Origin of the sequence: Amycolatopsis coloradensis (assembly GCF_037997115.1) — a bacterium.
GTDB classification, from domain to species: domain Bacteria; phylum Actinomycetota; class Actinomycetes; order Mycobacteriales; family Pseudonocardiaceae; genus Amycolatopsis; species Amycolatopsis coloradensis_A.
Map to the genome: position 1 here is coordinate 2,512,356 of NZ_CP150484.1, position 226,093 is coordinate 2,738,448.

The following is a 226,093-nucleotide window of genomic DNA, read 5'->3' on the forward strand; positions in this document are numbered from 1 at the left end:
GGTGCAGCCGGTACGCGCCCGTGACGAACCGCGCCATCGGCGTCTCCGTCTCCGCGACCATCAGCAGTTCGCCGTGGGTTTCGAGCCTGTCGACGTACGCGTCCATGAACGCCCTCAACCTTTGGGTCGCGGGTGCCCCCGGCCCGAGCGGCGGCGGCCCGCTGATGAACGCTTCCTGGAACTCGCGCTCGTTCTCGTCGAGCAATGCCTGCGCCAACGCGCCCTTGTCCGGGAACCGCCGATACACGGTGCCGATCCCGACGCCCGCTTCCGCCGCGACCTCGTCCAACGCGAGCCCGTCGATCCCTTTGGCCGCCACAAGCCTGGCCGCCGCGTGGATGATCTTCTGCCGGTTGCGAGCCGCGTCCGCCCGCTCTGGAGTCCCGGCTCCTGCGATGGGAAGCACCCGGCCAGCCTAACCGGTGGACAAGTGGAACTTTCTCCAGTTAACTAAGTGGAGGAACTTCCACTTAAGGAGACTTGGATGTCTGTCGAACACTTCACGAGCGATGACGCTTCGACCTGGTTCCAGCGGCTCGACCAGCGGATCTTCCTGGCCGACGTCCTCGCGCAAGACAGCGGTGCGGCGATGTCCGTCGGCTTCGCTCGCTACGGGAAAGGAGAGAAGAATCCGTGGAAGATGACGTACGACGAGGCCCTCGTCATCACTTCCGGCACCTTCACCGTCGAGGGCCCTTCGGGTTCGGTGACGGCTCGGGCGGGCGAGGTGATCTATCTGCGGGCGGGGACCGAGGTGGTCTACGTGGCCGATGAGGACACGGAACTGGTCTATGTCACCTATCCGCATTGGCTGGCCGCTACGGAATCTTCAGCCGAAGCGCATCGTCTTGACGATTTCCACGAGGTCTGAGGCGCAATCTCGTTGGCTTGAACCTCCCAAACAGGACAAGTAGCCTCAACCCGAGGGGGAGGGGTTTATGACGGGGTTCGAAGCTGATCCGAAAGCCTTGCGTGACGCGGCCGATCAGGCCAGACAAGCCGCGGGAATCGTGCGCGAGCTGGATCTGGAGCGGGTGGCGGCGCTTTCCGGCGCATTGACCGGAACGGAGTCCGCGAAGACCGCCGCCGAGCTCGGTCCACATTGGGAGAACTCCATCAGTGTCTGGGCGAAGGGGGTGGATTCCTACGCGGCATCACTGACCACTGCCGCGACCGCGTACCGGGTTCGAGATGACGCCGGTGAACAGGAATTCGACGGGACAGGTGGTCGATGATGGTCACCTGGGCCGACGTCAGTCAGTGGAAAGCCGACGGGATCGGGCAGATCGGTGACCACTTGGCCGCGCAGAACCGCCAGGTGCTCGGCTTGCAAGACGAGATCGACGGCGCCAAGCCCGCCGGGTGGGCCGGTGAGGCAGCGGACGCGGCGGCCGAGAATCTGCGCGCCCGCTGTCAGGAACTCGAGGATCTCGCGGCGCGCTTGTCCGCAGCGGTGAAGATCATCGACGACACCGAGCAAGCTGTGCGCGATTTGGTGCGTAGTGTCGAGACGACCGAGGATTTCGCCGCCAAGAACGGTTTCCGGATCGACAACGGCAAGGTCGTCGAGACCGAAAACGCCAGTGGGTTTCTCTCCAGCATGCTGTTGCAGGTCGAGGTGGAAGCCATTTTGGCCCGTGCCGGACAGATCGACACCGAACTGAATTCCGTGCTCAAGCGCATCCTGGCAGGCGAAATCGGTGACGCCGGCGCGACGACGCTGGCTGCGGCCGCCGCGGCAGGCGAAGATCGCATCGCCGACGAGCAGCGGCACCGCGATCTCCTGGCGAAGTACCAGGTCAAAACAGACGGCACGACAGTGTGGCCGAGCGGTCTGACCGGCTGGCTCGCGGAACGAGCGGGTTTCTCGAAGGAGAAGATCACTCAAGCAGAGGCCAAGTTGCTCGACGATCTGCAGATGCGCAAGGGATTGCTCGGGCTCAAGGAGTTCGCCGACATCCGGCAGGACGCCTTGCACGTCGCCGAAGGCAAATTCGAGGGCAAAGGCCTGACCGACGGGCACGCCGACGCGTTCCGCCACGCCTACTGGAACGCGATGATGACGCAGCGGTACGGAGAAGAGTGGGCCCGCGACTTCGCCACGGCGCACGAGCGGAACCCGAGCAGTCACCACGTCCCGGTGGCCATGGACCTGCACAACAACGAAGTCGGCCGCGCGATCGCCCGAGCCAACCCGGACGCCGGTCCCGAGGAGCTGGCGAACCTGGTCGAACAAGCCGTCAAGGACGGCAAAATGGTGGTCATCGACAAGAATGACACCCTGGTATCGTCCAACGAATCGCCTCCTGGCGAGACCCGCGAAACCAAGAACAAGCCTTGGCCCACGGACAATCCGGGGCGCAACGACGACCACGACCCCGGCGACCCGTCGGCGACTCCGGACCAATACTGACCATGCGCTTGATAGTGACTCTGCTCGCCCTGCTCGCCCTCGTGGCGGGCTGCGGCACGAGCACCCCAGGAGTGACAGTGGAATTCGACGAAGGTCTCGAAAAAACGATCGGAGATCTCGCCAGGTCAGGCGGCTCACGACCGCTCAAGGAACTGGCGCCCGGCGATTGGACCTCGGTACAGGTCCTCACCGGCCCCGCTTCAGGCGCGCGAATCGAACGCGAGCTCGGCAGGCCCGTCACGGTCGAGGGCGATGGCACGCACAGTGGGGACTACGTCCAGGACGGCAATCTGCTGGTGTTCGACCGCGACGGCGCCACTACGCGGATGGTCAGCCTGGGCACCCTCGCCGCTCTCGGCGAGGGTAAGTACCGGGCCGATGTGGTGCTGCGGGCGCAGGGTGGCGCCATCACGATGACGGACCCGGACGGGCGACCCGCAGGCCGTTGACCAGGGCTATCGGGTCATCTCCTCCAAGAACGCTTGGGTCTCGGGATCGGTCGAATAGACGGCGGTGCCACGCATCCCACGGGTGAGCAGAACCTTGTAGGTGTTCTTGATCAGCGCACCGAAATGCAGTTCGTCGGCCCGTTTCACGGCACTGTCCTCGGAGTTCTGGCGCTGAGGAACCCACATACCGTCGCGCCGAACGAGATCGGAGCCGAAGATGACCCCGGACCAGTCGTACTCGAACCCCTGGGCGGTGTAGATGCAGCCCACCTGCCCGAAGCCGCGTTCGTCTGTGGCCCAGTAGTTGGATTCCGGGACACCAGCCACGGCCTTGTTCCGTTCCGACTTCGCGTTCCACGGACGCTGCCAACCGCCGATCTTGACGTCGTCGACCAGCGCGCGGCCGTCCGGAGTCATCACCGGATCGCTCCAAGGCCAGCAGAAGCCGGCGGCGAGCCGGGGGACCCCGCCGTGCGCTTCCTTTTGACGCAGCACCCATGACTCCAGCGCTTGCGGCGATGGGGCACTCGACACCGTGATGCCCGCGTCCAGAGGGCCCGCGAGCTTGCTCCACGGGACAGGCGTTTCGACATTCTGCCCCAGGCCCAGCAGCCGGGCGACCCAAGTGTCGTAGGAGACCGAACCACCGCAGCGCAACTGGTCGTGCAGCCGGACGACTTCCACCTTGCAGCCGAGTGACTCGGCCGCGGTGGAGATCTCGCGCAGCGAACCCATCTCGCCGGGCCGCACGATCTGGTTCTCGTCGAGAAGGAACACCGGCACCGTGGCAACGTTGATCAGTTCGTCGATCTGGCGACCAGCGCGATCGCGCTGCTCCTTCTTCGTGTACTGCGTGACGCCTTTCTCGCGAATGCGGTGTGCTTCGTCGCAGATGAGGACGTCGAGTTCTCGCGGCTGACAGCCGACGTAGGTGTTGAAGTACTTGAACAAGCCCTGTACGCGTGTACTTCCACGACCGGCGTATTTCCGCATCGTCTGGGTGAAGGACTTGGAGCCGGTCGCGTGGTGGACGGCGAGGCCGCGGCGAGCCAAATCGCCGAGGAGACTCAACGCGATCACACTTTTGCCTGATCCGGGACCGCCCTCGACTATGACGACGGTACGAGTCTGGGCCGCGCGAGAACGTTCTACCGCCTGCATCACCAATTCGTAAGCGACCTTTTGTTCGTCAAGCAGGACGAACTGTTCGCGATCCCGGATCTCCGCGGCCGCCAGCGTCAGCAAAGGTTTGGTCGGGCGGTGTGCGAAGCCGAGGAGTTCGTCACCCGCGGTGAGGCTGCTTCCTCGTTCCGCCGATTTGTCGAGTACGGCGTTGAATGCCCGTCGGAGGTCGGCCTTGTCGTCCATCGTGAACAGTCGCCCGTATTCGCTGACCCTGTACTGGAGGAGGTCGTCGATATGGGCACGGCGGGCGTTGTGCAGGTACGCGATCCCGTGGACTGCCTGGGGGCGCTCGGCGAGCGCCGGAGTGTGGTCCACGAAGTACTGGCAGTACCCGCGCACTTGCTCGACCGGATGGAGGTGCAGACCGGGAAGGCCGGGGATGTTGAGCACCTGGGCAAGGTGGACTTCGGCCTTCGACCATTGCTTGAGTTCGACGAATACGAACGAGCTTTGCCCGGTACGGGGATGAGTTCCGCACAGGACGACGTCCACACGTTGCCTACTGTGGGGAAGCTGGTGCTCGAGGAGGACTTCGACGTCTTCGAGTCCTGCATCGATCAGGTCACTCAGCAGGACGGGAAGGCTCTTCTGCCAGGAGACGACCTCGCTCGTGCCTGCCCTGGTGCCGAGTATGTATCCGGACTGCTCGCGCAGTCTCTGGTGCAGGCTGCCTGTCCGAGCCTCGACCAGAAGATCGGCTGCTCGGCCGCGTGCAAGTGCCACCTCGTCCCCTCCCCAGGGCGTGCGTCGTCGACGTACGGATGGGGACAACAACGAGGTGACTCGGTGTCCGTCGGACCGTTCCCGTCCAGGTTAGTGGATCGCTGTCCCCGCTGCGGTTCACCAAGCCGGGGAGCTTTCAGTTACAGATGGTTCGCACGACGCGCCAGTAGGCATCTCCACCCCCGGTTCGTGGTCAGATCGTAGCTCACTAGTGTGAGCGCGCACGCTGGACTCTGGCTAAGAGTAACTACGCGACGCTGCCTCGGGGGAGGACGTTTTGCCGGTGAGGAAGACCGCTGCCGAACTGCGGGTGGCGCTGGGCGAGGAAAGTTTCATAGCGACGCTTGCGATACATGCGAGGGTTGGCTACAGCGCTTCGACGAGGAGCGGTGAAGTCGGTTCGTGGCGGCGCGGTCTCCCGGTCCTCGCGGAGACTCTTTGTGTCATCGGGCTGGAGCATGTCGAAGTGTTTCTCGAGTATCGGCTCCCGTTCAGTCCCAAGCGAGTCGACGCGATTCTGTGTGGCGTACATCCGGAGACGGGGCAACCGTCGTACGTGCTGGTGGAACTGAAGCAATGGCGTCACATGGAGTTGGTAGGCGAAGGGCTGGTCAAGACGTCGGATGACGATGCGCAGCCCGTCTTGCATCCGTCTGAACAGGTTAGGCGCTACTGTCGTCAGCTCCTTGATTTCACGCCTCAATTCGCGCGTGCGCCGCGACTGGTGAAGGGCATCGTCTATCTTCACGACGCCGTCTACGATCCGACCTGGAGAATGGACAAAACCAGTGCCGATGGTTTGGGCCGGCTCTTCGCGGCTGACACGAAGAAGGACCTGGCCAACTACCTCTGTTCCCTTCTTGACACTGACGCTGGTGCGGCCGCTGGTGCGCGAGATGCGGCGAACGCCCTCCTCGCCGCTCGGCACACCCCGGCTCGGAACCTGCTGACGACCGCTGCCGGAACCCTTGAAAAACGGGACGAGTTCGTCCTTCTCGACGAACAGCAGGTCGCCTACCAGTCGGTAATGGACGCCCTTGACGAGGCGGATTCCAAGGGGTCTTCAGGGGCTGAGAAGAAGGTGGTCGTCGTCAGTGGCGGCCCGGGTTCCGGGAAGAGCGCGATAGCGATAACCCTTCTTGCCAGCCTTGCTCGTCATAGCAGGCGGGTTCTGCATGCGACAGGCTCGAAGGCGTTTACGGAGACGCTGCGAGCGACGGTTGCCGGAATCGACGATCGTCTCGAGGAGATGTTCAAGTATTTCAACCAATTCGGCTCGGATCGCGAGAACTCATTGGATGTGCTGCTCTGTGACGAGGCGCACCGGGTCCGTGGGCTTCCCGAACGTCCTCGTGCACGAGGACGAGAACAGATCGACCAGCTCATCGACGTGGCCAAGGTTCCCGTCTTCCTGCTCGACGAGCATCAGGTCGTGCGTCCCGGCGAGGTCGGCACCAGGAAATACATCGTCGACATCGCGAACCTCAAAGGTCACGAGGTTCTCGACATCCGCCTCGACGGGCAGTTCCGGTGTGGCGGGTCGGACAAGTTCGACGAGTGGGTCACGCGCCTCATGTTTCTGAGTCCCGAGGAGCCGATCGTCTGGTCCGACCTGGTCCAGGGAAGCGATGACGAGTATGTGGTCGATGCGGCGGAGTCGCCTCAAGAACTTGAATCATGGCTCCGTCAGCAGTCGAACATGCGTGGTGGAAGCGCGAGGATGACGGCGGGGTTCTGCTGGGACTGGAGCGACCCCATCGAAGTCGACGGCACACGTCGTCTGGTTGACGACGTGAAGATCGATGAGTGGTCGCGACCGTGGAACGCCAAGCCCAAAGCGCCCGTTCCAGGTGTTCCGTCGTCGTCGTTGTGGGCCTCCGACCCACGTGGTTTCGGTCAAGTCGGCTGTATTTACAGCGCCCAGGGTTTCGAATACGACTGGGCAGGCGTGATCTTTGGCGATGACCTGGTGATTCGTGACAGGCGATGGGTCTCGAACAGGAAGCCTTTGAAAGATCAGGCGGTGAAGAACGCCAAGGAGAGGGATTTCGACCGTTTGGTGCGGAACACGTACAAGGTGCTGCTGACTCGGGGAATGCAGGGAGTGTGCCTTTATTCGAAAGACCCGGCGACGAACCGGGTACTTCGTAAATACGCGCGCTGAGCGCTCACCGTCGTCGATCCAAGAGCGACTGGCCGGTTCGGAATCCGGGTGACCATGCCACGGCAGGTCTCAAGATCCGTTCCGGCCAGTGAGACCTCCGTGGGGTGCTCGATGTGCCCCCGGCGGGAGCACCAAAGGATGGAAACAGGGCTGACCAGCGGTTTCACGGCGGCAGTCTGGTGGCGGAGTCAAGATTCGGGCTGTCCGTGCCCGATTAGCAACCGTGGAGGTGGGGGCTCCGATCCCGCCCCCACGTCGGGCGTTGAGACGCGAGTCCCAACGCTGTGCCTGAGGCTGGCGTGAGACGACCGGCTGCTGGGGAGCTGGCCGCCCGCCACGACCTCGGCGAGGCCACCAGCCCTCGAGGAGGCGGTGCGCGCGCATCTCGGCCCTGCCGCCAGCGCCCACAACGTCGGGGCGATCGAGCGCGAGTACCTGCTGGCTCTGAACACGCTGCTTGACCCGGCCGGGCTCCACATCAAGGACGACCAGGCGAACGAGACGACCGAGTTCTAGTGCGAGTTGAGCGCGTCCTTGAACGCTTTGCCCGCCGTGCACTTGACGGTTTCGCCGCCGCGATCCAACGCAGCACACCCAGGGTAGCGCTCAGATGCGAGGCAGGTAGGCGGAGACTTCGGCGATGGCGTCGAGGGTGTCACGGTCGAGGTGGCCGGAGACGAGTTCGGTTTCGGCGACGGTGACGGTCTTGCCGTTGCGATCGCTGCCGTAGTTCTCGCCGGTGAAGCGGATGTCCGCGGGGCCCAGCATCGCTGAGTCAAGAGGCCGGATGTCGCCGCTGCCGTGGATCTTCATCCCCGACTCGAACTTGTCGGCGTCGCGAGCGGAGGCCAGACCGACCCAGGCCACCGACAGCACCGCGGTGTTACCCGCGCCGTCGCCGACCAGGAACAGGGCGCGGTCCAGGGAGGTGCAGCGGGTGCGGGTGAAGAAGTCGCGGATCTGCCCGAACGAGACCGCCACGCACTCGGCCTACTGACGCGCGGTGCGCTTGAGTGGCTTGACGCCGAGTCGCCGCCACGCGGCCTCGCTGTCGCCTTTGCGCGCGGACTTCTGTCCCTCGGACTTGCGGGCTTTGAGCTGAGCGGAGCCACCCGAGCCCGATCCGGAGCCAGCACCCTGCGCGGCGTTCTGCGCGCCCGCTCCGACTTCGGAGACCAGGCTGGATCCGCCCCCGAGGGGCAGGCCGCCGGTGTCGCCGGTCAAGCCGAGCGCGAGCACCCCGGCCGCTACCACCGCCCCGCTCTTACCACCGCCCTTGATCGGGACGCGCCGGCCGTTAATAGTTCTGAACTCCATCAGGTCCGCCCTTGACTAGATCGTGTCCGCACACCGACGCCGCATCCTGATCACCGATCTCGGGCCCCGCGACGAGAACTGTCGGTGATCGTGGCGCAGCGCTCTATGAGCCAGCGCCATCGGCAGTGGTGTTGACCGGCAAACGGGTGAAAACCGGCGGGGGCACCGGGACGGACGCCTGATCTGCACCGATCCGCCGTCCTGATGGCGTGTTCGCCTCTTGGCAGGCGGCTGGTGCGCGCACTAGCGTGAGCTGGGGGTGACCGCTGTCATATCATGCGGCGACACGGCGTGCTCAGCGGTCGGCCCTCGTCCACATTGCCTATGAGCGGGTGATGCGAATGTAGGTTGGGCACTACGGGATAGCCGCCGCGCAGGCCGAGATGGTCGACGATGTTGGACATGGTGTGCATCGCCGGCGACGTTGACACGGCCGTGGCCGATGAGCTGTGGTCGGCGACCCAGGCGCGACTCGAGTAGGCCGGGCGTGCGCTGGTGCTGGACTCGGCGGAGGTGACGTTCTTCGGCTCTGCCGGCATCACGCTGGTGATCTCCGCGTGGAACACCTGCTGGGATGGGTTCGCTGTGGACGCGCACTCCACCGTGCTCAAGCCGCTGCGGATCACTCAGGTCGATAGGTTCGTGCCGGTGCACCTGGACGTTCCCGCTGCCGCCGCCACGTGGCGCCCGCATCATGACCTGATGAGAAGCCCTCGCGGAAGTGTGTGACGCGGTGGTAGAGGTAAGGATGTCTGCAGTGTCGCCCAGATGGTCTCACGAAGCGGACAGCAGAGAATCAACGAGCTGCTCAGGCGCGTCCAAGGAACGATCATCGATCGGACTACAGCAGTGACCGTCGCCAGGCAGCAGGACGGCTTGAAACGATGCCGTGACGCCAGGCCGGTGCTTGCCAGGGAGGGCATCGTGGTGCTCGGGCACCAGAACGAGAGTCCGAAAGTCGCTCGTGCACTCCAACTCGAGGTGCCGAAAAAGGGCACGTTCGTATCAGCACGACTGGTCGGCGACGATCACTACGCCGTAGCGCCGCCCGGCGAATCGACGGAACCCGCACCTCCGATCCGCTACTGACGAGCGGCACACAACCTGCACGGAGCAGGCTTCGGCCTGGCTGCGGTCGAGCCGTTGAGGTACGGCTTGAGAAGGTGTGCAATGGCCTCGGCCAGCATCGGCGGTACCGCGTTGCCGATCTGCTTGGCCACCTGGATTTTGGTGCCACACCACAAGAAGTCCGATGGGAAGCTCTGCAGGCGAGCGGCCTCCAGATGCGTGATCGGCCGATCCACGCGATGACCGTTCGGTCCCGGCTCCCACTGCGGGTGCAGGTACTGACCCTTCTCGGGCTTGAAAAACTCTGTGCGGATTGTCAGAGATGGCTGATCCCACTGCATACGACCCATGACGTCGGTCGTGCCGGTCTTCTTCTCTCGCCAGCATCTCGACAGCAGCTCGTCCGGCAGGTTGAAGCGTCCGCCACCTGGCGGGATCCAGGCGTATCGCTTGAGTGATAGTTCAGTCGGCGTACGGCCGAGATGAAGGTCGGAGCTCTTGAAGACCCCTGGAAGCTCGTGGCCGAAGAACTCCACCGTGGAATCAGGAAGGGCTGTCGTCGGAGCCGCTTCGGGCAGCCCTGCGAGCACGTCGCGGGTGGTGTGCCACTCGGGTAGGTCGCCCAGCGTGCCCGGACGCGCATGCGTGGGTTCCGGCAGCGGGATCTTGCCGATGCGCGAACCGATGACAATGGTGCGCTTGCGGCGCTGAGGCACTCCGAAGTCAGCCGCCAGCAGGAAGCCTGCGGACAGTGTGTACTCCTCGAGCAGACCACCAGGCGCTGCTTCTGCCTGAAGTAGCGCGAACTCGCTGGAGGAGAAGAACCGGTCGACGTTCTCGATCACGAACACCTGGGGCGCCGCGTGCTTGACGAACCGGATGTACTCCTTCCACAGCTTGTTGCGTGGGTCCTTGACGTCACGCGAGCCGAGGTTGGAGAAGCCCTGGCATGGCGGGCCACCGATGATCAGATCAACTTCGGGGATGTCCGCATCAGGTACGAGGGCGATGTCGGTGTAGCGGGTGTGGTCTTCGCCGAAGTTGGCCGCATACGTGGCTGCGGCGTGAAGGTCGAACTCGACCGACATGACGGGCTTATAGCCCTTGGCGGCCATGAAACCAGAGGTCATGCCGCCGCAACCTGCGAATAGATCGATCATCGTCAGCCGTCGTGATCCCACACCCAGCAGGTTAGTCGACACCCCTGACAATATCTGGCATCGCCCCGCGAACCGGCCGTCGCGTTGCGATCACCTCGTGGATCCTCCCAGCTGCATCCGCTGCGTCCTCGTGTTCCCACACCCGGACCGACAACCATCCGGCCTCCGAGAGCAGCCGATCAGTCTCGAGATCGCGGCTGCGGTTCTTCTCGATCTTGGTTCGCCAGAAGTCGCGGTTGCGCTTGGGCCATGTTGCATGGTCAGGGCATCCATGCCAGAAGCATCCATCCACGAACACTGCGACCTTTGCCGGACCGAAGACCACGTCCGCCTCTCGACGGATACCGCGCAGTGGGCGCTGGTGGATGCGATAGCGCAGGCCGATCCGGTGCAGTTCGCGTCGCAGGGACATCTCCGCGGAGGTGTCACGTGAGCGCTGCTTGCTCATCCGAGCACGCGTGTCGTCGGTGCTGGGCAATTTGTCCACACAGGGATTGTGCTACTCGTCCTTCGGGTGTCGTACGAGGCCCGCCTGTCGATGTCTGTGAGTCATGATCGGGGATCAACCGGCGGAGGATGTGGTCCGGCCGGTGAGGTCGTCGCTCGTCCCGACAGTCTCCAAGCAGCGTTGCCGGCATCGACGGAAATGGTGACGGCTTCGGCAGGTGAAGTCTCCGCAGCTCTTGACCTGCGGATCACCGGTCGACGCCGCCTGAGATGGACGTTTGGTCGATCCGTGCACGGTAGATGCCTCGGACAGGATGTGCTGGGGTGTCGGGCGGATCGCCGTTACGGAGCAAGTCGATAGCTGTTCGAGGCCAATGACGGATCATCGTCGGCCGAGTAGATGGTCCATCCTTTTGCTCGCAGATCGTCGATCGACGACTTCCACATTCCTGTTTTTGCGACGTAGTCCAGGTCCTCGCGGTCGGCGGCATCAGGACTGACTTCTTTCAGGTATGCGAGCACCCGATCGCGGACTGTGCCGCCGCTCTTGCGGATGTCCGAAGCCAGCCGCCATTTTTTTGCCAGTGCTTCGTCGCGTTCGGCTCGAATCAGAACGTACTGGTCGGAGCGCAACTCGGGTCGTTGAACTCCGCTTTCGATGGGCCAGCCGTGTTCAACGCGCAGCTCGCGGATCCTTCGTGGCCACTCGGAGATTCCTGCGATACCTGATAGTTCGGGTCCTGAGACGACTTGACCGACATGTCGCAGCAGATAGCGCAACAGGCGCTTCTGAGCCCCGCCCAGACCGAGAAGAACGCCGACTCTGGCCAGGTGTTCCCGATGCAAGGCCATGTCTAGTCCCACGGATGCGCTGACGTCCTGCCAATCGTCTGCTGTCACTCTTTCGGCCGAACCGATCCGGTTCAGTTGGTCGACCGCCGAGAGCAGGGCGTCTCGCGCCTCGGCGATGGCAGTACGCAACTCCTCGTCCGAAGTCATAGGTATAGTCTGTCAGCCGCCGCAAGATCCCGCCTGTATCTGTGCGTCGAACACCACGCATGTCGTCGACTGTGTCGGGTAACGACCCGGGCGTCCGCCGACCTGGTCGTGTCACTGGTCGAGGCGGGCAGTAATGGTCGGCGGTCGTCGTCGATGTAATGGTCGTCGGAGGAGTTGCACGTGGCCGGTCGATCGACAGGTCGGGAGTCGTGGCGGATCGATGGCGGTCGATGTCGACCAGGTATGGAGGGGGCGGGTCGATGACTGTGGACGGTGCCTGGGGGAATGAAGATCCGGAGCTGATCGGCTGGCTTGAGCAGCATCGCGCGAAGACGCTCAAAGCCTATGCTGCAGACAGGCTTCTCCTGGGTGAGCATGCGAACCAAGAGGACAGCTTCAGGACTGGCGGATACTCTCAGCGGCAGGTTCTGGAACTGGTGCAAAACGCTGCCGATGCGCAACACGACGATCAGCCGGGCCGGGTCGAGGTGCACCTTGTCGGGGACACCTTGTATTGCGCAAATGAAGGTACTCCGTTCGCCCAGGGAGGGCTTGAAGCCATCTGTCACGCTTTTCTCAGCGGCAAGCGCGATCACGCTATTGGCAGGTTCGGTCTAGGGTTCAAATCCGTTCTGCGCATAACCGGAAAGCCGGCGGTCTTCAGTCAATCGATCAGCTTCGGGTTCGACGCCGATCGATCGACAAACGAGCTTGGTTTTTTGGATCCTGATGCCAAGCGGTTTCCCGTGCTTCGCATGCCTGCTCACCTTGACGCGTCGGAGGAGATTCGCGGCGATACTGTGCTGGCGGACTTGGCGCAGTGGGCGACGACGGTCGTCCGGCTGCCCCTGGTGGCGGAGGCGGACCGAATCAGCCAGGAGCTCAAACAGTTCCCGGCAGAGTTCCTGCTGTTCGTGCCAAGGGTGTCCGTCCTGCGGACCGTCGTCGACCGACTTGGTGAACGTGTCGATTCGACACACGAGTGCATTGTTCTCGCCAACGGGGTGCGTCGACTGCGCGTCGAAGGTCAGGACTTGTCGGAGTGGCGGGTCTGGCATGGAGTTCACCGCCCCTCGCCTCAAGCCTTGGAGGAGGTCGGGGAGGCAATCAGGCGGGATAGCATTGCAGTGACGTGGGCAGCCCCGTTGTCCTCTGACCGCACTGCTCTTGGTCGATTCTGGGCCTACTACCCTTTGGCGGAGACCACATCGTTGCGTGGCATTCTGAACGCCCCATGGCACGTCAACGATGACCGGACGAACCTCATCAGCGGGCGATTCAACGAGGAGATCCTCGATAAGATCGTTTCTTTGGTCGTCGAGGGGCTGCCGGAGCTCAGCGATCCAACGGATCCAGCGGGCCATTTCGACTACCTGCCTGCGCGTGGTCGGGAAGCGCCTAACTTCGCCGACCGCTTTCTCGCCGAGCGCGTACCGCGACTGGTTGCCACGAGTGCCTGCATTCCCGATCGCGATGGAGTTCTGCGTCGTGTCGACGAACTGAGGTTTCCTCACCAAGTGGACGTGCGGCTCGATCCGGCCATGCTCGAGGCCTGGTACGCGGCGCCGGGATGCCCACGCTCCGTTCCTCACCTCCAATGCTTCCGCAATCAGGTCAGGCAGGCCCGGTTGCGTAGCCTGGTTCGTGCTGACGACACGCGAGCCGCGCCGGTCGAATTGTCTCCTCCTAGCTGGCTGGAGCAGATTCTCGGTGAGAGGACGGACGAGGACTGCGCTTCGGCTCTTCGGGTCGTAGCGATCACGAAGGACCACGACACCCAGCGGGAGTTCCTCTCCGCCCGAGTCCTGCCGGATGACACTGGGCGTCTTTGGCCCTTGAGCGCTACCAACGACGTCTTCCTGTACGGCAACGTGCTGACCCGGAAGGCCGAGATCAGCCTGGTGCGACCATCGCTGCTCTCGCTACCGGAAGTCGAGCGGCTTCTCCGCGGGTTTGGCTTCCAGGACGTTGATCCTGCCCAAGAGCTGGCGAAGCTCACTCGCGCGAACACCAGGAAGTGGACCGGTGCGGAGTGGGCCGAATTCTGGAAGCTCGTCTCCGATGTGCCGAAGTCGGCGGCAGAGCAACATCTGGAGGATCACCTTGCCAAGGGGCGCAGGCTCAAGGTCAGGTGCCGGGACAGCGGATGGCACTACTCCGACGAAGTCGTCATCGCCGGTGAGATCAGGCCCAGAAACCCGGTGATGCTCCTCGATGAGGAATTCCACCAGGACTTGCACCCTGACCTGCTGCGCCGGATTGGCATCGCCTCCAGGCCCGTCGTGAGCCGTGCGCTGGCACACGACTCCACTCACCTCGAGTACCTTCGAACGCTTCGTACGAGCACGTTGGCAAGGCTGCCGAAGCGTGGGCGGCCACCCGAGAGCGAGTTCGGCTTCCTCGACCACGAACCTGTGGGGCCGTTGCATGTGCTCCGCAGGTTCCACGATTCTGGTGACATCGACGCGTGCGTCGGCTGGACCGAAGCCCTCCTTCGGCTGGACGTTCCGGTCATGTGGAAGTTCGGACACTTCACACGGAAGTCCTTTCCCTCCGACGACGTGCTCGCACCTTCACTTTGGGCGGCGCAGGAGTACGGACTCCTCGCGACATCGTGGGGACCGCGGCCGGCAACAGCCGGTGTCGCCAAGTCACTGTCAAGTTATGCTCCGCTACTGCCCGTGGTAGAGTGGCTGGCCGCGGCCAAGCTGCCGTTGCCCGACTCCCTGGCGGGAGTCGGCACGGATATCTGGCGTGAGTTCCTGGATCGAGTTCCTCAGACCGGGGACCCGTGGACGCTGGGCGCACTGATCGGTGAGGCCGCACGAAGGCTGGCCGAAGACGATGTCCCGGAGTACGTGCCCGCGATCAGCGGCTCATCAGGCTGTCGGGTGCCTCGACAGAGTCTCTTGATCGCCCAGACCGAGGAGGAGAGCGACGTCCTCGCGCATCGGCGCCCGCCGTACATTGCGGTGGCTGACGAAGCGCTTGTCGCGCTTCTGGTCGACAAGTGGGGATGCGTTCTCGCATCCTCCACGCTGCGCGTCGAGGTGCTGGCGGAAGACCAGGTTGAGGCGGTCGTCGCCCTGGACCGTTATCGGGGTCTCCGCCCATTGGCCACCGGTGCGCTCGATGGAGTGCAGCTCGTCGCGTGCGGTGATCTGTTCCGGCAGATCACCGGCCCGGACGGGACGGAGCGGGAACCTGCGGACCTGTTGCGTGACGGCGTCACCGTCTATCACCGGGCAACGCTTCAGGACGAGGATGTACTTGCGCGCCTCGCTGACGAGTTCGACCTCGATTTGACCACCGGTTCGATCAGCAGAATTCTCGATGATGCCCAGGATGAGGCGGTGCAGCACCGCGTCGCTCTATGCGCGGCCGAACAGGACCACGCGCGAAAGCTCCTGCACCTGCTCGACGCTCGCACACTCGAGGCCAGACTGCCGACGGGATTGTTGGAGACTGTCCGCAAACTCGACGACCATGGAGGAGAACTCCAGGTCGCCAGGTTGCTCATGGATGTATACGGCCACGACGTGCTGCGCGAACTGCGTCACGACCTCGAGGCAGCGGGATTTCCCGTACCCGACCGCTGGGCGGGCAGCCCACCTGCGGTCGGCTTCGTCCGCCGGCTCGGGTTTCCCACGGAGTACGCCGGAGAACGTGGATCCAATCTCCAGCCCGACCTCTTCGTGCTCGGGCCACCGAGGCTCGGACGTCTTCACCTCTACCAGCAGGAGCTCGTCGGAAGGATTCGGCGGCTGGTGGCCGACCGCAGCCGGGGGTTGCTGTTCCTGCCGACCGGTGCCGGAAAGACCCGAGTCGCGGTACAGGCGTTGGTGACGGCCTTCATCGAAGACGGCCTGACCGGTCATCTGCTTTGGGTTGCTCAAAGCGAGGAACTGTGTGAGCAGGCAGTGCAGACATGGAGCACGGTCTGGCGAGACATGGGTGACGGCCGCGCCCTGAGAGTCTGTCGACTCTGGAACAGGAACGAAATCGCCCAAGGCGAAGACGAACTTGTGGTCGTCGTGGCCACCGACGCGAAACTTGCCGTCTGTCGCGGTGAAGCAGAGTATGCATGGCTCTCGGACCCCTCTGTCGTCGTAGTCGACGAAGCGCACGAAGCGACTGGCACTGACTACACCAAGCTCCTCGCGTGGCTCGGGCTGGACTCCCGCCACACGAGCAGGCCGTTGCTCGGGTTGACCGCAACACCGTTCAAAGGCACCAGCGAGGAGATGACTGGACGCCTGGTGACACGCTTCGGCAACAACCTGCTCGACGTTCTCGGCGACGACCCGTACGGCACTTTGCAGCGTGAAGGCGTGCTCTCGGCCGTCGAGCACGAGGTCTTGGATGGTGGTGCGGTTTCCCTCAACGCTGAGGAGGCCGAGGCCACTCAACGCACGCGACTGCTGCCCTCCAGCGTCTTGGAGCGACTCGGCCGTGATGAATCCAGGACCCTGCGGTTGCTGGAGCACATCGAGCGCTTGCCGCGGGATTGGCCGGTCCTGGTGTTCGCCGCGTCCGTGCTGTCCGCACAGGTCCTGGCAGCTCTACTGCGTGTACGAGGGATCGAGGCGGCATCGATCAGCGGCTCCACCCGCATGCAGGAACGTCGTCGCAGCATCGAGCGGTTCCGAACAGGCGATATTCAAGTGCTCACCAACTGCAACGTTCTCACTCAGGGATTCGACGTACCGGGGGTGAGAGCGCTGTACATCGCCCGCCCGACCTTCAGCCCGAACGCGTACATCCAGATGGTCGGCCGAGGGTTGCGTGGGCCAGTCAACGGAGGGAAGCCCGAGTGCCTTGTGGTCAACGTCGCGGACACGTTCGACCAGTTCGGTGAACGGCTCGCTTACCGGGACTTCAACTACCTGTGGGAGAGGCAGGGCGGGCGACGGTCATGAGGATGATTCCCGCTGTCGAGACCTTCGGTCGAGTCGACAGTGCTGCCGAGTTGAGAGTCGCGCAGCTTCTTTCCCAGGTGGATCTTGGTACTCCCACGACCTGTCTGTACTCGGTGAGACTGCCTGTCCACGAGTACAAGCGGATGTCCGAAGTGGACTTCGTTGTGGTCTGGGACGACACAGTGCTAGTGATCGAGGTCAAGGGTGGGCGCCTGGGTCGTCGCGAGGGGTTGTGGACGTTCACAGATCGCTACGGGCAGGTGCACGAGAAGCGCGAGGGTCCTTTCGAGCAGGCCGCCTCAGCGATGTTCGCGCTGCAGCGCCGGCTCCAGGATCGTCTGCCGCGGCTCGACGTAGCGTTCGGCTTTTTGGTGATCACTCCGGATCAAGAACTCGGTCACGATGTGGAGTGGGAGCCTGCGCAACATGCCGGTCCGCGGAGTATGAGCGTCCTTGAGCTGGATCGTGCTCTTCGCCGTGCCCGAGCCTATTGGCATGAACGCCTCGGGCATCGGGTGCGAGGCGAGGCCCGCAAGGACTTGCTGGGCATCTTGCGTCCGGATTTCGACAGGGTGGCCAGCCTCGCCGCTCGGACCGCCGGACTTGAGCAGGGATACGTCCAGCTGGCCGAGAGGCAGTACGACCTCATCGTCGGCATCGAGAGCAACGACCGTATCGTTTGCACCGGCGGTGCGGGGGCGGGCAAGACGCTGCTGGCTGTGGAGACGGCACGTCGCGAGGCGGCCTCCGGCAACAAGGTCGTGCTCACATGCCGATCCCCGTTGTTGGCAGCTGTGCTTCGTGAAGCCGTCGCGGGAACTGACGTCATGTGCGGTGCATTGGACGAACTGCGTGGAGCGCCTCCCGCGGAGGTCCTGGTAGTCGACGAGGCCCAAGATCTGATGGAAGTCGGTGCGCTGCTGCAGTTGGACGGCCTGGTCCAGGGAGGTTGGGCGAGCGGACGCTGGCGCGTCTTCTGCGATCCCAACAACCAGGCTAATGTGGACGGTGCGTTTGACGAGGAGGCGTACCGGGAACTTGAGTCCAATGCCATCGTGACCAAGCTGCCGTACAACTGTCGAAATACATCACCTGTTGTGCTGCAGACTCAACTTGTCACAGGAGCGGACCTCGGCGTGGCAAGGGCAGGCGCCGGCCCTGCAGTCGAGTACAAGCACTACCAGGACGATCAGGACGCGGCCCGGTTGCTCGACACTCGCCTGAACGAGCTTCGGCAGCAGGACATCGATCTCGCCGACATCGCCGTCGTCACTCTCAGGAATCGTGTGGAGGATAGTTCCGCCGTACATTCCAAGGCTTTCCGAACTGGTCGGCTCAAGGATCAACCAGACCCAAGGCGGCGACAGCCCGGTACCGCTCGGCTGGTCACGACCGCGCAGATCAAGGGCCTGGAAGCGGCACATGTCTGCATGGTGGATGTGGACGACACCACAAGTGCAACGGATGCAGCTCGCTTGTACGTGGCGATGACCCGTCCGAGGATTAGCCTCTGGCTCGCCGTCAGCCAGACTGCATGGCGGCAGATCGAGCAGGGCCCCGAAAAGAGGACCACACGATGAGTGACTGCGACCCCGTCGGCGTGCGTGAGAACTTCTTCGACCACCTGCGGACGCACTACCTGGGGCCTGCATCAGGGCCGGAAGAGGTCATCCACACCCGACCGGAACACACCTACCTCGTCGGCACGCTGTACCCGCAGGGACCGGCCACCGAACGCCACTTCGGTGACACTCTCGGCACTGACGAGCATGACGAGGAGCTGGACCATCCCATCGAGATGGCGAACAACTGGCACCCGGCTTCCGCTGCCATCTCGTTCCTTCACGACGCACCCAAGCTGCACTGCGTCATCACCGTGGGAACCTACGAGAAGGTGCCAGGAAAGAAACCCGGCCATCGTGAGCAGTGGGTCCGCCGCGACTGGCGGGACGAGGTGGTCCTGCACGCCGAGCACGGCTCCCAAGGAAACAAGCTTGGCCTCTTCGACGACAGGGCGAAACTTGTCTGTGTCTGGAGGCGGACAGGTACGGCCTGGCTGGTCACCGTGGCATTAGAGAACTGTGCCGAACACGACCAGGCAGAGTCTCCGCCGCCTGCGGAGATGTGCCTGTTCCAAGCCGGTTTCGCCTGTCATGTCAAGGAAGGAAGGATTCTGCCTTACCCCAGCAGTGCGGACCTGTCGGATGACCCGGAAGATCAGGAACTCCGGCTGCTGTACCGACATCGGCGTGTCTACGGGATCGGGCACGGTTGTTCCGTCGACTGGGACGGGGACCAGGACGGCGAGATCCGGACAGTACGCACGGACATGCTGCCGACCACAATCGTTCGGGGTATGGCGCCGCCATCGGGTGACGCTGAGGTGCTCCGGCTGGCGCACCTCGCGGACGAGTCGGTCGAAACTGGTGTCCTGTGCGCCCAGCTCACGGCATTCGTCGGCGAGTACGAGAGCTGGATCGCCGTTCGTACAAAGGAAGCCGCCGGTCTCGAGGAGATCCACAGGCCCGCCGCCGAGCGACTCCTCGAGCGGATGGGGCGCGCTGCCGAACGGATGCACGAGGGAGTAGCCCTCCTGCGGAGGGACGCCACAAGCCTGCTTGCGTTTCGGCTCGCCAACGCCGCGATGCGCGAACAGATGCTTCAAACGCGACACGTCCGAGCCCATCAGGGAGTTCTGGGGGCTCCACTCGCAGCCAGGGACACCGAAGCCAAGGAACCGAGCTGGCACCACTTCCAGCTTGGGTTCCAACTTCTGAGTCTCGCGTCGACCGCGAACGAGGGGCATACCGACCGAGAGACTGTCGATCTCATCTGGTTCCCCACCGGCGGCGGGAAGACAGAAGCCTACCTCGGACTCGGCGCATTCGAGATGATCCGCAGGCGCCTCGTGAACGGCATCCGCGGCGGGGGAACCGCCATCCTCATGCGCTACACCCTGAGGCTGTTGACCAGTCAGCAGTTTCAACGCGCCGCTACCTTGATCTGCGCGCTTGAACGCCTCAGGGAGACTCACCCCGCTCTGGAGGGCACGCCGCAGTTCACAATCGGCCTGTGGGTGGGTGGAGAAACCACCCCGAACGACTATCGCGATGCCTTTGAGCAGTTCAAGGAACTCCTTCGCGCGCAGAAGCCCGACAATCCCTTCCAGCTGCTGAACTGCCCGTGGTGCGGTGTTCCCGTGGTTCCGAGGCGCCGGCAGGTCGGCGTCGACGGGGGAGCGAGCCCGGCGTACGGAATCAGGGCGACCAAGAGCACGTTCGAGTTCTTCTGTCCCCACGTGGACTGTCACTTCCACGAAAGCCTGCCGGTGAGCGTAGTGGACGAGCAGATATTCGCGGAGCCGCCGACGCTCCTCCTGGCCACCGTGGACAAGCTCGCTCGCCTGCCGTGGGTTCCGGACGCGGGGCGCGTCTTCGGCAGGGCAATGCCTTATGACGCACCGAGTCTGGTGATCCAGGACGAACTGCACCTGCTGTCCGGGCCGCTCGGAACCACCGTCGCGCTGTACGAGGCTGCTGTACACGCATTGCTCTCCTGGGACGGCAGCAAGCCCAAGATCGTGGCATCCACGGCAACCATTCGGGCAGCAGACCATCAGGTGCGCAACCTGTACGGGTCGTCGGTCGAACTCTTCCCACCTGCTGGGCTCGACGCCGACGACAGCTTCTTCGCTCGTACCGATCGGACTAGTCCGGGCAGGTTGTACGTGGGGCTGATGCCACAGGCATTCACCCAGGCCTCTGCCACAATCCTGACCGCCGTGGCGATCCTTCAGGCGCCCTCGATGCTGGGATTGACCGGCGATGCTCTGGACGCCTACTGGACGCTCGTCATCTACCACAACAGCCTGCGCGAGCTCGGGCGAACCGTGACACAGGTCCGTGACGACGTCGATGCCATGCTGCATGCTCGGAGAATCGACGGCAATGCGACGCGCAGTCTACGCGGCGACGGAGTCGTGGAACTCACCAGCGGAGTTCCGGCTGAACAGCTGCCAGAAATCATCAAACGGCTCGAACAGGGCGTCGGCCAGCAGGACGTCGTGGACGTCTTGGCGACCACGAACATGCTCTCGGTGGGCATCGACATCCCGAGGCTCGGGGTGATGGTCATGAACGGCCAGCCGAAGACGACGTCCGAATACATTCAGGCGACCAGCCGCGTAGGTCGCTCTGCCAAGGTTCCCGGGCTGGTTGTCACGTTGCTCCGGACGAACAAATCGCGGGACCGCTCCCACTACGAGTCCTTCCGGGCCTACCATGAATCGCTGTACCGGTACGTCGAGCCCACGAGCGTCACGCCCTGGTCACTTGCGTCCCGCGAGCGGTCATTGCGCGCTGCGTTCGTGCTGCTCGTACGGCATGGGGCCAGTCTCCGAAGAAATGAGCAGGCGGGCGATTTCTCGATGCATGATGCGTTCGTGCGACGGGCGCTTGACCATCTGATCTCAGCCGTTCAGCGCGCAGATCCGGACGAGGCAGAGGCGAGTGAGCGTGAGTTGCGACGTATCGCCCGGGAATGGCACGAACGTGCGGAGGCGCTCACCGAGCGCGGCGAACGTCTCTACTACCGGTCCAGAGAGCACGCCTCCCTGTTGAAAGACTTCAGTGCACAAGGAGAAGGTTGGCCGACTGCGCATTCCATGCGGTCGGTCGATCGCCAGGTCCGCATCCTGGCGGTGGGAGAGGGGCGTCGATGAGAACCGTGCGGTTGAGTCAGACCATCTCGCCGTTCGGCGTGGGGGCCATCATCGACGTCATGGGGGAATCCCTCATGGGTGTCGACATCAGCGAATGGCCCTACGACAGAACCGTGCGTGTGGAGTCCAAGCGCCTTGAGGAACGTCTCGGCGTGCAGGAATTGCGGTCTCCCCCAAGCGTTCCATCGCGACCGTCGATCAACAGCCCGGGGATTCCATACCAGCGCTTCCCGCGGTGGCTCTTCTGCCAGGACTGCCGGCGCATGGACCACTACCGGGCCCAGCAGGAGACGGGCGAGTCGCCACAGTGCAACCAATGCCGCGGAAAGTTGGTGCCTATGCGGTTCATCGCAGTGTGCACCACCAAGGGCCACGTCAGAGACGTCCCGTGGGACACGTGGGCACACTCCGCAACGGAGTCGGATTCCCAACTACGTTGCCACGATCGGGTGCTCGTGTTCGACATGGCGGTAAAGGGCAACGAAGGCCTGTCAGGGCTCGCTGTGCGCTGTCTGACTTGCGATGCCGTTCGGAATCTCGGTGATCTCCCGGCCCGTGGGGCTTTGCGTCGGATCGGTGTGAGTTGTCTTGGCGGGCAGCCATGGCAGCGCAACACACTTCCGTGCGACGAACCCCTTGAAGTGCTGCAGCGCGGTGCAACCAACGTCACCTTGGCCGACACCACGACAGCCCTCGACATCCCGGAACCTCTGGAGGGAGTGCGAGACATCGCGGCTGAGGTGCGGCAGCATCGCAACTTCGAGGATGTTCGCAGTGCTCCTCACGGCCCACGGGCGGCAATTCTCATCGGTCTCATCGCCGATGACCTCGGAATCGACGAGAGCCTCGTCCGTCAAGCTCTCGACGGGGATCCGAACGAGGTTCTGCGCGAGGCCCGCCGAGGTCTTCTCAGCGATGAGTGGGACGCTTTCCTCCAAGCTGTCGGCTCGACCGACGAGCCTGTCGGCACCCAGGACTTCGTCATCAGTGCGACCGAGTTCGCCCGTCCCGCAGTCGATACGTCTCCAGTGATCGAGCGATTTGCCAAAGACATCGACGCGGTGGTGCTCGCCCACAGACTTCGGGAGATCCGGGTCTTGCACGGGTTCCGCCGCTACTCGGCGGACGCCGATCTGGTCGACGTGCATCTGGGGCGGCGAGGACGCGGGCGCTGGCTTCCCGCTGTCGAATCGTTCGGGGAGGGGATCTTCCTCGCTTTCAACCAACAGAGGCTGGCAGAATGGGAACAACTGGACGAGGTCCAGTCTCGCGTGAGCCTGCTTGAGTCCCGCCGTCGTAATAGCATTCTGGGATCACGGCTTTTCGAGGCAACTCCTCGCGCGATCCTGCTTCACACGCTGGCCCACCTGTTGATGCGCAGGCTCGCCTTCTCGTGCGGGTACTCGTCCGCCTCCTTGAGGGAACGCATCTATGCCGAGACGACGCCGAGGTCAGAGGCAGGGATCTTGATCTACACCGCTGCCGGCGACGCTGAAGGGACGCTCGGTGGACTCGTACGAGAGGGAGAGGCGCCAAGACTCGCTCGCACGCTGGTGTCGGCCGTCGAAGAAGCCGGTTGGTGCTCGGCCGATCCGCTGTGTCGGGAAAGTCGCGGTCAAGGACCAAGCAGTCTGAACCGCGCAGCGTGCCACGCTTGTTCGCTCGTTTCTGAAACTTCTTGTGAACGGTCTAATGTCCTTTTGGACAGGGTCTTGGTGATCGGCGACCATAGAACGCCTGGATTCTTTCAGGAAGGGCTTGAAACGATCCGATCCGAGGTGGTTCGGCGAACCCAATCCCTTGAGGGGAGATAGTTGCCGGACGCCATAACACTGCTGGGCATGATCTACCGGACTCGGCAATGGCGACTGTGGCGCTGCATGCGCTACCAGAGCAGCCGAAGCGACCCTGCTTGGCGATGACCGCGTTGCGTGCCTTCGATAATAACGTCGTTGGTCAACGATCAGCATCGTCTGCGAACTGATGATCAAGTGCTGAGGGTGCAGGGAAACATCAACTCGGACACTCGCTCGAGAGCTGCGGCGGTGTGCGCATCTTGCTTCCTGTCCGACCACGTCTTCGGCGATTACCGGCGCCAACTGCTCAACGCAACACTTTTTGCGACCTCAGCGCCACCGCAGTGCAGGAACGAGAGCAGCGGATCGCCGGACTACGGCGAGCCATCACCGACATGGACGTCAAGATCAAAGGGCACGATCCGTAACTTTGATCTCGTCGATGACCCCGACGAACACTTCATCCGCGACATCAACGAAAGACGCGCCGAGCTCCGAGCCCAACGCGAACAGCTGGAGCTACAGCTCGCAGAGGTTGAACTGCGCATACTGGTCGCACCCAACCCCGCCCTGCTCGGCGCACTCCCCATGATGAAGATCGAAGTCGACCCACTACCCCAGGAACTCGCTCGTGTACTGTTCGAAGCCCTCTGGCTGGAGGTCCGCTACAACTGCGACACCAACACCGTCACCTGTCGGGCCACGCTGAGCGGCCCCACCGTCGCCGCCGCCAGCCGCGCCGCCCACGAAGCGGCGGTCATCTGGCTCGTTGACGCTCGACAGCGCCATGTACAGTGCAAACAAGAAAAAGGGAACAAGATCACCGGCTGCGGCCGATGATCTTGTTCCCATCCGTTTTGTGCCCCCGGCAGGATTCGAACCTGCGACACCCGCTTTAGGAGAGCGGTGCTCTATCCCCTGAGCTACGAGGGCATGTACTGCCACGCGCAGCTTACCGTGTAGCCACGCGAGGGAGCACGGGAGGGCGTCGTCACATCGGAGCGCGCCAGCGGCCAGCCCGGTGAAAGCCCCGAATGCCCCGAACGGCGGTTGCCCGACAGGCCGCGAGAGAGCATGCGGCCAGACCGGGACACTGGCCGCCTAGTGACACTCGACCTGCGGATCCGCCCAGGAGCAGCCACACTCTCCAGCAACAAACCAGGGTCTGAATCGAGCGCTAGATCGACACAGATGACCCGCGCGGGTCACTCGTACGTGTCTGGTTTCGAAACCCTGAACAACAGTAGGTAATCTTCGTTAACGGGACGCGAGACGCCGCTCCCCCGGCTGCCGGAGGGCTTCGTTGATCAAGCTCATGTTCGCCGACGACGAGGAACTGGTCCGTTCGGGCCTGCGTGCCATGATGTCGGGCGCTGCCGATATCGAGATCGTGGGCGAGGCGAGCGACGGGAGATCAGCGGTCGAGGTCGCCCGGCGGTACCACCCTGACGTCGCGTTACTCGACATCAAGATGCGGGCGCCTGACGACGGTATTCGCGCGTTGAGGGCGATTTTGGCCCTGCCGGATCCGCCGACCGTGGCCATGTTGACCACGTTCGACATCGACGACTACGTCAGTCTCGCGCTCAGGCTCGGGGCCAACGGCTTCCTCCTCAAGGATATCGACCCGGCGGCTCTCCTTCGGGCAGTGAGGGACCTCGCCAGGGGTGGCGCGGTGCTGGATCCGGGGGTCGCGGCGCGCATGGTCCAGTCGCACCGGGACGAGCAGCGGGCCGCGCAGCCGGCGCGCAAGCTGCTCGCGTCGCTGTCCGAGCGGGAGCGTGAGGTCGTCGGGCTGATAGGGCAGGGGCTGTCCAACGCCGAGATCGGCGGACGCCTGCACCTGTCCGAGGCCACGGTCAAGGGCTACGTCTCGGCCGTCCTGTCCAAGATCGGCGCGGCGAACCGGGTGCAGGCCGCGCTGCTGGCGTACCGCGGTGGCCTGCTCGACCAGTAATGATCCTCACCGCGCTCGAGTTCCTCGGCTTGATCGCGTTCGCCGCTTCGGGTGCCCTCGCGGCGGTGCGGTCCAGGTTGGACGTCTTCGGAGTCGTGGTCGTCGGGTTGACGACCGCGCTCGGCGGCGGGGTCATCCGTGACGTCCTGCTCGGGATCACGCCCCCCACGACCCTGCGGACCTGGCCCTATCTCGCGGTCTGCGGCGGGACGGCGCTGGTCGTGTTCGTCTTCCATCCGCAGATCGCGAAGCTGCGGCGCGCCGTGCTGCTCGCGGACGCGCTCGGGCTCGGGGTGTTCGCGACGGCGGGGACCACCATCGCGTTGAACGCGGGCGCCACTCCCTACGCGGCGTGCTTGATCGGGATGACGACGGGTATCGGAGGCGGCGCCGTGCGTGATCTTCTCCTGCGGGAAATCCCGCTCGTGCTGCGGAAGGAGATCTACGCGGTCGCGGCGCTCGCGGGGGCCGTACTCGTCGTGATCGGTCACTCTCTGCGACTGCCGCCGGGGGCGGTGACGGTGGTGGCAGCCGCCGCCGTGGTGGGGGTCCGGATGCTCGCTTTGTGGCGGAGATGGAACGCACCCGTTGCGAAAGGGCCCGAGACCGGCTGAAACGTCATCTGGACCGCCGGATTTCCTTTGTTGGTTCTGTGTGTGTTCTTAGGCGAGTCTCAGCACTCTGCGTAAGACTGTCGCCATGCGCATCCTCGTAGTGGACGACGACAGGGCCGTCCGTGAATCACTCAGGCGATCCCTTGAGTTCAACGGGTACCAGGTGGAACTGGCCGGGGACGGCGCACAGGCCTTGGAAGCGATCATCGCCAACAGACCCGACGCGATGGTCCTCGACGTCATGATGCCGCGGCTCGACGGCCTCGAGGTCGCCCGGAGGCTGCGGAGCACCGGAGACGACCTTCCGATTCTCGTCCTCACCGCGCGGGACACCGTTTCCGACCGGGTGTCCGGCCTCGACGCCGGCGCGGACGACTACCTACCGAAGCCCTTCGCGCTCGAAGAGCTTCTCGCGCGCCTTCGCGCGCTTCTGCGCCGGGCGATCCCGGATCCGCAGGCCGGACAGAACGCCGAAATCCTCTCGTTCGCGGACCTCACCTTGGACCCGGGGACGCGTGAGGTGCGCCGGGCTGGGCGGGAGATCAGTCTCACGAGGACCGAATTCGCCTTGCTGGAGCTGTTCCTCTCCTACCCGAAGCACGTTCTGACCCGCAGCCGGATCCTGGAGGAAGTATGGGGATACGACTTCCCGACGTCGGGCAACGCGCTGGAGGTCTACGTCGGTTATTTGCGCCGAAAGACCGAGGCTGGGAACGAACCGAGGCTGATCCACACGGTGCGGGGAGTGGGTTACGTCCTGAGGGAAACCCCGCCGTGACGGAGCCGGTCCCGGTCGTCGACGTGTCCGAAAAGGATCCGCGCGGCGACCGCTGGGGCACGCGGCGCTTCTCGCTCCGCGGCCGGGTGACGCTGCTCGCGGCCGCTTCGGTGGCGGGTGCGGTGGCGCTGGTGTCGCTCGGCGCGTACCTCGTCGTGCGCGACAACCTCTACCAGCAGGTGGACGACAACCTGCTCGCCCGCGCGCAGGCCGCGGTCGATTCGCCGCAGGTGCAGACCGAACTGCAGCAGGTGCCCGGCGCCTTCCTCGCCAGCGCGGACCTGCAGATCGGGCAGCTGACGGTCGGGGAGAAGGTCCGGCTGACCTATCCGCAGTCCGGGAGCCGCCCGCCGTACGGCGAGGACGAGATCGCGGTCGCCTCCGGGGACAAGGCGTTCTCCCTGCGCACCGACCCGAGGACCGACAGCCGCGTCGTCGCCCTCCCGCAGGGGGACGGCCAGGCGATGGTGCTCGCCCAGTCGCTCGGGCCGACGAAGCGCACCCTGAACGAGCTTTCGGTGGTCCTGTTCCTGATCGGCGGCGCCGGGATCCTGGTCGCCGCGGCCGCGGGAACGGCCGTCGCGAGAGCGGGCCTGCGGCCGGTCGACAGACTCACGTCGGCGGCGGAACGCGTCGCCACCACGGGTGATCTGCGGCCGATCCCGGTCAGCGGCGACGACGAACTCGCCCGCCTCACCCAGAGTTTCAACACGATGCTGGGCACGGTCGCCGAATCGCAGGAGCGGCAACGGCAACTCGTCGCCGACGCCGGCCACGAACTCCGCACCCCGCTGACGTCGCTCCGCACCAACCTGGAGCTGCTCCTGTCCGCGAGCAGGCCCGGCGCGCGGACGCTGTCCGACGAGGACCGCAGCGACATCGAGGCCGACATCCGCGGCCAGCTCGACGAGCTGACCCAGCTGATCGGCGACCTCGTCGAACTGGCGCGCCAGGACGAGCCGCGGATCGAGCACGAGCGGGTCGAGATGGTCGACGTCGTCGAGCGTGCGCTGGACAGGGCACGCCGCCGCGCGGGCGAGATCGAGTTCGACGTCTCGCTCCAGCCATGGGTGCTGACCGGCGACACGAGCGCGCTGGAGCGCGCGGTGCTGAACCTGCTGGACAACGCGGTGAAGTTCTCGCCGGAAGGATCGACGGTCGGGGTCCGGCTGTACCCGGTCGGCGACGGCACCGCGGTGCTCGAAGTCGAGGACTCGGGGCCGGGGATCGCCGACGAGGACCTGCCGAAGGTGTTCGACCGCTTCTACCGCTCGTCGGAGGCGCGGACGCTGCCCGGTTCCGGGCTCGGGCTGGCCATCGTCCAGCACGCGGCGCAGCGGCACGGCGGCGACGTCTACGCGGGGCGCGCGTCCACCGGTGGCGCTCTGATGACCTTGCGGCTCCCGGGAGCCCCGGCCTGACGGGTGATTACGCTGACGGGTGATGAGCACCGAGAACGCGCCTGAGATGCCGCCCCGCCGTCTGCTGTGGACACTGCTGGTGGCCGCGGTGCTGCTGGCCGCCGACCAGCTGACCAAATGGTGGGCCGTCGACGCCCTCACCGGCCACGCGCCGATCCCGGTGATCGGCGACTTCATCCGGTTCCGGCTGCTCTACAACCCCGGCGCGGCGTTCTCGCTGGGCGCGAACTCCACCTGGATCTTCGCGATCCTGGCCGCGGCCGCGGTGGTCGCGCTGCTGTGGATCTCCCGCAAGGTCCGCTCGGCGGGCTGGGCGATCTCGCTCGGGCTGCTGCTCGGTGGCGCGACTACGCATCTGGGCGACCGTTTGTTCCGCGAGCCCGGTTTCGCGCGTGGCCACGTCGTCGACTTCATCGACTACAACGGCTGGTTCGTCGGGAACGTCGCCGACATCGCGCTGTTCTTCGGCGCCGTCTCGCTTTTCGTGCTGAGTTTCCGCGGCGTCCCGATCGAAGGCGTCAAGGAATAACGAGACAGAACTCGTTCCCTTCCGGATCGGCGAGTACACGCGCGCCCAAGGCGACGAGCCGTTCGACGCTGTCTCCCGTCAGGTCCTGATTGAAGAAGAGCCGCGGTCCCGACGCTGCTTCGACCAGTACCGAAGGATCGTCTTCGGGGCCCGAAAACCCCAGTGAACGAAGGCGATCAAGCTCTTCTTCGTCATAGGGTGCGACTTCGTAGCCGTCGAGCGCGGCCGCCCGGAAACGGGCGAGCGAAGCCGGATGACGGCAGTCGAAGACGACGTCGCGAAGCCTGGCCATGGCCTCATGGTGACAGTCGGCGCGGCTCGTCGCGCCATGTTTGATCGTGTAGGATTTTGTGTAGTTGATCCAGGGAGGCTTAGTGCTCGCGCGGCAACGGCAGGCGGTGATCCTCGAGGAGGCGCGCCGGACCGGGGCGGTCCGGGTCAGCGATCTCGTCGCGAGGCTCGGCGTCTCCGATATGACGGTGCGCCGCGACCTCGACGTGCTCGCCGGCCGCGGACTGGTCGAGAAGGTCTACGGCGGCGCCACCTCCGTCGCCGGCAAGAGCACCGACGAGCCCGGATTCGAGGCCAAGTCCGTGCGCCAGCGCGCGCAGAAGGAGGCCATCGCCCACCTCGCCGCCGGGCTGGTCCGGCCGGGCACCGCGATCGGCATCTCCGCGGGCACCACCACGTGGACGCTGGCCAGGGCGCTCGACGAGGTCGCGGGCCTGACTATCGTCACGAACTCCATCCAGGTCGCCGACGTGCTGCGCGGCGTGAACCAGCCGGATCGCACGGTGGTCCTCACCGGCGGCGTCCGCACCCCGTCGGACGCGCTGGTCGGTCCGGTCGCCGTGCAGAGCCTGCGGTCGCTGCACCTGGACGTCGTCTTCCTCGGCGTGCACGGGATGGCCGAGGGCCCGGGGTTCACCACGCCGAATCTCACCGAGTCCGAGACCGACCGCGCGCTGGTCGAAGCGGGCCGCAAGCTGGTCGTGCTGGCCGACCACACCAAATGGGGCATCGTCGGCATCTCCACGATCGCCGGGCTCGAAGAGGCCGACGTCGTCGTCTCGGACGACGGTTTGCCCGACAAGGCAAGGGAAAGGCTCATCGAGCAGGCGGGTGAGCTGATGATCGCCGAAACGGAGGAGACGGCTGAGGCCGAAGACGCGTGAAACGCCAGGCCGGGAGACGCGAACAGGCTGCGCGCCACCCGCCGCCGGGGCCATACTCATGTCCGATGCACAGCTTTGGCTCAGGAACTTCTCAGGACCATCCCGCAAGGTGAAGACATGACCGAGAACGACCCCAGCGGCCAGGACGCCGAGAAGGCGCGGCCCGCCGGCGCTCAGCCGGACGCGGAGCCGAGCGCGAGCTGGGCGGCCCAGCCCGCGCCGCAGCAGCCTGACGCGACCGGCCTCGGCGGCCATGCCACTCCGCACACCGGAGCGCAGCAGGCCTACACCCCGGAACAGCAGCAGTACAACCCGTGGTCTCCCCAGGCGCAGTCCCAGGAACACCAGACGCAGGGTCACTACGCCCAGGGACACCAGGTGCCGGGCCAGCAGACGCCGTTCACCCAGCCGGGTCCGTCGGTGTACGCGGTCCCGCAGCAGCGGCAGGCGCAGAAGTCCACGTCGGGCAAGCTGCTCGCCGGTGTCGCGGCGATCGCGCTGGTCGTCGGCGGTGTCGCGGGCGGCACGGTCGGCTACCTGACCGGTGACGCGTCCGGCGGCTCTTCCGTGAACGCGCTCGACGCGCCGAAGCCCGCCCAGCAGACGGGCAATCTGCCCGCCGGTTCGGTCGAAGCGGTGGCACAGAAGCTTTCGCCGAGCGTGGTCGAGCTCCAGGTGTCGGGGCGCTCGGGCGCGGGCGAGGGTTCCGGTTTCGTGCTCAGTACCGACGGCTACGTGCTGACCAACAACCACGTCGTCGAGGTCGCCGCCGGTGGCGGGCAGATCCAGGCGGTGTTCCAGGACGGCAAGAAGGGCACGGCGACCGTCGTCGGCCGTGACCCCACGACGGATATCGCCGTGGTGAAGGTCAGCGGTGTCAGCGGCCTGACCCCGGTGGAACTCGGCCGCTCCGACGACCTGCGCGTCGGGCAGCCGGTGGTCGCCATCGGTTCGCCGTTCGAACTGACGGGCACGGTCACCTCGGGCATCGTCAGCGCGCTGAACCGGCCGGTGAGCGCCGGCGGCAACGGCGACCAGACCACCGTGATGTCGGCGGTGCAGACCGACGCGGCGATCAATCCCGGTAACTCCGGTGGCCCGCTCGCGAACATGGCAGGTCAGGTCATCGGCATCAACTCGGCGATCTACAGCCCGAAGTCCGCGCAGGGCCAGGGCGGCGAGAGCGGCGGCAACGTCGGCATCGGCTTCGCGATCCCGATCGACCAGGCGCGCCGCACGGCCGACGACATCATCAACACCGGCCAGGCGACGCAGACCTTCATCGGCGCGCGAGTGCAGACGGCGCCGACCGGCGGAGCGCAGCTCGGTGAGATCTCGCCGGGCAGCCCGGCGGAGAAGGCGGGCCTCAAATCCGGTGACGTCGTGACGAAGCTGGACGACCGGCCGATACCCAACGCGGACGCGCTCGTCGCCGAGATCCGCACCCGGGCGCCGAACGACAAGGTGAAGTTCACGCTCAGCGGGGACAAGGTCATCGAGGTGACCCTCGGCGGGCAGCCCGTCACCCCGAACTAGCCCATCCAGAGACGCTCGGCCGCAGTGCGCGGCCGAGACCAGCTCCGGCTCGAACCCCCAGCGGGCCGGACCCGAAGAGGCCACGCGCGACCGGCTGCCAATCCCGGTCGCGCGTGGCCCTTTCCAGGGAGAAGAAGAGCGAACGTGTCAGGTTCGTGGGCGGGGCCGGCGGTGGGCCGAAGCCTCCCTTCGTCGCGTCCGATGCAGCGAAAGGAGCCTTCGGCTGCGGCAGGTGCGTGGCGAGCTGAGCCTCCGACGAGCGCAGGAGGCCTTCGTGACATGGTTCCGGACTGGCCATGGGAGCCGATCGTGGCCCGAGTGTCCACAAGGGACACTTTCGCGCGATGAAATGTCTGGTTTATGGCTAGATGTTCGGTTCTTGACAAGGGTCGTGAGTGCTCAAAATGGACACTGTTCCCCGACTGGAGTCCCTTGTGGACGATCAAGAGCACGTCAGGCTCCGGGCGGCCTGCTTCGCCATTGACTCGATCACGCCACCTTTGACTTTCGACCCGATATCACGCCTTCCGCCGGACCAGCGCGGCCACGAGTACGCCGAGCCAGACGACCGCCAGGGTGACGAGCAGACCGGTGACGGTGTCGGCGTCGTGCAGGCCCGGGTTCCGAGCGCCGCCGAAAGGACGCCACAGCAACGGGAACGCGAGCAACGTCAGCACACCGGTGAGCACCGCGCCCGTCTTGACCGGCGTCTTCCAGCGTTCCGGGAGGAACCTGCTCAGCGTGAATCCCACGGCGCCGACCAGCGGCGCGATCAGCAGGTCGTGCGCCAGCGGGCCGCCGACGAGCCATCCGAGTGTCCCGAAGACGTCCGGGCGCAGCGGGAAGGCGTACTCGGAGAACAGCACCGCGCCCCATGTGAGCGCGGCGAGGCCGGGCAGTAACAGCAGCAGCCGCAACGTCTTCACAGCGTCTCCAAACGGGTGACCCATTTCGTCTGCAGGACGCCCGGCCGGCTCGGGGCGATGATCCGGCACGGGAAGCCGTGGTCGGCGTCGAGCACTTCACCGTTGAGTTCCAGCGCCAGCAGGGTGAGGTCGTCCGCGGTGTGCTCGCCGGGGAGTTCGCTGATCCCGTAGAGCCCGGCCTTCTCCAGCGAGAACACGCGGACCGGAGTGCCTGGTGCGCTTCCGGCGTGCCGCAACAGCTCCGGCAGGGAGACACCGCTCCAGCGCGCGGACTCGCTCCATCCCTCGACGCACGCGATCGGCAGCTCGGCCGAAGTCCTCGGGAGGGCTCGAAGCTGTTCCAGCGAATAGGTCTTCGTGCCGTCCGGGGTCACCACAGAAAGCCGCCAGCCGGGGTCGTTCGCCGTGTCCACGACGCCTGCCGCCGCGGCGGTCCGGTTCACCGGCAGCCCTTGTGGCCCCTTACCGCTGCGCCACGAGAGGCCGGAAACGTTACGCAGCAACGGAACCGTGGCCCCGGCTGTGGCGGCGACGGCGACTCCCGCGGCCAGCCAGGTCGTGCGGAGGAAGGCTCGTCGCGAGGGCTCGGGCTTCCGGGTGATCGAGCGGCGGATGCTGGGGAGCTTCACCGCGATGTGCACCAGGATCGAGCCGATCGCCACCCACGCGACCGCGTAATGCAGCTGCGGGAAGTAGAAGTTCCACGGATAGTTCTGCGCGACGTTGAACAGACCGGTGACGAGTTCGAAGAAGGCGGCCGCGGAAAGCACGAGGATCGACAGACGTTCGAGCGCGTGCGGCAGCGACCGGATCACCGGTCGTTCGAACAGTTTCGGGTAGACGCTCCAGAGTTTGGCCAGCAGCAGGGGAACCGACGCGATACCGGAGAGCACATGCGTGCCCTGCGTGATCCGGTACAGCCAGACCGGGCGGCTCGGCCAGCCGAACCACGACGGCGGATGCTGGACGAGATGGCTGAGCAGGCCGGTGACGAAGCACAGCGTGAACGTGACGGCGAGCGCGAGCCCGATCCGGGACGTCACCCGTTCCGAAGGTGTGTTCATGCTTTCTCCAGGCAGGCGAACCAGCGGTGGCCGTGGCTGGTGGACCACGCGACGCGGAACGCGGTGCGGGCGGCGAGGTCCGCGATCGCCTCGACGCCGACCCACGCCCAGGTGAACCACGGTCCTTTGTCGGGACGCAGCCGGACCCGGTCCTGGCGGAGTCCGCGGCCCGGCGGGTCGAGTTCGACGAGTACCGTCCCGCCGTCCGTGATCAGTTCCGCCATCCGCGCGAGGAGGCGGTGCGGATCGCCGCCGATGCCGATGTTCCCGTCGGCGAGCAGGACATGCCGCCAGCGCCCTTCGCCGGGGAGCCGGTCGAACACGTCCCGGTGCAGCGCGGCGGCACCACGGGCGTGAGTGAGCCGCACGGCGGTGGCCGAGATGTCGACGCCGAGCGAGGCGACGCCGCGTTCGGTCAGCGCGGCGGTGAGCCTGCCGGGCCCGCAGCCGACGTCGAGGGTCGGGCCGTCACAAGCGGTGAGGAGGACGTCGTCGCCTTCGCAGGGGATGGCCGTCCAGCGGTCGACCGGCAGGTCGACGCGTTCGCCGGTCGCCAGTTCCAGCCAGCAGCGGTGGCCGAGCAGGCCGCGGTCGAAAGTGGTCACCGGACTTCGGCCACCGCTCGGGCGAACCGGCCGTGCGGAGCCGCCGCCGCGACCCGGCGCGCGTCCGCGAAAGTGTCCACATCGGACAGTGTGGGCAGGGCGCCGGGGCGGAGGCCGATGCCGGCCAGTGCGCGCAGGGTCTGACGTCCGGTGTCGTCACGCGACATCGGCACCCCGGCGAGAGCCTTGGCGTGCGAAGGATCCTTGAGCCCGAGCGCCCACCAGCCGCCGTCCTCGGCGGGCCCGAGGACGGCATCTCCGGGCCGGTCCGCGGCTTCGGCCAGGAGCGCCGGGGTGACCTGCGGGGTGTCCATCCCGATCTGCAGCACCGGTTCCCCGGGACGGGGCGCGTCGGCGTGGGCGTTGACGAGCCGCAGGTCGAAACCTTCCCCGCGTTGGGCGATCACCTCCGTTTTCCGGAGTGTCGCGGCGATCTCCGTGCCGCGGGCGGCCCTGCGGAGTTCGCCGGTCATGGCGACGACCACGCGTGCGTCCGGCGTCAGGAGGGCGGCTTCGAGGGTGTCGAGCAGTGAGGCGGCCGCGATCTCGGCGGCCTGTTCCGGTGTCGCGGGCGGGCACAGCCGCGTCTTCGCGAAACCGGGCACGGGCGCCTTGGCGACGATCAACAGGCAGAAGGTCATCGGCTCAGCACCCGCCCGAAATCCCGCGCGGCGCGGAACGTTCCCCGCAGCGAGCCGGAGACCTTCGACTTCGTGCCCTTGGCGCGTTCGCCGTAGGACACGTCGAACTCGGCGACCCGCCATCCCGCGCGCCTCGCCTTGATCAGCAGTTCGAGCGGGTAACCGAAGGCGCGATCGGTGACGTCGAGATCGAGGAGCGCCTGCCGCCGGACGGCTCGTAGCGGCGCGATGTCGCGGACCGGCAATCCCTTGTATCGCAAGAGCGACGAGATCACGGCGTTGCCCGCTCTCGCGTGCCACGGCCAGACACCGGGACCGCTGGGCATCCGCCGCCCGACCGTCAGCTCGGCGTCGGCGAGGCCGCCGACCAGCATCGGCAGTTCGGCGAGGTCGAGGGAACCGTCGGCGTCGGCGAAACAGACGACGTCCGCCGTGGCCGCCTCCAGCCCGGTGTGCACAGCGGCGCCGTAACCGCGCCGGGGTTCGTGGACGACCTTCGCCCCGAGCCCGGCCGCGATTCCGGCGGAACCGTCCGTGGAACCGTTGTCGACCACGATCGCCCGATACCGCTCGGGCAGGGCCGCCAGCACGCCGGGAAGGGCACCGGCCTCGTCGAGACAGGGGAGCACGACGTCAACCTGGTCATCGTTCACGCAACGCACGTTAAGTCCGGGATGGAGGGACCAAAACCCTTGTGCTGCTTACCGAATTCTGACGTCGGGGAAGTTCTTACCGAGTTCTGACGGACCGCGGCACCGGGCCGTCGGAGGCCGAAAACGCGGTTATGGTGCCGGTGATGTCCACAGTCACCGCCCCTTCCCGTGCCGGCCGCCGGGCCGATCTGATCGCCGTGGGGCTGGCGATGCTCGTGGTCGCCGCCGCGATCGCGGTCGGCCTCCACTACAACCGTCCCGATTCCGGCGTGGTGATCTATGCTTTCGCGCCGCCGCTGTTCGGGCTGTGGCTGCCGCATGTGGGTCCGGGTTCGGTGGCCGCGCTCGTGCTCGCGCTCGTGGTCGTCACCAAAGGTCCCTTGCTCGCCGCGAGGCTGCGATGGCGTCCGCTGCTCGCGCTCGGCTACGTGACCGCGCTGGCGTGGACGTTCTCGCTGGCGATGATCGACGGTTGGACACGGGGTTTCACCGGCAGGCTCACCACGGAACACGAATACCTGCACGAGGTCCCGGGGATCACCGACATCCCGAAGATGCTGGACGAGTTCTCCTCGCGCATCCTGGATTTCCAGCCGGATTCGTGGACGACGCACGTCTCCGGGCATCCGCCGGGCGCCACGCTGGTCTTCGTCTGGCTCGACCGGCTCGGTCTGCAGGGCGGCGCGTGGGCCTCGACGGTCGTCGTGCTGGTCGGCTGTCTCGCGGTGGTCGCGGTGCCGGTGACGCTCTCCGCGCTGGGCAGGCAGGACGCCGCGAGGACCGTCCTGCCGTTCGCCGTCCTGACGCCGGGCGCGATCTGGATCGGCGTGTCCGCGGACGGTCTCTTCGCGGGTGTCACGGCGACCGGGATCGCGCTCCTGGCGCTCGCCACGCGACGGCGGATCCTCGCGCTCCCCGGCGGTCTGCTGCTCGGGTTCGGGCTCTTCCTCTCCTACGGTCTCGTGCTGCTCGGCGTGATCGTGCTCGCCGTCGTCGTGCTGACCCGGGAGTGGCGGATCCTGCTTCTCGCCACGGCGGGGGCCGCCACGGTCGTCGTGGCGTTCGCGCTGGCCGGGTTCTGGTGGATCGACGGCTATCACCTGGTGGTCGAGCGCTACTACCAGGGAATCGCGACGCTGCGTCCGTACTCCTACTGGGTGTGGGCGGATATCGCGGCGGTGCTGATCGCGCTCGGCCCGGCCGTGATCGCCGGGACGCGGCGGGCGGGCGCGGAGTTCCTCGCCGAGCCGAAACGGTCGTTCCGCGAGCCGGTCACGCTGATCGTGGCGGCCGCGGCGCTGGCGATCGCTTTCGCCGATCTGTCCGGCCTGTCGAAGGCGGAGGTCGAACGCATCTGGCTACCGTTCGCGGTGTGGCTGCTGCCCGCGGTGGCGCTGCTGCCGCCGAAGGGACGGCGGTGGTGGCTCGCCGCGTCGGCGGCGACAGCGCTGGTGGTGAACCATCTGGTGCTGACGAGCTGGTGAGTACCTGTTGGCGGAGCTGCGACGAATTCGGAAAGGTGACAATACGCGTGAACCCGCCCGGCCGAAGGCCCCGCTATCGCGGTGGCAGGGCGCCCTCGCAACCCGACGTGAGTCGCTCGACCGGGCAGCGTCCTGCCGACGTCGATCGCGGCCGCGGGTTCACTGACAGACGATGAGGTGGACGACATGACAGAGCAGGGCCGCGTACTCGTGGTCGACGACGACGAGACCGTGCGGGACGTCGTCCGGCGGTACCTGGAGGTCGCGGGCTTCGACGTCGACGTCGCCGGTGACGGCACCGAGGGGTTGCGGCTGTTCTCCGCGACCGGGCCGGATCTCGTGGTCCTCGACGTCATGATGCCCGGGCTCAACGGACTCGAGGTCTGCCGCCGCCTGCGGCAGGTGAGCCAGGTGCCGGTCGTGATGCTGACCGCGCTCGGCGAGGAGGAGAACCGCATCGCCGGGCTCCAGCTCGGCGCCGACGACTACGTCACGAAACCGTTCAGCCCCAAGGAACTCGCGTTGCGCGTGGCGTCGGTCCTGCGGCGGGCGCGGATGCCGAGGCCCGAACCGGCGGCGCGCGTGATCACCGACGGCGACCTCGCGTTGCAGATGACGGCCCGGCAGGCGGCCCTCGGCGGCGTGGAACTTCCCCTGACGAGCCGGGAATTCGATCTGCTCGCGTTCTTCCTCACCCATCCCGGCGTGGCGTTCTCCCGCGCCGATCTGCTGGAGAAGGTCTGGGGCTGGGACTTCGGCGATCAGTCCACCGTGACCGTCCACGTGAGACGGTTGCGGGAGAAGATCGAGAAGAACCCGGCGAAACCCGTCCGCGTCGCCACCGTGTGGGGCGTCGGCTACCGGTACGACCCGGTGCGGCGATGATCGGCTCCGGTGAGTCGTTCGGCGAGATGCTGGCGCACGCCTGGCATATCCTGCCGTTCGCGCTGATGTTCGCGCTGCCGGTGATGCTGCTCGGCGGGCTGGCGCTGTACCTGCTCCGGCGCGGCTCGCTGGCCAGCACGATGACGATCCTCGTGCTGATCCCGGTGCTCGCGACGCTGATCGCGGTGCTCGGGATCAGCGGGTTCATGTTCACCCCCGCGCTGACCACGATGACGCTGGTCTGTGTGCTGGTCGCGCTGGTGACCGTGCCGGCGGCGCTCGTGCTCGGCCGCGCGATCGCGCGCCGCAGCGTATGGGAGCGGGAGGCGCGGGAACGGGAGCGCGCGGCCGAGGCGTCGCGGCGCGAACTGGTCGCGTGGATCAGCCACGACCTGCGGAGCCCGCTGGCCGGGATCCAGGCGATGGCCGAGGCCGTCGCGGACGGCGTCGTCGCCGACCCGATCGAGGTCACCGGCTACGCGCGGCGGATCAGCGGTGAGACCACGCGGCTGTCCGGCATGGTCGGCGACCTGTTCGAACTGTCGCGGATCACCGCGGGCGCGCTGCGGCTGACCATGGCCGCCGTGCCGTTGCGCGACGTCGTGAGCGACGCCGTCGCCGCGCAAGCGCCGCTCGCCGAGCAGAAACGCGTGCGGATGATCGAATACGCCGAAGTGTGGCCGGTCGTCTCCGGCAGCGACCCGGAACTGGCGCGGATCGTGCGCAACCTCGTGTCCAACGCCGTACGGCACACGCCGCCGGACGGGACGGTCGCGGTCCAGATCGGCATCGACGGCGGCGAGGCGCTGCTCGCGGTCTCCGACGGCTGCGGCGGGATCCCCGAGGACGAGATCGGCCGGGTCTTCGACGTCGCGTTCCGCGGGACGACGGCGCGCACCCCCGAGCGCGGCGGGCTGGCGAGTGGCGGCGGGCTCGGGCTCGCGATCGCGAAAGGCCTCGTCGAAGCCCATCGCGGCCGCATCGGCGTCCGGAACGACGGCCCCGGCTGCCGGTTCGAGGTCCGGCTTCCGCTCGCCATGCCCTGACCGTGTCAGCGGCGTGTCACCGCGGTGTCAGCGCGGACCGCGATCGTCGCAGCCATGACGACTTCAGCGAAGCGATTCTTCCGACGGGCCGGGATCACCGCGGTGGCGGCCGCACTGCTGGCCGGGGTCGCGCCCGGCGTGGCCGCCGCGAGCGACGGGCGGGACCGGCCGGATCTGCGGGCGATGGCCGAGCAGATCGCCGCCTCCGGCTTCGCCGGGACACAGCTGCGGGTGCACGACGCGCGGGGCGACTGGACCGGCAGCGCCGGGGTGCGCGAGCTGGGCTCGGCCGCCAAGCCGCCGACGAACGGGCGGTTCCGGATCGGCAGCAACACCAAGACCTTCGTGTCCACCGTCGTCCTGCAGCTGGTGGGGGAGGGCAAGGTGGGCCTGGACGCGCCGGTGACCGGATACCTGCCCGAGTTCGGCCTCGACCGGCGGATCACGGTGCGGATGCTGTTGCAGCACACCAGCGGCCTGTTCGACTACACCGGCGCGATGCTGCCCGACGGCACGATCGTGCCGGGAATCCCCTTGACCGGTAAGGAGTTCCTGGACAACCGGTTCCACACCTACCGGCCGGAGGAACTGGTGCGCTTCGGGCTGTCCAAGCCGCCGCTGTTCGCGCCGGGCACGGACTGGACCTACACGAACATCAACTACGTCCTGGCCGGGCTGGTGATCGAGAAGGTCTCCGGCCGCCCCTACGGCGACGAAATCCAGCGGCGGATCCTGCGGCCGCTCGGACTGCGGGACACCGTGGTGCCCGGTACCTGGCCGGGCATCCCCGGGCCGCACGCGCACGGCTACTACCGCTACGAGGAGAAGCCCGGGCAGTGGAAGACGGTCGACATCACGAACCAGAACCCGTCGTGGGCGTCCAGCGCCGGTGAGCTGATCTCGACCACGAAGGACCTCCACACGTTCTTCTCCTCGCTGCTGGGCGGAAAGCTCCTGCCGGCCCCGCTGCTCGCCGAGATGCGCAAACCGCACCCGAAGGGCGGCTACGGCCTGGGCGTGTACGTCCAGGAAGCGAGCTGCGGCACCGTCCTCAAGGGCATGGGCGGCTTCCACGGTTACGGGACAGTGATGGCCAGTACCCCCGACGGCAGCAGGACCTTCGAGCTCTCCATGACCTACGGCGACTCGGACGCCGATCTGGGGCAGGCCTACAACAAGGCGGACCAGCTGCTCACCGACAAGGTGCTCTGCGGCAAGTAGGTCAGAGCCGCAGGAACCCCATGTCCGGGAAGTGGGCCGGCGCGATGATCGCGCCGGTCTCTTCCGCTTCCGCGAGGAACCGCTGCCGGGTGCGGAGCGCGAGTTCCGGGTCGACGTCGCCGAGGAAACCCACGCGCGTGTCCGTCAGCTGCGCGGGCGTGTGCAGGACGTCGCCGAGCAGCAGCAGGCGCTCGTCGTCCGCGGTGATGTCGAGGACGTAGTGGCCGGGCGTGTGACCGGGGGCGTGCCGCGCCACGATCCCGGGCGCGATCTCGACGACGTCGCCGCTGATCGCCTCGGTCAGCCCCGCGCCGCGAGCGGTCTCCATACCGACACGGCTCCATTCGCCCGTCCCGGCGGGCGCGATCAAGGCGTCCCAGTCGAGTTGGCCGAAGACCACCTGAGCGCCGGGGAAGGTCAGGTCGCCTTCGGGGGCGATCCAGCCGATGTGGTCGTTGTGCAGGTGGGTGAGGAAGACGGTGTCGATCTCGTCGACCGGGCAGCCCGCCTTGTCCAGCGCGGCAGCGAGGTCGCCGCCGGTGCCCATCGGCGGGGTGGGGTCGCCCTTGGCGGGCGTCATCCCCGGCGGGAAGGCGAATTCGCGCGGGCCGAGGCCGGTGTCGACGAGGATCGTGCGGCCGTTGCCGCGGATCAGGTACGCGCCGGTCGGGACGTGCACGGTGCCGTCCTCGTCGAAGACGTCCGGGTGGGCTTCGGGGTCGAGACCCGGGAAGAACGCGAGCGGCAGCCTGATCAGACCGTCCCCGATCGCTTCGATCTCGATGTCTCCGACGGTGATGCCCACCAAAACCCCCAAAAAAAGTCGATTCCGTTGCCGGGAACGACAACCCAGCGGGGGCCGGGTCTGTTCCCGGTTTCAGAGACCGACCGGTTCCCGCAGCTCAGCGGTGGCGAACCCGGCGATGCCTTCGGTGAAACCGGTTCGCGCGGTGAAGCCGAGCAGCCGCCGGGCGCGGGCGGGGTCGGCGACGACGTGCCGGACGTCGGCGGGCCGGGCACCCCCGGCGATCTTCGGAGCCGGTCCTCCGCAGGCCTTCGCGAGTTCCTCGGCGAGTTCGCCGACGGAGTGGGGTTGCCCGGAACAGATGTTCAGCGGAGTCAGGTCACCTTCGGGCCCGTCGGTGCCCAGCGCCAGGACGTTCGCCCTCGCCACGTCGTGGACGTGCACGAAGTCGCGCTGCTGTTTCCCGTCCTCCAGCACGATCGGCGCCTCACCGCGCAAGAGCGAGGACCGGAACAGCGACGCGACGCCCGCGTACGGGGTGTTCTGCGGCATCCGCGGCCCGTAGACGTTGTGGTAGCGCAGGGCCCAGACCGTTCCGCCGGTCTGCCGGGCCCACGCCGCCACCAGATGTTCCTGCGCGAGCTTGGTGGCCGCGTAGGTGCTTCGCGGCCGCAGCGGCGCGTCTTCGGGGACCAGCCGCCAGCCGAGCTCGGCGCCGCAAGCCGCGCACGTGGGCTCGAAGCGTCCGGCATCCACATCGGACTGTTTCCGCGGCGACGGCGGGACGATGCCGTGGGCAGGGCATTCGTAGCGACCTTCGCCGTAGACGACCATCGACGAGGCGAGCACCAGTTTCCGGACCTTCGCCCGGTGCATCGCCGCGAGCAGCACGGCGGTCCCGTAGTCGTTGTTCAGCGCGTACGACGGCGCGTCGGACGGATCGACCCCGTGCCCGACGACGGCCGCCTGATGGCAGACCGCGTCGACACCGTCCAGCAGTTCCGCGACCAGCTCCGTGTCGGCGACGTCGCCCCGAAGGAACCGGTGGCGGCCGGTGTACCCCGGCGGGTGCGACGAACCGTGCGCGGTGCTCAGGAGGTTGTCGAGGACGACGACCTCGTGACCTTCATCGGACAGCAGATCGGCCACGTGGGAGCCGATGAACCCGGCCCCGCCGGTTATCAGTGTTCGCACCACTCCGACGCTAGGGGCGATTTCCGGCGGTGAACCCGGATTACCGGCTCACGTCAGGGAATCGTCACAACTACGCGGCACCGCCGGAGCGAAGATCAGCCGAAACCGGATACGGTGTGCCTATGGAACGGAGCGCACAACGGCTGGGCCGCGCACTGGTGGTCATCGTGGACGATCGCGTCGCCCACGGCGAACACGAGGACAACACGGGACCGCTGGTCACGGAGCTGCTCGAAGAGGCCGGGTTCATCGTCGACGGCGTCGTCGTGGTCGAGGCCGAGACGGCCGCGATCCGCAACGCGCTCAACACCGCGGTGATCGGCGGTGCCGACCTGGTGATCACCGTCGGCGGCACAGGGGTCTCCCCGCGCGACCGCACTCCCGACGCGACGGCCGGTGTGCTCGACCGCCCGATCCCGGGCATCGGCGAAGCGCTCCGCGCGTCCGGCCTCGCCGCCGGCGCGGTGGACGCGGGCATCTCCCGCGGGCTCGTCGGGGTCTCCGGCAGCACGCTGGTGGTCAACCTCGCGGGTTCACGCGCGGCGGTCCGCGACGGCATGGCGACGCTCTCGTCGCTGGTGCCGTACGTGATCGACGAGCTGTCCGGGCTCGAAGAGGCCTAGTTCTTCAGTTCTTCGGGGCGGGTCCGGGTTCGGTCCCGGGCTCGCCCTTCTTGTCCTGGTGCAGCACTCCTTCCACTTTTTCGGTGACCTGGCCGATCTTGTCCTCGAACCGGCCGCCGGTGACCTTGTTCGCCCCAGCCGACGCGGCCGAGACACCCTTGGCCGCGACGTCGCCCGCCTTCTCGGCCAGCGGCCCGGCCTTCTCGCGGACCTCGCCCGCGACCTCTTCCGCCTTGTGGATGGCCTGCGCGGCCAGCCCCTTCGCTTTGTCGACGATGCTCATGCGCTGATGGTCCCACCGGCGGGCGGCCCCCGCGACCGGTGCGAAAATGGACGTCATGCCAGGTGAACACGAAGACAAGCGCCCCTCCGCGGCGGAGAAACGGCGGGTCGACGAGATCTTCGGCGACGTCCTGCCGGACACGACCTCCGACGAGCGAGAGCCGGGGCAGCGCTCCCCGGACTCCGACTCGTGGTTCCTGGAGAACCGGCCGCCTCATCACGACCGGTGATCCGGCTCAGCTCGCGCGGTTCTGCTGCGCGCGCAGCAGGTCGCGGATCTCGGTGAGCAGCTCGACATCGGTCGGCTCCGAGGGGCCTGCCTCTTCACCGCGCTTGCGCCGCTCCTGGACGTGCTTGACCGGCAGCACGATCACGAAGTAGACGACGGCCGCCACGATCACGAAGTTGATCGCCGCGTTGATCACGCCACCGAAGTCCATGAACGTCGAGTCGTTCGCGCTCAGGATGTTGAACCCCAGCCCCTTGGCGGCGTCCGAACCGCCGATGGCGTTGATCAGCGGTTTGATCAGGCCGTTCGTGAAGGCCGTGACGATCGCTGTGAACGCGGCGCCGATGACCACCGCGACCGCCAGGTCGACGACGTTCCCGCGCATCAGGAAGTCCTTGAAGCCCTTGATCAAGACGCTCTCCTCTTTCACCTGGGACGGTTCGCCGACCGTCCCATCTCCATACCGGGGGGACGCAGGCGCCCGCCGCCACAGGGCAGGCGCGAGCTAGCGGAGAGTAACCGTTATGGACCGTTCCAGCGAGGTGGCCGCGACTCGTGTCGCGATCGCGGACGGCAGGGAAAGCAGCACCAAAGGTCCCTTGCTCCCGGCACCGGAGGACTTCGGGTCGCGGGTGCCCTGCTCGCCCACCGCCGCCACGACGGCCGCGCTGGCCAGCACAGACGCCTCGTTCCCGGCTTCGGCGGCCGCGACGACGTCGACCCGACGGCCCGGCCTGAGTAACTCCGCGACACCGGCGTCGGCGAGCCGCACCGGGACAGTTGAATTCTCGGGATCACCCGATCCGGGGATACCCGCGTCCAGCAGGCGGACGTCCGTCAGCGGTTCACCCGCCCGCGCCGCACCGACGAGCATCCGACCCTCCACCGAGGACGGCAGGCCGGTGGCGCCCAGGGGACGGACGTCGTCCGGGAGGTCGACGAGTCTGACGTCCCCGGCACTCAGCAGCGAACCCGCCGGGAGGTCGCGGGCGGAGACGACGGTCGCGGTGCCGGGCGTGCCGCGGGCGGACGCGGGCAGGAACAGCGTGATCAGGCCGCCGAGCAGCAGGGACAGGGCGAGCCAGCGGCGGAGCAGCCGGGCGGGCCTGCCGTGGAGTCTTCGCAGGACGGGCAGATGGTGGAGCACGGGATCCCCCCTCGTCGATCGGTGATGATCTCGACGCTAGGGGCGGGTGCGCTGCCCTGGAAAGTACGAAAACCCCCGGCTGTGGATAACCGGGGGCCTGTGGACAACTCGGGACGTCAGGAAGCGGCGGCGGCCGTTTTCGTCGTACCCGCGGAGGAGGATGCGGCGCTCTTGGTCTCCGGCTTCGACTCCGACTTGGTCTCGGTCTTGGCCGGGGCCGAGGTGGTGCTGGCCTTCGAGTCACGCGAATCGGTGCGGTAGAAACCGCTGCCCTTGAAGACCACGCCGACCGAGCTGAAGACCTTGCGAAGCGGCCCCGAGCACTGCGGGCACACGGTCAAGCTCGCGTCGGAGAACGACTGCACGGCCTCGAAAGCGTGGTCGCATTCCTTGCAGGCGTATTGGTAGGTGGGCACTGCTGCTCCTTCGTGCATTGGCACTCAGCCGACAAGAGTGCTAACGCCACACGGTACCGGGGCATTCCGACGCAGGTCAAACAAGGTTTCCCAAGGTCACATGACGACCTGGTCACGCTGTTCGTTTCGCACCTGGTCCGCGCCGGTGTGCGGTGACCCGGTCGACCGGGGCGAGTCGATCTTGACCGGCGTGGGATGTGGTGGCGCGCGATCGGATGCGGTGAGATGACCTCATGACGTCACAGGATGGGCAGGGGGAAGCGGCGGAACTGGGGCAGCTGAAAGAAGCCATGCATTCGCTGCCCGTGATCGAGCAGGCGAAGGGCATGTTCATGGTGTTGCGCACCTGGGGGCCTGACGAAGCCTTCGAGGCGCTCGTGAGCATCTCGCAGCACACGAACGTGAAACTGCACGACGTGGCGGCGGTGGTGGTCGCCGCGGGGAGCGGCAGCGGGGTGTCCGGGGTTGATCCGCTCGTGTACGCACGCGTTCTCGAAGAGGTTCGGCCGCTCTTCGGCGGACTGGCTGAAGACAGTGCGTAGGGCAGGCCAACGGCGGTCACCCGCGCCGCGCCGGGAGCGGTCTACGATCCGGCCGTGACGTGGACCGACCGCGTGGACCGGTGGACGCGGACACACCCGATCGTTCCGGACGTCCTCTTCGCGCTGGCCGTCGCGGCATTGCTGGGGCCGCCGTCGCTCGACATCCTCCTGGTGGCGGACTCCCCGGCCTGGGTGCTGTGGGTGGCGGGTCTTTGCGCATTCACGGTGCTCGTCAGCGTCGCGTTGCGGCGGTTCGCCACCGTGGCCGCGTTCATCGCCGCCGGACTCGCGATGGCGGTGACCGTCGCGCTGCCGAACACGGAGGTCCGGCCCGCGCCGCTGGGGCTGGCGAGCGCGAGCGACAGCATGGAGATCCCGCTGTGATTCTTCAACACGGTCACGCTGGCCCCTTCACCCGACCGGCTTCCCATGGCCGAGGCGTTCTGGTTCGGCCCGGGCAGTTTCGGGGTGCCGTTGCTTCTGCTCGGCGCGCTGGTGCTCCGGCAGACCCGGCGCGGCGATCGCGTGCCCGGCTGGCTTGGCTCGGGCGTTGTCGCGTGGGCGGTCCTGCTCGGACTGCTGGGTGGTTTCGACGGCGGAACGCTCATCCTGCTGCTCATCGGCGCTCTGTTCCTGGCAGGCGCCTGGTTCGGGAAGAACCCGCACGCCGCGGTCGTGGAATCATGAACGAATGACGGAAGAGGGTCGTCGGATGACCGAGTTGCGGGATCTGCTGGCCGACGTCGCCTCCCGTGTCACCCGTTACCGCGAAAACGTCGCCGACGCCCCGGTCTTCCCCGATGACACGACGGGTGTCCGGGAGAAGCTCGGTGACCTGCCCGAGAAACCCGCCGCGCCCGCCGACGTGATCCGGCGGCTGGCGGACGCCGTCGAGCCGGCCCTGGTGGCGAACACCGGCCCGAGGTACTTCGGTTTCGTCACCGGTGGGGCGTTGGACGCCGCGACGGCGGCCGACATGCTGGCGACCGGTTGGGATCAGCCCGCGTTCAACGAGATCACCTCGCCCGCCGCCGCGATCGTCGAGGAGGTGGCGGGCGAATGGCTCAAGGACGTCCTCGGCCTGCCGTCCGGTGCCTCGTTCGGTTTCGTGACCGGTGGGCAGGGCGCGAACACGGTCGGCCTCGCCGCCGCCCGGCATCACGTCCTCGCGCGGGCCGGGTGGGACGTCGAGCGCCGCGGGTTGCACGGGGCGCCGCCGCTGCCGGTCGTCGCCAGTGAGGAGCGGCACGCGACGATCGACCGGTCCCTCCGCTTGCTCGGCCTGGGCACCGACGCCGTCCGGCCGGTCCGCGCGGACGGCCAGGGCGCCATCGACATCGCCGATCTCGAGCGGCAGCTCGACGGACCCGCAATCGTTTGCCTTCAGGCCGGGAACGTGAACACCGGCGCGTTCGACGACTTCGCCGCCGCGTCGGAGATCGCCCACCGTCACGGAGCGTGGGTGCATGTCGACGGCGCTTTCGGGCTCTGGGCGGCCGCCGCCCCCGCGCTCGAACGGCTGACCGCGGGGCTGGAAGAGGCCGACTCCTGGGCGGTCGACGGGCACAAGTGGCTCAACGTCCCCTACGACTGCGGGTACGCCTTCTGTGCCCATCCCGAGTCGCACCGGGCCGCGATGGCGCTCACCGCCGCGTACCTGACCGGCCAGGGAGAGGGCGGGGTGAGGGCGCCGAGCGACTTCGTGCCCGAGTCCTCCCGCCGGGCACGAGGGTTCGCGACATGGGCGGCGCTCAGCGAACTCGGCCGCGCGGGGATCGCCGAGATGATCGAACGGTGCTGCGCGCTGGCCAGGAGGTTCGCCGAGAAACTCGAAGCGTGCGAAGGCGTCACCGTCGTGAACGACGTGGTGCTGAATCAGGTGCTGGTCAGCTTCGGCGACGATACGGACAGGGTCGTCGAGGCCCTTCAGCGTTCCGGCGAGTGCTGGATGGGCGCGACCACCTGGCACGGCATGCGCCTGATGCGCGTCTCCGTGTCCAACTGGAGCACGACCGAAGCGGACGTCGATCGCAGTGTCGCCGCGATCCGGGCGGCGATGAAGAGCGATCAGGAATCGAGAAGCGTCGCGAACCGGTCTCACCTAGCGTGACCGTCATGGACATCGCCATTCACGGGAGCTTCCTCCCGCAGACCGACCCCGAAGCCGCTCTGGCCTTCTACCGCGACACCCTCGGCTTCGAGGTGCGCAACGACGTCGGCTACGACGGCATGCGCTGGATCACCGTCGGCCCGCCGGGGCAGCCGGTGTCGATCGTGCTGCACCCGCCCGCCGTCGACCCGGGTATCACCGAGGACGAACGCCGCGTCATCGGCGAGATGATGGCCAAGGGCACCTACGCGAGCATCCTGTTCTCCTCCGACGACCTCGACGGTCTCTTCAAGCACCTGCAGGAGTCGGGCGCCGAGGTCATCCAGGAGCCCACCGACCAGCCGTACGGCCTGCGTGACGGCGCCGTCCGCGACCCGTCGGGGAACCTGATCCGTATCCAGCAGCGCGTCTGAGAGCTCACCGGGTGCGGGCGCGGACGTGGACTCGTTCGCCCTGTTCGCCGAAGAGGCTCAGCACCTCGACCCGCCCGCGGCCGGTGGCGCCGAACCAGTGCGGCGTCCGGCAGTCGAACTCGGCGGCCTCGCCGGCGCCGAGCACGACGTCCTGGTCGCCGAGCACGAGCCGGAGCCTGCCCCTCAGCACGTAGAGCCACTCGCGTCCGCCGTGCGATCGCGGGCGGGGTTCGTCGTCGCTCGCCGGGATCGTCATCTTGTAGGCGCGGGGCCCTTCCTCGTGCCGGGTGAGCGGGATGAGGACCCGGCCGTCCGCGGGCGGTTCGAGCACTCTCGGTGAGGAGACGATCTCGTCGACGCGCAGGCCCAGCGCGGCGATGACCGGCAGCAGCAGTTCGAGACTCGGTTTGCGCTGCCCGGATTCGAGGCGGGACAGGGTGCTGGTGGAGATGCCGGTGGCGCGGCCGAGTTCCACCAGCGTGGTGCCCTTCTTCTCCCGGGCGCGGCGCAGCCGGGGCGCGATCTGTTCGATCGCCGCGATGACGGTGGGTTGGCTCTCCATGCCGCCAGCACAGCACCTCGTCCCGGTTCCGGCAAAGTTCTTTGCCGAAACAGCCAGAAGCTTCCGATGCTGGCGGCATGATCGAGACGAAACGCCTTCCCGCCGGGGTCTACCTCCTCGCTTTCAGCCTGTTCGCGATGGGGAGCGCCGAGTTCCTGATGGCCGGGGTCCTGCCCGCGGCCGCCGCGGACCTCGGCGTCTCCCTGTCGTCCGCGGGTGCCCTCATCACCGCGTTCGCCCTCGGGGTCGTCCTCGGCGGCCCGCCGTTCGCCGTGCTGAGCCTGAAGTGGCCACGGCGCACGGCCTTGACGACGACGCAGGCCGTCTTCGCCGCCGCCATCGCGGTCGGCCTGCTCGCCGACGACTACTGGATCCTCCTGATCACCAGGTTCCTCGCCGGTCTCGCCTACGCCGGTTTCTTCGCCGTCGCCGCCGTGACCGCGATCAGCCTGGTCACCCCCGACCGCAACGCCCGCGCTTCGGGTGTCGTCGTCGCCGGGCTCAGCGTCGCCATGGTGGCCGGGGGACCGGCGGGCACCCTGCTGAGCAACCTCACCGACTGGACCGGCGGCTTTTGGGGCGTCGTCGCGCTCACCGCCCTGGGCGTGGTCGCCTGCGCCGTCGGCCTGCCGGCCACCACCTCCGCCGCCCCGAGCCTTTCGGGTGAACTGCGCGCCATGCGGACACCGAGCCTCTGGGGCGTCTACGCGATCACCATCCTGAGCACGGCCGCGTACATGGTGTCCTTCAACTACTTGGCGGCGATGCTCGCGGACGTCCTGCCCGCGGTCTGGATCCCCGCGGTCCTCGCGCTGTTCGGGATCGGAGCCTTCGCCGGCCTGTCGCTCGGCGGCCGGATCTCGGACCGCCGTCCACACCAGGCGCTGCTGGGCGGCGGCGCCGGCATCGCGGTCTTTTCGGCGCTGCTCGCGCTTTTCGCCACTTCCGCCTGGGTGGTCGTGCCGACGGTGTTCCTGCTGGGTGTCGCGGCCTTCGTGCTCAATCCGGCGCTCTACGGGCGGGTCTTCACGATCGCCGCGTCCGCCCCGACCCTCGCCGGCGCGACCACGGTCTCGGCCTTCCAACTGGGCATCAGCCTCACCCCGGCCTTCGCCGCCGGTGCAGTGAACCTGGGAGCTTCACTGACCGCGATCCCGTGGATCGGCGCGGCGCTGGCGCTGGCCACGATCCCGCTGGTGCTCTTCGACCGCTCGCGTGATCGCATGCTCACTTGCTAGCATGCGAGCATGTCCCAGGTCGCCAAGCGGCAATTCAACGTCTATCTGCCGAACGACCTCATCAAGCGGGTGAAGCACGCGTCCGTCGACGCCGACGAGTCGCTCTCGTCGTTCGTCGAACGGGTGCTGGAGGAGTACCTGCGGCGGACCAGTGAGGAACGTGAGCGATGAGAGTCATGCCGATCCGCTACAGCGCGGACGTCGAGGCGATGACACGGTTCTACGAGACGCTCGGCCTCCGCGTCGGGCCGGTGTCACGGCCCGGAGGCTGGGTCGAGATGCCCGCCGCGGGCGGGATGCTGGCCATCCACCGGTCCTCCGGCGACGACGTGGGCCGGTGTGAGCTGGCCTTCGAGGTCGAAGAACCGTTGGAGGACGTCGCGGAACGCCTGCGAGCGGCCGGATTCGAGCCGGGCCCGCCGATGGACGAAGGCTTCGGTCACTCGTTGCGCGTCCAGGACCCGGACGGGGTGTGGGTGCAGCTCAACCTGTACGACCGCGACCTCTACACGTGACCGAGACCCGGCGCGCGGGTCCGCTGTTCCTCGCGGTGGGCATCGTCGCGCTCGAGTTCGCGGCGGCCGTCACCGGTTTCGTCGCTTCCAGCCTGCTGCCGATCGTCGCCGCCGATCTCGGCGCGAGGAACGACCTCGGGCTCCTGATCGCCGGCTCGACACTGGGATTGTTCGTCGCGCTTCCCTTGGCGAGCCGGGTTCTCGGCAGGCTGGGCCCGCGCGGCACACTCGCCGTCGGGATGGCCGCTTACCTCGGCGGGCTCCTCCTGGCCGCGACGGCACGGACGGCATGGATGTTCGCCCTCGGCCAGTTCGCCGCCGGGCTCGCCGGCGGGCTGTTGGCGATTTTCGGCATCAGCTCGGCGATCCGGCATCTCGACGACCGGCTGCGGATCCGCGTGGTCGCGGCGTCCTCGGCGATGTGGATCGTGCCCGCGCTGGTCGGCCCGGCCGCGACCCTCGGCCTGGAACATCTCGTCGGCTGGCGGTGGACCCTGCTGCTCCCGGTGCCGTTCGTCCTCTTCGGACGGTTGCTGGTCGTGCGCGCCGCTCGCGGCGAACCGTCCACAGAGGACGGACAGCGACCGCTCGCGAAGACGCTGACCGTACCGCTGGGCGCGGCACTCGTCGTGTTCAGCGCGGGTTCCTGGCCGCTCGCGCTCGCCGGGGCGGCGATCACCGTCGCCGGGATGACCGCGATCCTGCCGCCGGGCACCGCGCGGCTCCGGCCGGGAACCCCAGCCGCACTCGGCGCGATGGTGCTTTTCGCCATCGGTTATTTCGGCGCGGACAGCCTGATCACCGTGCTCCTGACGAGCGGGTTCCGGGTGAGCCTCGGGCAGGCGGCGATCGTCCTGAGCGCCGCCCCGCTCGGCTGGGCGGTGACCAGCCTGGTGACCGCCCGGTTCACCTCGGCCCGCTTCCCCGTCGTGGGCTTGGGCCTGACCGCCCTCGGCACCGCCGTCCTGACCTTCGGCGGTTCGTTCGTCACGGCGCTCGCCGCCTGGACCGTCGCCGGAATCGGCGTCGGACTCGCCTATCCTGGCCTGTACATCAGAGCCACCACCGCGGGTTCGAGCGGTTTCACCGCCGCGGAACTGGCGACCGCCGTCATCACCGCGGAATGCGTCGGGCAGCTGCTGGGCCGGGCCGTCGGTGGCGCCTTGAGCTCCTCCGGCACCGGATTGCTCGCCTCGTACACGCTTTTCGCGGTCGCCCTGGCGGCCGCCACCTACGCCGCGGCGCGCCGGGAATGAATCAGCCGGCCCGGAGATGGCGCCATGCACGTCCACGAGCACGCCGTCGGCGCCCACCGTGATCGCGGCCCGGCCCAGCGGCAGCACGAGATCGCGGCGACCGCCGGAATGCGACGGGTCGATCATCGCCGGCAGATGCGAAAGATGCTGGACCACCGGCGGCTGCGGCCTCATCTGCTTGTGCACTCTGCGCTAGCTCGACTTGGGTGCTTACTCGACCAAGGTGACCACGGCCGGGGGCCCCGATTCTTCTCCCGTCGTGCTCTCCCTTTTCTCTTGAGCAGTCGAGGAGATGCCTCGCGTGCGAGGCGGCCGAGAATCAGGGCATTGCCTGACGGCGACCCGGGGAGGACGAACGTTTCCGCATTCGCAAGTAGCTTTCCGCCTGAAGGCCCCAAAGATCGGGGGAGAGACGTGGTCGAGAATATGTCCGGCAATTCCGCAACCATCCTGGCGGAAATCTCGCGGATGGCCCCGCCGGGGCCGGGCCTTGACGAGGCGGTGCTGCCCAGGCTGCGAGAGCTGTCCGCGGCTCTCGTCGCCGCGTCCGGTGAAAGTGCGGCCGAGTTCCGGCGCTACCTGTCGGTGGCCGAGCGAAGTATCGAGGTGCCGGACGACGGCGTGCGGGAGTACCTCGCCGGGCGCACGGTCCTGGTCACCGGAGCGTCCGGATGCATCGGAACGGCGTTGCTCCGGCGGCTCGCGCGAGATCGGCCCGGCCGCCTTGTCGCCTTGGACCTGGTCGCGCCGAGGGCTCCGGTCGCGGCGTACCACCAGGTGGACGTGCGGGACCGGGACGCGCTGGTGAACACGGTCACCGAGATCAAGCCGGACGTGGTGTTCCACGCGGCCGCGCAGCGCGACCCGAGCCTTGCCGAGCGTGCCGTGCACCGAACGGTGACGACGAACGTTTTCGGTACGCGCAACCTGGTCGAGGCGTGCGCGCAGGCCGGGACAGACCGGCTCGTCCTCGCCTCGACCGGCAAGGCGCTGCGGCCCTACACGCCCGATGTGTACGCGGCCAGCAAGCGGGTCGCCGAGCTGATCGTGGCGGACGCCGCGACTCGGGGTGTGCTCCGGGCGTCAGCCGCCAGATTCACCCACGTGGTGGACAACGCCATCGTGCTGGATCGCTTCCGGAGCTGGTGCCGTCGCGGCGAGGTGGTTCGGCTGCACTCCGTCGACAGCATGTTCTACGCCCAGTCGGCCCGGGAGTCCGCCCAGCTCATGCTGGTCGCCGCGGTCACCTCCGCGGAGGACGGCCTCGGGCTGCACGCGATCAGGAACCTGGGCTGGCCGGTCGCGCTGCTGGACGTGGCGCTCGGGGCGATGGCCGAGCAGGGCGTGGCTCCGCTGCACATCTCCGGCTACGACCCCGGCTACGAGGAGCAGGCCTTCCCCGGCTTGTACGACCCGACGTTCGCCGGCGACCTGAGCCCGTTGATCAACTCTTTCGAGGCGCCCGGAGCCCGGGCCAGCGCCTCGCCGGACGTCGACCTCGTGGTCAACAAGGTCACCCTGCCGGAGGATGCGCGCCATCGCCTGGACGAACTGGACGCGTTGTGTGAGACGGAGCGCGACGCCGAGGTCGTGCGGGACGGCTTCGATCTGCTGTCCCGGACACTGCTCGAGGTCACGCTGGCGAGCGTGCCGCAGGACGTCCTGCGGCGGGTGGTCGACCTGGCCAGACCGCATGTGCACCGGATGAACGAAACCAACATGTTCATTCACCACCGGGTCCGCATGCGCGCGGGCCAGGTCACCCGGCCGTCGTCCGCGCCGGTGGGGATTCGGAACGAAGCCGCGTCGTAGTGACCGGGATCCCTGGAACAGAACTGCGCCGTTCTCCTGCGACGAGGTCGCCGCTGTACCACCGACGGCTGGTGCTGTTGTGCGTCAGCCAGGCGGTGGGGTCGATCGGGCTGGCGGCCGGGGCCGTCGCCGGACCTTTGCTGGCCGAGACCGTCACCGGCTCGGCCGCCTATGGACCGCTTCCCTTGGGCCTGTTGGTGATCGGTGCCGCGTTGTCCGCACCGGTGGTCACCGGGGCGATGCGGTGGGTCGGCCGGGCCAGGGGCCTGGCCGCCTGTCATGTGGTCGCCGCCGCCGGGGCTGCCGTCGTCGTGCTGGCCGGCGCGCGGCACCTGGCTCCGCTGCTGTCAGGCAGCTTGCTGCTGGGAGTCGGCAACACCGGGGTGATGCTCGGCCGGTACGCGGCGGCGGATCTGGCCACCCCGGAACGCCGGGCCGAGGCGATGGGTGTGGCCATGGCCGCGGTGACCGTTGGCGCCGTGGCCGGTCCGGCGCTGCTCGGCCCGGCCGGTGTGCTGGCCGCCCAGCTGGGCTTGCCCGCCGCGCTCGGGCTGTTCGTGCTGGCGCTGGCGCTGTTCCCGGTGACCGGGGCGATCGGGCTGCTGGCCGACCGCGGTGCCGAGGACCGGTCACCGGCCGCTCGGGCGCGCACGGTGACCGCGGCGAGCCGCGCGCGGCTCGCCCCGTTGCTGGTGCTCGCGGTCACCAACCTGACGATGGTGTCGGTGATGGGTGCGATGCCCAATCACCTGCGGCACCACGACTGGGACCTGCACGGGGCCGGCCTGGTCATCGGGACGCACGTTGCCGCCATGTTCGGCCCCTCGCCGCTGACCGGGCGGTTGATCAGGCAATTCGGTTACCGCAGGGTGTCGTTGTCCGGCGCGGTGCTGATGGTGGCCGCGATGGTGGTCGGTGTCTTCTGGACCGGCGAGGGAGATGTGGTCCTGCTCCTGCTCCTCGGTCTGGGGTGGAATCTGCAGTTGCTCGGCGGCACCGCATGGCTGATCGACGTCACGCCGGATGGGCTGCGGCACCGGGCGGAGGGGCTGGGCGAGGTGGTGATGGGCATGGCGGCCGCGACCGGCACACTGCTCGTCGCCGGTCCGCTGCTCGCCATCGGCGACCTTCCCATGCTGTGCCTCGCTTTCGTGGCGCTCAACGTCGCGGCCACCGCGGCGTTCGCAAGGGGTGGGCGTCGATGAGCCGGGCCGTGCTGTTCGACTTTTCCGGCACCCTGTTCGACGACACGTCAGTGCTCACCGGAGCCCGGCTGGCCGCCCGCTGTGCCAGGCGGGACGTCCGGCTGACCATGGCCACCGCGAACGCGTTCCTCGCCGCCATGCAGTCCACTGTGGACTCTCCGGCCGGACGGTCGGCCTTGCGCGGCGCGGACGGCGACTCCGGTACCCACCGCGCGCGGTGGACCGCCCTCGCGGAGTCGGTGCCAGGGGCCGGACCGGCGATCGCCGCGGCGTACTACGACTGTGTCACCGACGTGCGCGCCTGGCTGCCATACCCCGACACGGCCGCCACGCTCGGCGCGCTGAGGAGGGCCGGGGTTCCGGTCGCGGTGGTCAGCAACACCGGCTGGGACATCAGCGGTTCGTTCAGCGAGGCAGGCCTCGCCGGGCTGGTGGACGCCTTCGTGCTCTCCTGCGACCTCGGCCTCGAGAAGCCGGATCCGCGGCTCTTCGAGACCGCCTGCCAGAAGCTGGGTGTCCAGCCTGCCGACGCGCTCATGGTCGGCGATGATCCGGTCCGTGACGGTGGGGCCGCGGCGGCCGGTGTCCCGGTCTACCTGCTGCCCCGGGACCGTGCGGGCGACCGGCCCCGGGGCCTGTCCGCTGTGCTGAGGCTGGTCGGAGTGGAAGGAGTCGCATGACCATGACACCTGGGCGGGCGCCGCTGGTCGTCGCCTCGAACCGCGGCCCGGTCGAGCTGCGCGTGGACGAAGACGGCCGGGTGGTGGAGAACCGCGGCGGCGGCGGGCTGATCGGCGTGCTCGGACCGGCGTTGGCCAGCCGGAACGGAACCTGGGTCGCCGCGGCGCTCACCGAGGAGGACCGGCGCGCGGCCCGAACACGGGAAAGCGGGACGGTTGTCGAGCTGCCGGAAGGCGCGGTCCGGCTGCGGTCGCTTGACCTGGACCGACAGGACTACGACGGCTACTACCGCGACATTTCCAACGGGTTGTTGTGGTTCCTGCACCACCAGATGCTCGATCCTGCCCGTGAGCCGGTGATAGACGCGGGGCTGCGCGAAAGCTGGCGGGCCTTCCGTCGGATCAACGCGCGGTTCGCGAGCGCGTGCGCGAGCGAAGTCGCACCGTCCGGCCGGGTCCTGCTCCAGGACTACCACCTGTCGCTGGCCCCGCGGCAGCTCCGCACCGCGCGGCCGGATGTCGGAATCGCCCACTTCACCATGATCCCGTGGGCCGATCCGGCCACCTTCCGCGCGCTGCCGCCGGACCTGGCCACCGAGCTGCTCGACGGCATGCTCGGAGCCGACCTGCTCGCCTTCCTCGTGCCCCGCTGGGCAGAAGCGTTCGTCGCGACCTGCGAGGCCGCCGGCTACCCGGTGGATCGCGGCCGCGCCACGGTCACCGACCGCGACGGCAGGCGGGTCGGGATCTGTTGCCTTCCGGTCGGTGTCGATCCCGACCGGCTACGCCAGGCCTCCGCGGGCGCACCCGCGGAGGCGCACCGCCGAGAGCTGCGGCGGCTGGTCGGCGACCGCCGGCTGGTCGTGCGCGTCGACCGGATGGAACCCTCGAAGAACCTGCTCCGCGGGCTGGACGGGTTCGCCGAACTCATCGGCAGGGACCCGTCCCGGCGCGAACGAGTGGTGCACTACGTCCTCGCCTACTCCTCGCGCCAGGGCGTTCCGGCCTACCAGGCCTATGACCGCGAGGTCCGCCGTCGCGTCCAGCTGATCAACGAGCGGTTCGGAACGCCGGATTGGCAACCCGTGGTGCTGGAGACCCGCAACGACTTCGAGCGTGGCCTAGCCGCGCTTACGCTGGCTGACGTCCTGGTGGTCAACGCGGTCCGGGACGGCATGAACCTCGTGGCCAAGGAGGGCCCGGTGGTCAGCCGCCGTGATCTCGCGCTCGTGCTGTCCACCGAGGTGGGCGCGGCCGACGAACTCGGCGATGCCGCGATCATGGTGCACCCCTTCGACGTCAGCGCACTGGCCGACGGCATCGCGGCGGGGCTGGACATGCCGCGGGCCGAGCGGTCGGAGCGGCTGACCCGGCTGCGCAAGGCGGCGGGCGCGCTGCCGCCCCGGCAGTGGTTGGCCCAGGCCGTGCACGAACTCGACCAGCGGTTGGCCCGCACCGAAGATCCGCGGACCGATCAGGAATCGGAAAGCACCGGAAACCGGCCTCACCTCGCGTGACCGTCATGGACATCAGCATTCACGGGAGCTTCCTCCCGCAGAACGACCCTGAAGCCGCGTTGACGTTCTACCGCGACATCCTCGGTTTCGACGTGCGCAACGACGTCGGCTAGAGCGGGATGCGCCGGCTCACCATCGGCGCAGCTGACCGGGACCGTGGCCCCTTAGAGCCTGTTGGCGGAGCTGCGACGTGCCTCGCGAAAGGGACATAACGCGTGAACCCGCCCCGGCCGAAGGCCCCGCTATCGCGGTGGCAGGGCGCCTCTGTCACCAACGTGAGAGGTATGACCAGGTCGCGCCCTGCCGACGCGATCGCGGACGCGGGTTCACCAACAGACACTTACACTGCGTGGCATGACGATCTACCGGATGGATCACGCCGGCATTGTGGTCGAGGATCTCGCGGCCGCTATCGCGTTCTTCGTCGAACTCGGCCTGGAACTGGAGGGCGAGTCAGTGGTCGAGGGTAAATGGGTGGACCAGATCCTCGGGCTTGACGACGTCCGAGCGGACATCGCCTTCGTGCGGACCCCGGACGGCCACAGCCGGGTCGAACTGTCGGCCTTCCGCACGCCGGTGGCCACCGGTGCCGGGCCGAGGATGCAGCCGAACACCCCGGGCATCTCTCGCCTCACGTTCGCCGTCGACGCCATCGACGACCTCCTCGGCCGCCTGCGCGCCCACGGCGCCGAACTCGTGGGCGAGGTGGCGCAGTACGAGGACTACTGCCGGTTCTGCTACATCCGCGGCCCCGGGGGCATCATCATCGGGCTGGTCGAGGAGCTCTGAACAACACGCCGAGTGCCGGCGTCACCGGATGCAGGCCGCGATGGCGGCCTGCAAGTCCGCGACGCTGCCTGTCGAGGAGAAGCCGCCGACCGCGGAGATGACCGCGACCGTCTCGGCGGGCGTGCATGCCGAGCCGTGCGCACACGACGGGACAAGCCTCAGCCGCTTGAAGTCCGCGATCGCCGCCCGCTGGTATGCCGGATAGTCGGCGGGGCGTGCGTCACCGCGAGCGGGGATGGACCCCTTCCTGGTGTTGAAGGCCAGCTGACCCTCGAGGCTGGCCACGGTCTTCAGCCAGTCGTTCGCTCCCGCCGCGTTGGGGGCGTTCTCGGGCTGGACGAATGCGTCGCCGAGCCACTGGAAGGTCCCGTCGGCACCCGGGAACGGCTGGTACGAATAATCGGTGAACCCGTTGCGCTCCAACTCGCCGACGACCCAGTCGCCCATGAACAGGTAGCCGGCTCTGCCGCTGCTCAACAGCTTCGCCGCCTCGGTCCAGTGCAAGTTGTCGCGGTCCGGGTTCGAGTACGACAGCAGCCTCTTGTAGTCGTCGAGCACCCCGGTGACGTCACCTTTGGACCAGTCGGCCTTCGCGGTCCACAGCGCCTCGAACCGTTCGGCTCCGAGTTCGGCGAGCAGAAGCCCCTCGAGAAGTTCAAGCTGGGTCCAATTCGCGCCGAGCGCGAGCGGGTGATCGACGCCGGAGGCGCGGAGCACGTCCAGGTGGTGGATGAACTCGTCGAGGGTCGTGGGCTGGTCAGTGAGTCCAGCCTTTGCCAGCGCCTCCAGGTTGCTCCACAGCAACAAGCGGTGGATACCCGCGGGCACACAGTAGATGCTCCCGTTCACGGTGATGGCGTCGAGCAGACCCTTTGGCAGGACATCGATCAGACCCCACTGCGCGAACTGGTCGTTGAGATCCGCGAGTTGTCCGGCGTCGATGTAGTCCATCAGTTCCCCGCCGGGATGCACTTGGAAACTGTCCGGCGGGTCGTTTTCCCGCAACCGGGACCGGAGTGCCGCTACCGGGTCCGCCTGCCCACCTCTGGCGAGGACCGGATTGACGAATTCCCGCTCGGGACACCGTTGGGCGAACACCCCTGCGAGGGAGTCGACCGCGGCCTTCTCGATGGCCCTCTCGGGATCGTCGTCGGTCGCCCATGCGAAGACCTCGACTCTGTGGTCCTCTCGGTTCGAGGGCTCGATACTCATGCCGCGCTACGTTCCTCGCTCGCGTCAGGAGACTTCAGATCGGCGCCGCGCGGCTGAACCGGCGCCGCGGGCTCGCCCGGCTTGCGGCCGAACCGGCGCATCATGGGTGTCTCCACGAAACGGAACAGGAGCCATCCACCGAGCAGGGTCATGGCGAACATGCCGAGCGAGAGCAGCAGGGCGCCCGCCAGGTCGTACTTCGGACCGCCCGTCACGGCCCGGAAGTAGAAGACCGTCACAGCCTGGCACATGTAGAAACCGAAGGAGATCTTCCCGAGGAACACCATGCGCTTGCCGCGGACAAGGGTTCGCGTTCCCCGCAGGTCCGCGTTGGCGAAGGCGGCCACCACGATACCGATCGGGGCGAGGGTGATCAGGTTGAGTGCCAGCTGCACCGGTACGAACAAGGTGGCGGCGTAGCCGACCGCCATGATCAGTGTCGCGACCAGCGGGCCGAGCCGGGCAGGCCACTGTCCCGTGATGACGATGCGAGCAAGGAACATGCCGAGCAGGAACTCGAAGATGCGCCCGACCGGGAAGAGATAGGCGAGCCAGTACTGCGTGTCGGACATGGGCACCCCGGAACCGGCGGCCGGGCCGGGGATGAAGGTGGAGACGGCCAGCTGGTACAACCCGAGGCCGACGACCATCGCCGCCGCCCCGATCCACAACCCGCGTGAGGACAGCCGGAAGAGCGGCTTCACGAGGAAGGGGAAGGACAGGTAGAAGAGCAGCTCGGCGCACAGCGACCAGGCCGGCACGTTCATGGACTGGCTGATCGTGTAGGTCGGGAACCACGACTGCACCAGGAAGAGGTTGGGCAGCCACACCTGCCAGCTGACGACGCCGCCGGCGAACAACAGCATCACCGCCGCCCACATGACCAGGTGGTTGGGGAAGACCTTCACCAGCCTGCGGCGGATGAACGCTCGCGCCGACGTACCGGGCTTCGCTGACCAGGTGATCACGAATCCACTGAGTACGAAGAAAAAGGAGAGTCCGATGTAGCCGCTGTAGCCGAAGAACCAGTAAATCGACTCCGCGAGGCCGGTGTCGGCGAACGGACTGATCGCCGGCCAGCTGAAATCGAGCGGGTTGACCAGAACGGTGATGTGGAAGAGGAACGTCATAAGGGCGGCGACAAAACGTATCCCTGTCAACGAGTCCAGCGTCTTCGACGGCTGTGTTGTCGCACTACCGGAGCCGGGGCTGACCGGCACAAGCCTCGCCCTGTCGCCGTTGCTGTCACTCACGACCTACTCCTTCGCGCTGGTCGGCTGATTCTCTGGTGGAACCGTACGGTTCGACGATCCGGATGGACGTCTCCGTGCTTGCGGCCATCGGGGTGGTGGGGCGGGAGTCGTTGGCGGGCAAGGATTCGCGGATCCTCTTTGCCCGCGGTACCGCCTCGCTCACGCCGCCCGGTCCGCGGGGGCGGTCGTCCGCACGACGCCGGCCAGGGCGCGCAGCACCGTTTCCTTGTGCTGCCGGAAATAGAAGTGATCGCCGGGGAAACAGCGAACGCCGATCTCACCGGTCACGTGCCGTTGCCATGCGCGCAGCGCATCGGCGCCGATCGCGTCTTCGCTGCCGCCGAACACGGTCAGCGGCACGGGCAACGGGGTGTCGGCGCGCCATTCGTAGGTTTCCAGGATCTGGTAGTCGGCCCGAAGGTATCGGGCGACCCTGGTCTTCCGCTCGGGATCGGCCAGAACCTCGCTGGACAGGCCGCCGTGTCGCCTGCCCACCTCGTTGAGGAGGTCGTCTTCGGGCAGATGGTGGATGGACGGCTCGGTACGCGGTATCGAGGGTGCCGGGAAGCCGGAGACGATCAGGTGGTTCGGCAGCCCGCGCCCGGCGCGGCGCAGTTCCCTGGTGACTTCGTAGGCCACCAGTGCGCCGAAGCTGTGTCCGAACATCGCGTACGGCGCGCCGGCCGGCATGATGCCGACCACCTCGGCGACCAGTTCGTCCATTCGCGTCAGTACGGGTTCGGAAAGGCGGGAACCGCGACCGGGCAGTTCGACGGCGCTGATCTCGACGTCGGGAAGAAGGCGTGACCAACGGACGAATTCCGCCGCGGCACCTCCGCCGTGCGGGAAACAGAACAGCCGTGGCCTGCCGGGCCGCGCTGGGCCCCGGATGAGCCATCGGCCGGTCGTGCGCGCGTTCATCATCGTTGGCCTCCTGCCCACTCGGCGGTCACAAGACGAGCTCGCGTCGCCGGTCGGTGCGTCCCGCGGATCGACGATGTCGACGGTGAACCGGGTGACATGTCCTTGCCGGCCAGCATGGTCGGTGGTGAGACACCGGACGCCTTCCGGCGTGCTCTGTGCTGAGCATGGCGTGAGGAAGGCTGCCGGCGGGCCGATACCGCATGTGACGAGACGTGCTCGCTGTCGCGTCTGCGGGATAGTCGGCTCCGTCCACGTGAGCCGATGCCGGGTGTCCTCGAGCGACGCGCCCGCGGACGGACGTGATCCCACGACATCGGGAGTGATCTGCGTGACTCAGGAATCGATCGAGGTGCGCGGGGGCGCGCGCCCGGCGCTGACGAGCCTCCGGTTCTTCGGCGCCTTGCTGGTTTTCATCACCCACGCCGCGTACCTGGCGCCGTTCGCGAGCGTTGCCCTCGCGGGCGGCTTCATCTTCATCGGCATCAATGCCGGGCACTTCGGTGTGTCGTTGTTCTTCGTGCTCAGCGGTTTCGTTCTCACTTGGTCGACCGGGGCGGGGGTCCGGTGGCGCGACTTCTACCGCCGACGCTTCATGAGGATCATCCCGAGCCACCTCGTGGTGTTCGTCCCGGCGCTCGTCGTGACGTTGCTGGTCGCGGGGATCGGGCTCTTCCCGCTCCTGTTCAATTACCTGTTCCTGCTGCAGGCTTGGGTCTGGGACTTCGGTTTCGCGTCGCAATCCCCCAACCCCCCGACGTGGACGCTGGGGGTCGAGATCTTCTTCTACGCCCTGTTCCCGCTGTTCTACATGCTGGTGCGGCGGATCCGGCACAACCGAGTGTGGCACTGGTGGGTGGCCACCGGGCTGCTCGTCCTCGCCATCACGATCGTGGTCGGCGCGATCCTCCCGAGCGGCCCGCCCAGCCCCGCCTTCCCCAGCGGCACCTGGCTGCAGCACAAGGCGCTCCTGTTCTTTCCCGTCACCCGGTTGCCCGACTTCGTGATCGGCATGCTCACCGCGCGCCTGGTGCAGGAGGGTCGGTTCTTGAAGATCGGTGTCGGGTGGGCGATGGCCTTCACCACGGTTGTCTACGTCGCCACGCTTTTCCTGCCGCCCATCTACGGGTACTCGGGAATGTGGGCCTTCCCGGCGGCGCTGCTGATCGGCGCGGCGGCCACGCGCGACCCGCGCCGGCCGGGGTTGCTGGAGAGCCGCCCCGCCCTTTGGGCAGGCGAGACCACCTACGCGTTCTACCTGGTGCACCTGCCGTTGCTGTTGTTCGCGCTCTACGTGGCCGGGAACGGGTCACTGGCCGGCGCGAAGATGGGCACGGTGCCGGGGATCCTCTTCCTGCTTGGCATGTTCGTCGTCTCGCTGCTCGTGGCCCGGCTGTTGTTCGTCACCGTCGAGCGGCCCGCGATGCGGCGCTGGGGGCGCTCGCGGCGCACCGGCCCCGGCCTGCGGCCCGTCACGGTGGGCGGCGAGGACACCGTGCGGTCCGACGACGGCGAGCCCGAACGCCCTGGGCGTGCCGCGGCCTGACAGACCGCTGCCCGGCGGGCGAAGAGGCCCGCCGGGCAGCGGTACCGGCACCGTGACATGGCGACACCGAGCCACCTCGATCCGTTCTCCGGCCCGGAGGCGGCAGTTCCGGGGCCGCAGTTCAGGAGACGAGCGAGAGCGGTAGCGGGCCGGACAATGGACAGGCTCCGATCCGGCGGTCCGGATCGGAGCCGTCAGCCCACATCGACCATCGCGAGATTCCGCGTCGGCACTCCTAGCACGGGGGTCTATACCCATGCATGTCGCCATTGTCGTCCAACCAGCTCATGGTCACGTCAACCCGATGCTTCCGCTGGTCCCGGAGTTACTTTCTCGTGGCCACCGCGTCACTTACGCGACGGGCCCGGAGTGCGTACCCGCGGTCACGGCCGCCGGTGCGAAGGTCATCACCATCCCGGCCCGGGTGCCCCCCATGTACTGGCCGGAGGGGGCGAACGACGAACGTGTCGACGGGATGCTGAGCGCGCTGTCCACTGGCGTCGGGGAGAGCCTTCCGATCCTTTTGCGCGAGTTCACACAGGACCCGCCCGATGTGCTGTGCTACGACCTGACCACCGAGGTCGGGCGGATCCTGGCGAAGATTCTCGACGTGCCGTCGGCGGCGTTGGTGCCCCATTTCGCGTTCAACGAGGACCTCGGGATGCGTGACGCCATCGCGATCGAGGAGGATTGGAGTTCGCAGGACCCTGGGTGGCCGTGGCACCGCTACCTCGCGGCGATGGAGGAGATCGCGGCGAGGTATGGCGTGACGTGGAAGGACGACGCCCTCGACGGAACCGCGCCCGCTGATCTGAATCTTGTGCTGATTCCCAAGGATTTCCAGTACAAGGCCGAGACGTTCGACGAGCGGTTCCAATTCATCGGGCCGCTGGACAACAGCCGGGTCCAGATCGGGCAGTGGGCGCCGAGGAACCCCGCCGCGGAATTGTTGTTCATTTCGTTCGGCACGTTGTTCAACAACAATCCTCAGTTCTACCGCACTTGTTTCGAAGCGTTCGGTGATCTCGATTGGGAGGTCGCGATGGCCGCGCACAAGCTGGATGTCGCCGAACTCGGTCCCATTCCATCGAACTTCGAGGTGCGTCCGCATTTCCCGCAGCTCGACGTCTTGCGAAATGCCTCGGCGGTCGTGTCGCACACGGGGATCAAGACCCTTATGGATGCCACGACATGCGGCGTCCCGATGGTGATCGTGCCACCGGTGCCGATGTGCAAGCTGATCGCGCGGCGTGCCGAGGCTGTGGGCCTGGCCCGATGCCTCGACCCCGTCACCCTGGACGCCGAGACGCTGCGGAACGCCGTCGAACAGATCCCGCACGACGAGGAGATCCGTCTCGGTGTCAAGCGATACCAGCAGCTCATCGCCGACTGCGGTGGCGCGAAGGCGGGGGCGGACGCACTCGAGGCGTACCGAGGCTGAACCGCGCTGCCAGCTGGCTGCCTGCCCGACCGGGAGGACGTTAATGAGCGACCGCAAGGAAAAACTACTAGACGACGTGGCCAAGTACCACGCCGATGTCAGCACGTCCCGACCGTTCGTTCCGGGGCATACCGAGATCTGGCCCGCGGGCGCGGTGCTGGATGCCGCCGACCGCACCGCGCTGGTCGAGGCGGCTCTCGACCTGCGGATCGCGCATGGGCGCTCGGCGCGGGAGTTCGAGTCGGCGTTCGCGCGCCGCATCGGGGTCCGCAAGGCGCTGCTGACCAACTCGGGGTCTTCGGCCAACCTGCTGGGGATCACGGCCCTTACCTCGCCGTTGCTCGGAAAGCGTCGCCTGCGGCCGGGGGACGAGGTCATCACCGTCGCCGCCGGCTTCCCGACCACGGTGAACCCAGTGGTGCAGAACGGCTTGGTCCCGGTGTTCGTCGACGTCGACCTGAAGACTTACAACGCGACGGTGGAACAGGTGGCGGCGGCCATCGGTCCGCGGACGCGGGGGATCGCGCTGGCACATACGCTGGGCAACCCCTTCCCGGCCGCCGAGATCGCGTCGCTGGCCCGTGAGCACGACCTGTTCCTGCTCGAGGACAACTGCGACGCCGTCGGCTCGCTGTATGACGGCAAGCCGACGGGCACTTTCGGCGACCTCGCGACTACGAGCTTCTACCCCGCGCACCATCTCACGATGGGCGAGGGTGGCAGTGTGCTGACGTCCAGGCCCCTGCTCGCCAAGATCGTCGAGTCGCTGCGGGACTGGGGCCGCGACTGCTGGTGCGCGCCGGGCGCGAGCGACACCTGCTGCAAGCGATTCGTGCAGCAGAAGGGCACGTTGCCCGCCGGCTATGACCACAAGTACGTCTACTCCCACGTCGGTTTCAACCTCAAGTCCACCGATATCCAGGCCGCGCTCGGTCTCTCCCAGCTCGACAAGCTCGACTGGTTCACCTCGGTCCGGCGGGAGAATTGGGCCCGGTTGCGGGCGGCGTTGGAGGGAACGCCCTACCTGCTGCTGCCCTCGGCGACCCCTGGCAGCACCCCGAGTTGGTTCGGCTTCGTGCTCACCCTCACCGCGGACGCCCCCTTCGGCAGGCCGGAGCTGATCCGGTTCCTCGAGGAACGCAAGATCGGCACCCGTCACCTGTTCGCGGGCAACCTCACCCGGCACCCCGCCTACCAGGATGTGCGCTATCGCGTCGTCGGGGAGCTCACCAACAGCGACATCATCACCGAGCGCTCCTTCTGGGTCGGGGTCTACCCAGGGCTGACCGCCGAGATGATCGACTACATCGCCGCGTCGATCCGATCCTTCGCCGAGAACAGGGGCAGAGCCGTTGCCTGAGGTCCTCGTTCCTTCCGGCTGGTCCGCAACCTCGAAGTGGTGCGCGGGCTCGGCGCTGGAACACCATGAGTTCGGAACAAGGACAGCTCGATCCAGCGCTGGCCGGAGCATCGGGGTCTGCGCCAGGGGCCTCTGAAGCAGGATGACTGGCCGGAAACGATCACTTACCGCTCGAGATCTTTCATCGAAGCCATTCGTATTAGGAGAACACTCGTGACGACAACCGGACCGCTTCCGTCCTGTTTGACCCCTGCCGAGCTCGAAGCACTCGACCGGCGCCACCTGATCCGCTCGATGCACCGCGGCGACATCGCCGACCGCGTCATCATCGTGCGTGGCAAGGGCTGCACGGTCTGGGACTCCGAAGGCAACGAACTGCTCGACGCGGCAGGTGGCGGCGTGTGGCACTCGCCGATCGGTCACGGCCGCGAAGACCTCGCCGAGGTCGCCGCGAAGCAGATGACCGAGCTGGAGTTCTTCACCAGCCTGCTCGAGTTCTCCAACGACAAGGCCATCATGCTCGCCGCGCGCCTCGCCGAGCTCGCCCCCGAGGGGATCAACCGGGTCGCGTTCTCCAGCGGTGGCTCCGAAGCCGTCGAGACGGCGATCAAGTCCGCGCGCCTGTTCCACTTCCGCAGTGGCCGCCCCGAAAAGACGTGGATCCTTTCGCGACAGTACGCGTTCCACGGCGCGACCTACGGTGCGGGCACCGCGACCGGCTTTCCCCCGATGCAGTACGGCGTCGGGCCGAACCTGTCGAACTTCGAGCACCTCTCGCCCGCCACGACGTACCGCGGCCAGTTCCTGTACGGCGGCGAGAACGCGACTGACTTCCTTGTGCGCGAACTGGAGCAGACGATCGAGCGCATCGGCGCCGACAACATCGCCGCCTTCATCGGTGAACCCATCATGGCCGGCGGCGGGGTGCTCGCGCCGCCGGAGGGCTACTGGCCGCGCGTGCGCGAAGTCCTTTCCAAGAACGGGATCCTGCTGATCGCCGACGAGGTCGTGACCGCGTTCGGCCGCACCGGCGCCTGGTTCGAGTCGGACCGGCTCGGGATGAAGCCGGACATGATCACCGCGGCGAAGGGAATCGCCGGCGGGTACGCCCCGCTCGGCGCGACCCTGATGACCGACGAGATCGCTGACGTCGTGATCGGCGAGAGCGGCTTCTTCCACGGCTACACGTTCCAGGGTCACCCGGTCGCCTGCGCGCTGGGCCTGGCGACGCTGGAAATCATCGAGAAGGAGGGCCTGATCCTCAAGGCCGACCTGATCGCGGACTGGCTGAAGGCCGGGCTGGCGCCGGTGAAGGACGTGCCGCTGGTCGGCGACCTCCGTGTCGAAGGGTCGCTCGCCTGCCTCGAACTCATCGCCGACCCGCAGACCACGCAGCCGGTCGAGTGGCAAGTCTGCGAGAAGGCGGCGTTCGAAATCCGCAAGCAGCACGGCGTGATCGCGCGGCCTTACGGTCACAACCTCGTGCTCGCCCCGCCGCTCGTCATCAGCCAGGAGGAGACGGCCCGTGCGACGGCAGCGGTCGTCGACGTGGTGTCGCGGCTGTCCGCGGACGGCACCCTCGCACCCCGCCAGTAGCCCACTGTCCTTCGGCTGCCTGAATCAGGAGAACGAAGAATGTATGACTATGTGATCGTCGGCGCGGGCTCGGCGGGCAGTGCGCTCGCGGCCCGGCTGAGCGAGGACCCCGACGTCAAGGTGTGCGTGGTCGAGGCGGGCGGCCAGGACACGGTCGAGAACATCCACATCCCGGCGATGTTCGGCGACCTGTTCCGGACCAAGGTCGACTGGGACTACGACTCGGCGGAGGAGCCCGAACTGGGCAACCGCCGGATCTTCCTGCCGCGCGGCAAGGTGCTCGGCGGGACCAGTTCGATCAACGCGATGCTTTACATTCGAGGCCACAAGAGTGACTACGACGGCTGGAACCAGCCGGGCTGGAGTTACGACGAGCTCCTGCCGTACTTCAAGCGGTCCGAGGACAACGAGCGCGGCGCGTCCGAGTTCCACGGCGCCGGCGGCCCGATGAGCGTCTCGGATGGCCGGTCGAACAATCCGATGTCGAAGGCGCTCGTCGAGGCCGCGATCGAGGCAGGCCATCCGTTCAACGACGACTTCAACGCCGGTGACCTGGACGGCTTCGGCTATTTCCAGTTGACCCAGCGGAACGGCAGGCGCTGGAGCACCGCGCAGGGCTACCTGCACCCCTCCTCGGATCGGCCGAACCTGACGGTGAAGACCAACGTCGAGGTGCACAAGGTCCTGATCGAGAACGGCCGTGCCGTCGGCATCGTCGGGGAGCGCTTCGACGAGCCGGTGACCATCCGCGCCGAGCGGGAGGTCATTCTCAGCGCCGGCGCGTACAACTCGCCGAAGCTGCTGATGCTGTCGGGAATCGGCCCGGCCGACGAGCTTAGCATGCTCGGCCTCGACGTCATCCTCGACCAGCCGCACGTCGGGCAGAACCTGCAGGACCACGCGTTCGTGCCGATGATCTTCTCGCACTCGCAGCCGGTCAGCCTGCTGATCGCGCACACGCCGGAGGCGCATCGGCAGTTCGAGGAGAATGGCGTCGGACCACTGACGTCGAACGGCCCGGAGTGCGGCGGTTTCGTCCGGACGCGTCCCGGTCTCGACGCCCCCGATGTGGTGTTCTTCGCCGGTCCGCTGATGTTTCCCGACAGCGGCTTGAGCATGCCCACCGCACACGCGATCACGTACGGCCCGATCATGCTCACCCCGCGCAGCCGCGGCCACGTCTCGCTGATCGCGGCCGACCCGACCACCAAGCCGAAGATCGAGCACAACTACTACGCCGACCCCGATGACCTGCAGACCGCGGTCGACGGTGTCAAGATCGGCATGGAGATCGCAAGGCAGGCACCGATGGCGCCGTACACGGAGACGTACTACCAGGCGCCCGAGTCGGACTCCGACGCCGACGTGCGCGCCTTCGTCCGCCGTCGGACGCACGCGATCTTCCACGCGTCCGGGACGTGCGCGCTCGGCACGGTCGTCGACGAGCAACTGCGTGTCAAGGGGATCGACGGCCTGCGGGTCGCCGACGTCTCGATCATGCCGAAGGTCGGGCGTGGTGCCCCGAACGCCACGGCGATCATGATCGGTGAGCGCGCGGCCGACATCATCGCGGGCGCGGTCAGCCGAGCGAAGGCAGCGTAAGCCCGGGCGGGTCGTGAGTGGCGATTCGGTTATTTCATGGAATACGAATCGCCACTCACGGCCTCCTTGCGTGGCTGCGAAGACCGCACGATAGGAGATGCGCTCGGTGATCGCCAGGCCTGACAATGCCGGATTGCCGCCGCTGATCCGGTTCCCGGTATCGCGAGAAATCGGATTCAATCCCGATTTGTAGGAGAAATGAGCGCTGCTATAGTTGGAGCTATGCGTAAACTCATAGTTCAGCAGTGGGTTACCGTCGACAACATCGCCGCCGAAGAAGACGGCGGCCTGAGCTTCGTGGCAGGCGAACCGTTCGACGACAACACCCAAAGTGCCTTCAAGGACAGCGTGATGGGTTTCATCGACTCGGTCGACACGATGATCCTCGGCGCCAACACCTACAACCAGACCAAGGGGTACTGGCCCTACGCCGAGGAGCAGGGAAAGTACGGCGAGAAACTCAACAACCTCACCAAGTTCGTCGCTTCGTCGAAGCTGGATGAGGCCCCATGGGGCGACTTTTCCGCCGCGACCGTGACGCGCGACCCGGCCGCCACCATCCGGGAGCTCAAGGGGCAGAGCGGCAAGGACATCTGGCTGTGGGGGAGCTTGACACTCATGCGCTCCTTGCTGGACGACGGCCTTGTCGACGAAGTCCAGATGCGGGTCTGCCCAGCGTCACGCGGTAAGGGAACGCGCGTTTTCGAGGATCGGCAAGACCTGGAGCTGCTCGAAGGCACCGCGTTCGAAAACGGCGTGGTACTCCTGCGTTACGGGATCAAGAAATAAGCGAAAAGTCCGCACTTTCGAATAAATCGGACGCCGGGCGATACCGCTCGTTTCGGTATCGTCGGCGTTCGCTCTTCCGTCACCGTTCACCGGTCACCGACATATAGCTCCGGCTGCTCCGTCGCGGCGCCGAGTGCCTCGTTATCCTCGTCGCTGGAGAACTCTCCGTAGCAGGCGTCCACCGGGGCGCGGCCAATGGCTCGTAGCTTAAGTTGATCTTGGACGGGAGGGGTCGTGAGTGGCAAGGTCGTTCTATTGAGGGGTAAGGCAAAGGTGGCAGGTTGCGAAAGCGGCTTTCGCAGCGTCGAGCGACAGGTGCGGTAGCGAAGTGGGTCTTCGCTGAACCCAAGGGTCGAGATGCGTCGCGAAAGTGGCTTTCGCGACACGGCAACCCAATGGCCGCGAGTGAACCTCGCGACCCGATATGCAGGACCTTGCCACGAAGGCCTCTGCCCACCATGAAGCCACCGAAAGAGTCCCTCGCCGAAGGCTCGGCTCGCCACGTTCACCCTTCGGCACACAACCCGGCGACCCCGTATCCGGCCGGCGCCGAAGGCTCCTTGCGCTGCATCAGACGCGGCGAAGGGAGCCTTCGGCCCACCGCGGGCCCGCCCACGATCACGCCACCTTCGACTTACCCCTCAATAACGCTCATTGCCACTCACGACCCCGTGTCGCAGCTGCGCAAAGCCCCGATCGGGCACCTGGATCCAGACTGGCGTCCCGCGTGAACAGTCGCGCCTCGGGTCCGCTGCCGGTGACTTGTCCGGCTTGATCGAGCAGACCGGCAGCCGCTGAAGATCCTCGTTCAAGATCAACTTGAGCTGCGTGGCATTGGCGCGGTCCCCGGCCTTCGCGCGCCGATCATCTCTTCGAGATCAGACCGAATCGGCCGCATTCTCGGCACGGAATCTCTCTTGACGACCTGTCGCGCCCATGGTCGTGGCCGCGCTGTCGGATTCGGAGGCTTTCGAGGAGTAGACGCCTCCGGCGGGGGTCAGAAGAATCAGTCACAGCCGGGCAGGCTCGACTGTGCGGGTCCGGAGCTTGGAAGTCCATTGAATGACTGCGATATCCACCGCTTCGTGCGCTTGGGAGTTCTGCTTCCCCCGACGCCGGTGGCCAGGTCCCGGCCGGCGCCCGCGACCTGAAACGCTGAGACTTGGGAGTGGACATGACGCTCGTGACGGAAAGCCCATCGTCGTCCTCCTGCACCGTCGGCGAGGCGCCGGTGAGGGTGCCGCTTCTTGGCGGCGTGCCCAGGCGGTGGCGCCGGCCCCTGGAGTTCCTGACCGCGCTGCCGGCGCACGGTGTCGCCGTGGTGGCAGGCCTCGCACCGGTCCGCGGTGAAGTGGCCGTGGGGAGGCGGGCCTGATGGCCTCGACCGAAATCGCGGTCCACGCGCAGTTGTTGGACTGTCTTCAGGCCAACCTCGCGGTCCTCGCCGACCGGCACCACGGCTCGGGCACCCATCTGGCGCTGGGAGCCGCCCTGCGGTTCCGGCCCACCGCCGGCACGGGCGAGCTGCCGACCGTCGAGCCGAGTCTGGCAGACCATCTCACCGACGCGGGGCGGTTCCTTGGTCTCCTGGTGAAGGCTCAATGGCAGCATGTCACCCCGGTGCGGCTCGCCGACTTGAGCTCCCGGCACGGCGAGCTTTACGTGGTGGCCGACGCTCACGATCTGCCATGGACGCCGTATTACGGGCAGCTGCACCTGGAACACAGCTTCTTGGTCGGCAGCGGCCCGGACGGCGCCATGATCACCGACGCCTACCGGAACCTGACGCCGTGGGGCAATGCCGTGCCTGGCCGCTGGGAGGTGGACTGGGCCGAGCTCCCCACCGCCGACCACGTGGTGGCACTGACGCCCACCGCGACCGTGCCGTCGGCGACCCCGGTCGTCGACATGGCCGACCCCGACCACTACCTGGACGCCTACGCCCGGCACGCCGACCGGGTGGCGGCGCTGCGCCAGCTCACCCTGGAGACCTGGCTGCTGGTCCGGTCCCGCCGGCTGCACGCCGGGTTCCTGGCCCGATCGGGCACACCGGCCACCGGCGAGGTCGAGGAGCACCTGCGCGGATGGGACCAGCTGGCCGAGCAGGCGTACCTGGCGGCGCGCCGGGTGGAGCGGGGGCGCCGGGAGCCTGCCGGGTTGCTGGGCCGGTTGGGGCAGGCACTGGCCGCGGACCGGGAAGTGTTCGCCTGCGGCACCTCGCCGGGGCAGATGCGCGACACGGTGGCCGGGATCGTGGCCGCGGCGCTCGGCACAAGAACCGAGCGGGTGCTGGCCGAGCCGGAACTCACCCTGCTGCCGGGGTTCGACTCCATGCGGTTGGTCGCGGTCGTGGCACGTCTCGAAGACCGGCTCGGCGTGGAGTTCGATCCGGACGACCTCCTGCCGGAGAACCTTCACCACCTCGACGGCCTATGCCGGTTGGCCGCCGGATCGATCGGTGCCATGGGAGAAGCCGCGTGAACCCTCAGCCCACTTTGCTGGCGCACCTGCTGGACGACGCCGCCGCCCGATGGCCCGACCGGCTGGCGGTGACCAGCGGTGGGACCACCCTGACCCACGCCGAACTGGCGGGTGCGAGCCACCGGCTCGCCCGCTGGCTCGCGGACCGGGGCCTGCGGCGCGGCGACCGGATGGTCGTGGTGGCAGGCTCCACCCCGCTGACTCCCGCGCTGCTGTATGCGGCGGCGCGCGTGGGGGTGGTGTTCACCCTCTTGCACGAGCAGGTGCGCGGACGACCCCTGGCGCACGTGCTCGACGACTCCGAACCCGCGCTGGTCGTCGGCGCCGACCGATCGGTGGTCGACGACGCACGAGCCAAGGCGATCGACGCGATCGACGCCGCGGCTCTGGCCGACGTCGGGTTCACCGGCGAACCGCGGTCCTGGGCCCCGCCCGCCGGTCACGATCCGCTCCCGGTGGACCCGGTGTGCCTGATCTACACCTCGGGCACCACCTCGCTGCCCAAGGCCGTCGTCAGCACACACCAGCAAGCCGTCTTCGCGGTGCTCGCCATCCAATCGCAACTGTCCTATCGAGACGACGACGTGGTGTATTCGCCGCTGCCACTGTCCTTCGACTACGGGCTCTACCAACTGTTCCTTGGCGCGGCCAGCGGGGCGCACGTCTGGCTGGGGCAGCCGGCGGAAGTCGGGCCTGCGTTGGCGCGCAACCTCGTGCGCGCCGGCGCGACCGTCCTGCCGGCGGTGCCGGCGGTGGCGGAGGCGTTGGCCCGGCTGCTGGCCAGGGGCGGTCCCACCCCGGCCTTGCGGCTCGTCACCAACACAGGCGCGGCGATGCCGTCAGAGGCGCTTACCGCTTTGCGAGCGGCGATCCCCGGCCTGCGGGCGCAGCTGATGTTCGGGCTCACCGAGTGCAAACGGGCCACCATCATGCCCCAGGACGAAGACCTGGTCCGCCCGGGATCGTCCGGTCGTGCGCTACCGGGAACCGAGGTGTTCGTCGTGGACGGGTCAGGTCGGCGCCTGCGGACAGGGGAGGTCGGCGAGATCGTCGTGCGCGGGCCGAACGTGATGGCCGGCTACTGGCGGAGGCCCGAACTGACCGAACAACGGTTCCCCAAGGCCAACGGGTTGTTCCCGGAACTGCGCACCGGAGACTACGGCTGGCTGGACAAGGACGGCTACCTCTACTTCGCGGGCCGCCGGGACGACATCTACAAGGAGCGTGGCTTCCGGGTCAGCGCGACCGAGGTGGAGGCCGCCGCGCGCAGGGTGCCTGGCTGCGCGTCGGCCGCGGTGTTGCCGCCGAGTGAGGGGGAGCCGGCCGCGCTGGTGGCGACCGGAACGGTGACGGCCGAGCAGGTGCTGGCCGGCATGCGGGATGAGATCGAAGAGTTCAAGATTCCTCGCCGCTGCGTGATCATCGACGAACTTCCCTTGTCCCGCAACGGAAAGGTCGACCGCGAAGGACTGGCCAACCTGCTCAGGGAGGCGCGGCATGTCTGAGGCGGTGCTGGACCAGCGGATCACCCTGTCTCCCGCGCTCCAGGAAGCGCTTCACGAGGTGGGCACCCCTGCCTACGTTTACGACTTGGCCGAAGTGCGGCGCAATGCGCGCCGGCTGCGGGCCGCGCTGCCCGAGGGGTCCGGCCTCTACTACTCGCTCAAGGCGAACCCCCACCCGGAGCTCCTGCGTGAGCTGCGGAAAGCCGGGGCGAGGCCCGAGGTGTGCTCGCCGGGTGAGCTGGACGCGACGCTCGACGCGGGCTGGCCTGCCGCGGATGCCCTGTACACCGGGCCTGGTAAGCGGGACGCCGACGTGGCGGCCGCCCTGCGGTCGGGTGTCCGGGAGTTCTCGGTGGATTCGCCGGCGGCGTTGGACCAGCTGGACAGGATCGCCGCGGGTCTCGGCGTGAAGGCGCAGTGCATCCTGCGGATCAACGACGACCGGCCGACGCCCGGCCAGCGGCTGGCGATGACCGGCGTGCCGTCCCAGTTCGGCGCGGACACCGGGTGGGTGCTCGACGAGCCCGCGCGTTTCGCGGGCCGTCCGAACGCGTCAGTGGTGGGACTGCACCTCTACATGGGCACGAACCTGGTCGCCACCGAGGACCTCGTCGCCCAGTTCGGCCACGCACTGCGTACCGCGGGGCGCCTGGTCGCGGCGCTGGAGGCGGCCGGGGCCGCGATCAAGGTGCTCGACCTCGGCGGCGGCTTCGGCGCCCCGTTCGCGCGGGCAGGCGCCGCCGTCGAGTTCGACGGGCTGCGCGAACGGCTGGAGGACCTGTTCGACGACGGCGTGCCCGGCTGGCGTGCCGGGCACCCGGCGATCGTGTTCGAGTCGGGCCGCTACCTGGTCGGCACGGCTGGCACGCTCGTTACGGCCGTGCTCGACACGAAACGGTCACACGGCAGGGAGATCGTCGTCCTCGAGTCGGGCATCAACCACCTCGGTGGCATGTCCGGCCTGCGCAGGCTGCCGCCCTTGGTGCCCCACCTGCTCACCGTCGGCCACGCGTCCGGTCCTGCCGACACAGCCGAAGCTACGGTCGTCGGCCCGTTGTGCACTCCCTTGGACACCTGGGCGCGCAGCATCCCGCTGCCAAGGCTCGCGCCGGGAGACCTGCTGGCGGTCCCCAACACCGGGGCCTACGGCCTGTACGCGAGCCTGCTGGCCTTCCTCGGCCACCCCGCCCCGGCGGAGATCGTCATCGACAGCGACCTGCCCGGCTCGCCGGTTGTCGACGCCTCCCGCCTACACCTCACGCGCGCCCCGGTTCGCCATGGTGCCACAGGAAAGGAATGATCCATGGACCAGCGATTCACCGAGCTGCTCACCCGATTCCTGAAGTTCCTGGACGGACGGGAGATCACCCCTGAGTCGAGGCTGTGGGACCTCGGGCTGGACTCGATGCAGTCCATCGAGCTTTTGTTCGCCATTGAGGACGTCTTCGATGTCTCACTTCCCGACGAAGACCTCACCGACGCCACCTTCACCACCGCCGGTAGCCTGTGGGGGGCGGTGCAAGCCGCGATCGGCACGCCCGGCGCGCGAGCGGCATGAGCGACGCGATGGCCCTGGCCGAACCGGCGCCGGAGAGCACCACTGCCTGCGCCGGCCGCGTGGCCGGGGTGGCTGCCGAGCACGCCGCGCGCCACGACCGGGAAGCGACGTTCCCGGTGGAGGCGTTGGCCGAGATGCGGGCGACCGGACTGCTGGGGCTGCTGGTTCCCAGTGAGTACGGCGGCCTCGGTGGCGGCATCACCGACCTGCTGGACGTCGCCATTCAGCTCGGGCGCGCCGACATGTCCGCGGCGATGATCTTCGCGATGCACTGCCAGCAGGTCGCCGCGGTGGCGGGGCACGCGGGCGCTCGACTGCGCGAGGAGCTGCTGCCCGAGATCGCGGCGGGCCGGGTGTACCTGGCGTCGGTGACCACTGAGGCAGGCAAGGGCGGCCACCTGCGCACCGCCCAAGCCGAGCTCGCCGTCTCCGACGGCGAGCTGATCGTCGATCGGTTCGCGCCGATCGTGACCGGCGGGACGCACGCGGACGGCTTCCTCGTCACCATGCGCAGCCCGGGCGCCGTGTCGCCCAACCAGATCTCGCTCGTATACGCGCATCGGGATCAGCTCCAGCTGACCGCGTCCGGCGACTGGCAGCCGATGGGGATGCGCGCCAGTCACAGCGCGCCGCTGCGGCTGGACGGGCGGATGCCCGGCCACCAGATCGTCGGAGAGCACGGCGGGTTCCCCCGGATCGCGTCCGAGGTCTTCGCGCCGCTGGCCCATCTCGGCTGGTCGGCGAGCTGGCTCGGCACCGCCTGCGGCGCGCTGTCGCGGGTGTTGACCCTGTTGCGTGCCAAGGAGAGTCGTCAGCGGTTCAACCTCGACTCCGAGCTGTTGCTGAGCAGGCTCGGTTCGGCACGGCAGCGGGTGGACGCCGTGCACGCCCTGCTGCGGCGGACCGCGCACATGGTGGTGGAGGCGGACGACCTGTCGCGGCCGCGCAACCAGCTCATGCTGAACACGCTGAAGATCACCGCCGCCGAGCAGTGCCACGCCGCGGTGGAGGACCTGATCGACGCGGTCGGCCTGCAGCACGGCTACTTGAAGGGCTCGCCAACCGGCCTGGAGCGGGCGTTGCGCGACCTGCGGTCCGCGGCGCTGAACTACAGCAACGACCGGCTGCGGCTCGCGGACGGCCGATTGGCCCTGCTCGACCCGGAGGTTCGCCTTGCCTGAGTCGCCTTATACGTGTGACGCGCCGACCGGCGGGCCCGAGATCTGGGCCGCGCTTGGCGCGGCCGACGCTCTGCGCTCGGCGTATCGGGGCGGCGATCCGGCCCTTGGCGTGGATCCCGCGGGCATCGGCCACCTGCTGTCCGAAGTGGACGCCCAGGCGAGCGTGGGGGCCACTCTGTCGCTGTGCGTCCAGCTAGCCACCGCCGTGCCGCTGCTCGCCACCGGCTCAGGCCCGTCCGAAGCGGCGCTGGCGGACGCGCTCGCCGGGAACTCGGTGACCGCATTGGCCGCCACGGACACCAATGCGGGATCGGACCTGACCGCGCTCGGCACCGAGGTGACCATCGGCGACCGCGAGCTGGTGCTCAACGGCGGGAAGCGCTGGATCACCAACGCCACCCAGGCCGACCAGATCCTGGTGCTGGCCCGCCACCGCCCAGGACGGCATTTCACCAACTTCACCTGGGTCCTCGTACCGGCTTCGGCCCCTGGGGTGACAGCGCGCCGCGCGGACACCGAACTGTTCGCGGGCGCCGGCGTCGGTCAGCTGACCTTCGAGGACGTGCGGTTGCCCCGCGAGCACCTGGTCGGCAGGCCAGGCCGGGGACTGGCCGCCTTCGCCCGCCAGATCGCGGTGGAACGGCTCGCCGGTGCCCTGTGGGCGGTCGCGCTGTGCCGGCGCGCGCTGGCCGCCACGAAGACAAGGCTCGAGGACTCCGCGCGGTCCGATGAGCCGCTGTGGCGACACGACGGCATTCGGCAGCGGTTTGCCACGTGCGTGGTGGCGGTGCGGCAATTGCACGCGCTGTGCCAGGAACTCGGTGACCGGGTGGCGAGCGGGCATGACACCGCGGCCGCCGCGTTGCTGAAGGCCGGCGCGGGGATGACCGTCGAACGGGTGCTGGCGGAATGCGCCCAGCTGCAAGGAGCCGACGGATTCGCGACCGGCGGCGCGCAGTGGCTTCGCGCCCAGGCCGCGGTCTTCGGGATCGGCGGCGGGGCCACCGAGGTCGTGCTGTCCGCGGTCGCGGACTCGGCGGACATGCTGCTGGCGGAGACAGCCTAGGAGGGATCTCGATGAACGACGCCCGTACGCTCGATGACTGGTTCACCGCCACCGTGGCGGAGTTCGGTGACCTGACCGCCTTGGAGGTGGCAGGCGAACGGTTCAGCTATACCGAGCTCGACGCCTTGGCGAGAGGGCTGGCCGGGGTGCTGATCGCCGAGCATGGCGGTGCGCCGGCGAGGATCGGGCTGCTGGCCGCGCGCTGCCCGCTGGCCTACGCGGGATATCTCGCGGCGCTACGGCTCGGCGCCACGGTCGTTCCCTTGAACCCGGCGTTCCCGGCGGCCCGTAATGCCGCGATCACCCGAGCGGCCCGCCTTGACCTGGTGCTGGCGCAAAAGGACACGCCTGGGTATGACGATTTGCCGGTGCCCGTCGTGTGGGCCGATCCCCGGTTGGACACGTTCCGTGCGGGCGCCGACCCCGTCCTGCCCAGCTCGACGGCCGGTCCGGAGGATCTCGCTTATATCCTCTTCACCTCGGGTTCCACTGGGACGCCGAAAGGTGTGCCGATTCAGCACCGCAACGTTTCCGCCTATCTCGACTACGTGATCCCCTTGTACGGCTTGGGTCCGGGCGCGCGGGTCTCGCAGATCTTCGACCTCACCTTCGACCCGTCCGTGCGCGACATGTTCCTCGCGTGGGGCTCGGGTGCGACGTTGGTGGTGCCCAGCGGCAACGACATTCTCGCGCCGGTGCGGTTCGTGAATCGGGCGCGCTTGACGCATTGGTGCTCGGTGCCCTCCGTGGTTTCGTTCGCGATGCGGCTGCGCGGCCTCGCTCCCGGCAGCATGCCGACCTTGCGGTGGAGCGTGTTCTGCGGCGAGGCGCTGACCACGAGCCAGGCGGAGGCGTGGCAGGCCGCGGCTCCGGACAGCGCGTTGGAGAACAGCTACGGCCCCACCGAAGTGACCATCACCTGTACCGGATACCGCCTGCCGGAACAGGTCGGGCGATGGCCGCGCACGGCGAACGGCACCGTCCCCATCGGAACCATGTACCCGGCACTGGAGACCTTGATCGTCGGTGACGACGGGACGCGCTCGGAGGACGGCGAACTGTGCGTGCGCGGGCCGCAACGGTTCCCGGGTTACCTGGACCCCGCCGAGAACGTCGGCCGGTTCGTCACGTTCGACGGTGAACGCGCCGGCGTTTACGACGGCTCGGCGCCCTTGACCGAACAGCACTGGTACCGCACTGGAGACCGGGTACGAGTCGAGGACGGCCAGCTCGTCCACTACGGCAGGCTCGACCACCAGATCAAAATCCGCGGCTACCGAGTGGAGCTCGGCGAGATCGAAGCAGCTCTCCGGGCGCAACCAGGCGTGCGAGACGCGTTCGTCGTCGCCGTGGCCGGCTTGAACGGTGAGTTGGACCTCGAAGCCGCATACACCGGCGTCGCACAGGATGCCGAGGTACTCCTCGCCTGCCTGAGGACGAGGCTGCCCAACTACATGGTGCCGCGTGGTGTGACGGCATTCGATCGGCTGCCGCTCAACCCGAACGGCAAAGTGGATCGAGCCGCATTGGCCGCCAGCCTCGGCGCGGGCGACTGAGGCGCCTTCTGGGTATAGGTGACGGGCGAGGGTCGGGACACCGGGTCGAAACGCCACTCACGACCCGACCCCTTGCGGTTCCGATGGTGACCACTATTTGACGGGTAGGTCAACTATGGCGTGGCGGTCTCCCTTGTCACGTCGCGGCTGGCCGTGAAGGCCTCCTTGCCTACCCTCAGGGTAGGGAAGGAGGCCTTCACGGACGTACCGTCGGCACGAGACACGTTTGCCTTACTCCTCAATAAGCGACCAGATACGCCCTGATACTCCAGTCGAGGGAAGGGGCCATTACGTACCTACTCGCCACCGCCACGGGGCAGTGCGGCTCAAGATCCACAGAGGACAGCGCGCAGCGCCTCGAGAACGGCCGGATCCTCGATCGTCGGAGGCACCGGGTCGGTACGCCCATCCGCGATACCACGCATGGTTTTCCGTAAGATCTTCCCGGACCGTGTCTTGGGCAATGCCTCCACAATGGACACGTCGCGGAAGGCGGCGAACGGCCCGATATCCTGTCGTACCAGTGCGACCAATTCACTGCTCAGCGTGCTGTCATCGATGTCGGCTCCGGTTTTCAGAACCACGAATCCCCGGGGCAACTGGCCTTTGAGCTGGTCTTTGATGCCGATCACGGCGCATTCCGCCACGGCAGGGTGAGAGGCGAGCACCGCTTCGATCGAGCCGGTCGACAGCCGGTGACCTGCGACGTTGATGACGTCATCCGTCCGGCCCATTACGAACAGGTACCCGTCCTCGTCGATGTACCCGGAGTCGCCGGTGAGGTAATAACCGGGATGCTGTGAGAGGTATTCCTCACGGTACCGCTCGTCGGCGCCCCACAGCGTTGGCAGTGAGCCCGGCGGTAGCGGCAGGGTGATCACAATTGCGCCCTCTTCGCCGGCGGGGAGCTGTCCACCGGCCCGGTCCAGAATGCGCACGTCCCAGCCTGGCACGGGTTTCGTCGAAGAACCGGCCTTGACCGGCATGGGTTCGAGACCGCGCGGATTCGCCGCGATGGGCCAGCCGGTCTCGGTCTGCCACCAGTGATCGATGACCGGAACGCCCAGTTTCCCGCTGGCCCAGTGATAAGTCTCCGGATCGAGCCGTTCGCCTGCCATGAACAAGGTCCGGAATCGTGAAATATCGTATTTGGCCAGTTCGGTCGCGTCCGGATCAATTTTCTTGATGGCCCGCAATGCGGTCGGTGCGGCGAACAGCGCGTTGACCCCGTGCTCGGCGATCACCCGCCAGAAAGCGCCCGCATCGGGCGTACCGACCGGTTTCCCCTCGTACAGAACGGTCGTGGCGCCGATCAGCAGTGGCGCGTAGACGATGTAAGAATGCCCGACGACCCAGCCGACGTCCGAGGCCGCCCACCAGACGTCGCCGGGGTGGATGTCGTAGACCGCGCCCATCGACCAGGCCAGCGCGACCGCGTGGCCGCCGGTGTCGCGCACGACGCCCTTCGGCTTCCCCGTCGTGCCGGAGGTGTACAGGATGTACAGCGGATCGGTCGCGGCGACCGGCACGGGTTCCGCCGGCGACGCGTCCCGGATGACGTCCGTCCAGTCGAGGTCCCGCTCGCCGAGTTCGGCGCGAGCGCGCTCACGTTGAAGGTAGACGACGTGATCCGGTTGATGCGAGGTGACTCCGAGAGCCGCGTCGATGATCGGCTGGTACTCGACGGTCCTGGTCGGTTCGATCCCGCACGAGGCCGCCACGATCACCTTCGGCTTGGCGTCGTCGATCCGCGCCGCCAGCTCCTTGGGCGCGAATCCGCCGAACACCACAGAGTGCACCGCGCCGAGCCGCGCGCAGGCGAGCATGGCGATGACGGCCTCGGGCACCACCGGCAGGTAGACGAGCACGCGGTCGCCCTTCGCGACCCCGAGCGAGGCGAGGGCTCCGGCGAATCGCGCGACTTCGTCCAGCAGTTCGGCGTAGGTGTACCGCCTGGTGGAGCCGGTGACGGGCGAATCCCAGATCAACGCCGTCCGGTCGCCGTGGCCCGCGTTGACATGCCGGTCGAGTGTGTTGAACGAGGTGTTCAGCTCGCCGTCGGAAAACCAGCGGTACATCGGCGCGTTCGCGTCGTCCAGTGCCTTGGTCGGGGGGCGGGTCCAGTCGATCGCTTTGGCGGCTTCGAGCCAGAAGCCATCCGCATCTTCCAGGCTGCGACGGTAGGTTTCGGTATACGTGCCCATGGTTCCGGCTCTCCTTTTGATCGGCTGGCCCTCGTAACCGGCAGGGCGCTCTACCGTCACTCACGACCCGCCCCTTCGCACCGGCCGGTCGGTTCTCCGGTGAAAACGTTACGGTTCCCCGATCCGTGCGGACGTCTCCGTGATTGCTCCGGCGAACCGGTGTGACCGCGAAAGTATGGGGCGATTTTCCCGACGGAAACGGTCGAGTGTCCGATTAGGACTGGCCGGGATCACGGTGCGACCGGTCCGGACAGGCCATAGAGGTCGTTCCCCGCCCAGTTGACGATGTCGCGTACCGGTTTCGACGGCGGTGCCGGGACGAAGTTGGCCGCGTCGTCGATGCTTCCGGTTCCGGTGTACTTCGCGCGGAGCGGGTACGGGAACACAGGGCGGGTGCGGAACACCTTGCCGTCGGCGTCGCGGCCGGTGGCGATGGTGCGGTCGGGTGAGGCGCCGCGTTCGACCCAGGCGACGAGCTCGCGTAGTGGGTCGTACTCGGTGAGTTTGTCGCCGTGGTAACAGTGGTAGAAACCGGGGACCATGAACAACCGGGCCCAGCTCTGTGTCGCGGCGGGACCGCCGGAGGCGCGGGTCAGCCGCTGGTAGTAGTCGGTGGTGCCGGGCGCCGGGATCGCCTGGTCCGCCCAGCCTTGCCAGAGGACGAGTTTCCCGCCGGAGCGGCGGAATTCGCGCAGGTCGGTCGACATCGCGTTGGAGCGGACGCCTTCGGGGATGAGGCGGTCGAATTCACGAGCGGTGAAGGTGAACTTCTCGACCGACGAGTGCGGTGTCCCGTTCGGGTAGGCCATGTACCTGAGGTAGTTGTCGGCGAGCGCGTACGCGTACGAGACGCCGCCGAGTTCCGGGGCCGGGATGATCCAGCCGTACCAGGCGAGTTCGGAGCCGACGGCCTGACCGGCCGGGTACAGCTTCCGGCCGCGCTCGTCGGTCGGCGGCGCGTAGAGCCTCTTGGTGGCCTCGACCTGTGCGGTGGTGAGACAGTCGGCGTTGTCCGTGCCCGGCGGGCAGGTGAGGGAGGCCGGGTTGAAGCGGCAGGCGCGCGGGTCGTCGATGGCTCCGTCGGCGAGGCCGTCGGACCGGTCGCAGGAGGCGACCGCGGCGGCGTGCAGTGCGGGGAGTTTGCCGGCGGTCAGGATCGGTTTTCCGTCGGCGCCGGTGTTCACTTTGGCCAGCCAGGTCTGGTAGACGCCGAAGAGCGGCCCCCAGAGGCCTGCCGGGGCGCCGGAGACGATGCCGTCGAAGTCGTGGGGGTAGCGCTGCGCCAGCAGGAGTCCCTCACGCCCGCAGCCACTGAAGTACGACTTCCTTGGCGGGGCGCCATAGAAGGCGGTGATGACCCGCTTCGAGGCGAGGGACACCACGTGGGGTGCGCGGAAGGCGAAGTCGTCACGGGCGGTTTGGTTGTTCTCCGCCCATTTCCCGTCGTCGAACACGAGCGGGGTGGTGCCGACGTGGCCGCCGTCGGTGGACGCGACCGCGACGTCACCGCCATGCGGGAGCCCGCAGTCCGTGAATGGCGGGGCGGTGACGCCGCCGCAGAAGCCGCCGCAGCCGACTTGCACGTACCGGCCGGCGTAGGTCGTGATGGGCAGCCTGAGCTGGAATCTCACGGCAGGTTCGACATAACCGCGGACGTCGCAGTTCTCGGGTTCGGTCGCCGTCGCCGGCACGACCGTGGCCGCCGTGACGTGGGTGACCGCGCCCGGCAGGTCGTAGGTGCGCACGAGTTCGGCGCAGGCCCGCACAGGGCGGAGTGTCGCTACGTCGGCTGCCGCCGCCGGTATCGGTATCAAGCCTGTCGTGATAAGCATCGCTACGCTGAGTATTGCCAACCGTCGCATGTCTCTACCCAGTTCCCTCGTGTCCTGAGTTGGAAGTCCGCGTTCATTTGAGTCCATTATGGACAGTTGTGGGTGAGGTAGGTGTGACAGGTGAGGCGTTGGTGCGGGGCCGTGAGCGGCGTCTCGGTTCTCTTGACAACCCGAAACGCCACTCACGCCCCCCGCCCGGCAAGCGGGGAGGCCCTCTCGGGAGTCAGCCCTTGATGGGGCTGCTCTGGTGCGAGAAGAGGCTCAGCTCGCCGTCTTCGCCGCGAACGACCGTCCACACCGCACGGATCTGGTTCTCCGGCGCGATCTCGGACTCGCCCGCCCGGATGATCCCGCCTTCGGTGATGACGATCGCGACGTTCGGACCGAGGAACTTGACCTCGAGCGGCCAGCCGTAGACGTGCGCTCCTTTGAGGCCGCCCTGGAAACCTGCGCGCATGAAGTCGCGGATCTGCTCCCGGCTGGTCAGCTGGTTGTCCTGCAGCAGCAGGCTGCCGTTCTCGGCGAAGACGTCGGCGAACGTGTCGGCGTCGTTCTTCAGCCAGGCGTCCTGAATGCGCTGCGGTACCGTGAGGACGGCCTTTTCGTCTTCACTGGTGAATGAACGGTAGAACGCCGTGTCCTCTTTGACCGCGTGGTCGGCGAGAATCGACGTGGCGTTGCCCCACGAATTGGTGGTCGGCACTGTGATCTCCCGTTAGTAGTCGTTACCAGCGGAGCGTTGCGCCGGCGCCGCGGGGGCTGTTCTGATAGACCGCGAGCTGCCACTCGTCGTCCTTCTTCACGACGACCCAGGTGGAGCGCACCGCGAGCTCTTCGTCGATTTCGGTCTCGCCGGGGGCGAGAATGCCGCCGTGGGTGCGCAGCAGTGCGACGGTGTCCGAGACGAACCGGACGTCGACCGGCTTGCCGGTGACGCCGCTGTCCTTGAACGGGCCGGCGTAGGCGGCGGTCATGAACGAGCCGATCGCGTCCCGGCCCTTCTTCAGCACGTCACCGGGGAGGATGAGGATGCCGTCCTCGGTGAACTGCTCGGCGACGCCGTAGCCGTCGTTCTTCGCCCATGCGGCGATAAGGCGCAACGGGACGTCAAGGGCTTCCTTTTCCTTCTCTCCGACGAAGGGGCCGTAGTAGTCGTCCAGCCTGGTCTGGTCGTCGTCAGTGGGTGCAGACACTGTGTTCTCCTTCAAGTGATCGGCTAACCAACGGCACAAATACGATTGGCCCCATACGCCCTTTACCTTCACACGCGCGATGGCCGGGGCACGTCTCCTGTTTTGCCACGCCGGACGTGCTTCTCACGCGCGATTCTTTGGTGTGCGCTCGCCGGATACGCGGGTTCGGCGCACTCGAGGAGACGCACCCGAATCTTCGCTGCGGAGACCATTACGACTCGGTACGGGTCCCGTGCCTGGCGGATCGTTCAGGTTATCAGGTAGTCGATCAAGGAGAGCCGGATGTCAGAGAAGGCCGCAACCCTCGTCGCGGGGGCCAAGCAATGGGCCACCTATTACGGAAAGTTCACACAAGGCGAGGAGAGCGTCGCGCTGACCGCTCCGCTGCGCGCCAGGGCCGCGTGGGACGCGAATGACGCCGACGCCTTCGCCGATCTCTTCACCGCCAACGGCAGCATCCTGGTCGACGACACGCAGTTGACCGATCCCGAGGCGATTCGGCTGTTCTTCAAGGAAGCCTTCGCCGGGGCGCTGCGCGGCACCACGCTGGTCATGGAGCCGGTCGACGTCAAGATCCTCGAGCCGGGCATCGCCGTGGTGATCACGGACGGCGGCGTGCTGTACGAGGGTGAGACCACGGTCCCCGTGGAGCGCACCGTGCGCGGCACCTGGGTGACCGTCCGGGTCGACGGCGAATGGCGGCTCGTTTCGCAGCAGACCAGTCCCATCAAGGGCTGAGCTCGAAGGAGAACGAGCCGATGAACGTCATCGTCGGGGTTTCGTCCGTGTCCGCCGCGGCGGGCACATCGCACGACATCGGGAGTGACTTCTCATGAGCAACCTCCAACGGCGGAACCCGGTCCCGGTAAGTCTTTCTTCGCCTTCCGGCCCGCGAGAAGGCACAGAGCCCGGCCTCGGGTGGGCCGGCGGCGGACGGGTCACGGGAACGACCGCGTCGCGTCGGGGGAATGGCGTGCCGGCATGACGGGGGAGGGCCTCGTGTCCGATGGCCCGAGCGCGCTGACTGCCGGCGAGGTCATCGTCCGCCGGTACTTCCGCGGGCCCCACCTGAGCATGGCCCAGGCCGCCAGGGTGGTGCGGCGGTCGGCGCACGGGCTCCTTCTGTGGGTCCCGATCGGGTCGGGCTTCGCGTCCCTTCGCTGCCCCGATGGGTCCCCCATGCGGGAGGAGCCGATCGATCGTGTCGCGGAGGCGCCGCTCGTCACGACCTCATGGCGCGACCGCGACGTGCTCATGCTCGTGCCGCCGGGGCGGGCGCACTCGGTGTGGTGGTTCTTCGACCGCGGTCGCTTCGAGGGCTGGTACGTCAACCTTGAGCGGCCGGCGGTGGGCTGGGCCGCCGGGACCACGGCCGGCCTCGACACGGTCGACCACACCCTCGACCTGCTTGTCGCTCCCGACGGCACCAGCCGGTGGAAGGACGAGGACGAGTTCCACTGGGCGACCGGCCGTCCGGGCTACTGGTCGGCCGACGAGGCGCGTGCGGTGCGCGCGGAGGGTCGCCGCCTGCGGCGCGCCGCCGCCGCGGGCCGGTTTCCCTTCGACGGGACTTGGTGCGATGTCCGGGTGGACTCGCTCGCTCCACCCATGCTGGACGGGGAGCTTTGGCGCTTGCGGCCCGCGGCGTGGACCCTCGCCGCCGCCGCGTGAGGAAGGCCGGTGCCCGTGCGCGTTCGTACGGTCGTGAAGGGCCCCTTCACTACCCTGAAGGTAGTGAAGGGGCCCTTCATTCACGACGTCGCCGTGATGACGACCGGAATTAATCATACCTGGGGACGTGTATTCCACACTTCCAGCGTCGGGTCGCGGCTCGGTACCGTCGTCCCCAGTATCCGGAAAAGGAGAGGCGAACACCTTCGAGAGCTACTGGCGAGCACGCGCGACCGGTCGACGCCTTTATTCGTGCTCTGCTCACCGCAATTCTGAGGTGGTCCGCCCGGGTGTCTCAGGCACTCCGTGGCGTCCGACGCGATCCAGACCGAGGTAACGTTAAGGAGTTCCACATGCGCGTAGCTTTCGTTATTTGGCCGGCGTCGGCACATCTGTATCCTTTGGTCCCGCTCGCGTGGGCGCTCAAAGCGGCGGGGCACGAGGTCTGTGTCGTTTCCCATCCGGCGATCGCGGCGGAGACCGCGTCGATGGGCCTGACCCCGGTGTCGGTATGCGACGCCGACAGCATGCCCGCGCTCATGGGGCCCGCGAGGCCCTATGTCACCGAGCGGGCCGATCTCGCGCGGATCACCGCCGCGTTGGACTTCGACTCCGACGACCCGGATCGTGAGCACTGGGACGTGTTGACCCAGTACTACGTGCCGTCGATGTGGGACTTCCTCCCTTACAAGGGCGACGCGAGCACTCCGCTGCCCGCCATGGACGGCTTGGTGAACTTCGCCCGCACATGGCAGCCCGACCTGGTGCTGTGGGATCCGACTGTCCCTGGCGGCGCGGTGGCGGCGCGTGTGTGCGGTGCGGCGCATGCCCGGTGGTGGACGGCGCCGGATGTCTTCAGCCGCAGCATGGACAGGATCGCCGAGGCCAACAGCAGACCGGGCGCCCCGCCGGTGGACAATCCGGTGGCCGAGACCGTGCGGCCGCTGGCTGATCGCTACGGCGTCGAGGTCGACACGGAGCTGTTGTTCGGGCAGTGGACGATGAATGTGCAGCCGCGAGCGGTGGGACCGGCCGTGTCCGCGCGGACGTTGTCGATGCGCTGGATTCCGCACGCGAGGCAGGAGGTCATGCCCGAGTGGATGTACCCGGTGCCGGACCGCCCACGGGTGGCCCTGTCGCTGGGTCTGTCCGAGCGGTCGTTCATGGCGGACGGATGGGCTCATATCCCGGCGCTGCTGGAAGCCGTGTCCGTGCTGGACGTCGAGGTCGTGGCAACGCTCAACGACAAGCAGTTGTCGCAGGTCGACAAGATCCCGGACAACGTGCGGGTGGTGGATTTCGTCCCGCTCAACCAGTTGATGCCAACCTGCGACCTGCTCATCCACCACGGCGGTATGGGCACGGTCATGCCCGCGATCGCCAACGGTGTGCGGCAGATCGTGGTCGACTTCGTCGGCCACGAAATCGTGGCGACCCCGTCCTCCGGCGAGGAGAAGCTGGGCCGATCGAGGTACAGCCTGGGGCCGGCACTGGCCCGGTACGTCACCGATTCGGGGGCCGGCCTCGTCATGAACGTCAGTAAGCCCGATGCCCTGGAGATGCGGGAACAGATCATGCGGGTGCTGACCGAGCCGTCGTTCCAGGAGGGAACGGATCGGTTGCGCAGAGATCTGCTGTCCACGCCGGGCCCCAGCGAGTTCGTCCCGATCCTGGAGCGGCTGACCGACGAGCACCGGCGCCGGTAGGCGCGCTGACGGACGGGCGGCAGTAAGCCCACCGGCCGGTCGGGCGCGACGTCGCCACCGGCTTCGCGATCATCTGGATGGAGATTGATCATGACCACAGAGCTCACGGGCGGCTCCCGCCTCGGTCCGAGGCAGGCGGGAGCCCGCGAATGGATCGGCCTCGCGATACTGAGCCTGCCGACGATGGTGGTGTTCCTCGACCTCACGGTGATGTTCCTGGCGCTGCCGCACATCACCGTGGACCTCGGTGCCAGTGCCTTGCAGAGCCTGTGGACCGTCGACATCTACAGCTTCCTGATCGGCGGATCACTGGTCGCGATGGGGCGGCTGGGTGATCGGGTCGGCCGGCGCAAGCTGCTGCTGATCGGCGCCGGCGCGTTCGGCCTGTTGTCGATCGCCGCGGCGTTCTCGACGAGCCCGGCGATGCTCATCGCGATGCGGGCGGGGCTGGGGGTGGCCGGAGCCACGTTCATGCCCTGCACCCTGGCGCTGATCAGGACGATGTTCCCCGACCCCAAGCAGATGGCCAGGGCCATGGCGATCTGGTCGACGGTGGGTATGGCAGGACTCTGCCTGGGTCCGTCGGTCGGCGGACTGCTGCTGAACTCGTTCTGGTGGGGCTCGGTCTTCCTGATCGCGGTCCCGCTCATGGCGCTGCTGGTGCTGACCGGCAAGGTGTTGCTGCCGGAGTCCCGCGACGAGAACGCCGCCCGCCTGGACTTCGCCAGCGTGGCGCTGTCGCTGGCCGCCATCCTCGCGGTCATCTACGGGCTCAAGGAACTGGCCAGGAACGGGTGGGACCCGGTCCCGGCGGTGGCATGCGTCGTCGGTGTCCTGCTCGGCGTGCTGTTCGTCCGCCGTCAGGCTCGCCTTGCCGATCCCCTGCTCGACATGAGCCTGTTCCGGATCCCCGCGGTCGCGGGGGCGCTGACCCTGTTCATGGTCACCGGTATCGCCCTGGCCGGTAGTGGCCTGCTCGTGTCCCAGTATCTGCAGCTGGTCCAGGGACTCAGCCCGTTCGCCGCGGCGCTGTGGCTCATCGTCCCGTCGGTGGTGGCGATCGCCGGGGTCCAGTTGTCCGTCCCACTGGCCACGCGGCTGCCCCCGAGCCTGGTGCTCATGGGCGGGCTGCTGCTCAGCGCCGTTGGCATGGTCGTCATTTCGCGGGCCCCCTCGGCGGGCGGTCTGGCCGTCCTCGTCGTGGGGTTGTGCATCATCTACGCCGGGGTCAGCGCGGTCCCCGCGATCAGCAACCAGCTCACCATGATGGCGACGCCGCCGGAACGCAGCGGCTCGGCCGGGTCCCTCTCGACCACCAGCGGCGAGCTCGGCAACGCACTCGGCATCGCCGCCATCGGCAGCCTGTCCACTGTGCTCTACACCAGTTGGGTCGCCGTACCTCCAGGCGTCCCCGCCGGTGCCTCGGCGGCCGCCAAGGAGGACCTCGCGGGCGCGGTCGCCACCTCCGGGACGCTGCCTGCCCCGCTGGGCGATCAGCTGGCGACGGCGGCTCGCGAGACGTTCACCAGCGGGCTCAGCACCATCGCGATCGGATGCGCGGTCACGCTGGCGGCACTCACCGTCGTGGTGTACGCCACGATGCGCCACGTCAAGCCCATCGGCTCCGAGGCGCCAGAACCGGAACCGGAGGACGGTCCCGCCGTGCCCCGTGAAGCGGAGGTCGCCGCGGACCGAGCGTGACCGGCCGCGCCGCGCCTGCCCGATGAGGATTCGACATCGAGACGCCCAGCCACCCCGGCGCGCGCCGAGCCGTCGCTCGACGACGNCTCGACGGCACTGAGGCGGAAGAGACCGTCGAGTTCGGTTCACCCCGGCGCGCGCCGGGGTGGCTGGGCGTCTCGATGTCGCCGTTCCTGGTGGACGACTTCGCCCATCCGCACCCGTGTGACACGAAATCGCGCGCCGTCCGAGCAGTCACGGAGACGTCCGGACGGATCCGGGAATCGTACGGTTGGCTACCGGAGAACCGACCGGCCAGCGCGAAGGAGTTAGTCGTGAGTGATGGTTTGAGAGGGGCGGAGAACGTAACGCTCTGCCAGACGTGCCGGGACATCAAGGTCCGCAAGTTCCTGTCGCTCGGCATGCAGCCTTCGTTCCATTTCCCCGCGAACCAAGAGGAACTGGACAACGAACAGCTCTGGCCACTCGAGCTGGGGTTCTGTGAACAGTGCAGCCTGGTGCAGGTCATGGAATGGGTCAGTGAGCGCATCCTGTTCTCAGGCGACTACCACCACCTCGCGGGTCTGACCGCCGGCTACCACGTGCACTTGGAGGAACTCGCGGACACGCTCGCAGGACTCTATGAGTCGGGCCCTGCCGGCCGATCCGTCGTCGAGTTCGGGAGCAATGACGGCAGTTTGCTCGACAAGCTGGCCGATCGCTCGTTCGACGTCCTCGGCGTCGATCCGGTCGGTTCGTCGGCAGCCGGAAACCCTGTGGTCAAGGACTATTTCAGTTCGACTGTCGCGGACGAGGTGGCGTCGGCCCGCGGGAAGTCGGACATCGTGGTCGCGCTCAACGTGTTCGCGCACGTCACCAACCTGCACGACGTGCTGGACGGCATCACGACGATCCTGAAGGACGACGGGCTGTTCGTGAACGAGTCGCACTACCTGCCGGATCTTCTCGAGACCCTGCAGTACGACTTCGCCTATCACGAGCACTCGAGGTACTACTCGCTGACGGCGCTGGACGAGGCGTTCCGGCTCCACGGTCTCGAAGTCGTCAAGGTCGAGCGGATCCCGACCCACGGCGGGTCGGTCCGGGTCTACGCCGGTTTCGCCGGTGCCCACGAGATACACGAGTCGGTCGCGGAGATCCGCGAGTACGAAGACACCCTGAAGCTGCGGGACTCGATGATCTACTCCGCTTTCGCCACCAAGGTGGAGGAGCACCGGGAGAAGTTGCGCGACCTGGTCGCGGAGCTCAAGAGCACCGGTGCCACGGTCGCGGGGGCTTCCGCGCCGGGACGTGCGGTGACACTGTTCAACTACTGCGATCTCGGCACCGACGACATCGACGTGGTCTCCGAGATCAGCCCGCGCAAGATCGGCAGGTTCTTTCCCGGCACCCACATCCCGGTCATCAGCCAGCAGGAGCTGTGCGGGGAGGACCAGCCGGACTACGCCATCCTGCTGTCCTGGCACATCGCCGACGAGGTGATTACCAACCTGCGTAACGAAGGCTTCCGCGGAAAGCTGATCGAACCGCTGCCCGAGCCACGGATCCTCGACCGATAGTGTCCCGAGTCGTTGATTCGCACCATAGGTCTGCGGGAGGGCTGAAGGGGACTTTCCCCTCGTCTCTCGCGGTGAAGGGCGCTTTACCCGCATCGCATGCGACGAAAGTCCCCTTCAGCGCATCGACCCCACAGGAACTTATGGCGCGAGTTCGTGGCGGCGTTTGGCTACTTGTTGTCTGGCCTGGCTAGGTGACACGCCAGGTGAAGTACATGAAGGCCTCCTTCCTTGCGCCTAGTGTCGCGTGATCCTGCTGCCTTGCGTCCGCTGTGGATCCACGTGGATCATGGCAAGACGGAGAAAAGCTGGTTGTACCAGGGGTTTTCTCCGACGCTGCCAGGGCCGCGTGGGCCGCAACGGCGTAAGGCAAGCAGGGTCACGCGACACTAATGCAAGGAAGAAGGCCTTCATGTACTCGGGGAGGTAGTGCGCGCGGCGCATTCCGGCCCGAGTGGCGCACCTCGAACGTAGCGAAAGGAGATTGGTCGATAAACGCGCTGGTGAACGCGAAAAGACCCCCGGTCACGGAGGTCCTTCTCACCCGTTCGGCCGGGTGGTTGGCTCACTCGTCCTTGTACTGGTAGTGGCGGCGGATCGATTTCACCGGACCGGTGTAACGGTCGGCCGGCTTTTCCCATCGCTCTTGCCTGCCAAGCGCCGTCAGGTCGAGCAGGTGGAACGTACTGAGGAACACCTCGGTACCCCGCGCATACGTCGAATACGTGTGGAAGACCCGATCGCCGTCCCGTAGGAAGACGCTGGCGCCGGGCGTCTCCATGCCTTTGAACTCGGTCAGGCCCCGCCGCTCGAGGGCCGCGCGATCCTCGTAGTTGTGCTCGACGGGGGCCACCCGGTCGTCGAGGGTCACGTGGAAGTCGTAGTTGAAGTCGCTGTCCCCCGACGAATGCCAGTCGAAGTCCCACCCCATCCGGTCCCGGTAGGCGAGCAGCTTCGACAGCGGCGCCCGCGACACCACCGCGAGCGAAGTGTCGCGCCGGTGCAGATGGGAGAGGCTGCCGAAGTTGTCGACCAGGAACGAGCAGCCCGCGCACCCCTCGTCCCAGTCGGGGTGGAACATGAAGTGGTAGACGATGAGTTGACGACGACCCTCGAACAGGTCGATCAGGCGGCGCTTGCCCGTAGGACCCTCGAAGACATAGTCCTTCTCGACTTCGATCATCGGCAGCTCGCGACGGGCGGTGTTCAGCGCGTCCCGCGCCTTCGTGGCCGCCTTCTCCTTGGCGAGGAAGTCCTTGTGAGCGGAATGCCACTCGTCACGAGAAACTATCTTCGGCAGGCTCATCGTTCGCCCTCACTTTGTCTCGTCATTCGTATCCTGATCCGCCTGAAACCAACGGAACCCGGAAAATCGCGGCTGCGCGCGTTTCCGCGCGGGTCGTCGTCCGTTTCCTTTTCCCGGTTTCCCTGATATTCGGAAACCGGTTCACCGGCGGCCTCCCCGACATCGTCGGGCGAGGCGGCCGCCGGCGCATCTCCTATCGTGCGGTTTCGCGGATCAGTTCGGCCGCCCGTTCCGCGATGGCGATCACGGCGGCGTTGGGGTTGCCGCGCACGCCGGTGGGCATCACGGAGGCGTCGGCGACGCGGAGGCCGTCGATGCCGTGTACGCGCAGCTGCGGGTCGACCACCGTGCCGATCGCACAGGTGCCTGCCGGGTGATACGTCGAATGCGCGTACGCGCGGATGTGGGCCCGTAGGTCCGCGTCCGACTCGGAGGCGGGCACGGTGTGCGGCGTCGTCGTATACGGTGCCAGGGCGGTCTGGTCGGCGATCTCGAGCGCGATCCGCAGCGCGTCGACCGCGGCGGCCAGGTCTTCGGGCTCGGCGAAGTAGTTGTGCACGATCTTCGGCTTCGCCGTCGGTTGTGGCGAGGCGAGCGACACGGTGCCGCGGCTGAGCGGAGTGAGCATGCTCGGGCCGAACGTCACCGCGTGCCCGGTCGGTGAGCCCAGGCCGCCGTCGGCGAACATCACCGGCGCGGCGAGGAACTCGACGTCCGGTGCGGTCAGCGTCGACCGGGTGCGGATGAACCCGCCGGCTTCCGGACCGTTCGAGGTGAGCGGTCCGCTCGCGGACTCCATGTACCTCGCGACGTTCTCCGGCGTGCCGGCGGCGAGCAGGCTGATCGGGTGCTCGTGGGTGTAGACGAGCGGGATCAGCGCGTGGTCCTGCAGGTTGGCGCCGACGGCAGGCAGGTCCGCGACCACCGGCACACCGAGCGCGCCCAGCAGCGCGGCCGGCCCGATCCCGGACAGCTGTAGCAGGTGCGGGGAGTTGTAGGCCCCGGCGGAGACGATGACCTCTCGCTCGGCGCGGACGGTGACTTCCTCGCCGTGGCGCCCACCGGTGACCCCGACCGCGCGGCCGGCTTCGACCAGCACGCGGTGTACCCGCAGGTCGGTCTCGACGGTGAGGTTCGGCCGGGCGGCGGCGGGGTGCAGGTAGGCGGTGGCGGTGCTCTCGCGACGGCCGTCGCGCTGGGTGACCTGGAACTCGCCGAAGCCGTCCTGCTCGGCACCGTTGAAGTCCTCGGTGCGCTTGTACCCCGCCTGCGTGGCCGCTTCGACGAAGGCGGCCGACATCGGGTTCTTCGAGCGGCCGTCGGAGACCCGCAGCGGGCCGCCGGTGGCGTGGAACTCCGACTCGCCTCGCTCGTTGTCCTCCGCGCGCAGGAAACAGGGGAGAAGGTCGGCGTAGCTCCAGCCCGGCTGTCCCCAGCCGTCGAAGTCGAGGCGGTTGCCGCGGACGTAGATCATGTTGTTGGTGGCGCTGGACCCGCCGAGGACCCTGCCGTGCCCGAGGTAGACGCGCCGGCGCCGCAGGTGCGGCTCCGCGTGGGTGTCGTGGTCCCAGTCGAAGTCGGTGCGGAACAGCCGGCCGAAGCCGACCGGTACGTGGATGTCCTCGGCCGTGTCCCGGCCGCCGGCCTCGACCAGGCAGACGCGGACGTCGGGGTCTTCGCTCAGCCGGGTGGCGAGCACGGCGCCGGCCGAACCGGCGCCCACGATGACGTAGTCGTACATGCTTGTGCTCCTCGAAAGAACCCCCTGCTGACACGAAGACGGCCTCGACATGCCGGCGAGGCCGTCCTTCGACTTCCGGCTACCTCCTGCTGTCCAGTGAACCCACGAAGGTCCGCAGGTCGCCGACGTACAGTTTCGGCTGCTCCATCGCGGCGAAGTGGCCGCCCTGGTCGAACTCCGACCAGTGGGTGATGGTGGAGTAGTCACGCTCGGCGAGCGACCGGATCGGGAGCCCGGGATCCTGCCCGAAGACCGCGACGCCGATCGGGACGGTGACCGGGTCCGGTGCCGCGCCGGGAGTGAACATCTTGCCGAGGGTCGCGGCGGACTCGTAGTAGAACTGAGCGGACGACGTGGCGGTTCCGGTCAGCCAGTAGAGGGTGGCGTTGGTCAGCAGCCGGTCACGTCCGACCTCCTCCTCCGGCGTCTTGACCGCCTTGTTCCAGTCGTGGAACTTCTCGACGATCCACGCGAGCTGTCCCACCGGAGAATCCGTGAGGCCGTACCCGATGGTGAGCGGACGGGTCGTCTGCACCTTCATGTAACCCGACAGCTCGGCGTCGAACCGGCCCAGCTCGGCGAGGCGGGCGAAGTCCGATTCGCCGAGCTGCGACAGCTCCTCCGGATCGCCGGAGGGCAGGGTCAGCAGCATCGACAGGTACGCACCCCGGACTCGTTCGGGTGCGAGGCGGCTGAGCTCGAGGGAGATGATCGAACCCCAGTCCCCACCCGCGGTGACGTACGAGTCGTAGCCGAGGCGCCGCATCAGCTCTGCCCATGCCCCGGCGACACGCTGGACGTCCCAGCCGGGCTCGGTGACCGGACCGGAGAAACCGTGCCCGGGGATGGACGGAATGACCAGGTGGAACGCCAGGGCAGGGTCGAGGCCGTTGGCGCGGGGGTCGGTGAGCGGACCGATGACGTCCAGGAACTCGACGATCGAGCCAGGCCAGCCGTGGGTGAGCAGCAGCGGCGTCGCGCCCGGCTCCGCCGAGGTGATGTGCATGAAATGGACGTCGGCGCCGTCGATCTCCGTGATGAACTGAGGGTGCCGGTTCAGTTCCCGTTCCGCTGCTCGCCAGTCGTAGGTGGACTGCCAGTACGTGGCGAGCTCACGGAGGTAGTCACCGGGGACGCCGCGCTCCCAGCCCGGGACCGACACCGCGGCCGGCCAGCGGGTCGAGGCGATTCGCGCGCGTAGGTCCGCGATCTCGGAATCGGGTATGTCGATCCGATAGGGCCGCATCGAGGCCACCTTTCCTCAGCCGGGGGTATGGGTGGTCCCCGCGTCCCCCGTCCGGGAGCCGTTGAGACCCGAGGTACATCGTGGTCATGGATGGCAGCGCCCGCGTCTTCACGGTTGCTCGGCCTCCGGCGCCACGGACTCCCGGTGCGCAAAGGAGGAGACGATCGAGCACCGGCGGCCTGGGATCGTCGTTGCGAACGTGCGAGTGAGGCAGCGACGGCGACATACATATTTGGAGGACGCCTTGTCCGGATACGCCATACTGTCGGCGGACGAGCTTCGTAAGCGGGCCGAGGACCTGGTGCCGCTGATCGAGTCGAAGGCGCTGTCGGCGGAGCAGAACCGCACCCTGGACGACGAGGTGGTCGAGGCGCTCGCCGAAGCAGGCCTGTTCGACTTGCGCCGGCCGCAGCGCTACGGCGGCCACGAGACGAGCGCGCTCGACACGGGCGACATCGTGTCGATCATCTCGGCGGCCGACCCGTCGGCGGGCTGGAACACGGCGGCGTGGGCGATCGGTGACTGGTTGGCCGCGGCGTTCCCCGACCACGTGCAGGACGAGGTGTTCGCCACGTCCGCCACGCGGATCTGCGTCTCGCTGAGCCCGACGGGGGTCGCGACCGAGGCCGGGGACGGACTGGTCGTCAACGGGCGCTGGCATTTCGTGAGCGGCGCGCGGCGCAGCCACTGGCAGGCCATCATGGCGATGGCCCCGGCCCCGGACGGCAGCCAGTGGCCAGTGGCCGCGCTGGTGCCGATGTCGGAGCTGACGATCGACGATGACTGGCACACGTCGGGCTTCGCCGCCACCGGCAGCGTCGACACGATGGCCGAGAACTTGTACGTCCCGCGAGAGCGCACGCTACCGATGGTGTCGGTGCTCCAGGAGCAGTACGCGTCCGAGCTCAACGCCGCCTCGCCCGTGTTCCGCACCCCGATGATCCCGACCGGTGCGGCGGGGTTCATCGGCGTGGCGATAGGGATGGGCCGAGCGGCGCTGGCCGAGTTCCACCGGAACCTGTCGGGCCGGCCGATCACGTTCACCGACTACAGCCTCCAGAGCGAGGCTCCGGTCACACACTTCGAGGTCGCCGAGGCGGCGTTGAAGCTCGAGGAAGCGGAGTACTACGCCTGGAAGATGGCCACTGTCCTCGACCAGAAGGGCGCAGCGGACGAGGCGTGGACACTCGAGGAGCGGATGCACAACCGCGGACGTCTCGGCCGACTCGTGCGGCTGGTCGAGGAGGCCGTCGACGTGCTGGCATCCGCGAGCGGGGGCTCCTCGATCAAGCTGTCCAAGCCGATCCAGCGGATCCGGCGCGATATACACGCGTTCAGCCTGCACGGCCTGATGCACCCGAACACCAATTTCGAACTGTACGGCCGCTCTCTCTGCGGGCTCCCGCCGAACACGCAGTACCTCTGAATCGCTGAGTTCCACGACGCCACTCCACGGCAGGCCTTCGCGCGACTCCACGCCGTCCAGCACGGCGATGATGGCCGCGACAGCGGCAACGGCGATCTTCATGGGGTCACCTCCGGAAGCGGCTGGTGCCAAGGGGTGGCGGGAGCGGGTCCGGCGCCGCCAGGTCCGCGGGCACCTGCTGGGCCTGAGCCGCGGTCGACGACGGCGCCGTGGTGGGCGGGTCGGTGTGGGGCTCTCTACATCGAAGACGACAAGATCACAGACGGTGAGCTCCGTGAGCCCTTCGGCGAGCTCCACGCCATCCAAGCTCAGCGGATCGCAGCGACCAGCGCGGAGGGCACAAACAAAAGGACCACCCGCGATGCGGGTGGTCCTTGCTCGCCTTCAGGCGTAGCGGTCCTACTTCGCGGCCTTCATTCAGGCACTTGTTCTAGTAAGACCTCCAGGGTGGAGCTGAGGGGAATCGAACCCCTGACCTTCTCGATGCGAACGAGACGCGCTACCAACTGCGCTACAGCCCCTGGTGAAGCTTGCCCCTTGTTGGGAGCTCCGTGAGCCTATCAGTGGCTCATGGAGCTCCCAACAAGGGGGGTCACTCTCCGGAGGCCCGGCGGAAAGGCCTGGTCCCGGGCTCGTCGAGCTCGTGGAAGGCCGGGTCCTCGTCGTCGATGTCGACGACGACGGCTTGGCGCCGCAGGCGGGACATCGGGGACGGCTTGCGTTCCACGACGGCCGGGCGTTCGGTGGCGACGACCTCGATGTCCTCAGGGGACTCGTGGGTTTCGTCGTCCTCGACCGCCGGGCGGCGCGGGGCGCGGGTGCTGTTGAAGCGGGCGAGGCGGCGCTGCCGGATCTCGTTCTCGATGCGGACCTGGCGGCGCAGGTACACGAGGTAGCCGATGAGGACGGCGTCGACGACACCGTTGGCCCACCAGACCGTCGGGGTCAGGAAGCCGGCGACGGCCGCGGTGGTGACCACCAGCACCAGGAGGGCGATGACGATCCGCTGCCGGAACGCGTACTTGGCGCGCGCGGCGATGTCGGCCGCCTCCGGGTCGAATCCGCCCCGGCCTGGCCGGTAGCCGGTGCTTTGGCGTTCTCTTTCGGGCCGGGCCGTGCGCGAGGGCTGGGGAAGCGGCTCGGCCTCCGGTGCCTCGTCTTCGAGGTCGGCGTCGAGTTCCGCCTCGAGTTCCGCCAGGTCGTCTTCTACCGATGGTTCCGTGTTCTCCGCCATCGCGAACTCCTCCGGTCCCTCGTGGCGTGTGCTCCCGCTCCGCACGACTCGCGCCGCCAAGGCCGAGTCCGTCGTCCGTGCGACCTGCTGGCGCTTGCGGGCGACCATGGGCACGAGAACGACGAGCCATGCCGCTGCGAGCGCGACGATGATCACCGAACTGGGCATCTCCCGTCACCTCCCCCGATCCACTGCTGTAGTCACGCTAGCCACAACAGTCACACACGCCGCGCAGACTCGCCGGTTCCGATCACGGAAAATGCATCACCAAATTAGGTGAATCTCACAGCTTGTGGTAACGCGGTCACCGGAACGTCCCGGTAACGGGGTCAAACGCGCTCCGCGAGGCCCTTCGCGACGAGCCGCGAGACCAGTCCGTCACCGGTCTCCTCCTTGGTGACGGCGTAGCAGAAATGGTCCCGCCAGCCGCCCGCGACATCGAGGTAGCGCTCGAAAAGTCCCTCTCGCCGATAGCCAGATTTGGCGAGAACCCGCAGGCTGGGGGTGTTTTCGGGGCGGACGGTCGCCTCGAGCCGGTGCAGCCCGCCGAAATCGAAGACATGGTCGGTGACGAGGGCGACGGCGCCGGTCGCGACGCCGCCGCGGACGATGTCCGACGACACCCAGTAGCCGATCCAGGCGGAGCGGAGCGACGCCCGGATGACGTTACCCACAGTGATCTGTCCGGCGAAGCGTCCATCCACCGTGATGGTGAACGGGAGGCATTGCCCGCGCCGGGCGAGGCCGCGCAAGGCCAGCCATTGGGACGGCCACGACCAATACGCGTTGCGCTCCGGCCACGGCCCGACGCCGGTCGGTTCCCACATTTCGAGGTGCTCGCGGTCCCGCAGCCGGACGCGGCTCCAGTCGCCGGCGTCCCGCAGCCGGACCGGCCGGACGGCGAGGATCCCGGCGGGCACCCGGAGCGGGCCCAGCTTCGCGGGCCAGCCCGGATGCCTGCTCTCGATCGGATACGCGACGCCGGAAATCGGTGCGCCCATTACGCCCGCTGGGCCAGGAAGGTCACCTTGACCTGCTCGCCCGCGGCGACCTCGGTGAGGTCTTCGTCGATGTTGATCAGGCAGTTCGCCTCGGCGAGCGATGCGAGCAGATGCGCGCCGGAGGTGCCGAGCGGCTGCACCAGATACTCGCCGTTGCCCTCGTCGCGCAGCAGCTGGCCGCGCAGGAAACCCTTGCGTCCCTTGGTCGAGGTGATCGGGGAGAGCAGCCGCGCGCCGACGATCCGGCGATGCGGGTTGCGGGTGCCGCGCGCGGCGCGGATCAGCGGGCGCACCAGGACCTCGAACACGACCAGCGCGCTCATCGGGTTGCCGGGGATGAGGAACGTCGGCACCGAATCGGGGCCGAGCCTGCCGAAGCCCTGTACGGAACCGGGGTGCATGGCGACGCGGGTCATGTCGATGTGGCCGAGGTCCGACAGTGCCGCGTGCACCTCGTCGCCCGCGCTTCCGCCGGCGCCGCCCGCGACGACCACGATCTCCGACATCAGCAGGCGGCCTTCGACGACCTCCCGCAGGCGTTTCGGGTCGCCGGGGACGATGCCGACGCGGCTCACCTCGGCGCCCGCGTCCCGTGCGGCCGCGGACAGCGCATAGGAGTTGACGTCGTAGACCTGCCCGACCGACGGGGTGCGGTCGATGTCGACCAGCTCGTCGCCGACGGACACGATCGAAACCCGGGGCCGCGGGTAGACCAGGACCTTCGCCCTGCCGACCGCGGCGAGCAGGCCGACCTGTGCCGAGCCGATGGTGTCGCCCTTGCGCACGGCGACGTCGCCGATCTGCACGTCCTCGCCGGTCCGGCGCACATAGGCCGCCGACGGCACGGATTTGTGCACGGTGACCTTGGCCTGGTGACCGTCGGTGTAGGCGGTCGGGACGACGGCGTCGGCGAGCGTCGGCAGCGGCGCGCCGGTGTCGACCCGCACGGCCTGGCCGGGCTGCAACCGCCGCGGCTGGCGGGAACCGGCGGCGATCTCGCCGACCACCGGCAGCTGCACCGGCTCCTGGCCCGCGGTGCGGACGTCGACGCTTCGTACCGCGTAGCCGTCGACGGCGGCCTGGTCGAAACCGGGCAGCGCGTGTTCGGCGACGACCTCTTCGGCGCACAGGAGGCCTTGGGCCTCGGAGATGGCGACCCGGACCGGGCGCGGGCGCACCGCGGCGTCCAGGGTCAGCGCGATCTGATCCTCGACGGAACGGAACTGTCCCGCGTCTTCGGTCTCGGCCGCTTCGGCGATGGGCTCCGTCATGACTGGGGGATCTCGATCCGTTCGTTCGACCAGGCACGCGATGAAGGCCCGTCGGTGAACTGAAGTTCACCACCGTTACCAGGAGTGATGCGGTCCGAAGCCGCGGAAATCGCCCGATCGGGCAAGCTCCTCGTGGTCCGTGCCGCCGGGGTGGTCGCTGCGCCTGTCATAGGCGTGAAGCCTAACCTGACCACGTGGGCGAGCCTGGCAATGAACACCTGAGCAAAGCGGAGTGGCGTTCCCGGATAACCGCCGAACGACGTTCGCAGGTGTCGGAAGTGCGGATGCGGGAGGCGGTGGCGCTCGCCGCCGCGGCCGCCCGGTTGCCGGGGGAAGTCCTGTGCGCCTACGTCCCCTTCGGTACCGAGCCGGGTTCGACGGCGCTGCTTGATCAACTTCTCGACCAGGGGAAACGCGTGCTGCTGCCGATCGTTCCCGACACGCCGGGGCCGCTGGAGTGGGCCGCGTTCGAAGGCCCGTCGAGTCTCGGGCCCGGCAGGCTGCGGGGACTGCTCGAACCGACCGGGCGCCGCCTCGGTCCCGACACGCTGGGAACGGCCGATCTGGCGCTGATCCCCGCGCTCGCCGTCGACGACGAAGGGGTCCGGCTCGGCAGGGGCGCCGGGTACTACGACCGGTCGCTCTCCTTCGCCGCGCCGGGTGCCGCGCTGATCGCCGTCGTCCGGGACGCCGAACTCGTGCGTGAATTGCCGGCGGAACCGCATGACGTCCGCATGACCGGGGTACTGACCCCGGAGCGCGGCCTGGCGCCGCGCCCGGTAATAGACTGACGCCTGTTCGCGGAGCTGAGACGTAGCCGGGAAAGTGACCCTGAGCGTGAACCCGCCCCGGCCGCAGGCCCCGCTATCGCGGTGGCAGGGCGCCCTGCTCGTCACCGTGACAGGTATGACGAGGCCGCGTCCTGCCGACGTCGATCGCGGACGCGGGTTCACCAACGGCACTGACGCCCCGACGCAGTGGTTCAGAAAGGGCACAATGAGCTCTGACGCGCACCTGTCCGATCAGTTCGCCGAAACGCTGTCGAAAATGCGTTCCGCGGGGGCCCACGCCATGGAGCTGGCCGCCCTGCGGCGGCGTCTCGAGCAGCTGTCCGAACCCGGCGCCGGTCAATTGCTGGGAAACGAACTCGAACCGCTCGAGGACATCAGCAGGCTCGTCGACCTGCCCGAGCCGGACGCCGAAGAAGCGCGCCGGGTGCTGGACCGCACGGCCGTGCTGAAGCTCAACGGCGGGCTGGGCACGAGCATGGGGCTCACCGGGCCGAAGTCGCTGCTGGAGATCAAGCCGGGCAAGACGTTCCTCGACGTCATCGCCATGCAGGTGCTCTCGACCCGCGAGAAGTACAACGCACGGCTCCCGTTGATCCTGATGAATTCGGCGGGCACCCGCGAACCTTCGCTGGAGTTGCTGAAGAAGTATCCCGATCTCGCCGACGACGTCATCCCTGCCGACTTCCTGCAGGGCCGCGAACCGAAGATCACCGCCGACGGGCGGCCCGCCGAATGGCCGTCGAACCCCGAACTCGAATGGTGCCCGCCGGGACACGGCGACATCTACATCGCGCTCGCGGTGAGCGGGATGCTCGAAACGCTGCTGGCGGAGGGCATCCGCTGGTGTTTCGTGTCCAACGCCGACAACCTCGGCGCGCTGCCGGACGCGCGGATCGCCGCGTGGCTCGCGACCGAGGACATCCCGTTCGCGATGGAGACCGTGCTCGGCACCGCGGCCGACCGCAAGGGCGGGCACCTCGCGCGGCGCGCGGGCCGGATCGTCCTGCGTGAATCCGCGCAGGTCCCCGACGGCGACGACTCGTTCGGCGATGTCGGCAAATGGCGGTTCTACAACACCAACAACATCTGGATCGACCTCGAACGCCTGAAAGCCCTCCAGGACGCCGACCCGGCCGCGCCGCATCTGCCGCTGATCGTGAACCGGAAGACCGTCGATCCGGCGGACGCGGCCAGCACACCGGTGATCCAGCTCGAAACGGCGATGGGCGCGGCGATCGGCTCAGTCGAGGGCGCGCGGGCCATCGAAATCCCGCGGACCCGGTTCGCGCCGGTCAAGACCACCGACGACCTGCTCGTCGTCCGGTCCGACGCGTACGTGCTCGACGAGAGCGGGGAGATGATCCCGGAGTTCACCACCACCCCGCCGGTCGTGTCGCTGAGCAAGGAGTTCTACAAGCTCCTGCCGGACTTCGACGCGCGTATCCCTTCCGCGCCTTCGCTCAAGGACTGCACGAGCCTCGCCGTGGACGGCGACGTCACCTTCGGGAAGGGCGTCGTCGTCCGTGGCGACGTGAAGATCACCGGGCCGAAAACCGTTCCGGACGGCGAAATCCTCTAGTCTCGCCGGGCGATGAACACGTACTCGCGTCCTGGGCGATCCGGGGCGTCCCGGACGTCCAGGACGCGAAACCCGTGCTCCGCCAGCAAGTCTTCCAGTTCATCGCGTTCGCGGAACCACAGCGTCGAGTCCGAGGTGACGACCTCGCCGTCGGGGAACCGGTAGCTGTACCGGAACGACACGAACGGGAGGTTCACCCCGGTGACCTCACGCCACTGCTCGACATCGCCGACGCCGGGGACGTCGATGACGTCGTGCGCGGTGTCGGCGGCCCAGTCCTCCCACACGCGGCGACCGGGGCGCCGGACCTCGAAGACCAGGTGACCGCCGGGCACCAGCGCGGTACGGATACCTTCGAGCGTCCGGCGCCATTCGCCGTCGGTCAGGAAGACCTGGGCCACGTTCCCGGTCATCACCGCGAGATCGGCGCAGGCGTCACCCGCCGCTTTCGCGTCGCCGTGGATCCAGGTGATCTTCCCTTCCGGGTCTTTGGCCTTCGCGACCTCCAGTGACGCCTCCGCGGGATCGACTCCCACGACCTCCATCCCGCGTGCGGCAAGGAGAACGGCCAGGCAGCCGGTGCCGCAGCCGACGTCGAGCACTCTCTTCGCCCCGAGTTCGCCGATGATGTCGAGGTAGTGCTCCAGATCGTCGCGAGCGCCGTCGAAGGCGTCGTAGATCGGTGCGAGCCGGGCGTGGGCGAAGAGCGCGTCAGGCATTCGGCGACGATAGTTCCGGGACGCGTTCGCGGGCCACGGATTTACGGTCACGCCGCCAGGCCCGTTCTCCCAGTGCCGCCAGGAAGGCGGGCAGTAGCACGCCGCGGATCAGGGTGGCGTCGATCAGGACGGCGACCGCCATCCCGACGCCCATCATCTTGTACTCGATCGCGCTCAACGTGATGAAGACGCTGAACACGCCGACCATGATCACCGCCGCCCCGCTGATCACCCCCGCGCTCGTGCCGGTGCCGCGGACGATCGCGGTGACGGCGCCTTCGGCCCGCCGTTCGCGGATCCGGCTGAGGATGAAGATGTGGTAGTCCATGCTCAGCCCGAGCAGCAGGACGAACATGAACATCGGCAGCCAGCCCACCACCCCGCCGTACGGGGTGAAGCCCAGCAGGGAAGCGAAATGGCCATCCTGGAAGATCCAGGTGAGCACGCCGTAGGCCGCGCCGATCGACAGCAGGTTCAGCACGATCGACACCAGCGCCACCGGCACGGACCGGAAAGCCCGCAGCAGCAACAAGAACGCCGCGAGCAGGACGAACCCGAAGACCAGCGGCATCCGCTCGATCACCCGGTCGGCGAAGTCGCGGGCGCTCGCCGTGCGGCCTGACACCGCGAACTCGACACCGTCCACCTTGCCGACCGTCTCCGGGAGTACTTCGGTGCGCAGTTTCGCGAGCGCGGCGTCGGCTTCCGCGTCGCGGCCCGCGCCGGACAGCGGGACACGGACGACCACGGCCTGGTCGACGCCTCCGACGGCGATCGGCTTGTTCAGCACACCGGAGGATTCGCCGATCCGCCGTTCGAGATCCGTGATCGCCGCTCGTAGCGCCGGGCTGTCGACCGGGCCGCCGCGCTCGGCCGTCAGTACCACCGTGGCGGGGTAAACGACTCCCGGAAAGGCTTCCTGGGTGCGGACAGCGGCGTCGATCGTCGCCATCGAGCGCGGCAGGCTCTCCGCCGGCGTCGGATCCTGCAGGCGCATGCCGAGCGCGGGCAGCGTGAGCAGGAGGAGCAGCGCGGTCGCGAGCCCGCCCCACAACGCCGGCCGCCGGGTGACCACGCGAGCCGTCGCGGACCAGAACCGCGAGTTCTCCGCGGCGGTGCGCCGCTTGCCCAGCCAGGGAATCCGCCCGCGATCGACCTTGTCGCCCAGCAGGGAGAGCAGCGCCGGCAGCACGGTGACCGCGCCGAGTACGGCCAGCCCGACCACGAACGCCGTGCTGATCGCGAGCCCGGTGAAGTTGTCGAGACCGGTGAACACCAGCCCGCCCACGCACAGGACGACCGTGACGCCGGAGACGACAACGACATGCCCGGAGGTCCGCGCCGCGATGAGGATCGCGCCGTCGACGGAGTGGCCGCGCGCGCGTTCTTCCCGTTGCCGCCTGAGGAAGAACAGCGAATAGTCGACGCCCACCGCCATTCCGATGAGCAGGGTGATCACCGTCGTCGCGCCGTTGATCGGGGTGAAGTCGTCGACGACGGAGAGGAAGCCGAACGTCGCCGCGACACTCGTGCCCGCCAGCAGCAGCGGGACCGACGCGGCGGCCAGCGCTCCGAAGACGATCAGCAGGATCACCAGGGTCAGCGGCAGGGAAAGCAGTTCCGAACGTTTGACGTCCTCCCGGATGCCCTTGTCGACCACGGACGACAGGCTGAGATCCCCGGACAGGCCCAGCCGGACCGAGGGATGCCGGGCGGCGACCGCGTCCACCTGTGCGGTGGCGGCCTCGAAATTCGGGCGGATGTCCTTCTCCCCGCCCGCGATCGCGAAGCCGACGAGCCCTGACGCGCCATCGGCCGAGATCCGCTCGGCACCGCCGGCGTCCAGCGGCGAGCGGAGGTCGGTGACGGCGCCGGACCCGGTGAGCGTGGTGACCAGATCTTCGGTCGCCCGCCGGAGTTCTTCGTTCGCGGCGAACGGCGGTGAGCCGGGCTCCTTCGCCGCGACGAGGACGTTCTCGCGTAAGGGGTCGAAGGTGCTTTGCGCGTTCAGCGCTGTCTGCGCGCGGCCGGACTCGCCGGGATCGGTGCCGCGGCGGCCTTCGCCGTCCAGCAGCATTCCCGACAGCAGGGCGACGACCACGAGGGCGACCCAGCCGGCGAGGGTGAGCGCGCGATGCCGCAGGGACCACGCGGCGATCTTTTCGGGCAGCATGAACTACAGTCCTTTGCGTGAAGGAGTGAGATGCCTCGGGCGAGGTTTTTGCTTCTTCTTTCCTGGGCCGCCGAGTTGCCGCTCGGCGGCCCAGGGTCTTTCACCGGCCGGTCAGTCGACCTCCTTGAGGATCCGTTCGACCGTGCCCACGCTCTTTCGCAGCTCCGCGAGGCGTCCGTCGAGTTCGGTGAGTTTGCGTTCGGTTTCTTCCTGCGCCTGGACGGCCTTCTCGGCGAGCCTGCGGTATTCCTGTTCGCGCGCGAGCGCGCCCTTGGCCCGGATGGTCGCGCCGAACTGCCACACGACCACCGTGATCACCACGGTGAGGAACACGAAGATGCCGATCAGCCCGGCGACCTCCTGCCATTGATGCCAGTTCACGCTCGTTCCCCCTCGTCACCCGGTGGCGGTGTGCTGAGTGTCGGCGCCGCGGCGGCGATGGTGTCCGGGCTCAGCTCGACCAGGAACGGTTTCACCTCGTAGAACTTCATCGCCTTCCCGTCCTCCGACAGCTCCAATGCGGCCGAAACGAGCCCGGCCGCCTCCAGTTTGCGCAGGTGGAGCTGCAACAGCGCCCGGCTGATGCCGAGCTCTCGCGCCAGCTGGCTGACATACGCGCGTTCCGCGCGCAGTGCCGCGACGATCCGCAGCCGGTGCGGATTCGCCAGCGCCGCCAGCAGGCGCAGCAGCTCGTCGCCGGACGGTCCGGTGGCGGTCACGCCGCGCTCCTGCACATGCCAAGGAAATCTAGCAGGTGCTGGCTTCGTCTGTCAGGTGCTCGAGCCAGACGTTCGGCTCGACGTAGACGCCGACGTCCTGCGCCGAGGAGGCGAGCACCGGCGCGATCCCGCCCGGTACGGCCGTGAGGCCGTCCCGGAGTTCGACGCCGGTCCACGCCTTCCACTGAGCGAAGGTGCCGGTGACCGTCATCGCGAACGGCGCCACTTTCACAAACCGGGCGCCGAGCCGTTCATGCGTGCGCAGCCACGGATCCTCCGGCAGCCCGTCCGCGCGACGGCGGGCGATATAGTCCTCAAAGGACAGTCTTGGTTCGTTCTCCTTCCCGGCCGGGCGGACCGGCACGACGAGCTTGCGCATACCCGTATCCGTGGCGCGTTTTCTCAATGCTTCCAACGCTTTTGTGGCCAGGCCGCCGCCGCGACGACCTGGCGCGACCATCACTTCGAGTGCGACCAATGTCTTTGTCTCACGGGTGCTCATCAGATCTTCCGCGGCCCAGATCAGGGCGGCGTCCCAGCCGTGGTCCGGCAGTTCCGGGCGTTCGGCCGTGGGGAAACCGACCGGGACGGCGGCGGTTCTCGCCACCGGTACGCCGTCTTCCAGCAACACGAGGAAGTATTCCGGCCAGCGGGCGGCCAGGTGGGACGACTTCGCCAGCAGGCCTGCCAGGCCGTGCTGGAGGAATTCGCCGCCGACACCGCCGAGGGCGAGCGCGGGCTCGCGCAAATCGGGCCGGGTGGCCAGGTCTTCGATCACGATCATGTCCTCAGTAGACCCGAGGACACGCGATTCTCACGAGGTGGATTTTCGCCATGCGAGCGGAATGCGGGGCAGACGACGGAGTGCACGCCTGTCCTTGCTGTGGCTATCTCACGGTGGGCGAGCGCGGCGCGTACGAAATCTGCCCTGTCCGCTTCTGGGAGGACGACGGGCAGGATGATCACGACGCGGACGTCGTCCGAGGCGGCCCCAACGGGCGCCTGTCACTCACGGTGACTCGGTTGAACTTCGATCTCACGGTGTATTCACCATGTCCGGCCGCCGGAACCGGACGAGATCCCTCCCGGCGGGAGCGCTGACTAGCGCACGGGCAGTGCGCGGCGCCGTCCGGTGATACCGGTGGTGTTGAGGTTGGCGCGCTCGCCGGCGGAGTGCCCGTCGAGGTAGCCGCTGCCGGACAACCGTCTCGGCGGCGCCGAGCGCAGGTCTCCGTATTGCTCGTCGTACGCCTGCTTGACCATCGCCGTCCGGTCCTGGATCACGAGTTCGGCCGAACGGTGGCCGGCCGCGGCCGGATGGGTCCGGGCGGCGGTGTCCTCGCTGTTGCGGAGCCGTTCGTAGACCGCGCCGGAGAACCCGTGCAGCCAGGTTCGCCGGTACGCCGCCAGCGATTCGCCCGCGAACACCCGGTTCTCCGGGCGGACCCGGGTCAGCTGGGTGGTCGCCTGCAGCAGCAGGCTCGTGTACAGCAGTTCCGTGCGTTCCAGATCGGAGCGGAAACCGAACACCGTCACCGCGGTGACCGACTGGCCGAGCCGGTGCAGCAGGGCCCGGCAGCGCAGCGGATGCGCGATGTTCGTGAGCAGTCCCGCCTTGTCCCGGCTGTACGGGTTGTCGAGCGGGATCATGATCTGGGTGATCTCGTCCGCGGTCGCCCCGGAGGCGGCCAGGAGTGCCTGGTCGATGCCGTACCGGGCGATCAGTTCGGCGGCCTTGGTGTTGTACGACTCGGCTTCGGCCTCGGTGACCGCCGGGTCCTCCGCCTTCGCGAGGAGTTTCCGGACGCGCGCGAGCAGCGTGTCATGGTCGGGCATGGCCCTCCTTCCTGATTGGGTTGGAGCGGATCAATCTAGGAGAGAGGTCCGACAATATTCGGGTGAGCTGTCGCCGATCCCGGCAAGGGGGCACTATGGCGGTCGACGTGTCGGTGGTCGGTTCCGGCCCGAACGGGCTCGCGGCCGCGGTCCTGCTGGTCAGAGCGGGGCTGACGGTCGAAGTACACGAGGCGGCGGAGGAGATCGGCGGCGGGACGCGCACGGCTTCGCTGTTCGAAGACGAAGTCCGGCACGATATCTGCGCCACCGGGCATCCGCTGGCAGCGGCGTCCCCGTTCTTCCGCTGGTTCGATCTCGCCGCGCACGGCGTCGATCTCCTGCGGCCGGAGATCGCGTACGCGCATCCTCTGGACGGTGGCCGGGCCGGGCTCGCTTACGAAGATCTCGACCGGACCTGTGACGCACTCGGCGCGGACGGCCCCCGGTGGCGCCGCCTGCTGGGGCCGCTGGCCGAACACAGCCGCGAGCTGGCCGAAATCCTGCTCGGGGACCTTCGCCGACCTCCCCGCGATCCTCGGGTCGCCGCCCTTCTCCCGGCCAGGATCGCGATGCTCGCCGCCGGTCTGGAACGCCGCCTGTTCACCGGCCCGGAAGCGCCCGCCCTCCTCGCCGGAGTCTCCGCGCACGTGATGGGCCGTCAACCTTCGCTCGTGGCGGCAGGCGCGACACTCCTGCTCGGCCACTTGGCGCACTCGACCGGCTGGCCGATCGCCCGCGGCGGCAGCCAGGCCATCACCGAGGCGCTCGCCGCCGATGTCCGCGCGCGGGGCGGCCGGATCCACACCGGCAGCCGGATCACCGATCTGCGGCAACTCGCGACGTCGCGTACGGTGATCCTCGACGTCGCCCCGCGCGGTTTCCTGCAGATCGCGCGCGATCTGCTGCCGCCGAGATACCGGACGGCGCTGGAGTCCTACCGCTACGGACCAGGCGTGGCGAAGGTGGATTTCCTGGTTTCCGAACCGGTTCCGTGGGCGGTCCCGGAGGTCGGCAAGGCGGGCACCGTCCATCTCGGAGGCACGCGGGACGAGGTGTACGCCGCCGAAAACGCCGTCGCGCGCGGGGAAGACCCGGACGACCGGTTCGTGCTCGTGTCGGATCCGATGGCGCTCGACCCGTCCCGCGGGCTGCCGGGCAAGCGGCCGGTGTGGGCGTATTGCCATGTGCCGCAAGGGGATCCGCGAGACGCCACGGAGCTGGTCCGGCGGCGGATCGAACGGTTCGCGCCCGGATTCTCCGACACGGTCCTGGCGAGCCGCTGTCTCACCGCGCCGGAACTCGAGGCGTACAACGCGAACTATCCCGGCGGCGATGTCGCCGCCGGCGCGGTGGATCTGCGGCAGGTGCTCGGACGCCCGGTCGCCCGGTGGAATCCGCATCGGACCCCGCTCGGCGGTGTCTTCCTGTGTTCGGCGGCGACGGCGCCGGGGCCCGGTGTGCATGGGATGGGCGGCTGGCATGCCGCGAAAGCCGTACTGGGCGAGGATTTCCCGGTTCAGCCCAGATAGGCGTCGAGGGTGACGGCCAGCGCCCTTTCCGGTGAGGGCGCGAAGCTCGCGCCCGCCAGCCCGCCCCAGAGCCACAGCTGGGCGAGGCCGTGCAGCGACGCCCACAGCGAGGACGCGAGCAGCCGCGGATCGGTCGCGGGATGCCAGCCGCCTTCCTGAAGTTCGGCGACCATCGCGGCGAAGAAGTCGAAGACCGCGCTGCTGACCCGCGTGAGTTCGGGATCGTCCGCGTCGATGAGGTCGCGGCGGAACATCAGCTCGAACATCGCCGGATTGGCCAGTGCGAAATCGAGATAACCGTGGCAGGCCGCGATGAGCCGTTCGCGCGGGGGCCCGTCCGGCAGGCCGGTGCCACGGTCGAGCAGTTCGGTGTAGCCGCGGGTGGCGACCGCCGAAAGCAGGGCCGCGCGGCCGGGGAAATGCCGCAGCGGCGCGCCGTGCGAAACGCCGGCGGCCTTGGCGATCCCGCGCAGCGTCACGGCGCCGACGCCCTCTTCGGCCAGCAGGTTCGCCGCGGTGTCGATCAGGCGGGTTCGGGCGCCCACGACCGGGTCTCCTCGTGGACGGGCAGGAGTTCGGGGCGCTTCGGCAGGAAACCGTCGCCCGGCTGACGGCCGATGAGCCGGTTGCGGAACCGGCTGACCGCCACCGGGAGGACCTCTCGCGTCAGCCACCGCAGATCCGCGCGCAGGCCGGGGCGTCCCGCCGAGCCGGGCAACGGGGCGAGCCAGGCCGGGTCGTGGGGGACGCCGAGCCTGCCGAGGACGTGCCCGGCCAGGCGTCGATGGCCCTGCTCGGACAGGTGCAGCCGATCCGGGCCGAAGTAGCGGGAATCGTGCGCGGCGTCGTCCGGCCAGAGGTCGACGAGGGTCGCGCCGTAGCTGACGGACGCCTCGCGGACGGCGTCGTTCAGCGCGGTGAGGCGGGGGTGCATGCGGTGGCCCATCGGCATGCGGTGGGAGATGTCGCTGAGGGTGAAGGTGACGACCACCGGCGCGATCTCGGCGCAGGCACGGATGGCCGTGTCGACCCGGCGGGCGACCGTGCGCGCGTCCCAGCCTCGGCTCATCACGTCGTTGCCGCCGCCGAACAAGGCGATCAGATCCGGCTGGAGCCTGCTCGCCGCCGGGGTCTGTTCGGCGTGGATCTGGTCGAGCCTGCGGCCGCGGACCGCGAGATTGGCGTAGCGGAAACCGGGCTCTTCCTCGGCGAGGCGTGCCGCGACGAAGTCGGCCCAGCCGCGGTAGAAGCCACCCGACGGATGCGGATCGGCCAGCCCTTCGGCGCAGCTGTCGCCGAGCGCGACGAAACGTTGGTAGCCCATCCAGATCTCCGTAACCGCAGGTTCATCTTGTGGACACTGTCTATCAAACTGATGTAGACGCTGTCTACTCGGCGCGACCTGGCAGGCTCGGGTCATGATCGACGACGTCGCGAAAGAGTGCTTGCACAGCGAACTGCGAGAGGTCCGCGAGGTGCTGGTCCGGAAGCTCGACGGGCTGGGCGAATACGAGATCCGCCGTCCCCTTACCCGGACCGGAACCAACCTTCTCGGCTTGGTGAAGCACCTGGCGCTCTGGGAGTCCCGGTACTTCGGCGAGGTCTTCGACCGGCCGTTCCCCGAGCCCCTGCCCCGCTGGGACGACCTCGGGCAACGCGGCACCGACCTGTGGGCCACCGGGCACGAGACCCGTGAGGAGATCGTCGGCCGCTACCGGCGCGCCTGGGCGCACTCCGACGCGACTATCGCGGCTCTGGCCCTTGATGCGCCCGGTCATGTTCCCTGGTGGCCGCGTCCGCGGGTGGTGCTGGTCAACGTCCTGGTCCACATGCTCACCGAGACCGGCCGTCACGCCGGGCACGCCGACATCCTGCGCGAACAACTGGACGGCTCGACCGAGGCGGCCACCGGGCAGCGCGACGAGGCCTTCTGGGAAGCCCGGCGCGATCGGATCGAGCAAGCAGCCGTCAAGTACGCCCGGACAGAACGCGGGCTCGATGGGTGAAGGCGACAGCGCGCCGGGGATCGCCGTCCGGGAGGACCCGGCAGAGCGCGTCGACGATTTCCAGGTCGTCGGCCCCGCTCGGGGTCTCCCAGTACGACCACAGCGCCGCCGCGTCCCCGCTGCCGAGCACGACCCGCCGGACCGACGCGGTGACCGACTCGCGCTCCTCGCGCACGGCGGGTGACTCCGATTCGGGCAGCAGCGGCCCGCGGAACGCGTTCGCGGCCCCGGCGACGTCGCCTCGTTTGAGCGCCGCGCGGACGCGCAGGAAGTCGGCGTCGACCTCGGCGGAAAGCCGGTACGGCCGCGTCTGCACGATGTCGGACCCGAGTTGTGTCCGCAGCCGGTGGATCTCCGCGCGAACGGTCACCGGATTGCCGCTCTCGCCGTAGAGCAACAGGGCCAGGCGCTCCGCCGAGAGGCCGCCCGGGTGCAGGGCGAGCAGTGTGAGGATCTCCGCGTGCCGCAAGGTGAACGGCACGTCACGACCGTCCACTATGGTCGATGACGGCCCGTCGGTGAGGAACTCCAGCGCGAGCCGCGGACGCCTCGACGGGCCCCGGTTCCGCAGGCGCAGCAGGTAGCCCTCGCCCAACGGCTCCACCGTGCCGAGCCGTCCGTCGGGCAGGGTGACCGCGCCGCCGCCGGGTCGGATGTCCACAGTGGAGGGAAGATCGCCGCAGGCTTCGGCCGCGAGCACGCGTCCCTTCGCGGAAAGCAGGGCACCCGGCGCGCCGCGCAACGCCTCCAGATGGGTCATGTTCGCGGCGCGCAACCGTTCATCGCGCATCGCGAGCCGGGCCCGCAACTGGCCCTCGGCGAGCTGCGCGGCCGCCGTGACCAGTGCGAGCATCGCGGGGTGGACCGTCCGCAGCGGGCCGCTGACGTCGATCGACCCGAGCAGCGCGCCGGTCTCCGGATCGCGCACGGGCGCGGCCGCGCAGGTCCAGCCGTGATAGGTGCGCACCAGGTGCTCGGCCGAGTAGATCTGCACCGGTTCCCCGGTGGCGAGCGTGGTGCCCATCGCGTTCGTCCCGATGACGTCTTCACTCCATCGGGTGCCCTCGGCGAGCATCACACCGTCCGCGTGCCGCAGCACGCCCGCCGCCCCCTCGCGCCACAGGATGTGCCCGGCCGCGTCGGTCACGATCATCATGTGTTCGGCGTCTTCGGCGATGCTCACCAGTGTCTGCCGCAGGATCGGCAGCACCGGGGCCAGCGGATGCTCGTTCCGCAGGCCGCTCACCTCGCCGGAGTCGTAGACCAGCGGCGCGACGCCCTTGTCCGGGTCGACGCGCGCGGCGAGCGAGCGATTCCACGAAGCCGACACGATCGACCTGGGGGAACGGGGAGCGGGAACACCGGAGAGGACGGCGTCGTGGACGTCCTTCAACAGCCGCGCGTACGCCTGAGGGTCACGCGGCGACGCTTCACCTCCGGGCAGCTCCGCCACGTTTCCGAGGATAGGTGACCGCGCTCACTTCGTTGCAACGTCCGTGCAACCTCACCCGCCCTAGCTTCGCCGTCATCCGTCACCCCTAGCGATGAGGCAGGAAAGATGGCCAAGTACGCGGCACCGAACACCGAAGGCAGCGTCGTCAGCTACGAATCGCGCTACGACCACTACATCGGAGGCGAGTACGTACCGCCCGCGAGCGGCCAGTACTTCGAGAACCCCACCCCGGTGACCGGACAGGTGTTCACCGAGGTCGCCCGCGGCACCGCCGCCGACATCGACCGCGCGCTCGACGCGGCCGAAGGCGCGGCCGCGGCCTGGGGCCGGACGTCGGTGGACGAACGCGCGAACGTGCTGCTCCGGATCGCCGACAGGATGGAACAGAACCTCGAAGCGATCGCCGTCGCCGAATCGTGGGAGAACGGCAAACCGGTCCGGGAGACCCTCGCCGCCGACATCCCCCTCGCGATCGACCACTTCCGCTACTTCGCCGGCGCCCTGCGCGCCCAGGAGGGCGGCATCTCCCAGCTCGACGACAACACCGTCGCCTACCACTTCCACGAGCCGCTCGGCGTCGTCGGCCAGATCATCCCGTGGAACTTCCCGCTGCTGATGGCGGTCTGGAAACTCGCGCCGGCGCTCGCCGCCGGCAACGCGATCGTGCTCAAACCCGCCGAGCAGACCCCGGCGTCGATCCACCTGCTGATGTCGCTCATCGGCGATCTGATTCCGCCGGGCGTGCTCAACATCGTCAACGGCTTCGGCGTCGAGGCGGGCAAGCCGCTCGCTTCGAGCAACCGTGTGCGGAAGGTCGCCTTCACCGGCGAGACCACCACCGGACGGCTGATCCTGCAGTACGCCAGCGAGAACATCATCCCGGTCACCGTCGAACTCGGCGGCAAGAGCCCGAACATCTTCTTCGACGACGTGGCCGCGGCCGACGACGCGTTCTACGACAAGGCTCAGGAAGGGTTCGCGCTCTTCGCGCTGAACCAGGGCGAGGTCTGCACCTGCCCGTCGCGGGCGCTGATCCAGTCCGGTATCTACGACCGGTTCCTCGGCGACGCCGTCGAGCGGGTCAAGAAGATCAAGCAGGGCCACCCGCTCGACACCGAGACGCAGATCGGCGCGCAGGCCTCCAACGACCAGCTGGAGAAGATCCTTTCCTACATCGACATCGGGCAGAAGGAAGGCGCGAAGATCCTCACCGGTGGCGAGCGCAGCGACCTCGGCGGCGAACTGTCCGGCGGGTACTACGTGCAGCCGACGGTCTTCGAGGGCGACAACAAGATGCGGATCTTCCAGGAGGAGATCTTCGGCCCGGTCGTCTCGGTGGCGAAGTTCGACGACTACGCCGACGCGCTGAAGATCGCCAACGACACGCTGTACGGCCTCGGCGCCGGTGTCTGGTCGCGTGACGGCAACACCGCCTACCGCGCCGGCCGGGACATCCAGGCGGGCCGGGTGTGGGTCAACAACTACCACGCGTACCCGGCGCACGCGGCCTTCGGCGGCTACAAGGCGTCCGGGATCGGGCGCGAGAACCACAAGATGATGCTGGACCACTACCAGCAGACCAAGAACATGCTGGTGTCCTATTCGGACAGTGCGCTCGGGTTCTTCTGATGGCCGAGCGGGTCGGCTTGACACCGGCCGCCGCGGAGCTGCTGCGGCGGCTGGTGTCACTCCACGGGCCGGTCATGTTCCACCAGTCCGGCGGATGCTGCGACGGGAGCGCCCCGATGTGCTACCCGGCGGGCGAATTCCGCACCGGGGCGTCCGACGTCCACCTTGCTGACCTGAGCGTCGAGGGCATCGACGACGTTCCGGTGTGGATGTCGGGCCCCCAGTTCGAGTACTGGAAGCACACGCATCTGACCATCGACGTCGTTCCGGGCCGGGGGAGCGGTTTCTCCTTGGAGGCGCCCGAAGGGGTCCGCTTCCTGGTGCGTTCCCGGCTGTTCAGCGATGAGGAATCGGCTGAGCTGAACGGCCCAGCAACGCGATGAGCCGGTCGCCCGGTCCGGCGCCCGGCGGTGCCTCGACAGCGTGGTCGAAAGCGCCGCCGGGCCCGCGTACCGGCATCACGTCGGGGTAGCGGCTCGCCACCTTCAACGCGGCCGTCGCGAGTTCGTCGTCCCAGTGGTGTTCACGGCCCAGGGCGGTATCGAGGTCCCAGTCGTGGGTGAGGGTGTCGACGAATAGCACGGCCAAGACGTTCTTTCCCGGGAGCGGGCCGAAGTTCCCGAAGTCGAAGGTCTTCTCCAGAGCTTGGGAATCGAAGGCCGCGAGGAACTCGGCGGAACTCTCTTCGTAGGACTTGGCGAGGTCGTCGTCGGCCGACGGCCGGGTCTTCATCGGGTGGCCGGTCGCCTGCGCGGTGCGGGAATCGTGCCCCTCGATCAGGTGTTTCACGATGTCGCGGACGGTCCACTCGGCGCAGGGGGTCGAGCGGTCCCAGTCGTCCGCGCCGATTCCGGCGATCGTGGTCCCCGTGGCGCGATGTGCCCTTGTCGTGAGCGTGATGAGATCCATGGCCGCAATGTATACGAACGATCGTGCTATCTTCTAGGGTGTGAGCACTCTCGAAGTGAACGAGGTCTTCGTCGGGCGGCCGTCGGTGCTGGGGGTCAAGCGTGACGTCCCGGTGTACAGCGCCATCGCGAAGTCGCGGGTGGAAGCGCCGTCCCTGAAGCTGGACGAGATCAACCTGGCCGGCGACGACCAAGCGGATCGGACCGTCCATGGCGGTGTCGACAAAGCGGTTTACGTCTACCCGGCGACGCACTACGCGGCCTGGGCCGAGCAGGGCTTCCCGGTGGTCGCGGGCGACTTCGGGGAGAACGTGTCGGTGACGGGCGCCGATGAGTACGACGTGCGCGTCGGTGACGTCTGGGCTTGGGGAGACGCGCTGGTCCAGGTGTCGCAGCCGCGCACGCCGTGCTTCAAGCTCGCGATGAAGACCGGGCGCAAGGACGTCATCCCGGCCATGATCGATTCCGGGCGCAGTGGCTGGTACCTGCGGGTGCTCCGGACGGGCGAGGTGCCCACTTCGGGACGCATGACGCTCGAAGAACGCGATCCGGTGAATCCGACGATCGCCGAGGTCTACGTCGCGTCGTTCACCAACGTCGCCCAGTTGGAGGGCGACCGCCACGACGCGTACTGGTCGCTGCTGGACCGGGTGCTCGCGGCGCCGGCGCTTTCCCGGCAGTACCGTGACGGCCTGGAATCGGCGAAGAGGCGGCGAGAGGAACGGAATGCCGGTTGACGGCCGGGTGGCCCGCGGTGACGCGACGAGGCGGATCGTGCTCCGGCGCGCCGTCGACATCGCGTCCGTCGAAGGGCTCGACGGGTTGTCCCTCGGCAGGCTCGCCACCGAACTGGAATTGAGCAAATCCGGGGTGTTCGCGTTGTTCGGTTCCAAGGAGGAACTGCAGCTCGCGGCGGTCGAGACGGCGAGCGCGATCTTCGCGGAGAACGTCGTCGAGCCGACACTGCGCGTCGAGCAGGGGATCGCGCGCTTGCGCGCGCTGTGCGCGAACTGGCTCGACTACTCGGAACGCCGGGTGTTCCCGGGTGGCTGTTTCTTCTTCAACGCCGGCGCCGAGTTCGACGCGCGGACCGGCCGGGTCCACGACGCGGTCGCGAACGCGAGCCGCGCCTTCGCCCAGTTCATCCGGTCCACTGTCGTCGAGGCGCGGAAGGCGGGGCACCTACGGGAGTCCGTCGACGTGAACCGGCTGGCGTTCGAACTGAACGCGCTCGGGCGGGCCGCGAACGCCGACTCGGTGATGTTCGGGGACGCGGAGCCCTACGCGCTGGCCCGGGCCGCCATCACCGCTCGCCTCGACGCCGCGGCCATGCAATGAAAGGTCCCTTCCTGGCGAAATTTGCCAAGAAGGGACCTTTCCTAGCGCGCTACTTCCAGTCGACCTGCGTGGACCGGTAGAAGTCGATGCCCTGCTGAACCCAGCGCGGGCTCTGCTTCGCCAGCCGGAGCCGGTAGGCGTCCCAGGTCCGGGATTCCTTCGGTGACCAGCCGATCTCGGCGTACCCCGGCAGCCTCGGGAACGCCATGAATTCGATGTGGTCACTGGTGATCAGCGTTTCCGACCACAGCGGAGCCTCGACGCCGATGACGTTCTTCTCCGACACACCCTGCAGATACGTGGCCGGATCCCAGTCGTAACCGGTCTTGACCTCGATCAGCCCGGCCCAGCTCAGCCCGAGCGGCGTCTGCGGGTGGTACTTCATGTCCAGGTACGCCTTGTTCGCGGGCGACATCAGGATCTTGTTGCCGCGCGCCGCCGCTTCGGCCACGTGGGCGTCCGTGCCGGTCGTGCCCCAGAACTGCGGGACGGCCGAAACCGGCGGTTTCGTCTTGGCGATGTCGTGCCAGCCGGTGATCGTCTTGCCGTACTTCGCGACGATCGGATGCACCTTCGTGGCGAAGGTCTGGTAGTCCTCCGGCGTGGTCGAGTGGGCTTCGTCGCCACCGATGTTGATGTACTTGCCGGGGGTGATCGCCGACAGTTCGCGGATGACGTCGTCGACGAACTTGTAGGTGATGTCCTTGCCGATGCACAGCGAGCTGTAGCCGACCTCGATGTCCGTGCGCGGCGGCACCGCCTTGCCGTCACAGTTCAGCTCGGCGTAGGAGTGCTGCGCCGCGTTGGTGTGTCCCGGCATGTCGATCTCGGGAACGATTGTGATGTGCCGCGAAGCCGCGTAGCGCACCAGGTCCTTGTACTGCTCTTGCGTGTAGTAGCCGCCGGGCGCGCCGCCGACGGCCGTCTGGCCGCCCACGGTCGCCAGCTTCGGCCAGCTCTTGATCTCGATCCGCCAGCCCTGGTCGTCGGTCAGGTGCAGGTGAAGGTTGTTGATCTTGTACTGCGCGATCTGGTCGATGTAGAGCTTGACCTGCGCCGGCGTGAAGAAATGCCGGGCGACGTCGAGCATCGCGCTGCGGTAGCCGAAGCGCGGGTAGTCGAGCACCGTGCCGCCCGAAACCACCCACGATCGCTTCTGGACGGTCTTCGCCTCGATCGCGGACGGGAGCAGCTGGCGCAGTGTCTGCACGCCGAGGAACAGGCCGTCGTCGGTGTTCGCCTTCAAGGTCACGCCGGACCGCGACACCTTGAGCTGGTAACCCTCGGCGCCCACACGGTCGCTCGCCCGGCCGGTCTCGAGCGAGATGGCGGGGCCGCCGCCACGGTGACCGCTGACGACGGGCAGCCGGTAGCCGGTGGCGGGCCGGAGCAGGTCTGCCAGGTACTCGGCGACCTGCCTGCCTTCGCGGTCGGTGCGGATGACGGTCGCGGGACCGAGCCGGAAGTCGGAGCGGGGATCGGGTTTCGCGTCCACCGGCGCCGGGACGACGTCGGCGACGGTCCGTTCGGCCTTCGCGTGCTGCCCCGCGCTCGCCGTCGCGGGCAGGCCGAGCGTCACGAGACTCAGGACCGCCACGCCGAGCACGGTTCTGGACAGGCGTTTACTCATGGAGCACCTCCGGTCGGATAACTGGAGACTCTCTTCCCTGAGAAGGTATAGACCAATAGGGCAAACACGACAACACCCGATCGGACCAGTACGCCGTACCGATCACCGGTCACTCGCCGCGCAGAACCGCTTTCAGGGCATCGAGAACGCTCGCGTCCTCGATCGTCGAAGGCACCTGCTCGTCGCGGCCGTCGGCGATCCCGCGCATGGTCTTGCGCAGGATCTTCCCGGACCGCGTCTTCGGCAACGCGTCCACAATGGACACGTCGCGGAACGCCGCGACCGGCCCGATGTCGCGCCGCACCAGCGCGACCAACTCGGCCTTGAGCGTTTCCGCGTCGACCTCGGTGCCCGACTTCAGCACCACGAAACCGCGCGGAAGCTGACCCTTGAGCTGATCACGGACGCCGATCACCGCGCATTCGGCGACGGCGGGGTGCGATGCCAGCACGGCCTCCATCGAACCGGTGGAAAGCCGGTGGCCCGCGACGTTGATGACGTCGTCGGTGCGGCCCATGACGAACAGGTAGCCGTCTTCGTCGACGTATCCCGAGTCACCCGTCAGGTAGTGGCCTTCGTACCGCGATAGGTACGCCTCGCGATACCGCTCGTCGTCCTGCCACAACGTCGGCAGCGAACCCGGCGGGAGCGGCAGTTTGATGGCGATGGCGCCCTCCCGTCCGGAGGGGAGCGGTTCGCCCGCCTGGTCCAGGATCCGCACGTCCCAGCCCGGCACCGGTTTCGTCGCGGAACCGGGTTTGACCGGCATCGGTTCCAGCCCGCGCGGATTCGCCGCGATCGGCCAGCCGGTCTCGGTCTGCCACCAGTGATCGATCACCGGTACGCCGAGTTTGCCGTGCGCCCAGTGATACGTCTCCGGATCGAGCCGTTCACCGGCCATGAACAACGTCTTGAACTCGCTGAGCTGGTATTTTCCGATTTCGCTAGCGTCCGGATCGACCTTCTTGATCGCCCGCAACGCCGTCGGCGCGGTGAACAACGCCTTCACCCCGTGATCGGCGATGACCCGCCAGAACGCGCCCGCGTCCGGTGTCCCGACCGGTTTGCCCTCGTACATGATCGTGGTCGCCCCGATGAGGAGCGGCGCGTACACGATGTAGGAATGGCCGACGACCCAGCCGACGTCGGACGCCGTCCACCAGACGTCGCCGGGCCGGATGTCGTAGATCGCGCCCATCGACCAGGCCAGCGCGACCGCGTGCCCGCCCGTATCGCGCACGACGCCCTTCGGCTTACCCGTCGTGCCGGAGGTGTACAGGATGTACAGCGGGTCGGTGGCCGCGACCGGTACCGGGTCGGCGGGTGAGGCCTTCGCGACGAGTTCGGCCCAGTCGGCGTCGCGTTCGCCCAGTTCGGCTCGAGCACGCTCGCGCTGCAGCACCACGACCTTGTCCGGTTGATGGACGGTGCCCGCGAGCGCCTCGTCGATGATCGGCTTGTACTCGACGATCCGCGTCGGCTCGATCCCGCACGAGGCGGCCACGATGACCTTGGGTTTCGCGTCCTCGATCCGCGCCGCCAGCTCCTTGGGCGCGAAGCCGCCGAAAACGACCGAGTGCACCGCGCCGAGCCGGGCGCACGCCAGCATCGCGACCGCGGCCTCGGGGACCATCGGCATGTACACGATGACGCGGTCGCCCTTCCCGACACCGAGCGAGGCGAGCGCGCCGGCGAAGCGCGCGACGTCGTCCAGCAGTTCCGAGTAGGTGAACCGGCGGACCGAATCGGTGACGGGGGAATCCCAGATCAGCGCCGTCCGCTCGCCGCGGCCGTCCCGCACGTGCCGGTCGAGCGCGTTGAACGCGGTGTTCAGTTCCCCGTCCGGGAACCAGCGGTAGAAAGGCGCCTTCGACGCGTCGAGCGCCCGCGTCGGCTGACGGGTCCAGTCGATCGCCTGCGCGGCTTCGAGCCAGAAACCCTCCGGGTCTTCGAGGCTCCGCTGGTACGACTCGGCGTGCATCGAATGCTCCTTCGCGTTCGGGTACCGGACCCATCATGGACTTCCGGCCGGGCCGATGCCCGGTGGTAACGGCGGAGAGACGCCCGCGACAACCCGGCAACCCTGTGAGGGCATGGAGCGTCCTAAGCTGGACTACGGGGAAAACCGCCGGAAACGGCCTAACGAGCGAGGGGAGCAGGGTCCATGGGACTAGCGAGCGCGCTGCTTTCGTTCGCGCACAGCCTGTTCGGACCAGGGATCTGGCCTGGGGACTGGGTGTGGGCGACGAGCACCGCGGGAGCGCTGGTCGCGCTGCTGCCCGCACTGGGAGCGATGGTCGTCGCGATCATCCGCAAAGGCACCGGCAACCGCTACGACGTGGTGACCCTGTCCATCTTCGGCGGGATCGGCGTCGTCGCCGTCTTCCTGCTGCCGTGGCTGCTGGCCACCGGGGTTTCGCAGACGTACCAGGAGGCCGCGTCCGAATCGGGCGGTAAGTCCGGCTTCTCCAGCAGCGACCTGGCGACCTTCAACGCCGACTACAGCCCGCTGATCGGGAAGCAGAGCGAGTACCTCGGCCGCGGCCAGAACGTGTACGAGGTCCTGTTCTACCCGAACGGGATGCAGCTCAGTTACATCTTCTACCTGATCCTGCTGGTCGGGCTGCCGGCGCTGTCGCTTCTGTTCGTGATGCTGCAGGCGCGCACCGCGTTCCGTCGCGGCCCGAAGTGGCCTTCGCGGTTCTTCTGGATCCCGTTCGTGCTGATGGTGCTGGCGAGCGTCGGCATGGGCGCGAACACGGCCGTGCACTTCTGGCTCGGGTTCCTGCCGTTCAGCGTGCTGGGCCTGATCCCGGTCGCGCTCGTCGGCCCGCCGCCGTGGTCGGTGATCAACCGGCCCGACCCACAGCCCCGGCAGAAGATCGAGCCGTACCGCCCGGAGCCGCCCGCCCCGAAACCGCAGCCGCAGCTGCCGCCCCCGCCCGCCAAGCAGTACCCGGCGACCGCGCTGGCACAGGCGCCCGAACCTCCCGCGCTGGCCGCGGTCCCCGGCCCGATCCCGCCGCCCCCGGGTTCGCGCAACTCCGGTGGCAGCCGCTACAAGCGCGTCCGGCGGCTCGGCCACGGTGGGTTCGGCACCGTGTGGGAAGCGATCGACACCCAGCTCAACCGCACGGTCGCGCTGAAGATCGCGCACGCGCCGGACCGGGACACCGAAGAGCGCATGCAGCGCGAGGCCAGGGCGCTGGCCGTGGTGAACCACCCCAACTGCGTGAAGGTGTACGACCTCGTCGAGGAACCCGACGGGCTCGCGCTGGTCATGGAGTACCTCGAGGGGCGCTCGCTGGCCGAGATCGTCGACTCGCAGGGCCCGCTCGACGACATCGCCGCCGGACGGCTCTGGTCGACCATGGCCGGCGCGCTCGCCGCGGCGCACGAGAAGGGTGTGCTGCACCGGGACCTCAAGCCGTCGAACATCATCCTCGACCGCAACGGGCTCGCGCACCTCATCGACTTCGGCATCGCCCGCAGCCAGGGCGACTCGAAGATGACCGCGACCGGGATGATGATCGGCACGCCGGACTTCGTCGCTCCCGAGCAGGCGATGGGCTCAGCGGCCAGCCCGGCTTCGGACGCCTGGCAGCTCGCCGCGACGGTCAGCTACGCGCTCTCGGGCCAGCCTCCGCGCGGCACCCGGGAGACCCCGATGGCCGCGCTGATGGCCGCCGCCCGCGCCGAACCGGTGTCGAAGCTGCCGAACCGCAGCGCGCACGCGCGGATCCTCATCGCGTCGCTCGACCAGGAGCCCCGCCGTCGTCCGACGCTCACCGCCGTGCGGCGCGACGTCGAAGGCTGGCTCGCTCGCGCGGGCAAGTCACCGGACGGCCCGGTGACGCAGATCGTGCCTCGCCGCCCTCCGCAGCCGCAGTCCCACCAGCAGCCGCAACCCCAGCGTCACCCGCGCTGACCTGCGGAAAGAGAGCAAGGGACCTTTGCTGTCGCGGCGGCGGAAGGTGTGTGGGAATAGAGACGTTGAGTGTCCCTATTTCCACACACCCCGTACTCCGCGTAGCGATGTGTACCGACCGTGTGGGTTTTGGGACATCTGACGTCCCAAAGCCCACACGGTCACCTGCGGAATGAGAGCAAAGGTCCCTTGCTCTCCCTCAGTCGATGACGACCCAGGTCCCGCCGCGCCAGGCCATGGTGAACGTCTTGGGCTCGGCGGCCATCATGGCGATCTGCGGGCTGATCGCGCCCGGCGGCACGACGACCTTGTCCGGTCCCTTGCTCTGCAGTTTCGCGCGGTCGACGCGGGTGGCCTTCAGCTTCTTGACGTCGTCGGCCGAGAGCATCCCGAACTGCACCGGGGTGAGGCTGCGGCATTCCTTCATCCCGCCGTCGAACGCCGGCGCGGTGATCCGGCAAACGGTGTCGAGGTCCTTGTCGCCCAAAGCGTGGTGATACTCCTCCAGCACATCGGCGGCTCCGTCCGGCGTGTGCGCCACCGCGCCGCCGGTGGCGGGTTTGGTCACCTCGGAGGCGATCGCCGAAGGCTTCGGCGAACTGGGCTGTGCGGTGCTGCTGGCCGGCGTCTCCGAGGTGCTCGGAACGGCCGAAGACTGCGGCGACGCGGCCCCCGGTGTCTGCTCCTCACACCCCGCGATCAAGAACAACGCCGCGGCCGCGCAGGCCGCTCCGAGCGGTCGGATCGTCATGATGCCCCCTGTCGGACTGCTGCTGACCAGGGGAGAGTAACAACTGTCGGCCAAGTGTCACACTTGAATCGGGAAATCAAGAATCGCCGGTGATCAGAGCCAGCATCGACACCGACAAGATGAGCTGAGCGGAGACGCAGGTCCGCGGCATCGCTTCCTTCTTCTTGCCGATGAAGTCGACCTGAACGACCTGTCCGTTGCCCAGCTGGACGCTCAGGGCGCAAGACTCCGCGGTCTGCTCGAACCTGGCCTTCAACGTGCCGAACTGCCCGTTCCGCACGTCCGCGCCCGCTTTCGGCGGCACGGCTTCGAGACCGCCCGTGCCGGTCGTGTACATCCCGACGGCCTTCGCGTAGGCCACTTCGTGAGTGCAGGTCGGTCCCAGCGGCCCTTCGCCCTTCTGAGCGCCTTCGCGGCCCGCGTTGATCCCGGCGTAGTTCGTATGAGTGAACTTGACGACTTCGCAGATGTCGGCGTTCTTCAGGGCTTCGGCAGCCGGCTCCTGAACGGTGCTCGGCGCCGGTTTGCCACCGGCGAGCGGGACGAACTTCTTCAGCACCACTTCGGCGACCTTCTTCGCCAGCTCGCAGTGCTCGGCACGAGTGCCCGCTTCGTCGCTGTCGACGTCATAGGCATCGACAGCGATCGAAGCGTAGGCGCGGACGTCCATGTTGACCGAACAGAACGTCGCCGGCTCCGGGTCGAAGGCGTACGTCCGGCCTTTGATTCCGGCGATCACCACCGGCTCCATCACCGGGGAGTCCTGCGTGATCCAGCTGTACGGACTGTAGGCGTGCACCTGCGCGCCCTTGTTGTCCGGGAACACGAACTGGCAACCGCTGAGCACGCCCTTCGTGCTCACGAGACCGAGCGGCTGGAGGTCCGGTTTGATCGACTCCAGCCAGTCACAGCCTTCCTCGCCCTGCTTCACAGGCAGGGCCAGCGGCTGGTCGAGTACCTGATCACTGAAACCCGACCCGTCGGCGGGCGGCTCGTACCGCGGGTACTTCGCGTCGCTCGCACCCGGCGCCGAGCCCTCGCGGAAAGCCTTCCCGTCGACGGCACTGGAACACCCGGTGAGCAGCAGGGCAACGGCCACGAAAACCGGCCAACGAGACATGACGACCCCCAGAAATCCTCAATTCGGACGGGAGTCTAAGCCGCTTCCGGACGTCTCGCTGGGTCTTCGCTCAACCGGTCGTGATCACTTCCATGACGGTAGCCACAACTCGGCGTTCCAGTGATCGTTGGTGATCGCGTTGCCGTTGAGAATCGGCCACAACCAGGCGAAATTGGCCACGACGAGGCCCACGTAGAGCGCGACGACGAGCATGCCGGTGCCCCGTCGTTCGAAACCGCGTTTCGCGCTGCCGAGGATCTGCCCGAGGATCAGCGTCAACCCGAGTACCAGGAAGGGCGCCAGCGGCGTCGCGTAGAAGTAGTACATCTGGCGGTCGAGGTTGGTGAACCACGGCAGGAACCCGGCAAGGTAACCGACGAGCACGGCGGCGTAGCGCCAGTCCGCGCGGAAGACCGACCGCCATACGCTCCAGCCGAGCATCGGCAGGGCCAGCCACCACATGGCGGGCGTGCCGATCAGCATCGTCGCCCGCACACAGGTCGACTCGCCGCAACCGGTCGCGTCGGTACCGCCCGCGTACGCGTAGAGCATCGGCCGCAGGCCCATCGGCCAGGTCCACGGCTTCGACTCCCACGGATGCGGCTTGTCCTTGGGCGTCACCAGGTTCGCGTGGAAGTCGAGGACGTTCATCGTGTAGTCGCCGAGCGACCGCAACGCGGGCGGCATCCAGGCCCAGAAACCCGGATCGATGTCCTTGATCGCCACGTAGTTGCGGTCGGTCGCGGTCTCGCTCGCGAACCAGGCCCAGTAGCAGGCGAGGTATACCAGGATCGGGATGACGACGATCGCCCACAGCGCCGGCAGCACGTCGCGGCGCAGCGTGCCGACCCAAGGCCGCTGCACCCCGGCGGCCCGGCGCGCGGCGACGTCGAAGAAGACGGTGAGCAGGCCGAACGCGGCGATGTAGTAGAGCGCCGACCACTTGACGCCGAAGGTCAGCCCGATCATCAGGCCGCCGGCGAACCGCCACCAGCGGAAACCCAGCTTCGGGCCGAACCGCGACTCGTCGATCCAGCCTTCACGGACGGCAACGGCGAGCCGCTGCCGCACCTGGTCGCGGTCGCACAGCACGCAGGCGAACGCGGCGAGGACGAAGAGCGCGATGAAGATGTCGAGCATCCCCATACGGGACTGCAGGTGCAGGACGCCGTCGCTGATCACCAGGATCCCCGCGACGGCGCCGAGCAGGGTCGAGCGGGTGAGGCGCCGGGCGATCCTGATGGTGAGGAACACGATCAGCGTGCCCGCCAGCGCGGGCATGATCCGCCAGCCCCAGGCGTTGTAGCCGAACAGCCATTCGCCGATCGCGATGAGATGCTTCGCCAGCGGCGGGTGGACGATCAGCTCGTAGCCGTAGTTGTCCTCGTAACCGCCGTTGCGCAGCATCTGCCACGCCTGGGGGACGTAGTGCTTCTCGTCGAAGACGGGCGTGCCCTTGTCCGTGGGCGTTCCCAGGTTCTGGATCCGGACGATGCCGCCGATGAGCGTCAGCACCAGCGTGACGATCCAGCCGCGCAGGCGATCGGTCGGCATGCCGCGGCCGAGGAGGGTGGCCTCCCGGTCACTCGGTGGCCTGAGCGCGTCGACCGGATCCGGCCGCACGCTCTCGTTGTCCCGGGTCAGCAGTGCGGTCACGGGGCATGATCCTACGGGCGGAAGAGTGAACTCGGTGTCCGGATCTGCGAACCGGTTAACCTTCGGGAATGACCGAAGGACGCCTCGTGCTGGCAGCCACCCCGCTCGGAGACGTCCGCGACGCTTCGCCGCGCCTGTCCGAAGCCCTCGCGACGGCCGACGTGATCGCCGCCGAAGACACGCGGCGCCTGCGCTCCCTCACCGCGGCTCTCGACGTCTCGCCGGTCGGGCGCGTCGTCAGCTTCTACGAGGACGTCGAGACGGCTCGCCTGCCGAAACTGCTCGAATCGCTCCAGTCGGGCGAGACAGTGGTCTTGGTGACCGACGCCGGTATGCCGAGTGTTTCGGATCCCGGATTCCGCCTGGTGGCGGCCTGCGTCGAGGCGGACGTGCCGGTGACCTGCCTGCCCGGCCCGTCGGCGGTGACCACGGCACTGGCGTTGTCCGGCCTGCCTTGCGACCGTTTCTGTTTCGAAGGGTTCGCTCCGCGCAAGCCCGGCGAACGCGCGAAATGGCTCGGTTCGCTGAAGGACGAGCCCCGCACGGCCGTATTCTTCGAATCTCCGCACCGTCTCGCGAGCACGCTCGCCGACGCCGCCGAGGTCCTGGGGCCCGACCGTCGCGCCGCCGTCTGCCGCGAACTGACCAAAACCTACGAAGAGGTCAAACGCGGCGATCTGCCTGAGTTGGCTGCCTGGGCCGCCGACGGGGTCAAGGGCGAGATCACCGTCGTCCTCGCGGGCGCGCCGCCGCGTTCGGTGAGCGTCGGAGATCTGGTCTCGGAGGTCGCGTCGCGTGTCTCGGCAGGTGAACGCCTGAAGTCCGCCGCCGCCGAGGTCGCCGAGGCCGCGGGAGTGTCGAAGAAGGAGCTTTACGACGCGGTGCTCGCGTCCCGCAAGAGCTAGGACAGCAAGGCCGTCACGGCCGCGTGTGCCTTCGCGGCATCGGGCTCCGCGCCGGTGATGACGTCCGTATAGATGAAGGACTCGCCGATCCGCACCAGCAGGTAGGCCAGGTCCTCGACCGGCAGCGGCGGGGTGAGCCGCCCGGCCGTGACCTCCTCGTCGAGGAACTGGCGCATTTTCGCGATCGCGCGGCTCTGCACCACGCTGGCCTTCGTCGTCAGGATCCGCAGCGCCCGCTCGGGCTCGTTGCGCAGGAACTCCCGGAAAGGTTTCGAGCCGTTCACGGTCCGGACGAAGGTGCCGACGAGTTCCGCGATCCCTTCCGCGCCGCGGCCGAGCTTGCCGGAAGCGCGCGCTTCGAAGACCTCGACGGTCATCGACCACAGGATCTCGCCGAGCAGCTGATCCCGGCCGCCGACCCACCGGTGCAGGGTCGCCCGGCTGATCCCCAGCTCACCGGCGAGTTCGCCCATGTCCACCCGGCGCCCGTCCAGGAACCGGGCGCGCGCGATCGTGAACGCGCGCAGGGCGTCCGGGCGCGGTGAGGTCAGCTGGCGTTCGAGTGCGGTTTCGATGAGTGAAACATATCACGGCATGTCTCAACCGTGAGACATATGCAAGAATGTCTCATCTCGACGAGGAGGATGCGGATGCGCGCAGTACAGGTGACCGAATTCGGCGGACCCGAGGTGCTCAACCTCGTCGACCTCCCCGAGCCCGTCCCGGGCCCAGGTCAGCAGCTGGTCGAGGTCGACCGGATCGGCGTCAACTACGCCGACACCCACCAGGCCGAGAACTCGTATCTCGCCCCGAGCAAGCTCCCGCTCGTCCCCGGCGGCGAGATCGTCGGCCGCACCGCGGACGGCAAGCGTGTCGTCGCGCTCCTCAACGGTGGCGGCGGCTACGCCGAGCGAGCGGTCGCCGACGAGGTCACCAGCTTCGACGTGCCGGACGGCGTCGACGACCTGACCGCGCTGTCCTTCATCGTCCAGGGCACCACCGCCTCGCTCCTGCTGCGCAAGAGCGCCCACCTCGAACCCGGCGAATCCGTCGTCGTGCACGCGGCCGCGGGCGGGGTCGGCTCCATCGCCGTGCAGCTGGCGAAGGCCTGGGGAGCGGGCCGGGTCATCGCGACCGCCAGCAGCGACGAGAAGCGCGCGCTCGCCCTCGAACTCGGCGCCGACGTCGCCATCGATTCGCGCGCCGAGAACATGACGGACGCTCTTCGCGAGGCGAACGGCGGCAAGCGCGTCGACATCGTGCTCGACATGACCGGCGGCACGGTCACGGACCAGAGCATCGCGGCCCTCGCGCCGTTCGGCCGCCTCGCGTTCTACGGCATGGCCAGCCGCGAGAACCCCAAGCCGATCGAAGCCCGCAACCTCCTCGGGCACAGCACCACCGTTTCCGGGATGTGGCTGCCGCACGCCTTCAAACTCCCCGGAAACGTCTTCGGGCGCACGCTCGACGAGCTTTTCGAGCTGGCACTCGCCGACCGGGTCCGCGCCATCGCCGGCGGTGAGTACGCGCTGTCCGATGCGCGCACCGCCCACGAGGCCCTGCGCTCGCGCGGCACGATGGGCAAGCTTCTGCTGGATCCCACCAAGTAGTTCAGCCGAGCAGGCGCTCCAGCGGGGCGGATTTGTGCAGGCATTCCTGCCATTCCGCTTCGCTGTCGGAGTCGGCGGTGATCCCGCCGCCGACTCCCAGCTCGATCGTGTCTTCGTGGATTTCGAAGGTTCTGATCGCGACGTTCAGTTCCAGCCCGGCGATCGGCGAAGCGAGTCCGATCGCGCCTGTGTAGACGCCACGCGCGGCCGGCTCCAGTTCGGCGATCAGATCCAGCGCGCGGATCTTCGGCGCGCCCGTGACGGAGCCCGGCGGGAAGGTGGCCGCCAGCAGTGCGGCGTCGTCGATGTCGTCGGCGAGGGATCCCTCCACAGTGGACTCCAGATGCCAGACCCCCGGCGCGGGCCGGACCGCGAGCAGTTCGGGAACCCGTACGGTGCCGGTGGCGCACACCCGCCCGAGATCGTTGCGGACGAGATCGGTGATCATCACGTTCTCGGCGACGTCCTTGGTGGATTCCCGCAGCCGCTGCGCGAGATGCGCGTCGGCGGCGTTCCGCCGCGGCAGCGTGCCCTTGATCGGCGTCGACCGGACGTGCCGCCCATTCCTGGCAAGGAAAAGCTCGGGGGAGAACGACACGACCGAGCCCCAGTCGCCGCTGAGGAACGCCGCCCGGCGTGCTCCCAGGCGACGCGCACCCTCGGCGAACAAGGCGATCGGGTCGCCGGTGAACTTCCCGCTGAAGCGAGCGCAGATATTCGCCTGGAACAGCTCTCCGGCTTCGATCGCGTGCACACAGGCTTTGACCGCGTCGTAGTGCTCCGAGGGAAGCGGACGCGACAACGGGCCGGAACTCCAAGCCGTCGCTTCGGGAACCTCGGCAAGGGCGGATTCCACCGCGGCCACTTCGTCGACCGGATCCGGGGCGTCGTCGGGAACCAGGGCTTCGAACCACCACGTACCGTCCGCGTCCAGCCGCAGCACCCTGTCGACCCAGCCCCAGGCAGCCGGAGGAAGCGCGCCGGACCGGCCGGCGGGATCGGTCAAGTCATAACCCAGGTAACCGAACCAGCCGCCCCCGACCGCGCCGGGTATCGCGTTACGAACGTCAGGCAGCAGGGTGGGGATCGCGAACGCTTCCGCCACGTCCCGGACAGGAGCCAGGGAAGCGTTGAGCGCGATGACCGCGCGCGACGAGAACCACTCTCCGCACAGTGCGGCGGGCGGTGCGAGTCCGAGCTTTTCGGCGCGTACCCCGAGGACCGCCAGCGCCCGTTCGGGCCCGACGTCCGTCCGCAGCCTCCGGCACATCAACCGCACGCGACATTGTCACCGTCCGGATAGCCGGAAAGGCAACCCGTGTCGGCCGGAAAGTGAGATCCGCGACCACGCGGTGACATCGTGCACACCCGTCGTCACGCAGTGAGCACTACAAGAGCACATCCGTGAGCTTGAAGGGGTAGACCACGGCGTCCTGCGCGATCGGTCCGTCCACACCGGGCAGCCCGGTACCGAAACCGTGCTGATGCAGGCCCAATCGCGAGTGGAACCATCCCGGTCTTCCCGGGATTTCGTTGTGCCTGACCAGCCACAACACCACTTCGCTGTCCGCCCACTTGTCCGGCCGCAAGCGGTTCGTCCAGCAGTCGAGCCCCGCGTACACCAGCACGCGTTCGACGCGCGCCGCGTGCCGGACGTGTTTGATCCACGCCTTGATGAACCGGTCGTCGACGCTGGGTGCCTCCACCTCGAGCGCGGGTGCGAGCGAACCGGGTGCGAACGCGCCGAGCGCGCTCGCGGTCCGCACGAAATGGTCGGCCTGGTCGTGGACGGCGCCGGGACGGGCGTAGTGCCGTGCGCCGGTATGGATGCCGGCGTGCTGCGCGCCGGTCAGATTGCGTTCCGCCGCTGCGTCCCGCCAGTTGGTGTTTTCGGTGACGGTGACCGACGCGAACCGGATGTCGGCGCCGCGCACCGCCGCCCAGTCCGTCACCGTCTCGCGGTGGGAGAGGGTGACGCCGTGCTCACCTTCCGGATCGATAGAACTCACCTGCCTCGAATTTCGCCCCAGAACGACCGAAAGGTCACCCTACGTCCGCGGAGCGGCCGCAAGGTGACCTTTCGGTTCAGCGTGTCTCAGGCGTTTTCGCGTTGGAACGTCCGTGAGCCCCACCAGATGGCCAGAACGGCCATGACCAGCACCACGACGCTCCCGGTGAACAGAGCGTCCATCGAGAAGTCACCCCGGAAACTGTTCCGCTCGACATCCACCACGTGCCGGAACGGATTGATGCGGGAAATCGTGTACAGCCACTCCGGCGCCGAGCCCGCGGTGATCGGGATCAGGATTCCGGAAAGCAGCAGCAGCGGCATGAGAACGGCGTTGAGCAAAGCCGGGAATGTGTCTTCGCTCTTGAGGGTCAACGCCAGCGCGTACGAGCACGACGCCAACGTGATGGACAGAAGGAAGACGATCACCAGGCTGAGCACGACGCCGCCGAACGGTGCGTTCAGGTCGAAGACCAGATACGCCAGCGCGATGATGAGCAAAGCCTGGACGACGGTCTGCAGCGCGTTGGCGAGCACCTTGCCCAGCAGCAACGCCACCCGGCTCACCGGTGTGACCCGCATCCGCTCGACCACGCCCGAGCGGTACTCCGCGAGGAGCCCGAACCCGACGAATGAGCTGCCGAACAGCGCGAGCTGCGCGATGATCGCCGGCGTGAAGATCATCCAGCCGTCCACATCGGACAGGCCTTGCGCGTTGAGCGCCTTCACCAGAAGCGGTCCGAAGAAGAACAAGTAGAGCAGCGGCTGCATGACGCCGATGGCCAGCCATGTCGGGTTGCGCAACGCCGCGAGCATGTCACGGCGGAAGATCAACCAGGTGTCATGCAACATGCGTGGTCTCCTTCTCCGCGGCGGCGTCGACCGGCGCGCCTTCTTCGGCGTCGCGCAGGCTCCTGCCCGTCAGGGTCAGGAAGACGTCGTCGAGCGTCGGCCGGTGCACCTGCATGGACGCCATCGCGATGCCACGCGCGTCCAGTGCTCGAAGCAGTTCGGGCATCGCGGTGTCGCCGCGAGGAACCCGGAATCGCACGGTGCCGTCGGTGACGGTCAGTTCGTGTGCTCCTTCGAGGCGGCCCGCGACCTCCGCGGTCTCGGCCGCCGATTCCGGTGAGACCCCGATGACGACGCTGTCACCGGAAACCCGCGCCTTCAACGAGTCCGGTGTGCCTTCGGCGACGATCTTCCCGTCGTCGATGACGATCAGCCGGTCCGAGAGCGCGTCGGCCTCGTCGAGGTAGTGCGTGGTCAGGAAGACCGTGACACCTTGCTCGTCGCGCAACCTCCGGATGTGGTCCCAGAGGTTCGCCCGGCTCTGCGGGTCGAGCCCTGTCGACGGTTCGTCGAGGAAGACGAGACCGGGTGAGTGGATCAGCCCGAGCGCGATGTCGAGACGGCGACGCTGTCCGCCCGACAGAGTCGCGGTCATCCGCTGGTCGAGCCCGGCGAGGTCCAGTTGTTCGGCGAGGACGGCCCCGCGTGCGAGCGCGTCCGCCTTGCTCATCCGATACAGCCTGCCTTGGAATTCGATCTCCTCGACGACCTTGCTCGCAGGCGCGGTGCCGCCGCCCTGAGCGACATAGCCGATTCGCCGACGCACCCCCAGCGGGTCGGCGAGCAGGTCGCAGCCGCCGACCGTCGCCTCACCGGCGGTGGGCTTGAGCAGCGTCGTCAGCATGCGCAGGGTCGTGGTCTTCCCCGCGCCGTTCGGTCCCAGGAAGCCGACCAGTTCCCCGGCCGACACGTCGAGATCGACGCCTTTGACGGCGTGGACCTCGCCCCCATTGCGGCCCTTGCGGCGGAACCGCCGCTCAAGGCCGCGTGCCTTGATCATGTCTACTCCTTTCGAGCGCCCAGCTAGTCAAGTTTGACTAGTGGCAGGACGCACTGTGCCCTAGGAGTCGTTCCGTAGTCAAATTTGATTACTTGGGCGGCGCGCCGAACACGGCTTCGTCGTCGCCTTCGCCCGCCATGACGTACTCGCCGGCTTCAAGACGGCCGATCAAATCCCGCATCCAGCTCACGTTCGCTTCCGCGTGCGCGCTCCACAGGCGGTACAGCTCGCTCACGTGCGGCGGTTTCCCCAGATCGACGGCGTGCTCACGGGCGTAATGAGTCGATTGGGCGTGCGCTTCCATGTTCGCCAGCTGCTGCTTCAGCAGGGCAAGTACCTGAGCGCGGGGAAGGGTCGGCATGAATGTGACCGCCGCAGACAGCGAGTACCCGGTGGCGTCGTCGCTCGACAACGCCCTGCCGAGTTGCACGAGGAACTCGGTCTCGCCGTCTTCGGTCAGTCTGTAGGCGACGCGATCGGGCCCGCCACCCGTCTCGACGTCCTCGACCTGTTCCAGCAGGCCTTCGGTGGTCATCTTCTTCAGCGCGTGATAGATCGAACCCGGCTGGACATTGCCCCACTTGTCGGCCGCCCACGAGAGAAGCTCGCGCCGGACCTGGTAGCCGTGTGCCTTCCCGTACATGCGCACAACACCCAGCACCAGCAGACGCGTGGCGGACACCGAGGCCTCCGATCCTCTCCCGGACAACAATGCCTTAGACGACGTCCGTAGGCTAAACAAGCATGAGCACCCCAGTGTTGACTGCGGTGGCCTGGCCCTACGCCAACGGCCCCCGCCACATCGGCCACGTGTCCGGATTCGGCGTCCCGTCCGACGTCTTCTCCCGCTACCAGCGAATGGCCGGCAACCGGGTGCTCATGGTGTCCGGTACCGACGAACACGGCACCCCGATCACCGTCCAGGCCGACAAAGAAGGCATGACCTCCCAGCAGACGGCCGACAAGTACACCCGCCAGATCGGCCAGGACCTGCAGGGACTCGGCCTCACCTACGACCTGTTCACCCGCACCACCACGGGCAACCACGCAGAGGTCACGCAGCAGATCTTCCTCGCGCTGCACCGCAACGGCTATGTCGTCCCCAAGACGACCCGGGGCGCGATCAGCCCCTCCACAGGTCGCACCCTGCCCGACCGGTACATCGAAGGCACGTGCCCGATCTGCGGCTACGACGGCGCCCGCGGCGACCAGTGCGACAACTGCGGCAACCAGCTCGACGCCGCCGAACTGATCAACCCGAAGTCCCGGATCAACGGTGAAACGCCGAAGTTCGTCGAGACCGAGCACTACTTCCTCGACCTGACGGCCTTCGTCGACACGCTGGGCAAGTGGCTGTCCAGTAAGACCGACTGGCGTCCGAACGTCCTCAACTTCACGAAGAACCTGATCGACGACATGCGGCCGCGGCCGATCACCCGCGATCTCGACTGGGGCGTGAAGATTCCGCTGGACGGCTGGCGCGACCAGCCGCTCAAGCGCTTCTACGTCTGGTTCGACGCGGTCATCGGCTACTTCTCGGCGAGCGTCGAGTGGGCGCGGCGCACCGGTAACCCGGACGCCTGGCAGGAGTGGTGGAACAACCCGGACGCCCGCTCCTACTACTTCATGGGCAAGGACAACATCACCTTCCACGCCCAGATCTGGCCCGCGCTGCTCTTCGGCCACAACGGCGAAGGCGATCGAGGCGGCGTGGCGGGCAAGTACGGCAAGCTGCACCTGCCCGACGAGATCGTTTCCAGCGAGTTCCTCACCATGAGCGGCTCGAAGTTCTCGACCTCGCGCGGCACGGTCATCTACGTCCACGACTTCCTTCGCGACTTCGGCCCGGACACACTGCGGTACTTCATCTCGGTCGCGGGACCCGAGACCCAGGACACCGACTTCACCTGGGACGAATTCGTCCGCCGGACCAACTTCGAACTGGCCAACGAGTGGGGCAACCTCGTCAACCGGTCCATCTCGATGGCCCACAAGAACGTCGGTGCCATTCCTCGCCCCGACGTCCCCACGGCCGCCGACGAGGAGCTCAAGGAGCTCTCCCGCAAGGCGTTCGACACCGCCGGCGCCCACTTGCAGCGGTCACGGTTCAAAGCCGCGGCGAGCGAGGCCATGCGTGTCGTCACCGCCGCGAACCGGTACCTGTCGGACCAGGAGCCCTGGAAGCTCAAGGACGACCCCGCCCGGCGCGACAGCGTTCTGCACACCGCGCTGCAGGTCGTCTCGGACGCCAACACGCTGCTGACTCCCTTCCTGCCCCACTCGGCGCAGAAGGTGCACGAGGCACTCGGTGGCACGGGCGTCTGGGCGGCCCAGCCCGAGCTTCAGGAAGTCGAGGACCTCGACATCCCCGGCCGGATCAACCCCATCATCACCGGCGACTACAAGGCCGAGCAGGCACGCTGGAAGTCCGTGCCGATCGAGGTCGGCAAGCCGCTGGAGAAGCCGACCCCGCTGTTCGCCAAGCTGGACCCGGAACTCGGCGAGACCGGTCCCGAATGGGCACCGATCTCGAAATGACCGACTGATGGGTGCGGAGAAGAAAGAGCCACCGCCGATCCCGGACAGGTTGCCGGTATCGGTGGTGGACGCGCATACCCACCTCGACGCGTGCGGCGCGGTCACCGCGGCTGATGTGACAGCCATGGTCGACCGCGCCGAACGCGCCGGTGTTTCGCGGGTGATCACCGTCGCGGACGACCTCGCGGCCGCTCGCTGGGCCGCGCAAGCGTCCACTTGGGACCCACGGGTCTGGGCCGCCGTCGCGATCCATCCCACACGCACCAAGGATTTCGGCGAACCCGAGAAATCCGAAGTGGAGAGTCTCGCCAGAGAGTCCAGAGTGGTCGCGGTCGGCGAGACCGGCCTCGACTACTACTGGGACTACTCGCCCCACGACGCCCAGCAGGACGCCTTCCGGTGGCATATCGATCTCGCCAAGCGGATCGGCAAACCGCTGATGATCCACGATCGGGACGCCCACGACGACGTCCTCCGGATCCTCGAGGAAGAGGGAGCGCCCGAGCAGGTCGTCTTCCACTGCTTCTCCGGAGACGAGCACATCGCGCGCCGGTGCGTCGACGCGGGATACGTACTTTCGTTCGCCGGCACGGTCAGCTTCCGTAACGCCCGCGGGCTCCACGAGGCGGCACGGATCGTTCCGGCGGACCAGTACCTCGTCGAAACGGACGCTCCGTTCCTGACCCCACATCCGTTCCGTGGGCGACCGAACGAGCCGTATTGCGCCGCCTACACGGTCCGGCACCTCGCCTCGCTCAGGGGCGAGGCGGTACACGAGGTGGCCGAATCTGTGCGAATGACCGCTGAGCGGGTCTTCGGTTTGCCGACAGTCACCACCGGTTGAACGGATTGCGACATTAGTGATCATCAATGGTCCACTCTGATGAGTGACCAACGTCACGACACTCCGGGCGGTGTTTGCGCAACCCGGCGAGGTTCGTTACTGTCCCGTGATCGTGCCGGTCGGTACCCGCTCATGCGGTTTCCGGCTGTTACGCCCACAGTCACGTCAGTGCACGTCGGGGAAGCGGAACCAGGAGAGGTACGGCCTGGAACCGTGACGATGGCGCTGGCTGCGGGTGTCGGACTTCTAGAGGTGTGCCGAAGCGCGCATCGAGACGAAGGACGTAGTGGAGTGGTTGTCGAGCTCCTCGACGTCTTGGGAAAGGGAACGACCCAGTGACTGGTAGCAGTAGGCAGGATGGCTCGCGCCTCGGCGCAGAGACGAACACCTTCGCTTCCTCCGGTTCGGTTGCCGTGCTCGACCGCGACACTCAGTACGGCGAGCTGGACTACTCCGACGATCCGCGCATCACGCACCAGGACGTCCTGGCCGCGCTCGGCCCCGACGCCGACACCCTGATGGCCGAGATCGACGTCGACGTCGACGAGCTGATCCGCCTCATCAGCGCCGAGACCACCATGCTCCCGCCGATCGTCATCCCGGACGAGCTGGCCGAGGACCGCACCGCGGGCGCGCCGATGAAGGCCGCGACCAAGGACGAGGTCATCTCGAGCGCGACCCGCGTCTGGAAGAAGCGTTTCCTCAAGGGAACCGTCATGGCGGTGCTGCTCACCCTCGGCGGTGGCGGCGCGGCCGCGATGGCGATGAACAAGAGCGTCACGGTCGACGTCGACGGCAAGCAGCAGACCGTCCACAGCTTCGGCGACACCGTCGGCGAGGTCCTCGAAGACGCCGGCCTCTCGGTCGGCGCGCACGACTCGCTCTCGCCCTCGCCTCAGGCCGAGGTGGGCGACGGCGGCGTCATCAAGCTGGAGCGTGGCCGCAAGCTGAACCTGATCGTCGACGGCGCACCGCAGCAGGAGTCCTGGGTCCGCGCGACCAACCTCGGCGACGCGCTGAACCAGCTCGGTCGTGCCGACCTCGCCAAGGCCGGCACCTGGACTTCGCTCCCTCAGAACGGCGAGCTGCCGCTCGAAGGCGCCACCGTCGAGGTCAAGACCCTCAAGAACGTCACCGTCTACGACGGCGCGAACGAACCGCGCAAGGTTCAGACCAACTCGGTCACCACCAAGGAATTCCTCGGTGAGCTCCGGATGACCCTCGGCCCGGACGACGAGGCCGTCGGCGGTCTCGACGTCAAGCTGGTCGACGGCGCCGAGGTCCATATCAGCCGGACCGGCGTCACCATGGTCAAGCAGAACGAGGAGATCGCGCCGCCCGAGCAGAAGGTCGACGACCCGAACCTCGAAAAGGGCAAGACCAAGGTCGAGGACCCGGGCACTCCAGGCCAGAAGACCGTGACCTACAAGGTCACCAAGCGCAACGGCAAAGAGGTCGGCCGCGAGAAGGTCTCGGAAGAGGTCCTTACCGAGGCCAAGCCCAAGATCATCAAGGTCGGTACCAAGAAGCCCGCCGATCCGGTCATCGGAGACGCCGGCGCCTGGGACCGCATCGCTCAGTGCGAGTCGACTGGTAACTGGTCCGCCAACACCGGCAACGGCTACTACGGTGGCCTGCAGTTCAACAAGAGCACCTGGGACGCCTACGGCGGCGACCAGTACGCCGCGTACCCGCACCAGGCCAGCAAGGCCCAGCAGATCGCTGTCGCCGAGAAGGTCCGCGAGGACCGTGGCGGTTACGGCGCTTGGCCGCACTGTGGCAAGAGGGCCTGACGCCAGATCATCCTCCTTTCCTGAAGGTCACCGTGCGGGTTCGCCCGCAAGGTGGCCTTCAGGCCGTTAGGGGCTTCGGAGGCTGAGCCAGGTTCCCGGCTCTCGGTCTCGAGAGTCTCTCCCACCAGCGCGCGGGCCGTATATGTGCCACGTTCCTCGACGGTTCTCGAACACCTCCACCGCCGTGGGGCGGGCTCTGGCGGCCCTGAGGCGGCGCCTGGGCGGGCTTAGGACGGTTTGCCGACTCCTCGGCGGGCTCGGCAGCCGGGGACTGCTCGGCGACCTGCTCCGAGCTCTTCCGGGGCAAAGGGATGTCCGGGCCGGTTTCCGCGAGCTCGACGATCTCCGAGAACGCGTCGCCGCGTCGTTCAGCCGGCGAACGGTCGTCGGCTTCTCCATCGGGGGCCGGATAGGCCCGTGGTACCAGGAGCGCGTTCAGGCGGGCGCCTGTCTCGGCATCGAGGTCGCCGCGCATGTCCCAGCGGCCGGTTCGTTTCTGGCGCAACCAGAAGGCGCTCCGCCGCCTTTGCGGAGCGGGATCGTCTTTGGGTTTTCCATCCGGGTTCAGTTGTGCTAGCAGGTCTGTGCCCGCCACCGTGACGTCGCGCGGTCTCGCGACGCGGGCGAGCTCGACCAAGCCCTCCTCGGCCTCGAGGCGTGCGCTCGCGGTGACGTGCTCGGGCAGCCTCTTCATGACCGTGACGATCCGGTCGATGCTGGCCTCGGCCAGCGCGCCGGTGGTGGCCGCAGTACCGGTCAGGGGCGCGACGGGGCCGATCGACGTGCCGTCGCGCGCCCGTCTCGAATTGAGCGCCAGCGCTCTGCCGGTCACTCTCTGAGCCTCTGCTCGAGGTACCCGGGCCACATGCTCGTAGAAGACGGCGATCGAGTTGTGCCCGTAGAGCTCACGGACCCCACGTGACTCGATCTCGGCCAGGATCTGGCCGACCTCGGCGACAAGACGTCGCCCTTCGCGTAGCCGCGTCTGCAACTCGTCGAGAAGCAGTTCGGCGTCACCTTCCGGCAGGTTGAGCGGGAAGGCCTTGGGAATGTTTGTGCTGGTCATCCCTCGATTGTCGAGGCTGATTCGAACGAATGCACGGTATCGATCGGGTGGATGATCATTACGCTCCGGCTGCGCCGACCTGCGCCGATCACCCTTGAGTGGGATGCGTGTCGCTTCGGAAAAGCCATCCGGATGGTGGGTTCGGATCAGGCTCGCGCCTGGCTCGGGTGATGCATCTGGCCCCACTCCTCGCGGAGCACCCCGTAGACGACGGCATCGTGGACGCCGCCGGACCAGCGCCGGGCGCGCCGGAACCGGCCTTCTTCGACGAACCCGAGCCGTCGCCCGACGGCGATCATTCCCGGGTTACCCGAGAACGTGGCGAAGTCCAGGCGGAGCGCGTCGGTGCGGGAGAACAAGTAGGTCGTCCACATGCGCAAGGCCTCGGTGCCGAATCCGCCGCCCCAGTACCGCTCGTCGTAGATGACCAACCCCATCCGTCGCCAGTCGGTCTGCCTGCTTTCCCAGTACCAGCTGACCCGGCCGATCAACCTTCCGTCGCTCAGGTCGCACACGGCGAGGCTGGCGCGGGGATCGGGCGGCTCGCTCTTGGGCGTGGTGAGTTCCCGTGCCGTGGATTCGGCAGCGGCAGTGGTCGGGGTGCCGAAGTAGGGGCCGTTCGTTTCGTGCCAAGGCCGCGCGGGATCGAGTAGGTCGCGAAGCGGCCCGAGGTCGGACGGGCGCCAGTCGCGCAGCCGGACTTTGTCACCATCGAGTACGACGTCGTCCACCGGCCAATCGTGGCTTACCGGGCCTGGTTACGATCGTCGGGTGACTGAACTGCTCGGTCCTGCGGAAATCAGGGCGCTGGCGGCCGAGCTGGACGTGCGTCCGACCAAGAAGCTCGGCCAGAACTTCGTGCACGATCCCAACACGGTGCGCCGCATCGTCGACCTCTCGGGGATCGGCGAAGGGGACGTCGTCCTGGAGGTCGGGCCGGGCCTCGGCTCGCTGACACTCGGGCTGCTCGCGACTGGCGCCGAGGTCGTCGCGGTCGAAATCGATCCTGTTCTGGCGGGGCGGCTGCCGAGCACCGTGGCCGAACGAGGTGGGGCCGAAAGGCTCACGGTCGTCGGCGCGGACGCGTTGCGGATCACCGCGGACGACCTGCCCGCACGGCCGACGGCGCTCGTCGCGAACCTGCCGTACAACGTCGCCGTTCCCGTCGTGCTCCACCTGCTCGCCGAACTGCCGTCGCTGACCAGTGGTCTCGTAATGGTTCAGACCGAGGTCGCGGACAGGATGGCGGCTGGTCCGGGAAGTCGGACTTACGGCGTACCCAGCGTCAAGCTCGCCTGGTACGGGAAGACGCGCAAGGTCGCGGCAGTGCCCAGGGCGGTGTTCTGGCCTGTTCCGAACGTCGACTCCGCCTTGGTCGCGTTCGAACGGGGCGACGTGGTGTCGTCCGTGGACCGAGAGCGGCTGTTCGCGGTGGTCGACGCCGCCTTCTCGCAAAGGCGGAAGACCTTGCGCGCCGCGTTGGCGTCGTGGGCCGGTTCCGCCGAACGCGCAGGGGAATTGCTCGAAAAGGCCGGCATCGACCCCAAGACCCGCGGGGAGCAGCTGGACGTTCATCAGTTCGCCCGGATCGCCGCGGCTGCCGGCTGATCACCTGCCACCCGTGTGACCGGAGCCGCGCGAACGGCGGCAGGTCAAGGCTGTGCGTCTGCGAGATCCACCTCTGGATTCGGCGTGGGCGGACTCGTCTTAGCAGGCAGCGCGCCTAGCGCGGATCTGAGATGCCAGTCGGCGTCTCAGAATATGAACAGCCAATCCTGTATGATGGACGCGACCAGACGTGTGATCTGCGCCTACGCGCTTGCTTTCATCCAGTGGGATCGGTTTTACTCAGTAGGCCATCCCGAGCGACTGAGAGACCTGGCTCGCCGAAGTCGCAGCAACCACCCTCCACAGGGCAGGTGCTACAGCCAGGACCGATGGAGGCTGTGCCTAATGAACAGGGTCACCCACCCGCTCCTGCTGACCAGGCGACGTGTCGTCGATGAAGGTCGCCGCACGGTAAGTGCGTGTCGACGCTCCACCGTTACTGCCTGAGTTCATTCCCTTATCTCTGAATCCGTCCGTTTCCCGGACGGTTACTCGGTGACGGTCGGCGCGCTCGAAAGAAGCAGCGCCCCATGTGCATGGAGCCTTTCGTGATCACTGTCGAAAACCTGTCCAAATCCTTTCCCCTCAACGGAAATCCCGTCGTCGCACTGCGCGATGTGAGCGTGGACATCCAAGCAGGCTCGCTGTTCGGAGTCGTCGGTCCGGCGGGCTCCGGCAAATCGACCCTCGCTCGTTGCATCGGTCTTCAGGAGCGTCCCGACCGCGGCGTCGTCCGTCTCGACGGCCTCAACACCGGGACACTCGACGGACGCCGGCTCCGCGAAATCCGGCGCCAGGTCGGAGTCGTGAGCACCAAGCCGGAATTGCTCGCCGAGCGCACCATCGCCGGCAACATCGCTTCGCCGCTCGAGCAGCTCGGCCTCGACGGGCCGCAGCGCCGCAACCGGGTCGGCAACCTGCTCGACCTGGTCGGGCTCACCCCCCGTGCGGGGCAGCGACCGGGCGACTTGTCCGCGGGGCAGCTGCGCCGCGTGGCCATCGCCAAGGCGCTGGCCGCCGGGCCGTCCGTGCTCCTGGCCGACGACCCGACCGCGGGCGTGCAGCCCGAGGAGTCCGGCGCGGTCCTGACCGTGCTCGACCGCGCGCGCGCCGAGCTCGGCGTCACCGTGCTGCTCACCACTCCCGATGCCGGCGTGGTCCGTCGTGTCTGCGACGACGTCGCGGTTCTGGAGGCCGGCGCGATCATCGAACGCGGAACCGTGCTCGACCTGGTCTCCGACCCGAACAGCCGGACCGCGCAGGCGCTGCTTCCCGCCATCGAAACCGGGCGGGCACAGGCCTCGAAGTACGACCGCGCGGTGGACGTCGTGCTCGTCGGCTTCGCCTCGGTCGGTGCGCTGCTGCCGGAGGCCGCCGGTCGCTTCGACGTCGAACTCGCCACCATCGGGGGCGGCCTGACCCGGATCGGCGACACGCCGGTCGGCCGGTTCCGCGTCGGGGTGCGTGGTGAGCGCGCGGACGCCGCGCTCGCCTGGATCGCCGAACGTGGCGGTCACGTGACCCACCCGGTCCGCGGTCCGCAGGGTGTCGCCGCCTGATTTCTCCGCGAACGGGCCGCTCAGGACGAACTTCGTCCGGGGCGGCCCGTTCGCGTCCGACCCGTCCGTTCTCTTTCTCCTGGTGACAGCACAAGTGGAGCGGCCACGTAGGCTTGACGCGTGCTCGCCGTCGTACCGCCCCCAGTGACCGTCAGGGTTCCCGCCAAGGTCAACCTGCACCTGTCGGTCGGTGACGTACGCCCGGACGGTTACCACGAGCTGGTGACCGTGTTCCAGGCGCTTTCCCTGACCGACGAGGTGACCGTCGCGGTCACCGAGGACCCCGGCGTCGAGGTCTACGGCGAAGGTGAAGGTTCCGTACCGACAGGAGCCAACAACCTGGCCTGGAAGGCGGCGCAGGCGTTGGCGGCCCACGTCGGCAAGGCGGACGGCGAGTCCAAGGTCAGAGTCGTGTTGCGCAAAGGCATCCCGGTCGCGGGCGGGATGGCCGGTGGCAGTGCCGACGCGGCCGCGACGCTGGTGGGGCTCGCGTCGCTTTGGAAGCTCGACATCTCCCGGGACGAACTGGCGGGTATCGCCGCGAAGCTCGGTAGTGATGTACCTTTCGCGCTCTACGGCGGGACAGCGCTGGGCACCGGCCGAGGCGAGCAGCTGGTGCCTGTCTTGTCGAGGCACACCTTCCACTGGGTCCTGGCCTTCGACCAGCGTGGGCTTTCGACTCCACGGGTGTTCGGCGAGCTGGACAAGTTGCGTGAAGAGGGCAGCCCGCCGCGAATCGGCTCGCACACTCCGGTGGTGGAGGCGCTGGCATCCGGCGACCCGCGGCAGCTGGCGCTGCTTCTCGGCAATGACCTGCAGGCGGCCGCTGTCTCGTTGCGTCCGGGGCTGCGCCGCACATTGAGGGCGGGAGTCAACGCGGGTGCGCTCGCCGGCACCGTGTCCGGATCCGGGCCGACCTGTGCGTTCCTGTGCGCGGACGCCCAGTCGGCCGTCGAGGTGGCCGCGGAGCTGTCCGGCGCGGGTGTCTGTCGCACGGTGCGCGTCGCGCACGGGCCGGTCCCCGGAGCCCGGCTGGTCGGCGGAGACGACGCGCCGCGGCCGTCGCCGCCTCGGGTGCACGCATGAGGGTGTCCGAAATGGACACCGACTAATTCGTTCGTGGTGCGAGCTTTTGGAAAGGATCGGCTGAGGCATGGCCAACTTGGTCAACCTGGAGTCGGTGAGCAAGTCCTTCGGGGTGCGCCCGCTGCTCGACGGTGTTTCGCTCGGTGTGGCGGAGGGGCAGCGTATCGGTGTCGTCGGTCTCAACGGGGGCGGGAAGACGACGCTGCTGGAGGTCCTCGCGGGGATCAGCGAGCCGGACGCGGGACGTGTCAGTCAAGTCCGGGGTCTGCGGATGGCGGTGGTCACCCAGCGGACCGAACTTCCCGACGGCAGCACGGTCGGAGACGTCGTGCTCGAGCGCTACGGCGCGGAGCACGAGTGGGCCGCTGACGCGCGCGTCCGGTCCATTATGGATGGTTTGGGCATCACCGCTCTCGGTATCGAGAAGGCGACGGCGAACCTGTCAGGTGGCGAACGGCGCCGTGTCGCGTTGGCGGCCGCCCTCACCGGTGAACTGGACCTCGTCGTCCTCGACGAGCCCACCAACCACCTCGACGTGGAAGGTGTGCGCTGGCTCGCGGATCACCTGCTCAACCGCAAGATCGCGGTCGTGGTCGTCACCCACGACCGGTGGTTCCTCGACACGGTCGCGAGTGTGACCTGGGAGGTCGCCAACGGTCGCGTCGAGCAGTACGAAGGCGGATACGCGGACTGGATCTTCGCGCGGGCCGAGCGGGCGAGGCTTGCGGCGACGGCCGAGGAAAAGCGGCAGAACCTGGCACGTAAAGAGCTCGCATGGCTGCGTCGCGGTCCGCAGGCCAGGACGTCGAAGCCGCGATACCGCGTCGAGGCGGCGGAGGCGTTGATCTCCGACGTGCCGGAGCCGCGTGATTCGGTCGAGCTGCAGGCGTTCGCCCGCCGTCGGCTGGGGAAGACCGTGCTGGAGATCGAGGACGCCACGTTGACCGTCGGCGACCGCACTCTGCTCGATCACGTCACCTGGCGGATCGGGCCCGGCGATCGGATCGGCCTGGTCGGCGTCAACGGGTCCGGCAAGACGACGCTCCTCAAGCTGCTCGGCGGCGACAGGGAACCCGAGACGGGGCGGCGAATCCAGGGCAAGACGGTCAGCCTCGCGCATCTGCGCCAGGAGCTCGATGACCTGCCGGGCGATCTGCGCGTGCTGCAGGCGATCGAAGAGGTCTCCGGCCGGGTCGTGTTCGGCAAGCAGGAGCTGACCGCTTCCCAGCTGGCCGAAAAGCTGGGTTTCCCCGCCGCGAGGCAGTGGACGCCGGTCGAGGACCTTTCCGGTGGTGAACGGCGCCGTCTGCAGCTGTGCCGGCTCCTGATGGCCGAGCCCAACGTGCTGCTGCTCGACGAACCGACGAACGACCTCGACATCGACACCTTGCAGCAGCTCGAAGATCTGCTGGATTCCTGGCCGGGCAGCCTCGTCGTCGTTTCGCACGACCGATACCTGGTGGAACGCGTCTGCGACACGATCGTGGCCTTGTTCGGGGACGGGCAAGTGACCCACCTGCCGGGCGGGATCGAGGAGTACCTCGACCGGCGCGCCAAGAGCCTCGAGAAGGCCGGCGGAGACCGGAAGAGCGGCAACGCGCAGGCCTCCGCGCCCAGGAAGAACGCCGCGGAACAGCGAGCGGCCCAGAAGGAGCTGTCCCGCCTCGAGCGCAAGCTCGACCAGCTGCACGCGAAGGAAGAGAAGCTGCATGCGGCGCTGCTCGCCGCGGCGACCGATCCGACGAAACTCATCGAGCTGAACACCGAATTGAAAGCCGTCGAAACGGAGAAGGAGGAGGTCGAGGCCCAGTGGCTCGAGACCTCCGAAGCGATCGAATGAGTTCGCTCGACGGCGAGCGGGCCGTTCAGCGCGGACAGTAGTGTGACGCGCATGAGTCGGTTCGTGGACACGCTCGTCGCCACCGCGGCGGGGCGAGGTCAGCAGCGGGGAATGGTCACCGGGGAGCCCAAGGAGCCGGTTCGGCGTACGTGGGCCGAGATTCACGAGCAGGCCAAGCGGGTCGCCGGGGGTCTGGTGACGGCTGGGCTGGAGCCCGGCAAAGCGGTCGCGGTACTGGCGGCGGCGCCGTCGCTGATCGCGCCGACGGTTCAGGCGGTCTGGCTCGCCGGCGGCAGCGTGACGATGCTGCACCAGCCGACGCAGCGCACCGACCTCGCCGAATGGGCCGAGGACACCGTTCGCGTGCTGCGGATGATCGGGTCCGGCCTGGTTCTGCTCGGTGAGCCGTTCGATCAGCTGGCGCCGGTGCTCACGGAGCACGGCATCGCCTTCCAGGTCATCACCGAGCTGCTCGAGGCCGAACCGCTGGCGGAGCCCGTGCCGACAGCCGAATCGGACACGGCGCTCCTGCAGCTGACCAGCGGGTCGACGGCCGACCCGAAGGCCGTTCGGATCACCTACGGGAACCTGTATTCGAACGTCAAGGCGATGGTCGACCGGGCAGAGTTCGATTTCGACGTCGACGTGATGGTCTCGTGGCTGCCCACCTTCCACGACATGGGGATGGTCGGGTTCCTGACGGTGCCGATGACGTTCGGCGTCGAGCTCGTCAAGATCACGCCGCTGGAGTTCCTGTCGGGACCGTTGATCTGGCCGCAGCTGATCAGCAAGTACAACGGCACGACCACGGCCGCGCCGAACTTCGCGTACGCGATCGTGGGCAGGCGGATGGCCCGTGTCGAGGACGACGACGCGTACGACCTCTCGAAGCTCCGGATCGCGCTGAACGGCGCCGAGCCGATCGACGAAACAGCCGTGAAGACGTTCGTCGAGGCTGGGGAACGCTTCAAGATGCCCGCCGAATGCGTGTTCCCCGCGTACGGCATGGCGGAGGCGACTCTTGCGGTTTCGTTCGCGCCGTTGTTCACCGGCTTGACGCTGGACGTGGTCGAGGCCGACGCGCTCGAGGCGGACAACCGCGCGGTGCCGGTCCCCGAGGGCGACCCGCGTCGGGGGACCGACGAAGTCCGGTCGTTCGCGGTGCTCGGGCCGCCGCTCGACGGGCTCGAGGCCGAGATCGTCGACGACAAGGGAACGGTGCTCGGAGAACGCGAGGTCGGGGAGATCCGCCTGCGCGGCGAGGCCGTGACACCGGGGTACCTGACCATGGAAGGGCCGCTCGCGACGCAGGACGAGGACGGCTGGCTGCTCACCGGTGACCTCGGCTACCTGGTCGATGGCATGATCGTCATCTGCGGCCGTCGCAAGGACGTCATCATCATGGGCGGCCGGAACCTGTACCCGACCGATATCGAACGCGCGGCGACCTCGGTCGAGGGGGTCCGAGCGGGGAACGCCGTGGCCGTGCGGCTCGACGCCGGCAGCCGCCGTGAACGGTTCGCCGTCGTGGTCGAATCGAAACTCGCCGGGGATCCGGAAGCGGAGAAGGCGCTGGCGAAGGAGGTCGCGGCCAAGGTGCGCGGCGCCGTCGACATGCGGCCCTTCGCGGTCGTGGTGCTCCCGGCGGGAAGCCTGCCCAAGACGCCCTCGGGCAAGGTGAAGCGGGCCGCGACCGCCGTCCAGTTCGCGGACAAGATCGCCAAGAACGCGGCGACCAGCTGACACGAAGGGGCCGGGGCCGCGAAGATCGCGGACCCGGCCCCTTCGCTGCACCTCCCGGTGGTCAGCGGCGTCGCCAAGGTGGCTTGCGGGTATGGGTGTGCTCCAAGGCAGGCGCTATGTAGTAGCCGGCGGAATGGGACAGCCCGGCCAGTGTTCCCTCGACGTCTCGCAGGAACGCGTCGACGGCTGCCGGGTCGTAGCCTCGTTTCGACAGCGGGGCTTTGGCGAAAGCCACGTTGTGGACGTCTGAAACCGACAGGTCGTCATCGCCGTCGAGGGTCGCCGCGACCCGTTCGAGGAAGGCGTCGACCGCGGGCTCGTGATAGCCGCGGGCGCCGATCGGCGCCCGGTCGAACTGCCGGGTTCTGGCCTCGAAGGCGGTGACGGGCACTAGCGCTCCCGCAGGAACTCGACGGGGCCGCGGTCCGGGACGGCGCGTTCGGCGTTCGCTTCGTCCTCTTCGCGAGCGCCGGGCACGCCGAGCGCGTGCTGGCCGGTCCGGTGGGCGAGCTGTGCTTCGACCTTGTCGAGGAAATCGTCGACTTCGCGTTCGTCGTAGCCGCGCTTACCGATCAACGGACGCGAGAACATGACGTGGTGGACCTCGGCGGCCGTCAGGTCGTCACGGTCCGAGATCGTGTCGGCGATCCGTTCCAGGAACGCGTCGACCTCGTGTTTGGCATATCCGCGTCGCCCGATCGGGGCGTTCGGGAAAGTGGCGCCGGTGATGTCTTCGGCCGTAAACGACATGAAACTCTCTCCGGTTTCGGTGGGGAATGCGATCTCCGCATTCCGTCCTAACGGGTTTGAGAGTTCCCCGGAAGAGCTCGCGCTATTCCACGACTCGATCAGGGGCGTGGTGAAACGCCTTCGAGTGACGAGCTGTAACGCACTGACATGTGAGCGGGTTCACCCAGCGTGGAAGGTGTTCTGGGCCGCGGCGAGACCGGTGCTGATGAGCGCTTCAACGGCATCGGCGCAACGATCGATCTCGAAAGCGAGTTCTTTGCGTTCGACCGTCGAGAAGTCTTTCAGCACGAAATCCGCCGGATCCTGCCGTCCCGGAGGGCGGCCGACACCGAACCGGACCCGGTAGTAGTCCTTCGTGCCCAGCGATTTGGTGATCGAGCGGAGACCGTTGTGGCCGTTGTCGCCGCCGCCCAGTTTCATCTTGAGCGCGCCGAAGTCGACGTCCAGCTCGTCGTGGACGACCACGACACCGGCCGGGGGGATCTTGTAGAACCGGGCCGCGCCCACGACGGGGCCGCCCGAGAGATTCATGTACGAGCGCGGCTTCGCCAGGACCACTCGCTGCCCGGCTAGCCTGCCTTCGAGGACCTCGGCACCGCTCTTGTGGGTCTTGAACTTGCCGCCGACGCGGCCGGCGAGTTCGTCGAGCACCATGAAGCCGACGTTGTGCCTGTTGCCCGCGTATTGGGGGCCGGGATTGCCGAGGCCGACGAGCAGGATCTGCTCGCCGGCCCCGGGAAGTACTGCTTCGGTCACATCGGTGACTTTATTCGGCGTCCTCGGCGGTGGTCTCCGCAGCCTCGGCCTCGTCGCCCTCGAGCGAGGACTCGGACGGCGCCTCGTTGACGGCGACGACCAGCGCCTCGGGGTCGGTGACCAGGGTGGCGCCCTGCGGCAGGGTGACCTGCGAGGCGAGGATCTGGGTGCCGGCTTCGACGCCCTCGACCGAGAGCTCGACCTGCTCGGGGATGTGCAGCGCCTCGACCTCGATCTGGATGGTGTCGAGGTCGGTGGTGACCAGGGTGCCCGGGCCGGGGGTGCCGGTGACGACGACGGGGACGTCGACGGTGACCTTCTCGCCGCGGATGACGACCAGCAGGTCGACGTGCTCGATGTAGTTCTTCAGCGGGTGGACGACGATGGTCTTCGTCAGCGCCAGCTCGCTCTTGCCCTCGAGGTCGAGGGTGATGACGGCGTTGCTGCCGTTCTCACGCACGACGCGGGCGAACTCGATGGCGGGCAGGGCGTAGTGGCGCGGTTCCGAGCCGTGCCCGTACAGCACCGCGGGGATCTTGCCGGCGCGACGCGTGCGGCGCGCGGCACCCTTGCCGAATTCGGTGCGGGGCTCGACGGACAGGCGTACCTCGGACACGGTGTAGCACTCCTTCAATTCACCAACATGTTCAGCGAAAGCATGCTGAGGTGGGGATGGTTCGGGGCGGTTCTGGTGTTCGGCGGCGAATTCCACAGGCGTGCTCGACCGCGTGTGGCCACTCAAGCCGCCGCGTCGATCACGTCGGGCACCAGGTGCTCACGGAACCCGCCTCGCCGAGACCGGGAAAGTGTAGACCAACCGGTCGTGCGGGGGTCCCGGCGGGTGGCTCGTACAGGTGACAAGTCGGTGACAGCTGCTTCGCGAACCCGCGGATGCGGTGGTGCACGACCCCTTTTCTAAGGTGTGATCTGCTCGCACGCGAGACTAAGGGGACGGAATGCCGGCACGACGGTCGAAGATCGGCGCGATCGCCGCCCTGTGCTGCCTCGTGGCCGGTTGCGACGTCGCGATCGACGGGGCGGCCGGGATCCCGTCCGCCGAGCAGCAGCGGGTGGATCGGCGCGCGGAGCAACGCGGCGCTGTCGAGAGCGCGCTGAAGGCGCTGGAGCAGGCTCCGGCCGTCGTGTACAAATCGACGATCAAGGACGCGTCGGGTCAGCCCGCGGAATTACAGTTCCGGATCACCCGGAACGGGAGCGCGCACGGCGCGCTGCCGGTCGACGGCCAGACCATCCAGGTCATCTCCGCCGACAAGCAGCTGTACCTCTCGGCGACGCCGGAGTACTGGAAGGCGCACGGGCTCGGCGACAGCGACCAGTACGGCACCAACTGGGTCCGTACGGACAGCTCGGATCTGCCGGTGAACGCCGTCGAGGTGCTCAGCCCGCGCAAGGCCGCGTCGACGCTCAGGACCGCGGTGTCCGGGATGAACCCGTTGACCGATCCGGTCCGTTCGAAGTTGCCCGACGGGACCGAGGTCTACGACGTCGGGAGCGGGCTCGGAACACTGCGGGTGACCACCTCGGCGCCGCACCGTGTCGTCAGTTTCGCGCCTTCCCTCGTCGCCGCGGCGGGCGGCAAGACGCTCGGCGCCGAGATGCTGGTCGAGCCGCTCGCCGGGGATGCGCTCAAGAAACTCCAGACCGATCTGGACGGCGCGATCGGCGGGATCGGGCAGCCGTTCGACGCGCTCACCCAGGTCAGGGTCAGCGTCGTCAACGACAAGCTGGACTGCACGGACTTCGTCGGGACCTGCCGGGCGACCATCGACGTCGCCAACTCCGTCATCGGCGGCGTGAGCGGGACGCCCGTGCACCTGAAGCTGACCGTCGACTTCACCGCGCAGTCCCTCGGCGCGCAGAGCTGCACGGCGGACGCCGACGCGGCGCCGGACACCACGACGAGCCTGAGCTGCGAGGTCAAGTTCAAACTGCCGAATCGGAACGCCAGCTATCAGGTGCAGGCGAAGCCGTCGGCCAAAGGTGAGGTCCGGGCTCCGGTCGACGTCAACGGTGTTCGCGAAAAGCTCAAGTCCGAGTTCGCCACGCTGGGCGGCTGACCTGCACGCTCACCTCGGGGTGCGTTGCATACGTTGAAGTAGCCGAACTCGCGTTCTTAGCATCGGCGTGGTAGCCGATTAAAAGGGAGAAACGCGATGGCGAAGTTGGTTGTGTTCGGAGGAACCGGGTACGCGGGCGGGAAGATCGCCGCGGAGGCCCGCGGCCGCGGTCACGAGGTCTTGGTGGTGTCCAGGAACGCCGAAGGCGAGGGGACCAGGGCGGGCTCGCTCTACGATGAGGCCTTCTTGGCCGATGTCGCCAAGGGCGCCGATGTCCTGGTCATCGCGGTTCACGGGCAGAGTGGTCTGCTCGACGCGGTGCCCTCGATCGCTCAGGTCGCGAAGGACAACGGCGCGCGGATCGGCGTGGTCGGCGGGGCGGGCAGCCTGCACGTGGCCGAGGGCGGGCCGCGACTGATCGACACCCCCGAGTTCCCGGACGAGTACAAGGGTGAAGCCGGTGCGCACGCCGAGGTTCTCGAAGCGTTCCGGACGCTTCCCGAGGATGTCGACTGGTTCTACGTCAGCCCGGCCGCGGAGTTCGGCGCGTGGGCCGAGGGCGAGCGGACCGGCGAGTTCCGGCTCGGCGGCGACGTGCTCCTGACCGACGAGAACGGCGGTTCGAAGATCGGCGGCGCCGACTACGCGATCGCGTTCGTCGATGAGATCGACAAGCCGGAACACCGTCGTCAGCGTTTCTGCGTCGCTTACTGACCGGACAGTTCCCGCACGACCGGCGCGAACGTTTCCAGCATCGGTTCGAACACCGTGATGTAGGAGAAGCCGTACCGTTCGCGACGCTCCTGGAGCTGCCGGACCATCTCGTCGGTGGTCCCGAACAGCAATTGGGGCGTTTCGAGCAGGGCGTCGACGTCGAGGCCGTCCTGGTCCTTGACTTCTTCACGCCAGGCCTCGGCGGCCGCGCGCCGGTCATCCGCGACGACGACCCGCTGGACGAGCATGTTCAGTTCGGGATCGCGGCCGTTCGCGTGTGAACGGAAGAAGGCGACGCGTTCGTCCATGCGCTCGGCGTCGTCGAGCCGGAACGTGCCCGGCGGTTTCCCTGGTGCTTGACGAAGGCCCGCGAAGCCGGCGATGTCGGCTTCGCGGGCGGCGAGGGAGAGCACGCCGTCGCTGTTGCCCGCGATGAGCAGCGGGGGAGGCGTGATTCCTTCGGCGGCGAAGTGTTCACGCAGGTGGTCAAGGCTCTTGGCGAGGTACTCGATACGTTCCTTGGCCGGGGTCCACGGCAGGCCTGCTTCGTCGAATTCCGATTTCATGTGGCCGGAGCCGAGCCCGAGGTCCAGCCGGTCGCCCGTCATCTTCACCGTGGTGACGACTTCGCGTGCGAAGAGCGCGGCGTTGTAGAAGGCCATATTGGAAACGAGAGTGCCGACGCGGGGCCGCTGGGTCACCGCGGCGGCCATGGTCAGCGCCGGGAAAGGCGCGTTCCGTCCTGGGCCGAGATGATCGGGCACGGAGATGACGTCGTATCCGAGGGCCTCGACGCGGCGGCACTTCGCGACCCAGTCTTCATGATTCTCGGCGCCCCACAGGTTCACGCCGAACTTGAATTTCCCCATGTACGGAACCTAGCCACGCGGGGCGGCCGGGTGCGCGTCGTTTCGCGCGGAGCCGAAAACGAGCAAGGGACCTTTGCTGTCACTCTCCGAAAGAGAGCGATAGCAAAGGTCCCTTGCTTCGCCTGGATCAGGCGTTGCCGTCGAAGAGGGACGTGACCGACCCGTCCTCGAAGACCTGCTGGATCGCCTGCGCCAGCAGCGGCGCGATGGACAGCACGGTCAGCCCGGGGAACCGCTTCTCCTCCGGGATCGGCAGCGTGTTGGTGACGATGACCTCGCGCGCCTTGCAGTTCGACAGCCGCTCGGTGGCGGGGTCGGACAGGATGCCGTGGGTCGAGGCGATGACGACGTCGGACGCGCCTTCGTCGAGCAGGGCCTCGGTGGCCTTCACGATCGTGCCGCCGGTGTCGATCATGTCGTCGATCAGCACGCACAGCTGACCGCGGACCTTGCCGACGACGCGGTTGGCGACGGCCTGGTTCGGCTTGTCGGGGTCGCGGGTCTTGTGGATGAAGGCGATCGGCCGGTCACCCAGCTGCGCCGCCCACTTCTCGGCGAGCCGCACGCGGCCCGAGTCCGGCGAGACGACGGTGATGTTCTCGTCCCGGTAGGTCTTGTTGATGTGCGCGGCCAGCACGTTCTGCGCGAGCAGGTGGTCGACCGGGCCGTCGAAGAAGCCCTGGATCTGCGCGGTGTGCAGGTCGACCGTCATGATCCGGTCGGCGCCCGCGGTCTTGAACAGGTCCGCGATCAGGCGCGCGGAGATCGGCTCGCGGCCCTTGTGCTTCTTGTCCTGCCGCGCGTACGGGTAGAACGGCATGATCACGGTGATCCGCTTGGCGCTCGCGCGCTTGAGGGCGTCCACCATGATCAGCTGCTCCATCACCCATTCGTTGATGGGAGCGGGGTGGCTCTGGATCACGAACGCGTCGGTCCCGCGCACCGATTCGTTGAACCGGACGAAGATCTCCCCGTTGGCGAAGTTGTGCGCGGTCTGCGGAACGACCGACACGTTGAGGTGCTTGGCGACCTCTTCCGCGAGTTCCGGGTGGGCGCGCCCGGAGAAGAGCATCAGGTTCTTCTTCGGTGTTCCGGACTTCGAGCTCATGCTGGCGACTCCCCGTCGTTTCCCTTGTTTGAATCGGACACGGCGGCGGTGTCCTGCTTCGCGGCGGAAGCTGCTTCCGCCGCGGGTGTGCCCGGCCTGCGCCGGGACACCCAGTCTTCGATGTTGCGCTGCGGCCCGGTGGATACGGCGAGCGCGCCCGGGGGTACGTCTTGCCTGATCACGGTGCCTGCCCCACTGTAGGCGCCATCGCCGATGGTCACCGGGGCGACGAACGTGTTGTCCGCGCCGAGCCGCACATGGGAGCCGATCGTGGTGTGGTGCTTGTTCACGCCGTCGTAGTTGACGAAGACGCTGGAGCACCCGATGTTGCTGTTCTCGCCGATGGTCGCGTCGCCGACGTAGGTCAGGTGCGGGACCTTCGTGCCGGCGCCGATGTCGGCGTTCTTCGTCTCGACGAACGCGCCGAGTTTGCCCTTGGTCCCCAGCTTGGAGCCGGGACGCAGGTAGGTGAACGGGCCGACCTTCACCCCGTCGCCCAGTTCCGAATCGGAACCGTGCGTCCGCACCACCGACGCGCCCGCGCCGACGGAGACGTTCTCCAAGGTGCTGTCCGGGCCGATCTGCGCGCCCTCGCCGACCGACGTCGAACCCTTCAGCTGCACACCGGGCTCGATGACGACGTCGCGCGACAAGGTCACGCCCGCGTCGATCCAGGTGCTCGCGGGGTCGACGACGGTGACGCCCGCCCGCTGCCAGCCGCGGACGATCCGGCGGTTCAGTTCGGCGCCGAGGACGGAGAGCTGAACGCGATCGTTGACGCCTTCGGTCACCCACGGGTCGTCGATGACCAGCGCGCCGACGCCCTTGCCGTCGCCGCGGGCGATGCCGAGGACGTCGGTGAGGTAGAGCTCGCCCTGCGCGTTGTCCGTCGAAAGCCGCGAGAGCCCGTCGACGAGGACCGAAGCGTCGAAGGCGTAGACGCCGGAGTTGATTTCGGCGATTTCGTGCTGTTCGGGGGTGGCGTCCTTCTGCTCGACGATCGAGGTGACGACGCCGTTTTCGTCGCGGATGATCCGGCCGTAACCGGTCGGGTTCTCGACGACCGCGGTCAGCACGGTGACCGCGTTACCGGTGGAGGTGTGCTCGGCGACCAGGGAAGCGAGCGTTTCGGTGTCGAGCAGCGGGACGTCGCCGTAGCTGACGACGACGGTGCCGGTCAGCCCGGCGGGCAGCGCGGAGAGCGCGCACGAGACGGCGTGCCCGGTGCCCTTCTGTTCTTCCTGGACGGCCGTGACGACCTGGCGGCCGAGTGCCTCGCCGACCTTTTCCAGCCGGGCGCCGACCGAGTCGCGACCGTGGCCGACGACCACGACCAGGTGCTCCGGGTTCAGTCCCGCGGCGGCCCGCACCGCGTGCTCGACCAACGGGCGGCCGGCGATCGGGTGCAGCACCTTCGGGGTGGACGAACGCATGCGGGTGCCCTCACCCGCGGCGAGGATCAACGTGCTCAGCGGGCCGGTCACGGCTCTCCCAACATTTCACCAACGGTGGTTGTCGGGCATTGATCCTACGTGGGCTGCTCGGAGTCCCACGCGGGGTCGGTCGGAGCATCCTCACCGGGCCATCCGGTCGCCGGGTCGATGGCCATCGAGTTCACCGACGAAACTTGGTTCCCGCCGCCGCGTTTCGCCTGGTACATGGCCGCGTCGGCGCGGGCGAGGACCTGCTCGGCCCGTTCCTGCGGGCGGAGCGAGACGAGGCCGACGGAGAGGGTGACGCCGTGCGAAAGATGGTGCGGCAGAGATGCGACGGCATTCACAGAACGACCCAGCGCCTGCTTCGCCGCGGAGGCCGGAGCCCCAGGTAGAAGCACGATGAACTCGTCTCCGCCGTAGCGGGCGACCACGTCGTCTCCGCGCAGGGCGTCGCGCAGCGTGCTCGCGATGACACGGAGCACGTTGTCGCCCTCGGCGTGCGACTGCTTGTCGTTGACGTCCTTGAAACCGTCGAGGTCGACCAGCGCGACCGCGAGCGGCTGGGCGTCGGCGGACGACGCCAGCGAACGCAGCTTTTCGTCGAGCGCGCGCCGGTTCGGCAGCCCGGTGAGCGGGTCCTGGAGGGCCTGCTGGGTGATCGCGCCGTGCTCGGCGGACAGGCGTTCGTGCTCGCGGCGCGCGTTGAGCGTGGCGATCTGCGATTCCCGCAGCGACCACATCTCCGTTTCCAGGATGGTCGCGTAGTCGATCAGCGACTGGCTCGCCCCCGACGCGTAGTCCGGGGTGGTGTCGAGCCTGGCGAGCTCGCGGGCGAGGTTCAACCGCATCGACGGCAGCGAGCCGTCCTCGTTGTCCTCGCGGACCTCTTTGAGCACCTGCAGGGCGTCCTCGCGGCGGCCGTCGTTGTCCAGGCAGCGGGCCAGCGCGATGGCGATGATCTCGCGTTCGTGCGGGAACACCAGTTCCGGATGCAGCAGCGAGTTCAGGCGTTCGATATGCGACGAATCGGGCGACGCCAGTGCGGCGGCCGCGGCGAGCACGCCGACCTGGTCGATCGCGGGCACCCCGGCCTTGCGCGGGAAGAGCGACTCGGTGAACGGGCCTTCGGCGGCCTGGGCCATCGACGCCGCGGTGCGGAACTTGTCCGCGCCCTCGTCGTAGCGCTCGATGCGTTCGAGCCGCAGACCCCAGCCCAGCAGCATCTTGACCCGGTTGATCAGCTGGAGCGCGATCTCATGCGGGCTCGCGCTGTCGCGGATCGCCTGCGCTGCGCGGGCGATGGCCTCCTCGGCCGCCTCGTAGACGCCCAGCTGGTTCAGCACCAGCCAGCAGTCGACCAGGGTCGTGGACAGCATTCGGTCCCAGTTGCGCCTGCCGACCTGGCGGTCCGGGACCGCGGAGTCGTCGAGGATGGCCAGCGCCCTGGCTATCTCGGTGAGGGCGGCGTCCTCCTGTTTGGCGATCACCAGACGGCGGCCGCGCATGGCGTGCGCGTCGGCCCGCATCAGCGCGAGCCCGTGCCGCCTGGTGTGCGCGAGCATCTCGTCGAGCCGGGGCTCGGCTTCGGCGGCGAGGCCGCGAGTGACGAGCCTGGCCATCGCCGAGTAGCGCAGCAGCTGGGCGACCAGCAACGGTTCGCCGCGGCGCTGCGTCTCGTCGAGGAGTTCGTCGAGGCTGGTGACGATGTCCAGCTGTTCGGCGTAGCTGACCCGCTGGATGGCCGCTCCGAGTTCGCGCGCGCGACCGTGGAGCCAGGCGTCGGACATCTCCGCAAGCGCCGGCCGCCTGCCACTGGTCGTCGCGTCCTCGGTCAGCCGCACACACCCCCACCGTTGAAAACGCCGCTGGTCATCTGTTCGTCTGCTCCGCCGCCAGGATTCGAACCTGAACTGTCAGAACCAAAATCTGAAGTGCTGCCGATTACACTACGGCGGATCGATCCTGGTCAGGATAGCCATGCCGGGGACCTCCGCGTGCGCCCGGGGGTTGTCTCACCGTCGCGGGCACTCCACAGGGGACGAAACCTCCTGTACCGTAACTTACGGCATCGTAGGTAAGGTCACCCTTAGGGATATCCTCAAGGGCTGCTCGTAGAAAAGAAGTGACTGCATGACGGCTACCCTGGACCGTTCCCAGAAGCCCGCGAAGGGCCCCAAGCCGGTAATCGAAGGACATCGATCGAGCGGCGTGCAGCTCTCGGTCTACCTCGGGGTCATCTTCCCGCTCGCCGCGTTGCTCGCGGCCGTCCCGTTCGCCTGGGGCTGGGGACTGACCTGGGTCGACGTCGGCCTGTTCGTGGTCTTCTACGCGATCAGCGGACTCGGTATCACCGTTTCGTACCACCGCTACTTCACGCACGGCTCGTTCAAGGCCAAGCCGTGGCTGCGCGTCGCGATGGCGATCGCCGGCAGCATGGCCGTCCAGGGCCCCGTGATCACCTGGGTCGCCGACCACCGGCGCCACCACGCCTTTTCCGACCGTGACGGCGACCCGCATTCGCCGTGGCTGTTCGGGACGACACCGGTCGCCATCGCCAAGGGGTTCTGGCACGCGCACATGGGCTGGCTGTTCGACCGCGACCAGACCAACGCGGAGCGGTTCGCGCCGGACCTGGTGAAGGACCCGGCCATCAAGAAGGTCGACGACCTGTTCTGGCTGTGGAGCCTGCTCACCCTGGTGCTGCCCGCGATCCTCGGTGGACTGATCACCTGGTCGTTCTGGGGCGCGGTGACCGCGTTCTTCTGGGCCGGGCTGGTGCGCGTCTGCGTGCTGCACCACGTGACCTGGTCGGTCAACTCGGTCTGCCACATGATCGGCGAGCGCCCGTTCGCGGCTCGCGACAAGTCGGCCAACTTCTGGCCGCTGGCGATCTTCTCCTTCGGCGAGTCGTGGCACAACCTGCACCACGCCGACCCGACCTCGGCGCGGCACGGTGTGCAGCGTGGCCAGATCGACCTTTCCGCGCGGCTGATTTGGATCTTCGAGAAGTTCGGCTGGGCCTACGACGTGCGCTGGCCGACCCCGCAGCGCCTCGCGCGCATCGCCACTGAAAGCAAATAGCGAGGTCGCGTTAGTCTTCTGCGATGGCGGGGAGAAGGCGGACCAAACGTGAAGCGGTCACCGGGGCGCGTCCTGTCGCCCCGGTGGCCCGGGTGCGGATGACGGGGACCGAGCGCAGGCAGCAACTGCTCAACGTCGCCAGGGCCCTGTTCGCGGAGAAGGGTTTCGAAGGCACGTCCATCGAGGAGATCGCGCATCGCGCGAACGTCTCCAAACCGGTGGTGTACGAGCATTTCGGCGGCAAGGAAGGTATCTACGCCGTCGTCGTCGACCGCGAGACGCAGCTGCTGCTCGATCGGATGGTCTCCACCCTCCACGGTGGACACCCGCGGGTGATGCTGGAGCAGGCCGCGATCGCGTTGCTCTCCTACGTCGAAGATTCGCACGACGGCTTCCGCATCCTGGTGCGGGATTCACCGGTCGCGAGTTCGACGGGCACGTTCTCGACGGTGCTGAACGACATCGCCAGCCAGGTCGAGCACATCCTCGCGCAGCAGTTCGCCGCGCGGGGCTACGACGAGAAGCTGGCCGCGCTGTACGCGCAGGCGCTCGTCGGGATGGTCGCGCTCACCGGACAGTGGTGGCTCGACGCCCGGAAGCCGAAGCGCGACGAGGTCGCCGCGCATCTGGTCAACCTGGCCTGGAACGGTCTGTCCAATTTGGAGCACAAACCCAAGCTGCGGCTGCACTGAGTCAGCGCAGGAGGCCGGTCTCCCGCAGGTGGTCGAAGATGATCTTGTCCACCGCGGAGACCCGGCCCCTGTCCTCGTAGCCGAGCCACGCGACCTCGTCGATTTCGCTGCTGGCCGTGAGTGTTCCGCTGAATTCGGCGGTGTAGCAGGTCATCCGGACCAGAAGCCCGGTGGCGTGGCCGTCGGCCTGCGCTTCGAAGACCCCGGCGGGCTCGATGCTCGCCGGTGCGATCTCGACGGTCAGTTCCTCACGGATTTCGCGGATCAGGGTCTCCGTGTCGGTTTCGCCGGGTTCGCGTTTGCCGCCGGGCAGGTAGAACACGGATTTGCCGCGTGACCGGGTGCTCAGGATCCGGCCGCCGCGCAGGTGCAGCCAAGCGATCTTGTCGATCATGGTTCAGTCCAGCGCCGCGGCGGTCTCGGCGGTCGTGAGCACTTCGCCCAGCCGCGGGAACACCTTCGTGACCGCCGATTCGTGGGAGATCGCGGCGATACCCGCCATCGCGTCCGAGACGGCGATGGTCTCGTATGTGTGGTCGATCGCGGCCCTCAGCGTCGATTCGACGCCGTATTCGGTGGCGATCCCGGCGAGCACCAGTGTCTTCACACCGAGTCCGCGCAGGAGTTCGTCGAGTCCGGTGCGGTAGAACGCGCCGATCGAGTGCTTGGTGATCAGGTGCTCGCCTACACGAGGCGTCAGCTCGGCGACCAGTTCGCTGCCGGGCGGTTGCTCGTCGACGCCCGGCCGGTGCGCGCGCACGTGGACGATCGGTGAGCCGGCCGCGCTGAAGGCCTCTCGCAGCAGGATCGCGTTCGCCACGACCTCGGTGCCTTCGATCGGGACGGTCTCCAGCGCGACGATCCGGGTCTGGAGGTCGATCAGGACGAGCGCCGTCGTGGCCGGGTCGATCTTCGTCATGGAGGAAGCCTAGTGTCCCTATGCTGGAGGTCATGGGGCAGAACAGGGAAGTGGTGGTCACCGGCGGCGGCACCGGGATCGGTTACGCGGTCGCGGCGGCGTTCGCCGGGCGAGGTGATCGGGTGACGATCACCGGCCGCCGCGAACAGGTCCTCACCGAGGCCGCCACGCTGCTCGGCGCGTACCCGGTCCCGTTCGACGCGGCCGATCCGGCCGCGGTGGACCGGGCGCTGGCCGAACTGCCGGAGCGCGTCGACGTCCTGGTCAACAACGCGGGCGGGAACACCGATTTCCAGAACGAGCCCGCCGAAGACCTGAAAGCCTTCGCGGCGAACTGGCAGGCCAACCTCGACGCGAACGTGTTCAGCGCCGTGCTGGTCACCCGCGCCTTGCGGGAAAGGTTTGCCGACGGCGCGCGGATCGTCACCATCGGCTCCATCGCCGCGCGGACGGGAGCGGGTTCCTACGGTGCGGCCAAGGCCGCGCTGGAGGCGTGGAACGTCGACGTGGCAAGGGAATTCGGACCGCGCGGGATCACCGCGAACATCGTCGCGCCCGGACTGGTCGGGGACACCGAATTCTTTCAGGGCAAGCTGTCCGACGAACGCCGGGCGTGGCTGATCGGCAACACGCTGACCAAACGCGCCGGCGAGCCCGCGGACGTCGCCGAAGTGGTGGCCTTCCTGGCGAGCCCGGAGGCGCGGCATGTCACCGGCCAGATCATCCACGTCAACGGCGGCGCGCACCTCGGCCGTTAAGCGCCGGGGGTGACCTTCAGCAGCTTGTCGTCCTCGCCTTCCGAAGTCGTGATGTAGAGCGAGCCGTCGGGCGCGCTGCGGACCGCGCGCAGCCTGCCGAACTTGTCGTCGAACTCCGGCGGCAGCGTCACTTCGGTGACCTTGCCCGCGTCGTCGAGACGGAACAGCAGGAGTTTCTGGCCTTTCAGCGCGGTCACGGCCAGTGAGCCTTCGAGCGCTCCCCACTGCGATCCGGTGAGGAATTCCGCGCCGCAGATCGCCTCGGTGATCTCGCCGGTCGTCCACAAAGGACTGACGGCGTCCGGGAAGCGCTGCTTGTCGGTCATCGGGACGCTTTCGTCGTAGCTGGTCTCGGTGCCGCCCTTGGACGGGTCCCAGCCGTAGTTCGCGCCCGCGGTCTCCAGATTGACCTCGTCGTCGATGGTCGGCCCGTGCTCGGCGGTGAACACCTGCCCGGTGCCCGGACGGACCGTGACGCCCTGGACGTTGCGGTGCCCGTAGGTGAACACGCGCTGTTCGTTCGGATTCGCGGACTTGATGAAGGGGTTGTCCGGCAACGCGTTCCCGGTCTTCGCGTCGACACGGAGCACCTTGCCGCCGAGACTCGTCCGGTCCTGCGGATGCTGCGGGCGGGCGGTGTCGCCGGTGCCGATGAGCAGCGCGCCGTCGGCGCCGAACGCGGGACGGCAGCCGGAGTGCCTGCCGCTGGGGTTCACCGGCAACCCGGTCAGGAGGTCCTTGACCTTCGTGGCGCTCGCGCCGTCGTCCGAAAGCCGCCAGGTGACCAGCCGGATGTCGACGGCCGTGTCGCCCTCCTTGTGGGTCTGGCAGGTGATGAACTCGCGCGACGTCGCGAAGTCCTTGCTGATCACCATCCCCATCAGGCCGCCTTCGCCGCGGACGTGGACGTCGGAGAAGTCGGCCGCGACGTCGCGTTTCGTGCCGCCTTCGACCAGGGCCAGCTTCCCGGGACGCTGGGTGACGAGGATCTTCCCGTCCGGCAGGAAACCGACGTCCCAGCCGTGTTCGAGCCCGGCCGTCACCTGTTCGACCTTCAGCGCCGACGCGGCGGGCTTCGAAGTGACCGGTGGTGCGCTCTGGACCGTCTCGCTCGAAGCCCCGGAACAGGCCGTGACCAGCAAGGACAGCGAAGCGAACACGACGACGGCGGAAGTGCGCATGTCTTCAGCATGCCACCGTGCTCAACCACCCGCGCGAACCAAACCGCTTTCGTAGGCGAACACGACCGCGTGCACCCGGTCGCGCAGTGAGAGTTTCGCGAGAATGCGGCCGACGTGGGTTTTCACCGTCGTCTCGCCGATGTAGAGCTTCGAGGCGATTTCGCTGTTCGCCAGGCCGCGCGCGATGAGCGCGAGGACGTCCTTCTCGCGTTCGGTCAGCTTCTCCAGCCGCTTGCTTTCGCCGCCGTCGCGGGCATCGTCCAGATAGCGGTCCAGCAGGCGTTTCGTGACCGAAGGGGAGACCATCGAATCCCCGCGAAGCACACCTCGGATCGCGACGAGGATTTCTTCGGCCGGAGCGTCCTTGACCAGGAAACCGCTGGCACCGGCGCGCAACGCCGCGTACGCGTACTCGTCGAGGTCGAACGTGGTGATCATCAGGACCCGCGTCCCGGGCAGTGCCGCGCAGATCCGCTCCGTCGCCGCGACGCCGTCGAGCACCGGCATCCGGACGTCCATCAGGACCAGGTCTGGCCGCAGCCGCAGTGCGGTTTCGACCGCTTCGGCTCCGTTGGCGGCTTCGCCCGCGACGGTCAGGTCCTCCTGGCTCGTGACGATCATGCTCATCCCGACGCGGACCAGTTCCTGGTCGTCGCAGATCAGCACCTTCACCGGGGATGTCATCCCGCCTCCACCACCAGATTCGCCGCCACCCGGTATCCGCCGTCCCGGGTCGGGCCGGTGTCGAGTGTCCCGTGGAACATCTCGACCCGCTGCGCCATCCCCGCCAGGCCCCGCCCCGAAGAAGGAAGCCTCGGCGCGGGCGGCCCGGAACCGCCGGTGTTCGTCACCTCGATCCGGACGTCCCGGCGCGGGCCCTCCTCGCTGAAATCGATTTCGACGGTTCCGCTCGCGTCGCCGGGCGCGTGTTTGATCATGTTCGTCAGTGCTTCCTGGACGATCCGGTAGGCCTGGAGCGCGGCGCTGGGCGGCAGCCCGTCGGCGTCACCGGTGACCCGGAGGCCGACTTCGCGGCCCGTCGCGCTCACCTGCTCGACCAAATCGCGAAGTTCCGCGACGGCGGGCTGAGGACTTCGAACGGTTTCGCCCGCATGGAGGACCTCCAGGAGACGGCGCAACTCGGCCAGCGCGTCGCGACCCGCTTTGCCGATCGTGTCGAGCGTGCGGTCGACCGCTTCCGGATCCTTGTGACGCATGAGTTTCGCGCCCTCGGCGTTGATCACGATGACACTCACGCTGTGCGCGAGGACGTCGTGCAGTTCCCGTGCGATGCGGGTGCGCTCCTCGGCGACCGCGGCCCGCGCGCGGGCGTCCTGTTCGGAGGCGGCCAGCTCCGCCTTCGCCGCTTCCTCGTCCGAAAGACGTTGGCGCGCGCGGAAGAATTCGCCGAGCGCCCAGGCCGCGACGTGCAGCGGGATCGTCGCGAAGATCGCGACCTCCAGCCCCTGTTCGGTGGTGGCTCCCCAGGTGAGGCCCCAGGTGACGTCGAGGGAGACGATGACGACGGCGATCACCGCGGCGAACCGGCGGTTCCCCGCGCGGACCATGGTGTAGAGCGCGACGGCCATCGCCAGTTCGCAGCGGCCGCGGTCGTACGCCCAGACCTCCACGAGGCTCTGCGCGGCCACCCCCGTGACGATCAGCACCGCGACGATCTCGGGATGACGTCGCCGCCAGAGCAGCGGGAGGAGGAAGAGGTACGGCACGAGCAGGATCGCCTTGGGGACCGGCGACGACCCCGTCGGCGCGAGGAAGATGAAGCACGCGAAGAGCGGCAGGTCGGTCACCCACGGGTGGGCGCGGATCCGCTCGGCCAGCCTGAGCACGTCCCGAACGTAACCGCGGCGGGCACCCGGGCGCGTCGTCCTGGGGTACCCCCGTCGTCCTCCCGTGGGAGGACGGGGACGGCCGTCGCGGCCGACGCGGGGCCACGGAACCCGTTCCTAGCGTCGGGATCATGTCGATCACCAGGGAATTCCTCCGCCATCCGATGCTCACCGGGGCCGTCGCGGCCAGCTCCCCGAAACTGGCCGAAGCCATGACGACGGGCCTCGGGCTGGAAAACGCCAGGTTCGTCGTCGAGCTGGGGCCCGGTACGGGCGTGTTCACCGGTGCGATCCTCCGGCGGCTGCCGCCGGGCGCCCGGCTGGTCGCCGTCGAGATCAATCCCAGGCTCGCCGGGAACCTGCGGGAGCGGTATCCGGAGGTCGAGATCGTCCAGGGATCCGCCGAGAGCCTGGACGAGTACGTGCCTGAGGCCGCCGACGTCGTGGTTTCCGGTCTGCCGTGGACGGTCATGACAGCGGAACGCCAGGAACGGATCCTCGACCGGGTGACCGAAGTCCTGGTCCTGAACGGGCGGTTCACGACCTTCGCCTACGCCCACGCCGCCTGGACACCGCCGGGCAGGCGGTTCGCCGCCGCGCTGCGTGACCGGTTCGCGGTGACCGGGCGCTCGCCGGTCGTCTGGCCGAACCTGCCGCCCGCGTTCGTGCACCGCGCGGCCCTGCCGGTCAGCGCGTCAGGATCGCGGCCGTCTCGGCGTCGGCGGGAAGGAAGGTCTCCAGTTTCAATTCCGACACCGTGACGTCGGCCGCGGTGGCGAACGTCGTGATGGCCGTGATCAGCCGCAGCTCACCCGCCGAAGTGGACAGGCGCATCGGCACGGCGAACCCGAGATGGTCCGGGCCGGGCGGTCCCGGCTCCGGAACGTAACTTTCGAGTTCGGCCAGCAGCGCGGCGAGCCGCTCGTCGGGCGCGTGCGCGATCTCCTGCGTCAGCCGTTCCAGGATGTGCCGCGCCCAATCCGCGAGGTTCCGAACTCGCGGCGCCATCCCCTTCGGATGCAGCGCGAGCCGCAGGGTGTTGACCGGTTCCTCCAGCAGCTCCGGCGCCACGTCCTCGAAAAGCAGGTCGAGCGCGTCGTTGCGGGCGACGAGTACGCCATAGCGGTCGACGACGATGGCCGGGTACGGCCGGTGCCCGTCGAGCAGCCGCCGCATGCCGTCGAGGACCGGCTTCACCGCGGGATCGTCCAGATCCGTTTCGGGGAAACCGGGGGCGAACCCGGCCGCGAGCAGCAAACCGTTGCGTTCCCGGAGCGGGAGTTCGAGCGATTCGGCGACGCGCAGCACCAGGCCGCGGCCGGGGATCGACCGGCCGCCTTCCAGGAAACTCACATGCCGTTGGGTGGTCCCGGCCCGGAGCGCCAGTTCCAGCTGGGAAAGCCGCCGCCGTTCGCGCCAGCCCTTCAGCGCGGGGCCGAATCCGGAAACCATGGTCGTCATCTTGGCCGAGCCGCCGTCGGCGCCGCCATTCCCTCGAAGGAATTGAGACGATTCCCCGCCGCGGCGATGCTCCCGGCATGAAATTCGGTCTGGTCGTCCCTACTTATCGGTCCATCCTCGACGCCGGGCGCACCGCGCCGGAAATGGTCGCGATCGCGGTCGAAGCCGAACGCCTCGGCTTCGATTCGGTCTGGGTCGGTGACACGCTCGCGAAGGCGCCCATCGATTCGTTGACGTTGCTCGGCGCGTTCGCCACCAGAACCGAGCGGGTCACTCTCGGCACCGCCGCGCTGCTTCCGGCGTTGCGGGATCCGCTGCTTTCCGCGAACGCGATCCTCTCGCTCGACCTGCTCAGCCAGGGCCGGGTCACGCTCGGCGTCGGCGCGGGGTTCGCCGGCCGCAGCGAACCCGAGTTCGCCTTCACGCGCGTGCCGTGGGAACGCCGCCGCGCCCGGCTCGACGACATCGTCGCGCTGTGGCGGCACGTCTGGAGCGGGAAGAGCGGCCCCTTCCACGGTGAGGTGCTGCACTACGACACGCTTCCGGAGTACCCGGAACCACACCGACCGGGTGGTCCGCCGGTGTGGCTGGCCTCGTTCACCCCGGGCGCGCTCCAGCGGGCGGGACGCCTTTACGACGGCTGGCTGCCGTATCCGCCCGACGTCGCGGATTACGCCGACGGGCTCGCGAAGATCCGCGAAGCAGCTGTACGTCCCGTGACGCCCGCGTTGTTCGCGACAGTGCTCATCGAGGAGGACCCGATCCGGGCCCGCGAGCGGCTGGAGGACTACGCGCAGCGGAATTACGGCGTTCCGCTGGACTTCGTCGAGAAGATCCAAGTGCAGATCGCGGGCAGCCCGGCGCAGGTCGCCGACAGGTTGCGCGAATATCAGGACGCGGGCGCCGAACACGTGCTGATCCGGATCGCGACGCAGGAACCGGCCGAGTTCGACGAACAGCTTCCGAGGGTCGCCGACGCCTTGCCCCGGTAATCGCGCGGCGGACTGTCGGTGCCCCCACGTAGGCTGGGACGGTGACAAACGCTCCATTGTCCGGACTCCTTCATTCCATCCTTCCCGATCCGGCCCTTCGCGGGGTCGTGGAGCGGGCCGGTGCCCCGGTGCTCGAACTCCAGGGCGCGATCGCCACCCGCCAGCTGGTCGTGGGCGCCCTCGCCGCGGACGAGGGCGCCGGCCGCCCCGTGCTCGCGGTGACCGCGACCGGCCGCGAGGCCGACGAATTGACCGCTTCGCTGAAGTCCTTCCTCGGCGAAGGCGCCGTCGCCGACTTCCCGTCCTGGGAGACGCTGCCGCACGAGCGGCTGTCGCCCCGGGCGGACACCGTCGGGCGGCGGCTGGAGGTGCTCCACCGGCTCAAAGCGGGCGCCGACGACCTGCGTGTCGTCGTCGCGACCGTCCGCAGCCTCATCCAGCCGATGGCGCCCGGGCTCGGTTCGCTCGCGCCCATCGACCTGGTGGTCGGCGAGGAGCAGAGTTTCGAAGGGCTGCTCGAGCGGCTGGTCGAGCTCGCCTACACGCGGGTGGACATGGTCGAGAAGCGCGGCGAGTTCGCCGTGCGCGGCGGCATCCTCGACCTGTTCGGGCCGACGGCGCAGCATCCGGTGCGGGTCGAGTTCTGGGGCGACGAGGTCAGCGAGATCCGTGCGTTCGCGGTATCCGACCAGCGATCGCTGCCGGGGGAGATCCAGCACGTCAGCGCGCCGCCGTGCCGTGAGCTGCTGCTCACCGAGCCGGTGCGCGCGAAGGCGGCCGAGCTGGCGACGACGTACGAGGCGGACGCCCAGCTCACCGAGATGCTCACCAAGCTCTCGGGCGGGGTCCCCGTCGAGGGCATGGAGGCGCTCATCCCTGTCCTGTGCGAGGGCGAGCTGGAGCTGCTGACCGACGCGATGCCCCAAGGCACGCACGTGCTGCTGGCCGATCCGGAGAAGATCCGCGCCCGCGCGGCCGACCTGGTCCGCACCGGGCAGGAGTTCCTCGAAGCGTCCTGGACGACGGCCGCCGCGGGCGGTCAGGCGCCGATCGACCTCGGCGCGTCCGCGTACCGGGACCTCGCGGGGATCGCGAAGCACGCTCAGGAGACGAAGCGCCCTTGGTGGACGCTGACTCAGCTGGCCAGTGACGATCCCGACGTCTACCGCGTCTCCATCGAGGCGGCGCCGAACTACCGCGGCGAGGTCGAGCGCGCGACGACGGACCTGCGCGCGCACACGGCCGCGGGCGGGACGGCGGTGCTCGTCGTCGCCGGGCACGGCACGGCGGCCCGCGCCGTCGAGCAGCTGTCGGCGGGGGACGTGCCCGCGTCGCTCGCCGAAGGCGTCACCGGTCCGCTGACACCCGGCGTCGTGACGGTGACGTGCGGCGGCCTTTCGGACGGTTTCGTGTCGCCGGAGCGAGCGCTGGTCGTGCTGTCCGAATCGGATCTCACCGGTCGTGGCTCCGGCGCCGGGACGTCCACAAAGGACTTCAGCACCAAGATGCCGTCGCGGCGCCGCAACGCCGTCGACCCGCTCGCCCTCAAGGCCGGCGACTACGTGGTGCACGACCAGCACGGCATCGGCCGGTTCGTCGAGATGGTGCAGCGCACCGTCGCCGGCGCGACGCGCGAGTACCTGCTGCTGGAGTACGCCTCCTCCAAACGCGGGCACCCGGGGGACCGGCTGTTCGTCCCGACCGACCAGCTCGACGAGGTCTCCCGTTACGTCGGCGGCGAACTGCCGACGCTGAACAAACTCGGCGGGTCGGACTGGAAGAACACCAAGGCCAAGGCGAAGAAGGCGGTCAAGGAGATCGCCGCCGAGCTCGTGCAGCTCTACGCGGCGCGGCAGGCCGCTCCGGGGCACGCGTTCGGCCAGGACACCCCGTGGCAGGGCGAACTCGAGGACGCCTTCCCGTTCACCGAGACCAACGACCAGCTCGCCGCGATCGACGAGGTCAAGGCGGATATGGAACGCGGTGTCCCGATGGACCGCGTCATCTGCGGCGACGTCGGCTACGGCAAGACCGAGATCGCGGTGCGCGCGGCGTTCAAGGCGGTGCAGGACGGCAAGCAGGTCGCGGTGCTGGTGCCCACGACGCTGCTCGCGCAGCAGCACCTCAACACCTTCACCGAACGGATGAGTTCGTTCCCGGTGAAGATCAAGGGCCTTTCGCGGTTCACCTCGAAGCCCGAGTCGGACGCGATCCTCGAACAGCTCGCTTCGGGCGACGTCGACATCGTGATCGGCACGCATCGCCTGCTGCAGACCGGGATCCGGTACAAGGACCTCGGCCTGGTGATCGTCGACGAGGAGCAGCGGTTCGGCGTCGAGCACAAGGAGCACATCAAGGCGCTGCGGACGCACGTCGACGTGCTGACCATGTCGGCGACGCCGATCCCGCGGACGCTGGAGATGTCGCTCGCCGGGATCCGTGAGATGTCCACGATCCTGACCCCGCCCGAGGACAGGCACCCGATCCTGACCTACGTCGGCGCGTACGACGACAAACAGGTCGGCGCCGCGATCCGGCGCGAACTGCTGCGCGACGGCCAGGTCTTCTACGTGCACAACAGGGTTTCGTCGATCGAGAAGGCCGCGAAGCGCATTCGCGAGCTGGTGCCCGAGGCGCGTGTCGTCACCGCGCACGGGCAGATGAACGAGGACAAACTCGAGAAGATCATCCAGGGTTTCTGGGAGAACGAGTACGACGTGCTCGTCTGCACCACGATCGTCGAGACCGGGCTGGACATCTCGAACGCCAACACGCTGCTGGTGGAACGCGGTGACCTGCTGGGTCTCGCGCAGCTGCACCAGTTGCGCGGCCGGGTCGGGCGAGGGCGAGAGCGCGGGTACGCGTACTTCCTGTACCCGCCGGAGGCCCCGCTCACCGAGACGGCGCACGACCGGCTGGCGACCATCGCGCAGAACACCGAACTGGGCGCGGGCATGGCCGTCGCGATGAAGGACCTGGAGATCCGCGGAGCGGGCAACATCCTCGGCGCGGAGCAGTCCGGGCACATCGCGGGCGTCGGGTTCGATCTGTACGTGCGGCTCGTCGGCGAAGCGGTCGACGCGTTCCGCCGTCACGCGGGCGCGGAGACCGCCGAAGAGGAGGAACTCGCCGAGGTCCGCGTGGATCTCCCGGTGGACGCGCATATCCCGCACGACTACGTGCCGGGCGAGCGGCTGCGGCTGGAGGCGTACCGCAAGATCGCGGCCGCGCCCGACCAGGCCGGGCTCGACGCCGTCCGCGAGGAACTGGTCGACCGCTACGGCCAGCCGCCCGCACCGGTGCGGAGGCTGCTCGCGGTCGCCGCGTTCCGGCACACCTGCCGCGCGGCCGGGGTCACCGAGGTCTCCGCCCAGGGCACGTCGATCCGGTTCGCGCCGCTGCCGCTGGCGGATTCGCAGATGGTGCGGCTGAAGCGCTTGTACCCCAAGGCTCTCTACAAGGCGGTGACGAACACGGTTTCCGTGCCGAAGCCGACGGAGGGCCCGGCGGGCGGGCGGATGGGCGCCCCGGCGCTGCGAGACGAGGAACTGCTGGACTGGTGCGCGAAGCTCCTGACGAATCTGATGAAGTCGCCGGCGCCCGTCGCGTGAGGAACTCCGAACACGCGTGATCGGAGACGGAACTCGCGTGCTGGGAAGCCGAACTCGCGTGCTTGAAGGCCGAACTCGTGTGATGGGCCGAGCCCGAATCGCGACTTACGACCTGGTTCTCTCGCCGGGGCCGGTATGAGAGGGTAGGCCCTGTGATGCGGATCATGGGGCGCCGTCGCGCGCTGGTCGGGGTTCTTGCCGGTTCTCTCCTTCTCGCCGGATGCAACGCCGGACCCGGGCAGGTCGGTGCGGCGGTGATCGTCGACGGCAGGACCGTTTCGGTGGATCGCGTGCAGCAGCTGATCGACAAGGCCGTTCGTGAGCACCCGTACGGGCAGCAGCTCGCCAAGGAGCACAAGCTCGACCTCGTCGGCCGTGAGATCGTCCGCCAGGAGATCCTGCACGACCTCACCAAGCGCGCCGCTCAGCGGGAAGGCATCGGGGTCGACGAGTCCCTCGTGGTGAACGCGTTGCAGAACGATCCACTGGCGAAGCCGATGGAGGCCAACCCGCAGGACGACCCCGAGCTCAGTGTCGAGCAGCTCGTGGCGCGGGTGCGGGACCACCGCGAGGCACTGGTCGACGCGGCGCTGCAGACCCAGCTCGCGATGAAGTACCTGGACAAGCTCACCGTCACGTTCGATTTCAGCTCGGTCTCCTCGACCGACGCCACCGGTGGCGACTCGGACAAGCTGCGCGAGCAGGCGATCGAGAAGGCCCGCCGCTTCGCCGCCTCGCCGAACGCGGCCGCCGAGCTGATCGCGCAGGACCAGCAGACCTCCGACACGCAGGCGGGCACCGGCCAGAAGCTGCCCGCCATGCAGTCGCCCGCGACCGCGGCCACCGTCCTGTTCGGTCTCGAACCCAACACCGTCGCCGCCTTCAAGCCGACACCGCAGCAGCCTCTGTGGGTCGTCGTCGTGGTGCGTGAGCGGACCGCGGACAAGCCCGTCGCGTCGGACCAGGCCGCGCAGCCCACTGCCCAGCAGCTGGCCAAGATCGGTGTCCGGCTCCTCCAGCCTGACCTCGACCAGGTCGACCTCAAGGTGAACCCGCGCTACGGCGTGTGGGATGTTGTCGACATGGACCTCGCGCCCAACGAAGTTTCGAAGAAGGGCATCGTGCTGCCTGTGCACGGTGCCGCCCCGCAAAACCCGTGACCGCTGCCGTCGTCGTGATCGCCCGCGGTGCGACACTGCCCGCCGCGGCACTCCCGATCTTGCGGAGCAGCACGGCCGTGTACGCGGCTTCCGATGTCGATCCCGAGGTCGTCGGGGTGCCCGCGCTCGGTGACACGCAGGTGCGCGACCTCGTGCTCATCGCCGGTTCGCGAAGGGAACCGAAGGCCGCGGCGCTGATCAGGTCGGGCGCGCGGGTGATCGAAGCGCCCGTTCCGCCGCTGGTCGAGGCCGCCGAGGTGATGGACCGTCTCCGCTCACCGGGTGGATGCCCATGGGACGCCGTCCAGACTCACGAGTCGCTGCGTCAATACCTGGTCGAGGAGACCTACGAGCTGCTCGACGCGATCGAGGAGGGCGACCGCGTCGCCTTGCGTGAGGAACTCGGTGACGTCCTGCTTCAGGTGCTGTTCCACGCGCGCGTCGCGGTTGAGGACGCCGACGATCCGTTCGGGATCGACGAGGTCGCTTCCGAGCTGGTCGCGAAACTCGTCGGACGTCATCCGCATGTCTTCGCCGACGCTCCCCGGGTCGAGACCGTCAGCGACCAGAACCTCAAGTGGGAAGAACTGAAGCAGGCCGAGAAGAGCCGTCAGTCCATTGTGGACGGTGTCGCGCTCGGTCAGCCCGCCGTGGCGCTCGCCGGGAAGCTCGGCCAGCGCAGCGGCCGGGCCGGGATCCCGCTCGACCTGTTCCCCGACGGTTCCGAAGCGGCCGCCCAGCTGTTCCGGGTGGCCGCGACCGCGCGCCGCGCGGGGATCGATCCCGAAGGCGAGCTCCGTGCCGTCGCGAAGCGGTTCGCCCGCGACATCCGCGCCGCCGAACAGGCCGCACGCGACGCGGGTCTGGAGCCGACGACGCTCGAGGCCGACGGCTGGCGCAAGTTCTGGCCGGGTTCCTGAGGGACACGGGCCGGCGCTCACGTGCGGCCGAGGGGTGCCGCGAAAGCCACTTTCGCGGCACGGTCGCTGAACGCCGCGTGAGGTGAGCCGGCCGTGGAGCCTCCGGCCCGCCGACCGGCCCTCGGCCGAGGCGCTGTGACACAGGACACAATCGGGTGAGAACCGGTTCGGCGATCTCGGCGTCTTGCCGGATGTGAAAGGAACGGAACCGGACGAAGAGCAGCTCGTCCGCCGCACGGCCCGAGGTGACCGCGCGGCGTTCGAGGAGCTCTACCGCCGCACGTCGCCGTGGCTGGCCGTGCGCCTGCGCCGTCGCTGCGCCGACGATCAGATCGTCGCCGAGGTGATGCAGGAGACCTACCTCGCGGTCTGGCGCGCGGCGGGCGCGTTCGCCGGTTCCGCCGTCGGCGGGAGCGCCGTGGGCTGGCTGTGGACGATCGCCGCGCGGCGGCTGGTCGACGCCTTCCGCCGCCGGGCGCGGCACGCGCAGCCGCTGCCGGTCGCGGAAAGCACCGTCGCGCCCGCCGCCGAGGACGAGGCGCTGGCCGGCGCGGTCGGCGACCACGTCGGCGACGCGCTGCGACGCCTCGCGCCCGAACTCCGGCAGGTCCTGCAGGCCATGGTGCTCGACGGGCTGACCGTCCGTGAGACCGCGGTCCTGCTCGGCCTGCCGGAAGGAACCGTCAAAACCCGTGCCAGGCGGGCTCGGATCGCGATGCGGGAGGCGCTGTCGTGAACAAGGAACACGTGTCCGAACAGCTCCTCGCCGGTTACGTCCGCGGGGACGACGGCTTGGCCGGCGACGAGGTCTGGGCGGTCGAAGCCCATCTCGAATCGTGCGCGGAATGCCGGGGGAGACTGTCCGCGCTCAGCCTTCCGGCGCTGTCGGCGCTGGTGGACGACGTCTGGGCCGGACTGGGGCCGAAGCTCGCCGAAGCGGGCCCGAGCCCGCTGCGGTTCCGGTGGGCCGGACGGCTGCACACCTGGGTGACTCCGGTGATGCTGCCGTGGCTGGTGATGATCGTCCTGATCCCGGCGCTGGGCTTCCTGCTGGACTCGCTCGGGTTCACCGGATCCAAGGGCTACTCGTTCGTCCAGCTCTTCTCACCGGTGCTGCCGGTGCTCGGGGTCGCGGTGTCGTGGGCCAAAGGGCTCGATCCCGCGTACGAACTCGTCACTTCCACGCCGAGGGCCGGGCTCTACCTGTTGCTGCGCCGGACGACGGCGGTTCTCGCCGTCGTGTTGCCGATACAGGCCCTCGCGGGCTGGCTCGGCGGTGGCGGATTCGGGCTCGGCCTCCTGCCGAGCCTGGCCTTCACCACCGGGACGCTCGCGCTCGGCGGTGTGATCGGAGTGGCGCGGGCGGCCTACGTCCTCACCGGGGTCTGGATGGCGGTGATCTTGGCGCCCGCGGTGGCTTCGCAAGGGCGCGCCACCGCGCTCGAACCCCGGCTGCTCCCGGTGTGGGGCGCGATCTTCGCGCTGACCGCGGTCGTGGTGGTGCTCCGGCGGAGCGTCTTCGGCCTGCTCACCGGATCCGAACGATGAACGAAGGGGAGAACATGATGCGTGCTGTCGGGGCCGCGGAGGTCGCACCGACGACCTACGCGTGGCAGATCAAGGCGGAGGGACTGAAGGTCCGGGTCGGCAAACGCAAGTTCGCCGTGAACGGGCTCGACCTGGAACTCGGCACGGGGGTGCACGGTCTGCTCGGTCCGAACGGGGCGGGCAAGACCACGCTGATCCGGGCACTGGCGACGGTGCTCCGGCCGGCGGAGGGAGGGCTGGCGCTGCTCGGTGAATCCGTCGGGGGGTTCACCGATCAGCGCCGCCTGCGCCGCCGTATCGGCTATCTGCCGCAGAATTTCGGTTTCTACAAGCGGTTCACCGTCCGCGAGTTCGTCGAATACATCGCCTGGCTGAAGGAGATGTCCAAACAGGACATCCCGGCCGCGGTGCAGCGGTCGATCGAGCGGGTCGGCCTCGCCGATCGGGCCGACGACCGGATGAAGACGCTGTCCGGCGGCATGGTGCGGCGGGTCGGGATCGCGCAGGCGATCGTGAACGATCCGGACATCCTCCTGCTGGACGAGCCGACCGCCGGGCTCGACCCGGCACAGCGCGTGCGGTTCCGCGATCTCCTTCAGGAAATCGGCCGCGACGCCTGCGTCGTCGTCTCGACACATCTCGTCGAGGACGTCGCGACGGCCTGCACAGACGTCGTCCTGTTCGAAAACGGGAAACTCGTCTTCCAGGGGACACCGGACGAGCTGGCCGCGGCCGGGAGTGAGGAGTACGTCGGCGACAGCCCGATCGAGCGCGGTTACTCGGCGCTGCTCGGGCAAGAACCGGGGAGGGGGAACTGGTGAACACGCGTGTCCTGCGGACCGAACTCCGCCGTTCCATCGCCCCTTGGGCCACCCTCGCCATCCTCGTCGTCGCGTTCGGATTCCTGTATTCGTTCAGCGGGCCGTGGTCGAAGGCACCGATCGCCTGGGACGAAAACTGGGTGCCCGCCGCGGCGTGGAGCCGGTTCCTGCTGGTGTTCCTGTGGCCGATCGCGATCGGCGCCGGGGCCATCCAAGGCATGCGGGACAGCCGGTCAGGGATGGCCGAACTGCTCACTACGATGCCACGGCCCCCCTGGCACCGGGCGGCGAAACTCGCCGGTGCGCTGGGTGGCCTGCTGGTGCTGGGCTACCTGCTGATCTTCGCCGTCGGTGCCGTACAGGTGGTCTTCAGCGGCGCGTTCTTCACCTTCGGCTGGCTGCCGATCGTCGTGGTCGGCGCGCTCGCGATGCTCGCCGGCGCCTGGATCGGACTGGGAATCGGCCGGTTGCTGCCGCATCCACTGACCGCGCCCGCGGTGGCCGTCGCCGCTCTCGTGACCGTGCTCGTGCTCCAGATCGCCGGGTCGAAGGGCAGCGTGCTCGTGGGCGCTGTTCCGGCCTGGGTCTCTTCGCTTTCTCCCGCGATGGACGTCACCAACGATCCGTTCACCACCACCGCTAGCCGGGTGGATCTCGGGCAGGGGGTCTGGCTCGCCGGACTTGCCGTGACCGGATTCCTTCTGCTGGCGGCCCGCTCCAAGCGGGCGAAGGCACTCTCCGTCGTCCCCGCGCTGGTGGCGGTCGCGATCGCGATGCCCGTCCTGCCCGCGACCTACGCCGAGGCCAAGACCGTCGACCCGCGTGCGACGGCGCTGGTCTGTGACGGCCCGGTCTGCGTTCCCCGCCTGCTCGAGCCCGAACTCGCCCGTCTCGCCGGGCCCGGAAAGGAAGCTTTGCGGCTCTTGGGAACCTTGCCGGACGCGCCGGTCAAGGTCACGGTGATGGACCGGCGGCTGGACTTCGACGAGGAACCGCCGCGTGCCGCGGACACCGTCTTCGTCGACCTGCTGGATTGGTCCGTCCGTTCGGCCCTGAATTCGGACGACATGAAGCGGACGCTGGTCGCCGGCGCCGGGACGCCGACCTGCTACACCGTCCACGGTGTCGACAGGTCCTTCATGGACGAAGTCACCGCGCGGTCGATCACTTCGAGCTGGCTCCTCGGTGAGTGGGAGATGCTCAATGGGTCGTGGCTGAGCGACGACAAGAAGAACGAGGTCCTCCGCGATTGGGAGACCTTCCGTGCCCTGCCGCCCGACGTGCAGCGCACGCGGGTCATCGCGCAGCGGCAGGCGGGCCTGACCTGCCAGGGCAACCAGCTCGACATCCTCCTCGGCCGCGCCCGATGAGGTGGGCGGTGCTGTACGCGCGCTCGCGCGCCATGCCGGCCTCATTCGCGGCGCTGGCGGCGAGCATGGCGGTGATCTGGTTCCTGGCGCGCGACCGCTGGTCGGAGATCCCGGTTTCCCTGGCGCTCCTGGTGGCGATCGCGGTGACCGCCATCGGCCTCAGCGGGCAGGACATCGATCTCGACCGGGCCGCCGCGATCCGCTGGGCGCCCCGCCGCGTCCTGCATCTCCTGCTGATCGGCGGCCTCGGCGCCGGTGCCGTGCTGCTGCCGCGGCTGTGGGAAGCGGAGCGGGTCCCAGCGGAGATCATCGTGCGGAACGCGAGTGGGCTACTCGGTCTCGCCGGGATCGCCGCGGTGCTGTTCGGCGGGGCCTTCGGGTGGACGTTGCCGCTGGCCGGGTTCGCGGTCGCGTTCGTGGTCTGGGCCACCACGCCGGGCACGGAGAGCGTGCATCTGGTGATCACCTGGCCCTTCCAGCCTGCCGGAGTCGCCGAAGCGACGTGGACCGCCGTGGTGCTCGCCGTGGCCGGTTTGGGGACCTACGCGGTCTACGGTGCCCGGATCGCCGAGACCGAGGAACGACAGCGCCGCCGCCTCGAGGATCGCGGTCGCCAGGGTCAGCNCTGACGTTTTTCGTCAGGAACGACCCTTTCATGACATCCGATGAGGTCAGACGTTTCGGTTGTGCGGAACGAGATCGAGCGGGTCGTGGTCCGGGTCGTCGACACCGAGGCTGATGATCCGCGACGGGTGGATCCGGATCACCGCGCCGTCGAGATGGCCGTCGGGGGTGCGGGCGCCGGTCAGCGCCTCGGCCCGGCCGCGGATTTCGAGGCAGCGGATCCTCGGCGGGTCCTGCGAGGGCATGTCGTCCACCACGAACGCGGCCTGCCCGTTGGCGGCCACGTTCCGGAACTTCTTGCTCTTCGCCAGTTCGTAGCCGGTGATGTCGATCGTCCGGGTCTCGGTGTTGTAGGCGTAACCGACGGGGCTGACCTGCAGTGTGCCGTCCGGCTGCGCCGTCGCGAGCCGCCCGAGACCTTGGGTGGCGAGGTAGTCGAGTTCCGCTTCACTGAACATGGGAATCAGTGTGTGACCTCCACTTTACTGGAGGTCAAGAGGCAGTCCCGCTTCGAGTCGCCCGGACCGCCGGTCGCCGATCGGTTCTACCGTCGGTCGGGCCCGTAAGCCGATTGGGGCATCGCTCGGAAGTGTGGCGAAGTAACCTGACCGGGTGGCCGAAACCGCGCAGAGCACCGAAGCCCCGGAGCATGCTGCCCGCCCTCTGCCGCCGTACGTGCCCAGGCTCGCTTTCGCGGGTGGGCTCGTGCTCACGGGCGTGGTGCTGATCATGACCGTCGGGGTGAACCGGCCGGGAGACGAGGAGCCTCCTCCGCCGGCTCAGCCCCAGCCCGCGCTCGCGGTTCCCGACCAGAAGCCCCAGCCGGGGGCGGCGACACCGCGTGCGGGGCTCGCCGCGCCGCCCGACCGGCCCACCGTTTCCGACGCGGCCGAACTCGAGACCTGGGCGAACCGGGTGGCGGCGAAGACGCGGCTCTCCGTCAACGATCTGTCCGCCTACGGCCGGGCCGAGATGTGGCTCCGGCGGCAGAAACCGGGTTGCCACCTCTCGTGGGCGACCCTCGCCGGGGTCTCCCACGTCGAAACGGCGCAGGGCAGGCCCGGCCCGATCACGCTCCCGGCCGACGTCTGGGCCAAGCACTCCGCCCGGGCCAGGAGCGATGGGAAGCAACCGGATCCGAAGGACCTCGACGACGCCGCCTTCGCCACCGCCCGCTACCTGTGCGCCGCCGGAGACGACGTCGCCACCCCGGGCGGCTGGTGGAAGGCGATGCGGGTGTTCAACCCGGCGGTTCCCTACGTCCAGGAGGTCTTCAGCGCGGCCGACACCTACGCGGACGCCAGCGTCGCGCCCTGATCTTCGAGCACCAGGTCGAAGTTGAGCGCCGACGCCATCCGGTAGGCATCGCCCGCGGCGACGACCAGCTGCGCCATCGGATCGACGACGTTCCCCGCCGCCCAGACACCGTCCACGTTCGTCCGGCCCTGCGCGTCCACCGCGATCGAGCCGCTTTCGGTGCGCGCGCAGCCGATCTGCGCGAGAAGCCGGTCGTGCGGGACGAACTTCGGGCCGACGAACACGACATCGCGTTCGACGAATTCGCCGTCGACGAGCCGGACGCCGGTCAGCCGGTCGTTCTCGACGGCGAGCTCGGACACCTTCCCGTCGACGATCCGGATGCCCAGCCCGGTCAGCTTCGCCCGGTCTTCGGCCGAGAGCTGCTGCGTATGCGTGAAGAAGGTCAAGTCCTTGCTCCACTGCCAGACGATCAGCGCCTGGTGGATCGACTTCTCGGAGGTGGCGAGCACGCCGAAACGCTGATCGCGCACCTCCCAGCCGTGGCAGTACGGGCAGTGCAGGACGTCGGCGCCGAAGCGCTCCGCGACGCCGGGGACGTCCGGCAGCTCGTCGGCCAGCCCGGTGGTCACCACGATCCGGCGACCGCGGATGACCCGGCCGCTCGCCAGCTCCACCGCCTTGTCGTGCCGCAGCCGGTGGACGACGTCCTCGACGATCTCGACGCCGTACGCGCGGACCTCGTCGCGGCCTATCTCCAACAGTTCTTTGGGTGGGATGCCGTCCCTGGTCAGGAAACCGTGGGCGTGCGCGGCGGGCGCGTTGCGCGGGGTGCCGCCGTCGATCACGACGACCCGGCGCCGCGCCCTGCCCAGTACCAAGGCCGCGCTGAGACCCGCGACGCCACCACCGATGATCACCACGTCGAATTCGTTGTTCATGGTGCCGAGCATCAGGACTTCTACGCCGATTGGCAAAGTTCATTGCTGATTTGGCAAACTGGAGGGCATGGAGGACATCGAACGGCGGCTGGCCGAAGTCGGCCCGAAGCTCAAGCAGCTCCGCAAGGAGCGCGGCACCACGCTCTCCGCGCTCTCGGAGGCGACGGGGATCTCCGCCAGTACGCTCTCGCGGCTCGAATCGGGCACCCGGAAGGCCACGCTGGAGCTGTTGCTCACGTTGTCGGCGGCACATCAGGTGCCGCTCGACGAATTGGTCGGCGAACCAGAACCCGCCGATCCGCGTGTCCGGATGAAACCGCAGAAATTCGGCAGGTTCACCGCGTGGGCGCTGACCGCCCAGCCCGGCCAGCCGCAGGCGTTCAAACTGCTGATCCCGGTCGAAGACATCGAGCCCGTACAGCGCACGCACGAGGGCTACGAGTGGATGTACGTCCTCAGTGGACGGCTGCGGGCGCTGCTCGGCGACCGCGACTTCACGATGGGGCCCGGCGAGGCCGCGGAGTTCGACACGCGGGTTCCGCACTGGTTCGGCAGCGCGGGGCCGGGGCCGGTGGAGCTGCTGGTGCTGTTCGGCAAGCAGGGCGAGCGGGCCCACCTGCGGGCCAGGTCGAAGTGAGAGCAAAGGTCCCTTGCTCCCGTCGCCGGGTCAGTCGCGCAACGCGATCCGCGCGTTGACCTCGCTGATCGCTTCCAGATACTCCGGGATGGGGTGCATCGCCGACGCTATCCGCATCTGCGCCAGCGCCTCGGTCAGCCGGCCGAGGCGCTGGAGGGTCCGCCCGAGCACGAACCGCGCGTAATGATCGGTGGGGTCCAGTTCCAGCACCCGGGTGAAGGCGCGTTCGGCCCGCCGCAACTGTGCGGAGTGGAAGTACGCGCGACCCGCCAGCAACTGAACACTCGGTTTGTCGGTTTCGTCCTCCAGCAAGGGCTCGAGGGCCTTGAGGGCGTCGAGTGGCCTGCGGCTTTCGACCAGCGCCTCCGCCTGTCGGAAGGCGCGGAACCGGGACTCGCCGGACGAGTCCTCACCGGGTTCTGGGGCGGGTTCGGCATCCATCATGGTCCGCTCCACGATACGCCTGGGCAGGGCCGTTCACGAGGAGCTGAAACGGTCATGGTGGACTGTCCTGCCATGAGCAGTGCCGAAGCGGATAGGCCCGAAAACGAGCCCGGCTACCTCGGGCTCGCGCCGTACCTCTACTACGCGGACGCCACCGAGGCGGTCGCGTGGCTGGTCAGAGTGTTCGGGTTCACCGAGGAAGTGCGCTTCGCCGACGCCTCCGGAGAGGTGTTCCAGGCCACCCTGTGCGCCGGTCCGGCCAAGATCCAGCTGGCCGGGGTCGGCCCCGAGTACTGGCAGGCGAAAGGCGTCGACGGCCCGGTCGGGCAGCTGAACATCGTGTACGTCCCCGACGCCGACGCGCAGTACGAGCGCGTCCGCGCCGCGCTCGGCGACGACGCCGACATCGACGCGCCCCAGGATCAGCCCTACGGCGCCCGGGTGTTCACCGTCTCCGACATCGGCGGCAACAGCTGGACCTTCTGGCAGCAGTTCTCCGACACCGTCGAGCTTCCGTCGGGCTGGAAGGAAGTCCGGGCGGACGAACCAGCCACGGAATAGGTACTGCGGAGCGCAGCTCCTCGGTTGAGGGTGGTGGCGGGGAGGAAGGCCGGAGAGGTCTGGTCGGCGCGCATTGTGGCGCGTGCCTCCAACGGGTGAACTGCGGTGACGGCTAGGCTGGGCCCGGTCACCGCAGGCACAACCCACATGAGGAGCATGGCGTGGCGCTCATCGAGCAGGTAGGCGCTCGCGAGATTCTGGACTCGCGAGGCAACCCGACGGTCGAAGTGGAGGTGGCTCTCGACGACGGCACGCTGGCGCGGGCCGCGGTCCCCTCGGGTGCGTCCACCGGCGAACACGAAGCCGTCGAGCTGCGTGACGGCGACACCGGCCGGTACAACGGCAAGGGTGTCGAGCGCGCGGTCGCGGCCGTCCTGGACGAGATCGGCCCGGACCTGGTCGGTACCGACGCCGTCGACCAGCGCATCGTCGACCAGAAGCTGGTCGACCTCGACGGCACGCCGGCGAAGTCACGCCTCGGCGCGAACGCCATCCTCGGTGTTTCGCTCGCCGTCGCGAAGGCCGCCGCGGAGTCGGCCGAGCTGGAGCTGTTCCGCTACCTCGGCGGGCCGAACGCGCATGTGCTGCCGGTGCCGATGCTGAACATCCTCAACGGTGGCGCGCATGCCGACACCGATGTCGACATCCAGGAATTCATGATCGCGCCGATCGGCGCCGAGTCGTTCCGCGAGGCCCTGCGCTGGGGAACCGAGGTCTACCACTCGCTGAAGTCGGTCCTGAAGGGCCGCGGCCTGGCCACTGGCCTCGGTGACGAAGGCGGCTTCGCGCCCAGCTTGAAGAACAACCGCGAGGCGCTCGACCTGATCCTTCAGGCGATCGAGAAGGCCGGGTACGCCCCGGGCCGCGACGTCGCGCTCGCGCTCGACGTCGCCGCGACGGAGTTCTTCTCCGACGGCGCGTACACCTTCGAAGGCGCGAAGAAGAGCGCCGAGCAGATGTCGGCCTACTACGGCGAGCTCGTCCGCGACTACCCGCTCGTGTCCATCGAGGACCCGCTGAGCGAGGATGACTGGGACGGCTGGGTCCAGCTGACCACCGAGATCGGCGAGAAGGTCCAGCTGGTCGGCGACGACCTGTTCGTCACCAACCCGGACCGCCTCGAAGAGGGCATCACCCGCCGCGCCGCCAACGCGCTGCTGGTGAAGGTCAACCAGATCGGCACCCNCGAAGAGGGCATCACCCGCCGCGCCGCCAACGCGCTGCTGGTGAAGGTCAACCAGATCGGCACCCTGTCGGAGACCCTCGACGCGATCTCGCTGGCCACCTCGTACGGCTACAAGTCGATGATGAGCCACCGGTCCGGCGAGACCGAGGACACCTTCATCGCCGACCTCGCCGTCGCGACCGGTGTCGGCCAGATCAAGACCGGCGCCCCGGCGCGCGGCGAGCGGATCGCCAAGTACAACCAGCTGCTCCGCATCGAGGAGACCCTCGCCGACGCGGCGCGCTACGCCGGCGACCTCGCGTTCCCGCGGTTCAGCGCCGAGGGATAACGAACGATGGCGGACCGGGGGAGGGCGCGGACCCGTCGTAGCGGGCGCGCGGACGGCGGCGGCTCCAGCAGGGGCCGCCGACCGGAGCGCGCCCGTCGCACGACGACGACGGAGGTCCGCGCCCGAACCCGGCTGCGCCGCAGCCTGGCGGCGAAGAGGGCATCGGGTGCCGCGAAGGTGCTCGGCATGTCCACCACCCGCCGGGCCGCGGTGGTGGCGATCGTGGTGTGCGCGCTCGCGTTCACCATCGCCGTCCCGCTGCGCACGTACCTCAGCCAGAAGTCCGAGGTGACCGAGCAGCAGCAGTTGCAGTCCGAACTGCAGCGGAGCGTCACCCAGCTGGAAGGCCGCAAGGCCGAGCTGAGCGACCCGGCGCAGATCGAGGCGGAGGCACGTAAACGGTTCGGTTTCGTGAAGCCCGGCGAGACGCCGTACATCGTGCAGCTCCCCGAAGACAAGGCGCCCGAGCAGGGGCAGCCGCAAGGTCAGCAGCCGGTGCCCGCGGGCTCCTGGTACGAGAAGCTGTGGGATCAGGTCGCGGGCGGCTGAAGGGGACCTTCACCGCGTGAGATGCGGTGAAGGGAGCTTTCACCACGTCCTATGCGGGGAAAGCGTCCTTCAGCCGCGCGTTAGCCTTATGGGTGTGAACAGCACGGAAAAGTCCTCCTACGAGCCTGTGACCGACGCCGACCGCGAGATCATCGCGGAACAGCTCGGCCGGGCCCCCCGTGCGCTGCGCGCCGTCGCCGCGCGCTGCCCGAGCGGCCACCCGTCGGTCGTGCAGACCAGCCCCCGCCTCGACGACGGCACGCCGTTCCCCACGCTCTACTACTTGACCTGCCCGAAGCTGACGTCGATGGTCGGCACGCTCGAGGCCTCCGGGCTGATGAAGGAGATGACCGACCGGCTCGCGGAGGACCCCGAGCTGGCGGCCGCCTACCAGCGGACCCACGAGAGCTACCTCGCCGAACGCGACGCCATCGATTCGCTCGGCCACGAGGTCAGCGCGGGCGGGATGCCCGGCCGCGTCAAATGCCTGCACGTCCACCTGGCGCACACGCTGGCCGTCGGCCCCGGGGTGAACCCGTTCGGTGACGAAACGCTCGCGCTGCTCAAGGCGAACGGCTGGCCGTCCGGCGACTGCCAGGGGTAACACCGACCCCTGGTGCACAGATAGTTCCTCCAGGTGGGTTAATTCACCCGATGTCGGCCAACTGGTCCTTCTCAATGGGGTGAAACCGGTCACCGTATGCGGCAGGCTGGGCACAGCCGAGGGTTGACGGGGTGGGCAAGTACCGGATCGCGAAGTCGTGATCCGCCGGGAGGGTTCTGAGGTATGCGCGTGAGGCACGTGCCAGGCGCGGTGACCGGTCAGGTGCGGAGACTCTGTCTCCGGCACCGCACGATAGCCGCGGTGGCCGGAGGGGTCCTCGCCATCGTCCCGGCCGGTGCCGCGGTCGTCGGTGCCGGTAGCTGGGCCGCGACGGCGAGCACGGTCCATTCCGACAACGTCGCCCTCGTCGACGGCTACGACCCGAAGAACCCGCTCGTCCAGCAGATCGGCGTCGACGGCAGCCTGCCGAACGCCCCGACCCCGCTCCCGCTCCCCGCGGACGAACTCCCCGAAGGACCGCTCGGCATCCCGGTCACCGCGCTCGCCGCGTACCGCAACGCCGCCGACATCCTCATCGCCGAACAGCCCGGTTGCCACATCGACTGGGCCTTGATCGCGAGTATCGGCCGGATCGAGTCCAATCACGCGCGCGGCGGTTACGTCGACGCTAAGGGCAACACCCTCGAACCGATCCTCGGCCCGCAGCTCAACGGCGCCGGGCCGTTCGCGGCCATCCCGGACACCGACGGCGGCAAATTCGACGGCGACACGGTGTGGGACCGCGCCGTCGGCCCGACGCAGTTCATCCCGTCGACGTGGAAGGGCTACGCCTCCGACGGCAACGGCGACGGCGAGTCCAATCCGAACAACATCTTCGACGCGGCGCTGGGCACGGGCCGGTACCTGTGCTCCGGCGGGCTCGATCTGTCCAAACCGGACCAGTTGCGCGCGGCCGTGTTCCGCTACAACAACTCGGACACCTATGTGAACACCGTGCTGATCTGGGCCGAGGCGTACCGCACCGGTGTGCTGCCGACGCCGGACAGCAAGGTGCCCATCGGCGCCCCGAACGCCGGTGCCGCTCCGCCGCCCGTGTCGGTGCCGCCGCCTCCGGTGCCGCCGACGCCGCCCGGTTCGGTGACGCCCCCGCCGTCGAGTTCGCTGCCGCCCAGCAATTCGGGTTCGTCGTCTTCGTCGAAATCGTCGTCGAGTTCGAAGCCGCCGGCCTGCCCGACGGTCACCGTGACGGAGACACAACCGAGCACGAGCACGAGCACCAGTCCGACGACCACGACTCCGCCGTCGCCGACCTGCACGTCGCCGACGACGACCACAACGACGACGACGGTGACGCAGTCGGGGAGCGCCAGCACCAAACCCACCTGATCGCATTGACTATCCATCCATGCCCCCGCCACCACCCTCGACGGAGAAGCTCCGCTCCGCTGTAATCTCCGGGGCATGCCTCGTGTTGCCGCGATCGACTGTGGGACCAACTCCATCCGCCTGCTCGTCGCCGAGCTGACCCCCCGCCACGACGGGACGGTCGACCTGCGCGACCTGCACCGCGAGATGCGGATCGTCCGTCTCGGTCAGGGGGTGGACGCCACCGGCAGGCTGGCCCCCGAGGCGCTCGAGCGCACCCGTAAGGCGCTGGCCGACTACACGATCGCCGCGCGCCGCAAGGGTGTGGAGAAGGTCCGCATGGTCGCGACGTCCGCGACCCGCGACGCGAGCAACCGCGACGAGTTCTTCGCGATGACGCGTGAGGTGCTCGGCACCGAGGCCGAAGTCATCAGCGGGGACGAAGAGGCGCGCCTGTCCTTCACCGGCGCCGTCGGCGAGCAGGATCCCGACGACGGCCCCTTCGTGGTGGTCGACGTCGGCGGCGGCTCGACCGAGCTCGTGGTCGGCACCTGGGACGGCCGCCAGGCCGAGGTCATCGCGGCCAAGTCGGTCGACATCGGCTGCGTGCGCATCACCGAACGCGCGCTGAAGTCCGACCCGCCGACCGCGGCCGAGATCGCCGAAGCCCGTGAGCTGGCCGCCAAGGTCCTCACCGAGGCCTTCGACGTCGTGGACGTGTCCACCGCCAAGACGTGGATCGGTGTCGCCGGGACGGTCACGACCCTGACCGCCGTGGCGCAGGGCCTGCCGGAGTACGACTCCGAGCGCACCCACCTCTCGAAGCTTTCCCACGCCGACATCGACCGTGTCGCGCAGTCGCTCCTCACGGCCGATCACGCGACGCGCGCCGCGAACCCCGTGATCCACCCCGGCCGGGTCGACGTGATCGGCGGCGGCTCGGTGATCGTGCAGGTGCTGGCCGAGCAGTTCGCCACGCGCGGTGGCCCCGACGAACTGGTGATCTCCGAGCACGACATCCTCGACGGGATCGCGCTGTCGTTGGCTTGACAGTCGAAGTTTTCTCTTACAGGAAGCCATTTCTTTAGGTGATCAAGCGGTGACCTCCAGTCCGGATTGCGCCGTTCGGCGCAGCGTCGTTCCTACCAACGTTGTGCTCTAACCGGGTGGTCCGGGAGACCGTCACACATTTGCAACACCAACGCACTGTGATCGGCTTCACCTGTCCCATAGCGTCGTCTCACCTTCTGGGCGGTAGGGCGCGACCAGCGCTCGCCGCGCTATCCGACGACGAGAGTTGGAGTGGACATGCGGGCTTCACGCGGGTTCTGGGGAGCGACGGCGGTGGTGGCCACGGCGGCCCTGCTGCTGACGGCCTGTGGAGGTGGCGGATCCGGTGACGACAAGGGATCCGGCGCCGTCGACGCCAACGCGTCGGTTTCGGTCTACGGCACCGAGCCGGAGAACTCGCTGATTCCCGCCAACACCAACGAGCTCGGTGGGTCCAAGGCTCTCAAGCCGGTCTTCTCGGCGCTGGTCGGCTACAAATCCGACACCGCCGAGCCGTACAACCTGATGGCCGAATCGATCACCACGACCGATTCGAAGGTCTTCGACATCAAGATCAAAAAGGGCTGGAAGTTCCACGACGGGACCGAGGTCAAGGCCAAGAACTTCGTCGACGCCTGGAACTACAGCGCGAACGGCAAGAACGGCATGCAGAACGCGTCGTTCTTCGAGCAGATCCAGGGCTACGACGAGATCAGCGCCAAGGAGCCCGCCGTCAAGGAGATGTCCGGGCTCAAGGTCGTGAACGACTACGAGTTCCAGGCCACCCTCAAGGGACCGTTCTCCGTGTTCGCCACCAAGATCGGCTACCTCGCCTTCGCGCCGCTGCCGGACAAGTTCTTCGCCGACCCGGAGGCGTTCGCCAAGGCCCCGATCGGAAACGGACCGCTGAAGTTCGTTTCGCGTACGCCGAACCAGAACATGAAGCTCACGCGGTTCGACGAATACCAGGGTGAGGACAAGGTCAAGTTCAAGGATCTGGAAGTCCGCATCTACACCAGCCAGGAAACCGCGTACCAGGATCTGCTGAGCAACCGCCTCGACTTCATGGAGGCGCTCCCGCCGGCGGCGAAGGCCGGTGGCAAGTACAAGACCGACCTCGGTGAGCGTCTGGTCGAAGGGAAGCTGCTCGGCATCAGCGCGCTCGCCCTCCCGTACTACGTCCCGGGTTACAACAACCTCGACCTGCGTAAGGCGATCTCGCTGGCCATCGACCGCGAGCAGATCGTCAAGACCGTCATGAACGACACCTACGCGCCCGCCGACGGCTATGTGTCGCGCGGTATCGAGGGTTACCGGCCCGGCGTCTGCGAGTTCTGCAAGTTCGACCCGGTGAAGGCCAAGGAGTTCTTCGCGAAGTCCGGCTACACCGGCAAGCTGACCATCGCGTCGAACGCCGACGGCGGCCGCAAGGAGCCGCTGGTCGCGGCGTGCAACAGCATCAAGAACGCGCTCGGCGTCGAATGCGACTTCGTGCCGGCGACCGACTTCGGGCAGTGGCGCAGCATCGTCAACAACCGCCAGCTGACCGGCATGGGCCGCTCCGACTGGTCCGCCGACTACCCGTCGATCGAGAACTACCTGAACCCGCGCTACAAGAGCACCGGTTCGTCGAACGACTCCACGTACAACAACCCGGCCGTCGACGCGCTGCTGACCCAGGCGGACCAGACCGCCGACAAGGCGGCCGCGATCAAGCTGTACCAGCAGGCCGAGGATCTGATCGCGAAGGATCTGCCCCAGATCCCCGTGTGGGAAGAGAAGGGTGTCGGCGGCAAGTCGAACCGCCTCAAGACCGTGAAGCTGGACTTCGGCAGGCTCGCGGACTACTCGTCCATCGAGGTCGCGGCGAAGTAATCGCGTGGTCGTGCCGGCCGGGAGCGCACCGCTCCCGGCCGGCCGGACCCACGGCTCCCACCACGCGATCCCCAGGACGGCACGCGCATGCCCCAATACATCCTCCGACGCCTACTTCAACTCATCCCGGTCTTCTTCGGCACGACGTTCCTCATCTACGCCCTCGTGTGGGCGGTGCCCGGTGACCCGTTCGCCGGCAAATGCGGTCAGGTCGCCTGCCCGCCCGCCTACATCGAGATGATGACCGCGAAGTTCAACCTCGACGATTCGATCTTCGTCCAGTACTTCAAATACCTCGGCAACCTGTTCACCGGCGACTGGGGCGAGACCTTCAACGGCGTCTCGGTCGGCGAACTGATCGGGAACGCCTATCCGGTGACGGTCCGGCTCGCCCTCATCGCGGTGGCCATCGAAGCGATCATCGGCCTGTCCGCGGGTATCCTGACCGGCCTGCGCGGCAAGGGTTTCCTCGACAATCTCGTGCTGATGTCCACCACGTTCCTGATCTCGATCCCGGTGTTCGTCACCGCGATCGTGCTCCAGATCGTCCTCGGTTCGGAACTGGGCATCATCGACGCGAGTGTGTCCGAGGACGCCACGATCGGCGAGCTGATCGTGCCAGGAATCGCGCTCGGCAGTCTCTCCATGGCCTATATAGCCCGGTTGACCAGAACGAGCATCGCGGAGAACCGGCACGCCGACTACGTCCGCACGGCCGTCGCTAAGGGACAGCCGCGCAGCCGGGTCGTCGGCGTGCACCTGCTCCGGAACTCGGTGATCCCGGTGCTGACCTTCATCGGCACCGACATCGGCGCGCTCATGGGCGGGGCCATCGTCACCGAAGGCGTGTTCAACATCAACGGCATCGGCGGGCTCATCTTCCGCGGTATCCAGAACCGGGAGGGCGCCACCGTCACCGGCGTCGTCGTCCTGCTGGTGATGGTCTACCTGCTGGTGAGTCTCATCGTCGACCTGCTCTACGCCGTTCTCGACCCGAGGATCCGTTATGACTGACCCCAATGTGGCCGGCGGGGTGTCCTCTGTGGACGTCGCCGGTGCCGGTGTCGCCGACGATTCCGCGGAGGCGCACAAACCGCGCAGCCTCGGCGGCGACGCCTGGCGGATGTTGCGCAAGCGGCCGTCGTTCGTCATCTCCGCCGTCATCATCACGCTCGTCGTGCTCATCGCGATCGCGCCCGACCTGTTCAGTTCCCGGCCCGCCGGGTTCAGCGATCTGCTCCACGCCAACGAAGGGCCGTCCGCGGACGCCTGGTTCGGTTACGACAACCAGGGCTACGACGTCTACGCGCGGACGATCCACGGCGCACGGGCGTCACTGCTGGTCGGTGTCTTCGCGACGGTGCTGACGATCCTGATCGGCTCGGTGGTGGGGATCATCGCCGGGTACTACGGCCGTCTGATCGACAGCCTGTTCTCGCGGGTGGGCGACATCTTCGCGGCGCTGCCGTTCGTGCTCGGCGCGATCGTCATCCTGACCACGTTCAACGCGCCCGGCTCGAACCCCGGGGTCGTCACGATCATCGTGCAGGTGGTCGTGTCGATCGCCGCGCTGAGCTGGCCGGTGGCGATGCGCATCATGCGGTCGGCGACGCTGGTGGCCAAACAGCTCGACTACGTCAAGGCCGCACGCGGACTCGGGGCGAGCACACCGCGCATCGTGTTCCGGCATCTGCTGCCGAACACGGTCGCGCCGGTGCTGGTCTACGGGACCATCGCGCTCGGCGCGTTCATCGGCGCGGAAGCGACGCTGGCGTATCTCGGCGTCGGTGTGCGGCCGCCGGTCGTCTCGTGGGGTGTGATGATCAGCGACGCACGGGACTACTTCCGGGTGAATCCGCACATGTTGTTGTTCCCCGCGGGGTTCGTGACCATCACCGTGCTCGCGTTCGTCATGCTCGGTGACGGTATCCGCGACGCGCTCGACCCGAAGGCCCGGTGATCGTCCGTGACCGACGAACTGCTGCTGGAGGTGGAAGACCTCCATGTCGAATTCCGCACGTCCGATGGCGTCGCGACCGTGCTCAACGGCGTCGACTACTCCGTGCACGCCGGGGAAACCCTTGCGGTGCTGGGGGAATCGGGCTCCGGGAAGAGTGTGACCGCGCAGACGGTGATGGGCATCCTCGACAGCCCGCCCGCCGTCGTCACCGGCGGCGCGGTCCGTTACCGCGGCGAGGATCTGCTCACCGCCACCGAAGAGCGGCGACGTGAGGTGCGGGGCGGGGAGATCGCGATGATCTTCCAGGACGCCCTGTCGGCGCTGAATCCCGTGTTCACCGTGGGATTCCAGATCGAGGAACAGCTGCGGGTACGGCTCGGGATGTCCAAAAAGGACGCGCGGAAACGGGCGATCGAACTGCTCGACACCGTGCGCATCCCCGCCGCCGCCCGCCGGGTCCGCGAGTATCCGCACCAGTTCTCGGGCGGGATGCGGCAGCGGGCGATGATCGCCATGTCGCTCGCGCTCGACCCGGATCTCCTGATCGCGGACGAGCCGACGACCGCGCTCGACGTCACCGTGCAGGCCCAGATCATGGACCTGCTGGCGGAGATCCAGGCCGAACGGCGGATGGGGCTGATCCTGATCACCCACGATCTGGCGGTGGTCGCCGAGGTCGCCGACCGGATCGCCGTGATGTACGCGGGCCGGATCGTCGAACAGGCCGACGTCACCGAGTTGTTCCGTTCGCCGGGGCATCCCTACACCGAGGCGCTGATGGCCTCGCTGCCGCGGCTCGACCTCAAAGGACAGACGCTGGAGACCATCAAGGGCCTGCCGCCGAGCCTGCTGAACGTCCCGCCCGGATGCCCGTTCCATCCGCGCTGCCCGCGGGCGGAAAGCCGGTGCGAGACCGAACGGCCGGCCCTGCACAGCCTCGGCTTCGGCAGGGTCAGCGCCTGCCACTTCGCCGACGAGGTGGTGGGCGACCGTGTCTGAGCCCATTCTGCGCGTCGAAAACCTGGTGAAGTACTTCCCGGTACGGGCCGGGATCCTCTTCAAACGCACCATCGGGCACGTGAAGGCCGTCGACGGCGTCTCCTTCGACCTCATGCCGGGCGAAACGCTCGGTGTGGTGGGGGAATCCGGTTGCGGCAAGTCCACTTTGGCCCAGGTGCTGATGCGGCTGGAAGAACCCACAGGCGGGCTCGCGACCTTCGAAGGCCGTGACATCTTCGCGTTGCGGGGAGCCGAACTGAGGAGGCTGCGGCGCGAGATCCAGATCGTGCTGCAGGATCCGTACACCTCGCTGAACCCGAGGATGACGGTCGGCGACATCATCGGCGAACCCTTCGAAATCCACACCGAGGTGGCGCCGAAGGGGTCGCGGGCGGCGAAGGTGCGGGAGCTGCTCGACGTCGTCGGGCTGAATCCCGAGCACATCAACCGCTATCCGCACCAATTCTCCGGCGGACAGCGTCAGCGCATCGGTATCGCGCGGGCGCTGGCGTTGCGGCCGAAGGTGATCATCTGCGACGAACCGGTTTCCGCACTCGACGTTTCGATCCAGGCGCAGGTGGTGAATCTGCTCGGTGATCTGCAGAAGGAATTCGGCCTTTCCTATGTGTTCATCGCACATGATCTGTCGGTTGTCCGCCATCTTTCCACGCGTGTGGCGGTGATGTACCTCGGCAAGATCGTGGAAATGGGGACCGAAGAGGAGATCTACGAGCGTCCGTCGCATCCCTACACGCAGGCGTTGCTGTCCGCGGTGCCGGTCGCGGACCCGGCGTTGCGCGGGCAGCGGCAGGTGATCCGGCTGGAAGGCGACGTGCCGAGCCCGCTGGAGCCGCCGTCGGGCTGCCGGTTCCGCACCCGGTGCTGGAAGGCGCAGGACGTTTGTGCCGATCAGGAACCAGAATTGATCACCCGGTCCGGCGGGCATTTGTCCGCCTGCCATTTCGCGGAGGAGAAAACCGTCGTCCCCTGACTTTCGTAGGGACTTCGTTGATACGTGGGGATCGTTCACGTAGTTTGCACGAATAGTTTTCTTCAGGAGGCAGGAAGTGAAAAAGCCCAGATCTCTCGTGATCGCGCTCGCGGTACCGCTGTTCGGCGCGATCGTCGCTGCTCCGGTGGCATCAGCGCAACCGGCGCTTTCCGGCGCCGCGACCGAATTCTCGGTCCTGGCCCGCGACGGCCAAAGTGTCGCTTCGGTGGAAAGGGCGGTCCGCGCCGCCGGGGGCACCGTCGTGACGAGCAACGCCGCGGTCGGCCTGATCACCGCGACCGCGCCCGCCAACGGTTTCGCCGAGCGGGTCTCCGCGGACCGGTCGGTCTTCGGTGCCGCCAAAGCGAAGGCGATCGGCACCGCGCCGAAGCAGGGCAAGGCGAAGGCCAAGCCGGGCGTCGTCGAAAAGGAGGGCCGCGGCGCCGCGTCGGCCAAGAAGCCGGTGCAGGCGAACGCCGTCGGCATGGACCCGCTCGACGACCAGTTGTGGGGCCTCAAGTCGGTTCGGTCGGACCTCTCGCGAACCAAGCAGCCGGGCGACAAGCGGGTGAAGGTCGGGGTCATCGACACCGGCGTCGACGGGAGCCACCCGGACATCGCGCCGAACTTCGACCGCGCGGCGTCGCGGAACTTCACAAAGGACATCGTCTCGGACGTCAACGGCGCCGTCGTCGACGGACCTTGTGAATTCCGCAGCTGTGTCGACCCGGCGGACCATGACGACAACGGCCACGGCACGCACGTCGCCGGCACCATCGGCGCCGCCGCGAACGGTTTCGGCGTCTCGGGTGTCGCGCCGAACGTGACGCTGGTGAACCTCCGCGCCGGGCAGGACTCGGGCTTCTTCTTCCTGCAGCCGACCGTGGACGCGATCACCTACGCCGGCGACGCCGGTGTGGACGTCGTGAACATGAGCTTCTTCACGGACCCCTGGCTGTACAACTGCACCGCGAACCCCGCGGACACGCCCGCGCAGCAGGCCGAGCAGCGCACCATCATCGAGGCGACGACCCGCGCGCTGAACTACGCGCACCGCAAGGGCGTCACCCAGGTCGTCTCGCTGGGCAACCAGCACAGCGATCTCGCCGCCCCGCAGCCGGACGCGTCGAGCCCTGGCTACCCGTCGAACAGCACGCACCCGCGGCAGATCGACAACGCGAGCTGCCTCTCGCTGCCCGTCGAAGGCCCGCACACGATCGGTGTCTCGTCCTTCGGCCCTTCGCAGGCGAAGGCGGACTACTCGAACTACGGGACCGAGCAGATCTCGGTGTCCGCGCCCGGCGGATACTTCCGTGACTACTTCGGCACCCCGTGGTTCCGCACGGTCGAGAACCAGATCCTTTCGACGTACCCGCGCAACGTCGGTGTCGCGGAAGGCATGATCGACGCGGCCGGGAACGTCACTCCCGACGGTGTCGCCGCCGGTGTCAAGAAGGCGACCGCCGCAGACGGCCGAGTCGGCTACTACCAGTGGCTGCAGGGGACGTCGATGGCGTCGCCGCACGCGACCGGTGTCGCCGCGCTGATCGTTTCGCAGTACGGCAAGGGTTCGCGCGACTTCGGGATGAACCCGGACGCCGTGCAGCGGGTGCTCGAAGGCACGGCTTCGGACATCGCCTGCCCGGTGCCGCGGACCGTCGACTACCTGAAGGAAGGCCGGGACGCGTCGTTCACCGCGACCTGCACCGGTGACGCTTCGTTCAACGGCTTCTACGGTCACGGTGCCGTCGACGCCTGGTCGGCCGTCACGCGGGGTTCTCAGTACCTGCGAGGCTGACCCTTCGGTTCACCTGACTGCAATGAAGGGGCCTTTAATAGCGAAATTTGCTATGAAAGGCCCCTTCACTGCAGTACAGGGGTGCCTTACGTGCACCTAAGTTCGTGGAGCGGAGTCAGCGGGGCTACTGCCCCGAGGCGTTCTTGATGAACTTCGCCAGGTCCTTCGCCTGCCGAACTCGCGACTCCTCGTGCACGTACATCATGTGCCCGGCCGGGTAGTACGCCGTGTCGATGTTCTCCCGCAGCTCCTCGGGAATCTGCAGGCGCGCCAGCACATGCTCCGACGCGAAGTACGGTGTCGCGCCATCGTAGTGCCCGAAGGCGACGTGCACCCGAAGGTGCGGGTTCGCTCGCATTGCCGACGCCAGTGAGTCCACAGAGGACACAGAGCGGCCCTCGAAGTCCGAGTACGACCAGGCCTTGAAGACGTCGGTCGACAGGACCTCGTACGGCAGGTCGTTCTCGTAGCCGAGTTCGGCGCGAACGTAGTGGTTGAGCCCGCCCGTGTAGGCGCCGATGATCCGCGAGATCGACGGGTCGTCGCTCATGTGCTCGCGTCCGCCGTCGGGCTCCCAGGTGGTGAACCGGCCGTCCATCCGGCCGACGACGAGGCCCTTGTCCCGCAACAGCTCGGTGAAGTACCGCACGTGCTCGATCCGCAGGTTGACCCGGTCCACATAGGACTCGCTGAGGCCGGTCAGCGAAGCGAGTGTCGCCACCGCTTCGTTACGGTCCTGTGTGGACAGTCGCGCGCCGCGCGCCAGGGCCCAGGGGAGTTCCTTGGCCGCGAAGTCTTCGGCGTCGGCGAGGACGTCGTCGAGCGGCCGGTCGCCGTGGAGGCCGTGGTAGTGCGCGATCGCCGCGTACGTCGGCACGTAGAGCGAGTACGGCAGGTCGTTGCCCTCGGTGAACCGCAGCGTGCCCAGGTCCAGCACGGACGAGATCAACAGCAGCCCGTTCAGGTACATGCCGTGGCGTTCCTGCAGATGCGACGCCAGCCCGGCCGCGCGGAGCGTGCCGTAGGACTCGCCCGCCAGGAACTTCGGCGAGAGCCAGCGCTGTTTGCGCGAGACCCACAGCCGGATGACCTCGCCGATGGACTCGATGTCGGCGGTGTACCCGTGGTACTCCTTGGCGGCCTCGCCGTCCACGGCGCGCGAATAGCCGGTCGACACCGGGTCGATGAACACCAGGTCGCTGTGCGCCAGCAGGGTTTCCTGGTTGTCGGTCAGCCCGTAGGGCGGCGCGACCGGGTCGTCGACATCACCCGAAAGCACCCGGCGCGGGCCGAGCAGGCCCATGTGCAGCCAGACGCTCGCCGAGCCGGGCCCGCCGTTGAACGCGAACGTGACCGGGCGCGAGCCGGGCTCCGCGTCGTCGAGCGTGTAGGAGGTCACGAACACCTCGGCCTTGGCCTTGTAGCCCTCGGACTTGCCGTCGGTGATGACCTCCTTCCGCAGCACGATCCGCCCGGTCTGGGCGGTGTAGGCGAGCTTCTTGCGCTTGAGCGTGAGCGTGTGCTTCGTGGTGACCAGGTCGTCGGTCGGCTCGACCTTGGTTTCCACCGACGGGGTGTCCTTCTCGTCGGTGGCCTTTTCATCGGGATTGGTGTCCGGCATGTTCCCAACCTACTGGCAGTCTGTAGGAGTGGACATCGTCACGGCGCATGATCGCCCGAGCACGCCCCAAGAGGCGATCGGGATCCAGGAAACCCTGCGCGACCTGGTCGAACTCGAAGATCGCTGTCCACAAGAGATCGTCACGGTCACCGGGCTGGACGTCGCCTACGACGAGGACAGCGGCCTGATCGCGGCCGCCGCGGTCACCCTTGAAATCGACGGATTCCGCGTCGTGGAGAAGCGAACCGTCGTTTCCCGGATCTCGTTCCCCTACGAACCGGGCCTTTTCGCGTTCCGCGAGCTGCCCCCGCTGCTCGACGCCCTCCGCGCGCTCGACCACGTCCCGGATCTGCTGATCTGCGACGGCCACGGCCTGGCCCACCCACGCCGGTTCGGGCTCGCTTGCCACGTCGGCGTCGTGACGGGCCTGCCGTCCGTCGGCGTCGGCAAGACCCGGTTCGTCGGCGAGCACGACGAGCCTGGGTCCGAACGCGGCTCGCGGACGCCCTTGCTGGATGACGGCGACGTCGTCGGCGCGGTCCTGCGCACCCAAGACGGCGTGAAGCCTCTCTATGTCTCCGTCGGCCACAAGATCTCGCTGGACAACGCGTGCCGTCAGGTGCTGCGGCTGTGTCCAGCGTTCCGTCAGCCGGAGACCACCCGGCAAGCCGATCGTCTCGCCCGGGACGCGCTGAAAGAGGCGTTATGAGGTTCCGCTCGCTCGCCGAACTCGACGCCGAGGTCGTCGGCTGCCGCGCCTGCCCGCGGCTGGTCGCGTGGCGTGAGGAGATCGCCGTGGTCAAGCGCGCGGCCTTCGCCGGTGAGACCTACTGGGCCCGACCGGTGCCCGGCTTCGGTCCGCCGGACGCGTCGCTGGCGATCGTCGGCCTCGCCCCTTCGGCGCACGGCGCGAACCGGACCGGCCGCCTGTTCACCGGCGACCCGTCCGGTGACGTTCTCTTCAAGGCGCTTCATCGGGTCGGGGTCGCGTCGCAGCCGACGTCGACCCGTATAGGTGACGGCCTCGAGCTCCGAGGGACCCGGATGGTCTCCCCGGTGAGATGCGCGCCACCCGCCAACAAGCCCACACCTGAGGAACGGGAAACCTGCCGATCGTGGCTCGCGGCGGAGCTCGAGCTGCTGAAACCGACACTGAAGGCCGTCGTGGTGCTCGGCGCGTTCGGCTGGCAGGCGCTGCTGCCGGTGCTCGCGGAGGTGGGCTGGCCGGTGCCCGCACCACGCCCGAAGTTCGGCCACGGAGCCGAACTGGAACTCGGCGACCTGCGCCTTTTCGGCTGTTATCACGTGTCGCAGCGCAATGTCCAGACCGGCCGCCTGACCCTTGACATGGTGTGCGACGTCCTGGCCTCCGCGACCTCGGCGGCCGGCCTGAACTGAATCGGTGCGGAAACCGTGGCGACGCTGGTCACAGCCGGATGGGGTCTCCGAGCGATCTCAGCTGATGGGTGCGACTATAGGAATATGGCTGGTGTTAAGTCGGAACCGACACGGATCCTCGTCCTTGGTGGTGGGTACGTCGGGCTCTACACGGCGTACGGGCTCCAGAAGATGCTCCGGGCCAACGAAGCGTCCGTGACGGTCGTTGATCCGCAGCCGCACATGACCTATGCCCCCTTCCTGCCCGAGGCGGCGGCCGGTGCGATCGAACCGCGGCACGTGGTCGTGCCGCTGAGGCGCGTGCTCAAGCGCTGCCACGTGCTCACCGCGCGCGTGACGAAGATCGAGCACGAGCGCAAGGCCGTGACGGTCGAGGCCGCCGACGGGCACGTCGAGCAGCTGAACTACGACGTCCTCGTGGTCGCTCTCGGTGCCGTCGCGCGCATCCTGCCGATCCCGGGCCTGGTCGAGGAGGGCATCGCCTTCAAGACCATCGGCGAGGCGATCTACCTGCGCAACCACGTCATGACGAAGCTGGACGAGGCCGCCAGCACGCTCGATCCCGAGCAGCGCAAGCGCCTGCTGACGTTCACCGTCGTCGGCGGCGGGTTCGCCGGTATCGAGGCGCTCGCCGAACTCGAGGACATGACCCGGTTCGCGGTGGAGAACTACTACCCGAACCTCAAGGTCGAGGACATCCGCTGGGTGCTCGTCGAGGCGGCCGGGCGGATCCTCCCCGAGGTGCGCGAGACGCTCGGCGTGTACACCGTCGAGCAGCTCGAAAAGCGCGGTATCGAAGTCTATTTGTCGACAGCGGCGAAGTCGTTCGAGAACGGCCATGTCGTGCTCTCGGACGGCACCGAGTTCGACACCGACACGATCATCTGGACCGCCGGCGTGAAGGCGAACCCGGTGCTCGCCAGTTCGGACCTGCCGCTCGACAAGCGCGGCCGCGTCGAGGCCACCGCCGCGATGCAGGTCGTCGGGCACCCCGACGTCTGGACCGCCGGTGACAACGCCGCCGTGCCGGACCTCTCGCGTACCGAACAGGACCCGACCGCGACCTGCCCGCCGAACGCGCAGCACGCCGTTCGCCAGGCGCGTCTGCTGGCGAAGAACATCATCAAGGTGATCCGCGGCGGCAAGCCGAAGGACTACTACCACAAGAACCTGGGTGCGGTGGCCAGCCTCGGCCTGCACAAGGGTGTCGCCGACGCGCTGAACCTGAAGATCAAGGGCTTCCCGGCCTGGCTCTTCCACCGCGCGTACCACCTCAAGGCGATGCCGACGTGGAACCGCAAGATCCGCATCCTGTTCGACTGGATGCTGGGTGGCCTGTTCCGGCGCGAGGTCATCTCGCTCGGCCAGATCAACAACCCGCGCGAGGAATTCGACCGGCTGTCGAAGTCCTGAGTTCGCAAGTCCGTGAAGGCCTCCTTCCCTACCTTGAACGTAGGGAAGATCGGNCCGCGGCACGGGAATCAGCAAGGGCCAGGCGCTACGCGAAGCCCACAGGCAGGTCCGGAAGCACTCACCTTGAACGTAGGGAAGGAGGCCTTCACGGCGTTTAAAGTGTGCCGGTGCAGGCATTACGGAAGTCCGTACCCGCCGTCCCGCTCGCCACCGGCCTGACTCCGGCCGAACTGGCGAAGCACGTTTTGGAACGGATCGAGCGCGACAACGCGCACGCCCGCTCCCGGAAGAGGCGTTTCCGCTGGCGCGCCGTGTCCATCAGGGTCTTCCTGCTCGCGCTGTCGGCGGCGTCCACGATCATCCTCGGTCTGCAGAACCTCAACGGCTGGACCGGCGTGGCGTTCGCCCTCGTGGCCGTGACGACCGTCGTCGGCGCGCTCGAGCCCTTCTTCGCCTGGCGCTCCTTGTGGGTCCTGATGGAAGAGGTCCAGTTCCGGCTCTACCGGCTGCGCGACGAGCTCAGCTTCTACATCGCGTCGACCCCGCCCGACCGGATCGATCCCCGGCTGATCAACCAGAAGTTCGAGGAGTACCAGGCCGTTTGGAACCAGGTCGGTCTTCGTTGGCTCGAATATCGGCGTACTGAAGCGGCGAACTGAAGGACATCGCCTAGGCTGTCTGTGCCCCGGTAGCCCAACTGGCAGAGGCAGTCGACTTAAAATCGACACAGTGCGGGTTCGATCCCCGTCCGGGGCACCACCGGTTCCGCTCTGTGGACGTCCTGGTCCGCGCGGACCGCCGCTGCCGACAATGACCCGCATGACCGGGACCGGCCTGACCGACGAAGCCGCCTACGACCGCGCTCGGCTCGCCCAGTGGCGCGCGGGGGAGGCGCGGGGTGACGGGATGCCGCGGCGCGGCCTGCTTCGGCTGGCGGCCGGTGGGTCACTCGCGCTGACGGCGTTCGGCACGTCTCCGCCCGGAACGGCGTCGGCGGCCACGCCGATCGTGAAACCCTTGCCGCCGGAGATCTTCGAGGTCTACGGCACCAACGCCGAGACGCGCTGGGAGGCGCTGAGCGGGCAGGGCTGTCTGACGCCGGTCGAACGGTTCTTCGTGCGAAACCACACCGCCACACCGTCGATCGACGCCTGCACCTGGCGGCTGAAGCTCTTCGGGACCGGGCTGCGTGGAGGGCCGGTCGAGTTCAGCTACCGAGACTTGCTCGGGTTGCCCGCGGAGACGATCACTTCCGCGCTCGAATGCGCGGGCAACGGACGGAGCTTCTTCAGCAGCCAGCAAGGGCAGGTGGTGTCCGGCACGGCGTGGAAGCTCGGCGCGATCGGGGTCGCGCGCTGGCGCGGTGTCCGGCTCTCCACCGTGCTGGCCAAGGCGGGATTGACGCGGCACGCGGTGGACGTCCTGCCGGAGGGACTGGACGCCGACCATGTCACCGGCGGGGTCAACCTGGGCAAGGTGCGCCGCCCGCTGCCGATCGCGAAGGCCTTGCAGGACGTTTTGCTGGCGTACGAGATGAACGGACGTCCGCTGCCGCCGGACCACGGCCATCCGGTGCGGCTCGTCGTGCCGTCCTGGGTCGGGATCTCGTCGATCAAATGGCTGGGGCGCATCGAAGTCTCGGACACGCCACTGGTGTCGCCGTGGAACACGCAGTACTACCGGCTGCTCGGGCCGGACTATCCGGCCGATGGCACGGTCGTCACCCGGCAGGTGGTCAAGAGCGCTTTCGAACTGCCCTGGAACGCCGAGTTCGTGGCAGGCGGCAGGCAGGTGCTGCGCGGCCGATCGTGGTCGGGAAACGGCCGGATCCGGCGCGTCGAAGTCGACACCGGTGCCGGTTGGCGGCAGGCGAAGTTCGTGGGCGCGGCGGCCGATCGAGGCTGGCAACGCTGGGAGATCCCTTGGCGCTCCGGCGTTCCCGGTGCCCACACCTTGCGTGCGCGGGCCACGGACATCACCGGTGCCACGCAGCCGGACGTCACGCCGCACAACGCTCAGGGCTACCTGTTCGACGCCGTCGTCCGGCATCCGGTCAGGGTAGTGTGAGATGACGCGGTCGGTCGAGGTGAGAGGGGAACAGGCCGTCGAATTGACCCTGGAGTTACGGGTGAACACCGACCCGGAACACGCCGCCGCGATCGCCGCGCGCCTGCTCGAGTCCTTTGAGGACACTGTCGGGGTGACGTTGATGGCACGGACCGTTCAAGAGGGCTCAGGCCAGGTCGTCGAATCCGCGCCACCGCTACGCATCGAACCCGATTCGCGACGAGTGCTGATGCGTGGCGAGGTGCTGGAGTTCACCAGGCTCGAGTTCGACCTCCTGCTGTTCCTCAGCCGGAATCCGGACCGTGTCTTCGACCGCGTCACGCTGATGGAGCAGGTCTGGGGCCTGAGCGGCGGCAATGGGCGGACCGTGGACGTCCATGTCCGCAAGATCCGCGGGAAGCTGGAACCCGTGCTGACGCCGATCACGACGGTGCGCGGGGTCGGCTACCGATTCGACGGGGCCGGCCAGGTGCTCATCGCGAGCTGACAGGATACGAACCGTGACTTCGACCTACGTTTTCGTGCACGGTTCCAGCAGTGCCTCGTTCACCTGGGGCCCACTGCAACGTGAGCTCGCTTTGCTCGGCCACCGCACGCTGGCCGTCGACCTTCCCGGCCACGGCTTCGCCGCCGGTTTCCACGCCGCCTACCAGGCGCCGCAGGACCTCGAAGCGCTGGCCACGGCGCCGTCGAACCAGGCGGGTGCCACGCCGGCCGAGGCCGTCGAGCAGGTGGTGGACGTCGTGCGCAAGGTCGCCGAGCACGGGCGGGTCATCCTGGTCGGGCACAGCCGCGGCGGGGTCACGCTCACCGGCGTCGGCAACGCCGTCCCGGAACTGATCGACCGGATCGTCTACATCTCCGCGTGGTGCTGCGTCGACGCGACGGTGGGCGAGTACATGCAAGGACCCGAGTACGCGAGCAGCGCGCTCAATGACGTCGGCGGTGTCGTCGTCGCCGATCCCGCGACGCTCGGCGCGCTCCGGATGAACTGGCGCACCGCCGATCCCGCGCTGCTGGCCGGGTTGAAGACCGCGATGCTCGAAGACGGCACCGAGCAGGAGTTCTTCGCCTACCTCAACACCCTCGAACCGGACGAGAGCCTCGACGCCGGGACCGAACTCGCCGACGCCGCCACGTGGGGCCGGATCCCGCGCACCTACATCAGGCTCACTGAGGACCGGTCGATGCCGCTCGCGCTGCAGGACCGGTTCATCGAGGAGGCGGACGCGCTCACCCCGGACAACCCGACCGACGTGCGATCGCTCGTGAGCAGCCACGTCCGGTTCCTCATCCACCCGCAGGAGGCCGCCGTAGTCCTCGCCGGCCTCGCGCGATGACGGACGCACAGTTCACCAAAGGGCATCTGATCACCCTGTTGATCAGTTCCGCGATCGGCGTGGGATTCGGTGCCGGGTGGTGGTTCTTCGGCGCGTCCTCCGTCTCCGGCGGATCGACGCCGCTCGTCGTCGTGGGCGTCGCCGTGGTCCTGGGACTGGCAGGCTGGCTCGTCCTGATCGCCCGCCGCGGCGCAGGGCTGCCCGCGGGCGGTGGCCGGGAGGAAAGCCCGTTCGGCGGGCGGTACGGGATCGCCGTGGCGCTCATGCTGGTGGGGATCTTCGCCGGGGCACGGGTGCTGTCGGCGGTCTTCGAAATTCCCGAAGCCGTGCCCGCGTGGGTGCTCTTCGTGGTCGGCCTGCACTTCGTACCGCTCGCGAAATTGTNCGAAGCCGTGCCCGCGTGGGTGCTCTTCGTGGTCGGCCTGCACTTCGTACCGCTCGCGAAATTGTTCGGTTCGCGGCGTTTCCTGGTGCTGAGTGCCGTGTTGTGCGGCGTCGCCGTGCTGGCCGCCGTGCTCGCGATCGCGGGCTGGGCGGAGGCCTGGCAGCTCGTGCCGGGCTTCGGCGGCGCGGTGGTCCTTTGGGCGACCGTCGTCGCCGGGTTGTTCGCTACGGACCGTCAGGGAGCGACAAGCCCGGCTTCGTAGGCGAAGATCGTCAGCTGGACCCGGTTGGCCGCGTCGAGTTTCGCGAAGATCCGGGTGATGTGGGTCTTCACCGTAGCTTCGCTCAGGTGCAGTGCCGCGCCGATTTCGGCGTTGGTCCCGCCCTGCGCGACGGCGGTGACGATCTCCCGCTCGCGTTCGGTCAGCGTGCTCAATCCGGCTCGCGCCCGATGACGGCGAGGACTCGTCCTGGTCGCGACGAAGTGCCCGATGAGCTTCCGTGTCGTCCGCGGCGAAAGCATCGCCTCGCCCGCCGCGACCACCCGCACCGCGTCGATGATCTCCTGCGGTGAACCCTCTTTCAGCAGGAACCCGCTGGCGCCCGCGCCGAGCGCGTCGAAGACGTATTCGTCGAGGTCGTAAGTGGTCAGCACGAGAACCTTCGGCGGATTGGGCAGCGCGGTGACGGCGGCGGTCGCGGTGAGGCCGTTCATCCGCCGCATCCGGATGTCCATCAGCACGACGTCGGGCGCGTGCATGCTCACCTTCGGCACGGCTTCGTCCCCGTCGCCGGCTTCCGCGACGACCTGGATGTCGCCCGTGCTGGACAGGATCATCGACAAACCGGTTCGCACGAGCGGGTCGTCGTCGACGAGCAGCACTCGCAGTGGGCGCTGGTTCACCCGGACAGGTTAGTGGTGTCCCCACGGTAGCCAAGCCCGGACGGCGAATGTGCCCTCTTCGGTGGGGCCGGCGCTGACGTTCCCGCCGATCAGCGTGACCCGTTCGCCGATCCCGGTCAGTCCCGCGCCGGCACCCAGCGGCTTGCCCACCGCCGCCGTCGCGGGCAGCGGATTGACGACCTCGACGGTGAGCCCGTTCCCGGGGCCTCCGCGAACCGAGACCTCGGCCGCCGCTCCCGGCGCGTGCTTCAGGATGTTGGTCATCGACTCCTGGACGATCCGGTACGCGGTCGTGCCGAGCAAGGCCGGTGCGCCGCCCGCGTCGTCGAGCAGGATCGTTACGTTGACCCCCAATCCGGCCCGCCGCGCGTTGGCGACCAGCTCGGGAATGTCCGCCAGCGTCGGCTGCGGTGGCTCCGGATGGGATCCGTTCTCGCCGTTCTCGCCGAAACCCTGGCCATCGCGCAGGACGCCGATGACCTGCCGCAGATCTTCGAGCGATTGGCGGGCCGTCGTGCGGACGGTCTTCGCCGCTTCCGTCGTCGCGGGTCCCTTGCTGACCTCGAGCGCGCCGGCCTGCAGCGAAAGCAGGGAAAGCCGGTGCCCGAGGACGTCGTGCATCTCGCGCGCGATCCGGGTGCGTTCCGCGCGGCGGGTCATTTCGGCGCGGAGTTCCTCTTCCTTGGCCTCGCGGATCGCGATCGTGCCCTGCATCCCGCGGACGACCCCGACGGTGAGCGGTACGGCCGTCATCACGACGGCGACCGTCAGCGTCCCCATCACCTGCACCGCGGACAGCTGCTTTCCGACGATCTGCCCGGCGACGGTCACATCGGGATGGCGGTTGGCGTCGCCGAACAACGCCCACGCCGTCGCGATGTAGACCAGTACGGACCCGATCCACAGGAGACGGTCGCGGCGGTGCGCGGCCAAAGCGGCGAGGGCGACCAACGCGGCCAGCGCGTCGGAGCGGAAGCAAAGCGGCGGAACCAAGGCGATGCCGAGGACGAGTTCCGGCCATTTGTGCCGCCAGCAGAGCATGACCGCCGCCGCGATTCCGGTGAAGAAGCCGAGCGTGGACCACCACGTCGGGTCGAACTCTTTCGTCGCCGGAAGATAGCCCTGGGCGCTGAAGACGAAAATGCTGCTGATCACGCACGCCGCGACCGCCACCACGGTGAGCACCACACCGAGCACACGCCTTGCCATGCGCTGAGCGTACGCAAACAGGCCACGCCACCCACATCAGCGGAACCGATCCTTCGAAGCGCGCGAATTACGACTTTCGTCGTAACGGGTTCACGCGCCGAGGACGACGCGGCCGCGTCGCGATCGCTGGTTGTATGCCGCCTCGTTCATCCCGTTGGAAAGGAAATCCCCGTGACCCAGCAAACCCCCTACACGCCGGCCCCGCAAGCCCCCGCCAGCCCGATGCCTCCCCGCAACGGCATCGGCGTCACGGGCTTCGTCCTCGGCCTGGTGGGGCTGGTCTTCTCCCCGATCCCGTTCGTCGGCGTCATCGCGTGGCCGCTGGTGATCCTCGGCCTGATCTTCTCGATCATCGGGCTGATCCGCGTCAAGAACGGGAAGGCCTCCAACAAGGGGCTCTCCATCACCGGTATCGCCCTGTCCGCGCTCGGGCTCGTGGTCTGCGTGGTGTGGATCTTCGTGTTCAACGCGGCGGTCAACGAGGTCAACAACGAAATCAACCGCACCGCGAAGGTTTCCTACGAAGTCACCGGTGACGCCACGAACGTCGAGGTCATCTACGGCGAGGTCCTCAACCCCACCACCGAGACCGTTCCGGCGCTGCCGTGGAACAAGGAAGTCGAGAACAAGGGCGTCTACAAGGGCGGGACGCTCACGGTGACCACGGGCGAGACCGGTGGATCCGTCACCTGCAAGATCACCGTCGACGGCGCGGTCGTTTCGACCAAGACCGCTTCGGGCGAATTCGCCATGGCTGCCTGCACCGGAGCGTGACGGCCGGGCCGTGAAAGGCCTCCTTCGCCATTCTCGGGGTGGCGAGGAGGCCTTCGCGCTTCCGGCATCATGCGGTCATGACCGAGCCCGTCCATCCGTTCGACCCGCCCGCCCACGAACGTCACTGGATCGAAAAGTCACGGAACTGGCGAGGGAATTCGCCGCGAATGCCGCCGAGTTCGACGAAACGGCCGAGCTGCCCATCGCCAACCTTCGTGCCTTGCACGCGACCGGCCTCGACAGGGCGACGTTGCCCGCGGAGTTGGGCGGCGAGGACCTCAGCTATCGGAGCTACGGCGAGATCGTCCGTATTCTCAGCGCCGCCTGTTCGTCCACCGCGTGCGTCTGGGTGATGCACATCGGTGCCGCGGTCGGGCTGGCCCAGTTGTCCGCTCCCGACGTGGGGCGCTTCTATGCCGAAGAACTCATCGGCGGCAAGCGGTTCGCCAACGCGCTTTCGGAACCGAGCAGCGGCAACATGTTCCTGATGCCGCAGCAGAGCGCCGAGCCCGCCGACGGCGGATACCGGCTCACCGGCGCCAAGCGGTTCGTTTCCGGTTGTGAGGCCGCCGACCATTTCCTGGTCAACGCGCTCGTCGGCGGCGAGCCCACGTTCTTCGGCGTCTCGCCGGACGACACGATGACCTTCGTGCCCATCTGGGACACGATGGGCCTGCGCGCCAGCCGAAGCCAGCTCGTCTCCTTCGAAGGAGCCTCCTGCGGGAAGACCGCAGGTGCCCGCCCTCGGCCGAGCGTCGCCCGAACCACATCGCGGCAGGCCTCGCGTTCCTGTCACTGGGGATCGCCGACGCGGTGGAGGAAGCTCTGGTCTCGCACGCCCGAAGCCGTGTCATCCCCGCGACCGGGCAGCCACTCGCCGAAATGCACTGGCTCCAGTTCGAAGCCGCGGACGTCCACGCCCGTCTCGAAGCCGCACGCGTGTACTCGCGGAACATGGCGTGGCTGGCGGACCGGAATTCACCGGAGTTCCTGCCCGCGACCATGACGGCGAAGGTGCTCGCGAACGACATCGCCCGCGAAGTCGCGCAGCTGGCGCTGAAAGCCGGCGGCGGTTCGGGCTTCCTGCGCACTTCGCCGATCCAGCGGCTGTTCCGGGACGCGCAGGCGGGCGGCCTGATGGCCTACTCGGCCGAAGTCTGCAGAGACCGGATCGGGAAGACGGTGCTCCTGCCACAGGAGTGACCTCGGATGGCCGGCCGGGTGACGTCAAGCCCGGCCGGTCCCGCCGAAGCGGGTCAGCAGCAGCCGCTGCCGCAGCAGTCGCAATCGCACCAGTCGTCGTTCCGCATGGTCATCCACCTCCTCCCTCGGGGTCGCAGCCGGGCGGGCACCAGGCGCCGGGAACCGGATCGGCGCAGTTCTCGCCGGACATCCCGGACAGCATGGAAGTGAGTTCGGCGCGCAGCTCGCCGAGCCGCGCCATCTCCGCCTCGATCTCGGCGAGATGGCGTTCCAGCATGGTTTCGGCGGGTTCGCACGGGCATACGCCGGTGTCACGCACGCTCAGCAGGTCACCGATCTCCGTCAGCGTCAGCCCGAGCCGCTGGGTGCCGCGGATGAACCGCAACCTCTCGATGACGCCCTCGTCGTAGCGCCGGTGGGCACCGGTCGTCCGCGCGGGTGTGGGCAGAAGGCCGATGCGCTCGTAGTAACGCACAGTGTCCGGCCGCACGCCGGCGCGGGAGGTCACCTCGGACATGGTCAACGCCGTCAGCGCCTTCGTCGCTTCGGTTCGCATGATGCGAGGGTAGAACTTGGACCCGGCTCCAGAATCAAGTCCGGATTCCGATGGCGCTCACGAAGAGAAGACGACGGCCAGGCGCGTCCGCATCATTCGAGAGGGTGGAAACGGCGAGAGGACGGCACGGTGACTGACTTCCGGAACGTGATCAGGGACCTCACCACGGAAGGTGAACAGGTCGACGCCCTGGTGGCCGGCCTCGACGACGCGGGATGGGAACTGCCGACGCCCGCGACGGGCTGGTCGGTCAAACACCAGATCGCGCATCTCGCGTTCATCTTCAAGATCGCCGGGTTGTCCGCGGCCGAGCCCCGGGCCTTCGCCGAACTCGCGAAATCGTCGATGGCGCGCGGGTTCGACGCCGCCGTCAACGCGGCCCTCGACGACTACCTCGGTGACCCCAACGAGGTCCTGCTGAGCCGCTGGCGCGCCGAACGCGACGCCGGTATCAAGGCGCTCGCCGCGGTCCCGGCGGACCAGGTCGTCCCGTGGCTGGTCAACCCGCTGCCGCCGGCCATCCTCGCCTGCGCCGGGATGATGGAGCTGTTCGCGCACGGCCAGGACGTCGCGGACGCGCTGGGTGTGCGGCCGGAGCGGACGGACCGGCTCGCGTACCTCGTCGGCTTCGCGGTCCGGGTGCGGGACTTCGGCTACGAGGCGCGCGGCCTGACCCCGCCCGAGCAGGACTTCCGGTTCGAGATCACCTCGCCGTCCGGGCAGTTGTGGACGTTCGGCCCCGAGGACTCGCCGGAGCGGATCACCGGGAGCGCGGAGGACTTCTGCCTCCTGGTCACGCGGCGCCGTCACCGCGACGATCTCGACGTCCGTGCCGAGGGCGCGCTGGCCGACCAGTGGCTGGACATCGCGCAGGCGTACCGCGGTCCGGCGGGCGAGGGGCGCTCGCCGGGACAGTTCGGCCGTTGAGAGTCCCGTCATTTCCGCGGTGATGGGGCATCCTGGAAGTCGCGATCAACTCGCACTCGGTGCGATCGTCGATGCACACGGGGTCTAGGAGGCGATCGTGACACGAGTGTGGCTGATCAGGCATGGGGAAAGCGAGTCCAACGCGGGCCTTCCCGGCGGGGAGCCGGGGGCTTCGGCGCTGACCGAACTCGGCAGACGGCAAGCCCTCGAAATCGCCGACTCGCTGTCCGAACCGCCTCGGTTGATCGTGACGTCGCCGTTCCTGCGGGCACAGCAGACCGCCCAGCCGACGATCGAGCGGTTCCCCGGTGCGGAGCGTGAGGAGTGGCCTGTCCAGGAGTTCACCTTCCTCGGCGAACTCCATGGACAGGTCACCACCACCGTCACCCGTAAGCCGTACACGGAGGCCTACTGGTCCCGTGCCGATCCGCACCACGCGGTGAACGGCGCGGAATCCTTCGCGGCGCTCTTCACCCGGACCCAGGATTTCCTGGCGCGGCTGGGAGACCGCGAACCCGGGCCGATCGCGGTCTTCACGCACGGGCTCTTCATCCGCGCGGTCATGTGGTCGTTGCTGACCGGGATCACCACGCCGGACAGCGAGGCCATGCGCGGATTCCGCACGTTCGCCGACACCTACCTCGTGCCGAACGGCAACATCACCGAACTGCGGTACACACCCGGGAAGCGGGTTCCGCGAGTGGTGGTCCCGCTCGCCTCCCGGTACGCGGACCGCTAGGGCTTCAGCAACAGCTGGAGCTTGTTCACCCCGGTCATGTTCGGGCTCGGGATGAACGACGGCGGAGCGGCCGGATCGGTGCGCAGATCAGGGAAGCGGTCCAGCAGGATGTTGAGCGCCGTCTTCCCTTCCAGCCTGGCGAGCGGGGCGCCGATGCAGAAATGGATCCCGCGGCCGAAGGCCAGGTGCGGGTTGTGCGCCCTCGCCGGATCGAAGGTGCCGGGATCCGTGAACGTACGCGGATCCCGGTTCGCCGCCGCGACCCAGATGCCGAGCATGCTGTCCGGCGGGATCGTCTGGCCGCCCAGTTCGACCTCGGTCGTCGTAGCGCGGGCGACGAGGGCGAACGGGCTGAGGAAACGCAACGATTCCTCGATGGCGGCGGGCAGCAGTGCCCGGTCCTCGCGGACACGCCGGTACTCCTCCGGATGGGAATCCAGGCACAGCACCGTGTTCCCGAGCAGCATCGTGGTGGTGATGTGCCCGGCGAGCAGCAGCACGTTCGCGAAGTTGACGACTTCGTTCTGCGTGAGTTTCGCGCCGTCGACCTCGGCTTCGACGAGTTTGGTCAGCAGGTCCTCGCGCGGGTTCCGCCGCCGGTCGTCGACATGCTCGGCAAGGTAGTTCACCAGGTTCTTCACCTGTGCGGCCGTTTCCTCTGCGGCCTTCTTGTCCTCCTCGGTCTGCTTGATCAGTGACCGCTGCTGGCTGTTCCGCAGCAACGTGTCGACCCATTCCTTGAACAGGTCGCGATCGCTCGCCGGGATGCCGAGCAGTTCGGCGATGACGATCACCGGCAGCGGGTAGGCCAGTTGGGTCACCAGTTCCATCGAGTCCGCGCCGTCGACGGTGTCGAGGAGTTCGTTCGTCAGCGCGGCGATCCGCGGTTCGAGATCCGCGACGACCTTGGGCGTGAAGGCGTGGCTCACCAGCGTGCGCAGCTTCTTGTGGTCCGGCGGGTCCATCACGAGCAGATTGCCCTCGACGAACAGGTCCTTGTCCGGTGAGAGCTCCTCGGGGATCAGCCGGGTGGTGTCGGAGGAGAACACCTTGGGGTCACTCAGGGTCTTCAGCGCCTCGGCGTGGCCGTAGACGTTCCACATGCCTGTCTCGGTGTCGAAACGGACCGGCTCGGCCGGGAATTCCCCTCGAAGCCAGAACTGGCCTTCGTGGACACCCCAGTTTTCGGCGATCGTGGTCATGGCTTGCCCCCTTCTTCAGTGGTGGAGAGCCCGGTTCAAGCGGGCTCCTCGGGGCCGTCCTTCCGGTAGATCCAGGCGCGATAGGACGAGATCAGATCCTGGAACGCCTGGATCACTTCGGCCGCGGTGGCGGCCACGTTCGCCGGGGACGGCGGCTCCGGCGGCTCGAACGCCGTCCGGATGATGTGCGCGAGAGCGTCGGCCTTCTCCTCGGAGTCGAGGTCGGCGCCGTCGGCGGTGAAGCTGTCCATCAGGTAGAACCCGAGCGCCGAGGCGCGCAGGGAAAACAGCAGGTTCGGGATGTCGTCGCGCAGCAGGCCCCGGTCCGTCATCGTCTTCAGGTACCGCTCGGTCACGACCGCGTCCTGGTCCTGCAAGGGATGTTTCTTCAACCTGCCCAGCAGTTCGGTGTTGCCGGTGATGAGCGCGCCGAGCAACGGGTTCTGTTGGGTATGGAGGAAAACCGCCCGATGGAACCGGTGCGGGACGACTTCCGCCGGATCTTCGTCCAGCCGGGCAAGGAGATTCTCGGCGGCCCGGAGGGATTCACGCAGGAGCAAGGCGTGGAAGAGGGTTTCCTTGGTGGGCCAGTGCAGGTAGATCGTGCCCTTCCCGATGCCCGCCTGACTCGCGATGTCCTCGATGGTCACCTTGCGATAGCCCAGCCGCGTCAGCAGGACGCCGGCCGCGTCGAGGATGCGATCGGCGCGGCCGGCGGTGCGGTCCGAACGTTCTGCCACGTGCGCTCCCAGTCTCTGACTTCGTGACCGAATTTGCTCATCTGGTCATCCGGTCAGTTCGACTGTAGCGCCGGGCATGCCTGTCCGGCAAGGGAATCGACGAGTTCTTAACGCAGATGGTGGGCGAGCAGGAACTTCCAGATGACCGGAGTCGCCTCGATGACGGTCGGAGTGACGGAGTCGTTGTTCGGCGCGGTGCTCGGCCATACGTGCCCGGCACCTTCGACCCGGTAGTGCTGCAGCGAGCAACCGAGCCAGCGCTGAACGGTGACGTCGGTTTTCGGCGAATACCGGATCGGATGCGGGAAGCAGCCGTTCCGGTCCGCCCACGCGGCGAGCCAGTCCGGCAGCGCCGGCAGGCCCTTGGCGGGATTTCCGGCGTAGGGGATCGTCGCGTCGGCCGTGCCGTGGAAATCGAGAATCGGGGCGGGACGCGACGGGTGGCATTCGCCGCCCTGCGGGTAGAACGCGCCCGCGACGGGTGCGAACGCCGCGATCCGGCCCGGCATCCGGCAAGCGAGGACACCGACGAACCCGCCGCCGTTCGACTTGCCCGTCGCGTAGATCCGGCGGGAGTCGACACACAGTTCACGCTGGAGCGTGTTCAGCAGATCGCTGGTGAAGAGCACGTCGTCGGCTGCGGCCGAGTACGGCGCGCCGGTCCATGCCGATTCGCCGTCCGTTCCCGGAAGTCCTTGCGGATAGACGGAAATCGCGTCATACGCGGAAAATCCGGATAGCTCCTCCTGGTATTTCGATGTGCGTTTGTGGCCGTGGAAAGACAACACCAGCGGGTACGGCCGGGACGGCCGGTACTGAGCCGGAACGTGCACCGTGTACTCGCGGAGCAGGCCGCCGGACGTCAGCGTCCGCAGCGTCGTCGTCCCGGCGGGAACCGGGGACGGACGCTGGCAGCCTGTCGTCCGCACCGGGTGATCGATCGCCGACGGCCCGGCTGACACCGCCGACGCCGTCGGGGCGGCGAACAGGCTCAGTCCGGCAGCGGCGGCGGCCGTCAGCGCGAGACGACGCAGGTACTTCGTGGGACCAGGCACGCGATCCTCCTTGATCGGGCGGCAGGGCGTGATCAGGGTCACTCTTGCCGCGGGCCCGGTCAGCATTGTGTTCATTGAGTTTTCGGACCGCTTTCCGTCACCTCTGCGGGCGTGCCGATCGGCTCGCCGAGGATCCACGGGTGTTCAGCCGGTAGCCAGGTCAGCCGCAGGCGCGTTTCGCCGCGAGCACGCGGGTCAAGGCCTCGTCGACCCGGGCGGCCGGGAGGTCGCCGGACGCGAGCGCTTGCTCCAGGGTGGTCAGCACCGTCCCGACGTTGCCGCCGGAGGACCACAACGCTTGATCCGCTCCCGCCTGCAGTGCCTTGAGCACGGCCGTCTGGAGCGGGTACTGCGCCGTGATCGCCTTCATCGCCCCGAGATCGTCGGTGATCACCGGGCCGTTGAACGCGTAGTCCTTCCGCAGCAGTTGGTACGCCGGTGCCGACAGGGTCGACGGAGTGCCGCCGGTCAGATCGGGCACGTCCAGGTGTCCGACCATGACGCCGATCTCGCCGTACTCGCCGATGTCGCGGTACGGCACCAGGTCGACCTTGCGCAGCGAGGCCAGCGGCGGCGTTCGTACCAGTCCCTTGTGGGAATCCCCCGTGGCGTGCCCGTGCCCGGGGAAATGCTTCAACACCGGCTGCACCCCGGCGTCCCGCAGGCCCTGCGCGAACGCCAGGACGTACTTGCGTGCGGTTTCCGGATCCGCGCCGAACGATCGGTCGCCGACGATGTCGCGGTCCGGCTGGTCGGTGATGTCGGCGTCGGGCGCGTAGTCGACGGTGACACCGCGGGCTCGCATCTGCCGTCCTCGCTCGGCCGCCTTCGCCCGTACCTGCGCCGGCGTCAGTGTCGAGGCCATCTTCCGGGCGCTCGGCATGTCGCCGTCGAGGGCGTCGATCCGCTGGACACGGCCGCCTTCTTCGTCGATCGCGACCGACACCGGGACCTTCGCGGCGCGCTGGACGTCGTCCAGTGCACGGTTCCGCAGCAGGGTCGTCTCGTTGCCGCCGAGGAAGATCCCGCCGACCTGCTGGTCGCGCACCAGCTTCACCGCCGCCTGCGGGTCGCCGGCGTTCACGCCGACCACCACCAGCTGGGCCAGCCGCTGCCGGGGGCTCATCCCGGCGATGACGGCTTCGCAGCCTGGAACGGGCGCCTGCTCCGCTCTCGGTGACGGCGTGGGCTTGCTGGAGGCGGGCTGGCTTGAAGCGGCACTGCTGCGAGGCGGAGGTACGGTTCCCGCCGGCTGCGCGGATCCGGCTCCGTCGTTCGCCGTACCGCACTGCACGCTGGTGGCCAGGACGGTGGCGGCTCCCAGGATGACGGCCGCCCACCGCTTCGTCGTCTTCGGTCGCCCGGAGTTCATCGGCTCGTTTCGTTCGTCGTCCATGCCGGTGTCGACGGTAACCCCAGTTGCCCTTTCGCACGCGCTCGCGTGCCCTTTGGTGCGTGACCGCGTCGGGCAGGGCGTTCGACTTCACCTCCTTCCGGATCGTGTTCTCTCTGGTCAAGCCGGTGTTCGTGCTTGACAACTGGATCCGCTCCGCCGTAGATTACCACATGGTTATGGAACCGCAAGGTTATCCACTTCCTCCCCGGGTAGGCGACGGGGGAGGTGATCGTGAGAACTCGAACTCGTGAGACCTGCTCGAACTTGGGAACAGAAAGGCGGGCGACCGTGGCACAGGATCTGCTCGATGTCACCTTCGCGGCACTCGCCGACCCCACCCGCCGCGCGATCCTCGCGCGGCTCGCGCACGGCGAGGCCACGGTGACGGAGCTGGCCGAACCCTTCGCGATGAGCCAGCCCGCCATCTCCAAACATCTGAAGGTGCTGGAGCGGGCGGGGCTGGTGGCAAGGGGGCGTGATGCCCAGCGCCGCCCCTGCCGGCTGGTGGCCCAGCCGCTGAAGAACGCGAACGAATGGCTCGGCGGCTACCGCCGCTACTGGGACGAGGCCTTCTCGGAGCTGGATCTCGTCCTCGACGGGGAGATGCGGCACCCGGAACGCCGTCCAGAGACCGATTGACCACCGCGCGAGCGGAAAGGAACAGCACAATGGGACGAACTCTCAACGTGACGAAATCCGGCGATCTCGAGATCGTCATGACGAGGTCCTTCGACGCGCCGAGAACGCTGGTGTTCGACGCGTGGACCAAACCGGAACTGGTGCGCCGCTGGTTCGGTCCGCGCGGCTGCGAGGTCGTCGAATGCGAGATCGACCTGCGGGTCGGCGGCAGATGGCGCTACCGGCTGCGCCACGGCGGGATGGACATGGTGCTGCAGGGCGTCTACCAGGAGATCGACCGTCCGGAAAGGCTCGTCTCCTTCGAGACGAACGAGGACTGTGAGGCGTCGGAAGGCCAGGCCTTGGCGACTCTGACGCTGGTCGAACACGAAGGGGTCACCACTCTGACCCAGGTGGTGCGATACGACTCGAAGCGGGTCCGGGACGCCGTTCTCGCATCCGGGATGGAACGGGGCGTCGGCGAGGGCTTCGACAAGCTGGCCGAGTTCCTGGCCGCTCCGGTGGGGGCGTGACCACGATGACCGCCATCGCGGACCGATATCGCGTCCGGGCCGACGTCTTCGAGAGCAAGGTCGCCGCCGTCCAAGCCGGGCAGTGGGAGAGCGGATCTCCGTGTGAAGAGTGGAACGCCAGGGATGTCGTCGGGCACATCGTCGACATGCACGGCGCGATGCTTCGCCCCTTCGGGCGTGACCTCGGGCCGGCGCCATCGCTCCTGGACGACCCGCTGGGCGCCTTCCGTGCCGCGCGGGCCGATGTCGAAGCCGTCCTCGCCGATCCCGTGCTCGCGGCCACGGAACACGAGACACCGATAGGGAAGATGACCGCGGAACAGCATATCGACCAGGTCGTCAGTGCCGACATGGTGATCCACGGCTGGGATCTGGCCCGGGCCACCGGGCAGGACGACACGATCGATCCGGAGGAGATCGCCCGGATGTGGCCGGCGGCGCAGGCGATCCCCGATCAGATGAGGTTTCCCGGAGCGTTCGGGCCCGGCATCGTCGTCTTCGGTCCCGAAGTGAAAGTGCCCGAAGACGCGCCCCTGCAGGACAGGCTGCTCGGCCTGATGGGCCGGGACCCGAACGCCTGACACGGATCAGACATGGATCCCGCGGTGTCGCCGGACGGGCCGGGAAGGAACAGGTACCTCGGCGGTATCGGTTCCCTTGGCCGCGGCCAGGACACGTTCCAGAACCGACAGAGAGGTGGTGAGCAAGGAGATCTGGTTCTGGATCCGAGTCCTGGCGATCTCCAGTTCGCCGGTCATCTCCGGCGAGGGCACCAAATGCGTGTGGTCCCCGGAAACGCACGGAAGGAGTTCCGCGATTTTGCCGCTGCACAACCCGGCCGAATAGAAGAGCTGGATCTGCAGGACCCTGGCGACGTCGTCTTCGGTGAAGGCCCGGTAGCCGTTGCCGCATCGAGCGGGACTCAGCAGGCCTTCCGTTTCGTAGTACCGCAACGAGCGGACGCTCACCCCGGTTCGCTTCGCCAGTTCACCGATCCGCATGAGTCCACAGTAGCCGCGGGAACCGAGGTTGACCGTGACGTCGGCGTCAGGGTTTAGCTTCGCGTTCATGAGGCTGCTCGAAGTATTCCGCGGTACCGCGCTCCAGTTGCCGAACCGTATGGCGATGGCCCCGATGACCAGGGGGCGCGCGGACGATGTCACCGGCCTACCGCATCCACTGACGGCCGAGTACTACGCGCAGCGCGCGAGCGCCGGTTTGATCGTGAGTGAAGGTGTCTGGGTGAACCGGACCGGCAAGAGCGGCCCGGGTATTCCAGGGCTGGCGACAGAGCAACAGGCCGAGGCATGGCGCGCGGTGACGGCGGCCGTGCACGAGAAGGGCGGCCGCATCTTCGCGCAGCTCTGGCACGCGGGGAGGGTCACTCACCCCGGAGTGATGGGCCGGACGCCGGTGGCGCCGTCGGCGGTCCAGCAGGCCGGGCGGATCTTCTCGGCCGGAGGCTGGACGGACACGGTCGAACCTCGTGCGCTCGGCGAGGAGGAGATCGGTGAGGTGGTCCAGGACTTCGCTTCGGCGGCCCGGCGAGCCATCGAGGCGGGATTCGACGGCGTGGAGCTCCACGGTGCCAACGGCTACCTCATCCAGGAGTTCCTCGCCGACAACACCAACCGCAGGGAGGACCGTTACGGCGGTTCGGTCGCCGCCCGGCTCTGCTTCCCGCTCGAGGTGGTGGCGGCCGTGGTCCAGCAGATCGGTGCGGCCAGGGTCGCCCTGCGGATCTCGCCGGGAAACCCGGAGAACGACATCGTGGAAGGCGACTGGAAGGAGGTGTACTCACGGCTCGTGGCGGAACTTCGCCGGTACGAGCTCGCGTACCTGCACGTCATCGACACTCCTGACGCCGAGGCGCTGTCGCACCTGCGGCCCTTGTGGCCAGGAACGCTCGTCGCGAATCTGCGGTCCGAGGAGCCGACCACCCGGGACGAGGGTGAGTCCTTGATCGAGTCCGGGCTGGCCGACGTGGTCGCTTTCGGCAGGTTGTTCATCGCGAACCCGGATCTGCCCGCCCGTTTCGCTCTCCGTGCTCCGCTGGCTCGGGCGGACCACGCCGTCTACTACGGCGCCAGGCTCGATGGCTACACCGACTTCCCGGCGTTCGAACCGGACTCGGCGAAGTTCGCCTGTTCGGCGCGCAACTGATCTTCGCCGCCCGCTCTACAGTGCGGGGATGGTCAAGACGGCAGTGGAAATCGCGGCGGCTGTGCGTGCCAAGGAACTCGATCCGGTCCAAGTGACCCGTGAGGCGCTGGCCCGGATCGCGGCGGCGGACGGAGTGATCGGTGCGTTCCGCCGGGTGAGGGCCGAGGAGGCGCTCACCGAGGCAGCCGCTGTCGCCGAACGTCCGGACCTGGCGGATCTGCCCTTGGCCGGGGTGCCGGTGGCGGTCAAGGACGTCGCGCCGATCGAAGGCGAGTACGCCTCGTGGGGGTCGCGTGCGGGTTCGTCGACGCTGTCCACAGAGGACGGTGAGATAGCGCGGCGCCTACGCGCGGCCGGAGCGGTGATCGTCGGCCTGACCCGGGTGCCGGAGTTGTGCATCTGGCCGTCGAGCGACGATCCGGACGGGACAGTGCGCAATCCGCGCAATCCGTCCTATGCCGCCGGTGGTTCGTCGGGTGGAAGCGCCGCGGCCGTCGCGGCCGGGTTGGTGCCTATCGCGCACGGCACGGACGGGCTGGGGTCGATCCGGCTCCCGTCCGCGATGTGCGGGATCGTCGGTCTCAAACCGGGTAAGGGCGTGGTCCGTGTACCGGGGGAGAATGGCTGGTTCGGCCTGTCCACGCACGGTCCGATGACGACCACCGTGGCCGACGCCGCCGTGCTGATGTCGGTCCTCGCCGAAGAGCCGGGGCTGGCGGACCTCGTCACCCCGAAGCGGTCCCGCATCGCTTTGTCGACCCAGGTCCCGCTGACGAGGGCGCCGCTGCCCCGCGCGTTCAGCCGTGCCGTCGCCCAGGCCGGAGAGCTGTTCCGTGCGGCAGGGCACACCGTCGCGCCCGGCGCGCCCCGGTACAGCGCCGGAGCGATCGGTGGCCTCCTGGCGCGCTGGGTGGCGGGCCCTGCCGAACAAGCGGCCGGGTTCGATCTCGCCGCGCTCCAGCCCCGGACACGCACCCACGTCCGGCTCGGGCGGCTGATGGCCGAACGCGTCCGGGAGAGCACCCGGGAGCGCTGGCTGGAGCGTGCCGAAGAGTTCTTCACCGATCACGATGTCCTGGTCACGCCCATGATCGCGACGCTCCCGCTCAAGGCCCGCACCTGGCACGAAAGCCGGTGGATCGTCAACGTGCTGCCATCGGTGCGTGTGGCGGGCTTCGCGGGCCTGTGGAATCTCGCGGGCTATCCGGCGATGTCCGTGCCGGTCAGGGTGCATCGTGCGGGCATCCCGGCCTGCGTCCAGCTCGTCGCCGCGCCCGGCGGGGAAGCGCTCCTCCTAGGCCTCGCCGCCCAGCTCGAGGCGGCCAATCCCTGGCCGCGCACCACCGCCTCCTGACCGCTCCCGGAAGGGAGCAAGGGACCTTTGCTATCACTCTCCAAAAGAGAGCGACAGCAAAGGTCCCTTGCTACTTCGTGCTGGTCAGGAGCCGGTTTTGGCGGGTGACGGCTTCTGCCCGTTCGCCTTCGGGCCGTTCTGCTCGTTCTGTCCGTTCTTCGGCGCAGCGGCGGCAGGCGCCGAAGGAGCCGGCTTGGGAGAAGGTTTGGCGGCGGCCGGAGCGGCGGCCTTCGAGGCGGGCGGCTCGGCGGGCTTGCCCGCCGGCTTCTTCTCCTCGGCCTTGCTGTCGCCACCGACGAGCTTCGAAGCGTGCGGGATCACCGACTCCTCGGGCAGTGCCGCGAGCATCGCCTCGCTGCCCTTCAGGACCTCGTCGGCCTGCATCAGGCTCTTGCGGGCCTGCTCGCGGATCTCCGCCAGCCGTTCGACCTTCCGCTGGGCGGCGGTCGTGCGCTGGGCGGCGGTCGTCGTGGCCTCGTCGAGCCGGCGCTTGGCTTCGGCCGTCGCCTCGTCGATGCGGCGCTTCGCCTCCGCGGTGGCCTCGGCGATCCGGCGCTCGGCCTGGTTCTTGCTGGCCGTCTGCTGGTCGGCGATGTGTTTCTCGTGCGCGGCGCGCTGAGCCGCGATCGTCTGATCGAACTCGCGCTCGATCTTCCGGCGCTTGCGCTCGGCCTCGTTGTCCAGCAATTCCCGGCGCTGGGCGGCCTCGACGGTCAGCCGCTGGACCTCGGCCCGCGTCTCGGCGAGCGCCGATTCGTGCTCTGAGTGCAGCGCGTCCGCCTGCTTGTCCAGCTCGGCGACGAGCCGCGTGTAGCGCTCACGGAGCTTCTTCGAAGCTTCGCTCGACGACGCCCAGTGCTTCTCGGCGGCGACCTCGGCACGCTTCGTGATCTCTTCCGCGCGCGCCTGTGCGAGCGTGACGGTGCGCTGCATCCGCTCGTCGAGGTCTTCGAGCCGCTCCGGCGGCTTCTTCAGCTCCTCGATCCTGGCGTTCAGCTTCGCCACCTCGTGGCGGACGGTTTCGAGTTCGCGCGTGGCCGATGTCGCCTGCGCGATCGCGGCGTCGCGGTCGGTGATCACGCGATGCAGCTGGGCTTCGAGATGATCCAGATACTGGCGCACTTCGTTCCGGTCGAAGCCGTGCCAGGCCTGGGTGTATTCGCGCCGCAGGGGCAACAGGCCGTTGTCTCGCTCGGGAACCATGGCCACGACGGTACCTGCGTACCCGGTGTCGCCGTTGTCAGGCTTCGTGATTCACCGACGTGTGTCGGCTCTCAGCTGCGATCCCTCACCTGAACGGCCGCCACCCGTGTGCGCAGTGTCACCAATGGAAGCCGCGGCTGAGCCGGGCGAGCGCCATCGCCGCACGAGACAGATGCTGCTCGCCCTTCCCGATCTTGAGCCCGCCTTCGCCGCCCGCGGCCGCGGAATCCGGGAACACCCGGAATCCTTGGTAGGCCACGGCATCCGTGAGTGCCGGCGTGAGTGTGTACGCGAGCCCGATCGCCTGCCCGGCGGGCGTGCCGATGTGCTTCGGACGCTCCCTCAGCGCCTTCATCACCATGTCCGCCGCCTGATCCGGGGATTTGGTCGGGAACGCGTCGTAGATCTTCGTCGGCCGGATCATCGGCGTACGCACGAGTGGCATGTGGATGGTCGTGAAGGTGATTCCGTCGCCGTGGGTCTCGGTCGCGGCGATCCGGGAGAAATAGTCCAATGCGGCCTTCGACGCCGCATACGCCGAAAAACGCGGCGCGATTCCCTGGACGCCGATCGACGAGACGTTGACGATATGCCCGAACTTCCGCTCGGACATATGCGGCAGCACCGCGAGGATCAGCCGCACCGCGCCGAAGTAATTGATTGCCATCGCGCGTTCGTAGTCGTGGAACCGGTCGTACGACAGTTTGATCGACCGCCGGATCGACCGGCCGGCGTTGTTCACGAGCATGTCGATCCGGCCGTGCTCGGCGAGCATCGCGTCGACGGCCTTGTGCACCGATTCCTCGTCGGTCAGGTCGGCCGGGTACACCGACGCGGTGCCGCCCGCGGCGATGATCTCGTCCCGCACTTCTTCGAGTTCGTGCTGCCGCCGTGCCACGAGCAGCGGCACCCCGCCCGCGGCGGCGACCTTGATCGCGGTCGCCCGGCCGATGCCCGAAGAGGCGCCGGTGATGATCACGCGACGGCCGTCCAGTTCGCCGCGCGGGCCGTGCTTGCGGGCGCGGAACGGGTCCAGGTGCTCTCGCCAGTAGCGCCACAGGGTGGGCGCGTAGTCCTCGATCCGGGGCACCTCGACGCCCGAACCGATGAGTGCCTTGCGCGTCGACGCAGAGGAGAAAACCGACGGGAACGCCATGGTCTCCAGCAGCACCGGCGGGATCCCGAGCCGCTCCAGCACGGCGTCACGCGCGATCGTGAAGCCGGGGATGTGCTCGCTCAGTTTCACCAGGTTGACGATGCCCTTGGACACGCGTTCGTTGAGCTGTACGGAGATGGTCGGCGCACCCGCCGCCTTCGCGAACGCGTTGTAGACCGAGACGACCGGCTGCGGTTCCGGGTTGACCAGGTGGAACGCGCGCCCGTCGAGCCCGTTCGTGGTGATCAGGGCGTTCAGCGATTCGGCGACGTAGTCGACCGGGACGACATTGGTGTCGCCGAGGTCGGGGCCGACGATCGGCACGTCGGGCAGCCCGGCGAGCCTGCTGATCGCGGGGAACAGGTAGTACGGGCCGTCGATCTTGTCCATTTCGCCGGTCTCGGAGTTCCCGACGACGACCGCGGGCCGGTACACCCGCCACGGCACGTCCTGCTGCTCGCGCACGAGGCGCTCCGCCTCGAACTTCGTGCGGTGGTACGGCGTGACGAGCCGCTGGCCGACGTCGAACATCTCTTCGGTGAACATGCCCTCGTGGTCACCGGCGACGGCGACCGAGGACACGTGGTGCAGGCAGCCCGCGTTCAGATCGGCGGCGAGCGCGATCACCTGCGCGGTGCCCTCGACGTTGGCCTTGATGCTGGCTTCGTCGTCGGCGGTGAGGTCGTACAGGGCGGCGAGGTGGACGATGTGATCGACGCCGCGAAGCCGCTCACGGTCCTCCCGGGAGACGCCGAGCAGTGGCTCGCCGAGGTCACCGGTGACGAGGGTGACGCGTTCCGGATGCGGCCAGGCGTTCACGAGTTTGGCGAGTTTGTCCCGCGAGGACGCCCGGACGACGAGCGCGACCTCGTCGACGTCGTCCCTGGTGAGCAGCAGCCGGGTGAATTGGCGCCCGATCAGCCCGGTCGCCCCGGTCACCAGAAAAGTCGCCATTCGCCTCACCCTTCACCGTGCTCGCCCGCGTCCCCCGGCATTCTGCTGCATCAGGACGGCGAGGACCACCACGACACCGGTGAAGTTACTCACGGGTAATTAGGCGGGGTCGGCGATGACGACCCGGTTCTCGGCGTAACCGGTCTCCCCGCCGACCCAGCGGCCGCCGCAGGTGACGAGAACTATCCGATGTGGACCGGACTGGCCGAACAGCTCGTCCGCCCGCTGCGGCAGTTCGTTCTTCTTCAGCGTGATCAGCTGGGAGACCTTGTACTGCCAGGACTTGCCCGCCTTGTCGACCACGGTGACGGTGCCGCCGATCCGTTCGGTCCACAGTTCCGCGAACGGACCCGTCGCGCCCTTCCAGTTCACGTGGCCCGCGAACACGCTCGCACCGGTGGCCGCGCTCAGTTCGGCGCCCCACCAGGTCACCTCGCCGAGATTCTCCGGCACGGGAAGCTCCGCGCCCGGCCCGAGTTCCTTGCGCACGAGTTTCGCGGCACCGCCCGCGGGCAGCCGGATCGTCCCCGGCCCCTGCGGTTTCGGGGCTTCGGGCTCCTTCGACACCGGCGGAGTGGCCGTCGGAGTCGTGGGGACGACGTCCGGCGGAGGCGGGACCTCCTGTTGCGCGGGAGCGGCCGGAGCGCCCCCCGCGACCGAGACGGAGACGGCCTGGGCCGTCCCCGTCACCACTGTCGTCGGCGGCCAGATGAGCAGGGCCGCGACGAGGTCCGCGCACAGGACCGTGACGGCTCCCAGCGCGAACCCGCGTCGTACTGACATCCCAGAACCTCTTAGCGTCGCGAAGACCGCCGCGCGGCCACGCCCACCATCAGCGAACCGAGCAGCGCGAGCGCGCCGACACCGAGGATGCCGGCGGTCGACGCCGAGTTCTCGACGGTGCCCTGCATCATCGCCACCGGCCGGTCGCCGGCGGGGATGGTGCGCGGTACCTCGTTGGGCGTGTTGGCGACCTTGAGCGTCAGCGTCTCACCCGGTTTGACCTCACCGCAGGCGGACGGCGGATTCTTCGGGTCGAAGGCGTTGGTGTAGCCCGGCGGCGCACTGACCTCGACCACGCAGATCTCCTGCGGGGTCCGCAGGTTCTCCACGGTGACGGTGCCGTTCTCGCCTTCGGTGGTGACGACGGCGGGTTTGCCGTCGGCGCCGTTGAGGGGTTTGCCGTCGTGCCCGACCGCGGCCGTCGTCTTGTCCTTCGCGGTGATCCGCAGCACGGCGCCCGCCACGCCCTTGTCGGTCTTCGCGTCGACCTTCGTCACCTGGACCTTGCCCGGCTTCGAAACGACCGCGACACCTTGGGCCTTCAGTTCCTTCTCACCGCCGGTCGAGACGACCTTCTGCACCCCGGTCTCGACCGGGAACTGCACGTACGGCCGGTCCGCCGGGGCGGACAGCGAGCTGGCCAGCTTCGGCTGGTCACCGGTCGGTGTCACCTTGACCGTGACGGTGCCGTCCTCGCCCGTCTTCACCGTGGTGGCCTTCTCGGCCTTGGCGTTCGAGGTCGAGGCGGGCTTGGTGTTCTCGCCGCTGTCGACTGTCGCGTTCGAGGGCGTGAGCTGCACGGGCACGCCGGAGACGCCCTTGCCCTTGGCGTTCTTGACGCTGATGGTCCACTCGCCGGCGGTGCCGATGTGCTGGTCTTCCTTCGGCGGCGTGATCGCGGTGGTCCACGGGCCGCGGTTGGCTTCGGCGTCCTTGGTCAGCTTCTCGACGGCCGCGGCGGCGTCGGGTTTCTGCGCCTTCAGCTTGGCGAGTTGGCCCTCGACGTCGTAGCCGATCTCGTCCGGGCCGCGCTTCGGGTCGAGATCCGCGTTGGAGCGCGGCTTCGACGTCCACGAGTGCAGCAGGTGCGCGAGCGCGGCGGCCTCGGCGTTGTCCTTGGTGCCGCCATAGCGCAGCAGCAGGTAGGAGATGTTGGCCGCGATGTCGTCGGGCAGTTTCTGCTTCCACTTGTCGAGCAGTTCGTCCCCGGGTTTGTACTGCTCGTTGGTGTCCGGCGCCTTGAGCTGGTAGCTCACGCAGAACACGTGCTTGCCGTTGACGACGTACGAGCCCAGCCAGTCGCGTTCCCTGGGCTTGTTGTCGACCGTCTGGCCTGGCGTGACCTGGTAGCCGACGCCTTCCTCTTTGGCGGCCGAAGCCGGTGTCACCGCGACGGTGGCGGATAAGGCGCCGAGCAGGCACGTCGCGATCAGGCTGGTCAAGGCGCGCGAACGCACGCTCGGGCGTGTGGTCCACCCCATGGTGTGTTGACTCCTTTGGTCGTGCTCCGCCCCGGCGCATTTACGTCGGCGCAGGTCACACGATCGATAGGTTCCCCGACACGCCTTCGGTGATTATCCGAACACGTAACGTGGAGGGTGGCGGGTGATCAGCGGTTTTGGCAATACGGCATCAGGTGGGGTATCGGTGAACGGTCGGTGATCTCCGCCGCATACGGTGTGGGGGATGGGCGTCGCGCCGATTGTGAGTAAAGTCGTCTTTACTTCGACGGGAACCGGGCGGCCCACGCGGTCGTTGAACCCGATGCAGGTGCCAGTAGATCCAGGAGGATCAGGTGCGATCCAGTAGCAACCCGGCGTTCCGGAACCTGCCGCGTGGCGCGGCGCAGTACGGACCCAACGTAGGCTTCAACCAACCCCAGGGCGGCGTGCCCGGCTACGGCCCTCCGCAGACCTCCGCCGGTGCCGACGACCGTCCGATGACCGTCGACGACGTCGTCATCAAGACGGCGCTGAGCCTCGGCACCGCGCTGGTGACCGGTGTGCTCACCGCGATCTGGGCGATCAGCCAGCTGCCCGTGGACGCCGCGGGCCGGATCACCGGTATCAGCGGCGGCGTGATCGGCGCGCTCGTCGGCGGCATGATCGTCGGCCTCGTGATCTCGCTCGTGATCATCTTCAAGCAGAAGCCGAGCGGTCCGCTCACGCTGGCGTACTCGGCCGCCGAGGGTGTCTTCCTCGGTGCGATCAGCGGTCTTTTCGAGGCGCTGTACCCCGGTATCGCGCTGCAGGCGATCATCGGTACCGCGGGTGTCTTCATCGCGATGCTGGTCGTCTACAAGACCGGCGCGGTCAAGGTCACCCCGAAGCTGACGAAGTGGATCATCGGCGCCGTCGTCGGTGTCGCGATCCTGATGCTGGTCAACCTCATCACCAGCTTCTTCGGCTTCAACCCGCTGCGTGACGGCGGGCCGATCGCGATCATCTTCAGCCTCGTGGTGATCGGTGTCGCGGCGTTCAGCTTCCTGCTCGACTTCGACCAGGCCGACCGGATGATCCGCGAAGGCATGCCGTCGAAGTGGGCGTGGTTCGCCGCCTTCGGTCTCATGACCACCCTGGTCTGGCTGTACCTCGAGATCCTGCGGCTGTTGTCGTACTTCCAAAACGACTGACCCGGGCTTTCGTGAAAGGGCGCTCCGAGCGATCGGGGCGCCCTTTTTCGTCGCCGCGAATACGCTGACCCCATGACCGAGCACAGTGGCGAACCCGCCAGGCCGAAGCGTTCCAAGTGGTTCTGGGTCGGCCTCCTGGTGCCGGTCGCGATCGTGGTGCTGAGCGCGTCGTCGTGGATCGTCGGCTACCTCTCGAACACCGACGACGTCCGGGTGGGGGACTGCTACGCGGTCACCACTTTCGGTGACATCGGCGAGGATCCGGTCAAGGCGGACTGCGGCTCGGCCGAGGCCAACGCGAAGGCCGGCGCGAAGACCGACGCGGGTGGAGCTTGCCCTGCGGGCGAGTATGACCAGCTCACCGTCGACAGGACCTTCGCCTCGTACAAGCTCTGCATGATGATCAACGCCAAGCAGGGCGACTGTCTCGAGAACTTCCTGGCCGACAGCGTGGCCTACCAGAAGGTGCCCTGCTCGGATCCCGCGCGGGACGCGGAGGTCCTGAAGGTGGTCGACAGTGTCGCGACCTGTGACGACACGGACGCGACTCATCTCAAGAGCTACTCGACACCGCCCTCGACGGTCTGCGTGAAGAGCACCAAGTAGCAAGGGACCTTTGCTACCGCCGCCATCCGGCCCTGCGCGCGCCGCCGTTCGTCGCACAGAGTGGGACGGGCTGCGACCGGGCCGCCACCGGTCCTAACGTTGCTCGTCCCCAACCCCGCCGATCGACCTGGAGTCCTGGTGGCGACGACCGAAACCCAAGCCGGTGAGAAGAAACTCCTCGACTTCCCGACCTCCTGCGCCGCCCCGGTCCCGCAACCTGAGGAGCCGGTCAAGGTCGTGCCGCTGGCGGTCGCGGGTGCCCTCGCGGTCGGGCTGACCTGGTACGTCTGGGCCGCGCACGGGGCTAAATTCGGGGTCCTGCTCATCCTCGGCCTGCTGCTCGGCCTCGCGCTCTTCCACTCACGTTTCGGGTTCACTTCGGCCTGGCGCCAGCTGATCGCGGTCGGGAACGGCCAGGGCCTGCGGGCGCACACGCTGCTGCTCGGCACGGCGGCGACGTTGATCGCGCTGATCGTGGGCACCGGATCCGGGCTCTTCGGCAGCTCGCCGAATCCGACCGCGGGTGGGCTTGGGCTCGCGCTGTTCGTCGGCGCGACGATCTTCGCCATCGGCATGCAACTGGGTGGCGCGTGCGCTTCGGGAACGCTGTTCGCGGTCGGCTCCGGGCAGTCGACGATCGTGCTGACCCTCGGCGGTTTCATCACCGGGTCCGTCCTCTACACGTGGGCGTATCCGCTGCTGTCGGGCTGGCCAGAAGTCAAGGGCATCCTGCTCGCCGACCATGTCGGCTGGTTCGGTTCGTGGGCGATCACCGTCGCCGTCCTCGCCGCGATCGTGCTGGGGACCCGGTTCGTGCAGAAGCGCCGCAACCCGCCGCCGGTCGACGTCGTGCCGACCGCGCGCGGTTTCGCCCGGATCTACCGCGGCTCCTGGCCGATCCTCGTCGGCGCCGTCGTGCTCGGGGTGCTGGCGGGCGCGGTCTTCCTGGTCTCCGGCGGGATCTGGGGGGTCACGAGCGCGTTCAGCCTGTGGGGCGCCAAGACCCTGCAGGTGTTCGGCCTGCACCCCGAGACCTGGGAGTTCTGGCGGATCAAGGCGAACGCGGCGTCGCTGGCGGGGCCGATCTGGAAGGACAAGAACAGCCTCACCGACATCGGCATCATGATCGGCGCGGGTGTCGCGGCCGCGGCGGCGGGCGCGTGGAAGATCCACAGTTCGATCCCGTGGCGGACCGCGGTCGCCGCGGTGCTCGGCGGGATCCTGATGGGCGTCGGCGCGCGGATGGCGGGCGGGTGCAACATCGGTGCCTACCTCGGCGGCATCTCGGTCGGCAGCCTGCACGGCTGGCTGTGGGGCGTCTTCGCGCTCGGCGGCACCTGGATCGGGCTGAAGCTGCGACCGCTGTTCGGGCTCNTGTGGGGCGTCTTCGCGCTCGGCGGCACCTGGATCGGGCTGAAGCTGCGACCGCTGTTCGGGCTCGGCAACCCGGCTCCCACGCACAGCGTCTGCTGATCACTCTTCGTGACACGACGTATGCGGGTCCGCCCTTTAGGTCCGCGTACGGGGAAAAAGTTGGCAGGTAAAACCTGTGTTCGGCTACCCTCGGCTACGTACTGAGCTTGCGCATTAATGCACAAGCTCGTTTGGGGAGCTCGGCGCGAGGCCGGGCGTCGATTCCGTAGTCGCGACCGCGGGGGTTGTCGCGTCCCGGGGGACACTGAGCATCAGGGACGGATTTTTCATGTCAACGCAAAGCCCGGCCGCACCGGGCGGCGACAAACTCGACGCCGGCGTGCTCAAGATCGCCGGCGTCGTCATCCTCGGCGCGATCATGGCGATCCTCGACACGACGGTCGTCAACGTCGCGCTCCAGAAACTGACCATCGAGTTCCAGACCTCGTTCGACACCATCCAGTGGATCGCGACCGGCTACATGCTCGCCCTGGCGACGGTCATCCCGATCACCGGCTGGGCTTCGGACCGGTTCGGCACCAAACGGCTCTACATGACCGCGATCGGGCTGTTCCTGATCGGGTCGATGCTCGCCGGCATGGCCTGGGACGTCGAATCGCTGATCGTCTTCCGGGTCCTGCAGGGCTTCGGCGGCGGCATGCTGATGCCCGCCGGCATGACGATCCTGACCAGGGCCGCCGGACCGCACCGGATCGGGCGCGTGATGGGCGTGCTCGGGGTGCCGATGCTGCTCGGCCCGATCGGCGGCCCGATCCTCGGCGGCTGGCTGGTCGACGCGGTGAGCTGGCGCTGGATCTTCTACATCAACGTGCCGATCGGCCTGATCACCATGGCCATGGCGTGGCGCCTGCTGCCGAAGGACCGGCCGGAGCCCAGTGAACGCTTCGATTTCCTCGGCATGCTGATGGTCTCGCCCGGCCTGGCGGCGCTGATCTTCGGTGTTTCGAACATCCCGGCGGCGGGCGGTGTCGGCGCGGTGGACGTCTGGCTGCCCGCGCTGGCCGGGATCGCGTTGCTGGTGGCGTTCGTGGTCCGGGCGAACCGGGTCACGAACCCGCTGCTCGACCTGAAACTGTTCAAGAACCGGTCGTTCTCCGTCGCCATGGTGACGATGACCTTCTTCTGCGTCGCGTTCTTCGGCGCGATGCTGCTCCTGCCGACGTATTTCGTGCTGGCGCGCGGCGAATCGGCGATGAACGCCGGTCTGCTGCTCGCCCCGCAGGGTGTCGGCGCGATGCTGACCATGCCGATCGCGGGCCGGTTCGCGGACAAGATCGGCGCGCGGAAGATCGTGCTGCCCGGTCTCGTGCTGATGCTCGCCGGCCTGATCGCCTTCACCCAGATCACCGCGGCGACGCCGTACTGGCTGCTGCTTTCGGCGCTGTTCGTGATGGGGCTCGGCATGGGCGCGACGATGATGCCGATCACCTCGGCCGCGTTGCAGACGCTCAAGTCGGAGGACATGGCGAAGGCGTCGACGGCGACGAACATCCTGCAGCAGACCGCCGGGGCGATCGGTTCGGCGGTGCTGTCGATCATCCTGGCGGCGCTGCTCGCCGGGAAGTTCGGCGTGCCGACGGCCCAGGGGCAGCTGGCCGCGACGGCCGCGGTGATGAACCCGGCGACGCGCGAAGCGGCTTCGGGGCTGACCGCGGATGCGTTCTCGACGACGTTCCTGTGGTCGATGATCCTGCTCGCGCTGTGCCTGATCCCGGCGGCGTTCCTGCCGAAGACCAAGCCCGCGCTGCCGGAGGGCGCGGCCGACGGTGAGGCCGCGGCGGCACCGCCGATCATGACCCACTAGGGCGCGGAAGAGGAGCAAGGGACCTTTGCTACCACCCGCTTAGCGTGGCTAAGTAAGCGGTAGCAAAGGTCCCTTGCTCTCTTTCCGCAGGTCAGCGGGTCAGGAGAGGCGCTCCAGAACCATCGCCATGCCCTGGCCGCCGCCGACGCACATCGTCTCGAGCCCGAACTGCTTGTCGTGGTGGCGCAGCGAGTTGATCAGCGTGGAGGTGATCCGCGCGCCGGTCATGCCGAACGGGTGGCCGACGGCGATCGCGCCGCCGTTGACGTTCAGCTTGTCGAGGTCGATCCCGAGGTCCTTGTACGACGGGATGACCTGCGCGGCGAACGCCTCGTTGATCTCGACGAGGTCGATGTCGCCGATCGACATCCCGGCCCGCGCGAGCGCCTGCTTCGACGCCTCGACCGGGCCGTAGCCCATGATCTCCGGCGACAGCCCCGAAACGCCGGTCGAGACGACGCGGGCGAGCGGCGTCAGCCCCAGCTCGCGAGCCTTGGTGTCGGACATGATGATCACCGCGGCGGCGCCGTCGTTGAGCGGGCAGCAGTTGCCCGCGGTGATCCGGCCGTCGGGGCGGAAGACCGGCTTGAGACCGGAGACGCCTTCGAGGGTGACGCCGGCGCGCGGGCCGTCGTCCTTCGAGACCACGGTGCCGTCCGGCAGGGTGACCGGCGTGATGTCCTTGGCCCAGAAGCCGTCCGCGATGGCCTTTTCGGCGAGGTTCTGCGAGCGGACGCCGAACTCGTCCATCTCCTCACGCGAAACGTTCTTCAGCCGCGCCAGGTTTTCGGCGGTCTGGCCCATCGCGATGTAGACGTCCGGCAGGGCGCCGTTCTCGCGCGGGTCCGTCCAGCTGTCGGCGCCCTCGGCCGCCACCTGCGCGGTACGGGCCTCGGCGTCGGCGAACAGCGGGTTGTGCGTGTTCGGCCAGGAGTCCGAGCTGCCGTTGGCGAAGCGGGAAACCGTCTCGACACCGGCGGAGATGAATACGTCGCCTTCGCCCGCCTTGATCGCGTGCAGCGCCATGCGGGTGGTCTGGAGGCTGGACGAGCAGTACCGGGTGATCGTGCAGCCGGGCAGGTGGTCGTAGCCGAGTTCGACGGCGACGGCGCGGCCCATGTTGAAGCCCTGCTCGCCGCCGGGGAGACCACAGCCCAGCATGAGGTCTTCGATCTGCGTCG

The 226,093-nt window shown here is 68.0% G+C and carries 217 protein-coding genes, 4 tRNA genes, 3 pseudogenes and 1 riboswitch (2 of these 225 only partly in view); of the genes and pseudogenes, 131 read left to right on the forward strand and 93 right to left on the reverse strand.

Annotated features, from left to right (window positions below):
- Window positions 1–406: the 5' portion of a helix-turn-helix domain-containing protein gene (locus LCL61_RS11875; protein WP_340686884.1), read on the reverse strand. The gene continues 173 nt to the left of window position 1, outside the view; 406 of the gene's 579 nt are visible here — the first part of the coding sequence; its start codon is at window positions 404–406; its stop codon lies beyond the left edge, outside the window.
- Window positions 407–484: 78 nt separating this feature from the next.
- Between LCL61_RS11875 and LCL61_RS11880 the strand changes: the two genes are divergently transcribed.
- The 4 genes from LCL61_RS11880 (at window position 485) to LCL61_RS11895 (ending at window position 2,862) form a co-directional block, all read left to right on the forward strand.
- Window positions 485–871: a cupin gene (locus LCL61_RS11880; protein ID WP_340686885.1), complete on the forward strand. Its 387-nt coding sequence runs from the start codon at window positions 485–487 to the stop codon at window positions 869–871.
- 67 nt (window positions 872–938) lie between these two features.
- Window positions 939–1,235: a hypothetical protein gene (locus tag LCL61_RS11885; protein WP_340686886.1), complete on the forward strand. Its 297-nt coding sequence runs from the start codon at window positions 939–941 to the stop codon at window positions 1,233–1,235.
- Window positions 1,235–2,413 (forward strand): DUF6973 domain-containing protein, encoded by a 1,179-nt coding sequence (locus LCL61_RS11890; protein ID WP_340686887.1) that lies wholly within the window; start codon window positions 1,235–1,237, stop codon window positions 2,411–2,413. Before LCL61_RS11885 ends, LCL61_RS11890 begins: the two co-directional genes overlap by 1 nt.
- 2 nt (window positions 2,414–2,415) lie before the next feature.
- Window positions 2,416–2,862 carry a hypothetical protein gene (locus tag LCL61_RS11895; RefSeq protein ID WP_340686888.1) on the forward strand — a complete coding sequence of 149 codons (447 nt, stop codon included), beginning with the start codon at window positions 2,416–2,418 and terminating at the stop codon, window positions 2,860–2,862.
- A 6-nt stretch (window positions 2,863–2,868) separates the two neighbouring features.
- On the opposite strand, the gene LCL61_RS11900 is transcribed toward LCL61_RS11895, so the two are convergent.
- Window positions 2,869–4,770: a DNA/RNA helicase domain-containing protein gene (locus LCL61_RS11900; protein ID WP_340686889.1), complete on the reverse strand. Its 1,902-nt coding sequence runs from the start codon at window positions 4,768–4,770 to the stop codon at window positions 2,869–2,871.
- Window positions 4,771–5,053: 283 nt separating this feature from the next.
- Here LCL61_RS11900 and LCL61_RS11905 point away from each other — a divergent pair, with 283 nt between their 5' ends.
- Together LCL61_RS11905 and LCL61_RS11910 are read left to right on the forward strand one after the other, a co-directional pair.
- The gene (locus LCL61_RS11905; RefSeq protein WP_340686890.1) at window positions 5,054–6,934 is read left to right on the forward strand and encodes a DNA/RNA helicase domain-containing protein; all 1,881 of its coding nucleotides are present in this window, start codon (window positions 5,054–5,056) and stop codon (window positions 6,932–6,934) included.
- Between the two features lie 372 nt (window positions 6,935–7,306).
- Window positions 7,307–7,450, forward strand: coding sequence for a hypothetical protein (locus LCL61_RS11910; protein ID WP_340686891.1), 144 nt, complete (start codon window positions 7,307–7,309; stop codon window positions 7,448–7,450).
- A 90-nt stretch (window positions 7,451–7,540) separates the two neighbouring features.
- On the opposite strand, the gene LCL61_RS11915 is transcribed toward LCL61_RS11910, so the two are convergent.
- The 3 genes from LCL61_RS11915 to LCL61_RS11925 all read right to left on the reverse strand — a co-directional run bounded on the left by LCL61_RS11915 (window position 7,541) and on the right by LCL61_RS11925 (window position 8,862).
- On the reverse strand, window positions 7,541–7,915 hold the full coding sequence (locus LCL61_RS11915; RefSeq protein ID WP_340686892.1) for a hypothetical protein: 375 nt from the start codon (window positions 7,913–7,915) through the stop codon (window positions 7,541–7,543).
- 9 nt (window positions 7,916–7,924) lie between these two features.
- Complete coding sequence (locus tag LCL61_RS11920) at window positions 7,925–8,251, reverse strand: hypothetical protein (RefSeq protein WP_340686893.1); 327 nt, start codon at window positions 8,249–8,251, stop codon at window positions 7,925–7,927.
- Between the two features lie 269 nt (window positions 8,252–8,520).
- The gene (locus tag LCL61_RS11925) at window positions 8,521–8,862 is read right to left on the reverse strand and encodes a hypothetical protein (protein WP_340686894.1); all 342 of its coding nucleotides are present in this window, start codon (window positions 8,860–8,862) and stop codon (window positions 8,521–8,523) included.
- Between the two features lie 157 nt (window positions 8,863–9,019).
- Between LCL61_RS11925 and LCL61_RS11930 the strand changes: the two genes are divergently transcribed.
- Window positions 9,020–9,340: a NaeI family type II restriction endonuclease gene (locus tag LCL61_RS11930; RefSeq protein WP_340686895.1), complete on the forward strand. Its 321-nt coding sequence runs from the start codon at window positions 9,020–9,022 to the stop codon at window positions 9,338–9,340.
- On the opposite strand, the gene LCL61_RS11935 is transcribed toward LCL61_RS11930, so the two are convergent.
- From LCL61_RS11935 to LCL61_RS11945, 3 genes are all read right to left on the reverse strand, one after another.
- A complete protein-coding gene (locus LCL61_RS11935) occupies window positions 9,334–10,521 on the reverse strand; it encodes a DNA cytosine methyltransferase (protein ID WP_340686896.1) in 1,188 nt (395 codons plus the stop codon). The two genes, LCL61_RS11930 and LCL61_RS11935, sit on opposite strands and share 7 nt — an antisense overlap.
- Window positions 10,511–10,927 (reverse strand): very short patch repair endonuclease, encoded by a 417-nt coding sequence (locus tag LCL61_RS11940; protein ID WP_340688557.1) that lies wholly within the window; start codon window positions 10,925–10,927, stop codon window positions 10,511–10,513. Before LCL61_RS11940 ends, LCL61_RS11935 begins: the two co-directional genes overlap by 11 nt.
- A gap of 341 nt (window positions 10,928–11,268) precedes the next feature.
- Window positions 11,269–11,925 (reverse strand): hypothetical protein, encoded by a 657-nt coding sequence (locus tag LCL61_RS11945; RefSeq protein WP_340686897.1) that lies wholly within the window; start codon window positions 11,923–11,925, stop codon window positions 11,269–11,271.
- A 260-nt stretch (window positions 11,926–12,185) separates the two neighbouring features.
- Between LCL61_RS11945 and LCL61_RS11950 the strand changes: the two genes are divergently transcribed.
- The 5 genes from LCL61_RS11950 (at window position 12,186) to LCL61_RS11970 (ending at window position 24,200) form a co-directional block, all read left to right on the forward strand.
- Window positions 12,186–16,844 carry a DEAD/DEAH box helicase gene (locus tag LCL61_RS11950; protein ID WP_340686898.1) on the forward strand — a complete coding sequence of 1,553 codons (4,659 nt, stop codon included), beginning with the start codon at window positions 12,186–12,188 and terminating at the stop codon, window positions 16,842–16,844.
- Window positions 16,845–16,846: 2 nt separating this feature from the next.
- Window positions 16,847–18,424: a nuclease-related domain-containing DEAD/DEAH box helicase gene (locus LCL61_RS11955; protein WP_340686899.1), complete on the forward strand. Its 1,578-nt coding sequence runs from the start codon at window positions 16,847–16,849 to the stop codon at window positions 18,422–18,424.
- Window positions 18,421–21,564, forward strand: coding sequence for a helicase-related protein (locus LCL61_RS11960; protein WP_340686900.1), 3,144 nt, complete (start codon window positions 18,421–18,423; stop codon window positions 21,562–21,564). The genes LCL61_RS11955 and LCL61_RS11960 overlap by 4 nt, the downstream gene beginning before the upstream one ends.
- Entirely contained in the window at window positions 21,561–23,378 is a 1,818-nt protein-coding gene (locus tag LCL61_RS11965) for a DUF1998 domain-containing protein (RefSeq protein WP_340686901.1), read from the forward strand. Before LCL61_RS11960 ends, LCL61_RS11965 begins: the two co-directional genes overlap by 4 nt.
- Before the next feature lie 138 nt (window positions 23,379–23,516).
- Window positions 23,517–24,200: a hypothetical protein gene (locus tag LCL61_RS11970; RefSeq protein ID WP_340686902.1), complete on the forward strand. Its 684-nt coding sequence runs from the start codon at window positions 23,517–23,519 to the stop codon at window positions 24,198–24,200.
- Between the two features lie 20 nt (window positions 24,201–24,220).
- Here LCL61_RS11970 and LCL61_RS11975 read toward each other — a convergent pair.
- A tRNA-Arg gene (locus tag LCL61_RS11975) sits at window positions 24,221–24,293 on the reverse strand.
- Between the two features lie 370 nt (window positions 24,294–24,663).
- On the opposite strand from LCL61_RS11975, the gene LCL61_RS11980 reads away from it, so the two are divergent.
- The 5 genes from LCL61_RS11980 to lspA all read left to right on the forward strand — a co-directional run bounded on the left by LCL61_RS11980 (window position 24,664) and on the right by lspA (window position 28,659).
- Window positions 24,664–25,317, forward strand: a complete 654-nt coding sequence (locus LCL61_RS11980; RefSeq protein ID WP_005155565.1) for a response regulator — start codon at window positions 24,664–24,666, stop codon at window positions 25,315–25,317.
- Window positions 25,317–25,931, forward strand: coding sequence for a trimeric intracellular cation channel family protein (locus LCL61_RS11985; RefSeq protein ID WP_340686903.1), 615 nt, complete (start codon window positions 25,317–25,319; stop codon window positions 25,929–25,931). Before LCL61_RS11980 ends, LCL61_RS11985 begins: the two co-directional genes overlap by 1 nt.
- Before the next feature lie 85 nt (window positions 25,932–26,016).
- Window positions 26,017–26,709 (forward strand): response regulator transcription factor, encoded by a 693-nt coding sequence (locus LCL61_RS11990; RefSeq protein ID WP_020631674.1) that lies wholly within the window; start codon window positions 26,017–26,019, stop codon window positions 26,707–26,709.
- The gene (locus tag LCL61_RS11995) at window positions 26,706–28,130 is read left to right on the forward strand and encodes a HAMP domain-containing sensor histidine kinase (protein ID WP_340686904.1); all 1,425 of its coding nucleotides are present in this window, start codon (window positions 26,706–26,708) and stop codon (window positions 28,128–28,130) included. The genes LCL61_RS11990 and LCL61_RS11995 overlap by 4 nt, the downstream gene beginning before the upstream one ends.
- 22 nt (window positions 28,131–28,152) lie before the next feature.
- Complete coding sequence (gene lspA, locus LCL61_RS12000) at window positions 28,153–28,659, forward strand: signal peptidase II (protein ID WP_340686905.1); 507 nt, start codon at window positions 28,153–28,155, stop codon at window positions 28,657–28,659.
- Here lspA and LCL61_RS12005 read toward each other — a convergent pair.
- Entirely contained in the window at window positions 28,649–28,951 is a 303-nt protein-coding gene (locus LCL61_RS12005; RefSeq protein WP_340686906.1) for a VOC family protein, read from the reverse strand. The genes lspA and LCL61_RS12005 overlap by 11 nt on opposite strands.
- An 82-nt stretch (window positions 28,952–29,033) precedes the next feature.
- Between LCL61_RS12005 and LCL61_RS12010 the strand changes: the two genes are divergently transcribed.
- Together LCL61_RS12010 and LCL61_RS12015 are read left to right on the forward strand one after the other, a co-directional pair.
- Window positions 29,034–29,834, forward strand: a complete 801-nt coding sequence (locus LCL61_RS12010; protein ID WP_340686907.1) for a DeoR/GlpR family DNA-binding transcription regulator — start codon at window positions 29,034–29,036, stop codon at window positions 29,832–29,834.
- 117 nt (window positions 29,835–29,951) lie between these two features.
- Window positions 29,952–31,370 (forward strand): S1C family serine protease, encoded by a 1,419-nt coding sequence (locus tag LCL61_RS12015; protein ID WP_340686908.1) that lies wholly within the window; start codon window positions 29,952–29,954, stop codon window positions 31,368–31,370.
- Between the two features lie 518 nt (window positions 31,371–31,888).
- Here the strand turns inward: LCL61_RS12015 and LCL61_RS12020 are convergent.
- Genes LCL61_RS12020 through LCL61_RS12040 form a run of 5 tightly spaced genes read right to left on the reverse strand, consistent with a single transcriptional unit; the run spans window position 31,889 to window position 35,259 of the window.
- Entirely contained in the window at window positions 31,889–32,296 is a 408-nt protein-coding gene (locus LCL61_RS12020; protein ID WP_340686909.1) for a hypothetical protein, read from the reverse strand.
- On the reverse strand, window positions 32,293–33,360 hold the full coding sequence (locus LCL61_RS12025) for a molybdopterin-dependent oxidoreductase (RefSeq protein WP_340686910.1): 1,068 nt from the start codon (window positions 33,358–33,360) through the stop codon (window positions 32,293–32,295). The genes LCL61_RS12020 and LCL61_RS12025 overlap by 4 nt, the downstream gene beginning before the upstream one ends.
- Complete coding sequence (locus tag LCL61_RS12030; protein ID WP_340686911.1) at window positions 33,357–33,965, reverse strand: class I SAM-dependent methyltransferase; 609 nt, start codon at window positions 33,963–33,965, stop codon at window positions 33,357–33,359. Before LCL61_RS12030 ends, LCL61_RS12025 begins: the two co-directional genes overlap by 4 nt.
- Window positions 33,962–34,606, reverse strand: coding sequence for a TIGR04282 family arsenosugar biosynthesis glycosyltransferase (locus LCL61_RS12035; protein WP_340686912.1), 645 nt, complete (start codon window positions 34,604–34,606; stop codon window positions 33,962–33,964). The genes LCL61_RS12030 and LCL61_RS12035 overlap by 4 nt, the downstream gene beginning before the upstream one ends.
- Window positions 34,603–35,259, reverse strand: a complete 657-nt coding sequence (locus LCL61_RS12040) for a glycosyltransferase family 2 protein (protein ID WP_340686913.1) — start codon at window positions 35,257–35,259, stop codon at window positions 34,603–34,605. Before LCL61_RS12040 ends, LCL61_RS12035 begins: the two co-directional genes overlap by 4 nt.
- A 131-nt stretch (window positions 35,260–35,390) precedes the next feature.
- On the opposite strand from LCL61_RS12040, the gene LCL61_RS12045 reads away from it, so the two are divergent.
- From LCL61_RS12045 to LCL61_RS12060, 4 genes are all read left to right on the forward strand, one after another.
- Window positions 35,391–36,743: a hypothetical protein gene (locus LCL61_RS12045; protein WP_340686914.1), complete on the forward strand. Its 1,353-nt coding sequence runs from the start codon at window positions 35,391–35,393 to the stop codon at window positions 36,741–36,743.
- Between the two features lie 186 nt (window positions 36,744–36,929).
- On the forward strand, window positions 36,930–37,628 hold the full coding sequence (locus LCL61_RS12050) for a response regulator transcription factor (RefSeq protein WP_340686915.1): 699 nt from the start codon (window positions 36,930–36,932) through the stop codon (window positions 37,626–37,628).
- Window positions 37,625–38,674: a HAMP domain-containing sensor histidine kinase gene (locus LCL61_RS12055; RefSeq protein WP_340686916.1), complete on the forward strand. Its 1,050-nt coding sequence runs from the start codon at window positions 37,625–37,627 to the stop codon at window positions 38,672–38,674. The genes LCL61_RS12050 and LCL61_RS12055 overlap by 4 nt, the downstream gene beginning before the upstream one ends.
- A 54-nt stretch (window positions 38,675–38,728) precedes the next feature.
- Complete coding sequence (locus tag LCL61_RS12060) at window positions 38,729–39,895, forward strand: serine hydrolase domain-containing protein (protein WP_340686917.1); 1,167 nt, start codon at window positions 38,729–38,731, stop codon at window positions 39,893–39,895.
- 1 nt (window position 39,896) lies between these two features.
- Here LCL61_RS12060 and LCL61_RS12065 read toward each other — a convergent pair whose 3' ends face one another.
- Both LCL61_RS12065 and LCL61_RS12070 read right to left on the reverse strand, forming a co-directional pair.
- Window positions 39,897–40,700: an MBL fold metallo-hydrolase gene (locus LCL61_RS12065; protein ID WP_340686918.1), complete on the reverse strand. Its 804-nt coding sequence runs from the start codon at window positions 40,698–40,700 to the stop codon at window positions 39,897–39,899.
- Between the two features lie 72 nt (window positions 40,701–40,772).
- Window positions 40,773–41,834: an NAD-dependent epimerase/dehydratase family protein gene (locus tag LCL61_RS12070; RefSeq protein WP_340686919.1), complete on the reverse strand. Its 1,062-nt coding sequence runs from the start codon at window positions 41,832–41,834 to the stop codon at window positions 40,773–40,775.
- Window positions 41,835–41,956: 122 nt separating this feature from the next.
- Between LCL61_RS12070 and LCL61_RS12075 the strand changes: the two genes are divergently transcribed.
- A complete protein-coding gene (locus LCL61_RS12075) occupies window positions 41,957–42,457 on the forward strand; it encodes a MogA/MoaB family molybdenum cofactor biosynthesis protein (protein ID WP_005155592.1) in 501 nt (166 codons plus the stop codon).
- A 4-nt stretch (window positions 42,458–42,461) separates the two neighbouring features.
- Here LCL61_RS12075 and LCL61_RS12080 read toward each other — a convergent pair whose 3' ends face one another.
- Entirely contained in the window at window positions 42,462–42,740 is a 279-nt protein-coding gene (locus LCL61_RS12080; RefSeq protein WP_039921525.1) for an Rv0909 family putative TA system antitoxin, read from the reverse strand.
- A gap of 55 nt (window positions 42,741–42,795) precedes the next feature.
- Here LCL61_RS12080 and LCL61_RS12085 point away from each other — a divergent pair, with 55 nt between their 5' ends.
- Window positions 42,796–42,969 carry a hypothetical protein gene (locus LCL61_RS12085; RefSeq protein ID WP_340686920.1) on the forward strand — a complete coding sequence of 58 codons (174 nt, stop codon included), beginning with the start codon at window positions 42,796–42,798 and terminating at the stop codon, window positions 42,967–42,969.
- Between the two features lie 6 nt (window positions 42,970–42,975).
- On the opposite strand, the gene mscL is transcribed toward LCL61_RS12085, so the two are convergent.
- The 3 genes from mscL to LCL61_RS12100 form a co-directional block, all read right to left on the reverse strand.
- A complete protein-coding gene (gene mscL / locus LCL61_RS12090; RefSeq protein ID WP_125791720.1) occupies window positions 42,976–43,380 on the reverse strand; it encodes a large-conductance mechanosensitive channel protein MscL in 405 nt (134 codons plus the stop codon).
- A 93-nt stretch (window positions 43,381–43,473) separates the two neighbouring features.
- Window positions 43,474–44,115: an SAF domain-containing protein gene (locus LCL61_RS12095; protein WP_340686921.1), complete on the reverse strand. Its 642-nt coding sequence runs from the start codon at window positions 44,113–44,115 to the stop codon at window positions 43,474–43,476.
- A 116-nt stretch (window positions 44,116–44,231) separates the two neighbouring features.
- The gene (locus LCL61_RS12100; protein ID WP_340686922.1) at window positions 44,232–44,531 is read right to left on the reverse strand and encodes an FmdB family zinc ribbon protein; all 300 of its coding nucleotides are present in this window, start codon (window positions 44,529–44,531) and stop codon (window positions 44,232–44,234) included.
- 233 nt (window positions 44,532–44,764) lie between these two features.
- On the opposite strand from LCL61_RS12100, the gene LCL61_RS12105 reads away from it, so the two are divergent.
- Genes LCL61_RS12105 through LCL61_RS12125 form a run of 5 tightly spaced genes read left to right on the forward strand, consistent with a single transcriptional unit; the run spans window position 44,765 to window position 47,596 of the window.
- The gene (locus LCL61_RS12105) at window positions 44,765–45,073 is read left to right on the forward strand and encodes an ANTAR domain-containing protein (protein WP_340686923.1); all 309 of its coding nucleotides are present in this window, start codon (window positions 44,765–44,767) and stop codon (window positions 45,071–45,073) included.
- A gap of 54 nt (window positions 45,074–45,127) precedes the next feature.
- A complete protein-coding gene (locus LCL61_RS12110; RefSeq protein ID WP_340686924.1) occupies window positions 45,128–45,457 on the forward strand; it encodes a hypothetical protein in 330 nt (109 codons plus the stop codon).
- A 45-nt stretch (window positions 45,458–45,502) separates the two neighbouring features.
- Window positions 45,503–45,760: a hypothetical protein gene (locus tag LCL61_RS12115; RefSeq protein ID WP_340686925.1), complete on the forward strand. Its 258-nt coding sequence runs from the start codon at window positions 45,503–45,505 to the stop codon at window positions 45,758–45,760.
- Window positions 45,761–45,785: 25 nt separating this feature from the next.
- Window positions 45,786–47,183 carry a pyridoxal phosphate-dependent decarboxylase family protein gene (locus tag LCL61_RS12120; RefSeq protein WP_340686926.1) on the forward strand — a complete coding sequence of 466 codons (1,398 nt, stop codon included), beginning with the start codon at window positions 45,786–45,788 and terminating at the stop codon, window positions 47,181–47,183.
- 5 nt (window positions 47,184–47,188) lie between these two features.
- Entirely contained in the window at window positions 47,189–47,596 is a 408-nt protein-coding gene (locus tag LCL61_RS12125) for a VOC family protein (protein WP_219148212.1), read from the forward strand.
- 4 nt (window positions 47,597–47,600) lie between these two features.
- Here the strand turns inward: LCL61_RS12125 and LCL61_RS12130 are convergent, their stop codons facing one another.
- On the reverse strand, window positions 47,601–48,158 hold the full coding sequence (locus LCL61_RS12130; protein ID WP_340686927.1) for an XRE family transcriptional regulator: 558 nt from the start codon (window positions 48,156–48,158) through the stop codon (window positions 47,601–47,603).
- A gap of 77 nt (window positions 48,159–48,235) precedes the next feature.
- Between LCL61_RS12130 and LCL61_RS12135 the strand changes: the two genes are divergently transcribed.
- The 4 genes from LCL61_RS12135 to LCL61_RS12150 are packed head-to-tail and all read left to right on the forward strand — an operon-like array spanning window position 48,236 to window position 51,167.
- On the forward strand, window positions 48,236–49,396 hold the full coding sequence (locus LCL61_RS12135; RefSeq protein WP_340686928.1) for an MFS transporter: 1,161 nt from the start codon (window positions 48,236–48,238) through the stop codon (window positions 49,394–49,396).
- A gap of 9 nt (window positions 49,397–49,405) precedes the next feature.
- Window positions 49,406–49,567 carry a CopG family transcriptional regulator gene (locus LCL61_RS12140; protein WP_340686929.1) on the forward strand — a complete coding sequence of 54 codons (162 nt, stop codon included), beginning with the start codon at window positions 49,406–49,408 and terminating at the stop codon, window positions 49,565–49,567.
- Entirely contained in the window at window positions 49,564–49,911 is a 348-nt protein-coding gene (locus LCL61_RS12145) for a VOC family protein (protein WP_340686930.1), read from the forward strand. The genes LCL61_RS12140 and LCL61_RS12145 overlap by 4 nt, the downstream gene beginning before the upstream one ends.
- The gene (locus LCL61_RS12150; protein ID WP_340686931.1) at window positions 49,908–51,167 is read left to right on the forward strand and encodes an MFS transporter; all 1,260 of its coding nucleotides are present in this window, start codon (window positions 49,908–49,910) and stop codon (window positions 51,165–51,167) included. The genes LCL61_RS12145 and LCL61_RS12150 overlap by 4 nt, the downstream gene beginning before the upstream one ends.
- 84 nt (window positions 51,168–51,251) lie before the next feature.
- Here LCL61_RS12150 and LCL61_RS12155 read toward each other — a convergent pair.
- A pseudogene (locus LCL61_RS12155) lies at window positions 51,252–51,341 on the reverse strand (hypothetical protein); the annotation flags it as partial.
- Window positions 51,342–51,593: 252 nt separating this feature from the next.
- On the opposite strand from LCL61_RS12155, the gene LCL61_RS12160 reads away from it, so the two are divergent.
- The 6 genes and pseudogenes from LCL61_RS12160 (at window position 51,594) to LCL61_RS12185 (ending at window position 57,170) form a co-directional block, all read left to right on the forward strand.
- The gene (locus LCL61_RS12160) at window positions 51,594–52,979 is read left to right on the forward strand and encodes a polysaccharide biosynthesis protein (protein ID WP_340686932.1); all 1,386 of its coding nucleotides are present in this window, start codon (window positions 51,594–51,596) and stop codon (window positions 52,977–52,979) included.
- On the forward strand, window positions 52,979–54,184 hold the full coding sequence (locus LCL61_RS12165) for a hypothetical protein (protein ID WP_340686933.1): 1,206 nt from the start codon (window positions 52,979–52,981) through the stop codon (window positions 54,182–54,184). The genes LCL61_RS12160 and LCL61_RS12165 overlap by 1 nt, the downstream gene beginning before the upstream one ends.
- Window positions 54,181–54,864 (forward strand): HAD family hydrolase, encoded by a 684-nt coding sequence (locus LCL61_RS12170; RefSeq protein WP_340686934.1) that lies wholly within the window; start codon window positions 54,181–54,183, stop codon window positions 54,862–54,864. The genes LCL61_RS12165 and LCL61_RS12170 overlap by 4 nt, the downstream gene beginning before the upstream one ends.
- Window positions 54,861–56,381: a trehalose-6-phosphate synthase gene (locus LCL61_RS12175; protein WP_340686935.1), complete on the forward strand. Its 1,521-nt coding sequence runs from the start codon at window positions 54,861–54,863 to the stop codon at window positions 56,379–56,381. Before LCL61_RS12170 ends, LCL61_RS12175 begins: the two co-directional genes overlap by 4 nt.
- A gap of 5 nt (window positions 56,382–56,386) precedes the next feature.
- A pseudogene (locus LCL61_RS12180) lies at window positions 56,387–56,491 on the forward strand (VOC family protein); the annotation flags it as partial.
- A gap of 244 nt (window positions 56,492–56,735) precedes the next feature.
- Window positions 56,736–57,170: a VOC family protein gene (locus LCL61_RS12185; RefSeq protein ID WP_340686936.1), complete on the forward strand. Its 435-nt coding sequence runs from the start codon at window positions 56,736–56,738 to the stop codon at window positions 57,168–57,170.
- 21 nt (window positions 57,171–57,191) lie between these two features.
- On the opposite strand, the gene LCL61_RS12190 is transcribed toward LCL61_RS12185, so the two are convergent.
- The 3 genes from LCL61_RS12190 to LCL61_RS12200 form a co-directional block, all read right to left on the reverse strand.
- A complete protein-coding gene (locus tag LCL61_RS12190; protein ID WP_340686937.1) occupies window positions 57,192–58,382 on the reverse strand; it encodes an ABC transporter substrate-binding protein in 1,191 nt (396 codons plus the stop codon).
- Window positions 58,379–59,635, reverse strand: coding sequence for an acyltransferase (locus LCL61_RS12195; protein WP_340686938.1), 1,257 nt, complete (start codon window positions 59,633–59,635; stop codon window positions 58,379–58,381). The genes LCL61_RS12190 and LCL61_RS12195 overlap by 4 nt, the downstream gene beginning before the upstream one ends.
- Window positions 59,636–59,794: 159 nt before the next feature.
- Window positions 59,795–60,559 carry a thioesterase II family protein gene (locus LCL61_RS12200; protein ID WP_340686939.1) on the reverse strand — a complete coding sequence of 255 codons (765 nt, stop codon included), beginning with the start codon at window positions 60,557–60,559 and terminating at the stop codon, window positions 59,795–59,797.
- Between the two features lie 328 nt (window positions 60,560–60,887).
- Here LCL61_RS12200 and LCL61_RS12205 point away from each other — a divergent pair, with 328 nt between their 5' ends.
- From LCL61_RS12205 to LCL61_RS12270, 14 genes are all read left to right on the forward strand, one after another.
- On the forward strand, window positions 60,888–62,102 hold the full coding sequence (locus LCL61_RS12205) for an acyltransferase (protein WP_340686940.1): 1,215 nt from the start codon (window positions 60,888–60,890) through the stop codon (window positions 62,100–62,102).
- Window positions 62,103–62,406: 304 nt separating this feature from the next.
- On the forward strand, window positions 62,407–63,543 hold the full coding sequence (locus LCL61_RS12210; protein WP_340686941.1) for a macrolide family glycosyltransferase: 1,137 nt from the start codon (window positions 62,407–62,409) through the stop codon (window positions 63,541–63,543).
- Window positions 63,544–63,586: 43 nt separating this feature from the next.
- Window positions 63,587–64,903 carry a lipopolysaccharide biosynthesis protein RfbH gene (gene rfbH / locus LCL61_RS12215; protein ID WP_340686942.1) on the forward strand — a complete coding sequence of 439 codons (1,317 nt, stop codon included), beginning with the start codon at window positions 63,587–63,589 and terminating at the stop codon, window positions 64,901–64,903.
- 213 nt (window positions 64,904–65,116) lie between these two features.
- Complete coding sequence (locus LCL61_RS12220; RefSeq protein ID WP_340686943.1) at window positions 65,117–66,499, forward strand: aspartate aminotransferase family protein; 1,383 nt, start codon at window positions 65,117–65,119, stop codon at window positions 66,497–66,499.
- 39 nt (window positions 66,500–66,538) lie between these two features.
- Window positions 66,539–68,101: a GMC family oxidoreductase gene (locus LCL61_RS12225; RefSeq protein ID WP_340686944.1), complete on the forward strand. Its 1,563-nt coding sequence runs from the start codon at window positions 66,539–66,541 to the stop codon at window positions 68,099–68,101.
- 222 nt (window positions 68,102–68,323) lie between these two features.
- Complete coding sequence (locus tag LCL61_RS12230; RefSeq protein WP_340686945.1) at window positions 68,324–68,890, forward strand: dihydrofolate reductase family protein; 567 nt, start codon at window positions 68,324–68,326, stop codon at window positions 68,888–68,890.
- 1,174 nt (window positions 68,891–70,064) lie between these two features.
- Window positions 70,065–70,265: a hypothetical protein gene (locus LCL61_RS12235; RefSeq protein WP_340686946.1), complete on the forward strand. Its 201-nt coding sequence runs from the start codon at window positions 70,065–70,067 to the stop codon at window positions 70,263–70,265.
- Window positions 70,265–71,371, forward strand: a complete 1,107-nt coding sequence (locus LCL61_RS12240) for an acyl carrier protein (protein ID WP_340686947.1) — start codon at window positions 70,265–70,267, stop codon at window positions 71,369–71,371. The genes LCL61_RS12235 and LCL61_RS12240 overlap by 1 nt, the downstream gene beginning before the upstream one ends.
- The gene (locus LCL61_RS12245) at window positions 71,368–72,876 is read left to right on the forward strand and encodes a class I adenylate-forming enzyme family protein (RefSeq protein ID WP_340686948.1); all 1,509 of its coding nucleotides are present in this window, start codon (window positions 71,368–71,370) and stop codon (window positions 72,874–72,876) included. The genes LCL61_RS12240 and LCL61_RS12245 overlap by 4 nt, the downstream gene beginning before the upstream one ends.
- The gene (locus tag LCL61_RS12250) at window positions 72,869–74,176 is read left to right on the forward strand and encodes a type III PLP-dependent enzyme (RefSeq protein ID WP_340686949.1); all 1,308 of its coding nucleotides are present in this window, start codon (window positions 72,869–72,871) and stop codon (window positions 74,174–74,176) included. The genes LCL61_RS12245 and LCL61_RS12250 overlap by 8 nt, the downstream gene beginning before the upstream one ends.
- A gap of 3 nt (window positions 74,177–74,179) precedes the next feature.
- Window positions 74,180–74,434, forward strand: coding sequence for an acyl carrier protein (locus LCL61_RS12255; protein WP_340686950.1), 255 nt, complete (start codon window positions 74,180–74,182; stop codon window positions 74,432–74,434).
- A complete protein-coding gene (locus LCL61_RS12260; RefSeq protein WP_340686951.1) occupies window positions 74,431–75,615 on the forward strand; it encodes an acyl-CoA dehydrogenase family protein in 1,185 nt (394 codons plus the stop codon). The genes LCL61_RS12255 and LCL61_RS12260 overlap by 4 nt, the downstream gene beginning before the upstream one ends.
- Window positions 75,608–76,681, forward strand: coding sequence for an acyl-CoA dehydrogenase (locus LCL61_RS12265; protein WP_340686952.1), 1,074 nt, complete (start codon window positions 75,608–75,610; stop codon window positions 76,679–76,681). Before LCL61_RS12260 ends, LCL61_RS12265 begins: the two co-directional genes overlap by 8 nt.
- 11 nt (window positions 76,682–76,692) lie before the next feature.
- Window positions 76,693–78,237 carry an amino acid adenylation domain-containing protein gene (locus LCL61_RS12270; RefSeq protein ID WP_340686953.1) on the forward strand — a complete coding sequence of 515 codons (1,545 nt, stop codon included), beginning with the start codon at window positions 76,693–76,695 and terminating at the stop codon, window positions 78,235–78,237.
- Window positions 78,238–78,563: 326 nt separating this feature from the next.
- On the opposite strand, the gene LCL61_RS12275 is transcribed toward LCL61_RS12270, so the two are convergent.
- The 4 genes from LCL61_RS12275 to LCL61_RS12290 form a co-directional block, all read right to left on the reverse strand.
- Window positions 78,564–80,441: a propionyl-CoA synthetase gene (locus LCL61_RS12275; protein WP_340686954.1), complete on the reverse strand. Its 1,878-nt coding sequence runs from the start codon at window positions 80,439–80,441 to the stop codon at window positions 78,564–78,566.
- Window positions 80,442–80,671: 230 nt separating this feature from the next.
- On the reverse strand, window positions 80,672–82,288 hold the full coding sequence (locus LCL61_RS12280) for a tannase/feruloyl esterase family alpha/beta hydrolase (RefSeq protein ID WP_425342041.1): 1,617 nt from the start codon (window positions 82,286–82,288) through the stop codon (window positions 80,672–80,674).
- Window positions 82,289–82,496: 208 nt separating this feature from the next.
- Window positions 82,497–82,976: an SgcJ/EcaC family oxidoreductase gene (locus LCL61_RS12285; RefSeq protein WP_340686956.1), complete on the reverse strand. Its 480-nt coding sequence runs from the start codon at window positions 82,974–82,976 to the stop codon at window positions 82,497–82,499.
- Between the two features lie 22 nt (window positions 82,977–82,998).
- Complete coding sequence (locus tag LCL61_RS12290; protein WP_340686957.1) at window positions 82,999–83,466, reverse strand: SgcJ/EcaC family oxidoreductase; 468 nt, start codon at window positions 83,464–83,466, stop codon at window positions 82,999–83,001.
- 282 nt (window positions 83,467–83,748) lie between these two features.
- On the opposite strand from LCL61_RS12290, the gene LCL61_RS12295 reads away from it, so the two are divergent.
- From LCL61_RS12295 to LCL61_RS12315, 5 genes are all read left to right on the forward strand, one after another.
- Window positions 83,749–84,204, forward strand: a complete 456-nt coding sequence (locus LCL61_RS12295) for an SgcJ/EcaC family oxidoreductase (RefSeq protein ID WP_340686958.1) — start codon at window positions 83,749–83,751, stop codon at window positions 84,202–84,204.
- A 261-nt stretch (window positions 84,205–84,465) separates the two neighbouring features.
- Complete coding sequence (locus tag LCL61_RS12300; RefSeq protein ID WP_340686959.1) at window positions 84,466–85,137, forward strand: DUF402 domain-containing protein; 672 nt, start codon at window positions 84,466–84,468, stop codon at window positions 85,135–85,137.
- Between the two features lie 353 nt (window positions 85,138–85,490).
- A complete protein-coding gene (locus LCL61_RS12305) occupies window positions 85,491–86,843 on the forward strand; it encodes a nucleotide disphospho-sugar-binding domain-containing protein (protein WP_340686960.1) in 1,353 nt (450 codons plus the stop codon).
- A 90-nt stretch (window positions 86,844–86,933) separates the two neighbouring features.
- Complete coding sequence (locus tag LCL61_RS12310; protein WP_340686961.1) at window positions 86,934–88,544, forward strand: MFS transporter; 1,611 nt, start codon at window positions 86,934–86,936, stop codon at window positions 88,542–88,544.
- Window positions 88,545–88,858: 314 nt separating this feature from the next.
- Window positions 88,859–90,103 carry a class I SAM-dependent methyltransferase gene (locus tag LCL61_RS12315; protein WP_340686962.1) on the forward strand — a complete coding sequence of 415 codons (1,245 nt, stop codon included), beginning with the start codon at window positions 88,859–88,861 and terminating at the stop codon, window positions 90,101–90,103.
- A gap of 562 nt (window positions 90,104–90,665) precedes the next feature.
- On the opposite strand, the gene LCL61_RS12320 is transcribed toward LCL61_RS12315, so the two are convergent.
- The 3 genes from LCL61_RS12320 to LCL61_RS12330 form a co-directional block, all read right to left on the reverse strand.
- The gene (locus LCL61_RS12320; protein ID WP_340686963.1) at window positions 90,666–91,406 is read right to left on the reverse strand and encodes a DUF899 domain-containing protein; all 741 of its coding nucleotides are present in this window, start codon (window positions 91,404–91,406) and stop codon (window positions 90,666–90,668) included.
- A 193-nt stretch (window positions 91,407–91,599) separates the two neighbouring features.
- Window positions 91,600–93,147, reverse strand: coding sequence for a GMC family oxidoreductase (locus LCL61_RS12325; protein ID WP_340686964.1), 1,548 nt, complete (start codon window positions 93,145–93,147; stop codon window positions 91,600–91,602).
- A gap of 79 nt (window positions 93,148–93,226) precedes the next feature.
- Window positions 93,227–94,393, reverse strand: a complete 1,167-nt coding sequence (locus LCL61_RS12330) for an epoxide hydrolase family protein (RefSeq protein WP_340686965.1) — start codon at window positions 94,391–94,393, stop codon at window positions 93,227–93,229.
- 244 nt (window positions 94,394–94,637) lie between these two features.
- Between LCL61_RS12330 and LCL61_RS12335 the strand changes: the two genes are divergently transcribed.
- Window positions 94,638–95,819, forward strand: a complete 1,182-nt coding sequence (locus LCL61_RS12335) for an acyl-CoA dehydrogenase family protein (RefSeq protein ID WP_340686966.1) — start codon at window positions 94,638–94,640, stop codon at window positions 95,817–95,819.
- Window positions 95,820–96,267: 448 nt separating this feature from the next.
- Here LCL61_RS12335 and LCL61_RS12340 read toward each other — a convergent pair.
- From LCL61_RS12340 to glp, 4 genes are all read right to left on the reverse strand, one after another.
- Window positions 96,268–96,340: transfer RNA gene (locus tag LCL61_RS12340), tRNA-Ala, on the reverse strand.
- A 71-nt stretch (window positions 96,341–96,411) separates the two neighbouring features.
- Window positions 96,412–97,221, reverse strand: a complete 810-nt coding sequence (glpR, locus tag LCL61_RS12345; RefSeq protein WP_340686967.1) for a gephyrin-like molybdotransferase receptor GlpR — start codon at window positions 97,219–97,221, stop codon at window positions 96,412–96,414.
- A gap of 161 nt (window positions 97,222–97,382) precedes the next feature.
- Window positions 97,383–98,054: a GNAT family protein gene (locus LCL61_RS12350; protein ID WP_340686968.1), complete on the reverse strand. Its 672-nt coding sequence runs from the start codon at window positions 98,052–98,054 to the stop codon at window positions 97,383–97,385.
- Window positions 98,054–99,325 carry a gephyrin-like molybdotransferase Glp gene (gene glp / locus LCL61_RS12355; protein ID WP_126736878.1) on the reverse strand — a complete coding sequence of 424 codons (1,272 nt, stop codon included), beginning with the start codon at window positions 99,323–99,325 and terminating at the stop codon, window positions 98,054–98,056. The genes LCL61_RS12350 and glp overlap by 1 nt, the downstream gene beginning before the upstream one ends.
- 269 nt (window positions 99,326–99,594) lie before the next feature.
- Here glp and LCL61_RS12360 point away from each other — a divergent pair, with 269 nt between their 5' ends.
- On the forward strand, window positions 99,595–100,116 hold the full coding sequence (locus tag LCL61_RS12360) for a 5-formyltetrahydrofolate cyclo-ligase (protein ID WP_340686969.1): 522 nt from the start codon (window positions 99,595–99,597) through the stop codon (window positions 100,114–100,116).
- 205 nt (window positions 100,117–100,321) lie between these two features.
- Window positions 100,322–101,695, forward strand: a complete 1,374-nt coding sequence (locus LCL61_RS12365) for a UTP--glucose-1-phosphate uridylyltransferase (protein WP_340686970.1) — start codon at window positions 100,322–100,324, stop codon at window positions 101,693–101,695.
- On the opposite strand, the gene LCL61_RS12370 is transcribed toward LCL61_RS12365, so the two are convergent.
- The 5 genes from LCL61_RS12370 to LCL61_RS12390 form a co-directional block, all read right to left on the reverse strand.
- Window positions 101,692–102,414 (reverse strand): class I SAM-dependent methyltransferase, encoded by a 723-nt coding sequence (locus LCL61_RS12370; protein WP_340686971.1) that lies wholly within the window; start codon window positions 102,412–102,414, stop codon window positions 101,692–101,694. The two genes, LCL61_RS12365 and LCL61_RS12370, sit on opposite strands and share 4 nt — an antisense overlap.
- Window positions 102,407–104,587 carry an MMPL family transporter gene (locus LCL61_RS12375; protein ID WP_340686972.1) on the reverse strand — a complete coding sequence of 727 codons (2,181 nt, stop codon included), beginning with the start codon at window positions 104,585–104,587 and terminating at the stop codon, window positions 102,407–102,409. The genes LCL61_RS12370 and LCL61_RS12375 overlap by 8 nt, the downstream gene beginning before the upstream one ends.
- A gap of 111 nt (window positions 104,588–104,698) precedes the next feature.
- Window positions 104,699–104,968 carry a hypothetical protein gene (locus LCL61_RS12380; RefSeq protein WP_340686973.1) on the reverse strand — a complete coding sequence of 90 codons (270 nt, stop codon included), beginning with the start codon at window positions 104,966–104,968 and terminating at the stop codon, window positions 104,699–104,701.
- A complete protein-coding gene (locus LCL61_RS12385) occupies window positions 104,965–105,306 on the reverse strand; it encodes a winged helix-turn-helix domain-containing protein (protein ID WP_340686974.1) in 342 nt (113 codons plus the stop codon). The genes LCL61_RS12380 and LCL61_RS12385 overlap by 4 nt, the downstream gene beginning before the upstream one ends.
- Before the next feature lie 28 nt (window positions 105,307–105,334).
- The gene (locus LCL61_RS12390) at window positions 105,335–106,090 is read right to left on the reverse strand and encodes a GNAT family N-acetyltransferase (protein ID WP_340686975.1); all 756 of its coding nucleotides are present in this window, start codon (window positions 106,088–106,090) and stop codon (window positions 105,335–105,337) included.
- A gap of 50 nt (window positions 106,091–106,140) precedes the next feature.
- On the opposite strand from LCL61_RS12390, the gene LCL61_RS42575 reads away from it, so the two are divergent.
- Window positions 106,141–106,407 (forward strand): CPCC family cysteine-rich protein, encoded by a 267-nt coding sequence (locus tag LCL61_RS42575; protein ID WP_425341995.1) that lies wholly within the window; start codon window positions 106,141–106,143, stop codon window positions 106,405–106,407.
- On the opposite strand, the gene LCL61_RS12395 is transcribed toward LCL61_RS42575, so the two are convergent.
- Window positions 106,408–107,142, reverse strand: a complete 735-nt coding sequence (locus LCL61_RS12395; protein ID WP_219148241.1) for a DUF2786 domain-containing protein — start codon at window positions 107,140–107,142, stop codon at window positions 106,408–106,410. It abuts the gene before it with no gap.
- Between the two features lie 95 nt (window positions 107,143–107,237).
- On the opposite strand from LCL61_RS12395, the gene LCL61_RS12400 reads away from it, so the two are divergent.
- A complete protein-coding gene (locus LCL61_RS12400; RefSeq protein ID WP_340686976.1) occupies window positions 107,238–108,671 on the forward strand; it encodes an NAD(P)/FAD-dependent oxidoreductase in 1,434 nt (477 codons plus the stop codon).
- Here the strand turns inward: LCL61_RS12400 and LCL61_RS12405 are convergent.
- Together LCL61_RS12405 and LCL61_RS12410 are read right to left on the reverse strand one after the other, a co-directional pair.
- Window positions 108,659–109,216 (reverse strand): TetR/AcrR family transcriptional regulator, encoded by a 558-nt coding sequence (locus LCL61_RS12405; protein ID WP_340686977.1) that lies wholly within the window; start codon window positions 109,214–109,216, stop codon window positions 108,659–108,661. The genes LCL61_RS12400 and LCL61_RS12405 overlap by 13 nt on opposite strands.
- Entirely contained in the window at window positions 109,195–109,995 is an 801-nt protein-coding gene (locus tag LCL61_RS12410; protein WP_340686978.1) for an SGNH/GDSL hydrolase family protein, read from the reverse strand. Before LCL61_RS12410 ends, LCL61_RS12405 begins: the two co-directional genes overlap by 22 nt.
- Before the next feature lie 94 nt (window positions 109,996–110,089).
- Between LCL61_RS12410 and LCL61_RS12415 the strand changes: the two genes are divergently transcribed.
- Window positions 110,090–110,677 (forward strand): DinB family protein, encoded by a 588-nt coding sequence (locus LCL61_RS12415; protein WP_340686979.1) that lies wholly within the window; start codon window positions 110,090–110,092, stop codon window positions 110,675–110,677.
- On the opposite strand, the gene LCL61_RS12420 is transcribed toward LCL61_RS12415, so the two are convergent.
- Window positions 110,640–112,130 (reverse strand): GAF domain-containing protein, encoded by a 1,491-nt coding sequence (locus tag LCL61_RS12420; protein ID WP_340686980.1) that lies wholly within the window; start codon window positions 112,128–112,130, stop codon window positions 110,640–110,642. The genes LCL61_RS12415 and LCL61_RS12420 overlap by 38 nt on opposite strands.
- 105 nt (window positions 112,131–112,235) lie before the next feature.
- On the opposite strand from LCL61_RS12420, the gene exaC reads away from it, so the two are divergent.
- Together exaC and LCL61_RS12430 are read left to right on the forward strand one after the other, a co-directional pair.
- Window positions 112,236–113,759, forward strand: coding sequence for an acetaldehyde dehydrogenase ExaC (exaC, locus tag LCL61_RS12425; protein ID WP_340686981.1), 1,524 nt, complete (start codon window positions 112,236–112,238; stop codon window positions 113,757–113,759).
- On the forward strand, window positions 113,759–114,142 hold the full coding sequence (locus tag LCL61_RS12430) for a DUF779 domain-containing protein (protein WP_340686982.1): 384 nt from the start codon (window positions 113,759–113,761) through the stop codon (window positions 114,140–114,142). The genes exaC and LCL61_RS12430 overlap by 1 nt, the downstream gene beginning before the upstream one ends.
- Here the strand turns inward: LCL61_RS12430 and LCL61_RS12435 are convergent.
- Window positions 114,096–114,668, reverse strand: a complete 573-nt coding sequence (locus LCL61_RS12435; protein ID WP_340686983.1) for a TIGR03086 family metal-binding protein — start codon at window positions 114,666–114,668, stop codon at window positions 114,096–114,098. The two genes, LCL61_RS12430 and LCL61_RS12435, sit on opposite strands and share 47 nt — an antisense overlap.
- A 40-nt stretch (window positions 114,669–114,708) precedes the next feature.
- Here LCL61_RS12435 and LCL61_RS12440 point away from each other — a divergent pair, with 40 nt between their 5' ends.
- Both LCL61_RS12440 and LCL61_RS12445 read left to right on the forward strand, forming a co-directional pair.
- On the forward strand, window positions 114,709–115,404 hold the full coding sequence (locus LCL61_RS12440; RefSeq protein WP_340686984.1) for an MOSC domain-containing protein: 696 nt from the start codon (window positions 114,709–114,711) through the stop codon (window positions 115,402–115,404).
- Complete coding sequence (locus tag LCL61_RS12445) at window positions 115,394–116,005, forward strand: TetR/AcrR family transcriptional regulator (protein ID WP_340686985.1); 612 nt, start codon at window positions 115,394–115,396, stop codon at window positions 116,003–116,005. Before LCL61_RS12440 ends, LCL61_RS12445 begins: the two co-directional genes overlap by 11 nt.
- 49 nt (window positions 116,006–116,054) lie before the next feature.
- Here the strand turns inward: LCL61_RS12445 and LCL61_RS12450 are convergent, their stop codons facing one another.
- Both LCL61_RS12450 and LCL61_RS12455 read right to left on the reverse strand, forming a co-directional pair.
- Window positions 116,055–117,635: a beta-N-acetylhexosaminidase gene (locus tag LCL61_RS12450; protein ID WP_340686986.1), complete on the reverse strand. Its 1,581-nt coding sequence runs from the start codon at window positions 117,633–117,635 to the stop codon at window positions 116,055–116,057.
- Between the two features lie 109 nt (window positions 117,636–117,744).
- Window positions 117,745–119,616: a propionyl-CoA synthetase gene (locus tag LCL61_RS12455; RefSeq protein ID WP_340686987.1), complete on the reverse strand. Its 1,872-nt coding sequence runs from the start codon at window positions 119,614–119,616 to the stop codon at window positions 117,745–117,747.
- A 183-nt stretch (window positions 119,617–119,799) separates the two neighbouring features.
- On the opposite strand from LCL61_RS12455, the gene LCL61_RS12460 reads away from it, so the two are divergent.
- Window positions 119,800–121,563: a serine/threonine-protein kinase gene (locus LCL61_RS12460; protein WP_340686988.1), complete on the forward strand. Its 1,764-nt coding sequence runs from the start codon at window positions 119,800–119,802 to the stop codon at window positions 121,561–121,563.
- 199 nt (window positions 121,564–121,762) lie between these two features.
- On the opposite strand, the gene LCL61_RS12465 is transcribed toward LCL61_RS12460, so the two are convergent.
- On the reverse strand, window positions 121,763–122,131 hold the full coding sequence (locus LCL61_RS12465; RefSeq protein WP_340686989.1) for a hypothetical protein: 369 nt from the start codon (window positions 122,129–122,131) through the stop codon (window positions 121,763–121,765).
- Between LCL61_RS12465 and LCL61_RS12470 the strand changes: the two genes are divergently transcribed.
- Window positions 122,115–122,354 carry a hypothetical protein gene (locus LCL61_RS12470; protein ID WP_340686990.1) on the forward strand — a complete coding sequence of 80 codons (240 nt, stop codon included), beginning with the start codon at window positions 122,115–122,117 and terminating at the stop codon, window positions 122,352–122,354. The two genes, LCL61_RS12465 and LCL61_RS12470, sit on opposite strands and share 17 nt — an antisense overlap.
- 36 nt (window positions 122,355–122,390) lie before the next feature.
- On the opposite strand, the gene LCL61_RS12475 is transcribed toward LCL61_RS12470, so the two are convergent.
- Together LCL61_RS12475 and LCL61_RS12480 are read right to left on the reverse strand one after the other, a co-directional pair.
- Complete coding sequence (locus LCL61_RS12475) at window positions 122,391–123,434, reverse strand: hypothetical protein (protein ID WP_340686991.1); 1,044 nt, start codon at window positions 123,432–123,434, stop codon at window positions 122,391–122,393.
- Between the two features lie 84 nt (window positions 123,435–123,518).
- Window positions 123,519–125,090, reverse strand: coding sequence for a dolichyl-phosphate-mannose--protein mannosyltransferase (locus LCL61_RS12480; RefSeq protein ID WP_125674145.1), 1,572 nt, complete (start codon window positions 125,088–125,090; stop codon window positions 123,519–123,521).
- 68 nt (window positions 125,091–125,158) lie between these two features.
- Here LCL61_RS12480 and rsmI point away from each other — a divergent pair, with 68 nt between their 5' ends.
- A complete protein-coding gene (rsmI, locus tag LCL61_RS12485; protein WP_340686992.1) occupies window positions 125,159–125,995 on the forward strand; it encodes a 16S rRNA (cytidine(1402)-2'-O)-methyltransferase in 837 nt (278 codons plus the stop codon).
- Here the strand turns inward: rsmI and LCL61_RS12490 are convergent.
- Window positions 125,992–126,468 (reverse strand): QsdR family transcriptional regulator, encoded by a 477-nt coding sequence (locus tag LCL61_RS12490; protein ID WP_340686993.1) that lies wholly within the window; start codon window positions 126,466–126,468, stop codon window positions 125,992–125,994. The two genes, rsmI and LCL61_RS12490, sit on opposite strands and share 4 nt — an antisense overlap.
- Window positions 126,469–126,645: 177 nt before the next feature.
- Here LCL61_RS12490 and LCL61_RS12495 point away from each other — a divergent pair, with 177 nt between their 5' ends.
- Complete coding sequence (locus LCL61_RS12495) at window positions 126,646–127,605, forward strand: quinone oxidoreductase family protein (protein ID WP_340686994.1); 960 nt, start codon at window positions 126,646–126,648, stop codon at window positions 127,603–127,605.
- A gap of 1 nt (window position 127,606) precedes the next feature.
- On the opposite strand, the gene LCL61_RS12500 is transcribed toward LCL61_RS12495, so the two are convergent.
- The 5 genes from LCL61_RS12500 to LCL61_RS12520 all read right to left on the reverse strand — a co-directional run bounded on the left by LCL61_RS12500 (window position 127,607) and on the right by LCL61_RS12520 (window position 132,147).
- Entirely contained in the window at window positions 127,607–128,884 is a 1,278-nt protein-coding gene (locus tag LCL61_RS12500) for an aminodeoxychorismate synthase component I (protein WP_340686995.1), read from the reverse strand.
- A gap of 109 nt (window positions 128,885–128,993) precedes the next feature.
- A complete protein-coding gene (locus LCL61_RS12505) occupies window positions 128,994–129,614 on the reverse strand; it encodes a glycoside hydrolase family 25 protein (RefSeq protein ID WP_340686996.1) in 621 nt (206 codons plus the stop codon).
- 86 nt (window positions 129,615–129,700) lie between these two features.
- Window positions 129,701–130,465, reverse strand: coding sequence for an ABC transporter permease (locus LCL61_RS12510; protein WP_340686997.1), 765 nt, complete (start codon window positions 130,463–130,465; stop codon window positions 129,701–129,703).
- Window positions 130,455–131,465, reverse strand: a complete 1,011-nt coding sequence (locus LCL61_RS12515) for an ATP-binding cassette domain-containing protein (RefSeq protein ID WP_340686998.1) — start codon at window positions 131,463–131,465, stop codon at window positions 130,455–130,457. Before LCL61_RS12515 ends, LCL61_RS12510 begins: the two co-directional genes overlap by 11 nt.
- An 88-nt stretch (window positions 131,466–131,553) precedes the next feature.
- Entirely contained in the window at window positions 131,554–132,147 is a 594-nt protein-coding gene (locus LCL61_RS12520; protein WP_340686999.1) for a PadR family transcriptional regulator, read from the reverse strand.
- 62 nt (window positions 132,148–132,209) lie between these two features.
- On the opposite strand from LCL61_RS12520, the gene metG reads away from it, so the two are divergent.
- The 3 genes from metG (at window position 132,210) to LCL61_RS12535 (ending at window position 136,640) form a co-directional block, all read left to right on the forward strand.
- Complete coding sequence (gene metG, locus LCL61_RS12525; RefSeq protein WP_340687000.1) at window positions 132,210–134,003, forward strand: methionine--tRNA ligase; 1,794 nt, start codon at window positions 132,210–132,212, stop codon at window positions 134,001–134,003.
- Between the two features lie 7 nt (window positions 134,004–134,010).
- Entirely contained in the window at window positions 134,011–134,847 is an 837-nt protein-coding gene (locus LCL61_RS12530) for a TatD family hydrolase (RefSeq protein WP_340687001.1), read from the forward strand.
- A gap of 413 nt (window positions 134,848–135,260) precedes the next feature.
- Window positions 135,261–136,640: a transglycosylase family protein gene (locus tag LCL61_RS12535; RefSeq protein ID WP_340688558.1), complete on the forward strand. Its 1,380-nt coding sequence runs from the start codon at window positions 135,261–135,263 to the stop codon at window positions 136,638–136,640.
- 58 nt (window positions 136,641–136,698) lie between these two features.
- Here the strand turns inward: LCL61_RS12535 and LCL61_RS12540 are convergent, their stop codons facing one another.
- A complete protein-coding gene (locus tag LCL61_RS12540) occupies window positions 136,699–137,706 on the reverse strand; it encodes a DUF222 domain-containing protein (RefSeq protein ID WP_340687002.1) in 1,008 nt (335 codons plus the stop codon).
- Window positions 137,707–137,852: 146 nt separating this feature from the next.
- Entirely contained in the window at window positions 137,853–138,437 is a 585-nt protein-coding gene (locus LCL61_RS12545) for a GNAT family protein (RefSeq protein ID WP_340687003.1), read from the reverse strand.
- Window positions 138,438–138,477: 40 nt separating this feature from the next.
- Here LCL61_RS12545 and rsmA point away from each other — a divergent pair, with 40 nt between their 5' ends.
- From rsmA to LCL61_RS12570, 5 genes are all read left to right on the forward strand, one after another.
- Window positions 138,478–139,314 carry a 16S rRNA (adenine(1518)-N(6)/adenine(1519)-N(6))-dimethyltransferase RsmA gene (rsmA, locus tag LCL61_RS12550; protein ID WP_219148283.1) on the forward strand — a complete coding sequence of 279 codons (837 nt, stop codon included), beginning with the start codon at window positions 138,478–138,480 and terminating at the stop codon, window positions 139,312–139,314.
- A gap of 245 nt (window positions 139,315–139,559) precedes the next feature.
- Window positions 139,560–139,650: riboswitch (SAM riboswitch) on the forward strand.
- 212 nt (window positions 139,651–139,862) lie between these two features.
- Window positions 139,863–140,873 (forward strand): methionine ABC transporter ATP-binding protein, encoded by a 1,011-nt coding sequence (locus LCL61_RS12555; protein WP_340687004.1) that lies wholly within the window; start codon window positions 139,863–139,865, stop codon window positions 140,871–140,873.
- A 120-nt stretch (window positions 140,874–140,993) separates the two neighbouring features.
- Window positions 140,994–141,959: a 4-(cytidine 5'-diphospho)-2-C-methyl-D-erythritol kinase gene (locus LCL61_RS12560; protein ID WP_007028772.1), complete on the forward strand. Its 966-nt coding sequence runs from the start codon at window positions 140,994–140,996 to the stop codon at window positions 141,957–141,959.
- Between the two features lie 67 nt (window positions 141,960–142,026).
- Complete coding sequence (locus LCL61_RS12565; RefSeq protein ID WP_340687005.1) at window positions 142,027–143,799, forward strand: ABC-F family ATP-binding cassette domain-containing protein; 1,773 nt, start codon at window positions 142,027–142,029, stop codon at window positions 143,797–143,799.
- 51 nt (window positions 143,800–143,850) lie between these two features.
- The gene (locus LCL61_RS12570; protein ID WP_340687006.1) at window positions 143,851–145,542 is read left to right on the forward strand and encodes a fatty acyl-AMP ligase; all 1,692 of its coding nucleotides are present in this window, start codon (window positions 143,851–143,853) and stop codon (window positions 145,540–145,542) included.
- 61 nt (window positions 145,543–145,603) lie between these two features.
- Here the strand turns inward: LCL61_RS12570 and LCL61_RS12575 are convergent, their stop codons facing one another.
- The 4 genes from LCL61_RS12575 to LCL61_RS12590 form a co-directional block, all read right to left on the reverse strand.
- The gene (locus LCL61_RS12575) at window positions 145,604–145,933 is read right to left on the reverse strand and encodes a DivIVA domain-containing protein (protein WP_340687007.1); all 330 of its coding nucleotides are present in this window, start codon (window positions 145,931–145,933) and stop codon (window positions 145,604–145,606) included.
- Entirely contained in the window at window positions 145,933–146,292 is a 360-nt protein-coding gene (locus LCL61_RS12580; protein ID WP_340687008.1) for a DivIVA domain-containing protein, read from the reverse strand. The genes LCL61_RS12575 and LCL61_RS12580 overlap by 1 nt, the downstream gene beginning before the upstream one ends.
- Window positions 146,293–146,451: 159 nt before the next feature.
- The gene (gene pth / locus LCL61_RS12585) at window positions 146,452–147,048 is read right to left on the reverse strand and encodes an aminoacyl-tRNA hydrolase (protein WP_340687009.1); all 597 of its coding nucleotides are present in this window, start codon (window positions 147,046–147,048) and stop codon (window positions 146,452–146,454) included.
- A gap of 10 nt (window positions 147,049–147,058) precedes the next feature.
- Window positions 147,059–147,664 carry a 50S ribosomal protein L25/general stress protein Ctc gene (locus LCL61_RS12590; RefSeq protein WP_340687010.1) on the reverse strand — a complete coding sequence of 202 codons (606 nt, stop codon included), beginning with the start codon at window positions 147,662–147,664 and terminating at the stop codon, window positions 147,059–147,061.
- 340 nt (window positions 147,665–148,004) lie between these two features.
- On the opposite strand from LCL61_RS12590, the gene LCL61_RS12595 reads away from it, so the two are divergent.
- Window positions 148,005–149,126, forward strand: a complete 1,122-nt coding sequence (locus LCL61_RS12595; RefSeq protein ID WP_340687011.1) for a hypothetical protein — start codon at window positions 148,005–148,007, stop codon at window positions 149,124–149,126.
- Window positions 149,127–149,222: 96 nt separating this feature from the next.
- Window positions 149,223–149,840, forward strand: coding sequence for an NAD(P)-dependent oxidoreductase (locus tag LCL61_RS12600; RefSeq protein WP_340687012.1), 618 nt, complete (start codon window positions 149,223–149,225; stop codon window positions 149,838–149,840).
- Here LCL61_RS12600 and LCL61_RS12605 read toward each other — a convergent pair.
- The 5 genes from LCL61_RS12605 to LCL61_RS12625 form a co-directional block, all read right to left on the reverse strand.
- The gene (locus tag LCL61_RS12605) at window positions 149,834–150,709 is read right to left on the reverse strand and encodes a TIGR03621 family F420-dependent LLM class oxidoreductase (RefSeq protein ID WP_340687013.1); all 876 of its coding nucleotides are present in this window, start codon (window positions 150,707–150,709) and stop codon (window positions 149,834–149,836) included. The two genes, LCL61_RS12600 and LCL61_RS12605, sit on opposite strands and share 7 nt — an antisense overlap.
- Before the next feature lie 127 nt (window positions 150,710–150,836).
- Window positions 150,837–151,817: a ribose-phosphate diphosphokinase gene (locus LCL61_RS12610; RefSeq protein ID WP_007028782.1), complete on the reverse strand. Its 981-nt coding sequence runs from the start codon at window positions 151,815–151,817 to the stop codon at window positions 150,837–150,839.
- Window positions 151,814–153,301 carry a bifunctional UDP-N-acetylglucosamine diphosphorylase/glucosamine-1-phosphate N-acetyltransferase GlmU gene (gene glmU, locus LCL61_RS12615; protein ID WP_340687014.1) on the reverse strand — a complete coding sequence of 496 codons (1,488 nt, stop codon included), beginning with the start codon at window positions 153,299–153,301 and terminating at the stop codon, window positions 151,814–151,816. Before glmU ends, LCL61_RS12610 begins: the two co-directional genes overlap by 4 nt.
- A 44-nt stretch (window positions 153,302–153,345) precedes the next feature.
- Complete coding sequence (locus LCL61_RS12620; protein ID WP_125674121.1) at window positions 153,346–155,094, reverse strand: GGDEF domain-containing protein; 1,749 nt, start codon at window positions 155,092–155,094, stop codon at window positions 153,346–153,348.
- A gap of 43 nt (window positions 155,095–155,137) precedes the next feature.
- A tRNA-Gln gene (locus tag LCL61_RS12625) sits at window positions 155,138–155,209 on the reverse strand.
- 174 nt (window positions 155,210–155,383) lie between these two features.
- Here LCL61_RS12625 and LCL61_RS12630 point away from each other — a divergent pair.
- Both LCL61_RS12630 and LCL61_RS12635 read left to right on the forward strand, forming a co-directional pair.
- Window positions 155,384–156,334 carry an acyl-CoA desaturase gene (locus tag LCL61_RS12630; protein ID WP_340687015.1) on the forward strand — a complete coding sequence of 317 codons (951 nt, stop codon included), beginning with the start codon at window positions 155,384–155,386 and terminating at the stop codon, window positions 156,332–156,334.
- Window positions 156,335–156,432: 98 nt separating this feature from the next.
- Window positions 156,433–157,026 (forward strand): TetR/AcrR family transcriptional regulator, encoded by a 594-nt coding sequence (locus LCL61_RS12635; RefSeq protein WP_037342446.1) that lies wholly within the window; start codon window positions 156,433–156,435, stop codon window positions 157,024–157,026.
- 1 nt (window position 157,027) lies between these two features.
- Here the strand turns inward: LCL61_RS12635 and LCL61_RS12640 are convergent, their stop codons facing one another.
- Both LCL61_RS12640 and LCL61_RS12645 read right to left on the reverse strand, forming a co-directional pair.
- Complete coding sequence (locus tag LCL61_RS12640; protein ID WP_340687016.1) at window positions 157,028–157,420, reverse strand: NUDIX domain-containing protein; 393 nt, start codon at window positions 157,418–157,420, stop codon at window positions 157,028–157,030.
- A 3-nt stretch (window positions 157,421–157,423) separates the two neighbouring features.
- A complete protein-coding gene (locus tag LCL61_RS12645) occupies window positions 157,424–157,945 on the reverse strand; it encodes an isochorismatase family protein (RefSeq protein ID WP_340687017.1) in 522 nt (173 codons plus the stop codon).
- A 32-nt stretch (window positions 157,946–157,977) separates the two neighbouring features.
- On the opposite strand from LCL61_RS12645, the gene LCL61_RS12650 reads away from it, so the two are divergent.
- Window positions 157,978–158,703, forward strand: a complete 726-nt coding sequence (locus LCL61_RS12650) for an SDR family oxidoreductase (protein WP_340687018.1) — start codon at window positions 157,978–157,980, stop codon at window positions 158,701–158,703.
- On the opposite strand, the gene LCL61_RS12655 is transcribed toward LCL61_RS12650, so the two are convergent.
- Genes LCL61_RS12655 through LCL61_RS12665 form a run of 3 tightly spaced genes read right to left on the reverse strand, consistent with a single transcriptional unit; the run spans window position 158,700 to window position 161,731 of the window.
- Window positions 158,700–159,884: a PQQ-dependent sugar dehydrogenase gene (locus LCL61_RS12655; RefSeq protein WP_340687019.1), complete on the reverse strand. Its 1,185-nt coding sequence runs from the start codon at window positions 159,882–159,884 to the stop codon at window positions 158,700–158,702. The two genes, LCL61_RS12650 and LCL61_RS12655, sit on opposite strands and share 4 nt — an antisense overlap.
- Before the next feature lie 21 nt (window positions 159,885–159,905).
- Entirely contained in the window at window positions 159,906–160,568 is a 663-nt protein-coding gene (locus LCL61_RS12660; RefSeq protein WP_340687020.1) for a response regulator transcription factor, read from the reverse strand.
- Window positions 160,565–161,731, reverse strand: a complete 1,167-nt coding sequence (locus LCL61_RS12665; protein ID WP_340687021.1) for a sensor histidine kinase — start codon at window positions 161,729–161,731, stop codon at window positions 160,565–160,567. Before LCL61_RS12665 ends, LCL61_RS12660 begins: the two co-directional genes overlap by 4 nt.
- Window positions 161,732–161,862: 131 nt before the next feature.
- Between LCL61_RS12665 and LCL61_RS12670 the strand changes: the two genes are divergently transcribed.
- Window positions 161,863–162,492, forward strand: a complete 630-nt coding sequence (locus LCL61_RS12670) for a class I SAM-dependent methyltransferase (protein ID WP_340687022.1) — start codon at window positions 161,863–161,865, stop codon at window positions 162,490–162,492.
- Here LCL61_RS12670 and LCL61_RS12675 read toward each other — a convergent pair.
- Entirely contained in the window at window positions 162,419–163,183 is a 765-nt protein-coding gene (locus LCL61_RS12675) for a helix-turn-helix transcriptional regulator (protein ID WP_340687023.1), read from the reverse strand. The genes LCL61_RS12670 and LCL61_RS12675 overlap by 74 nt on opposite strands.
- A gap of 86 nt (window positions 163,184–163,269) precedes the next feature.
- On the opposite strand from LCL61_RS12675, the gene LCL61_RS12680 reads away from it, so the two are divergent.
- The 8 genes from LCL61_RS12680 to LCL61_RS12715 all read left to right on the forward strand — a co-directional run bounded on the left by LCL61_RS12680 (window position 163,270) and on the right by LCL61_RS12715 (window position 173,614).
- Complete coding sequence (locus LCL61_RS12680; protein ID WP_340687024.1) at window positions 163,270–164,184, forward strand: LLM class flavin-dependent oxidoreductase; 915 nt, start codon at window positions 163,270–163,272, stop codon at window positions 164,182–164,184.
- Between the two features lie 56 nt (window positions 164,185–164,240).
- Entirely contained in the window at window positions 164,241–167,795 is a 3,555-nt protein-coding gene (gene mfd, locus LCL61_RS12685; protein WP_340688559.1) for a transcription-repair coupling factor, read from the forward strand.
- 155 nt (window positions 167,796–167,950) lie between these two features.
- Window positions 167,951–168,955 carry a hypothetical protein gene (locus LCL61_RS12690; protein ID WP_340687025.1) on the forward strand — a complete coding sequence of 335 codons (1,005 nt, stop codon included), beginning with the start codon at window positions 167,951–167,953 and terminating at the stop codon, window positions 168,953–168,955.
- The gene (locus LCL61_RS12695; RefSeq protein ID WP_340687026.1) at window positions 168,952–169,875 is read left to right on the forward strand and encodes a MazG family protein; all 924 of its coding nucleotides are present in this window, start codon (window positions 168,952–168,954) and stop codon (window positions 169,873–169,875) included. Before LCL61_RS12690 ends, LCL61_RS12695 begins: the two co-directional genes overlap by 4 nt.
- A gap of 193 nt (window positions 169,876–170,068) precedes the next feature.
- Window positions 170,069–170,611: an RNA polymerase sigma factor gene (locus LCL61_RS12700; RefSeq protein ID WP_340687027.1), complete on the forward strand. Its 543-nt coding sequence runs from the start codon at window positions 170,069–170,071 to the stop codon at window positions 170,609–170,611.
- Entirely contained in the window at window positions 170,608–171,423 is an 816-nt protein-coding gene (locus tag LCL61_RS12705) for a zf-HC2 domain-containing protein (RefSeq protein WP_340687028.1), read from the forward strand. Before LCL61_RS12700 ends, LCL61_RS12705 begins: the two co-directional genes overlap by 4 nt.
- Window positions 171,424–171,440: 17 nt before the next feature.
- Complete coding sequence (locus LCL61_RS12710) at window positions 171,441–172,244, forward strand: ABC transporter ATP-binding protein (protein WP_340688560.1); 804 nt, start codon at window positions 171,441–171,443, stop codon at window positions 172,242–172,244.
- Entirely contained in the window at window positions 172,241–173,614 is a 1,374-nt protein-coding gene (locus LCL61_RS12715) for a hypothetical protein (protein WP_340687029.1), read from the forward strand. Before LCL61_RS12710 ends, LCL61_RS12715 begins: the two co-directional genes overlap by 4 nt.
- Window positions 173,615–174,285: 671 nt before the next feature.
- Here the strand turns inward: LCL61_RS12715 and LCL61_RS12725 are convergent.
- The gene (locus LCL61_RS12725) at window positions 174,286–174,696 is read right to left on the reverse strand and encodes a PPOX class F420-dependent oxidoreductase (protein ID WP_125674107.1); all 411 of its coding nucleotides are present in this window, start codon (window positions 174,694–174,696) and stop codon (window positions 174,286–174,288) included.
- Between the two features lie 154 nt (window positions 174,697–174,850).
- Here LCL61_RS12725 and LCL61_RS12730 point away from each other — a divergent pair, with 154 nt between their 5' ends.
- On the forward strand, window positions 174,851–175,555 hold the full coding sequence (locus LCL61_RS12730) for a murein transglycosylase (protein WP_340687031.1): 705 nt from the start codon (window positions 174,851–174,853) through the stop codon (window positions 175,553–175,555).
- Here the strand turns inward: LCL61_RS12730 and LCL61_RS12735 are convergent.
- Window positions 175,528–176,448 carry an NAD(P)/FAD-dependent oxidoreductase gene (locus LCL61_RS12735; RefSeq protein WP_340687032.1) on the reverse strand — a complete coding sequence of 307 codons (921 nt, stop codon included), beginning with the start codon at window positions 176,446–176,448 and terminating at the stop codon, window positions 175,528–175,530. The genes LCL61_RS12730 and LCL61_RS12735 overlap by 28 nt on opposite strands.
- Before the next feature lie 55 nt (window positions 176,449–176,503).
- Between LCL61_RS12735 and LCL61_RS12740 the strand changes: the two genes are divergently transcribed.
- Window positions 176,504–177,073 carry an XRE family transcriptional regulator gene (locus LCL61_RS12740; protein WP_340687033.1) on the forward strand — a complete coding sequence of 190 codons (570 nt, stop codon included), beginning with the start codon at window positions 176,504–176,506 and terminating at the stop codon, window positions 177,071–177,073.
- 30 nt (window positions 177,074–177,103) lie between these two features.
- Here the strand turns inward: LCL61_RS12740 and LCL61_RS12745 are convergent, their stop codons facing one another.
- Window positions 177,104–177,517, reverse strand: coding sequence for a tetratricopeptide repeat protein (locus LCL61_RS12745; RefSeq protein WP_340687034.1), 414 nt, complete (start codon window positions 177,515–177,517; stop codon window positions 177,104–177,106).
- Window positions 177,518–177,589: 72 nt separating this feature from the next.
- On the opposite strand from LCL61_RS12745, the gene LCL61_RS12750 reads away from it, so the two are divergent.
- The 12 genes from LCL61_RS12750 (at window position 177,590) to LCL61_RS12805 (ending at window position 190,744) form a co-directional block, all read left to right on the forward strand.
- Window positions 177,590–178,078, forward strand: coding sequence for a VOC family protein (locus tag LCL61_RS12750; RefSeq protein ID WP_340687035.1), 489 nt, complete (start codon window positions 177,590–177,592; stop codon window positions 178,076–178,078).
- A gap of 161 nt (window positions 178,079–178,239) precedes the next feature.
- A complete protein-coding gene (eno, locus tag LCL61_RS12755) occupies window positions 178,240–179,592 on the forward strand; it encodes a phosphopyruvate hydratase (RefSeq protein ID WP_340687036.1) in 1,353 nt (450 codons plus the stop codon).
- 186 nt (window positions 179,593–179,778) lie between these two features.
- Window positions 179,779–180,141, forward strand: coding sequence for an FtsB family cell division protein (locus LCL61_RS12760; RefSeq protein ID WP_091598626.1), 363 nt, complete (start codon window positions 179,779–179,781; stop codon window positions 180,139–180,141).
- Between the two features lie 88 nt (window positions 180,142–180,229).
- Window positions 180,230–180,745, forward strand: a complete 516-nt coding sequence (locus LCL61_RS12765; RefSeq protein ID WP_340687037.1) for a DUF501 domain-containing protein — start codon at window positions 180,230–180,232, stop codon at window positions 180,743–180,745.
- A gap of 183 nt (window positions 180,746–180,928) precedes the next feature.
- Complete coding sequence (locus tag LCL61_RS12770) at window positions 180,929–182,092, forward strand: lytic transglycosylase domain-containing protein (protein WP_340687038.1); 1,164 nt, start codon at window positions 180,929–180,931, stop codon at window positions 182,090–182,092.
- A 75-nt stretch (window positions 182,093–182,167) separates the two neighbouring features.
- On the forward strand, window positions 182,168–183,121 hold the full coding sequence (locus LCL61_RS12775; protein WP_340687039.1) for a Ppx/GppA phosphatase family protein: 954 nt from the start codon (window positions 182,168–182,170) through the stop codon (window positions 183,119–183,121).
- 258 nt (window positions 183,122–183,379) lie between these two features.
- Window positions 183,380–184,996 carry an ABC transporter substrate-binding protein gene (locus LCL61_RS12780; protein WP_340687040.1) on the forward strand — a complete coding sequence of 539 codons (1,617 nt, stop codon included), beginning with the start codon at window positions 183,380–183,382 and terminating at the stop codon, window positions 184,994–184,996.
- Window positions 184,997–185,083: 87 nt separating this feature from the next.
- Complete coding sequence (locus tag LCL61_RS12785; RefSeq protein WP_016337270.1) at window positions 185,084–186,010, forward strand: ABC transporter permease; 927 nt, start codon at window positions 185,084–185,086, stop codon at window positions 186,008–186,010.
- Complete coding sequence (locus LCL61_RS12790; protein ID WP_340687041.1) at window positions 186,003–186,956, forward strand: ABC transporter permease; 954 nt, start codon at window positions 186,003–186,005, stop codon at window positions 186,954–186,956. Before LCL61_RS12785 ends, LCL61_RS12790 begins: the two co-directional genes overlap by 8 nt.
- Window positions 186,957–186,962: 6 nt before the next feature.
- Window positions 186,963–187,955: an ABC transporter ATP-binding protein gene (locus tag LCL61_RS12795; protein ID WP_340687042.1), complete on the forward strand. Its 993-nt coding sequence runs from the start codon at window positions 186,963–186,965 to the stop codon at window positions 187,953–187,955.
- Window positions 187,948–188,946, forward strand: coding sequence for a dipeptide ABC transporter ATP-binding protein (locus tag LCL61_RS12800; RefSeq protein WP_340687043.1), 999 nt, complete (start codon window positions 187,948–187,950; stop codon window positions 188,944–188,946). Before LCL61_RS12795 ends, LCL61_RS12800 begins: the two co-directional genes overlap by 8 nt.
- A 76-nt stretch (window positions 188,947–189,022) precedes the next feature.
- Window positions 189,023–190,744 carry a S8 family serine peptidase gene (locus LCL61_RS12805; RefSeq protein WP_340687044.1) on the forward strand — a complete coding sequence of 574 codons (1,722 nt, stop codon included), beginning with the start codon at window positions 189,023–189,025 and terminating at the stop codon, window positions 190,742–190,744.
- 124 nt (window positions 190,745–190,868) lie between these two features.
- Here LCL61_RS12805 and LCL61_RS12810 read toward each other — a convergent pair whose 3' ends face one another.
- Window positions 190,869–192,365 carry a S10 family peptidase gene (locus LCL61_RS12810; RefSeq protein WP_340687045.1) on the reverse strand — a complete coding sequence of 499 codons (1,497 nt, stop codon included), beginning with the start codon at window positions 192,363–192,365 and terminating at the stop codon, window positions 190,869–190,871.
- A 28-nt stretch (window positions 192,366–192,393) separates the two neighbouring features.
- Here LCL61_RS12810 and nfi point away from each other — a divergent pair, with 28 nt between their 5' ends.
- The 8 genes from nfi (at window position 192,394) to LCL61_RS12850 (ending at window position 198,583) form a co-directional block, all read left to right on the forward strand.
- A complete protein-coding gene (gene nfi, locus LCL61_RS12815) occupies window positions 192,394–193,074 on the forward strand; it encodes a deoxyribonuclease V (protein WP_340687046.1) in 681 nt (226 codons plus the stop codon).
- The gene (locus tag LCL61_RS12820; protein ID WP_340687047.1) at window positions 193,071–193,763 is read left to right on the forward strand and encodes a uracil-DNA glycosylase; all 693 of its coding nucleotides are present in this window, start codon (window positions 193,071–193,073) and stop codon (window positions 193,761–193,763) included. Before nfi ends, LCL61_RS12820 begins: the two co-directional genes overlap by 4 nt.
- 84 nt (window positions 193,764–193,847) lie before the next feature.
- The gene (locus tag LCL61_RS12825; protein WP_007028829.1) at window positions 193,848–195,176 is read left to right on the forward strand and encodes an NAD(P)/FAD-dependent oxidoreductase; all 1,329 of its coding nucleotides are present in this window, start codon (window positions 193,848–193,850) and stop codon (window positions 195,174–195,176) included.
- A 167-nt stretch (window positions 195,177–195,343) separates the two neighbouring features.
- The gene (locus LCL61_RS12830; protein WP_340687048.1) at window positions 195,344–195,835 is read left to right on the forward strand and encodes an SLATT domain-containing protein; all 492 of its coding nucleotides are present in this window, start codon (window positions 195,344–195,346) and stop codon (window positions 195,833–195,835) included.
- Window positions 195,836–195,858: 23 nt separating this feature from the next.
- Window positions 195,859–195,935, forward strand: a tRNA-Leu gene (locus tag LCL61_RS12835).
- Window positions 195,936–195,995: 60 nt separating this feature from the next.
- Complete coding sequence (locus tag LCL61_RS12840) at window positions 195,996–197,243, forward strand: sulfite oxidase (RefSeq protein WP_340687049.1); 1,248 nt, start codon at window positions 195,996–195,998, stop codon at window positions 197,241–197,243.
- 1 nt (window position 197,244) lies between these two features.
- Window positions 197,245–197,730, forward strand: coding sequence for a winged helix-turn-helix domain-containing protein (locus tag LCL61_RS12845; protein WP_340687050.1), 486 nt, complete (start codon window positions 197,245–197,247; stop codon window positions 197,728–197,730).
- Between the two features lie 13 nt (window positions 197,731–197,743).
- Window positions 197,744–198,583, forward strand: coding sequence for an alpha/beta hydrolase (locus tag LCL61_RS12850; RefSeq protein WP_340687051.1), 840 nt, complete (start codon window positions 197,744–197,746; stop codon window positions 198,581–198,583).
- A 619-nt stretch (window positions 198,584–199,202) separates the two neighbouring features.
- Here the strand turns inward: LCL61_RS12850 and LCL61_RS12860 are convergent.
- Window positions 199,203–199,850, reverse strand: coding sequence for a response regulator transcription factor (locus LCL61_RS12860; RefSeq protein WP_340688561.1), 648 nt, complete (start codon window positions 199,848–199,850; stop codon window positions 199,203–199,205).
- A 30-nt stretch (window positions 199,851–199,880) separates the two neighbouring features.
- Window positions 199,881–201,080 (reverse strand): sensor histidine kinase, encoded by a 1,200-nt coding sequence (locus tag LCL61_RS12865; RefSeq protein ID WP_340687053.1) that lies wholly within the window; start codon window positions 201,078–201,080, stop codon window positions 199,881–199,883.
- Between the two features lie 222 nt (window positions 201,081–201,302).
- Here LCL61_RS12865 and LCL61_RS12870 point away from each other — a divergent pair, with 222 nt between their 5' ends.
- Together LCL61_RS12870 and LCL61_RS12875 are read left to right on the forward strand one after the other, a co-directional pair.
- Window positions 201,303–201,854 (forward strand): DUF4190 domain-containing protein, encoded by a 552-nt coding sequence (locus tag LCL61_RS12870; RefSeq protein ID WP_340688562.1) that lies wholly within the window; start codon window positions 201,303–201,305, stop codon window positions 201,852–201,854.
- 10 nt (window positions 201,855–201,864) lie between these two features.
- A pseudogene (locus tag LCL61_RS12875) lies at window positions 201,865–202,179 on the forward strand (acyl-CoA dehydrogenase family protein); the annotation flags it as partial.
- 86 nt (window positions 202,180–202,265) lie between these two features.
- Here the strand turns inward: LCL61_RS12875 and LCL61_RS12880 are convergent.
- The gene (locus tag LCL61_RS12880) at window positions 202,266–202,511 is read right to left on the reverse strand and encodes a hypothetical protein (RefSeq protein ID WP_340688824.1); all 246 of its coding nucleotides are present in this window, start codon (window positions 202,509–202,511) and stop codon (window positions 202,266–202,268) included.
- Window positions 202,512–202,667: 156 nt separating this feature from the next.
- On the opposite strand from LCL61_RS12880, the gene LCL61_RS12885 reads away from it, so the two are divergent.
- Window positions 202,668–203,057: an acyl-CoA dehydrogenase family protein gene (locus tag LCL61_RS12885; RefSeq protein ID WP_340687054.1), complete on the forward strand. Its 390-nt coding sequence runs from the start codon at window positions 202,668–202,670 to the stop codon at window positions 203,055–203,057.
- 109 nt (window positions 203,058–203,166) lie between these two features.
- Here the strand turns inward: LCL61_RS12885 and LCL61_RS12890 are convergent, their stop codons facing one another.
- Window positions 203,167–203,613: a heavy metal-responsive transcriptional regulator gene (locus LCL61_RS12890; RefSeq protein WP_034305512.1), complete on the reverse strand. Its 447-nt coding sequence runs from the start codon at window positions 203,611–203,613 to the stop codon at window positions 203,167–203,169.
- A gap of 129 nt (window positions 203,614–203,742) precedes the next feature.
- Between LCL61_RS12890 and LCL61_RS12895 the strand changes: the two genes are divergently transcribed.
- Window positions 203,743–204,540 carry a TIGR03084 family metal-binding protein gene (locus LCL61_RS12895; RefSeq protein ID WP_340687055.1) on the forward strand — a complete coding sequence of 266 codons (798 nt, stop codon included), beginning with the start codon at window positions 203,743–203,745 and terminating at the stop codon, window positions 204,538–204,540.
- Window positions 204,541–204,637: 97 nt separating this feature from the next.
- Window positions 204,638–205,279, forward strand: a complete 642-nt coding sequence (locus LCL61_RS12900; protein ID WP_340687056.1) for a histidine phosphatase family protein — start codon at window positions 204,638–204,640, stop codon at window positions 205,277–205,279.
- Here the strand turns inward: LCL61_RS12900 and LCL61_RS12905 are convergent.
- The 4 genes from LCL61_RS12905 to LCL61_RS12920 form a co-directional block, all read right to left on the reverse strand.
- Window positions 205,276–206,481 carry a cytochrome P450 gene (locus LCL61_RS12905; protein WP_340687057.1) on the reverse strand — a complete coding sequence of 402 codons (1,206 nt, stop codon included), beginning with the start codon at window positions 206,479–206,481 and terminating at the stop codon, window positions 205,276–205,278. The genes LCL61_RS12900 and LCL61_RS12905 overlap by 4 nt on opposite strands.
- A gap of 35 nt (window positions 206,482–206,516) precedes the next feature.
- Entirely contained in the window at window positions 206,517–207,221 is a 705-nt protein-coding gene (locus tag LCL61_RS12910) for a TetR/AcrR family transcriptional regulator (RefSeq protein ID WP_340687058.1), read from the reverse strand.
- 107 nt (window positions 207,222–207,328) lie between these two features.
- Window positions 207,329–208,276 carry a ferulic acid esterase gene (locus LCL61_RS12915; protein WP_340687059.1) on the reverse strand — a complete coding sequence of 316 codons (948 nt, stop codon included), beginning with the start codon at window positions 208,274–208,276 and terminating at the stop codon, window positions 207,329–207,331.
- Between the two features lie 160 nt (window positions 208,277–208,436).
- Window positions 208,437–209,672 carry a glycoside hydrolase family 3 N-terminal domain-containing protein gene (locus LCL61_RS12920; RefSeq protein WP_340687060.1) on the reverse strand — a complete coding sequence of 412 codons (1,236 nt, stop codon included), beginning with the start codon at window positions 209,670–209,672 and terminating at the stop codon, window positions 208,437–208,439.
- Window positions 209,673–209,960: 288 nt separating this feature from the next.
- Here LCL61_RS12920 and LCL61_RS12925 point away from each other — a divergent pair, with 288 nt between their 5' ends.
- The 3 genes from LCL61_RS12925 to LCL61_RS12935 are packed head-to-tail and all read left to right on the forward strand — an operon-like array spanning window position 209,961 to window position 211,404.
- Window positions 209,961–210,311, forward strand: coding sequence for a metalloregulator ArsR/SmtB family transcription factor (locus LCL61_RS12925; protein WP_340687061.1), 351 nt, complete (start codon window positions 209,961–209,963; stop codon window positions 210,309–210,311).
- A gap of 29 nt (window positions 210,312–210,340) precedes the next feature.
- Window positions 210,341–210,823 carry an SRPBCC family protein gene (locus LCL61_RS12930; RefSeq protein WP_340687062.1) on the forward strand — a complete coding sequence of 161 codons (483 nt, stop codon included), beginning with the start codon at window positions 210,341–210,343 and terminating at the stop codon, window positions 210,821–210,823.
- A gap of 5 nt (window positions 210,824–210,828) precedes the next feature.
- Window positions 210,829–211,404: a TIGR03086 family metal-binding protein gene (locus LCL61_RS12935; protein WP_340688563.1), complete on the forward strand. Its 576-nt coding sequence runs from the start codon at window positions 210,829–210,831 to the stop codon at window positions 211,402–211,404.
- 6 nt (window positions 211,405–211,410) lie between these two features.
- On the opposite strand, the gene LCL61_RS12940 is transcribed toward LCL61_RS12935, so the two are convergent.
- Window positions 211,411–211,893 carry a MerR family transcriptional regulator gene (locus LCL61_RS12940; protein WP_340687063.1) on the reverse strand — a complete coding sequence of 161 codons (483 nt, stop codon included), beginning with the start codon at window positions 211,891–211,893 and terminating at the stop codon, window positions 211,411–211,413.
- Between LCL61_RS12940 and LCL61_RS12945 the strand changes: the two genes are divergently transcribed.
- Together LCL61_RS12945 and LCL61_RS12950 are read left to right on the forward strand one after the other, a co-directional pair.
- Window positions 211,892–212,986: an alkene reductase gene (locus LCL61_RS12945; RefSeq protein WP_340687064.1), complete on the forward strand. Its 1,095-nt coding sequence runs from the start codon at window positions 211,892–211,894 to the stop codon at window positions 212,984–212,986. The two genes, LCL61_RS12940 and LCL61_RS12945, sit on opposite strands and share 2 nt — an antisense overlap.
- Window positions 212,987–213,014: 28 nt before the next feature.
- Window positions 213,015–214,340, forward strand: coding sequence for an amidase (locus LCL61_RS12950; RefSeq protein WP_340687065.1), 1,326 nt, complete (start codon window positions 213,015–213,017; stop codon window positions 214,338–214,340).
- 84 nt (window positions 214,341–214,424) lie between these two features.
- Here LCL61_RS12950 and LCL61_RS12955 read toward each other — a convergent pair whose 3' ends face one another.
- The 4 genes from LCL61_RS12955 to LCL61_RS12970 all read right to left on the reverse strand — a co-directional run bounded on the left by LCL61_RS12955 (window position 214,425) and on the right by LCL61_RS12970 (window position 219,917).
- Window positions 214,425–215,543, reverse strand: coding sequence for a cell division protein DivIVA (locus tag LCL61_RS12955; protein WP_340687066.1), 1,119 nt, complete (start codon window positions 215,541–215,543; stop codon window positions 214,425–214,427).
- A gap of 118 nt (window positions 215,544–215,661) precedes the next feature.
- Window positions 215,662–217,653: an SDR family oxidoreductase gene (locus tag LCL61_RS12960; RefSeq protein WP_340687067.1), complete on the reverse strand. Its 1,992-nt coding sequence runs from the start codon at window positions 217,651–217,653 to the stop codon at window positions 215,662–215,664.
- A 99-nt stretch (window positions 217,654–217,752) separates the two neighbouring features.
- Window positions 217,753–218,436, reverse strand: a complete 684-nt coding sequence (locus tag LCL61_RS12965) for a class F sortase (RefSeq protein ID WP_340687068.1) — start codon at window positions 218,434–218,436, stop codon at window positions 217,753–217,755.
- Window positions 218,437–218,447: 11 nt separating this feature from the next.
- Entirely contained in the window at window positions 218,448–219,917 is a 1,470-nt protein-coding gene (locus LCL61_RS12970; RefSeq protein WP_340687069.1) for a SpaA isopeptide-forming pilin-related protein, read from the reverse strand.
- Between the two features lie 314 nt (window positions 219,918–220,231).
- On the opposite strand from LCL61_RS12970, the gene LCL61_RS12975 reads away from it, so the two are divergent.
- The 4 genes from LCL61_RS12975 (at window position 220,232) to LCL61_RS12990 (ending at window position 224,912) form a co-directional block, all read left to right on the forward strand.
- Window positions 220,232–221,068: a Bax inhibitor-1/YccA family protein gene (locus LCL61_RS12975; RefSeq protein ID WP_340687070.1), complete on the forward strand. Its 837-nt coding sequence runs from the start codon at window positions 220,232–220,234 to the stop codon at window positions 221,066–221,068.
- Window positions 221,069–221,140: 72 nt separating this feature from the next.
- Entirely contained in the window at window positions 221,141–221,674 is a 534-nt protein-coding gene (locus tag LCL61_RS12980; protein WP_340687071.1) for an LppU/SCO3897 family protein, read from the forward strand.
- Window positions 221,675–221,812: 138 nt separating this feature from the next.
- Window positions 221,813–223,147 (forward strand): YeeE/YedE family protein, encoded by a 1,335-nt coding sequence (locus LCL61_RS12985; RefSeq protein ID WP_340687072.1) that lies wholly within the window; start codon window positions 221,813–221,815, stop codon window positions 223,145–223,147.
- A 229-nt stretch (window positions 223,148–223,376) separates the two neighbouring features.
- Window positions 223,377–224,912, forward strand: a complete 1,536-nt coding sequence (locus LCL61_RS12990; RefSeq protein WP_340687073.1) for a DHA2 family efflux MFS transporter permease subunit — start codon at window positions 223,377–223,379, stop codon at window positions 224,910–224,912.
- 99 nt (window positions 224,913–225,011) lie between these two features.
- Here the strand turns inward: LCL61_RS12990 and LCL61_RS12995 are convergent, their stop codons facing one another.
- On the reverse strand, window positions 225,012–226,093 hold the 3' portion of the coding sequence (locus LCL61_RS12995) for an acetyl-CoA C-acetyltransferase (RefSeq protein WP_340687074.1). It continues 139 nt past the right edge of the window; 1,082 of the gene's 1,221 nt are visible here — the last part of the coding sequence; its start codon lies off the right edge, out of view — the gene reads right to left on this strand; its stop codon occupies window positions 225,012–225,014.

Bases quoted from the DNA above. Each gene is read 5' to 3' on its own strand.
- LCL61_RS11880 (WP_340686885.1), top strand. From the start codon at position 485: ATGTCTGTCGAACACTTCACGAGCGATGACGCTTCGACCTGGTTCCAG.
- LCL61_RS11885 (WP_340686886.1), top strand. From the start codon at position 939: ATGACGGGGTTCGAAGCTGATCCGAAAGCCTTGCGTGACGCGGCCGAT.
- LCL61_RS11890 (WP_340686887.1), top strand. From the start codon at position 1,235: ATGGTCACCTGGGCCGACGTCAGTCAGTGGAAAGCCGACGGGATCGGG.
- LCL61_RS11895 (WP_340686888.1), top strand. From the start codon at position 2,416: ATGCGCTTGATAGTGACTCTGCTCGCCCTGCTCGCCCTCGTGGCGGGC.
- LCL61_RS11920 (WP_340686893.1), bottom strand. From the start codon at position 8,251: ATGGAGTTCAGAACTATTAACGGCCGGCGCGTCCCGATCAAGGGCGGT.
- LCL61_RS11930 (WP_340686895.1), top strand. From the start codon at position 9,020: ATGGTCTCACGAAGCGGACAGCAGAGAATCAACGAGCTGCTCAGGCGC.
- LCL61_RS11940 (WP_340688557.1), bottom strand. From the start codon at position 10,927: ATGAGCAAGCAGCGCTCACGTGACACCTCCGCGGAGATGTCCCTGCGA.
- LCL61_RS11945 (WP_340686897.1), bottom strand. From the start codon at position 11,925: ATGACTTCGGACGAGGAGTTGCGTACTGCCATCGCCGAGGCGCGAGAC.
- LCL61_RS11950 (WP_340686898.1), top strand. From the start codon at position 12,186: ATGACTGTGGACGGTGCCTGGGGGAATGAAGATCCGGAGCTGATCGGC.
- LCL61_RS11955 (WP_340686899.1), top strand. From the start codon at position 16,847: ATGATTCCCGCTGTCGAGACCTTCGGTCGAGTCGACAGTGCTGCCGAG.
- LCL61_RS11960 (WP_340686900.1), top strand. From the start codon at position 18,421: ATGAGTGACTGCGACCCCGTCGGCGTGCGTGAGAACTTCTTCGACCAC.
- LCL61_RS11965 (WP_340686901.1), top strand. From the start codon at position 21,561: ATGAGAACCGTGCGGTTGAGTCAGACCATCTCGCCGTTCGGCGTGGGG.
- LCL61_RS11985 (WP_340686903.1), top strand. From the start codon at position 25,317: ATGATCCTCACCGCGCTCGAGTTCCTCGGCTTGATCGCGTTCGCCGCT.
- LCL61_RS11990 (WP_020631674.1), top strand. From the start codon at position 26,017: ATGCGCATCCTCGTAGTGGACGACGACAGGGCCGTCCGTGAATCACTC.
- lspA (WP_340686905.1), top strand. From the start codon at position 28,153: ATGAGCACCGAGAACGCGCCTGAGATGCCGCCCCGCCGTCTGCTGTGG.
- LCL61_RS12005 (WP_340686906.1), bottom strand. From the start codon at position 28,951: ATGGCCAGGCTTCGCGACGTCGTCTTCGACTGCCGTCATCCGGCTTCG.
- LCL61_RS12015 (WP_340686908.1), top strand. From the start codon at position 29,952: ATGACCGAGAACGACCCCAGCGGCCAGGACGCCGAGAAGGCGCGGCCC.
- LCL61_RS12025 (WP_340686910.1), bottom strand. From the start codon at position 33,360: ATGAACACACCTTCGGAACGGGTGACGTCCCGGATCGGGCTCGCGCTC.
- LCL61_RS12035 (WP_340686912.1), bottom strand. From the start codon at position 34,606: ATGACCTTCTGCCTGTTGATCGTCGCCAAGGCGCCCGTGCCCGGTTTC.
- LCL61_RS12045 (WP_340686914.1), top strand. From the start codon at position 35,391: ATGGTGCCGGTGATGTCCACAGTCACCGCCCCTTCCCGTGCCGGCCGC.
- LCL61_RS12050 (WP_340686915.1), top strand. From the start codon at position 36,930: ATGACAGAGCAGGGCCGCGTACTCGTGGTCGACGACGACGAGACCGTG.
- LCL61_RS12055 (WP_340686916.1), top strand. From the start codon at position 37,625: ATGATCGGCTCCGGTGAGTCGTTCGGCGAGATGCTGGCGCACGCCTGG.
- LCL61_RS12060 (WP_340686917.1), top strand. From the start codon at position 38,729: ATGACGACTTCAGCGAAGCGATTCTTCCGACGGGCCGGGATCACCGCG.
- LCL61_RS12075 (WP_005155592.1), top strand. From the start codon at position 41,957: ATGGAACGGAGCGCACAACGGCTGGGCCGCGCACTGGTGGTCATCGTG.
- LCL61_RS12080 (WP_039921525.1), bottom strand. From the start codon at position 42,740: ATGAGCATCGTCGACAAAGCGAAGGGGCTGGCCGCGCAGGCCATCCAC.
- LCL61_RS12085 (WP_340686920.1), top strand. From the start codon at position 42,796: ATGCCAGGTGAACACGAAGACAAGCGCCCCTCCGCGGCGGAGAAACGG.
- LCL61_RS12105 (WP_340686923.1), top strand. From the start codon at position 44,765: ATGACGTCACAGGATGGGCAGGGGGAAGCGGCGGAACTGGGGCAGCTG.
- LCL61_RS12115 (WP_340686925.1), top strand. From the start codon at position 45,503: ATGGCCGAGGCGTTCTGGTTCGGCCCGGGCAGTTTCGGGGTGCCGTTG.
- LCL61_RS12120 (WP_340686926.1), top strand. From the start codon at position 45,786: ATGACCGAGTTGCGGGATCTGCTGGCCGACGTCGCCTCCCGTGTCACC.
- LCL61_RS12125 (WP_219148212.1), top strand. From the start codon at position 47,189: ATGGACATCGCCATTCACGGGAGCTTCCTCCCGCAGACCGACCCCGAA.
- LCL61_RS12130 (WP_340686927.1), bottom strand. From the start codon at position 48,158: ATGGAGAGCCAACCCACCGTCATCGCGGCGATCGAACAGATCGCGCCC.
- LCL61_RS12135 (WP_340686928.1), top strand. From the start codon at position 48,236: ATGATCGAGACGAAACGCCTTCCCGCCGGGGTCTACCTCCTCGCTTTC.
- LCL61_RS12140 (WP_340686929.1), top strand. From the start codon at position 49,406: ATGTCCCAGGTCGCCAAGCGGCAATTCAACGTCTATCTGCCGAACGAC.
- LCL61_RS12145 (WP_340686930.1), top strand. From the start codon at position 49,564: ATGAGAGTCATGCCGATCCGCTACAGCGCGGACGTCGAGGCGATGACA.
- LCL61_RS12160 (WP_340686932.1), top strand. From the start codon at position 51,594: ATGTCCGGCAATTCCGCAACCATCCTGGCGGAAATCTCGCGGATGGCC.
- LCL61_RS12170 (WP_340686934.1), top strand. From the start codon at position 54,181: ATGAGCCGGGCCGTGCTGTTCGACTTTTCCGGCACCCTGTTCGACGAC.
- LCL61_RS12175 (WP_340686935.1), top strand. From the start codon at position 54,861: ATGACCATGACACCTGGGCGGGCGCCGCTGGTCGTCGCCTCGAACCGC.
- LCL61_RS12185 (WP_340686936.1), top strand. From the start codon at position 56,736: ATGACGATCTACCGGATGGATCACGCCGGCATTGTGGTCGAGGATCTC.
- LCL61_RS12190 (WP_340686937.1), bottom strand. From the start codon at position 58,382: ATGAGTATCGAGCCCTCGAACCGAGAGGACCACAGAGTCGAGGTCTTC.
- LCL61_RS12200 (WP_340686939.1), bottom strand. From the start codon at position 60,559: ATGATGAACGCGCGCACGACCGGCCGATGGCTCATCCGGGGCCCAGCG.
- LCL61_RS12210 (WP_340686941.1), top strand. From the start codon at position 62,407: ATGCTTCCGCTGGTCCCGGAGTTACTTTCTCGTGGCCACCGCGTCACT.
- rfbH (WP_340686942.1), top strand. From the start codon at position 63,587: ATGAGCGACCGCAAGGAAAAACTACTAGACGACGTGGCCAAGTACCAC.
- LCL61_RS12225 (WP_340686944.1), top strand. From the start codon at position 66,539: ATGTATGACTATGTGATCGTCGGCGCGGGCTCGGCGGGCAGTGCGCTC.
- LCL61_RS12230 (WP_340686945.1), top strand. From the start codon at position 68,324: ATGCGTAAACTCATAGTTCAGCAGTGGGTTACCGTCGACAACATCGCC.
- LCL61_RS12235 (WP_340686946.1), top strand. From the start codon at position 70,065: ATGACGCTCGTGACGGAAAGCCCATCGTCGTCCTCCTGCACCGTCGGC.
- LCL61_RS12240 (WP_340686947.1), top strand. From the start codon at position 70,265: ATGGCCTCGACCGAAATCGCGGTCCACGCGCAGTTGTTGGACTGTCTT.
- LCL61_RS12250 (WP_340686949.1), top strand. From the start codon at position 72,869: ATGTCTGAGGCGGTGCTGGACCAGCGGATCACCCTGTCTCCCGCGCTC.
- LCL61_RS12255 (WP_340686950.1), top strand. From the start codon at position 74,180: ATGGACCAGCGATTCACCGAGCTGCTCACCCGATTCCTGAAGTTCCTG.
- LCL61_RS12260 (WP_340686951.1), top strand. From the start codon at position 74,431: ATGAGCGACGCGATGGCCCTGGCCGAACCGGCGCCGGAGAGCACCACT.
- LCL61_RS12270 (WP_340686953.1), top strand. From the start codon at position 76,693: ATGAACGACGCCCGTACGCTCGATGACTGGTTCACCGCCACCGTGGCG.
- LCL61_RS12275 (WP_340686954.1), bottom strand. From the start codon at position 80,441: ATGGGCACGTATACCGAAACCTACCGTCGCAGCCTGGAAGATGCGGAT.
- LCL61_RS12295 (WP_340686958.1), top strand. From the start codon at position 83,749: ATGTCAGAGAAGGCCGCAACCCTCGTCGCGGGGGCCAAGCAATGGGCC.
- LCL61_RS12305 (WP_340686960.1), top strand. From the start codon at position 85,491: ATGCGCGTAGCTTTCGTTATTTGGCCGGCGTCGGCACATCTGTATCCT.
- LCL61_RS12310 (WP_340686961.1), top strand. From the start codon at position 86,934: ATGACCACAGAGCTCACGGGCGGCTCCCGCCTCGGTCCGAGGCAGGCG.
- LCL61_RS12320 (WP_340686963.1), bottom strand. From the start codon at position 91,406: ATGAGCCTGCCGAAGATAGTTTCTCGTGACGAGTGGCATTCCGCTCAC.
- LCL61_RS12325 (WP_340686964.1), bottom strand. From the start codon at position 93,147: ATGTACGACTACGTCATCGTGGGCGCCGGTTCGGCCGGCGCCGTGCTC.
- LCL61_RS12330 (WP_340686965.1), bottom strand. From the start codon at position 94,393: ATGCGGCCCTATCGGATCGACATACCCGATTCCGAGATCGCGGACCTA.
- glpR (WP_340686967.1), bottom strand. From the start codon at position 97,221: ATGCCCAGTTCGGTGATCATCGTCGCGCTCGCAGCGGCATGGCTCGTC.
- LCL61_RS12350 (WP_340686968.1), bottom strand. From the start codon at position 98,054: ATGGGCGCACCGATTTCCGGCGTCGCGTATCCGATCGAGAGCAGGCAT.
- glp (WP_126736878.1), bottom strand. From the start codon at position 99,325: ATGACGGAGCCCATCGCCGAAGCGGCCGAGACCGAAGACGCGGGACAG.
- LCL61_RS12365 (WP_340686970.1), top strand. From the start codon at position 100,322: ATGAGCTCTGACGCGCACCTGTCCGATCAGTTCGCCGAAACGCTGTCG.
- LCL61_RS12370 (WP_340686971.1), bottom strand. From the start codon at position 102,414: ATGCCTGACGCGCTCTTCGCCCACGCCCGGCTCGCACCGATCTACGAC.
- LCL61_RS12375 (WP_340686972.1), bottom strand. From the start codon at position 104,587: ATGCTGCCCGAAAAGATCGCCGCGTGGTCCCTGCGGCATCGCGCGCTC.
- LCL61_RS12390 (WP_340686975.1), bottom strand. From the start codon at position 106,090: ATGATCGTGATCGAAGACCTGGCCACCCGGCCCGATTTGCGCGAGCCC.
- LCL61_RS42575 (WP_425341995.1), top strand. From the start codon at position 106,141: ATGCGAGCGGAATGCGGGGCAGACGACGGAGTGCACGCCTGTCCTTGC.
- LCL61_RS12395 (WP_219148241.1), bottom strand. From the start codon at position 107,142: ATGCCCGACCATGACACGCTGCTCGCGCGCGTCCGGAAACTCCTCGCG.
- LCL61_RS12400 (WP_340686976.1), top strand. From the start codon at position 107,238: ATGGCGGTCGACGTGTCGGTGGTCGGTTCCGGCCCGAACGGGCTCGCG.
- LCL61_RS12410 (WP_340686978.1), bottom strand. From the start codon at position 109,995: ATGGGCTACCAACGTTTCGTCGCGCTCGGCGACAGCTGCGCCGAAGGG.
- LCL61_RS12415 (WP_340686979.1), top strand. From the start codon at position 110,090: ATGATCGACGACGTCGCGAAAGAGTGCTTGCACAGCGAACTGCGAGAG.
- exaC (WP_340686981.1), top strand. From the start codon at position 112,236: ATGGCCAAGTACGCGGCACCGAACACCGAAGGCAGCGTCGTCAGCTAC.
- LCL61_RS12430 (WP_340686982.1), top strand. From the start codon at position 113,759: ATGGCCGAGCGGGTCGGCTTGACACCGGCCGCCGCGGAGCTGCTGCGG.
- LCL61_RS12435 (WP_340686983.1), bottom strand. From the start codon at position 114,668: ATGGATCTCATCACGCTCACGACAAGGGCACATCGCGCCACGGGGACC.
- LCL61_RS12445 (WP_340686985.1), top strand. From the start codon at position 115,394: ATGCCGGTTGACGGCCGGGTGGCCCGCGGTGACGCGACGAGGCGGATC.
- LCL61_RS12450 (WP_340686986.1), bottom strand. From the start codon at position 117,635: ATGAGTAAACGCCTGTCCAGAACCGTGCTCGGCGTGGCGGTCCTGAGT.
- LCL61_RS12455 (WP_340686987.1), bottom strand. From the start codon at position 119,616: ATGCACGCCGAGTCGTACCAGCGGAGCCTCGAAGACCCGGAGGGTTTC.
- LCL61_RS12460 (WP_340686988.1), top strand. From the start codon at position 119,800: ATGGGACTAGCGAGCGCGCTGCTTTCGTTCGCGCACAGCCTGTTCGGA.
- LCL61_RS12475 (WP_340686991.1), bottom strand. From the start codon at position 123,434: ATGTCTCGTTGGCCGGTTTTCGTGGCCGTTGCCCTGCTGCTCACCGGG.
- rsmI (WP_340686992.1), top strand. From the start codon at position 125,159: ATGACCGAAGGACGCCTCGTGCTGGCAGCCACCCCGCTCGGAGACGTC.
- LCL61_RS12490 (WP_340686993.1), bottom strand. From the start codon at position 126,468: ATGGGCGAACTCGCCGGTGAGCTGGGGATCAGCCGGGCGACCCTGCAC.
- LCL61_RS12495 (WP_340686994.1), top strand. From the start codon at position 126,646: ATGCGCGCAGTACAGGTGACCGAATTCGGCGGACCCGAGGTGCTCAAC.
- LCL61_RS12510 (WP_340686997.1), bottom strand. From the start codon at position 130,465: ATGTTGCATGACACCTGGTTGATCTTCCGCCGTGACATGCTCGCGGCG.
- LCL61_RS12515 (WP_340686998.1), bottom strand. From the start codon at position 131,465: ATGATCAAGGCACGCGGCCTTGAGCGGCGGTTCCGCCGCAAGGGCCGC.
- metG (WP_340687000.1), top strand. From the start codon at position 132,210: ATGAGCACCCCAGTGTTGACTGCGGTGGCCTGGCCCTACGCCAACGGC.
- LCL61_RS12530 (WP_340687001.1), top strand. From the start codon at position 134,011: ATGGGTGCGGAGAAGAAAGAGCCACCGCCGATCCCGGACAGGTTGCCG.
- LCL61_RS12540 (WP_340687002.1), bottom strand. From the start codon at position 137,706: ATGACCAGCACAAACATTCCCAAGGCCTTCCCGCTCAACCTGCCGGAA.
- LCL61_RS12565 (WP_340687005.1), top strand. From the start codon at position 142,027: ATGGCCAACTTGGTCAACCTGGAGTCGGTGAGCAAGTCCTTCGGGGTG.
- LCL61_RS12570 (WP_340687006.1), top strand. From the start codon at position 143,851: ATGAGTCGGTTCGTGGACACGCTCGTCGCCACCGCGGCGGGGCGAGGT.
- LCL61_RS12580 (WP_340687008.1), bottom strand. From the start codon at position 146,292: ATGTCGTTTACGGCCGAAGACATCACCGGCGCCACTTTCCCGAACGCC.
- LCL61_RS12595 (WP_340687011.1), top strand. From the start codon at position 148,005: ATGCCGGCACGACGGTCGAAGATCGGCGCGATCGCCGCCCTGTGCTGC.
- LCL61_RS12600 (WP_340687012.1), top strand. From the start codon at position 149,223: ATGGCGAAGTTGGTTGTGTTCGGAGGAACCGGGTACGCGGGCGGGAAG.
- LCL61_RS12605 (WP_340687013.1), bottom strand. From the start codon at position 150,709: ATGGGGAAATTCAAGTTCGGCGTGAACCTGTGGGGCGCCGAGAATCAT.
- LCL61_RS12610 (WP_007028782.1), bottom strand. From the start codon at position 151,817: ATGAGCTCGAAGTCCGGAACACCGAAGAAGAACCTGATGCTCTTCTCC.
- LCL61_RS12630 (WP_340687015.1), top strand. From the start codon at position 155,384: ATGACGGCTACCCTGGACCGTTCCCAGAAGCCCGCGAAGGGCCCCAAG.
- LCL61_RS12635 (WP_037342446.1), top strand. From the start codon at position 156,433: ATGACGGGGACCGAGCGCAGGCAGCAACTGCTCAACGTCGCCAGGGCC.
- LCL61_RS12640 (WP_340687016.1), bottom strand. From the start codon at position 157,420: ATGATCGACAAGATCGCTTGGCTGCACCTGCGCGGCGGCCGGATCCTG.
- LCL61_RS12645 (WP_340687017.1), bottom strand. From the start codon at position 157,945: ATGACGAAGATCGACCCGGCCACGACGGCGCTCGTCCTGATCGACCTC.
- LCL61_RS12650 (WP_340687018.1), top strand. From the start codon at position 157,978: ATGGGGCAGAACAGGGAAGTGGTGGTCACCGGCGGCGGCACCGGGATC.
- LCL61_RS12655 (WP_340687019.1), bottom strand. From the start codon at position 159,884: ATGCGCACTTCCGCCGTCGTCGTGTTCGCTTCGCTGTCCTTGCTGGTC.
- LCL61_RS12660 (WP_340687020.1), bottom strand. From the start codon at position 160,568: ATGACATCCCCGGTGAAGGTGCTGATCTGCGACGACCAGGAACTGGTC.
- LCL61_RS12670 (WP_340687022.1), top strand. From the start codon at position 161,863: ATGTCGATCACCAGGGAATTCCTCCGCCATCCGATGCTCACCGGGGCC.
- LCL61_RS12675 (WP_340687023.1), bottom strand. From the start codon at position 163,183: ATGGTTTCCGGATTCGGCCCCGCGCTGAAGGGCTGGCGCGAACGGCGG.
- LCL61_RS12680 (WP_340687024.1), top strand. From the start codon at position 163,270: ATGAAATTCGGTCTGGTCGTCCCTACTTATCGGTCCATCCTCGACGCC.
- LCL61_RS12690 (WP_340687025.1), top strand. From the start codon at position 167,951: ATGCGGATCATGGGGCGCCGTCGCGCGCTGGTCGGGGTTCTTGCCGGT.
- LCL61_RS12710 (WP_340688560.1), top strand. From the start codon at position 171,441: ATGCGTGCTGTCGGGGCCGCGGAGGTCGCACCGACGACCTACGCGTGG.
- LCL61_RS12725 (WP_125674107.1), bottom strand. From the start codon at position 174,696: ATGTTCAGTGAAGCGGAACTCGACTACCTCGCCACCCAAGGTCTCGGG.
- LCL61_RS12735 (WP_340687032.1), bottom strand. From the start codon at position 176,448: ATGCTCGGCACCATGAACAACGAATTCGACGTGGTGATCATCGGTGGT.
- LCL61_RS12740 (WP_340687033.1), top strand. From the start codon at position 176,504: ATGGAGGACATCGAACGGCGGCTGGCCGAAGTCGGCCCGAAGCTCAAG.
- LCL61_RS12745 (WP_340687034.1), bottom strand. From the start codon at position 177,517: ATGATGGATGCCGAACCCGCCCCAGAACCCGGTGAGGACTCGTCCGGC.
- LCL61_RS12750 (WP_340687035.1), top strand. From the start codon at position 177,590: ATGAGCAGTGCCGAAGCGGATAGGCCCGAAAACGAGCCCGGCTACCTC.
- LCL61_RS12760 (WP_091598626.1), top strand. From the start codon at position 179,779: ATGTCCACCACCCGCCGGGCCGCGGTGGTGGCGATCGTGGTGTGCGCG.
- LCL61_RS12765 (WP_340687037.1), top strand. From the start codon at position 180,230: ATGGGTGTGAACAGCACGGAAAAGTCCTCCTACGAGCCTGTGACCGAC.
- LCL61_RS12770 (WP_340687038.1), top strand. From the start codon at position 180,929: ATGCGCGTGAGGCACGTGCCAGGCGCGGTGACCGGTCAGGTGCGGAGA.
- LCL61_RS12775 (WP_340687039.1), top strand. From the start codon at position 182,168: ATGCCTCGTGTTGCCGCGATCGACTGTGGGACCAACTCCATCCGCCTG.
- LCL61_RS12780 (WP_340687040.1), top strand. From the start codon at position 183,380: ATGCGGGCTTCACGCGGGTTCTGGGGAGCGACGGCGGTGGTGGCCACG.
- LCL61_RS12785 (WP_016337270.1), top strand. From the start codon at position 185,084: ATGCCCCAATACATCCTCCGACGCCTACTTCAACTCATCCCGGTCTTC.
- LCL61_RS12790 (WP_340687041.1), top strand. From the start codon at position 186,003: ATGACTGACCCCAATGTGGCCGGCGGGGTGTCCTCTGTGGACGTCGCC.
- LCL61_RS12810 (WP_340687045.1), bottom strand. From the start codon at position 192,365: ATGCCGGACACCAATCCCGATGAAAAGGCCACCGACGAGAAGGACACC.
- LCL61_RS12820 (WP_340687047.1), top strand. From the start codon at position 193,071: ATGAGGTTCCGCTCGCTCGCCGAACTCGACGCCGAGGTCGTCGGCTGC.
- LCL61_RS12825 (WP_007028829.1), top strand. From the start codon at position 193,848: ATGGCTGGTGTTAAGTCGGAACCGACACGGATCCTCGTCCTTGGTGGT.
- LCL61_RS12840 (WP_340687049.1), top strand. From the start codon at position 195,996: ATGACCGGGACCGGCCTGACCGACGAAGCCGCCTACGACCGCGCTCGG.
- LCL61_RS12845 (WP_340687050.1), top strand. From the start codon at position 197,245: ATGACGCGGTCGGTCGAGGTGAGAGGGGAACAGGCCGTCGAATTGACC.
- LCL61_RS12865 (WP_340687053.1), bottom strand. From the start codon at position 201,080: ATGGCAAGGCGTGTGCTCGGTGTGGTGCTCACCGTGGTGGCGGTCGCG.
- LCL61_RS12870 (WP_340688562.1), top strand. From the start codon at position 201,303: ATGCCTCCCCGCAACGGCATCGGCGTCACGGGCTTCGTCCTCGGCCTG.
- LCL61_RS12880 (WP_340688824.1), bottom strand. From the start codon at position 202,511: ATGGGCACGAAGGTCATCGTGTCGTCCGGCGAGACGCCGAAGAACGTG.
- LCL61_RS12890 (WP_034305512.1), bottom strand. From the start codon at position 203,613: ATGCGAACCGAAGCGACGAAGGCGCTGACGGCGTTGACCATGTCCGAG.
- LCL61_RS12905 (WP_340687057.1), bottom strand. From the start codon at position 206,481: ATGACCACGATCGCCGAAAACTGGGGTGTCCACGAAGGCCAGTTCTGG.
- LCL61_RS12920 (WP_340687060.1), bottom strand. From the start codon at position 209,672: ATGGACGACGAACGAAACGAGCCGATGAACTCCGGGCGACCGAAGACG.
- LCL61_RS12930 (WP_340687062.1), top strand. From the start codon at position 210,341: ATGGGACGAACTCTCAACGTGACGAAATCCGGCGATCTCGAGATCGTC.
- LCL61_RS12935 (WP_340688563.1), top strand. From the start codon at position 210,829: ATGACCGCCATCGCGGACCGATATCGCGTCCGGGCCGACGTCTTCGAG.
- LCL61_RS12945 (WP_340687064.1), top strand. From the start codon at position 211,892: ATGAGGCTGCTCGAAGTATTCCGCGGTACCGCGCTCCAGTTGCCGAAC.
- LCL61_RS12940 (WP_340687063.1), bottom strand. From the start codon at position 211,893: ATGAACGCGAAGCTAAACCCTGACGCCGACGTCACGGTCAACCTCGGT.
- LCL61_RS12950 (WP_340687065.1), top strand. From the start codon at position 213,015: ATGGTCAAGACGGCAGTGGAAATCGCGGCGGCTGTGCGTGCCAAGGAA.
- LCL61_RS12955 (WP_340687066.1), bottom strand. From the start codon at position 215,543: ATGGTTCCCGAGCGAGACAACGGCCTGTTGCCCCTGCGGCGCGAATAC.
- LCL61_RS12960 (WP_340687067.1), bottom strand. From the start codon at position 217,653: ATGGCGACTTTTCTGGTGACCGGGGCGACCGGGCTGATCGGGCGCCAA.
- LCL61_RS12965 (WP_340687068.1), bottom strand. From the start codon at position 218,436: ATGTCAGTACGACGCGGGTTCGCGCTGGGAGCCGTCACGGTCCTGTGC.
- LCL61_RS12970 (WP_340687069.1), bottom strand. From the start codon at position 219,917: ATGGGGTGGACCACACGCCCGAGCGTGCGTTCGCGCGCCTTGACCAGC.
- LCL61_RS12980 (WP_340687071.1), top strand. From the start codon at position 221,141: ATGACCGAGCACAGTGGCGAACCCGCCAGGCCGAAGCGTTCCAAGTGG.
- LCL61_RS12990 (WP_340687073.1), top strand. From the start codon at position 223,377: ATGTCAACGCAAAGCCCGGCCGCACCGGGCGGCGACAAACTCGACGCC.